Genomic DNA, 228,220 nt, shown 5'->3' on the forward strand with positions numbered 1-228,220 from the left:
AGGCCTCGACGCAGCCGATGGCGGAACGCTGACCGAAGGTGTCGAGGACAAGCCGATGCAATAGCGCCGTGATGGCCACATGCTGGTTCTCGGCCACGGCATTGCGCAGCGCCAACGTGCGATGGGCGGTGAGTTCGATGATCAGGCGCTCGGGCAGCGGCTTGATGGTGTCGCCGTCATCCTCCTCTGGCTCGGATGCCTGCGCGCCGATGGTGATAATGGCGCGGCTGACCGAAGGATCGTGTCTGCTATCCACGTTCTCGGTTGCGCAGCCTGGCTCGGCGGAGTCGCCGTCGGCCGCATGCATCGCTTCGTCCTCGGGGCGTACATGGCCCCGATCGACGATGAGATCGCCATCGCGATCGATGCTGATGAACACACCGGCGCGGGCGATCTCGGCCCGATCGTAGTTCATCGGCCGGCTCTCGAAGGCCTCGAGCGCGGTCTCGATCTGACCGAGGCGCTGATCGACATCGTCGGGGAGTTCGTCGGATTCGCCATACTCGGCTTCCAGCCGATTGTACTCCGCCTGCAGGGCTTCGCGTTCCGCCCGCTCCGCGTCGGTCAGATCGACGGGGGTGCCGGCCAGTGCCCGCAGACCGTGATTGTGGCCGTAGGGCAGATCGGCATCGACCACGATCCACTTCCAGCCCTCTGCCGCGATCTCATCGGCGATCGACTTCATCCTGTCGCGGACCAAGCGGTCGAGCAGAGCGGGGTCTTGCAGCCAGCCGCCATTGTCGGCCTCGAACAGGTCGCGCAGCACCACGCCGCCGGCAGCGACATACGCGTCGACACCGACGAACAGCGCCCGGCGATCGCTTGCCCGCACAGTGGTCTCCGTCAGGAGGCGCCGGATCTGCTGCGGCTCCTTCGACCAGGAGTTTTCAAGCGCCTCCCAGACCTGCTCCTGACGGGCGTGATCGTCGGTCACGGTAAAGGCCATGAGATGCTCGAGTTGCATACCCTCCTGCTCGTAGACCTCGTGCAGCTTGGGCGAAACTTTTGCGAGCCGCAGGCGCTGCTGGACAAAGGTAGCGGACACGAAGAAGCGTGCCGCAATCTCCCCATGGCTGGCGCCCTGATCTTGCAGGGTCTGGAAGGCCCGGAACATATCCAGGGGATGCAAATCTTCGCGCTGAAAATTCTCGGCCAGCGAGTCCTCCTCGATCGGGACCGCGCTGTGGGCGTCGCTGACGACGCAGGGAACTGGCTCGGTCTTTTTCATTCGCTTCTGCTTGACCAGCAGTTCCAGCGCGCGATAGCGGCGCCCGCCAGCCGGCACCTCAAACATGCCGGTCTCGTTACCCTCGCCATCCAATACTGGCCGGGCGTTGAGGCTCTGGAGCAGGCCGCGCCGTGCGATCGACGCGGCGAGGTCCTCTATCGTTTCCCCACGCTTGATGCGCCGGACATTGGACTGGCTCAGCATCAGCTTGTTGAAGGGGATGTCTCGTGAAGCGTTGAGGGTGATCTTCTGCTTGGGCGTAGCCATGGGATTATCTCCGCGACAGGGCGACCGAGACTCTCTCGACCTCCAAACCCGTCAAAAAAGACGGCGCAGCCCTCTCACTCTGAGGACTGCGCCGCACACCGAAGATCTAGCTAGAGGGGGACTGGGCCGCAGACACGACTTTGCCCTCGTGAGGAGGGTCATGCGGCCCTCTTGTCGATCTCGGGCTGGCCGGCCTCAACCATGGCGCCGGTTTCCGGAAGGAGGTTGAGCAGCCAGTCGGCGGCCTTGCTCGCCTGGCTGGCGGCCCGCACGATGGCGCGGTTGTCGTCGCGGAGCACCTCGAGCCAGGAGCCGAGATAGTCGGCATGGCGCACCGTCGGCACGATGCCGAGCGAGGCGCAGCAGAAGGCCGCGTTCATCTCTGCGACCAGTTCCTCGAACGCATATTTCTTGGTGCCGAACGAACCGCCGAGATCCCGGCCGACCCGCGAGGCATGACCCGTGGCGTGCCCCATCTCGTGCAGCGCCGTGCGGTGCCAGTCGATGGTCTCGAAATAGGCCTGCGGGGGCGGCACCCGCACGTAGTCCTGCGCTGGCACATAATAGGCACTGCTGCCACCGATGCGGAAATCGATACCTGTCGCCTTGATCAGTGCGTCGACGGCCGGCTCGATCAGCCCGGGTTGCGGTGCAGGCGGAGCCGCGGCCAGATCGTCGGGCAGATTTTCGCATTGCGCCACGTTGAACACGATGAAGCGCTTCAGGAACGGTATGGCATGTGCCGCCTCGCCCGTTTCCCGCGCGCGATTCTTCTCGTCGTCAGGGATGAAGCGGTCGGCATAGACGACGGTGGTCCCGTGTTCGCCCTTGCGGACATGACCGCCCAGCGATAGCGCCTGGCGGAAAGTCAGCCAGCCCTGGACGGGAAAGCCATGCTCGACGACCGCACCCCACAAGATCAGCACGTTGATCCCCGAATAGGCGCGGCCTGTCGCGGCATTGGCCGGCATGGCTAGGGGCGCTTGCGCCGCCGTGCCCCAGGGCTGGACCCAGGGAAAGCGCCCAGCTTCCAGCTCGGCGATGATCTTATTGGTGATATCGTCATAGAGGCTTGCCCGGTCGGCGCCGGCGCGAGCGTAATATCTGGACATCGCGGTTCTCCGCGACGGGCGCCGGAGGCCTCTCCTCCAGCCCTCAACCCGTCACGGCAAACCGGTCCGTACTCTCACTCTAGACGGCGTTGCGGGAGCCTCCCGCACAAGGGGAGACGCCCTCGAATTTGTGGCAAAGGCGGTCCGTCGCCAAATCGGCAAATGTCGCTGACCATCTAGCATGGTTATCGCTACCGGACTGCGTGGCGGATGCGGTCGGTAAGCGTTTGTTCGACGTCGAAATAGCCCTCCCAGGAGTCGGGCAGCTGAGCCCGCGCGGCGGCGGCGAAAACGTCGAGACCGTTGGCGCTTTCGCAGGTGGGCAACTCCTCCCAGCTGACGGGCACCGCGCACGACGCCCCCGCGCGTGCCCGAGTCGACCAGGGACAGATTGCAGTGGAGCCCTGGCCGTTGCGCAGGTAATCGAGAAACATTCGGCCCTTGCGCTTCGCCTTGCTCATGTTGGCGACGAAGCGCGACGGATCTGTACGGGCCAGTAGTTCGGCGAAGTCTTGGCAGAAGCTCTTGACCTCGTCCCAGTCTGCCTCCGGGACGAGCGGCACGACCACATGAACGCCCTTGCCGCCGGACAACAACGGCCACGACTGCAGTCCAAGCGCTTCCAGAATGCCCCGAATGTCGGAGGCTGCCTGCTTGACGGCAGTGAAGCCCAGGCCCTCGTCGGGGTCGATGTCGAAGATCATGCGGTGCGGCAGGTTCGGCTGCTGGCGAAGGCTTCCCCAGATGTGGAATTCGAGCACGTTCATCTGGACGCCAGCGATCAGCCCAGCCAGGTCATCGACCCACAAGATGCGGCTTTCCTTACCGGACATCTTCTCCAACTGGCCGTCATGGATGGCCTTGGGCATGCCTGGCAGTCTGTGCTTCTGAAAAAAGGTCTGTTGCAGGTCACCGTCGGTATCGCGCACCAGCGACAGCGGCCGATCCTGGATGTGCCGCAGCATCTTCTCGGCGACCACGGCGTAGTAGGCGGCGAGCGTGGCCTTGGTCACCTTGGTTCCCGGATACATGACCTTATCTGGATGCGTCAGCTTGACGCCGACAGCAGCGGCGATCTCCTTGCCGATTCCCGGATCGAGATTGGCGGAGCCAAGAGTTGCCGGCGTCTTCGGCATTTCCATCACCACCTGGTCGGCCCGCTTGTCTTCGCGCATGCCCTTAAAGCTTGGATGCCGCAAGCTGCCGTCCGGTGTCACTTCGGAATAAGTGACTTCGGCGACAAGCACGGGCTTCACCCACCGCGCACGGCGGGCAATGTCTCTCGGAACGGAGGCGAAAGCCGCTTTCTCAACACGGCGTTTCTCGAGCTTCGCAAGGATCTCCTTGCGCATCGCCTCGGTGAACCCCGTGCCGACACGGCCGCGATAAATGAGCTGGCCATTGTCGTAAGTGCCGAGGATCAACGATGCCATGCCACGTCCTGCGTCACTTGGGCGGTAGCCGCCGACGACGAACTCCTGTCGCTTCGTGCACTTGATCTTGAGCCAACTCGAGGTGCGGTCGCCGACGTAGGAGCTGTCGGCGCGCTTGGCAATGACGCCTTCGTGGCCGCCCTCGCACATGCCGTCGAACACCCTTTTGCCATGGTCGACGATGTGGCTGGAGAATTGCAGGCTGTCGTCGGGGCGACGAGCGCCCAGCAGGGACTCAAGTCGCGCCTTGCGCTTGAGGAGCGGCTGGTCCGACAGATCTTCGCCATCGAATTCAAGCAGATCGAAGGCGTAGAACTTGAGGGGCATCCCCGCGGCAATGCCGGTTTTCAGCACGGAGAAGTTCGTGCGGCCCTGGCTGTCTATGGCGACGATCTCACCATCGATCAGCACCGCGCCTTTGGTCAGTCTCTGAAGCGGCGGCAGGATGACCTTGAACTGTCGGGTCCAGTCGTGGCCATTGCGGGTATAGACGACGACGTTCGAGCCGGAGATGGCGACTTGGGCACGATAGCCGTCGAACTTCATCTCGAAGAGCCAATCCTCGCCCACCGGTATGTCGTCTGTTAGTGTGCAGAGCTGGAAGGACCGAAACCCCGGCAGCGGATAGGTAGGGATAGATTCTGAGTCTCTGCGCCGTGTGCGCCTTTTCCTAGGGGTGCCATCTACAGCCGCCATGCGGAACTCGGGTACATAGTTCGATTCAATACCCTGTCTGGGATTCGGTTCCATGCCCAAGCATCTTCGCGCCGGCGACCGTCGGCGCTCTAAGAAATACGGCGTATAAACCGCAGTCCTGCGCGCGTCCGCAACAGTGGACGGTTGTCGCGCGTAGGACGGAGGAAATTCGCCCCCGCCGCGGGCGGTGAACGGGACAGCCGTAGGAGCGTCAGCATAGCGCCGGCCGCAGGACGGGACGCGGGACCGACTGTCCCCGTCCGCGGTGGTCCGCGTGTTTGCGTCGAAGCCGACTGGCGGAGATCGCGCGCATTTCGGGCTCTCGACAATCCGGCTGCTGATTGTCGCAAAAGCGATTTTTGCCAGCACCAGCGCCGAATTGATCTCAAGAAATCGAAGAGGTTTTTGCATCCCTTCAACTCCCGTCAATTGCGTGGCAGCTTGTGAATTTCCAGCCTGACGGGCCCTCCCCTGTCACAACTCGTGCAGAAGAGCGCCCGCTCGACCGAACTGAACAGAGCACCTTTTCCATAGCGTTCGATGAGCCCGGCAGGCTTTACCGTTGCATGGTGCGAACAGGATCTGCACCAAGCCCGCAACACATGCCACTCGCGAAGATCGCCGAGCGCCACATCCAGGCCAGCGTGAATACTGCCATCGATAATGGCCTGCGGTGGGATCTTGACCTCGCCTGGTGTCAGGATTTTCTCCATCACATGCCGACTGTTGTAGTGGATCAGCAACATGCCCGGCCGGCGCCGGATGGCAGCTTGCCAAGCCGCTTGACTCACCGTTGAATCAGGGGAACGCGAAATGGTTTCGGATAGGACCTGCTCGTCGCGATCCCAAACCTCGATCCGAAAATTGTCTTCCGCGGTTTTTGCCATAGCTTCGCCGGCCAGCGCGATTGACGCCGAGTCATGGTCCTTTGCTGCTCAAGATCACGCTGAAATAAGGAACATATTCCTCTCCCGTCAAGGGCGATCTTGACTTTTTGTTCTTATTTTGTTCACATTGGAAGGATCAGGCAATAGGAGGCGAACCATGGAACTTCGCTTGAACATCGAGGACGCAACACCCCAAGAGCTCGCGCGTAGTATCGCGGCAGCCGAAGCAGTGTTTGCACCCGCCGGCATTACGGCTCTGCAAGGCGCTGAAGGCCTGTTCGCATTGGAAGGGTGGGATATCAAAGGCTTTCCAGAAGACGGCAAGCCTACCGAAGAGGAGGACCGGGCTGCCACAGTGTTCGTCGCAGGGCGGCACGGGTGCAAAATACAATCTGAGTAGACACTTCTGCATGCGAGCCATGTCCGATTGTGCGTTGCAGCATATGCGGAACCAGATAGCTTGAACTGGTCGGCCGTCTACTCCTTCCAGATGAGACCCGACAACCCGAAAGCGGTGCACCTCCTCCCGCGCTGTGATCGAAATCGAGCCCGCTGCCACCTCCTCCCGGCAGCGGGCTTTTTCTTTCGAAACCAAGAACGCGAATGCAGCGAATTTTGCAATTTTGCTCTTGAAAAGCTGATTTTGGTGGTCTTACAAATCCGCCATTGCCCGTGTAGCGTGTGAGGCAATTGCGATGGACGGCTTAGTTCAGCTCAACCAGAATTAAACCCTTATGGAAGTGATCGAAGCCTGCGGCGAATGGTTTGTTCGCGTGGTCGAAGACGGCAACGAAGACAGCCGGTCATTTGAGTTGGAATCCTACGCGCTAGCGTTCGCAGAAGTCCAGCCTGCCGAAGGACTATCCGATGGTGGCGCCGAGCTATTCCTTGTCTCGATCGCAACTTGCAAAGGCGTTCGGCCTGGGCCGCAAGGCGGAACCTGCGTATGAGCCGGAAAACCCAGGAGCGCGTCCGAAGCGGAAGAAACTTGGGCTGAAGATCAGTTGAGACGGAGCTATCCGTACTGATTCGGATGGGGTGAAGGTCAGACCGTCGTCAAATTCAGATGTGAAATGGAGCGCTCAGAGACATTTGGAATGAGGTCCGGCGAACCGTGCGCGGGAACGTCCGCTAGGACGTGTCTTTTCGTCGGCGCCGAGCCTCAGTCGGTGACGACGATTCGCGTGTTGCCGAAGCCAACTTCCCGCACCATTGAATAGAAGGTCGCGGCATTGGCGGTGTGCAAGCGGACACAGCCATGCGACGCCGGGCGTCCAAGGTATCTCACCGCGCCCGTGCCATGAATGGCATAGCCGCCACGGAAGAACACCGAATAAGGCATCGGCGACATGTCGTATTTGCGCGAATACCACATCCGCGCTGTCCGTTGCGGCCGATAGCTGCCGCGCGGGGTGATGTAACCTTTGCGGGCGGTGGATACGCTCCATCGATAAAGCACTTGACCATAGCGGCTGACAGTCATGGTCTGCGAAGATACATTAATGGTGGCGATCAGGCCCGCGGCCTTGCCTTCGACAGACGTGCCGAACAGCATCGCGGCAAGTGCTACCGCCAAGAGAACAACTCTGTTCATGAGATCAAACCCCTTTGATGCCCTTTGCCTGACTGCCATCGCGCGGTTTTTCATCTTTTTACCGGCAGGTGAGTGATGTAACACACAGTCTTTGACAAAATCGCCAATCTAAAGCAGGGGATTTGAACGATTTTCCCGTCATAGCCTGCCGCGCCGACACGATGTGGGCGGCAGGCTTGCAAAACCACCCCGTCCACTACTCAAATCGTCGGATGAACCAACGACACCTGAAGCTGGTTATCCTGGCGCGTGATATTCTCATCGAGGCTGATTTCATGCGGATCGTTCACGGTGTCGATGACACAGCGGATCGTTTCGGTCATCTTGATCTGCTTGCGTTTTTACGCGAAGCAACTGCTCGAGCCTGCGGCCTTCGCCGATGCTGACGAAATAGACGCTGGTTTCCGCACTTTCGCCGTCAAACTCCGGCTCCACTACAGGTTTTTCAGGATGCCCTTGGCGGCGATGCTTGGGGCGCGTGAGCGCGCGGCTGAGAGGGGAGGAAGCTGGCGAGCGGAACTGGACTGCGCGTCGAGCGGGGCGGATCGAGCCATTTCAGGGGGGAAATGCGCATGCGCCTTGCGAGCGGGCGGTCTCGATCTGCGCAGGCGGCAATCGCGGGACCATCTCTCCCTTATTGCCAGGTCTGAAATTCGAGCTTGGTCGGCCGCTGAACGAACCAACCTCGGTCTACCATGCCTAGCTCCGATGGCAGTATCTACGATCTAATCGCCGTATGTGCTCTCGTTGCCGCGAACGGGTTCTTCGTCCCGGCGGAATTTTTCTCTGGTCGCCGTTCGCGGTATCCGGGCGGTCGAACTAGTCACTGCCCCCAGCAGTTCACCTGGTCGTGCCCAGAGTTCGGCTCCCTCATCCCGCTGCGAAAACCATCAGATCCTCGAGCGGGAACTCGACGTAATATTGGCCTGGCGGAAGGGCATCGCGGGAATAAGTCCGGATCGTCAGGTCATTGCCTTCGAAAATGACTTCATGCCTATCGCCAAGGAAAAGGCTCTCGACGCAGGTCATGGCGATACGCCCCGGGCCGTCCTTCCCGGACCACGTCACCCGCTCAAGACGGATAAGTGCGGTGACTTTGGTGCCGACGGTCAGCTCCTGCTGAGCACTGCCCACAAGATGGATGCCGTTCGCGACAATTTCCGCACGGTTGCCGTCGATGACGGTGACCACGCCGTCAAGCCGATTGCTGGCGCCCATGAATTCTGCTGCAAACAGGCTCTTCGGCTTGTTGTAGATTTGTTTGGGCGTTCCGTCCTGGTCGATCTGGCCGCCGTTGAGCAGCAGGATGCGGTCGGCGAGCGCCATCGCTTCCACCTGGTCATGGGTGACGCATAGCGCCGATAGGCCGAGATTGGTGATGAGGCGACGCAACCAGATCCGCGCTTCCTCGCGCAGCTTGGCGTCCAGATTGGACAGAGGCTCGTCGAGCAGGATCACGTTCGGCTCGTAGACCAGCGCGCGGGCCAACGCGACGCGCTGTTGCTGGCCGCCGGAGAGCTGGTGCGGATAGCGCTCGCCCAGTTTGCCGAGGCCTATGCTGTCCAAAGCCTTCTGGACGCGGCTGGCAAGATCCGCCCGAGACACTTTGCGCAGCTTCAGCGGATAACCCACATTCTCCGACACCGTGCGGTGCGGCCACAGCGCATAGGACTGGAATACCAGCCCGAGACCGCGCGTTTCCGGCGCCAGATTGATGTTCTGCTCGGCATTGAAGAGCGGCCTGTCGCCGAGCAGTATCTTGCCACGGTTGGGTGTTTCCAGACCGGCGACCGCTCGCAACAGCGTCGTCTTGCCGGACCCGGAGGCGCCGAGCAAGGCGACGATCTGGCCCGGTTCGACCGAGAAGGACACACCTTTCAGGATCTCGAGGGTGCCGTAACTGAGGCGCAGGCCATCTATGATGATGTCAGTCATTGAGGCGGACTCCAAAGCGCATCGCGACGGCAAGACCGGTTACGATGATGGCGGTGTTGATGACGGCGAGAGCGGAGACCAGATCGATCGCGCCGGTGCCCCACAGGGAAACCATGAGCGAGCCGATCACTTCGGTTCCCGGTCCGAGCAGATAGACGCCGGTTGAATACTCACGCGCGAAGATCAGGAAGATCAGCAGCCAGGCCGAGAACATCCCGCCACGGATGAGCGGCAGCGTGATGTCCCTTGCGACCCGGCCTTCGCTGGCGCCAACTGATCGTCCGGCTTCCTCGAGTTCCTTGCCGATCTGCAGGAGCGTTCCGGAAATCAGTCGCATGCCATAGGCGAACCAGACAATGGTATAGGCGAGCCACACCGAGATCATCGTGGCACGCAGGGGCGCGATCGGCTTGAAGAACAGAAAGATCCATAGCATCGCCAGGCCAGCCACAATGCCTGGCATCGCCCGCGGTATCATGGCCACGTAGTCGACGACTTTGGTCAGGGGTGCGTTTGAGCGGTGACCGGCGAGTGCCACGGCAGTATAGGCCGCGATCGAAGCCGCACCGCCGATGACCGCAACACCGACCGTGTTGACAATGGCGCTGACGACATTCGGATAGTCAGCGAGATCGCGATAGTGATCCAACGTCAGCACCTCGAAGATGTTCACCCCGACGCCCCAGCTTGTCACCAACGAGCGAATTGCGACGCCGCCCACCGGTATGATCACCGTGGCCGCGAACCAGGCCACCACGAGCGCGAAGGCCGGCCAGCGAAGTGCGCCCAGCCGGATGGGGTTGTGCCGGCTGCCCTTGCCCTTGACAGACACATAGCGGCTGGCGTTGCGCAGCATGTAGCGCTGCAGCACCACCAGCGGAAGCGCGATCATGATGATCGCCACCACCACCACGGCCATCAACTGGTACGAAGGAACGCCGAGCTTGTTGGTGAGCTTGTAGAGATAGGTGGCGAGAACCAACACCCCTTCCGGATCGCCAAGCACCAGTGGCAGGCCGAAAAGTTCGAAACCAAGGAAGAACACCAGAACCGCCGCATAAAGCACCACCGGCATCACCATGGGCAGCGACACGCTGGCGGCGACGCGCCAGGGGCCGGCGCCGGCGATGCGTGCCGCCTCTTCGAGGTCAGCGCCGACGTTGCGCAGCGCCGCCGATGCATAGAGATAGACATGCGGGACATGCGTGAGCCCGGCGATGATCGCGATCGATGTCACCGAATAGACATTCCAGGGCACGTAGCCAATCACCGACTTGACCGCCAGAGAGACGAAGCCGACCGGTCCCAACGTCATCACATAGCCGAAGGCCAGCACTACCGCCGACATGAACACCGGGATGAGGATGATCGGCTCCAGCCAGCGCTTGCCCGGCACGTCGGTACGCACGATGATGAATGCCAGCAGTATTCCCACCGGAACGGCGATCACCGTCATCCCCACCGCGAGTTTGAGCGAAGTCGTCAGCGCGAGCCAGAAATCCGCATCCGCAAGGATGAAGCTATAGGCCTTCAGCGACAGATGCGCAGTCTTCTGGAAGAACGGGCCGGACAGAAAACTCTGGTAGATGATCAGCGTGACCGGCGCCAACACCACCAGGATGGCGAGGAGATTGGTGCTGACACGAAAGACGCGGAAGGGCATGATCGCCTCGAACAAAGCCGGGGGCCGTCCGCTAGCAAGAGCGCAAGCGCGCCGTTCCGATGGTTCTTAACAGCAAGAAGGCGGAAGAGCCGATTGTGGCGGCACTCCCGATCAGGCGATTACTCGCCCTTCATGGCTTTCTGCCACTCGGTGAGGAACGCCAGCCGTGTCGTCTCGTCCAGGCCTTCGAGCAGTTTGTCGTCGAGCGCGATCGGATGAATATTTTCGCCGGCAGCGGCCTTTATGGACGCCAGCGTGGTTGCCCCCTCAATGTCATCGCGAACGGCATAGAGCTTGATGTCGTCGGCGATCAGCTTCTGCGCGCGCGCCGACAGCAGATAGTCGATGAATAGCTTCGCCGCATTGGGATCCTTGGCTTCCGCCGGAATGACCGTGGCGCGGGTGGTCACCAGGACATAGTCCTTGGGGATTATCACACCAAGGTTCTCGTCCTTGGCCTGTTTGGCGAGGCCATACGAGCCGAAGATGCCGTAGGCGATAGAATGTTCGCCAGACGTGACCTTCTCGATCATCGAGCCGGCGGAGCTGTAGAGCTTGATATGGGCCTTGCCAAAGGCCTTGTTGAGCGCCCAGGAATCGGTCCAGGTCTTGGCGTCCTGGTTGTAGAAATAGAAGCCGACACCGGACTTTTCCGGATCGTAGGACGCGATCTTCCCGTCGTAATCGGCGGTCTTGCCGGTCATCAGCTTGAGCAGATCGGCGTGGCTTGCGGGAACATCGCCTTCAGGCACGAGACGCTTGTTGTAGACGAAAGTCACCGGGTCGGCTGTGGCACCATAGATCATGTTCTTGTAGGAGGCCCAGGCGGGGACGTGAGCCGCCTCCACGGATTTGTACTCCTGCGCATAACCATCCGCCGCAAGTTTGATCTGCAGATCCGGCGCGGAAGACCATGCGACATCCGCCGTGCCTTGGCCCGAAGCGGTTTCGGCGATGACGCGATTGTAGAGCTCGGTTGAATTGAGGTCGGAATATTCTACGGCAATCCCGGGGAACGCTGCTTCGAAATCCTTGAGCAAGGGCTGGACCAGCGCCGCATCGGTCGTTGAATAGATGCTGAGGTGTCCTTCCGCGGTGGCGGCGGCCACCAGATCCTTGTAGTTGTCCGGATACCCGGCGGGAATTTCGGCAGCGGCGGCAAACGTCGCGAAAGCGGCTGACAGCGAAAGCACGGCCGTCATCGTCGCAAGACGATTTTTCATTGAGGGTCTCCTCCAAGTTCGCCTAAATCGTACCTCCTCCAGGCACAAAAGGCGAGTATCATCCTGACCTGTCACCAACCTGTCACGGCGATGTCGAGGTTTGCTCAGCCGACTTGGGCCCGATGGGTCGTGCTCAGTTCCTAGACGACAGCGGGATCTGCCACATCGACGTATCGCTGAGATTGTTGAAATTTTGGGGCGGCATCCTGCGTTTTCACTGTCGCTGGCCCTGGCCACCTATCATCGACTTGCTCCAATCTTCAATGAAGCGGCGGCGCAGCGCCTCGTCCTGTACGGCAAGTAACGCAGGGCCGATGCGTATGGCGCGCGCGATACCAGACTCGCCAAGTGTTTCCGGACCGTCCGCTCCCTCAGGCAATTGCCCGTTCTCGGCAAAGAAGAAGGCGCTCTCCCTGGCGACTTTCTGTCCCCGGGCCGACAGAAGGTAGTCGAGAAATCGTTTGGCAACGTCCATATTCGGTGCCGTCTTCGGAATGAGCGCGCCACGACTGAGTATCAGCGCATAGTCCCGCGGGACAACGACCCTCAAGTCGGAATTGCCCCTGGCCGCCGCATAGGCGTATGATCCGATCATATTGTAGCCTATATATAGGCTCCCGTTTGCAACGTCCTGAAGGGTCTCCGCAGTGCAACAACGCACCACAGTTTCCGCTCGGCTCATGCTTTCCAGAAGCCGACCGTAGACCGCCGTCGTCTGCCTCGCATCACTGAACGCCAATAGGTAGCCGATGCCCGAAAGCCGGATGTCGAACGTTCCGACCCGTCCACGATAAAAATCGATCCGCCGCCTGAGAAGATCGGCGAGTTCGATGTGGGTGCGCGGTACGTCGCCGGACGGCACGAGGCGGGCGTTGTAGACGAAGACGGCCGGTTCGTAGGTAAAGCCGAATACTTCGTCGCGCCAGTTTGCCCAGTCGGCGACCTGCGCGGTTTCCGCCGACATGTGCGGCGCCGCGCAGCCGTCATTGGCGAGCTTCACGAGTTGGTCGACCGACGGCGACAACAAGATGTCGCCCAGCACCGCGCCCGTCCGACAGGCTTCGCTGGCACTCTTTTGCAAGTCGTTGGTGACATATTCAACATAGTCGACTGCAACGTTGGGGAAAACGGACTGAAAGTCCCGGATCAGGGGTTCCATCGCCACCAGATCGGTCGCGGCGTGGATCGACAGTCGATCCTTCTCCGGCTGTGGCGAAGGGAAAAATGCGCTGCTTCCTTCAGCAGCTCTTGCCGCCTGATCGACGCACAAAAGGATTGCAGCCAGTAAAGTGAATGCCCGCAATGCTCTCGCTATCATCCTGCCTTCTCTCTGGCGATGGGCAACGTCAAGGTGACGGTGAACCCTTGCGTGCGCTTCCCGCCATCCTGGCTTTTCTCGCGGAAGGTCAGCGCGCCCCCGTGAGCCGCCGCCACCTCCGATGCGATGGCGAAACCCAGACCTGCGCTGCCGTCGTGAGATTTGGACGTTTCGAAGCGCTGCGTGACTCGCTCCCACTCGCTCGGCGGAATGCCCGGTCCGTCATCTTCGACCTCGACATGGGCAAGCGTACCGTCGCTGCGTACCCTGACCTCAAGGCGCGACACCACTCCATGGCGCAGGGCATTGTCGATGATATTGACGATCGCTTCACGCAGGCTGACGGCGTCCGCAAGCACGACAGGTTCGTCGTCAGGCGCCTCGAAGGAGACGATGATATCCGGATCGACAGTTATCGGAACCGCCGCGCGGAAAGCGCGCCGTGCGACGTCTGCCAGGTGGTGCGGCTGAAGCTGGACGGAATCGGCACGATGGATGACCATGGCGTGGCTGAGCAACTGGTTTGTCAGGCGCGCAAGTTCGCCGGCGCGCTGCTGTACGCGATCGAGATGCTGGCGGCTCGACTTGTCCAGCTTGGCCTGGCTCAACAAATCGAGCTGCGCGGTAAGTGCCGTCAGCGGCGTTCGGATCTGGTGCGCCGCGTCGGCGATGAAGCGTTGCAGGAGTTTCACGCGCTCGTCGAGCCGACTCATGAAATAATTGATGGAAGTAACGAAAGGCCGCAATTCTCGCGGGACGACGACTGTCACGGGCGTCAGGTCTTGTGGATCACGACGGCGAAGCGTCGCTCCCAGATGCTTGACCGGTTGCAGAGAATAGCGAATGGCCACCATCGCCCCAGCCAATGCCAATATGCTCATGATCCCCAGGAGGACGGTCGCTCTGAGCGTCAACTCCCCCGCGAGCGCACTGCGCGCTTCCGTGGTCTGCCCAACGATGACATGCGCCCAACCGGATACGGCGGGATCGGATAGAGCGCGAGCCACCACCGCTATGCGGACCGGTTCGCCGCGATAATGCGCCGATTCCAATACCGGGACATCGTGTATTGCTGCCAGATCAACTTCTGTTTGCAGATCGGCATAACCTGTCAGCGTCGCGCCGGAAGGATCGATCACGCGATAGAAGATGCGGTCGCGGCTGGCGAGGCCCAGGAGCTCAAAAGCCGATACCGGCAAGTTGACGATGAGTGAACCGGATTCAACCGTAAGGCTGTCCGCCATTTGGATGGCCGCACCTAGCAGAAGCCGGTCATAGGCGTCATCGGCGGCGGTTCGCGCGTAGTACCACGCCGCACTCACCAGAAGAGCCGCGCCCAGGCCCAGCACCAGCGAGATGCGGACCGCCAGGCGCGTGAAAAGGGAAGGCTCAGCCGGTATCATCGGAAGCCAGCTGATATCCCACGCCCCGCACGGTGACGATCTGCGCCTTGGCGCCTTCCAGTTTCTTGCGCAGCCGGCCGACATAAAGTTCGATCGCGTTCTGATTGACCGGCTCGTCAAACCCAAAAAGCTGATCGATAAGTTCATCCTTGCTGAAGACGCGACCTGGCCGCGACGCCAGTATCTCAAGCAACGTCATTTCGCGTCGTTTCAATTGCACCTCGCGCCTGCCTACCCGGACCGAGCGGCTGGCGCGGTCGAGCACGACATCGCCGCACTGAACGATGTTGGTCGCCTCCCCGCTTTTCCGCCGCAGCAGAACACGGGCGCGCGCTTCCAATTCGCGGAAATCGAACGGTTTGACCAGATAGTCGTCGGCGCCGATATCGAGCGCGCCAACGCGGTCCTCTATCTCGGAACGGGCCGTCAACATCAGAACCGGGGTCGTCTTTCCTTGCCTGCCGGAGCCTTCGAACGATTTCGAACCCGTCGAGGCCGGGCAACATGACATCGAGTATGACGAGATCGTAGCTGGTGAAACCGAGGATATCTGCAGCAGCACGACCGTCCGTCTCCCAATCGACCGCATGGCCGATCGTTTCGAAGCGGCGGCTGATTGCCTCGCCAACGTCGTGCGTGTCTTCGACGAGGAGAATTCGCATGACGGAGCATTTGCACGGAAGCAGTAGCCTATCAAGCGTCGCGCTCGACAGCATCTGCGGATATCAGCTGTTCAGCTTCCAATCATCCGAACGACTGGCTGCGCCATGCCGTCTGCCTTCATTTTGATCTGCGCATACACTGTCGGCCGACGAGGCGCATCAGGCGAGACAGGATGCCCGGATTGTCGTGACGACAAAATGCAAGCTACGATGTCGACTGTCGTTCTCGCAAAGACATGTTGAACTTTTCGCCTGCATCTTGTTGTCGTTGGCGTCGTCATTTTCATTTTTTGCCTAGTTGCTTGGCAGCGCCCTCCGTTTATCCTCGCAAACGCGGCAGTCTTGGTGGCGATTGTGCCGTTGGTCATGTGTGACGCGGCGGGTTGTTGCCTGCGTTGCGCCCTTCCGGATAGCCTTTGGAACAGCTTGGCCTAGCTGGCTGGGTCTCGCCTGAATTGAAGAAAAACTCGCCAATTTGTCCAAGGTGTTAGTGCAGCATTGCCCTACCTTATCGCCGCTTGGAGTGTGATCGGCAATCGTGGTACCGCAATGCCGGGAGGCGACGATGCGTGTCATTTTCCGATGTGATCCGATGTTGATCGAGCATTTGCCACGCCCGATCCTCGCGCGCGGTGCTCTACCGGATTGGCTGCGCGCAATGCCCGCCACTGCCTATTCGGCGACACCTCACAGATCGCGACCACTCCCGAAAGGTGGTCACACAACAGCGCTTACAGAGCTTCCGCCTCGACAGCCGCTCGGCGCTGCCATGCAAGGCGCCCGAGGCGCGCCGCTGCCTCCCCGGATTTCGGATCCCGTTGCAAGACAAGTGTCCAGGACGCGCTCGCCGCAGGGGCATCGCCTGCTTGATCGAAGGTGCGTGCCCGTTCGACGAGCATTTCCGCCTAAGATGACAGTCTTGGCGCGCGATCCAGGAGCTGAAACGCCGCTTCAAACCTGCCTTCGGCCCGGGCAATCCGGCATGCCGGTATCAAGGCGGGCACATTGTCGGGTCGAGTGGCAAGGCTTGCTTCGATGCGCGCACGAGCCTCCGGCAGATCTGCCTTGGCGAACAATACAGCCGCCAGAAGATGGCAAAGCGCCGGGTCGCCTGGGTGCTGCTTCAGGCCCAATTCGCACACATCGATCGCTTGGCCATGATTGCCGGAATTGAAAGCGGCCACAGAGCGGCGGATCAGATCGTCACTATCGTTTTGATTGGTGCGCATTGTGCTTGGACGCTCACTGGCAGTCATGTCCGCAAGGGGCCGATGTCGATTCCAGTCATGGTTGGCGGGACCACTTGCCACAGAGCAGAGAGTAACCGACTTGGAGCCTCGCTTGCCACCAATCCCCCAACTGCTACTCCCCTGCCCTTAGGCAGACACGTGCTGGTCACGACCATTCTATGAGCGCGCTTGTGCATATTGTTTGCTCGCAAGGGATATCGATAGACGTTCGCCAAAACCCAGCAAAAGCGGTCTGATGCTGACCAACTTTTCCGGCGTAAATCTGGTCAGCGGCCCAGAAAGAGCCAGCGCTCCGATCAAGCCCTCGCTGCCTGAAAAAACCGGTACGGCCATCGCAGCTGTTTCGGAATCTCCCTTTCCGAGCGATATAAACGGAATCTTCGCCATAAGAGCTGTTCGCGTCCTAGGCTTAGCGGTACTGAACCGTGCAAGCACTTGGCCAGCTGCGTGCTCGTCAAGCGAAAGCACATCACCCTCTCGGATTTGATCGCGGATCAAATGACGACAGTCTGCGCGAAATAGGCAAATTCCGTGATTTCCCTCCTTTCGAAAAAACGATGCGCTTTCACCCGCCTGTTCAACAAGGCTCAAAAGGAGAGGCCGAACGAATGCCTCTATCTTAAAACGACGACGGTAGAATGAGCCCAATATCATCGGCATAGGGCCGACAGCAAAGCGCTTGTCCGCCATGCGAACAATGTAGCTACTTCGGACAAGGGATTCCGTTAACCGAAGGATCGTGCTCTTATAGAGGCCTGTTCTAGACGATATCTCGGCCAGGCTTAAACCCTCGTCATTCTCTGTGAAGCACCCGAGGATCGAAAGCGCGCGATCGACAGCTTCAACCCCTCCCGCTCTTGTGTCAGCTTGCTCTACCGCCTGATGGTTCACGCGTTTGGTTCCTTCGAACGCCAAAGCTCAGTTGCGAAGTCGGGTCCTGATCACGTCCACACGTGCTCAACTTTGGAGTACCTCGCTCGCGAAAAGCAAAGTGCCATTTCATCATTCAGCATATTATCCTGTCGGTAAGTGAAAATCCTACACGATCGTGGAAAAAGAGGACTTACTGCATCTTCAAACGTCGCGTCCTGTCGGACATGATGTGGGGACCCACAATACTGGCGCGTCGGGTGCTCCAAGTTGTGTCGCCGCCTCCTCAGCATCCAAGTTGGCTGGTATCCTGATTTAGCAGTATGGTCGCGGAACGTGGTTTCCCCGGCGCGGATCGTGAACCGCTGGGTTGCGGCCACATCATCGGCTACCGCTACTGTTCAAACAATGCTTGCGAGCGGCACTGCGCTCATGGCAACAAGCAGGCTAATCGTCATTTGGCATCTCTGTTCCTGGATGCCTGCCATTATAGCCACAATCGTTCAGGACGGAATCGGCGCGGCGCAAGATCGCCTTGGATAGGCAGTAACAACCCTCGGTCGTCTGAGTTTTTGTAGGGCTGAAATGGCTGGCTTGAGTGTGACACGCATTGGGCCAATGGGCGACGGCGGTCGAAATCACGGGTTGAGGTCTGATGAGCAAAATTGCCTTACTTCCTCTGGTGACTTATCCGGAAGCGAATTCCACCAAAATCGCATCAAACGCAATCGCGGTGGTCAAGCACGTTGGTGCCGCACTTCATGCATTGACGATCAATGTCGATATTCCGGGTATTTCCAATCCGGTTTCGCGATACTTGATCGATCTTCCCGAAATGATCCGGGAGACAGAAGCGACCAGCCGCAAGCATGGGCTCGATTTGCTGGAGGCATTGAAAGCTGAAGCGGCACGCGTCGGATCGCTCCTCACAACCGAGGAGATTGCTGTTCAGCCAGCATCTATCGGCGATGTTGCGGCAACTCAGTCACGCTATTTCGATTTTGCTTTGATTGGGTTGGAGCCAAATAACCAGACTGCGCGCATGACCGTTGATGCGGTCCTGTTTGGTTCGGGTCGCCCAACCATAATTCTGCCGGAAGACGCAAACGTTGGTGCGATCGATCATGTCATCATCGCTTGGGATGGTAGCCGCGTTGCGGCCCGGGCCGTTGCCGATGCGCACGCGTTTCTGCAATGTGCCTCAAAGATAACGGTACTAACAGTGACAGACGAAAGGTCGCTGCGCGATATTGGCGAACGCCTCGCCCTGAGCCTGAGAAAGCGTGGCTTTCCCGCTGAGGGGATCTCAATCGACCTCGAAGATCGCCCCATTGGCGTTACGCTTCAGGCGCGCGCTGTCAGCATGGGCGCCGATCTGCTTGTCATGGGTGCCTACGGCCATTCCCGGATGAGAGATTTTGTCGTGGGTGGAGCAACCAAAAGCGTTCTTGGCGATCTGCGCCTGCCTGTCCTTTTGTCGCACTAGAAATCTGCCCGAGAGCTGTCGACGGCGAGTTGGCTACTACGATTGTGCCAGCGGCGCACTGTATCAGGTACTAAACTAGCCCAAGACGAAACTGCCGGATTGCTCGTGAGTTGCCGATTGTTTTGCCTTCGATATCGAACTCGAACTGAACCGGGAGCATAGCCGTTCGCGGCACCTACGATTGATTCCTGCCCCTGCCAGAGGCCGACAATGACGGTCCGCCTTTGGTGCCCATCACGTCCGCGCCTGCAACCACTTGAGGCCGAACTTGCACAGAGCCAGAAGTCTGCGGCTGAGCGAGCACTAGGTGATGGTGATGTTGGCAGTCTCAAACGTCAAGACGGGCATCTCGCAGAGGCACACTGCTTGCATTTGGCGAACGTCTATCGATATCAGAACGAAGTAAACTGGCACGCGGGCGCGCTCATAAAAAGCGCCGAAATTGCCTGTCGTGTGCGAATGGCTAGGCGAGGTATGGTGTGTGCCGATAACCATGCGGTTTGAAAACCGGGACGGATGGTCTATGCAGCGCGTCGTTCTGCAAACCACATATTTGAAAGGTGGCGTTTCGCACGCGCCTTTACGGTTTGACTGACTAAGGGGTGACGTGAGCCATGCTTGATCCGATCGTGAATTTCTTCACCCGGATTTTCCAATGGATTGGTCGCGGCATCGGCCTCGTCATCGGCGTGCTCCTGTGGCCGTTCATGTGGGCCGGCCGCTGGTACACGCAGCGCGGCTGGATTCTGAAGGCGGTGGTCGGCCTGGCGCTTCTGGTGCTGATCGGCCTCTACGCCAACTTCTTCTACGCCACCCAATGGTGGAACAAGTTCGACCCCAACTACGTCGACAAATATACCTTCGAGAACCGCAACATCTCGGCCGGTGAACAGGTCTCACCGGGCGCCGGCACCGATACCGCCAAGACCTGCGGAAACTCGGGCATCGCCCAGGTGGCGGCTGACCTCACCGATTTCAACGTCAACCAGAATGCCTGGATCTCGTCGATGATCCTCTACAACCTCGGTCTGTTCGGCATCGACTGGGATCACACGCCGTTCATGGACAACAAGGCTTCGTTCCAGCGCGGCATCAACCAGGCGGTGCGCCGCACCTCCACCGAGCTTGCCGACAATCTCGGCCGCGTGCGCACGACGTCGCAGATCGACGGCGACCTGCAGGATGCGCGCGGCAATCTGCAGTTCGACGAGGAGACCTGGTATTTCGGCGTAAGCCCGTTCGGCCCGAAGACTCCGACGCCGAGCTATTATCGTGACGCCGTGCGCAAGCTGCGTTCCTTCAACGCCCGGCTCGCCACCTGCCAGGCGACATTCGATGCCCGTGCCGACAATCTGAAACAGTATATCGACCGCATCTCCTCCGACATCGGCTCGACCTCGGCGATCCTCAAGGAGCGCGCTGAAACCCACAACAATGGCTGGTTCGACTTCCGCGCCGACGACCGCTTCTGGTTCGCCTATGGCCAACTCTATGCCTATTACGGGCTGATGAAGGGCGCCCAGGCCGATTTCGAGGACGTGATCAAGGAAAAGCATCTCGGCAATCTGTGGGACACGATGGATGCGCAATTCGTCTCGGCGCTGCGCATCCAGCCCTTCATCATCGCCAATGGCCGCGAGGACGGCTGGCTGTTGCCGAATCACCTAACGACTATTGGCTTCTATATGTTGCGCGTGCGCTCAAACATGGTCGAGATCAGCAACGTCCTTGCACAATAACTCGGTGGATGGAGCGTTGCCGCGCGGCTACGACATCAATTGGTCCCGGCAAGAACCGGTCGGCTGGGCTTCTAACCATGGGCTCCACCGGTCAAAAGCGGAAACAAGCCGATCGACTACGATAACACCCTATGCCGCCAACGTCACAAGATCGAGAACATGTTCGCCAAGCTGAAGGACTAGCGGCGCATCGCGCCCAATTTGACCGCTACGCACACACCTTCTTCGGCAATCTGCATCGCAGCCGCCGTCGCCTTCCGTCTTAATCAATGAGCCTGACGCTAGCTGGCCTGTTAACCAGAGCACGAGGATATCATCGACGCGACCGATTTCGTTCGATCGGCATTGCTCTAACCTCTAGATCAGCCCGCGCATCGTCAGTTCAGCCTTCAGATAGGCATAATAGATCGGCGCAGCGACAAGACCCGGCATACCGAACCAGGCCTCCATGAAAACCATCGCCAGAAGAAGCTCCCAGGCATGCGCATTGATCCGCGAGCCGATAATCTTGGCATTTACGAAGTATTCGAGCTTGTGAATGACGATGAGAAAGGCAAGCGAGCCTAGCGCTGCAAGGAAGGAGATGCTGAGGCTGACAACCACGATCACCGTGTTGGAGATCAGATTGCCGATGACCGGCAGAAGGCCGGCGACGAAAGTCAGCGCTATCATCGTCCTGATGAATGGCAGATCGATTCCGAAGGACGGCAGAACAGCGACGAGATAGATCGCCGTTAGAAACGTATTCAAGGCCGAAATCCGGATTTGCGAGAACACGATGTTGCGAAAGGCCTTGCTCAGAATTTTGACACGATCCGCCAGCGCGATCGCCAATGGGCCGGGCTCGCCCGATTGCGCCGCCGAGCTCACCGCGATCAAGCCGCCGATCACCATGCCGACGATAATGTGGACCACCAGGACGCCGACATCTCGCCCGACGAGTTGAAGCTGGCCGGCATGTTCGCGGAGCCACCGGGCCGCGAAGACTTCCAGTTCCTCGATATTCGACGGAAAATAGGCCATCGCCCAAGTCGGGAGATGGACACGCGCGGTATCGATGATCTCGGCCATCTTCTTGAGGAGCGTCACGACGTTCTCCGAACCGCCAGTCAATTGCGACACGCCGCTAAAGATAGCGGCGGCTATCAGGAGCGTTAAAATCAATGCCACCAAGGTCAGCGCAAGGCTTTTCGTCAGACTGTTGGAGACGCCGATTCGATGGAGCATCGGTGCGGTGAAATGAACGAGGTTGAACACGAGAAGGCCTGAAAGCAGTGCCGGAAGCAGGCCGAGCTCAAGAATGGCGACCAGCGCTATAACCGCGAGCAGGCACGACGCGAGATAGAACCGTGAGAAAGGCAGCACTTTTCACCTGCTGAAGCAGCCAAGTCCTCTCCGGGTTTCCATTAGCTTTGATACCCGCTGAAGCGCAAGCGAACACGCGCCCAATAACGTGTGTGAAGCTACCCGCCTACATTTCTTCCCGGTTTGCAGCTTGATGGTTGTCGTTCCTACTTTGATCCATGCGACACGGTCGATCAGGTCGAATTGGCATGTGCGCCTTCGGAACGCTCGTCTTCTGCCCGACAAGGCGTGAATCAATCGTCGCGAACGGCAGTAAGAGACATGCGGCCGTCCTGCGCGATCATTGATTTAATGCTGAGCGAGCCGGCGTCCGCTGGGTAATTTGCTAGCCATGACCTTGTCGATGCGTCTGCCGTCAAGATCGACGACTTCAAACCGCCAGCCGTCCGCTTCGACCGTTTCGCCCGTCGCCGGCAAATGGTGCATGTGCGACAGGATGAAACCGGCAACTGTTTCATAATCGCGATTTTCTGGGAGCTCGATGGCGAGGTGATCACACATCTCGTCAACGGGCATATACCCGGCAAGCAGCCATGACCCATCCTCGCGCTGCACGGCGGCCGTTTCTTCCTCGGCTTCCAGATCGGCACGGAACACGCCGGTGATCGCCTCGAGGATGTCTGCCGGCGTCACAATGCCCTCGAAATGACCGTACTCGTCGTGGACCAGGGCAACAGGCACCTGTGCTCCTTTCAGTGTTGTCAGCACATCAAGCGCGTCCGCCTGGTCGTGCACGATCGGCGCATTCTGCAAGTGACGCCTGAGATCGACCTTCTGCGTGAGCATGCCCGCCAGTACCTTGCGGGTCTGCACGACGCCGATCATTGCATCGACCGTACCTTCGGCAATCGGCAGCAGAGAATGCTCCGTCTCGATGATCGCCTTGCGCACTCTCGTTTCTTCCCAGGTAATGTCGATCCAGTCCACATCGGTCCGTGGTGTCATAACGGCGCGCACCGCCCGGTCTCCCAGACGCATGACGCCCGCGATCATCCGGCGTTCGTCTGCCTCGATGGTCCCGTGATGCTCGGCTTCGGCAACCAACATTTTGATTTCCTCATCGGTGACTTTTTCCTTGGACTCGCCTTTTTGGCCTAAAAGCCACAGCAAACCACGACCGGAGAAATCCAGTAAAAACACCAACGGTGCGCCAATTTTCGCAACGACGGTCATCGCCGGAGCTACACGCATTGCTATGCCCTCCGGATTGCGAAGTGCAATCTGCTTGGGAACAAGTTCTCCCACGATCAGAGAGGCATAGGTGATGGCTGCCACTACGATACCGACACCCAAGGCGTCTGCAACGTTGCCGGGCACGCCGCTAGCGGCCAAGAGAGATGACAGGCGCTCGCCCAGCGTGGCGCCTGAGAACGCGCCGGAAAGCACACCCACCAATGTAATCCCTATTTGGACAGACGATAGGAATTTTCCGGGATCGGCACCAAGCGCCAGCGCGCGATTGGCACCCTTCAGGCCTCGTTCGGCCATACCTTTGAGCCGAGCCGGCCGCGCCGAGACAACGGCTAGTTCCGACATTGCAAGCAGGCCGTTGATGCAGATCAGGACGACGACGGTCGCGAGTTCAATGTAAAGCATAGCGAACGTTTAGCATCTGCGAAGCGGGAACGAAAAGGCGCATTCGACCACTAAGTTGCAGCGACCCGTAGCAAGGACCGACGGCAGATACACCAATGCGACTGCTTGAGCGGAAGGTCGGACGAGCTCGTGCTACTGGACTGGTCCGCTGAGCCTGGACGGACGGGACCGATCATAACGTTTAGGGTGAAAAGCAACCTTCCAAGGGCGGTACGCTCGATCAACGCGAGAGTCGTGTTCGAAGATTCGCAAGGCAACAGGTTGGCCGAGATGCCGGTCCCGCGAACGACTTGCTGGCGTCAGCACCAGCACAGTGACCGATACGTCACACCCAGGGCGCGATTATGCCCGGCGATCGCGGTCATGCGTTGACAACCGGCGTGCCACGCTGATTGAGCTTGAATGGTTCATACAGGAACGGGCGGCGAGCGTGGGTCTATACCCTGCTCCTCGGGATGACAGAAAAAAACCAAGCACGCGCTCACAGAGCTGACCGCCCTTGTCCTGGTTTTTGCCAACGGATTGGGCCTTGAAGCTCTCGCGAGGGCCTCACGGTCGTTCCTCCCGGAAACCGGTTCGAGCAGCAGCCGCCGATCCCGCAGCGGCAGCGAATAGGACCCGCGCCTTCAAGACGACTTACGACGCCAAGTACCACAAGATTCTGGCGTTGCTGAGTAACGATAAAAAGCTCGTGCAACAGATCAAAGATGCAGCCACGGCTTATAGCATCGATCCGATCCACATAGTCGGGGCCCTTGTCGGCGAACATACCTACAACGTAAGCAGCGTCGATGCGGCGCAGACCTAGGACGTTCGCCCGTCGCAGAAGTCCTCGAACGATTGAGCCCTTCGAGTAACTTTTCCGGCTGCTTGACCTTCACGATTCGATCTTAGGCCTATGGACCGAGCGTTTTGAGGCGGCGCGCATCATCGGCGGTCTCAGCCAACAGCCAGTCAGGGAATGTCGTAATTTTAGGGAGCATCGACGTCGCCTTGGGGCAGACGATCCAGTAGGTCTTGGACAATCGCAGCGTCGTGGCGAACGGCCTTACGAGCCGCCCGCTGATGAGGTCCCAGGCCGCAAGCGTGGTGCGGGCGAGTGCGACGCCCTTGCCGTCAATAGCGGCGTCTATGACCATGCTGGCGCGGTTCAAGACTGGCCCATGGGAGAGTTCGGCATTGACCACGCCAGCGGCCTCGAGCCATTCCGACCAGTCCTTTCGTTCATCAAGATGCAGCAACGGAAAGTTCAGCACATCGGACGGCTCGCGCATCCGCTGGTGAAGTTTGGGACTGCAGACCACGAACAGTTGCTCGGAGCACAGGCGGACAACATCATGCCCCGCCCAATTGCCATCGCCATGCCGCACGGCAAGATCGACGTCCTCTCTAGCGAAGTCGACGTGATGCATGACCTCGACGGGGCGGGTGATCTGCTCGGCGAGCGCCAGATAGGTGGGGCGTTGAAATTCCACAAGCATTCGGAGCATGGGCGATCCATTTCGCTTGTCGTTGCCAGGTCAGGCAACGCATTTTGCACCTGCTACTGCCCTTCCCGTCGTTCCTCCGGCGGGCGAACCTTGCGGAACATCGCAAGCAGAAGGATGTCGTAGACAATCTTCAAGGCGCCAGCGATGAGCAGCGGCCAACCGAAACCGGACATCGCGAGCAACGAGCCGGCAAGCATCGGACTGGCGGCCGCCGCGAGGCTGCGAGGCACGGCAGTGACACTCGCCGCTGCCGCTCGCTCACCCGGCGTCACCACCGCCATGACGTAGGAGGTGCGGGTCGGTACATCCATCTGCGACAAGGCGCTCCTGATAAGCAGAAGTACGATGACCGGACCAAGGCTCGGCATGAAGGGAATGAGCAAAAGGCAAAGACTGGACGGCAGGTGGGTAAACACCATGGTGTTTACGAGCCCGATCCGTTTGGAGATTTGCACGGCAACCAGATACGACCCGGCCGACAGGATGCCCGTCAAGAAGAAGATCGCACCTGTAGCAGCGAGCGATAGGCCGTACTGTTGGAAAAGCCAAAGAGCTAACAATGACTGGACCACGAAGCCTCCCGCAAAGGCATCGAGGCTGAAGAGCGCAGCGAGCGTGAGGACAATGGTTCGAGACTTGCGCAATGGCTCTGCCGGTGCCGCACTCGCATCGAGCGGCTCGTCCGGCAGTTTCCGATAAAGGAGCAGCGCTCCAACTCCCAGAAAGGCATAAAGCAGGAAGGCGATCTGGAGAGCTTGCTTGATGTCCAGGTCGACAATCTGGCGGAGTAGGTCGGGGGCGCCGGCCGCCAGAGCGCCGACTGCCCCTATGAGGGAACCGACGAGGCTGTAGCGTGCAAAGAGCGCGGTGCGGTCGCGATCAGTGACACTGTGGGCGAGCTGCGCGTGCTCCAGCGGCAGAAAGACGCTGACGTCGCCAGAGGATGGATTCAGCGTTCCGATGAATGCGACAAGGAGCAGCGGCCAGAAATCCTGAACCAATGCGAAGGCGATCCCCGTGACGGCCATCAGGACGGCAGCTGCGATTAGCAGCGAGCGGCGAGAGAAATGGTGTGCGACAAACCCGACGGTCAAAGTGAGCGCCGCTGAACCAGCGAGCGTCGCTGTGGCGAGAACCCCGATCTTGAAAGGGCTGAAACCAAGTGTGGCCAAATAGGCGGGAAGCAGAAGACTGACGAGTCCGTCGCCGAATGCCCTCAATCCCCTGGACGTCAACAGAAGGGCAGCTGCCGGCCTGGCACCGGCAGGCAGCAGCGAAAACCTCTGTTTGGCTAAAGGTTCGCGCGAAGCATTCGTCGGCGTCTGGGCTGCTGCCAGGTATGCCTCCTGCCGCAAAGTGGTTGCGCCTATGGCACTGCTTAAATCGATCCCGTGGCAACGCCATAAAGCACGCCCAGGACAGAGCATGTCGCGAGCACGGGGATCATGCCGATCTTGAAACGAAACACGGCCAGCAGCGCACCGACTGTCAGCACCAGAGACGGCAGGTTGATCGAGTTGAACACGGGGACATCCACCGTCGTGCCCAGCCAGCTGACCTCACGCAGTTCGCGGAACAGCACATGAAGCGCGAACCATACCGCCAGGTTCAGGATCACACCGACCACCGCCGCCGTGATGGCAGACAGCGCCGCCGACAGGGCCTTGTTGCTGCGCATCGTCTCCATGAACGGCGCGCCGAGGAATATCCACAGGAAACAGGGGACGAAGGTCACCCACGTCGTCAGAAGACCGCCGAGCGTTCCGGCGACAAGGGAGTTGAGTACGCCCGGCGCCCGATAGGCTCCCATGAAGCCGACGAACTGGGTGACCATGATCAGCGGGCCAGGGGTGGTCTCGGCCATACCGAGGCCGTCCAGCATTTCTCCCGGCTTGAGCCAGCCATAGTGATCCACACCCTGTTGCGCGACATAGGCGAGTACCGCATAGGCACCACCGAAGGTAACCATCGCCATCTTGGAGAAGAAGATCGCAATGTCGGTGAAGACATTGCCTTGCCCTAGCAGCGCTAGCAGCCCGACGACAGGTATCAACCACAGCGCCAGAAAAACTGCCGCGATCTTCAGCGACCAACTGACGGACGGCCGGGCGTGCGCCGGCACCCCTTCGCCGAGCGCTGTATCGGCATCGGCGACCTGCTTGCCGCCGACCTTGCCATGTCCGTTGCCCGACTGGAATGCAGCCCACCCTGCCCGTCCCCCAACGTAACCGATCACACCCGCAGCCAGGATGACCAGCGGGAATGGCGCGTGGAAGAAGAACAGAGCGATGAAGGCCGCCGCCGCGAGCCCGACCATGACGTTGTTCTTGAGGGCCCGCTTGCCGATCCGCAAGACCGCCTCAAGCACGATCGCGAGGACCGCCGCCTTCAAACCGAAGAAGAGGGCCTGAACGGCGCCGACGTTGCCGAAGATGGCGTAGATCCAGCTGAGCGCCATGATGGCGATCGCGCCTGGCAGCACGAACAAGATGCCAGCGACGAGACCACCTTTGGTCTTGTGCATAAGCCAGCCGATATAGATGGCCAATTGCTGCGCCTCCGGACCCGGCAGCAGCGTGCAGTAATTGAGCGCATGCAGGAATCTGGTCTCGCCGATCCACCGTTTTTCCTCGACTATGATGCGATGCATCATGGCAATCTGGCCGGCCGGCCCGCCGAAGCTGAGCGCGGCCACGCGGGCCCACACCCGCGTGGCCTCAGCGAACGAAACGCCATGACCCGGCATGTCGCTTGGTCGGTTTGACGCTGTCACCATGCTCTCCGCATTGGCCATGGTTGAGATTACCCACGTTTCGAACGGAAATATCGGTACAGGTTGTCGAACACCGAAGCGCCCTCGGCGATCCGTTGCTCGTCGCTCGCATGCGCCATCGCTATACCGGAGATCAGGCTGGCAATGCCCGTGGTTTCCTCGCGGCCGAACTTGCTGTCCTTGAGATCGATATCGTGGACGACCTCGGCGATAGCCTGCAAAGCCGTATCGGTAATGCCGGCGCGGGCCAGCAGCACCTCGAAGCTGCAGCGGTCTCCCTCATGGGTGATTTCGCCCTCGAACATGTCGAAGCGCAATTCCCCCTCGTTCGGCACGTATCCCTTGCCCGCCACGAAGCGAATGATCGCATCGGCATCGATGAAGCGACGGATCAGCCAGCTGCAAGCGATCCGGTCGACATACACGTCCCGGCGCGTGACCCAGGTCCGGCCCTTGAGCTCGCCCGGCTCGGCCGCCTTCTTCGGTTCCGTGGTCATGGCCTTGTCCTTTATAAGCTGTGCCTCGAGCTCGGCGATCAGTCCCTCGCTGGCGAGGCGACCATTGGCGCCGAAGAAGTCGATCGTCACGACGTCCGCGAGCCGCTTGCGCAAGCGGCCGAGTTGCGAACGCGCTTCCGCATGTTTTTCCGACGTCGCCTTCGTCTTGATCCCAGCGGCCAGCTCTCGTGCTTCCGTGACGATCTCCGCGTAATCGGCGTCACGGACGGCGTCGAACATCGCCCGCACCTGAGCGTCCGACAAGCCATCGACGAGGCGCGCCTCGCATATCATCGCCTCGCCGCCGCCCTCGACGATCTCCTTCAGGAGCCATTCGAAATCCTCCTGCATCTCGGCATTGGCCGGCAGGGCGTAAACGGTGCTTTTGACTGCGACCGCGCCGATGCCTTGCAACCGTCGCCAGATCTTCACCCGGAAATAGGCGGGTTTGCTTGGCAGTTGATGGATCAGGAGCAGCCAGCGCTGCTCCTGCGATTGCCCCTCGCTCATAAGTGAACCGTATCACGAACAAAGCAAAAGGCAACACTTGTATCATTTTTCATTCAGGCATAGCGTTCGCCTCCTCACGGATGGGCCGTGCCGCAGAGTGGAGAAAGCGATGCCACACGAGATCATGCCGCTGCCGTTCAAGCCGCCTCGCCTCGTCGGCTTGTCCGAACGGCTGTTGGCAAGCCACTACGAAAATAATTACGGCGGTGCCGTTCGTCGCCTCAACGCAATCGAACAGCGGCTTGACGAACTCGACTGGGGCGCGGCGCCCGTCTTCGACATCAACGGGCTGAAGCGCGAAGAACTGGTCGCCGCCAATTCAGCGATCCTGCACGAAATCTATTTTGACGGGCTCGGCGGTTCGGGCGATGCGGCTGGTGATCTTGCCGCAGCTCTGGAACGCGACTTCGGCAGCGTGGCCTCCTGGCGCGCCAAGTTCATGGCCTGTGCCAAGGCGCAGGCCGGAGGCTCGGGATGGACTCTGCTGACCTGGTCGGAGCGGCGCGACAGGCTGACGATCCAATGGGCGGCGGATCACACCAACTGTCTTGCCGGCGGCATGCCGATCCTCGCGCTCGACATGTACGAACATGCCTACCACATGGATTTCGGCACCAAGGCTGGCGCCTATGTCGATGCCTTCATGAAGAACATCCATTGGGAACGGGTCGCTGCCCGCCACCGCCGGGCCGTCGCGCAGCGTGATCCTTCAACAGGATCTGCATCGGACGATACGGTTCCAGCGATCGCGCCAGAGGAACTGAGGGCGCGCCTCGATCGGGGAGAAGATCTCGTCCTGCTCGACGTCTGCCTCGCCGAGGATCTGGCAAAACGCACCGACATGCTGCCGGGAGCCAAGCTCCGCGCGCCGGAGAAGATCGCCGATTGGGCGGATGAACTGCCGAAGGACAGGCCGGTCATTGTCTATTGCCTCTACGGCTTCCAGGTCAGCGGCGAAGCCGTCGCCGAACTGCGTCGCCGCGGCGCCGATGCAAGTGCGCTTTCGGGCGGCATTGCCGCTTGGCATGCGATCGGCGCGCCGACCGTCCCGCTGATACTCAAGGAAGGAGATGAATCATGAAATGGGTTACCCGCGAACGTCCGGTCATCGACCGCATTGCCTGCCCCTGGCTGATTGCGCGCTTCATCGACAAGGAACCAGAGTTCCTCTTTGTGCCACCCGATCAAGTGATCCGCGTTGCCCAGGAGACAGGCGCGACGCCCTACGACGTACCGGGCGTCGAATTCACGCATGTCGGCGACGGCTGCAGTTTCGATACCTTCGTCTCCAAATACGGCCTCGAGCGCGACCCGGCGATCGTGACCATTGCCGCGATCGTACGCGGTGCCGACACGGATCGGCACGATCTCACGCCACAGTCGGCGGGGTTGCTGGCGATCTCCATGGGTTTGCGGGACCTGACGCCTGACGACCACGAGGTGCTGAAGCACGGCTTCGTCATCTATGACGCGCTCTACGCGTGGGCTTCGGGCCGCAGAGCGGAAACGCACAGCTGGCCACCCGCCTCGAAGCCAGCAGCCGCATAACAAATTGGGCAATGGGGGCAGATCACAAGGAGAAATCCCATGCATGCAAAACTCATAACCGGCGCAATGCTGATTGCGATGTCGGCGCTGCTCCAACCGGCATCGGCGGCACCCGATTGGCAAACAGTCGCACAGGCGCTTGGCAAATCCGGGGCCGAAATGCCTGGCGGTGTCTATCGGGTGGGCTTGCCACGAACCGACCTGAAGGTATCGCTCGATGGCGTGGCCCTGAAACCAGGATTTGCGCTCGGAGGCTGGATCGCGTTCGAACCGATGGGGAACCAGGCCATGGTGATGGGCGACGTCGTCCTGACACAGGACGAGGTGAACCCGGTCATGACGAAGCTTGAAGAAGGTGGGATCGAAATCACCGCGTTGCACAACCATTTGCTGCGCGCCGAGCCGATGACACTCTACATGCCGTCTTCGGCCAAGGCGACCCGGTCACGCTCGCTATAGCGCTTCATGCCGGATTGGCGCTGAGCAAAACACCGATGGGAGGCGGCGCCCAGCCGCAAGCCGCTCCGCAGATCGAGTTCGACGCCGCCGGTGTCGACCAAACCATGGGTTATAAGGGTAAGGCCAATGGCGCGGTCTACCAGTTCACGATTCCGCGCGCTGAGCCGGTTGAGGAAAATGGAATGGAAGTGCCGGCGGCCATGGGCTCGGCAATTGCGATCAATTTCCAGTCGACGGGTGGCGGCAAGGCGGCGATCACCGGTGATTTCGTGCTGACGGCAAAGGAGGTCAATCCGGTTATCAAAGCCATGCAGCACGGCGGCATCGAGATCACCGCGCTGCATAGCCACATGCTCGATGAGCAGCCGCGGCTCTTCTTCATGCATTTCTGGGCGAACGACGATGCGCAGAAGCTCGCGAAAGGTCTGCGCGCAGCCCTCGACAAAGTTGCGGTCACGAAGAGCTAGGTCGGCCCTCTGGTGAGCGTGCAACGCGGCTCGGGCAAACAGTCACGCTGAGTTCGCACAGATAGCGCTATTGCGCCGTCCAGCCCGCCATCCATCGGCAAGGTCCACGCTTTGCGTCCGGCTGTCTGCTTGAACGTCTTTCAACGCGCAGAGATTTGCCAGACGGCTACACCGGCAAGAATAAGGCCGGCAATGCCTTCGATGGACCGCGAAATGACATCGAACAAGCGTGGCCGGCTGTCGAAAAAATGGACCAGACGCTCCCGAAACAGGATCGACAACACGGCCACGCAAGACAGGGTCAGTGCCACGCCGACCATCATGGTGATCGCGAAGAGAATGCCGGCGAACGGAACGCCTCTGGATATCGCGAAGGTCATCGCAAAGAGCGTGAGCGGGCATGGAATCAAGCCAGCCATGACCCCCACCGCCTCGCCTTCGTGCTTGTGGTGATGATGGCCATGGCGGAAGGCACGCCAGATCATCCAGACACCGATCAGGCCAAGCAGGCCGCGACTGACGTCTTCCAGTAGCGGCGCACGGCCAACACTGCCCAGGGCAATGGACACCAACGGCAACGAAAGCGCCGCGATCAGCACGGCAATCGTCACATGCGTGAAGGAAAGTGTCAGCGACACCAGAAGCCCACGCCGGACACTGACATCCGATCCTGCGAGATAGGTGGCAAGCACGGCTTTGCTATGGCCTGGCGTCAGGGCATGCGCCGCGCCGAACAGAACGCCCATCGGCAGAAACGCCGTGAAGGCCAGCCAGCCGCCGCCGGCCGAGAGCAGCTTGATCTGCTCGCCTAGCGCCAGATAGATCGTACGCTGGAATTCGACGAGGGTTTGGAACATCAGGCTGGAACCGGCCTCATCCGCAGGTCAATTCAAAGCGCATGGCGAAGACTCACTTCGGGTTTGCTATTGAGGCAGGACAGCTGGCATTGCAAGCAGGCCGAATTGCGACACGTGGCTGTTTCTTCAGACAGGTCGCCATTCAGCCAGCACGTGAGCATGATCACAGCGATCCCGGCGACGCTTGGCCTGATTGGTCCTTGTTCGTCGTCGCGCGAATGTAATTCAGGTTCTTGGTTCCGACGGCGCCGATATCGCCGACCTGGAATCCGCTCTCGGTCAACAGCGAGGCGACCGAATGCATGTCAACATGACCATGCTTGTGGAGCCTGGGCAATCCAGACTTGCGCACCGGCCTGCCGAAATCGATGAGCAACAGCCGGCCTGCTGGCTTCAAGACGCGTGCCGCCTCGCGGATGAAGGCCGATCGAACGGGCTTCGACAGGTGATGCAGCATCAGCGTGCCAACAACGATGTCGAATTGCGCGTCCTTGAAGGGAAGCTCCTGCGCCGTCCCGTTGACGAAAGTCAGATCGAGACCGGACCGCTCGGCCTTGGCGCGCGCCCTCTCGATCATTTCGGCCGACGCATCGACGCCGGTGATGCTTCCGCCCGAACCGACCAGCCGCTTCGCGGCAATGGCAAGGGTTCCCGTTCCACAGGCGACATCGAGCATCGCTTCGCCAGGCTGGAGCTTTGCCGGGCGAAGCATGAGCTCGCGAAACCGGCCCTCGCGCCCAAAGGTCAGAACGCGCGCAAGCAAGTCATAGGCCGCCGCCCGGTGCAGAACGATGCCGATGCCCCTGTCGCTCGCGCTCTGCGCACCGTTGCCGACGAGCCCCCTGTGACGCAGGCTGCCCCACAGCGCCAATCCCGCGATCACCGTAAGGACAAGGCCGTGGAATGCCGCAGTCCAGGCGCCAGCCTGAACATAGCCCATCCCCAATTTGGCCAGCACGAGGAAGCCGGCGACCAGTGACAGTTTGGCAAGCAGGGCCAACGCAATCACGGTCTTGCGCGAATGCGGTCCGTTACCGGCGTGATGATCAGATGAGTGCATGTCTGGCGACCTTCTGCTTCATTGCGGCGTGCCCAAACCCGATTTGAGCTCCTGGACTTGGCGTATCATAATGGACACAATGTCTGGAAATGCTGTTGTCGGACACCGGACCGCCGAATGTCCGAAACCGGGCACTGCAGAGGGCCATGGCCATGAAAATCGAACGTGCGGGCGAGCGGAACACGATCGATCGACGCGTCGCGCGGACGCGCGGCCTGCTGCAGGACGCGCTCATCGCCCTGATCCCGGAGCAGGGATATGCCGCCATCACCGTCGACGACATTTGCCAGAGGGCCGATGTAGGCAGGTCGACCTTCTATACCCACTATGCCGACAAGGATGCTCTGCGCAGCGCGACCATCGAGGCGCATCTGCGGTCGATCGGCCGCAGGCGCGAGGCGGCAAGTCAAGAAACAGGTAGCCGCCTGTTCGAGTTCAGCCTGCCCATGTTCGAGCACGCCCATGCATTCCGACCGCTTCACCACGCATTGCTTGCAAGCAGCGGCGATACGATCCACGACGAATTGCGTGAGCGTATCCGGCGAGCCGTCCGAGAAGAACTCGTCGAGAAACGGATCAGCGATCGCGGCGTGCCTGCCGAATTCGCCATTCAGTTCATCGCCGGCGCATTTCTTGCGATCCTCGCCTGGTGGGTCGCCACTGACGTGAGCCTTTCACCGGCACAGACTGACGACCTGTTCCAGAGGATGGCGGGAAAAGGTATCGGCGCCTAATGTGTGCAGAGTTCCGATTCCTGAACAGTGACTGGTTTTGGGGCAGCGAGCCTGATCGGCTAGAGTGCCGGCGTGGCAGCCGCCAGCGCGACGAACCGGCTCCCGTCAGCCGCATGTCAGTTCAAGGCGTGTCGCGAAAATCTTGCCTAGATTGGTCCCCGTCGGGTCACTGAAGAATGCGTCTGTCAGGCTCTTCTGGTTCTGCGCGATGGCCGTGTCCGGATCCGGACGCACGACCGCGCGCGAGCAGCCTTCAGGCAGGCCAGCCACAGCAATCTTGTCGTCGTCGGTAAAATCGATCGCCGTATAGAAGGTCGGGTCGTAGACGCCGATGCTGACTTTTCCAGCTAGGGCCAAAGGGTCCTTCGGCTGCGTTTCGAACTGGACGACGAGTCGATCGTTTTCATAGCTGACGCTGAACTTCGGCGGTGGCGCCATCGTCACGTCCTTACCGTTCAAGGTCACCATCTGAAAATAGTTGTACTCGGCCAGCGACGCATGGACGGTGAGAGCGACTTCATCGAGTTCCTTGGCATCAAGGACAAGGTCGGAATTCTTGTCGAATTCCATCAGCACAGTGCTGGAAAAGAGGTCGTCGAAACGCCAGAGATGCCGAAGTGACTTGACCATTCTGTCTGGACCGACGGTCAGATCCAGCTTCGCTTCGGCAAACACATGCGGATGGGCGCTCGCCGCCCCGGCGGAAGCGAGCAACAGCGCGACGCCTGATACTATGCCCGTCAGCTGCATTTTCACTCGCATTTCATCGCTTCCGGATCAGGCAGGACGCCTGGCATTGTAAGCAGGCCGAAATAGGACGGACTCTCTGCATGCCATCCATGCAGCGTGACTTATACCGGAGCAGCTACCCAAAGTCGCCCTTCAGCCAGTGGTTGAGCATGATCACCGCGATGCCGGCAAGGATTGCCAGCGCTATCATCCAGATGATCCTTTGCTTATCGCTCAACTTTCCTGCTCCGGATCGATGCCGAGGAATGGTTCCTACCGCGAGTTCCTTGCAAACGCAAAAAAATCCGCGTCTCTTCCGAGAGACGGGCCATCGAGGATTGCGGACTGGAATTTCACACACCGTTGCGGCATATCGTCCACATGGCCGAACGGCGCGGAATACTGGCATTTGTGGTTGGCGCGGTCGTCGGTTCGCTTGGCGGACTAATTGGCCTTGGCGGGGCAGAGTTCCGCCTTCCCTTCCTCATCGGGCTGTTCCGGTTTGCCGCTCTTGAAGCGGTAATTCTGAACAAGGCCACCAGTCTGGTGGTGGTTGCGTCTGCCGTGCCCTTCCGGGCCGCTACCGTCCCTTTAGCCGCCGTCGCAGCTCATTGGCCGGTCATTCTCAATCTGCTGGCGGGTACCCTAGCCGGTGCATGGTTCGGTGCGGGTTGGGCAACAAGGCTCAAATCCGAAACTCTCTATAAGGTGATTTCCGCACTGCTGCTGCTAATCGCCATCATCCTAGTCTTCGGCCACGATCCCAGCGCAGTAGGCCGGCCGCCTTTCAGCGGGCCGGCCTTGATCATTGCCGGGATCATCGCCGGCTTCGCCACCGGCGTCGTGGCGTCGCTGCTAGGTGTAGCCGGTGGGGAACTGCTTATCCCCACGCTCGTCCTGCTTTTCGGGATCGACATCAAGCTTGCCGGAAGCATGTCGCTTGCGGTGAGCCTTCCGACGATGATGGTCGGCTTCACCCGCTATTCGCAGGATAGAAGCTTTGGCGTGATCGCGAGGAACAAATCGTTCGTGATCCTGATTGCAGCGGGGTCGATTGTCGGGACATGGATCGGCGGCATGTTGTTGGGCATCGTGCCAGAGAAAGTGCTGCTGCCTCTGTTGGCTGCTATCCTCGTCATCTCGGCCTACAAGGTGTGGCTCCACGAATAGCACCGTCGGAATCACTACCCTTGGTCGCCATCGGCCGCCTGTTCACTCCGATTAATCATCGGCTATCGAGCTTGCAATGATCATGCTCGACTTGATCCGCGACCTTGGCGACGTCAAATGGACAAGCTGCTTGCGATTGCCGGCAATCAATATGTAGAGTTTGGAGACGTGAGCCCCGTTTCTGTCCTCGCCGATTTTTTCGGCGTCCGTCCGGGCGAAAAAACGCTCCTCGAATGCCGCGCGGTCGACATCGAACAGCCTGATTGAGCAGGTTTGCACGGCCCTGCCGTTCAAGGTGGCTTTTGTCACCGCGATCATGGTTTTGGCCGGTAGGTCGTCGCCGGCCGCCACCCAACCCTGGAAGGCTTTTACGTCATCGACCGGAGCAAGCGCTGCGTCGCCGGACAGCGGTGTCCATCCACGCTTCTTTGCAACAGCGGCGGTTCGCTCGAAATCTGGCCCGTGCGCAAGACAAATCCCGTGAAAAGCTTCCAACGCCAGATCGACCTTATCGGCATGCGCCAGCGGCGATGTCAGCCACATAGCTGCAAATGCCAGGACAAAACATGCCTTCGACATTCAGCGTGCCTCAGTCAGGAGAATGGGACAATCCACACGATCAAGATGGACCCTCTGGCAGCGTGGTCAAGAGGGGCTGCAACGACCATCCTTCAGATCACCGGGCGGTGGGCGCTATCTGCGAGGTGACAGGCGGCAACGCCGCCGTGGGGCACCATCCGCAAAATTGGTTCCTCGACCCGACAGATATCGATCGCCACGGGACAACGCGTGTTGAACCGGCACCCGGGAGGCGGCGCGCTTGGGCTCGGTGGATCGCCGGCGAGGATGATCCGGCGGCGCCCGGCTTCGATGCGGGGATCGGGAGAAGGAACAGCCGACAGCAGCGCCTGGCTGTAGGGGTGGGCCGGCTCGCGAAACAGCGGCCGGGTCACACCGGCTTCCGAAATGCGGCCGAGATACATCACCGTCACGTCGGAGCAGACCTCGCGCACGATCGCTAGGTCATGCGCGACAATGACGATGGTCAGACCAAGCTGCTTTTGCAACGACGTGAACAGGTTGACGATCTGCGCCCGGATGGAAACATCGAGCGCGCTGAGTGGTTCGTCGCAGACCAATATGGATGGTTTGAGGGCGAGCGCACGCGCAATCGAAACGCGCTGGCGCTGGCCGCCGGAAAGCGACCTTGGCAAACGGTCGAGCACGGTCGCAGGCAGCGCAACCAGATCCAGAAGCTCGGCGATACGGCGGCGGCGCTCTGCCGACGAGCCAAGGCGATGGATCTGCAGCGGCTCCTCCAGCGTCTGATAGACGGTCTGGCGGCGGCTCATCGATCCCAACGGGTCCTGGAAGACGAACTGGACTTCACGGCTGAACGACTTCCTGTCCGATTTCAGCCATTCGGCGCGATCTCTGCCCCCAATCAGGACGGTGCCCTCGCTCTCCTTCTGCAGGCCGACGATGGTGCGCGCCAGCGTGGTTTTGCCACAACCGGACTCGCCGACAATGCCGTGGAACGCTCCGCGCGCGACGGTCAGGTCTATGCCATCGACCGCCCGCACCGCGCCCGCGCCCGAGCGGTTGGCGAAATGGACTTTCAGCCCCTTGACTTCGATCGCTGCGAAATCAGACATGAACGGCAATCCCTTCTCGCCGAAGCACGACCGGGCAGGCCACGCGATGCGGATTTGCCGAGATCGATATCGTCTGAAGCGGAGGTCGGTGTTTTCGGCAACCGGGTTCGACCAATTCGCAGCGGTCGGCGAAACGGCAACCCGGCTCCAGCCTGATCTGGCTTGGCGGCAGGCCCGGTATCTCGCGCGTAGCCACATTGTTGTCAGCACGAAAATCCGGCACCGATGCGAGCAGCCCGCGCGTATAGGGATGGACCGGCTGCGTCAGCACATCCATCGCCGTCCCCTCCTCCGCTACCTGTCCGGCGTATAGCACGATGACGCGGTCGGCGACGGAAGCGACAACGCCGATGTCGTGCGTGATCAGCACGACGGCGATGCCGTCCTCGCGCTGGATCTGGCGGATGAGCTCCAGGATTTGCGCCTGGACGGTGGCGTCCAGCGCCGTTGTCGGCTCGTCGGCAATCAGTACGCGCGGCCGGGCCGCCAGCGCCAGCGCGATCATCGCCCGCTGCAGCATGCCGCCCGACATTTCGTGCGGATAGCGGTTGTAGCGATCCTCGGGATCCGGAATGCCGGAGCGTGCCAGAAGCGAAACCGCTTGCCTGCGCGCAGCCGCACGCGACAGGCCGGCGAAGCGACGCGCCTGGCGCGCCAGTTGCGGGCCGATTTTCAGCATCGGGTTGAGCGCGCTCATCGGATCCTGGAAAATCACGCCGAAATAGCGTCCGCGCAGATCCGACAATTGCCGGGAACCGATGCTGAGCAGTTCGCTTCCGTCGGCTCGCGCCGAACCCCTCATGTCCACCGTCACACCCTCGGGCAGCAGGCCGAGGGGGCCGAGCGTCATGACGGTCTTTCCCGAACCGCTTTCGCCGACGACCGCGACCGTTTCTCCAGGACGAACGTCGAACGACACCCCGTCTACCGCCCGCACCGAAACGGTGGTGGCGTAGAGATCGATGACCAAGTTCTCGATCGAGTAGATCGGCTGATCGTCGCTCATGAGGTCGTTCCCGTTTCGACGGCATTGCGCTCGGCTTCTTCGCGAGCGCGCGCCCTTCGACGTTTGCGCAACGTCGCGCCGCGAACCGGCCGCGGCACCTTTTGCAATGCGAAGGCCTCGCCCAGAAGGTTGAAGCTGACCACGACCAGCGTCAGTGCCAGGCCGGGCAGCACGACGAGGCGTGGCACCTCCTCGATGTAGCTCATGCCATCGACGAGCATCTGGCCCCACTCCGGCGTCGGCGGCGCGACGCCAAGTCCGAGAAAGCTGAGTGTGGCGATGGCCAGCACAAGCGCGCCGGCGTCGGCGCTTGCATAGACGACGACCAGGGCAAGCACATGCGGCAGGATATGGCGGACAAAGATCCAGAGATGGCCGGCGCCCATGACGCGGGCCGCCTCGATATAGGGCTGCTGCAGCTCGGCGGTGACGACGGCGCGGCTCATGCGGGCATAGTTCGCCCACCACGCCAAGGTGAGCGCCGTGATCATCGACCAATAGCCGGTGCCCAAAATGCCGATCAGCGCCAGCGCGATCACCAGGCTCGGAAGCGCCAGCGCGATGTCGATGATGCTGATCAGCACGAGTTCGACACGGCCGCCGACATAGCCGGCAAAGGAGCCGATCGTCACGCCGATCGCCAGGGCGGCGACGAGCACGATGACCATGGCCACCAGGGAAATGCGGGCGCCGCCGACGATGCGGCTCAAGACGTCACGGCCGAGATAGTCGGTGCCGAGCCAGTGGCTCCAGCTCACGCCCTCCAGTGTCGCCGAATAGTCCTGCGCGCTTGGATCGTAAGGCATGATTACCGGAGCGAAGATGCCGACCAGCACAAAGCCGATGACGGGGAGCAGCACCAGCCACGGCCAGTCCTTGATGTCCCTGATTGCGGAAATGTTCATCGTCTCATGCTCCCCTCGCCCGGCGCATTCGCGGATCCGCCACGATGCAGATCATGTCGACGATGAAATTGACCATGACGAAGAAGACGACGAAGAGCAGCAGCACCGACTGCATGCCGATGAAGTCGCGGAAGCGTATGGCCTCGATGAAGAAAGCGCCGACGCCACGCAACGCAAACACCGTCTCGACGACGATCGATCCGATGATCATCAGCGTGAATTGTGCTCCGAACGTCGTCAGGAACGGTATGGCGATGTTGGGGAGCGCCTCGCGCAGCAGCACCTGCGTTCTGGTGTAGCCCTTGGCGAAGCCCGTTGTCGCAAACGGCCGCGACATCGCTTCCTGGAGGTTGACCCGAACGACGCGGCTGAGCACAGACGCCGGGAACAGCGCGATCGTCACCCATGGCAGAAGCCATGAGGTGAAGCCGCTCGTGCCGAAGGTGGGCACCCAGCCGAGCATGACTGAAAACACGATCACCAGCAGCGCCGCCACGAAGAAGTTCGGGGTCGACGCGCCGATCAGCGAAAATGCGTGCAGGAACCTGTCCATCACGCCGCCATTGCTGACGGCGCCAGCAATGCCAAGCGTGATCGACAGGATGAAGGCGAGAACGCCGCCGCCGGCAAGCAGAGCCGCCGTCATCGGAATGCGGGCGGCAAACTCCGACGAGATTGGCTTTCCCGTTCGCAACGAAATGCCGAAATCGCCAGCCAGCGCGCTGGCCAGCCAGCGTCCATAGCGGATCGGCAGCGGGTCGTGAAGGCCAAGCTCGTTGCCGATCTTGGTGATCATTTCGGCGTCCGCGCCGGGGCCTGCCGCACGCTCGGCAATCAGCGCCGCAACATTGCCCGGAGCGGCCGCAACCAGGGCGAATGTCAGCGCGGATGCCGCCAGGATCAAAAGGCAGGCAAGCAGCATCCGTCGCAGGATCGTGCGTTTCATCGTCAGGCCTCGCTTGGGCTCGAAGTCTTCAGGCCTTCAGCGTGATCGCCTTGAACGGCAGATCATAGTCGGTCGCCGGGAGCGAGAAATTCTCCGCGCGCGGATTGTGGGCCCACAGTCGCTGGCTGACGACGAGCGGACAGATGGCGGTGTTGTCGTGGAGCCAGTCGTAGAGGGCCTGCATCTTCAGGTCGCGTTCGGCACCGCTCGCCTCGAGCGCAGCCTTGACCACGCCGTCGAGCGCGTCGGAGACGTAGATCTTGCCGTCAGGGCCGCTGTCGGCGGTCGAGACGAAGGCGTTGCCGAGCGTGCCGTGCGGATCGTAGGGGGCTCCATAGGTGGTGAAGAAAGCCAGGTCATAGTCGAAGGCCGGACGCCGTTCATGCATGGTGGCATTGTCCACCGAGGACACCTGGACCTGGAAACCGACCTCGGACAACTGACCCTGGATCATTTCGGCGATGCGCCGCGACCCTGGCAGGGATTCTTCGGAAACCAGAAAGTCGACGGTCAGAGGAGAGCCAGCCTTGGTCCAGGCCCCGCCGCTGTCGACCCAGCCGCCATCGGCGAGGATCTTCTTGGCCGCCGCCACGTCGCGCACCGGCACGTCATGCCGCTTGCCCGACGAAGGCACATTCGCCGGGAACAGATCGGCGGCCGGATCGGCAAAGCCTTCGAACAGGACCTTGGCGATCGCGGCCCGGTCGACCGACGCATAAACGGCGTCACGGACGGCCTTGTCGGCGATGATCTTCGACTTCGGCGAATAGCCGAGCAGCATCGTCGCGGTGCCCGGCTCGGCCACGACCTTCATGCCGTCGCTTTCCAGCGCACGGGCGCGGCGCGGCGATAGCGTCGCCACCCAATCGCCACCGATGACGTCGAGGTCGCCCGAGCGCAGACCATTGGCGCGAGCGAGCTCATCGGGAACCACCTTCAATTCCATGCGGCTGAAAAGCGGCTTCTCGCCCCAGTATTTGTCGTTGCGAACGAGGCTGGTGCCGCTCGAATCGTATTTTTCGACGATCCACGGACCGGTTCCGATCGGCGCCGTCTGCTTGCCATCCTTGTCGACTGCCTTGGGTGACAGGAAACGAACTGGGCGGACGATGGTGAGTTCAAGCAATGCGGCCGGCACCGGTCGCTTCAGCTTGATCGTCAGCTTGTTCGGCCCATCGGTGGCGATACTGTCGAACGCGTCGGAGATGCCGATCCAGGAGAAGTCGCTCACCCCCATCCAGCGCTTGAGGTTCCACTCGGCTGCGGCCGAGTCAAACGGCGTGCCGTCGCTGAAGGTCACGCCTTCACGTAGATCGAAGGCGATCGAAAGCTGATCGTCGGCGACTGTCCATTTGGTGGCAAGTCCCGGCTCAAGCGCACCGTTCTGGCCGTAGTGGATCAGCGCATCGAAGACGATGGTGTAGGTGCTCAGCGTCGAAACGTTCTGCAGCAAATCGAGATCGCCGGTCTCCGCGGCGATGGCAATCTTCAGCGTGTCGTTGGTTTCGGAAAAGGCGCTGCGCGGAAAGGCGGCGACGAAGGCGAGGCCAGCGGTGGAAACAAGGAAATTGCGGCGGTCGAGAGTGATCATGTCAGTTCCCCATTTTTTGATTGGTGTGATTGTACGCATGCATTTCCATTTGTATAGACATATACGGCGCAAATTCAAGTTGGCGCGCAGCGCTGCGTTTGGCAAAGGAATGCGCCCTCTCGCGTAATGTCGCCATGCCGGCGCGGGTCTCGACAAGGGCTAAATCCAGCTCAGCGTCATCGCCGCCAGCGCGAGATAGCGGCCGACCTTCGCAATCGTGACAATCGCAAGGAAGCTCCAGAACGGCTCCCGCAGCGCTCCCGCCACAAGCGTCAGCGGATCGCCGATGAGAGGCAACCAGCTCAACAGCAGCGACCATCGTCCATAGCGCTGATACCATCGCGTCGCGCGCGTCAGCGCGGAGGGCTTCATCGGGAACCATTTGCTGTCGCGAAAGCGATCGACGCCCCGGCCGAGCCACCAGTTCACGATCGAGCCGAGCACATTGCCGGCGCTTGCGGAGGCGATGAGCGGAGTCGGGGCATAGCTTTCTGTCAGAAGCAGTCCCGCAAGGGCTGCTTCCGATTGCATCGGCAGGATGGTCGCCGCCGCGAACGCGGTCAGAAATAGACCGCCATAGATGGCGAGCTCGCCAGGCATGTTGAGTTCTCAGCTTGTCTTGGGCCATTTCGGGTGCCGATCATCGACGACGTAGCCATGCGAATGCTCATACCCCGCTTCCGACCATACTGCGCCGCCGAGGTGCCGGTCGTCCTCAGGCAGATCGACATGCGTATGTACAAGCACGTCGGGATCATGTTTCGGCCAGAGCCAGACCGCGGCAAGCAGGGCAGCGGCGCCAATGATGCCGAGCAGAATGAATGTGAAAGGCAATCCCATCGCCGCACCGACGCGGCCGGCAATCGGATAGGTGATCAACCAGCAGGCATGCGACAGCGCGAATTGGGCGGCAAACAGAGCGGGCCGGTCGACGGCATCGGCGGAACGCCTGATCAATCGGCCCGAAGGCGTTTGCGCCAGCGAATAGCCGAGCCCGAGCACGAACCAGAGCATCAGCAGCAGATAGTAGCTGCCGGCGAGAGGTCCCACCAGCACGCCCACGACTAGGATCGCGGCGCCCGCGAGCATCGCGACCCGGTCCGGGACGTTCTCAAGCAGTCGCGGCAGGGCAAGAGCTGCAATCATGGATCCGCCGCCAAAGGCGGCGAGCGCCAACGCCGTGTCGCTTTGCGAAAGGCCGAACTGCGCCTGGACCAGGACGACCGTGTTGACGATCACCATGGCGCTTGCCGCAGCGACGGCAAGGTTAAGGGCCAGCAGGCCGCGCAATCGCGGCGTCGCCAGATAGATGCGCAATCCGCGCGTGGTACGATCGTAAACGCCGCGCGGCTGCGACGGTTTAGGGCTCGGCAGGACCACCGACACCACCAGCGCCGCCGAGGCGAGAAAGCCGATAACCGTACCGGCAAACAGGCTATGGAAGCTGATGACGGAAAGCAGCGCCGCCGCCAGCATGGGACTGACGACGCTTTCCAGGTCGTAGGCCAGTCGCGACAGCGACAGGGCTCGCGTGTAGTCCTTCTCCTCAGGCAGCACGTCAGGAATAGAGGCCTGGAAGGCCGGAGTGAAGCCTGCCGACGCCGACTGCAGGACGAAGATGAGAAGATATACCTGCCAGACTTCGGTGACGAAGGGCAGGAACACCGCGACTGCAGCCCGGATGAGGTCGAGCGAAACTAGCATGGTGCGGCGTGGCAGGCGCTCTGCGAACGCAGCGGCGACAGGCGCCACGCCGACATAGGCGATCATCTTGATGGCGAGCGCCGTGCCGAGCACCGCGCCGGCATCGGCGCCTGCAAGATCATAGGCCAGCAGCCCGAGCGCCACGGTGGCAAGGCCAGTGCCGATCAGGGCGATGACCTGGGCCAGGAAGAGATGACGGTAAGTGCGATTGGCCAGGACCTGAAGCATATTTTGCCTTCTTGCAGCGGATTGGGGGTTCGTCGAGCCAGGAATGTAGCGCGACAGCCCGCCTGTCTCAGTGGTGGTGGCCTTCCGGCTCGACCATCTTGAATGGCAGCACCTGCTCGCGACCCTTCGCGACCAGGATCAACCTCGCCTGGAACTCATGCGGCTCAGCAGGGGCGACGGTGCTCTCAAGCCGATGATGGTTGTCTGCAACGGGATGGAGGCGAAGCGTCTCTGGCCCTTCGGGCCGGTCGATTATCACCGTCGCCGCCAAGTCGTCGGCGTGACGATCGATAGTCAGCCGCATCCGCTCGCCGGCCGGTGTATCGACGATTTCCAATGTCCCTTCAGCCAGATCGCAGACTACCTTGAATGGCTCTGGCGCATGATGGTGAGCATGAGAGGTTTCCGCGGTCGGCCCGGCCGGGCTCATCAGGCGGACATTGGCTTCCGCCAACGCCGGCAAGTGGGCGAACAGCTCCTCCTTGAGGGCTTCGGTTACGCCCAGCACGTCCTTGGCGGTTGCCATCCCCGGAACACTGATGGCAACGTCCGCATGCAGACGATGTCCGATCCAGCGCGCCTGCACGCTTTCAACGCGCCCGATGCCCGACACGTGTTCGGCGGCATGATGGATTTCATCGACGATGGCGGGCTCGACTCCGTCGAGCATGCGGGTCAACACGGCTTTCGACGACTGCCAGACGATGGCGAAGATCGCCAGCGTGATCAACAGTCCGACGATCGGATCGGCAAGCGGAAAGCCCAGCCATACGCCGATGGCGCCCAGGACAACCGCCAGGCTAGTAAAGCCGTCGGTGCGGGCATGGTAGCCGTCGGCGATCAGCGCAGCGCTGTTGATCTCTCGCCCGACGCGGATACGAAATACGGCGACCGCTTCATTGCCGATGAAGCCTACGAGGCCGGCGATGGCGACCCAGCCAAGAAACATGATGGGACGCGGATTGATCAACCGGTCGATCGCCTCGTAGCCGGCGACGATGGCACTGAAGAGGATGATGAGAACGATGACGATCCCGGCCAGATCCTCGACCCGGCCCAGCCCGTAGGTGAACGTCTTGCTCGGTTTGCGGCGGGCCAGCACGAACGCGATCCACAGCGGAATGGCAGTGGCCGCGTCGCCGACATTGTGGATCGTGTCGGCCAGCAGCGCCACGCTGCCGGAGAGGAACACGACCACGAGTTGAAGCGCTGCCGTGATGGCCAGAACCACGAATGACCATTTGATCGCCCATATGCCGCGCGTCGTCGTGGCGATCGTCGGATCTATGACGCCATGGGTATGGCCGTGGCCACCATCACCGTGATCATGTCCGTGGCCCCCCATGCCATGCGTCATCGGGCCTAACCCAAACCAATCGCGAACTTTGTCCATCATGGCGCTTCTCACAGGTACTTGGTGATGTCCTTGAACTCGTCGATCGAGCGGCGCTGCTCGCGCGCCAACGGCCCGACGACGTCTTCAAGGCAATGGTTGAGATGATCCTGGATCAGGGTCTTCTTGGCCTGCGAGATGGCCTTCTCGACAGCATGGAGCTGCTGGGCGAGGTCGAGGCAGGGCCGGCCCGCCTCGATCATTTCGATGACGCCCTTGAGATGTCCATCGGCCCGTTTCAGGCGCTTGACGATATCGGGGTGGGTTTCGTGGGTGTGGGATTGGTCGCTCATAGCTTAATACTATCCTCCTGGAGGGGATATGCAAGTCTCAAAGAGGCCTCGATTCTGATGTAGCAAAAACCATTCGTTAGGATTTTAGAGAATAATCGCCGTTCATGCCGAATCGGATCCACAGCACGGTTTTTTGCCTGGTCATCGCTTTAGCGATGATGTTCGGCGTGCTGCGTCCTTTCGGCTATTCGACCTCACACGATCCGATCGCGATTGCCACCGCGGTTGAACGTCAAGGCGGAGCCGCCGCGCAGATCGAAGATCATGGCCGCGCACATGATGATGGCGTTTCCGGCGAGCAGAGCTCTGACCATTTTCACGGGCACAATGCGGCAGACCACTCGCACGAGACAGCGAGTACGCCCGCCGACTCCGCACCGACCGTTCCACAGCTCGAACGGGGCTGGCTGAACTATCCGCCGACTTTCGTCGATCCGGGCACGACATTCCGGCTCGAGCGACCGCCGAGACCGTTCCTCGCCGCATGATCGCGGCCGCTCACGCGGCTACCCTCAACGACGAAGATTGGAAATCTTATGCAAGGACCCTTCGACCGGGGTCGGTCACGCTCGCGCCGCGCGCGTTGGCGACCCACCCTGCCCCTGCTTATCGCTCTCATGACCCTGCCGCTCCTGGGCGGGGCTGCCTTCGCCCACGCCGTGGCCGAGGGCGACAAGGGCTATATCCAGGAAATCTCGGGCATCAACGTGCTGCCCTTCATCTATCTCGGCGCCAAGCACATGGTGACCGGATACGACCACATCCTGTTCCTGTTCGGCGTGATCTTCTTCCTCTACCGGATGAAGCACATCGGCATCTATGTCAGCCTGTTCGCGCTCGGTCACTCGACCACGATGCTACTCGGTGTCTATTTCAACGTCGGCATCAACAGCTACATCATCGACGCGATCATCGGCCTGTCCGTGGTCTACAAGGCACTCGACAATATGGGCGCGTTCCAGCGATGGCTCGGCTTCCAGCCGAACACCAAGGTCGCGACGCTGGTCTTCGGATTCTTCCACGGTTTCGGCCTGTCGACGAAGATCATCGAATACAACATCTCGTCGGACGGCCTGGTGCCCAACCTTTTGGCCTTCAATGTCGGTGTCGAGATCGGGCAGCTCTTGGCCCTTGGCGCCATCCTGATCGTGATGGGCTACTGGCGTGGGACACGTAGCTTCTGGCGCCACGCCTATACCGCAAACGTCATCATGATGACGGCTGGTTTCCTGCTGATGGGATATCAGCTCACCGGCCTGTTTGTCGCAGCATAAGGAACCGAAATCATGTACAACACCGACCTTCCCAGTCGCGCCGATCTGCCGACGTCAGCGCAGCTGAAGCGCTCCACCTTCATTGCCGCGCTGACGGCGCTTGCCTTGCTCGTCACGGTCGTCATGCCATCCGAGTATGCGATCGACCCGACCGGAGCAGGCAGATTGCTCGGCCTCACCAATATGGGTGAAATCAAGACACAGCTGGCAGCCGAGGCGGCAGCTGACGAAACGGCCAGCGCGAAGGCTTCGGCCGAGCGGATGACGCAAATGGTCCCTCCGGCCGAGTTGATGGCGCGCATGGACCGAATTGAAAACCTCCTCGTTGCCCTTACCGCCGAACAGCCCGCGTCGCAGCCATCCCCAACTGGGGAGGCCGTTGCCCAAGATAATGTGACGGTTGGAGAGATTGCTCCTGCCGAGGCTCCGGCCATTGCTGCAGCGCCTGTCGTCGAAGCAACCTCGGAAGCCCCGATCCGCCCAGATGGAAGGCAAGACGAGCTATCCTTCACCTTGGCGCCAGGCCAAGGTGCCGAAGTCAAGCTCGTGATGCGGCAGGGCGCCAAGGCAAACTTTTCCTGGACAGCTGACGGTGGCGTGGTGAACTTCGAGACGCACGGCGATGGCGGCGGTCAGTCCGTCAGCTACGAAAAGGGTCGCAGCGTTCCCGCTGACGAAGGTGCCATTGAAGCCGCCTTCGATGGAAATCACGGTTGGTTCTGGCGCAATCGCGGTGACCGCGAGATAACGCTGACGATCACGACAGAAGGGAACTACATTGACATCAAGCGCGTGATCTAAAGCAGTACGTACGCCCGGCACTTGTGGTGCCGGGCGTACTTGTTTGCCTGTTCCACCATCGAGCGCGGAATTGTGTCGAAAGCTTTCATGAACTTGCTGGTGCTGTGCTTCTCGATCGGCCTTGCGATCACTTTCGTCACGGTCGGGGCCGCCGCTGCCCTGAGCGTCCGGCACGCGACCAGGCGTTGGTCGTGGTTCTCGACCATCGCGCGCTGGGCGCCCTAATTCTCATCGCCGTCGGCCTCTATGTCGGATACCATGGTTGGACAGGACTATCTGCCGCGGGGGCCTGATGCGCTCACGCTTCAAGCCAAAACCGCAATCCGAGATAGCGAGCCAATGGAATCCGAGATAGCAGGCACCGAAAGCGTTGAGCCGGCGCCTAAGGCGGTTCCATCGGGTTGGCGATCGCTGATGACGGGCGAACGTTGGACCGAAGTCGCGCGCATTATATTTACCGGCCTGATGGCCTTTCTGTACTGGCAACAGCTGATTCCCATTCAAGCCTTGTGGGTGGCCGTTGCGATCGGCTTGTATCCGCTCGTCAAAACCGGCGCCGTTGACCTCGTAAAAGAGCGCAAGATCGGTACCGAGATATTCGTCACCATTGCCACGGTGGTAGCGCTGATCGGAGGCGAGACCGTCGCCGGCGCGGTCCTCATGGTGATCATTCTTATCGCGGAGTTCATCGCCGATCTGAATATGGATCGTGCGCGAGCCTCAATCAAAGACTTGATCGGCTCGGTGCCTCAAGTGGCGCTTGTTCGGGACGCAGGTGGCGAACGCATGGTCCCGATCGAGAATTTGCGCGCGGGCGACGTTGTCTTGGTGCGGGCCGGCGAGAAGATCCCGGTCGATGGCACCGTCGTCGGTGGAGCGGCTTCGGTCAATGAAGCATCGATCACAGGAGAGAGCATTCCGAAGGACAAGAGCGATGGCGCCGATGTCTTTGCCGGAACCATCGTCGAATCCGGCGCCCTCGACATCGAGACCGAGAAGGTTGGTGCCGACACCACCTTTGCCCGCATCATCAGTCTGGTCGAGAATGCCGAAGCGGAACAGGCACCCGTCCAGAAACTGGCAGACAAGGTCGCGTCATGGCTGATCCCGGTCGTGCTGATCTTCCTCGTCGCGGTTTATCTTTATACACGCGACATTCGGATGATCGTCACTCTGCTGATTTTCACATCGCCTGCCGAACTCGGATTGGCGACCCCTCTGGTGATCATCGCAGCCATTGCGCGAGCCGCACGCAGTGGAATTCTGGTCAAGGGCGGCGTCTATCTGGAGTCTTTGGCCAAGGTCGACGTCCTGGTGTTCGACAAGACAGGCACCCTGACGGCAAACAAGCCCGAGGTTGTCGGCGTGGAGATGCAGGACGGCACGCTTTCGGAAGCTGATCTGATCGGCCTTGCCGCCGCCGCCGATCGGCGCTCGGCTCACCCCCTGGCGAAGGCGGTCGTCAATTATGCCGCCCGGATGAAAATCGATGTCCCGGAACCGGAGCAGTACGAGCAGTTGCAGGCGCGCGGTGTGAAGGCGACGGTCTCCGGACGCACCGTGCTGGTCGGGAATGCATCGTTGCTGCGCGAGGCCGGCGTGCCGCTTTCCGATGCGATCGAAAAGGGCGGACAGACGCCGGTTCACGTCGCGGTCGATGGGAATTTCGCGGGCGTGATTTTTATTGCCGACACATTGCGACCAGGTGCGCGCGAAGCGCTGGCAAAGCTCCGTGCAACCGGGGTCAAGCGCATGGTGATGGTGACGGGTGACAATGAGGCCACAGCGCGGACCATCGCCAAGGAGCTCGGCGTGGATGAAGTGCGTGCCAATCTGATGCCGCAGGACAAGGTCGCCGCCATCGCCGAACTGCAAAAGCAGGGCCATCGCGTGGCGATGGTCGGCGACGGGATCAACGACGCGCCGGCGCTGGCACGCGCCGATGTCGGCATTGCGATGGGCGGCGGCGGCACGCAGGCAGCGCTGGAAGCCGCCGACATTGCATTGATGAAGGATGATCTGGCAAGAATTGTCAGCGCCCGCGCGATTGCGCGACGCGCTTACCGGACAATTCAGGAAAATATCTTCGTCGGTGTCGGTGTTGTGCACGTTTTAGGCATTACCGCAGCGCTGATGGGCTGGATCGGTCCTATCCAGGCAGCGATTTTGCACTTGGGGCCAGATGTCCTGGTGTTCCTGAATTCGGCAAAACTGCTGCGCGTTCGAATCCAAGATGTTTAGCGCATCTCTTTGGAGCCTAGGCGCTAGCAGTTCTTTGGACGACAAATGCGTCCAATTCGCATGGTCCACGAAACCCGGCAACCGCAACCAGAGCACGCTTACTGCTGGGGCGCTAGTGGCGGTGTGCCGCCACCCAGCCGCATACCCGATCACAAGCAATGTCACGATCACGGCTGCCACATCGTACCAGCCGCCTGTCCATGAAATTCATCGTTACACTAAATATCGCGCTGCGCTTGGCAAGCCAGCGATTTCTTCGATCCTTTGGTCGTCGGTTTCGTGACGAGCGACCCATCTGATCCCCTGATGACGGAGTAGCCAAGCAGGGAGTCCTAAGAAGCGCGTAGGCCTGTCTGCGGTGCCAAAGCAGCCTCGGGTGCAAATGCCTGTCGGCTGCGCTCGTATTTCTAAAACTGATGATCAGGATCTGGCCTGCAGCTGCGTGCCCTCAAAGCCGCCGGCTGCAAGCAGCTCGCGGAGGAGCGAGCATCTGGACGACGCTGGGATCGCCCCGAGGTCCATCGGCTTCTTGGCGAGCTAGACGAAGGCGACATCGTGGTTGTCCGGAAACTCGACCGACTGACGCGTTCACTCAAGGACATGCTCCTTATCCTCGAGAAGATCGAAGGCCGCCGGCGCCGGGTTCTGCTCACTGACTGAGGCAATCGAATTCGAGCGAGCCATCTCTACGTCGCAGGCATATATCCGCGCTCCACACGCCCTGGCGTTGGTTGTGATCGGCAGCCAGACTGGCCAGCCACTCTGTGCGCAGGCGGATAGAGGTGAGTGTCGATCGCAAATTGCAGAAACGTTGCCAGCGGACAATTGCGCAGTCCGCGCGTCACGCGTAACCCTCGCAGGTCCGTAGCAAGAAAGCCGGCCCGACGATCAATTCGGGCCGCCCCGAGAAACTGATCACCAGGAGCAGGAGGGAACAAACCAAACAGTGTCGCTTTCCATGAGAACGCCGCGCAAGGTGTCAACCATACCCTCGCGTCCGGAGTGCCCGGCCGTAAAACACAGCAGCCAAATTGCCGCGAAGATTGCGGCCGCAAGTGGGCCGCGACCGTGGCGTCGTCTTCCAGTCCTACACCTTGCTGCCATGGCTGACGGCGCTGCAGAATGTCGAGTTCGCGCTGCGCGAGACCGGGCATGATGCGAAGGACATCCCCGAGGTGGCGCGCCAGCATCTCGACCTGGTGAAGCTTTCGCGGTTTGCCGACAGCTTTCCAAGTCAGCTTTCCGGCGGCATGAAACAGCGCGTCGCCATTGCTCGCGCTTTGTCCTACCGGCCGAAGATGCTTTTGATGGACGAACCCTTCGGTGCGCTCGATGCGCTGACCCGTGGCCAGATGCAGGAGCTCTTGATGCAGATCTGGCAGGAGCATCGCCTGACCGTGATCTTCGTCACGCACGATGTCGAGGAGGCGGTCTATCTGTCCGACCGCATCTTCGTCATGGGCCTCAACCCGGGTCGTATCAAGGAGTGCATTCCGGTGCCTACCGTCAGGCCGCGGCCGACCGGCATTCAGCATGATCGCAATGTCCTGGAGCTTCAGGCAAGAGTGCTGAAATCCATTCGGGAAGAGACCAGCCGCGCGGACTTTGAGTGAGTTCGATAGCCTCCATTAGGGCAAGGAGCAGGGCCGACAACTCTGCGGCAAGCGAAATCTCTCGTTCAGCGAACACACACAATTAAAACCTGACGCAACCCGAGAGCGTGGGCCGTGAGATTCAAGCTCTGGCTTGAGCTGTCTACTATTCTGTGGCCTGATACGGCATGCTGGATCGAGACCAGCGTCAGTCGATCGACGAATTCAAGGCCATCACCAAACACCTGGGGCGGTCACTGGGGTTGGGCTCACAAATGCGATAGTTCCTTCGCCTAGACCTCGCTCGACAGCGCATTGCGCGCTGCATAAAGCTCGGCGATGAAATCGGTTGTCAACGTCGAGTTGATGCCGTCTGGGGGGCGCAAAATCAGTGCTCGGAAATGCACGGCTGGCTCGAATGGCTTGGCGACGATGCCGTCGATCATGCGGTCGGCAATGACGGAAGGATTGACCAGACCGATACCCATGCCCTTCGCGGCAAGGATCGCAATGGTCAGACCGTAAGGTGTTTCGATCAAGACGCGCGGCCGCACACGATGCTCGGCAAAGATCTTGTCCATGGCGAGCCGCACCGTGTCTTCCGGCGACAGTGCCAGGAACGCCTCACCCTCAAGATCAGCAGGCCTGACCACGGGCTTGCGGGCCAACCGATGGTTCTTCGGCATCACGCAGACAGCGCGCGGGGTGGTGAAGATGCTGTGCAGAACGCCTGTCGTGTCGATCTCGTCGGCAGCGAGACCGATGTCGAAACTGCCAGATGCCACCAGATCGCGCACGACGTTGGACGTGCGCACCTGATAGCTGATGCGAACCTGTGGATGTTTGTTCGAGAAAGCCGCGATGGCACGTGGCACCAGACCGTGGCCGAGTGCCGAGAGGCTGGCAACGCGGATCGTCCCCGTCCCGACTTCCTTGATCTGGGCCGCGCGCAGCTTGAGCCGACCCAACCCCACCAGATTGGCCTTTACCTCGATGTGGAAAAGTTCTCCTTCTCGGGTCGGCACCAGCCTGCCGCGGATACGGTCGAACAGCTTGAAACCGAGCTCCGATTCCAGCTTCGTCAGAGAGCGACTTATCGCGGGCTGCGAAGTATCCAGCAGCGTCGCCGCTGCTCCGGCGCCACCCGTGATCATGATTGCGTTGAACACATCGATGTCGCGCGGGTTCATTGGCGTTCCATATCAAAAGTGGATTACCTTTATCGCCACGGTCATAGATGGCAATGGGCGAGCCAGTTAAAGTCCGCCCATGACCCGACACGACGACACTTCACATATCCATCCTCCCAGGCGCTCGGAGGAGCCATTCAGGTCGTTGGCGATGCCAGTTGAACGCGCCTCCACGGTCGTCTTCGACGATCTGGATTCCTTCGAGCGCCGCGTCGAGCGACTGTACGATGGCTTCAGTTACGGACTTTACGGGACTCCGACCAGCCGCCAGTTGGAAGACCATATCGCTGCACTGGAAGGTGGATCTCGGGCGCTCGTCGTCCCTTCCGGAATGGCGGCCATAACGCTGACGACCATGGCCGTCTGCCATGGTGGCGATCGGGTTCTGATCCCGGAGACGTTCTATGGGCCGGCACGCGAAATGGCCGCCCGCCTTCTCGCTCCCCTTGGCATCGATACGGTGACCTACGACCCCAAGCTCGATGGAAGACTTTCGGCGTTAATCGATGGCAGGACGCAGCTGGTCTGGGTGGAATCGCCGGGATCCGCGACCTTCGAGGTACAGGACGTGCCGGCAATCACGGCTGCGGCCCACGAGGCTGGCGCGCTTGTCGCGGTCGACAACACCTGGGCCTCACACTTGCTGTTCAAACCACTCAAGCATGGTGTCGACATCTCGATGCAGGCACTTTCCAAACATGCTGGCGGCCACGGCGACCTGCTGATGGGCTCGGTGGCGATGAACGACGAGACCTTGTTCCGGCGGTTAAAGGATACCGCGCGTTTTCTCGGCTACGGCGTTTCGCCGGAGGATTGCGCATTGTGCGAGCGTGGCCTGATGACCATGCCGGTGCGCATGCGCCAGGCCGACAGCACCGCGCAGAACATCATATCGTGGCTGTCGGAGCGTCCCGAGGTTGCGCAGATCCTGCATCCGAGTGAGCCCGACCATCCCGGCCACTCGACCTGGAAGCGTGACTTCGCCGGATCGGCAGGTGTCTTCTCGTTTGTGTTGCAGCCGGAACTGGCGCCCCACCAATCCGAGGCTCTGCGTCGCATGCGACTGTTCAGGCTAGGTGCAAGCTGGGGCGGGGTGCACTCGCTGATCTCCGTCAGTGATCCTCGAAAGGGCCGCAGTGGCCTCGACTGGCTGAAGCCTGGCCCTGTTTGGCGGCTCTCTATCGGCCTGGAGGCCGTCGGCGACCTTCTCGCCGATCTGTCACAGGCCTTCGAGCACTTTGCGGAAACGCGACGAACCACAATTGGCGACGCCAAGGCTGCAGAATGACAACAACTTCAACGAAAGGGGAATGGATATGAAATGCGAAGGGCATAAATGGCTTGCCGCCTTAGCGATCGGGCTGGTCGGCCTGGCTTCAAGCGCGGGAGATGCGGCCGCGCAAAGCGTCGTCGAAAAGATAAAGGCACGCGGCTACGTCAGTTGCGGCGCGAGCCAGGGAGTGCCCGGTCTCTCTCGACCCGACGAAAAGGGATATTATCGCGGCTTCGATTCCGACATCTGTCGTACATTTGCGGTCGCCATTCTTGGGGACAAGGATAAGATCCGATACGTGCCGCTCAATGCCGCTCAGCGACTTCCTGCGCTACAGACTGGAGAAATCGACATTTTGTCGCGCACGTCCACGATCACCTACACACGCGATGCCGTGGTCCGTTTCGTCTGGATCAACCTCTATGACACGGATGGCATCCTCGTCCGCAAAGCGGACAAAATCACCGAGCCGAAGCTGCTCGACGGAAAGACTGTCTGCCTTCAAGGCGGCGGCAGCTTGACCGAGAAGGCGATCGAGGAAACCGAGGAGGAGTTCGGGATCTCGATGAAGAAGGTCTACTACGACTCGACCCTCCAGGCCCGCGATGCCTTCTTCGGCGGCCGCTGCGATTCCTACGTCACCGATGGAACCGCGGCAGCAGGGCAGCGTGCCTCGGTCGCAAAGAATCCTAACGATTACGACATCATCAAAGTCGGAAAGGCTGCCGAGCCCAATGGCGTGGCGATCGCGCGCGGTGATGAACAGCTCTTCGACATCGTTCGATGGACGATAAATGCCCTGTTCTGGGCAGAGGCCAACAACATCACGTCGGAAAATATCGACGAAAAGCTCGCTGGGGGCAATTCGGAGGTCCAGCGAGTGCTGGGCAAGGAAGCCGGCTTCGGCAAGCCCCTCGGGCTGGATGACAATTGGGTCTACAACGTCATCAAGCAGACCGGCAATTACGCCCAGATTTGGGATCGTAATCTTGGCAAGGATAGCCCGCTCAAGGTCGAACGCGGCTTGAACGCCCTGTGGAAAGATGGCGGCTTGAACTACCCTTTCCCGTGGGATTGAGGCGCGTCGAGGGGAGCGCCTGGCGCTCTCCTCGCTTCCGATAGCGATGTGGATCCGAGGTCAGCATGTTGAGTGACGCCAAAACCAGATCAATCATCATTCAGGCCGCCTTGGCGACTGCTTTCCTGGCGTTCGCCGCGCTACTCGTCAGCACCACCTTCGCCAACCTTGAGGCGCGCGGTATCCCGATAGGCTTTGACTTCTTGTCCATGCCGTCCAGGATCGTCATCTCCGAGGCAATCCTCACATACAAGTCGCGCGATCCGTACTACTGGGCCATTGTAGTCGGGCTGACCAACACAGTCTTTATTTCCACGCTGGTCATCGTCTTCTCGTCCATTCTCGGACTGATCGTGGGCATCACGCGGCTGAGCAGTAACCCACTGGCTGCAGGCACATGCCGCGTGTGGGTGGAACTGGCGCGCAATTCGCCCCCTATCGTCCTTCTGATCTTCCTCTATTCGCTGTGGTGGAAAATGTTGCCGCCAGTCGGCGAGGCGCTCAACCCGCTGCCTGGCGTCTATGCTTCCATGCGCGGTTTCGTGGTCCCAGCCGTTGGCGTCGACGTAGGCATGACCGGTCTCCTCATGATCTTGTGCGCCATCGCGCTCGCTATCGCAGGCTGGATCGCAGTACGCAAAGGATGTTCGCCGAAGGCTGTCGTGCCCAGTGTGCTGGCAGTTAGCGCCGCAGGAGTTTGGCTCGCGGACGCGCGGTTCACCATCGACTGGCCCGTCTTCGCCGGTTCGAACTTTGAAGGTGGCAAAGAACTGACCCCTGAGCTCAGCACGATCCTCATCGGACTGACCCTCTACACAACGGGCTTCGTGGCAGAAATCGTGCGTGGCGGTGTCCTGTCGATCGGCCGTGGCCAGTGGGACGCTGGCCATTCGCTTGGCCTTCCGCGCGGCAAGATATTGCGCCTGATCGTCATCCCCCAGATGCTGCGGGTAATCGTGCCACCGCTCAACAGCCAGTACATCAACGTCGTCAAGAACTCGACCTTGGCGATTGCGGTTGGCTATCCGGATTTCCTTGCAGTCATGAATACAACCATCAGCAAGTCCAGCCATTCCATTGAAGGCGTCTTCATCATTCTCGGCGTCTATCTCGCCCTCAATCTCACCATGTCAGGCGCAGCCAACTGGTACAACCGCCGCATCGCCATCGTGGAGCGATAATCATGAAGGCCGTTTCTCTCCCGTTACCCGTCGAGCCCCTGGAGCGACGTGTTCGCTTCCCAGTTCTGCAGCGTACTGCCGGGCTCCTATTCGGTACGCCTCTCAACGCCGCATTGACGCTGGTGTTTGGCACTCTGCTGATGGTCACCGTCCCGCCAGTGCTGCGCTGGCTGGTCATAGACGCAGTGCTGTTCGAACGCGACCCGAACGCCTGTCGTGCGGCGGCTGGAGCCTGCTGGAGTTTCGTATACGCCAAGTCCGGCCAACTCCTGTTCGGCATCTATCCGATTGATGACCGCTGGCGTCCCGCCATTGTGTGCCTACTCATCCTGGCGCTGCTGGGCTGGTCCGTTCGCCCGGCGAGCTGGAGACCCCGATTGCTCGTGCTCTGGTTGGCAGCATTCGCGTTGATCGTCTGGTTGATGGGTGGTGGCCTTGGCCTGGTCGAGGTCCCCACGTCCTCATGGGGCGGACTTCCGGTAACGTTGATACTGACCGTCGTTGCCATCGGCGTCGCCTTTCCGGTCGGCATCCTGCTTGCGCTGGCCCGACGCTCTTCAATGGCTGCGGTGCGGATCGGCGCGGTAGTACTGATTGAATCAGTGCGCGGCCTTCCCCTCTTATCTATCCTGTTCGTGGCATCGATCATGATGCCGCTCTTCCTGCCGGAATCGCTGCTGCCCGACAAATTCGTGCGCGCGCTGGTTGCTCTGACCATTTTTGCGGCGGCCTATCTGGCCGAGGTCATCCGCGGCGGGCTTCAGGCTATCCCCAATGGGCAATACGAGGCCGCCGCCGCGCTCGGCCTTCCCTTCTGGCGCACCCAGTACCTCGTTATCCTGCCACAGGCCATCCGCGTGGCCATCCCTGCGTTAGCCAACACCATCATCGTCATGATCAAGAACACCAGTCTTGTCCTCGTCGTGGGCCTGTTCGACTTGATCAGTTCCGGCAAGGCAGCGCTTGCGGATCCCGAATGGCCATCGCCGGCGGCCGAGACCTTTCTCTTCATCGGCGCGATCTTCTTTGCGCTCTCCTTCTCCTTCGCCCGTTTCGCCGACTTCCTCGAACGGCGCGGTCCGACATCGCACTAGGAACAAGAACATGTTGTCTTCCACTCCTCGCACGCGACATGCTGAACCTGGATCTTCTACTGCCGAGATGGCTGCCGTCGAGATGATTGGCGTCAACAAGTGGTACGGGACCTTCCATGTCTTGAAGAACATCAATCTCACCGTTCGTCGCGGCGAAAAGCTGGTGATCTGCGGACCGTCTGGCTCTGGCAAGTCGACGATGATCCGTTGCGTCAACCGGTTGGAGGAGCATCAGAAAGGTCATATCGTCGTAGACGGTACTGAGCTAACGAACGATCTGAAGAGGATCGATGAAATCCGCCGCGACATCGGCATGGTGTTTCAGCATTTCAACCTCTTTCCGCATCTGACCGTGTTGGAGAATTTGACATTGGCGCCGATCTGGGTGCGCAGACTTCAGCGCAATGAAGCTGAACAGACGGCCATCCACTATCTCGAGCGCGTGGGGATTCTCGATCAGGCGCACAAATATCCCGGCCAGCTCTCTGGCGGCCAGCAGCAGCGGGTAGCCATTGCTCGCTCACTCTGCATGAACCCGAAAATTATGCTGTTCGACGAGCCGACCTCGGCACTTGATCCCGAAATGGTCAAGGAGGTGCTAGATACAATGGCGTCATTGGCCGGTGATGGCATGACAATGCTGTGCGTCACCCACGAGATGGGATTCGCCCGCCAGGTTGCGGACCGCGTTGTGTTCATGGACCAGGGCGAGATTGTCGAGACCAACACTCCGGTCGAGTTCTTCACAAACCCGCTTCACGAACGCAGCAAGCTGTTTCTTAGCCAGATTCTGAATTAAGTAATTGAACTCGTCGGCCTTGACGAGTTCAATGTCTCTATGTCGATTTTGTTCGCACATTCTGCCAAAATCGATCCCCGACGCTTGCCGACAACTGGATTGGTATCCGCTGTGAGCGCGTCGGCCGATGCGTTGATAACATCCTAGACGATCGGCTTTGTTTGTATTGGCCGATGCTGCAATCCACTCTTAAAATCCTTTGCGGCAGAGGTTTTCGAGATCCGCTTTTGCCATTCCCTCGATGCCGAGCGCAGGAAGAATATCATTGTCGGCCTTGAGATCCCGGCCATAAGCCGCCGACAAGATGGAAATTCCGGATTCATGGAGTGTCGCCGGATTCCCGCTGATCTTCCCCAGAACGGCAGTCGGTAGCAGGCCGAACGGAACATCCTCGAGAATATAGCGGCTCTCGATGGTTGTCGGGCCAAACCCGCCGCGGCCTTGACGATCCATCTCCTGGTTCATTTCCGAAACAGTGCTCATGGGGACGTGGAACGACAATGAAAAATGCTCCTGGACGGTACGAACCGCGATACCGAAATGGGCAGCTATGGCCAACCGTTCGGCATCCAGAGCCTCGATAAAGCGGCCAACGGCAGGAGTGACATTCCCCCCCTGGCTCCACTGCTCGGCCTTCTCCATGCGTGTGAGATTGAGAAGGGCAATTCCCAGATGGTTCTGCGGATTGAGGTTGCTGAGCGCAATCGCCAGCAGACCATCCCGCTTGACGAAACGATCGCCGAACAAGGCCGTGCAAAGCTCGTACCCTTGGTCGAGCGCATCGAAAGGCAGCGTCGCAACGTCAAGCTTCTGGCGAATGGAAGTGACATTGACTTCGGTTGATCCGAGCTGGCGACCAGTCAGTAGTGTTGTGCCCCAAACGACGATCGGCAACCTGACCTTGCGCTCCGTCAACCGCTTCCAGAGATACAGAGCCCCGAACGAACTATGCGAACTGATGATGACCGGAATTCCATCTGCCAGATGAGGGACGGCGGCGTCCATCACCATCTTGTGGCCGTAAGCCGGAAGCGCGATCACCACCACGTCCGCGTGATCGATAGCATCTCTACAATCCTTGGCAATGCCCACCGGCACCGTCGCCTCGATATCCCCCGTCGCCTTCAATAATTCGCCAGTAGCCAACGTTCGGGTGCGGCGTCCCGACGGTGACCAAAGTGTTGGCGAATGTCCCGATTGTGCCAAATAGGCGGCAAGGCCATAGGCAATTGCTCCGGCGCCCAGAATACTCACGCGCATACTATTCCTCCTGCTGCAGGCTTTTTGGTTCGAGAATCCTTGCCGTCCCCGCCTACAAGTTTTTTCATCACGAGGTTCCGAATTGGAGTCACGTCGGTTGCCCCTGCCGTTTCGATCAAGGGCTCCGGCTCTTAGCCGCCAAAGCGCCGTTGGGAACATTAGTTTCCGCTTGACATATATCAAAAATGAATGAGACGATGTCAATCATACGGATTTCACATGTAGGGAGAATATGGAAACTCGGGACCTTCAGACCTTCCTTGCGGTTGCTGCCAGCGGCAGCATTACCAAGGCGGCTGACATGCTCGGGCGTTCCCAACCTGCGGTGACACGCACCATTCAGGATCTTGAGGCCGAACTTGGCTTCGAATTGCTGCACCGGGTCGGTCGACGGGTGCAGTTGTCCGAAGAGGGTGTCGCATTCGAAGAAGAAGCGCGGCGACTGCTGATGTCCTTCACCGAACTTGCAGCGCGGGCCAGGATGATCGCCGCCGGCCGGGGGCGGATCCTGCAGATTGTCACCACCTCCGCCATCGGCACTGGCCTGATCCCGACGGCCATGGCCGAGCTCAAGGGTATTGAGCTTCCGCACGAGACACATCTCGGGCAGTTTCTTCCCTCGATCGTCGCGCAGGAAGTGCGCAGCGGACGTGCCGAGATCGGCTTTTCAAGCCTGCCGCTCGATACGCCCGGTCTGGATGTCCTGCGGCTCTATTCGGCGCCTGATGTTGCTGCCGTGCGGGAGGACGATCCGCTGGCTGAACTTGATGTCATACCGCTTTCCGCCTTTGCCGGTCGCCGCGTCGCCACGTTGCTCAACCCGCTGCGTTTTCAGTTGCATGTCTCCAAGGCATTGGCGGCCAGGGGCATCGACACCGGGCCAGTGATCCGGACGAATACTGCCTATGGCGCGTTGCAGCTTGTGCGCCGGACCGGCGTTGCCGCTGTCATTGATCCCCTCACCGCCTATGGCGTGGCCTTGCCTGGGGTCGCCATCCGCCCGATTGACGCGACCGTTCTCTTTTATTGGGGGGTTGTGGCTGCCGCAAAACGTCCCCTTCGCCCAGTCGCGCAGGCGCTGATGGATGCGGTCGAAGCGGTGGCTGAACGATCGATCGTCGGCTTCAAGAAACTCGATCCGGCCTTGGCCAGCCAATTGGTGAACGATCCCGCGTCGGGCACAAATAACGGAACTGGAATATGAAGCATACTCCTACCCCGGCAGCATCGACAGGCCTTGCCGCGTTGGAAGCCCAACTCGCGCAGGATCTCGACTTGCTTGAGCTGCCTGCCAAGCCTTGGGTCCCCACACGCATGCATGAGGGCGCCCCGGTCCGTGATGTCGTTGTCATTGGCGCTGGCATGTGCGGACTTGCAGCCATTGCAAAGCTGGTGCTTACCGGGATTACCAACGTCGTCGCCTACGATGCGGCTCCGGCCGGGCTCGAAGGACCATGGGTAACGTTTGCCCGCATGCAAACGCTCCGGTCGCCGAAGACGCTCAACGGTCCGTCGCTCGGCCTGCCGCAATTGACGTTCCGCGCCTGGTTCACGGCGCAATGGGGCGTTGAGGCCTGGCGGTCGCTGGACAAAATCCCCAAGGGCAAGTGGATGGACTACCTGGTCTGGTACCGCAAGGTTCTCGGTCTGCCTGTGCGCAACAGCGTGCGCATGATCGGACTGGCACCCGTTGGAGATCTGATTGCGATCGACATCGAGGGCGCGGAAACCGGCCGGGTTCTCAGCCGTCGTCTCGTTCTGGCCACCGGTCGGTCCGGTCTGGGCGGTTTTGCCGTACCCGATTTCCTCAACGGCATCGATCGCGCCTATTGGGCCCATTCTGCCGACGACATCGATTTCGATGCGCTGAAAGGCAAGCGTGTGGCAGTTATTGGCGCCGGTGCCTCTTCCATGGATAATGCCGCAACGGCACTCGAGGCGGGCGCCGGCTCTGTCGACATGTTGATCCGGCGCAAGGAGATGCCGCGCATCAACAAGCTGACCGGCATCGGCAGCCCGGGTGTTGTACTCGGCATGCATGAATTGCCCGATGCCTGGAAGTGGAAGTTCTTCGACTACACCGCCTCCACCCAGACGCCGCCGCCGCGTTCATCGACGCTTCGCGTGTCTCGGCATTCGAATGCTCGGTTCTTTCTCGACTGCGGCATCGTCGCGGTCAAGGAAGATGCGGGAAGCCTCCTGGTCGAAACCACACAAGGTCCGATGCGCTACGATTTCCTGATCGCGGCAACCGGCTTCTCAAATGACTTCGACGGCCGCCCGGAATTTGCAGCCCTCGCGCCACATATCCGCACCTGGTCGGATAGCCGATATACGCCGGATATGGGGCTGCCGCGTGCAGGCATGTCGGACGCGCCGGATCTCGGTCCCGCCTTCGAATTTCGCGAACGCGTTCCCGGCTCCTGCCCGATGCTGTCGCATATCCACTGCTTCAACGACGCCGCCATGCTGACCCACGGCAAGGTTTCCGGCGATATCCCAGCCGTCAGCGCCGGTGCCGACCGTCTGGTCCGCGGCATCGCCGCATCGCTGTTTGCCGAAGATGTCGAAACCCACTTCGCCAATCTGATCGCCTACGACACGCCCGAACTCCTGGGCGACGAATGGGTCGATTCAACCCCCTTGTTGCAGAAGGAGGCCGCGCTGTGATCGACGCAATGGACAAGGCCGCCGGTATTTCCCCGGACGATGCCCTTTTCGCCGCACGGCGGTTTCGGCCCGAATTCGTGCGAGGGGCGGAAGAATGTCGCCTCTCCGTCCTGCAGCCGGCAAACGATCAGGGGCTGGCTCCGAATTTGCGGGTCGCTCTGGCCCGTCGCATGGCAGCTCTGAATGCCGATCCCGTCCTGATGGCCGAATATGATGTGCAACTGGCTCAGCTTGGTCCGACTGAGCAGCTTCTGGCCTTGGCCCAGGGTGAAACGGATTTGAATGAACCCCTGGCGACCATCGCCCGACATGTTGACCTGATCACCCTCACGCCGAAAAAGGCGCAGGCGAGCCACATTGTCCTGCTCGCCCAAGCTGGATTGAACAATCCTCAGATCGTCGCCCTTTCCGAGCTCATCGCCTTCGTCAACTTCCAGACGCGGGTGGCGACCGGCCTGCGATTGTTGAGGTCGGCATGATTTCCTCGGTGCGCCTGAAGCCATTGAATTGGCGTCCGTACATCGCGCCGGTCGAGCTATCCGAGGCCACGCCGGAACAGCTTGAAGCGATGAAGGTCACGCCATCGGCCAAGAAAGTTTCGGAATATGTGCGCACCCTTGCGCATGATCCCGAGAGCTATCTTGCCCGCACCCTCTTGTTCAACGCGATCATGTATGTCGAAGGCGGGCTTGTCCGTCCCGACCGCGAACTTGGCGCATTGGGTGCCTCGATCATCAATGGCTGCAAATTCTGTGCCGTCGTTCACGCCCGCAGGCATGCAGAGCTGACCAAGAGCGACGAAGTCGTCACGGCGCTCTATCTCGACAAACCTGAAGCGCTCGGCCCACGCGATGCGGCAATCTACAGTTTTGCCCGCCGCCTGTCGGCGGCCCCGTCGGAAGCGACGGCAGACGATATCGCCGCGCTTCGATCAGTCGGCATGGACGACCGCGAGATCATCGACCTGATCCACGCCATATCGATCTTCGGCTGGGCAAACCGGCTGATGCACGTTCTCGGCCATGCGGAGAGCGGGTGATGATGTCGCATACGGTCAAAGCAGTCCGTCTCACACTTTCCGAAGGGCCAACCAGCAATGCTTGAACTCAAAGATGTAAAGCTGTCTTACGGAAGCACGCAGGTTCTGAACGGCGTCAATCTCTCGGTAAAGCGGGGTGATGTGGTGTCGATCATCGGCCCCAGCGGCACCGGCAAGACCACGCTGCTGAAATGCATCAACTACCTGGCCAAGCCGTCGTCAGGAACCATCGCGTTCGATCAGATTCGGATGGACTACCAGCGCGCCGACAAGACAGCTGTCCAGGCGATCCGGCTCCGGACAGCGATGGTCTTTCAGCAATTCAACGTCTTCAAGAACATGACGGTCCTCCAGAACGTGATGGATCCCCTGGTCGTCGTGCAGCGCAAGACCACGGACGAGGCGCAGGAGATCGCCCTGCGGGAGCTCGAGCGGGTCGGCCTCTCCCCGAAGCGAGACAGCTATCCCTCCCAGCTGTCGGGCGGCCAGCTTCAGCGCACCGGCATCGCGCGCGCCCTGGCGGTTCGTCCCGACGTGATCCTCTTCGATGAGCCTACGTCATCGCTGGACCCCGAACTCGTCGGTGAAGTCCTGAAGGTGATCAAGGATGTCACCTCGTCAGGGATCACTTCGCTGCTTGTGACCCACGAGATGCAATTCGCAAAGAACATCTCGAACCGGATCGTCTTCATGGATCGTGGCGTGGTTGCCGCCGATGGCAGTCCAGCTGAGATCTTCGATGCGCCGTCCAGCCCACGACTTGCTCAATTTCTGCAGTCAGAACTCGCTTTTCAATAATCCAACAAGAAGGGAACCAAGAAATGTCTGCAATCACATCCAGTTTTTCTCGCCGCTATGTCCTGGCCATCGCCGGCGGCATCGCGATTGCCCTCGCAACGGCGGGGGTCGGCTACGGCCAGACCGTTCGCACCATCAAGATCGCCACGTCTGCCGAATCCAAGCCGCTGGCATGGGGCGCGATCGGCGTCGAGCCGCAAGGCTATGAGCCCGATCTTCTGAAGGCGATCAACGCAAAGCTGCCGCAGTACAAATTCGAAATGGAAGGCGTCTCCGACATTGCCCAGGAAACTGGCCTCGCCACGGGCAAATACGACATCGCAGTCGGTGGCTACTACAAGTCGCCCGAGCGCGCCAAGCAGTTCCTCATTCCGGAAAATCCCATGGGCGCCAGCCTGATGAAGATCTACAGCAAGAAAGATAGCGGCATTAAGGAAATGAAAGACCTGGTCGGCAAGAGGATCGTTCCGACCACGGCCGGCGGTGGAACCTACAAGTTCATCATGAATTGGCAGAAAGAAAACCCGCAATACAAGCTCGATGTCACGGCATCCAGTGCCGGTATTCCCTACCCGAACCGGCTGGACGAAGTTCAGAACGGCAAGTTCGACGCCCTCGTCCTGCCGTCGAATCTCGGCGAGCAGACCGTCATCGAGCAAAAGAAACTCGATATCGTGGCGTCCGAGCCAGTGTTCAGCAACAACACCTACATGCTGATCCACAGATCAGACGAGAACAAGGTTCTGGCTGACGATGTGAACAAGGTTCTCAAGGAATTGAAAGACGACGGCACGATCGAAAAGCTCTCGCAGAAGTGGTTCGGCGAGGGCATCGTCCAGTACATGAAATAGAACGGCCGTCGACGACCATATTCGCTAGTCAGCGGCAAGGCTGAATTGCAAGAAGGAGCGTTTCAAAGTGGATGTATCTGCTATGATTCCCGAGTTGCTCTCGGCACTGCCGCTGACGCTCGCCATCACGTTCACAGCCCTCATTTCGGGGTTCTGCCTGGCTCTCATCGCGACAACACTCCGGGTTCGCAGGGTGCCACTGATCAGTCACCTGGTGGACTTCTACGTGTCCTATGCCCGGAGTGTTCCTGTCGTACTGCAGTTGTTCGTCGCGTTTTATGGGCTTCCGCTGTTGGTGATCCTGTTCGGCGCCAAAGATTTTATTTCGGCGACGATGGCTGCCATGGTGGGGTTGAGCCTCTACCACGGCGGCTATCTGTCGGAAGTCATGCGGCCTGCATACCTGGCCGTCGATCGCGGCCAGCACGATGCGGCCGACAGCCTTGGATATACGTTCCGACAGAAAATTACTCGCGTCGTGGGTCCTCAGGCGGTGCACTTCGCTTTGCCGGGCTATGGGAACTCCATCATCTACCTGATCCATAACGTTGCGCTGGTCATGTACATCGGGGCGGCCGACGTCATGGCGACCGCGCATCTGATCATGGAGCGCGACTACAACCAGTTCCAGTTCGAAACCTACCTCGTCCTGGCGGTCATCTATTCGCTGATGTGTCTGGTCGCATGGCTCATCGTGCGCTTCTTCGAGCTTCGATCACCGATGCAAGCGCCTGAGGCGACGACAACAACTCCGATCAAGAACGAGCTCCTCGCGAGCGTCTGACGTAAGGGTATTCAACCATGTTTAATACCGATATTTTGCTCCAGGACACGCAAGAAATTCTGAGTGCCGTACCCGTGACGATTGGAATGGCGCTCATGATTTTCGTCCTGTCGACGATAGTCGGCAGCATATTCGCGCTTATCGAATACAGACGGGTGCCGGTGCTGCGAGAGCTCATCATGACTTACAAGATCGTCTTCAAGGGCGTTCCGATGGTCATCGTGATTTTCCTCGCCTATTTCGGTCTGCCGCCCGCATTCCAGTTCCTGTTCTCATTGCTGGGGATCAACTTCAACGCCCACGAAACCCCCAATTGGGTCATCCTTGTAGTTGCGATTACCGGCTGTGTCGCCGCGTTCCAATCGGAGATCATAAAGGGAGCCCTGAATGCATTCGACACCGGTCAGTCGGACGCAGCCCATTCCCTGGGCTATACGGGCGGCCAACTGTTCCGACGTATCCTATTTCCCCAAGTGGCCCTCACGGCAATTCCTGACCTGACAACTTCGATGATGGTCATCATGAAGGCCCTTTCTCTCGGATTCGCCATCGAGGTTGTCGATATCTTCGCCCAGTCCCAGTTGACCGCCGCGCTGAACTACTACTACCTCGAAGCCTTCGTGATTGCCGTCGTGATCTATATGGTGATTGCCTATATCGTCACACAGATTGCCGACAGGCTGGAGCAGGCGCTGAGGGTGCGGACGTGAGGCGGACGTGGGATAGAATCGTCAAGCTTCGGATATCGAGCCGCACCTGGGAGGCAATTCTTTCGGGGATGAAAAGCTTGAGGAGAAACCCAAGCAGCCGATGTATGTACCGGTGAGTTTCATGCGTTTGGTTGATAGCATCTTTTGTCGCTGCTGACGGGCGTCATGCCGACTGAAGCACCGATCGCGCGGTCGCAACCGCGCCCAGGCACCTGGCATCCCACGTGCTTTGAAGGCATGTCGTGCTCCGCTTCAATCGGCTGGGCAGGCATTGTGGGCCGATAAACGGAGCCCACCAGTTCACCGTCTCTTAGCTCGGAAAGCTGCCGGCGAAGGATGTCGCGGTATCAGCCCACGAAAGGCAGCAGCTTCTGTTCTTCCGTGATCACACCATAACTTCGTTTGGAAGAATCGGCGATGTGTGTTGGGCGGCGGACCTGATGTCCGCTTGGCCGGCGCCGCACAGCCAAACAGCTCCCACACTGACGCCGGCCAACTTCTTTTGCCGAACGCGAGAAACGTTCCCCCCCAGGCGTTGTACCGACGCACGAATAGTGCTTTGGTGCCGACATTACTTCGGAGGGGGAATATGAAAACAGCAATTATGGCCGCGTTGACCGTCTTGACTATGGCTCTTGTGACCAATGCCTATGCGCATAGTGGCGGCACTGATAGCAACGGGTGCCATACGAACCACAAGACCGGCGAATATCATTGTCATTAGTTCTCGAGCACCTTGTGAAGCGCCAAGGCCTGATCCCTGTCGGGGAGACGATACCTTCTTGTCCAGTCTGGTCCGCGACGTAGTAAACGGCGTCACCGTGCCGGGCATCGCCTCGCTGAAGTCAACTGATAAGGCCCAATCGCCTGCTATCTCAAGAATGCGGCTGTTTTCGAAGAGGGAAATGGTGCTCTCGCTCATCAGACGGGCTAACCCGCAAAGATAAAGACACGGATCGAACTGGTACTGGCCGAGAGCTGATGCGCCGGAATGGACCATGCGCATCTGACGAAAAGCGGCCCCGACCGAGCTGTCGTTCGGGCACAGCGTCCTCACCCGCTGAAATCTATCCAATCTAAAGGAATAGACGCGCAACAGGTTCAGCACCTTTGGCGAACTGGACCGGACCAATGGAGATGCCGGGACGTCACCCTTACGGAGTGTCGCCGACCATGCCTGAGAACAGGACTGAGCCGCGCTGCTCGAGCAGCGACATCGACGTGTAATCCAGGATCGATAGGCCCCCGTCCGCGACCAACGTCTGGCCCGTGATGAACGAAGCTTCATCGCTCGCCAGGAACGCGACAGCCGCAGCAATTTCGGCCGACGTGCCCATCCGGCCGAACACGCTTGGCGCCACAGTCCAGTCGCTGGCACCAGACGCTGGCGCCGCTGCATCGGTTTCGGTGGCAATCCAGCCGGGACTGACGCAATTCGCCCGGATCCGATGTGGAGCCCCTTCGATGGCCAGCGATCGCGTGAGCGCTTCGACGGCCGCCTTGGCGACGCAGTACAGGCCCCAATTGCCATGCAACGTGGCCGTGGACGATATGTTGACAATCGCACCGCCGCCGAAATCCCGCATCACCGGCAAGGCGTAGGAGGCTACAAAATAGGTGGAGTCCAGGTTGGCGCCGCGCATCTTGTCCCATCTCGATCCGGGGCGATCGCCTGGTTCGATGCCGCTCCGGCGCGAACCAGCGCCTGCGTTGTTGACCACAACCCGCAGCCGCCCCCAATGTCCGATTTGGCCGATCAAATCCTCGACTTGATGTTCCTCTGATAGATCGCACGAGAAAAAGCGGGCTTCGCCGTTAATCGCCTTTGCTTCCACTTCAACGGCGCGGCCCTTCTCACGATCGCGGCCTGCGAACGCCACCCGGGCTCCCTCTTTCAGGAAATAGTGAACGATCCCGCGGCCTATTCCCGAATTCCCACCGGTCACGAGAACGTCTTTGCCTTTAAACCGCATAGTGCCTCCTGCAGACGGTGCAGATGCGCGCAAATTGCGGCATCTCTGATCCATTGCGCTGAGAAACGGTGGACCGAAACAGGGATATGCCTCGCTATTCAATTCCGCGTCAGTGCCACAGCGGGTCGAGGATTAGACATCGAGCGGGAGTGAGTTCTTCCCTGGCAGCGGTATGAGCGGTATCCGGCAGTTTTTTGAAGTCATAGGTCCTTTATTGGTTGAGAACTGCTGTCAGGTCTGCTCGGGTTCGCTAGGAGTTCTAGAAAGAACCTTCGGCGCGTGATCTGGAGAGGCAATGATTTGGGCCGTCACCGGCTGCGTGCCAAATTTCGAGAAAGGCGCGGTCGACGAGTTTCCGCGTCCCCCCAATCCGACCGAAATCGACGAGTGGTTCGCTTTCAACGTGGAGAGCACCCGTCACGGCCGGCCAGGGCACGGTTCGGCGCACTCGTGGGCTCGACACGTCTTGCGGGTGGCGGCGGTATTTTTCTGTGGCATGGTGGATCAATCGTGAGGATTTCGATGTCGTCTGCTCAATGCCACATCGGTGAGTTTTTATCTCTGGACCAACGCCCAGGCCGTGGCGATCTCGATGATGGGAGTTGTTATGTCGCTCAGTCGCGCTGAAGTGTACGACCTTTCGATATTCCTGCTCATCGTACAGTATCGCAGTTTTAGAAAGGCGGCGGACAATCTCGGCGTAACCGCATCAGCACTCAGCCACCGGGTGAAAGCGCTTGAAGAGCGACTTGGCGTAAGGCTGCTAAACCGGACAAGCCGAAGCGTTGCTCCAACGGTAGCAGGAAGCGCGCTTGCCGAAAAAGTGAGTGCTGGCCTCGATCTTATCAATTCCGGGCTGGAAGAACTGCACGGGCACCATGAAGGGACCGCCGGGAGTGTGCGGTTGAATGTACTGCGTGATGCGTCGATTTTGCTTTTGCGCCCGGCATTGCCGATCTTCCTGCAGCGCTTTCCCAACATCGAATTGGAGATTGCGGTCGACGATCACTTCGTCGACGTGACTGCGGAAGGCTTCGACGCCGGTCTCAGATATGGTGGCACGATACCCGAGGACATGATCGCCATTCCATTGACGCCACCACTCAAGTGGGTGGTCGTCGGTGCGCCGGGTTACTTCGAGCGCCGCGGTCGGCCGGAATTGCCTGACGATCTTCTTTCCCATCAATGTATTCGGATCCGCACGGGGCGAGGGCAGATTTACAAATGGGAATTCGAGCAGGGCGACGATCGGCGCGAGATCGACGTTCCTGGCTCCCTCATCTCAAGTGAGTCTGCCTTCGCCATCAATGCTGCGATCGACGGTCTTGGTCTGTTTTATTGCCTGGAAAAGCTCGCTAGCCCTCACCTTGCAGCAGGGCGGCTGGAAGTGGCATTGCCGCAATGGTCTTCAATCGGCCCACCATTGTCCATGTACTATTCGAGTCGCCGGCAACTGCCCTTCGGGATCAGTGCCCTCATTCAGGTGATACGCGATATCAATCCGCTGAAATGACCTTCGCGGAGGCCGGACCATGTTGACAATCAATTGGCCATCGATGAGCACAGCTCATTGATCCGATTACCTCTCACCCATTGATTCATTAATCGACGATGCTATTCAAACCGTCGAAAGTTGCGCGGCCGTGACCCGAAATGGCGCATGCAATACAAATACGAGGCTAAATGTACGTTGCAGATGCCAAGAGATACGACGCGATTGCCTACCGCCGCTGTGGTCGGTCGGGGCTGAAGCTGCCGCCGATTTCGTTGGGCCTGTGGCAGAACTTCGGTGGTCAAGATGTCTTCGAGACCGGCCGCTCGGTGATCCGGCGCGCCTTCGACAAGGGGGTCACTCATTTCGACCTGGCGAACAATTATGGCCCGCCCTACGGGTCGGCGGAAGAGAATTTCGGACTGGTCCTCAAAAAGGACCTTTCGAACCACCGCGACGAGATGGTCATCTCCTCGAAAGCCGGTTGGGATATGTGGCCGGGTCCTTATGGCGCGGGTGGATCCCGCAAGCACCTGCTTGCATCGCTCGAACAGAGCCTGAAGCGAATGGGTGTCGAATATGTCGATATCTTCTATTCCCACCGCCCGACATTGGATGTTCCGCTCGAGGAAACCATCGCCGCGCTCGTGCAGATGGTGCGGCAAGGCAAGGCGCTCTACGTCGGCATTTCATCGTATGGGCCAGAGCGGACGCGGGAGGCCGAGCGCCTCCTGCGCGCTGAAGGCATTCCCCTGCTTATCCACCAACCCTCCTACTCCATGCTGAACCGCTGGATCGAGGATGCGTTGCTCGATACGCTGGAAGAGCTTGGTGCCGGCTGTATCGCATTCTCGCCTTTGGCTCAGGGGTTGTTGACATCAAAGTATCTGAATGGCGTCCCCGACGGCGCGCGTGCGGCGCGTGGCGGCTCGTTCGACACAAAGTTGCTGAGTGATGCAAACATAGAGCGTGTCCGCGGACTGAACGCGATCGCAAACGACCGTGGGCAGACACTAGCCCAGATGGCGATCGCGTGGACCTTGCGAGATCCACGCGTAACCAGCGCGCTGGTGGGCGCGCGCAACGTCGCCCAACTCGATGATACCCTCGGCGCTTTGGAGAATCTCGAATTCAATGCCGAAGAACTCCGCAAAATCGACGGGTACGCAACCGAGGGCGGCGTCGACCTCTGGCGGGTTCAATCAAAGGCAGCCTGAGGAGACGATGGCATCGGGCCGGCAACGCGATAGGCCCGATTGAGATCCTGAAGGAGCAAGAACATGGACTATCGCAAGCTCGGCAACAGTGGCGCCGTCGTCTCGGCCTATTGCCTCGGCACCATGACTTTTGGACACGAGTCCGACGAAGCTACATCGTTCGCGCTTATGGATGATTATGTCGAGGCTGGCGGCAATTTCATCGATACCGCCGACGTCTACAGCGCCGGCGTGTCAGAGGAAATTATCGGCCGCTGGCTCAAGAGCAAGCCAGGAATCGCCAAGAATCTGGTGATCGCCACCAAGGGTCGTTTCCCCATGGGCGCGGGACCGAACGATCTCGGCCTGTCCCGCAAGCATCTTGGGGCAGCGCTCGATGCCTCGCTCAAACGCCTGGGCGTCGAGCAGGTTGATCTTTACCAGATGCACGCCTGGGACGCGCTGACGCCGCTGGAGGAGACGCTGCGCTTTCTCGATGACTCGATCCGTAACGGCAAGATTGCCTATTACGGGTACTCGAACTTCTTGGGCTGGCATCTGACCAAGGCGGTGTGGCTGGCCAAAGCCAATGGCTACACGCCACCCGTGACGCTACAACCACAGTACAGCCTGCTGGTCCGTGACATCGAACATGAGCTTGTGCCGGCCGCGCTCGACGCCGGTATCGGCCTGCTGCCGTGGTCGCCGCTGGGCGGCGGATGGCTCTCAGGTAAATACAAGCGCGACCAGATGCCGGCGGGCGCCACGCGCCTTGGCGAAAATCCCAAACGCGGCATGGAAGCGTTCCCCGCCCGCAACGCCAAGCCAATCACCTGGAACGTGATTGGGGCGGTGGAAGATATCGCAAAAGCGCTTGGGGCGAGCATGGCGCAGGTCGCGCTGGCATGGGTCGCCGCACAGCCAGCGGTCACGTCGGTTATTCTCGGGGCTCGGACACGAGAGCAACTGGCCGACAATCTCGGTGCGGCCAAGCTGACGCTGACGGACGAAAACATTGCCGAACTCAACGCTGCGAGCAAACCGGAAATGTCGGAATATCCCTATGGAACGGGCGGTATAAGCCAGCGCCACCGAAAGATCGAGGGTGGCCGCTGACTTTGGCGGCACGCGATCCGCATCGATAAACATCAAAGGAGGTTCAGCATGTCCGCATCCGATACCCCAGGCAAGCGCATCATCTTTACCGGCGGCACCGGCAAGGCCGGCCGGCACGCCATTCCCTACTTGTTGGAGCGCGGCCACGAGGTGCTCAACCTCGATCTGGTACCGTTCGCCCACCCCGGTGTCAGGACATTGATCACCGATCTCACCGACAGCGGGCAGGCCTTCAACGCGCTGTCGATGCATTTCGACAGCACTGGGCTCACCACCGGCAAGGGGCCTGCACCGGTGGATGCTGTCGTGCATTTTGCCGCCATCCCCGCCTTGTTGTTGCGCCCCGACAACGTCACCTTCCAGGCCAATGTCGTTTCGACCTACAATGTCATCGAGGCGGCGACAAAGCTCGGCATCCGCAAGATCATCATCGCGTCCAGTGAGACGACCTATGGCGTCTGCTTCGCCGAAGGCGACAAGGACTTCCACCAATTTCCCCTGGAGGAGGATTACGATGTCGACCCGATGGACAGCTACGGCCTGTCCAAGGTGGTGAACGAGAAAACGGCGCGCGCCTTCGCCATGCGCTTCGGTACAGACATCTATGCGCTTCGCATCGGCAATGTGATCGAGCCGCATGAATACGACCGGTTCCCGAGTTTCGTCGCCGATCCGTTGTCGCGCAAGCGCAATGCCTGGAGCTATATCGACGCACGCGACTTGGGTCAGATCGTCGATCTTTGCGTTCGTAAAGACGGGCTCGGTTTCCAGGTCTTCAACGCCGTTAACGACACGATCACCGCCAATGAGCCGACCGAGGCCTTTTTGAGGCGCTGGTGCCCTGACGTGCCGGTCACCCGCCCGATGGGCGAATTCGAAGCGCCGCTGTCCAACCGCAAGGCGCGCGAGGTACTCGGATTCCGCGAGGAGCATGACTGGCGGAAATATGTCTGACGATGGCGCTGGCGCCGTGTGGGAGTACCGGCCGTTCGCTCCGCTCGTCCTGGGGGCAAAACGGCACCCGAGAACTCAAAGCACAGCCGTCGCGACGAAGAAATGGAGTAGGATCGTCAGCGCATGCTGGATGATCCCTGCGATCGGACCAGAGTCCGAGGCAGCATCGATCCCCACCCCGCAGCCGCTTCAGAGCGCTTATCCAAGACGGAGCGAACTGGATCTGGGCTCGGTCACCGACAAAGGAGACCCCTTATGAATGTTGGTTTCATTGGACTCGGGCGCATGGGTGCTGGAATGGCAGCCAACCTTTTGAAGGCCGGGCATGACGTTACCGTCTACAACCGGACGCCCGGCAAGGACGATGAGCTCGTCCAGATGGGCGCCCGGTCTGCCGCCGAGGTTGCGGAAGCCTGCGATGGCGAGATCGTCGTGACGATGCTGGCAGACGACCACGCGGTCGAAAGCGTGGTGTATGGCGTCTCGGAGACAACGAATGTCTTCTGCCCAACGGCGTCGAAGAACGGAGTTGCGGTCGTGACCGCCTCCGACTCGCCGGCGGCAACGACAAAGAGCTTTCCGTCCGCAGCAGCCTCAGGCCGACCGAACACGGGAGCAGCGACGAAGCGACCAACGCGTGCTAGCGAGCCTGGCCAAAGGCGCGATCCATGTCTCCTCCAGTACGATTAGTGTTGCCTTGGCGGAGCGGCTCACAGCTGATCACGCCGCAGCCGGCCAGCGCCCAAGGCCGCCAATCTCGTGAAACTCAGCGGCAATTTCCTGATTGCTTCGGTTATCGAATCCCTCGGCGAGGCGATTGCGCTTGTGAGCAAGGGCGGCGTCGATCGACACCAGTATCTCGATATGCTCACCTCGACGTTGTTTGGCGCTCCTGTCTATAAGACCTATGGCGAGCTGATCGTCGATCGAAAATTCGAGCCGGCAGGCTTCGCCGCACCACTCGGCCAGAAGGACATCCGGCTGGTGCTCGCGGCGGCTGAAGAACTGCGCGTACCGCTTCCCATCGCCAGCCTTCTGCGTGACCGTTTCCTGAGTCTGCTCGCCCATGGCGGCGACAATCTCGACTGGTCGGCGCTCGGTTCGCTTGCGGCAAGAGATGCTGGGGAGGCAGCAAACTAAGGACTCGATTCCGCGCCAGCAAAGGCAGACCAGGAGGTGGCCCACTGTCCAACGATCGACCTGACTGCGCATTTTCACAGGCACACTAAAGCCAGCTTCGGAGAAAATAGTCTCCGACACCGTTTCGGAGCCCTTCATGTCGATATCAGGTACAAGAATTCGCTACGGCAGCCTCGCCCAAGCTTTTCACTGGCTTACGGCGCTGCTCGTACTCGTCGCCTTCCTGGTCTCGCAAGGCGGCCCTCCAACGCGCGTCTATGCGCCGGCTAACGCTGCCACGCTGCAGCTTCATGAATCGCTCGGTTTCACCGTTTTCGTGCTGCTCGTCATACGCCTGGCGTGGCGTTTTTTCGACCGTATTCCGGAGTCGCCGCCCATGCCTCTCTGGATGGATGTCGCGGCGAAGATAACGCATTGGGCGCTCTACGCGCTGCTGTTCGCCGTCCCTGCGACGGCGATACTCGGTGCATGGTTTGGCGGCCACCCGGTCACGGTATACGGCCTCGGCGCCCTTGGCCCATTCTTTGGCGCCTGGGCCCCCGGCGCATCCCTTGCCGAGATTCATGGCACGCTCGGCGATGTCCTCATGTGGCTCGCGGGCCTGCACGCCGCCGCGGCTATCTTTCACCATGTCTTCCTACACGATCGCGTGCTGAGGCAGATGCTGCCTGGCTTGCCCAACTCGTAATCGGATCGTCGCCAAGCTGAGCGAAGGGACGCTTCGAACCTGGCAACCGGGGAGACATTGCAGGGTGAGAAGTTCTATCCTCCACGCGAACCAGCAGGAGCGCTTGACGCACAGTTGACCCTTACGGCAGTTGCGTGCCACCGCATTCAGGCCTTCGGCCTTTACCTCTGGAGGTAACGGCGGAGCAGCCTTATGTTGCGATTGTTCGCCTTAAAATAGACATCGAAGATCGACCCGAGAATAGGAACGCTTCCTACCGCCGTATCAAGCAGCACGTTGCCTAACATGCGGGCGACCAAGCCATTTCCAGCCTCGCAGTTTCGGGCTCGCAAGACGATATAGGCCGAGACCAGGCCCGTCGCCACATCTCCGAGTACGGGCACCAGACCCACCAGGGCATCCAGTCCATAACGAACTGACGTTCCCGGAATGCGCCAGCGGGAATCAAGTAAAGAGGCCAATAGATTCAGCTCGGCGATTGCTTTTTCTGCCGCAGGGTCGGGATGGCCCTGCCCGCGCATCCCAGCCGCCGGGTGTGTGCGATTTACCCGACCTCCCCGGTCTAGAACTGTCACTCTAGACGTCGCTGGCTGAATTCTCGGCTTGCGGCCCACGCGGGGGCACGTCGTCGAGCAGGGTGGTCTCATCCGAGCCTTGCACTGGCTCAGCCGGCAAATCACCATGTGGCGTCATCTTGTTGACAGCCTCGGGCAAATCTCGCGCGATCCTGCGGATGAGGTCCTCGCGCGAAAGACCCGTCTGCATCGAAAGGGAAGTGAGCGTGTCTTCGTCAATGGCCGCTTCCACGTCGGTTGGCTGAATCGGCTCGTTCGGCCCGGTGCCAACCCAAGAGTCGACCTTCGATCCTACCCCTGCCCCTCTGAATCGGTCGAGGATGTCGCCAAGGGCCGTACCGGACACCCCTTTCGATATCTGATCCAGAATCCGGCCTTGCGGGTCGTTGGGATTACAATTTCCCGCTTCACGGATCATATCGCCGATCTTGTCGCGATTCTGGTATGCCAGGACGCCAAGCATCGCGATCGCCAATTTTCCCAGACTTGCCATTTAGACCTCCTCCACGGTTCAAATGAAGGAAGGGCTCAGCTTCACAAAAGTTCCGCGAGCAACATGTAATGCTGGGTGTCGTTGCGACCCTGTCCGGAGCGAGTTCGACCACTTTGTCCGACTGGATGTGAGGACCGTTACGAGGTCGCGCCTGGTGCTAAAGCCTTGAATAACAACTGCCTTGGGCCGAGAGAACGGAACCTAATAGGCCCGTGCCGCGTCATATAGGGAGATTCCCCTCCGGAGTGAAATCGATGATCAGGCTCCTAGTTGTCGCCGCAGCGTTGCTCTTCGCTTGTGGCGGGGCGGAAGCGGCTATGCTGGACCTGAGCGCCGTCAACCAGGCTCAATTCGCATCCGACACCCCAAAGGGTTTCAACCCAGCCGTTCTGAAGGCGCAAATTCTTTTGGATCGCGCGCCGCTTCTCGCCGGGCCTGATCGACGGCCACCTTGGAGAGAGCTTCACCAAGGCGGTCAGCGCCTTCCAGACGGCGAACGGATTCCCGTCCGATGGCAAGCTCACTCAGCAGACCTGGGACAAGCTGTTGGCCACCTCCTCGAGACCAGTCCTGATTACCCTATGAGCTAACGCGCAAGGATGTGCGCGGACCTTTTACCAAGCGAATTCCGGCACGCCTGGAGCGGATGGCCCGGCTGTCGAGGCTCGGCTATCGCAATGCAGCCGAGAAGCTGGCGGAGCGCTTTCATATCAGCGAACCCCTGTTGCAAAGGCTCAATCCTGGCATCGGCTTTAGAAAGGCCGGCACGAAGTTGCTGGTCCCTGATATTGACCGGGGCGATCCTGGCGCCGCCATTGCCGCGGTTGAGGTCGACAAGGAGGCTCGCGTGTTACGCGCGCTTGATCCTTCCGGTAAAGCACTTGCAGTCTACCCCGCCTCGATCGGCAGCGACGAAAAGCCGGCGCCGAGTGGCCAGGCAGAGGTAAAACGCGTGGTGCACAATCCGACCTATCACTACGATCCCCACTTCGCTTTCAAGGGCGTCAAGACCAAGCGACCCTTCACCATCGCTGCCGGCCCGAACAATCCGGTGGGGTCGATATGGATCGATCTCTCCATCGAAAGCTACGGCATTCACGGCACGCCCGAACCCGGCAAGATCGGGAAGACCTTCTCGCATGGCTGCATCAGGCTGACGAACTGGGATGCCGAAGACCTCGCCTCGATGGTGCAAAAGGGCACGAAAGTTACCTTCAAGGACGAAATGGCCGACGCTGGCGACAAACCTATGTAGGCATGCCGCACCAAATCCTGTCATTTTGACCTGATTCAGAACGCCTCTCCGAGGCCTACTCTCGCGTGCCGGAGTGCACCGACGCCGCGAACCGTGCAATCCGCCATTGGACCGCTTCCAGCCGAATTGCGCGCGCTAGGTAGAAAGTTCGAAAAGCTTCCAAGAACGCCAAGCAAACTGGGCGCTGCAGAGCGGGCAATAAGGTTCACGGATATCCCGGCGAACATCCGCATTGGAGCGGTCGATATCGTCGGCAGAAGAGCGTCGGAAAGGGGCTGTCGGCGGCTCCGTCGTGGGAACGAAAAAAGAAGAGAAGCAGAACTTTCTTGTGCGATTTTTGCACACAACATATCGTAACTATCTGATTTTATTTATCTATCTACCCCATCCATCATCGGCGCCACGGCAAGTCTGTGGTCTTGATATTTCAGCATTTTTCTTTTAACTCAAATCGTTAGACCCTGTCGAGCGCACACGAATTTACGCCAGAATACGACCCTTTTCGCCACGTTTCGATCTCTCAGTGCACACGGAGCGCACACGAAAAATGGCCACCTATACAAAGCTCTCGTCCGGTTCCTGGCGTGTCCAAGTCCGTCGCAAAGGTCGCTACGTCAGCGAGACCTTCCTGCGCCGAGACGACGCACGACGCTGGGCAACCGAAACCGAGCGCCAAGTCGATCGTAGTGAGACGCCGACCAAGTCCCGTATAGCGCGCCTGAAAACTTTCGGCGAACTCATCGACCTTCATATCGACGACATGTGCGATGTAGGCAAGTCCCCTCGCCGCTCCAAGGCCGCGGCCCTCGATATGCTGCAGAGGCATCTTGGGAAGTGCAGCATCGCGAGGCTGAATTCACGATTGAACAGGTTGCGCTGGTGACTGGGCACAAGGACTGGAAAATGCTGAAGCGGTATACGCACCTTAAGCCCGAGGCGCTCCACTCAGTGCTGGCGAGCCGTGCTGCCTAGCGCGATGGCCGCTTGCATATTCGGATTGCAGCGATAGCCGAAAGTTCAAACCAGACTACGAATCTGGGGGTCAGGAGTTCGAATCTCTTCGGGCGCGCCAAATTTCCAACCTATTGAGTTGAACCAGTTTTCCGAAGCGTGCGCCCGAACAAAAGAGAGAACTGTCTGGGGGCCCATTCGGCACTATAAGCGACGTCTGTTTCCCAGGTGTGGTCCGCCTTTGGGACTCGGTGCCGATCTCGCCGCAGACGAACTTGAGGCAGTACATCTTCCGCTCGGATAGACTCCTGACCCGACCGTCCATACAATCCAGTCTGGCCTCCAGGAACAGAGGCATCACATGGTAGGAGAAAGCGTCCAACGCCGGCTTGCAGCGATTCTGAGCGCCGATGTGGTCGGCTACAGCCGACTGATGGAGCTTGATGAAGCAGGAACCCTTGAGCGTTTGCGAAACAATCGCAGCACGCTTGTCCTGCCCGAGATCCAGAAACACGGGGGGCGGGTCGTCAAGCTCATGGGCGACGGTTTGCTCGTAGAGTTCGCGAGCGTCGTTGCGGCTGTGAGTTGCGCCCTGGGTATCCAGCGGGCAACCGCCGAGTGCCAGTCCGATCTGGAGGAATCCCAGCGGATACGCTTCCGGATCGGGGTCAATCTGGGCGATCTGATCGTCGACGGGGACGACCTTTACGGCGAGGGTGTCAACGTGGCTGCCCGGCTCCAGACGTTGGCCAGCCCTGGAAGCGTTGTCGTTTCCCAGACTGTTCGCGACCACATAGCGGGAAGGCTCGCCGTGACGTTCGGCGATTTCGGAGAGCACGTCGTCAAGGACGGCGAACGCCCCATCCGGGTTTTCGGGGTAAGCCTTGTCGAGGCGAGTGGAGCACAAAATCCCAGAGCGGAGCGTTCGAGCGCCAGACCGGTGCGGCCTGCGATTTGCGTCCTGCCTTTCATCAACATGAGCGGCGATGCCGAGCAGGAGTATTTCAGCGATGGCATTACGGAGGACATCATCATCGACCTGTCCAAGGTTTCCACGCTCTCCGTCACCGCCCGCAATACCGCTTTCACTTTCAAGGGCAAAGCCGTCGATGTGGGGCAACTTGCCAGGCAGTTGGAGGTTACTCACGTTGTCGAGGGCAGCGTCCGCAAGGCCGGTGGGCGGGTGCGCATTGCCGCGCAGCTGATTGATGGAGCCAGAGGCGATCATATCTGGGCAGAGCGATACGACCGCGATCTGAACGACATCTTCGCGTTGCAGGATCAGATTGCGCAGGCCATTGTTGCCGCATTGAAGGTCAAGCTGTTGCCGGCCGAGAGGCGGGCGATCGAACACCGCGCGACCAATGATCCCCGCGCCTACCAGCTCTATCTGCTGGGCCGGCATTACCTGCAGCATGGGCCGCGGCAGGTGGAAATAGCTCTCCGATTCTGTCGGCGTGCCGTGGAAATCGACCCCAACTACGCCCAGGCATGGGCCATGCTCGCGCTTTACCAAGCGGATCGGTATCTCGCTGGAATGTCGCAGGACTCGGGCATGTCAGCCGCTGAGAGGGCCCTTTCGCTGGATCCGACATTAGCAGAGGCCCACGCCGCCAAGGGGCGGATCCTGGGCGAGCTCGGCCGCTACGAGGAGGCTATCACGGAGCACGAGGAGTCGCTGCGGCTCGATCCGGACTCCTATGACGTCCGCTACTGTTTCGGCCGCACTCACATACGATTCGGTGACCATGAAGCGGCGATTAGGCATTTCGAGCGAGCTGCTGAGCTTCTCGATACGGACTATGTTTCCCCCGGCTTTGTAGCCCAGAGCTGCCGGGCGCTCGGCTGGCACAACGAAAGCCTCACTGCGGCGCGGCAGTCGGTGGAACGCGCCGAAATGGAGATCGCGGTACGCCCCGACAACGCTCATGCGGTGGGGAGCGGCGCTCTCGCATTGGCTTACCTGGGGGAGGTCGAGCGTGCCAAGGAATGGATTTCGCGCGCGCTCATCGTCGTCGATCCCGACGACACGCTGGAACAGTACAATGTAGCCTGCGCCATGGCTCAAGTCGGGGAGTTGGACGAGGCTTTCGATCTATTGGAATCCTGCATCGGTAGGATACCCGCCCAATTCGTGAATTGGGTCAAGAATGACAACGACCTCGACCCCCTGCACCGTCATCCACGGTATCAGTCCCTGATCGCAACTGCTGAGGAGAGGTTGAGGGCCGCCGAGGCCGCGCGCAGTTGAGCGCCGACTGGACCGAGAACCGCAGGGCGCTGAGTATTCTTACTTCGTAACAAGCAAATCCGTCGCACCAGTTTAGCCGTCGTCTTGACAGCCACCGGGGGTCGTGCAATGTTTATTAGCTTATTCTGATATATACTGGCCCTAATTGCAGGAGGATTGGATGGTCAAGAAGAGCCGCCGGATCAGCAGGGTAAATATATCAGTAAAAGTGACGATCATCCCGGAGGACGAGGCAACCGACGAAGAAAAGAATGATCCTTCCGTTGCTAAGATAGAAATTGGTGGGGAGGATTTTATTATAGTTGCCGGTCGTGCGGACGTTAAGCCGGCTCCCAAGAAGAAATGAGCCAACGGCCGTGCCGAAACGCTCCGCGAAAGAGCTGAGATCGCTGCGTTGGCATCTGGCCTCCGATGCCTACTGGCGCCGAGAAGAGGAAGACATCGTCATCGCAACGGAAGGCACGATATTGAGATTGAATTCGGCGAGCGCCCGTATGCTCGAGGCGCTTGTCGGCATATCGAAGGCCGGCCGCCTTTTGAAGAGCGGTACGTTCCAAGACAATGAGGTCGAATCGCTGCTGAGGCTTTTGGTGAGCGAGAACATTGTCGTGCCGGGTGAAGACAGAAAAGCGTCGCGCTTGCAGGAAGTTACGTGCATCGATGCGCAAATAACTCCCGGATGGTAGCGCGGCATTGATGTGAGGAATTCGGGTTGGCTCGCCGGGAGAAAGCCACGGAAATCGCGCTGGTGAATGTGCCGTATGGTTCGGCTGACGGCGAGCGCAGCATGCGGCCACTCGGGCTGAGCTACCTCGGAGCGTTCCTCGCCGACCGGGGCGTACGCGCCAAAGGTTTCGACTTCTCCGATTCTTCAATGAATCCGACCGAGATCGTCGAGCGGTATCGGCTTGCGGAATATCCCGTGGTCGGTCTCTCGTTCTACAACATAAACGCCAAGGCCGCTTATCGGCTGGCCGAAGCCGTTAAGGCTCGAAACCCGCACTGCGTGGTCGTGGGCGGCGGTCCGCACGCGAGCGCGGCCCATGCCACGCTTTTCGAAAGGCATCCAGAAATCGACCTCGTCGTGAGAAACGAGGGCGAGGAGAGCCTACTGGAAGTCATCGAGGCACTCCGCTGCAAGCTGCCGCTGAGCGGAATCAGCGGCATTTCCTACATGAGCGGTGGCCGCAGCGTCGTAGCGCCCGACAGAAGCCGCCTGGAAAACCTGGATGACCTGCCGGCCCCTGCCTTCGATTTCCAGTCCGAAACCGAAGAGAACCCGCTGTTCTACTTCGACAGGGCAAGCGGAACGCGAAAGCGTGCGGTGGGACTGGTCTCGAGCAGGAGTTGCCCATATAGCTGCTCGTTCTGCGCGATCATCCTGATCGGCCGGCAATGGCGAAAAGCGAGCGCGGCCAAGGTCGTGTCCGACCTGAAGGAGCTGGAAGCCAGGAATGGGCTCGAATACGGACACATCTACTTTCTGGACGCCAACTTCTTCGTGAGCGCCAAGCGGTCGCTGGAAGTGGCGGAAGCGCTTCACTGCTATCGAGCGGACATCACCTTCAGCTTTTCCACGAGGGTGAACCAGCTGATCAAGGGCAAGAGCCTGCTTTCCGAGCTGCAGAGGCTTGGATTGAGAGCTGTCGAACTGGGTATCGAAAGTGGCAGCGGGGACGCGTTGAAGCGGTTTGCGAAAGACACCACGCCCGAGCAAAACGACGAGGCGCTGCATCTTCTGAAGAGTTATGGAATACAGCTGATTTTTGATTTCATCATGTTCGATGCGGAAGCAAATCTGAATGACATCAGGCGCAACGTCGACATGATCGAGAGGAACAATCTCGACTACCATGTGCCGTGGGAGCATATCTTTTCACATATGACGCCGTATCTCGGAACCGATATTCGGCTGCACTATGAAAAGATGATGGGTCATGCTTTCGACGAGGACGAGCTGCCCCATCCGAGCGATCTGTTTCAGGATCCGCAGGTAAAGGCTGTCTTTGACGAGTTGAGCAAGCTTCAGGCTCACGTCCCGAATATCGCGCAGGCGCTGTTCCGCACCGAAGCGCGGGTCAGGGGCTCCGCAAGCTGGGGACGCAATGAGGCGCGGGAAAAGCTGAACGCGGTCACGCTCCGGCGCCTTCCGTTCCTGGTGCTTAGAAATCTTCTCAGCCAAGCCAGACAAGGCGAAACTGTTTTGCTTGCCCGGGCGATACCGCCATTCACCGACGAAGCTGGCAGTTCATACGATCTCGAGGAGTTCCTGCACTGGGCTGCGACTTGAATTCATATCAACGGGCATGGAGATAGGAGACAGCCGCAAGCGTCTCGAGCCCCAATTCCTCCCGCAATGCGGCGATCACGGTTGCCACGCGACCACGCACCCGTGGAGGAAGCTGCATCAGCCCCTCGATCAGGCGCCGGCCTTCCGCCCTGGCGATAAAGTCGATGCGCCCATCGACCGGCAGGGGGCGGCTTCCCCGCTGGTCTCACGCGTCCCCAACACCTCGCCCGTGACGGTGGCCGTCCGGTCCCAAGACACCGGCACTCTCCAGTAGCGCGACAGGCGATTGCCGATACGTTTGAGCGCAACTGGTGACCGAAGTGTCGAGATAGCCGATCTGCTGCAGCGCGATCGAAAGGGCCATGATCATCCGCCCTTCCCGAAATATCAGCGGCAGCACCAGCAGTCCGCCAATCAGACAACGCATGCCGACCGCGCTCAGCGGATCGAGATTCTGCTGGATATTTGCCGAAGCCCCACAGGGCCGCGACGAACAGAAGCAGAAGATTGGCATGCAGCTTCGACATCTCTTTTCGCTCTGCGTTAAGCCTGTCTGGGCCGACTACGGACACAGGGCCTGGCTCCAGCCGGTGCAAGCAGCCTGCCGCCATTCCATCCGTATGTCCTGAAGGTGCGCTGAAACTGTTCTGAAACTGTGGCGGGCCGACACATTGCCTTAGGAGGTGGTGCCGCTCAGCCGCGGGATGCCACCGCCGTGCTACTTGTTCGGCGCCTCGGCGCTGAGCAGCGAACGCATCAGTGCCGCCTGGCTACGCACCCCGGTTTTGTCGAAAATGCGCTGCAGCTGGGTGCGCAGAGTATTGATGCTGACTGCAAGGAGATCTGCGGCGCTCTCCAGGTCGTGACCATCGACGATCAGGCGGGGCAAGTTTGACCTGCGCGGGTGTGAGACCAAAGATCTCCCGCGCCACATCGACCCGGTGTGCGACAGTCTCAGCATCGTCGAACGAGACCAGCGCCTTGCCGTCCTCAAGCAAGACCCAGCAATGGAGCGGCACCCCCGCCGCGTCCTCGCCAAGTGCCACCGCCCAGGCCTGCTTCGGCGCGACGCTCAGCGGTCTCTGGCCCTGTAGCTCGTCAAAAGCCCGGCTCACAGTGTCACGAAGCGCTAAGTCGCGCTCGCGCCGTTTGGCGCGTAGGCGCCCAGCGCTGACGATAAGCCCTGGATGGCTACGCATCCGCTCCCGCGCCAACCGGTTCATCCATAACATCCGCGCATCGGCGTCGACCTCGACCAGCGGACAGGTCGCCTGTTCAACGGTGCTCTCCATCATCACCATGCAGCCGATTTTCCAGACACCTTCGGTCCGATGCATGATTTTGAGCACGCGCTTCAGATCATCGCCGGTATCGGTCCCGATCTGGTCGTAGGTGATCCATGCCATATTCCCGCTGACGATGACGTTGACCTTCTCCCACCGGACGCGCTCCGCGAAGGCCTTTTTCTCCGGGAACCGCTCCACGATCTTCCTAAGTCGCGCGGAGATCGCGTCCCAGCCTTCGTCTACCCGGATACCCAGCGAGGCAAAGGCCTCCATGCGCCGGGTCTGCGGCGACTGCACCCAGTGGCTCGCCAACGCCTCGAAGTCCCGCTGCAGCCAAGCCTCGGTCTCGCCACGGATCACAGCCAGGATCGCGGCCTTGTCGGCCTCGCTTTCGTCCATCCCATGATCTCCGATGAGGTCGGGTCGCAGCATAACATGGCTGACATCTCGTAACATGACATGCCTCAGATAAGGGTTATGCCAAGGATCAGGATCACGCCGGCCGTCATCGCGATCGACCCAAGCAGTCCTTGGTTCAGGTGCGGCCACGCAATTTGGTCCGAGTAGTAGCGGTCCTCCGCCCGGGCACTCATCGGCCCCGGTCGGGCGGCGGTGTGAATGTGTGTGGCGGCGAGACTGTAGATGTCCATAACGTCCTCCGGTCCTTGCGCTCTCATCTCGGGCATCTTGGCACGGACAGGCGCCCTGACCTGTCATGCGCGCGGACGACAGCCGAAGAGCCGACGGGTCTAAGGGCTTCAGGCCTCAGGCGATCGGCCGTGATCGACGGGCCAAGGTTTCCCAGATCCCGGCTTACAGATGGCTGATGGGAGGCTCGAACTCACTAAAGCAGTTGGCGCACCAGCGAGCGACCACGCGTCTGAGGAAATGCCTCCAGGCATCTGCGATCAGCACAATCGTGGTCCGGAGATCGAACGAGCGCACCATTGAGTCTCGATCGGCCCGCTGCTTCTCAAGATAACGGGCGAGCGCAACATCGTGGCGCAGCGGCGCCAGCGCGTAGCGCAGCCGCGGATCTTCCCTGGGATCATCGTGCCAGATAGGCCACTCGTTCGGGCGTTGTTGCATCGCATCCTCCTGAGACAAGTGCTGCCTCGTCCGGATAATCTCCTCCACGCCCGTGAGAAAAGCGTTGGAACCAGCGTGAGGTATTCGTGAAAAGCGTCACGCCGGCAAAATCGCGGTTGAAATAGGGGCAGCTGGGGGAAATGATTGCCGGTAAGGCTATGGCTGTGGCGGATTCGATGGCGCACCCTCATCTCTGTCTGCTCGGTGGTTTCGATTTTGCCGGTGACACAGCCACGGTTCCGCTACTCAGCCGCAAGGCGCGTGCCATGATGGCTTACCTCGCCCTGCAGTCCGGACAATCGCAGTCGCGCGAAAAGCTCGCTTCCCTTTTGTGGGGTGGCAACAGTGAGGCCCAGGCCCGCACGAACCTGCGGCAGGCCTTGTCTGCTATCAGGAAGGCAACGCACGAATCCGCAGGCGACGCCGAATTTTCCCGAAACGGTTTTGAAGTCAATCAAGGTCGACGGCGAGATCCGCAAAATCCCGACCGGCGTCCATATCGACGGGATGATCTACTACAACAAGAAGGTCGCCGCCGAGGCCGGCGTCGACCCGACCAAATGGGCCTCGCTCGACGATATGTTCGCCGACATGAAAAAGGTCCAGCAGGCCGGCTTCACCTTCATCGGAGTGGGCGGCAACACGTTTCAGGCCGGCTATCTCTTTCATGCCCTGGTCGCTGCCGTCGCCGGCCCGGACATATACAACCGCTTCTATGGTGAAACGCCTGACAAGACTGTGTTCGACGAGAAAGGCCTGCGCGACGCGATCGACATGTTCCGCAAGATCACCAGCCAGGCCGACGCGGGCTGGGTGAACCGGCAATGGAACGAGACGACCAGCACGGTCATTTCGGGCAAGACGCTCATGCAGATCCATGGCGACTGGATGAAGGGTCAGTGGAAGGCCAACAAGAAGGTGCTCGGCGAGGATTTCGGCTGCATCAACATTCCCGGCACCAAGGCGCTATCGGTGACGGTGGATGCGTTCGGCATCCTCGGCGGCCAGCCCGATGACGTGCTCAAGGCAGAGCTCGACTTCGCCGGTACCGTCGTCGACCCCAAGATCAACGCCGAGTTCGCTTCCATCAAGGGATCGAGCCCGGTGCGCCTGGACGTTCCGACCGACAAGCTCGACGCCTGCAACCAGCTCGTCCTCGACTCGCTGAAAAAGCCCGGCTTCAGCGTCCAGAATCCTTTCAACATATCCGACACCGACTGGCTGAACTCGGTGTGGAATACGATGTACACATTCCAGGGCGACCCCGACATGACGGTCGACGATGTCATCGGGGATTTCCGCAGCGAATACGCGGCGGTCTTCCCGTAATATTGGTTGAGTCCGCGCCGCCCACCTGCCTCGCGAGTTCGTCGAAGGACGATACCCTCTCCCGTGAACGGGGAGAGGTTGATCGATCATTTGGCCAACTCAACGCGCCGCCACTAACCCACGGGAAAACATTTTGCGCAACAGACGGCGGGGGCAACTCCTGCATCCATTGACAGTCGTCATGCTCGGCTGGAGAATGAAGAAGGTCAACGGCGATAGCCATGCGGGAAGGCAATGGTCCAACCGCCAGATCCCGGACACCGTCCTGGCAGCGTCGTCGCGGTCATCGTCATTTGTTTGATCATCGTCGCTTTGTTCTTCATAGGCTTCAGATACTCAAGGCCAGGCCAAGGTACCCTCGTTATTCCTGGCGGTACGCTGCAGCAACCGTGAATCCGACCCCTTGGCGCTGATGCGGAGCCGTTCTCGGGCTACCAAAAGTGCCCCGGCGGGACTGGGGACGACAGCAAGAACCGTCCGGCGCTTCGCGGCCGGTCTTTTGCATCCCGCCGCGGCCTTCCTTTCCCACCTAAACAACCAAGCCTGGCCGGTGTGAGGTCGACATACTGGGAGACGACGAGCCCCATCCACCAGGCACTAGACGGCCCTGATCAGCCGGAGCAGAGAAAGCGCCTCGAAAAAGGTCCCCTTGCGAAAGGCGAGATAGGTCGGCTCTTCGACACCGTGGAACCGGCGCTTGAAGGCCGCCTGCCCCTGCAGGTTGAAGCGGGTGCGATTGACCCACGGCGATTCATAGGCGCGCTGGAAAGCGCACCGCCAGAAATCGCTTTCGACAAACCCGCTGGGTCCGATTTCGACCAGCGGCGACAGGCCGAGGGTAACGACGGAAACACCTTCGTTGCGAAAGCGGTCGACCGCAAATTTGGTCAGGCCGATCTCGGCATGCGCCGAGGCATCGATGTGCTTGCGCTTGAACGAGGTGGTGTAGCCGATGACCTTGCCGTCACTGAACAGCGGATCGAAATCCAGCAAGGCCACGAGCTCTCCATCCGGACCGTGCAGGACGAAGCGGCGCATGTCGATGCCAAGGTGATCGGCAAAGGGCCTGTTGAGAAACCTCATCTCCCAGCGCTTGACGATGCGGTCTGCCCGCCAGTTCTGGGAGAGCCTGGCAATCTCGTCGAGGAAGACGGTCCCGTTGTCCTCCGCAAAGGAAAACCCCTTCCTCAAGAGCCAACGTTCGGAATAGCGCACTGTCTCATTGCGCCTTCCGGAAAAGTCGTGGCCGGGCAGGACAAGCCTGGTGTCGACGCCAAGGCGGTTGACCTGATAGCCAAGCCCGGCAAGCACGCGCGCCGTCTGTTCGCCGATCTGCACGAACCACGGGCTGCCTGCAACCTCGACGAAACGTTTGATATAGTCGCGCCGATCGGCCGGGGCAGCCATTGGATCACCGAGCGCGAAATGATGTCGCGTTTTGCTGCCGTAAGCGATGTAGCCCTGGGCATCGCCGAAGTAATGAAGCCCCTTCTGCACGGCGGCCGAATAGGCAAGGGAAAAATCACCATGGCGACGGACCAGCGCCAGGCGCTCGACATGGTTCAGCTGCAGCCGCGGTATTTTAGGCCCGCGGTTTTCCAAAAAACGATCGAGGCGTCTTCGCAATGACGGCATGGTCGACTTTCGCGTGCCGGCTAGGCCGATGAAAGAGCTGACGGACCCCAGACCGATCATATTGCCGCGAGCTGATCCTTACCTGGTGCGGCATCTTATCCGGCCGGAACCGCCAGATTTAGGCACAATCCGCCCCCGGTCCCGCCCCAAGGCGGCACCACGCATTGTTGTCGACGCCCAGCGTCTGACGGCTGGTTGCTGCGCTCTTCGCGACACGAAATCGATTCCACTTCGGAAGCGCTCACCTGCCAAACACGATGGCGCTTATCGAACTGCGCTCTGAGAAGATTGTGCTTGATCTGAAGCCAGGAATTCGTCGCGTTCTGCTATCCACAAATCGGCATAGTCGACATTCTGCCACTCGGCAAACCACGGGCCGCCGCTCGTATAGTGGACCGCCTTAGGTGTGCCGACAGCAGGCTTTTCGTTCCAGCCTTCGAGCCAATTCCACTCTACCGGCAATGAGCCCAGATCTTCGTCGGCAACCCACTGCATTCGGTGAAGATAGGCGCCACTTTCCTGGTTCACGACCTCTGGCGTGAGCGATTTGACCGAGGGATGCGCGCAATTGAACAGCATCAACGACGACCAGTTTTTCCGAGGATAGGATGTCTGGACCACGCCATCCATCTTGGTCGTGGCCTTCGGCGTATAGTCATGCTGGACGCAATAGACCGCCTTGTCCGAGTCCGTATATTTCAGCAGGCCTGCGACGTCACCGAGCCACAGGAAATCGCAATCGCAAAACAGGGCCCAACCCGTGTAGCCGGCGAGAAAGGGCGTCAGAAAGCGCGTGTAGGTGAACTCCGTTGAGGCGAGCGGGTCTTTTTCCCGCCAGTACAGCCCGCGGCTACGCATCTCGTCCTGCTTGATCGGAATGACGGAGACAGGCGCCGACGCATGTTTGAGCAGCGAGTGGCGCGCGACGTCGTACGCGATCGGCTCACGGCTGTCCCATCCGATAAATACCCTAAACGCATCAGTCATATTCACTACCCTGGCTTTCGATTTTAACGGTCGTACACTAACTAGTTGGCGATGGCTCGGCAACAATGGCGGTCGCGCAAGCCGGTTTCTCACAGATTTGTCCTGGCCTCGGTCTTGCTGGTTCGGGTGGAATTGGCCTCGCTCCCCAATGCCACACGCGCCCATTTCTGATAGGTGTAGCTGGCGGAATAAGCGGCAACCATCGCCCCAGTGGAACCGTCCAGAAATCCCAGCCGGAAAACATAGCTGCGCATATAAGCCCAGACAGAGCGCAAAACCGCCTTGCCTATCGAGCTTTTTTTGCCCTCGGCAAGCAGCCGCGCGGCGGACGCTTCGGCGTACCGGCCAATCTTGTCGTGGGCATCCGCCAGGTCGGCGATGGAGTCGTGCTCGATCGGCTGGGACAATCGCCCGACCTTCCCGTTCACCACTACTTTCTCGTGCACGGTATCGTCGCTGAAGCGCCCGGAGCGGCGACGAAATAGCCTGAGCACCAGATCGGGTGACCAGCCGCCATGGCGGACAATATGCCCGCAAAAGCGCGATCTTCTCGGTATTTCGAAGCCGTCATAGCCTTTTGGGTCGGCGATTGCGGCTCTGATTTCCGCACCGAGCGGCGCCTCCACCCACTCATCGGCATCCAGCGAAAGGATCCAATCCCCCGTTGCCGCGGCAAGCGCACGGTTTTTTTGCGCGCCGAAACCGGGCCAATCAAGGGTCATCAAAACCTTGGCTCCGAGATCACCGGCAATGTCCCTGGTTCTGTCGCTGCTGTCATTGTCTAGAACGACGATTTCGTCGGCAAAATCCACCGAACGAAGGCAGCGCGCGATGGACGCCTCCTCATTGCGGGTGATGATAACGACCGAGAGCACCGGCACGGTCAGAAGGTTCCGGCATCAAAGCTGCCGCTGTCATTCGAATGTATCTGCAGCATCGGCTCCCGGCCTGTTAGCGCACTGAGGGTACTAACCTAATCCAACAAAGTCGAAAATCATTTCAGATCAAGGCTTTCATACAGCGCCATCATTCGCTTTATCATGACGTTGAAATCATAATGCTCGGCCGCCGCTCTCACCCGGGTCGCGGTCTCACATCGTGACGACAACTGCAGCGCGTGCGCGAGCCCTGCAGCGAGGTCGCTTTCGCTGGCCGCGTCGCAAACAAGCGTCGGCTCGAACCGCTCGACAAGCTCGCGCGCTCCGCAGCCGGTGCTTACCACAGCGGGCAAGCCGCTGGCCATGGCCTCGATCACCACTGTGCCGAAAGGATCATAGATGGAAGGCAGCACGGCAATATCGGCCGCGCCGTACCACGGCAACATGTCCTTTTGCGGCCCCAGCATCTTGAGCCTTGCGCCGAGACCCAGCCTGTCACCAGCCTGCCTGAAGGCGTTGGCGCGCGAATCGTGGCCGACGACCCACAATTCCGGCTCGCCATCGAGCCTGGCGACAGCCCTCATCAGTGCAAGAAGCCCCTTTCGCGCAAAGCCCGAGCCGACAAACAGGACGACCGACCTGTTATCGTCGACGTCGAGCCGCGCGCGGACCGCGGTCCGATGCTGTTGGCGCAGTTGCGGATTGAAGCGGTCGAGGTCCACGCCGTTGGGGATATGGTGCACATTTTCCGCCGGATAATCGTAGTGACGGACAATGTCGTCTGCGACCATTTTCGAAATCGCAATGACAGCTTTGAGCCGTGGGCTGGCATAGGTTGCGCGCTCGAGGCGCAGCGTCTGGCGGTGAAAAGGGCTCAGCGCCATTGCCGCCCTGCCAAGCCGCGTCTGGAAACGCCGCCGCTCGGCAAGATAGGCGGCATGAACGCCCTCCCCGGCCCGGAAGACATCGCAGCACGGGAGGCGATCGTTGCTCTGCACCAGCGCCCGTGGCATCTCGGCGATCTTGCGGCAGGCGGCTTGAGCAAAGGACGTCGCCCGCAGCGAACGCGGAAAGCGGCGGCCGGCGCAATGGATGAACTCTATCCCTTCATTACGCGGCCAGTCGCCGGAGAGCACGGCCACCGGCCGCTGACGCGCCGCGAACGCGGCCATGATGTTTTCCAGCATGATCTCGCCTCCACCGAAAGGCGCATAACGCTGGCGCACGAACAGGATCGGCACTGTCGGTTCGGCTTGGACCTGCCGATCATGCTGAGACAGAGCCATTTGACCTCGCTACGCCGTGAAGATTTGCACATGATCGACTGGAGTGTCGTTTTCCTGAGGTAGACTGTGCGCCGCCGAGCAGAAGCCGCGCATTGCCGTCAGTAGCCGAAAGCCTCAAAATCCTCGGCATAGAGGCTAGAGACGATCCCGCGCGATCTCTTATCATAGTAATCGTCGGCCTTGCTCGTCGCATCCGTTCGGCTTTGGCTGCGGTGGATGGTGTTGCTGATTTGCCTGCCGCCACTGATCCGATCCCACACCTTTTGGAAGTCCTCGGCGAAATTTTCGACACGACCGATAAAATCAAACTCGGACGTGGGCATGACAAGCGACGATGTCTGCGGAGCCCAATGGAGGTCCGCATACAGCCAGCCATCTTCCAGGAGATCACAAAATTCACAGAAAGTCGGGATATTGCCGCGCTTACCGATGTTTTTCTTTCCCGTCGCGACCTTATCCAAATAGGCCGACAGCACGCGGCTGTAGGGATTCCGCACAAACGTGAACGCGAACACGTTCGAAATCGAATCAACCTGATCGACGGTCAATTGCGACGGACGCAACAGGGTGTCGCTCTGCAGCAATTGTTTCTTCGCGCCGGCGAGCTGGAAGTTTTCGCGAAATTTAAGCTGGGCCAAGTTTATTGTGACCGTAGAGTTGGCCGACTTCGCAATGCGATTGTAGAAAAATCCGTGATCGGGATCAAACAATCCTTGCCGATCGGCGGTCAGTATCGTCAATTTGCCGCCATACGGGTATCGCTTGTAAAACGGAGAAGCCGGTATGGTCCTTTTGGCGACCGTTCGGCCAACCTTTGTTTTGATTTTCCGAAATCGTTTCAGCACATTCGAGCTCGATTCGTGAGTGGTTTCGTCCCCCGTTTACCGTGCCCACCGCGGCGTATAGCGTAAGTCTGTCGACGCTGCCAAGTTAGAGATTGAATGTAAGAAACTTGGCGGAACATTTGCGTTGTCTACGCCTTCCCGCGCCCGGAAAAACATCGCAGCACGAAAGGCGATCATTGTCCTGCACCAGGGCCGGAAGCGTCGGTCGTGCTGTGACAAGCCCGTGCGACGCGCCATGCCTCTATCCACCACAATTGAGCTTTCGAACTTGGCGGGAGTTTCTTCGCAGTCTATTAAGCGCCGTAAGCCAGCCTTGGATAGGGCAATGCGGTAAAGACAGTCTGCCTGCTTACACGCCTATGCCACGACAGGTAGACTGCTTTCAAGGCGAGGGTTTTTGCCGATGACGACCAGCCATGTTTCGCCCGATAATGTCGTGCCGGGCAAACCCCAGCTCGGCGCATTCCGTCGCCTCGAGCGCTCGTTGCGGCCACGGCTGCAAAGCCTTCGCGACGTAGTCAGGGAGCCGTTTCTTGCCTGGGCGCATCCGGAAGCCCTCGCCTTCTACCGCAGGGCCGTGGCAACCGCATACCTGCCGGACGACCTGATCGACGTGGTCCCGCAACTCAAGATCCTGTACCTGGCAACGCCGAAGGCGGCCAGCAGCCGCATTCGAAGCAACCTTGCAGCCATGATCGGCAACGACACCGTGTCGGGGTGGCGCAGCGACCAGAACTGGAAGGTCCACAACCGAAAGGCGTCACGGTTGCAGGCGCCTCGCCATGGCATCGTGCAGTTCCACCACATGGCGACAAGTGCTGAAGCCTTGCGATTTACCTTCGTTCGCAATCCCTACACCAGGCTGTTGTCGTGCTGGGCCGACCAATATCGCGACCGTCCCCTTGTGCCTGGCTATGGCAGGGTCGAGGTCTATCTGGCCCACCGCGAACGGGCCGATCCGGCGCTGCCTGTCGGCGCTGACAAGAGCCTGTCCTTTGCAGATTTCGTCGCCTTTGCCTGCAAGACGTCCACATGGCGCATCGACAAACATTGGCAGAGGCAAAGCGACATTGTCGAAGTTCCAGGAGTTGCGTTCGACCTCATCGGCAAGACCGAGACTTTCGCAAAGGATTTCGAACGGGTTCTCGATCATGTCGGTGCAGGCGACGATATGCGGCGCGCGGCGATGCCGCCCCTGCACACCTCCTCGCGTCGCAGGCTTGCCGACTACTTCACGCCAGAACTGGCGGATTCCATCTATCGCGCATATGAGCGCGACTTCGATCAGTTTGGCTATCCGCGCGCGCTTCCAGAGTGAAAATATCGGGCGTATCGCTCAAAGGTACCCGAAAGCCTGCATCAGGGGCTTCCCACGGCCCTCGGTAAGCTCCGCCAATTCCTGCTGACCAAGGTCGGTCTTCCATCGTCCGCGCCCGTCATAGATCGGCTGATTGACCTGCTGGTTGCGGAGTGCAGTATGTTGCTTCTCAAGTTCGACTTCGGCCGGCTTGAACCATTGCTGCGGCTTCCTGTGATAATCGAGCAGGTCCGGGCTGAAGGGCAGGTTGAGAAAGCCGCAGATGCGCTCGACGATCTTGGCCGGATCCTCGACCAGATCCTCGTAGCGATAGATCAGTACATCCGGCTGTCCTTGTTCGGCGAGAACGAGCGCATTGTCGCCGATCCAGCGGTCGAGCGCCTCCCTTGGATCGCCAAGACGCTTGGCCAATGACGCCACGACGTCGCGCCCGTCCCGCACCGGCATCACGAAACGCGCCCCGGGCACGAGGCGGCGAATACGGCCGACGCGACGGATATGCCGCGGCGTTTTTTCAAGCAGCAAGGTCTTTCCGGCACCGCGCGCGGCGCGCTTCAGCTTCCAATAGCGAAACATCGCCAGCGGCGTCCATTTGAAGAAGACATTGGTTTCCTGGAACGGCAGGTAGACGTCGGGATGGGCTGCGAGGATCGTCGCGATCAACGTCGTGCCGCTATGACCGCAGCCGCATATGAATCCGGTCCGCATCACCATGTCGGCAGTGCTCCCATGGCCCGACCCCGCTCCGTCACGGCAAAAAAGAAATGCTGGCAGCCTTGAGGGTGGCTATGCGGAGGCATTCGAAAACTTGGCGCCTTTCAGGAAACCGGACAATACCGCCTCCTGATAGCTTTCCTCGGATTGCGAAGCCACGGCCGTTCGCTTCCAGCTTTGTGGAAGACCAAATCCCTGCTTCTTACGTTTGAGCGTGCTTGCCGGCAAAACATTGCGATATGCGTATTTAAGCCCGCCCTTAAGCTGGCCATCCTTGTAAAGAAACGACTCCGGCAGGCTGAACGCATATTCGATCATCGTTCGCGACAGGAACGGGATACGCGCTTCGAGCGAAACCGACATGCTCAACCGATCGACCTTGGTCAGGATATTGTTGGGCAGACTGGTATGAAAATCGAGATATTGCAGGCTGCGCAACGGTCCGAGTTCCGGCTTCCACCACGCCCTGAGATGGGCGAGTTCATCATAGTCAGCAGCGATGGCAAGGCGTTCGCGATAGACGTCGCGCTGCCATCTCGTTCTGCCGGAGCCAATGGCGATGGAGAGCTCGACCGGGTCACGCGTGGTGATCAGGCGCAAATTGCGGTCCTTCAGGCGCCACCCGCTCTGTGAACCGAACGGGACGAAACGTTGCTTCCTGCGAATGCCGCTAAACCGCTTGTATGAGCGATAGCCGCCGAAAAGCTCGTCCCCGCCATCGCCCGTCAGCACGACGGTCCTGTCGCGGCTGGCAAATTCGCAGACACGAAACGCCGGGATGGCGGCCTTGTCGGAAAGCGGCTCGTCATACCATTCCCGCGTGCGGTCGAAGACGTCATCGAGCTCTGTCGGCTGCAGGATCCGGATCGCGTGTTCGGCGCCGAACAGCGCCGCGACCTTGGCCGCCTGCGCGCTCTCGTCAAATCTCGGATCTTCGAAGCCGATCGAAAACGCCTTTGCCGTGGGGTTCACCGCAACGGCATGCGACAGGACAACCGCCGAGTCTATGCCGCCACTGAGAAAATAGCCGACCGGCACATCGCTCACCATGTGAGCGGCAACGCTCGCCTGCATGCGGTCCCGCAGCCCGTCGGCCAGGCGGTCGTCATTGTCCGAGCGGAGTTCGGTAGGCATGGTCCAGTAACGCCCGACATCGACGCGGCCGGTTTCCAGATCGAATGTCAGCCGACTTGCGGCCGGAAGTTTGAAGATATTGCGGTAAAGGCTTTTGGGCGCTGGAATATAGCGGCATGCGAGATAGTCCAGGACAGCCGTCTCGTCGATCGGCGGCAGATCGTCGCCGAGCCAGGTCTGCAGCGCTTTCAGTTCCGACGCCCAGGCAAATCGGCGTCCCGAATGGAAGTAGAAGAACGGCTTCATGCCCGGCCGGTCGCGGATCGCATGCAGCTTGCGGCGTTCCCCGTCATGGATCACGGCCGCATACATGCCGTCCAGCTTCTCGCAGAGCCCTTCGAGCCCCCACACCCGATAGCCATGCAGCACAACTTCGGAATCGGACTGCGAGGTGAATACGCAGCCTTTGGCAATCAGATCGGCGCGGAGCTCGCGATAGTTGTAGATCTCACCATTGACCGTGATCGCGAACTTCCCGTCGGCGCTGACCATGGGCTGATTGCCTGCCGCCGAGAGGTCGATAATGCTGAGGCGCCGAAACCCGTGATAGAGATCGCTGGTGACACGTGCGCCGCCATAATTCGGGCCGCGGTGCACAAGCGTGTCGCGGGCCTGGTCGGCACGATGGATATCGTCGGGCGAAAAGCCCTCGGCACGATAGACGCCGAACAATCCGCACATCATTGGCTCCGCAGGAAGATCTTCGGTTCGAAAGCTTTTTGCCGGCTCCGCCAGCCGGGCCAGACCAGTATAGGAAACTGCCTGGATGCTCAACCGCCCTGCTGATTTGTACGGTCAGGCTCGAGCGGCCTCGAGCAGGCGCCTCATGTTCTTCTCCGCCTCGTCCATCACCTCGGCCCAGGGCCGTAGGCGGCCGTGATCTGGGGATCGGCCCGGGCCGAGCGCGCGGGCCGATAGAACTCGCATGATGGATCGCTGTGGCCAGCCAGACCTGCTTCTCGGCCTTCTCGAACCGGAGAGCAGAACCTAGATGGCAAAAAAGGCATCGGCATATGAGGCAAAATCGTAGCTATCGGCGTCGTGCCGCTATGTCCGCATCCGCAGACAAACCGATGCATCGGATCAATTCACACCTGCCCCTGTCGCCGATATAAGATATGCCATGCCGCAGGAAGGCCTCATCGAGCCGCTTCCAGTAATCGAGCCGCGCAAGTACATTGTCGCAGAAGGCTACATCATCTACGCTGAGGTAGTCCAAATAACCACCGACCTTACCTTTTCGAACCTTGAAACTTTCCGGGTCGTCAGGATTGCGTGGTCGCAATTTTCCGCCATAGCGCGCACCCAGTTCTCCTGAGATTTCAGATTGCTGCATTCGTTTGAACGACCTACTGACGACCACATCAGCAAGGTTGGACTCGTCGAAGGACTTTCCCACAAAGTTTCCGACACTGCGCAAAGCGTCGTTTGTATCCCGCTGCATATCTTCATAGCGCAGAAGCGCAATTTTTCGCATGTAACTTGCGGCTGCGAACCACTGCAGATTGAAAAGGGCAATCTTCTCGACGCCGTGTTTGGGGCTCCTTACACATTCGCCTATCGGACCTGCTCCCAGCTGATGGCGTTTGCAAACCTGAAAATATCCAGACACCACAGTGTCGCGGGGATCTCGCGTCAGAAATAGGATCCGCTGCCGTTTGTAGCGTGATTTGTCGGTGCTGATCTGTGCAATGTCACGCAGCTCCTTGTGGTCGGAACCATCATGCGTGTAAGCCGCATTGACGCCCAGATCGTCAAGCATTACGCGCAGCCACGTCCGCCCGGACTTGGGAAACGAGACGACAAGGAGTGGCGGCCTTTTTGCAAAGAAGTTGGACAACAATCTCAACTTAGGCCTCCGATTGCGAGCACTTTGATTGCGCAAAATCAGCGGTTGTAAATATCGATCAAAGCATTGGCGATCCGTTGCGAAGCTGGCATCTTCGGATCAATCGACAGATTGGCATTGAGGAAGTCCCGGCTTTGCTCAAAATAGGTCGGTCTTGACCTGACCGCAGCAAGGATATCGTCGACGAGTTGATGCTCCGACCATGTTGGTTTGAAAGCGCCCATAGGACTGTCGAACTCGACCATCGGCGAAACCAGCGGAAAGAGCACCACCGGAATGCCGCAGGCGATCGCTTCGTAAACCGTGGTGCTTGGGCGAGTTACTAGCGCCAGGGCGTCCGGGAGCAGTTGTGCGAAGTCTACGGGCGATTTGTTCGGCATGTCGACTTTTGCGAACATCGTAGGATGGACACTAACGACATGGGCAAGGCCGAGTTTCGCACATGCGGCTGCCACCGCTTCAATCGATTGGCGGTCTGCGAGGTCTTCGATATCCCCCTTGAAGTTCACCAGCACGAAAAGCCCTTCATCGTGCCTGGCGCCCGCGTTTTCGACAGCACGCTCAATTACCGGGGAGCCGACAATGTAGGTCGGTTGTCGTCGTTGCTGCAGCGCTGCCGGTCCCATCGACAGGATGTAGTCAGCTCTCACAAATCGATGCGGCTGCAGCAGTCTCGCACCTCCGATGAGGCCGACCACACGGACCATTCCGAAGTTGATAGAATCTATGAACCGCCTAAAAAATTGCGGTGCATAGTCATTTCCAGTCACCAGCATGTCGCAGGGTCTGATCGTCCGCTTGAGCTCAGCAAAGCTGATATGCGACATTCCCCGGGCGTTTAGTTCAGGGCGTGCGACGCCGCCGCGTTTCAATCCGTCAATATGCGCGAATACGCATTGAATGCCGCCGTCGACCAGAAGTTGAGCCGCATCAGCCAGCAGACGAACATTGTTGCGATTGTGTGGGACGAAGTAGACCGTCCTCGTCTCTGCCCTGCCGCGAGCGTAGATACGCCCCCGCCTGAACAGGTTTCCTGGATGCACAAGCCTGTACACCGCGAGGAGCCGCTGCACAAAGTCTTCGCTGATAAGAGAAGCCGACTTGTTCCCCGACCTACCCAAAGATATGCATCGCCCTCCAAGTCTTGAACCAGCCGCCAGCCGGCAGTTTACAGCGTTCTCGCCGTAAAAAAAGGCCCTTGACCACTTGGCTGCTGTGGCCTTCCTAGTGCGTTCGCGATGCCAGGCGTGGCGGAGTCAACTAGAGGCGATGAGTGAGCACATGTGGTGTCGCGCCTCGTCCATCACGTCGGCCCAGGGCCGTTCGCGCTTTGAGACCAGCACGGCCGAAGGATAGTAGGGCGTGCGGTCGCCCTCCACTGGCCACGAACGTTTGAAGCCGTCACCAAGGATGAAGACCGACGGGACGCCGAGGGCGCCCGCCAGGTGGGCCCCGGTGTTGCTGATGGTTACGACGGCGTCCATCGCTGCAACCTGCGCCGCGAACATGTCCATGTCGACAAGCTGATCCACGGTAGGGTCGTGCAACACACGTGTCGGGTCGCCATCGGTCAAGATTTTCAGGTCTGACTCGGTCCGGCCATATTGCAGCGAAACGAACCGAAGGTCCTGTCGGCCAAGCAGGGGACGCCACGCCGCCAGCGGCGGCAGGTCCTTGCCGGGATTGGAGCTGCCCCATGCGACGCCGACCAGCGGCCGGCCGTCCTCGCTGTAGCGGGCGCGAAGTTCAGCGACCCGCGCCGGATCCGGTTTAAGCGGGACGAAATGCTCCCGGATCGTCGCCTCATTGGTTTCGAACACAGCAGTCAGATGCTGGACGCCGGCAAAGGCCTGCGCCTCGGCGTAGGCGGCCTTGTTCCCGGGACCGACAGCCCGCACATCGGCAATGGGAAATGTCCGCTGAAACAACGGCACCAACCGATGCTCGACGAGCACGATCAATCGTGCGGCGCGGGCGAGCGCGCGGCCGACGGAACTCGCATGATGGATCGCGGTGGCCAGCCCCTGCTTCTCGGTCTCCATCAGGTCGACGAGCAGTACCTGGCCCGAGACATCCTGGCCGAGCCACTCACGCTCGACACGGCCTTCAACGATATGGCGCCGGGCGATCTTGAGTTCGGCCGCCGGGCCGTAAGCGCCCATCCGCATCAGCGCCTTGCCGAGCTCGTCGAGCAGATGTACCTCGCCCCTCGACTTCGCGATCGATGCTAGCGCCAGGGCTTTCGGCAGCGCGGCCGACCAATCGCGCGCCTCGATGCTTCGCCGATAATCCGCCATCTGATCGGCAATATCGCCGTCACGCCAGCGAAGGAAAAGCTGCCGCCGATGACTGCGGAACCAAACCTTGTATTTGTAGCCGGCAAGCGCGATAGCGCGGCGGAACCGGAGAAGAAATCGGCTATCGGCCATCAGCAACTCCACTGATGATTTGCCTGATCCGTCCACCTGCTTCCTGCATTGCGGACGCCCATGCCTGGCCGCCTTTTCTGACCAGTCGAACGCTTGGATATGTGGCCACGGTCTCGCCGAAGGCGGGCCACGACAGCCGAAACCCGTCGTCGAGCATGACGACCGTTGGGACGCCAAGCGCCCCCGCCAGATTGGCGCCGGTATTGCTGATCGTCACCACGGCATCGAGCGCAGCGATTTGCGCGGCAAAGCGGTCCATATCCGACAACTGGTCGACGGAAGCGTCATGGATGATGCGTCCCGGCACCCAGTGCTCGAACTCGGAGAGCGCCGGCCCGACATCGCCATATTGCAGGCTGACGAAACGTCCCGGCAGGCTGCCGAGCAACGCCCGCCAATCGTCCAGGGCCGGCAGGTCCTTGGCCTTGTTCAGGCTTCCCCAGGCAAAGCCGATCAGAGGACCGGGGCCGCGATCGAGGTAGGTGCTGCGCAACTCGGCGACCAATCGGCGGTCCGGCTCCAACGGGACGAAGGGCGCGCGTGCTGCCGGTTCATCCGGCCAGAAGTGCTTCGCCAGTGTCTCGAAGCAGGCGAAGACATCGGCGTCCACCGCCGCCACCTCCCCCTGTTCCTCCAGCCTGAGATCGAGCGCAGGATATGTTCGGCGATAGAGTGGCACCAGTCGCGGCTCGACCGAGACGATGCATCGCTCGGCAGCCGCGACCACCGGGCCAAGCAACGACGCGAACTGAAGGAAAATCGCAAGGTCGCCTTCGCGGCGCTCGACGGCAAGCCTGCGACCCGCAAGATCACTGCCATCCCATTCGGGCCTGCCTGGCATTTGCTTGCTCGACGCAATCAACTGCCAGGCACGGTTTCCGCCGCCGACACGTCTGAGCCCACGCCCGGCTTTCTTGACAAGCCCGCGATCGCCAAGCTGCTCACCGAGCAGGCCGAGTGCCAGCGCATGGTCCCGGGCCGCCTTCCAGTCGCTTCGCTCGACGCTCTCCGCCATCAGCCTCATATGCCGTTCGACGCTTTCGTCGGCATGACGCGAGGGCCGTTTAAGAAGTTCCTTTGCTCGATCAAAAAGCGTCTGTAGCCGCTTGCCCGCGCCTGCTTGCGGGCGCAGGTCCGCAGCTTTTGCTTTTTGAAGGACGGATCGTCTGTTCGGCACGGCGATCCTCAACAGGCAGCGTCGGAATGCGTCGTCAAGATCGACGAGAGTCTTTGACCAACCTCGTCGAGCACCACCGACCACGCGCGCCCTTCCTTACGAATGACGACGCCCTTCGGATACCAAGGCGTTCGATCGCCGATGACTGGCCACGCCGTCTGAAAATTGTCGTCGATCAGGAAAATAGTCGGAATACCAAGTGCTCCGGATAGATGAGCCGCCGTGTTGCTGATCGTCACGACGGCATCGAGCGCTGCGACCTGTGCAGCGAACCGGTCCATATCGACCATCTGGTCAACGCTGTCGTCATAGATAAGACGCGCGTCATTGCCATTGCGCAGGCGCCGCAGCGCCGGCTTGATCTGTCCGTACTGAAGCGAAACGAATGTCGCTTGTGTCTGGGCGATGAACCGTGCCCATTCGGGGAAGTCAGGCACGTCCTTGGTGTGGGATTTGCTACCCCAGGAGAGGCCGACCAGCGGCAGATCCGTGATCGAGCGATAATGCTTGCGGAATGTCTCGACGAGCCCAGGATCTGCTCGCAGCGGCACGAAGTCGGCGGCAAGTTTCTCGGCATCGCGTCCGAACACCCAGGCGAGATCTTCGAAGGTCGCATGTTTGTCGCCGATCACATCCTGCTGCGCCGGGACCACGGTCGCCTTCGGGAACGTTCGCTGCAGAATTGATATGAGCCGCGGCTCTGCCCGAATTGTTGCACTTTGCGCATAGGCAGCGGCGGCGCCGGCCAGTCGCGCGTGGCGGATAACCCGGCCAAGGCTGCGCGGGTCATCCTCCACAAGATCGATCAGCAGTGTATCCGAACCGAGGTTCTCCCCGGTCCATTCGTTGGCATTTTTCCCCTTCCGCAGCCGGCGAGCGGTAAGCCGTAGCTCGGCCGCCCGGGCGAAGTTGCCCAGCCGTTCGAAGGCCTGTCCTGCCTTCTGCATCAGCTCGGCGTTGCGGGAACGGTCAGCCATGATGGCCATTTCATTGATACTTGCTTCAAGGCCTGTCCAGTCCCTGCGCGCGATCAGCGCGTCGGCCTTGGCCTGCAGCTCAAGAACGGAATGAGGCTTGGAGCCGGCAAACAATGTCCGCGCGGCCTTTGTGTATCGGCGCAATCGCAGGCCTATCCCAGCAATCACATACCTGACATAGGAACCGTGATAAAAACTGGTCATCGCCGTCAGCGCAAAACGCTTTGCCGCAGCTGCTTGCTGCCCTCGACGATCGGGCCGGACGCCTCCAGGTGAAAGATCGAGCGATAAATTTCGCTGCGCCTGGCAAGCTCGTCATGAGTCCCGGCGTCCGCCAGAATGCCAGCGTCAAACACCAGGATGCGATCGGCTGCCTTGATGGTTGAAAGCCTGTGCGCAATGCAGATCACCGTGCGCTCGAATGCATCGTCGAAAGCAGCCTCCATGACCGCCCGTTCGTTTTCGCCGTCAAGCGCGGACGTTGCTTCATCATAGACGATTACCGGAGCATTCTTGAGCAGCGCGCGCGCGATGGCGACGCGTTGTTTCTGCCCGCCCGACAGGTTGGTGCCACTCGGCCCGACAAGAGTGTCGAGCCCGTTTTCAAGGCTGGAGGAAAAGCTGGTGACCCGGGCGAGGTCCGCCGCGGACTCGATTTCCTGATCGGTGGCGCCCGGGCGTCCGTCGCGGATGTTGTCGCGGATCGAGCCTTCGAACAGGAAGACATCCTGTGACACCAGTGCGATATTGTCGCGAACGTCGGCGAGGCCGATCTTGGAAATGTCCTTTCCGTCGATGAGGATCCGGCCCTTGTCCGGCTCAATGAGGCGCAGGATCAGATTGACGATGGTGGTCTTGCCGGCGCCGGAGCGGCCGACGATCGCCAGCTTCTCACGGGGCCGTACCTCGAAGGAAACGCCGTGCAGCGCCGGGCTGTTGCCTTCGTAGGAGAAGGCCACATCTTCAAAACGGATTCCGCCCTCGACATCGGTGAGGCGCTCGCCGGCGGTTGCGAGTTGTCGCTGCTCGGGCGTATCGATCAAATCATACATCTGCTCAACCGCCACCATCTGCTTCTGGATATCGACATTGACGCGGGCCAGCCGCTTGGCGGGCTCATAGGCAAGCAGAAAGGCGGTTATGAAGGCCATGAACTCGCCCGGGGTCTTGCCGTTGCCGAGGGTCTGCCAACTGGCATAAATGACGAACAGCCCGATGATCAAGCCGCCGCCGGTCTCCATCAACGGACTCATCAACGCTGACGTCCGGTTTATCTGGATGCCGCGCCTTTCCATCTTGCCGACGGCCTTTGCGAAGCTGGCGACCGCCTTGTCTTCGAGCTGAAAGGACTTGATGGTCCGGATACCTTCGACGGCTTCCGTGCCGATCGACTGGACCAGTGCAGCCAACTCCGTCTCGCCCCTTGCCAGCGCCTTGAGCTTCCTGGTTATGGCGCCCACCGACAGGAACAGCAGCGGCAGAACCGCCACGGATATCAGCGACATCATCGGATCCTGCTTGACCATGACGCTTGCCAGGCCAATCAGCGTCAGCACATCGGAGACGGTGCTGCTCGTGAGCGTGAGAATAACGGATGACCCGGCGCGCGCGTTGAACATGATCTTGGAGACGAATTTCGCCGGATGCTGATTGGCGAAACGACCGATGTCGAAACGCACCATTCGGGAAAACTGGCGGTTTTGCAGGTCCGAGACGATAGCCCGGCGAATCTTCCCCGTCGTGATGGTCTGGCAATAGGCGGCTATGCCCTTAACCAGGAAAATGCCGATGATTACGGCGCTGATACCCCATGCGGCGGCAGCGTTGCGTTCCACATAGATGCTATTGACCATGGTGCTCATGATCCAAGCCGACGCGGCGGTCGTCGCCGCAACGGCGATCGAACACAGCAAACCGGCGAGATACAGCGTTTTGTGCGGCGGCAGGTTCTCGATGATCAGACGCTTAACCAGCGGGTATGCCAGCACCGCCGAAATTCGTCTCTTTGCGCTCATTCCATTTCCCGATGCGATGTGCGTTGGTACCGGAGGGCTTCTGCTCTCTGCCGACCCGCACGATTTCGGGACGCCGTTTGAGCATCCGCGATAGTTCATATCCTATTCCATGTCTGTGGCTTCGTTCGGAGCCGCAGTCAATGCCGAACCCGACTCATTGAATGGCGACGGTCAAGGCTGCCGCACGGGCTCAATCGGCTCGGTGATACGCCGCGTCCTTGACAAGCTTTGTTCCTTCGGCTCAATCGTTTACCAATAGCTTGGGTGCATTCTCGTGGTGGGCGAAAATAGTGTCTGACATTCACAACGTGCCCTCCAAGAGGGCTGCGACCAATGGTTGGTTTTCCGACTTGGTCTGTGCATCGACGTTCTTTGGGGTGGTATTTCCCGTCGGATTTGCGCGCCGGTTGGTCAGAGTGATCTGCCGACGGCTCCAAAGAACGCATTCCAATGATACATTTTGGATTGAACGAAGAACCAAGAACGATTTGAACTCGATGACCAATCAGTTTTGAAGACAATATTATGACCAATATATTGGGCATATCGGCTTTCTACCACGACAGCGCGGCCTCCCTCGTCGTCGACGGCGCCATCATTTCGGCGGCCCAAGAGGAGCGGTTCACCCGTCGAAAAGCCGACGAACACTTCCCCTCAAACGCCATTCGGTCCGTTTTGCAGACCGGCGGTGTCTTGCTGAAGGATGTGGACTACGTCGTATTCTATGAAAAGCCGCTGCTAAAATTTTCGCGTCTGCTTGAAACCTATCTCGACGCCGCTCCTAGCGGATTCGATTCATTCCGAAAGGCGATGCCCGCTTGGCTGACGGGAAAATTATTTCAGAAGAGGATCATTTTCGACGAACTCCGCAGAATTGACCGCGGCTTCAAGGATCCATCCCGGATCCTCTTTTCCGAACACCACGTAAGCCACGCGGCCAGCGCGTTTTTCCCGTCGCCCTTTAATGAAGCTGTGGTTTTGACTCTCGACGGCGTTGGCGAGAAAGCAACCACGACAGTTGCGATCGGCAGAGGCGCAACTCTCGATGTCGTGCGGGAATTGCGGTTTCCGCATTCGCTCGGGCTTCTATACGCGGCGTTCTGTTATTATCTCGGCTTCAAGATAAACAGTGGCGAATACAAGGTGATGGGGCTGGCCCCCTATGGTGTGCCTCGGTTCAAATCGCTGATCCTGGAAAAGCTGGTCGACCTGAACGAGGACGGAACCTTCCGTCTCGACCAAAGCTATTTCGCGTATGCCACTGGACTGAAAATGACGAACGCACGGTTCGCCAGCCTCTTCGGACAGCCGGTAAGGCGCCCTGATACCGATCCGTTAACTGATTTTCATATGGACGTTGCCGCGTCCATCCAGGCCGTCGCCGATGAGATCGTTCTTCGGCTGACTCGCAGCTTGGCACGAGATTTTGCAATTCCCAATCTGTGCATGGCCGGCGGTGTGGCGCTTAACTGCGTGGCGAACGGCAAAGTGCTCAGAGATGGTGCCTTCAAGAGAATCTGGGTTCAGCCCGCAGCCGGCGATGCCGGAGGCTCGCTTGGGGCCGCACTCGCCGCCTGGCATCTTAAACTCGGCGGTGAGCGGGTTATAGCCAAGCAAGATTCCATGAAAGGGAGTTATCTCGGTCCGGAATTCGGTCAGAGCGAGATCGAAGCGCAACTCAGCCGAGCCAAAGCCGTTTTCGAAGTCATGCCAACCGACCAACTGATCGATGCCACGGCTGCGGCGCTGGCCGACGGCAAGGCGGTGGGGTGGTTCCAGGGCAGGATGGAATTCGGACCACGGGCGCTTGGCAACAGATCCATCCTTGCAGATCCGCGGTCGGACCATATGCAGAAGACGCTCAATCTCAAGGTCAAGTTTCGCGAGAGTTTTCGTCCGTTCGCCCCCTCAGTCCTGTCGGCACATGTGTCGGACTGGTTCGATCTGGAGGGTGAATCGCCTTATATGCTCCTCGTTGCTCCGGTTAAGCAGAGCCGTCACCGCGCGATGACTGCATCCGAGGCCGCTATGTTCGGAATAGACAAGCTGAACGTCCGTCGGTCCGAGATTCCTGCCGTCACGCATGTCGACTATTCGGCCAGGATTCAGACGGTGCACGTCGAGACCAACCCGCTATACCACGCGTTGATCACCCGGTTTGAAGCGCTTACCGGCTGTCCTGTCTTGGTGAACACCAGTTTCAATGTGCGCAGCGAGCCGATCGTATGTTCCCCGACGGATGCTTTTCGCTGCTTCATGGGAACGGATCTGGACGTGCTGGTGGCTGGTAACTGCGTTCTCCATAAGCCGAAGCAGGATTCCGCCCTCGCAATGGACTACCGCGGTGAGTTTGAGCCCGATTGAGCACGCGCACGAAAGGCGTTGCTACATGGTGTCGAGATGAACGTGGTTAAAAAGCAACTTTGGAGAGCGCGGCGCACTTTGCGCAAAGGCCTCATTATGCTTCTAGGCGATAGGGCGCTGCTCCAGATCGGTTTCCCAGGCTTGATTGCCAAATGGGCTGGTTGCCCGACACCTTTGGTTCGGCCAAACCCCTATACCTTATATGAGCTGAATCCTGTGTGGCACTCGGGCAACGGCAGATCGAGACACAATAGCCTGGGCTTCCGGGGCCCGGAAACCGCCATGCCGAAGCCGGAGCAATGTCTAAGAGTTGTCTGTATGGGAGAATCGTCTACTTATTGTACCGGAATAGAAGACGATAGCCGTACTTATCCGCACCGGCTGGGCGAATACCTGAGGGATCTGAAACCGGGAGTCGAAATTGACATCGTCAACGCAGGAGTTGGCGGATATACCTCGGTCGAGAACGTTTTGAGACTTCTTTTCCACGTAGCACCATTGTCACCTAATCTTATCGTATACTACTATACGCACAATGATGTTCATCCTCGCCGACTGGAAGGACTGTCTCGAGACTACAACCAGTATTCCTGCTCCTGGTTCGAGCCACCGTCAGGTGGCGGGCTTTCGGGTTGGTTCAAAAGACGGCAAAATCTGGCGACCGCGTATGTCGGGAACATTGTTCGACGTCGAGGCGATGGACGTCGAAATTCGAAGCACATTGCGCACAATCCACCAGACGCGTTTCGTGCGAACTTTAGTGCACTGGTCGTCCTCGCAAAGGCAGCCGGAGCCTCGGTTCTCTTCGTAAACCCCAATTATCGGCAGGAAGACCCAAACGATCCCGCTGCAAACGCGGTTTGGGAACACAGACGCATTGTGGAAGACATAGCCAAGCGAACCGGCGCCTCGGTCGTTGATCTCCATGGATCGTTGCCTTACCTTTGCCAACGCAGCGAGACTTTGGATAGAAATTATTACGACGAGGTGCATTTCACCGAGAAGGGAGCGGATTCTGCTGCCAGGATTGTTGCCAACGCGATTATGGAACAGGGTCTTCTGAACTTTTCCAAAGAGAAACCTCTAATATACTGACGTATACGAGAGAAAAACTATGAATGTTTTCCATGAATAGTATATTTTTTTGGACATCCGCTGCTTTGCTGGTTGTAGCGGCAATAGCATTGGTGCGGATGGTCATAAAAAAACGAGGAAAAGCTGACGAGGAAGCTGAGCCGGAGGACAATTACCCTCTCTGGTAGGCCCTAATCCCTCGGTCTGCCTTGGGTTACGCCAGACGTGCGTGAGAGAGATCCCCCGGTCCCAAGGGCGCGGCTCATGTTGCGTTGCCGATCCACCAAAGGCGATTTCTGCACAACTGTCGGGGTCAGCGGACAGCCCGACAGACGCCTCAATGAAGCGTGAAGCGGGACCAGACTGCGCCGCGACAACATGCGCCAAAAGAACCGCATCTGAGGTCTGACGTCGTTCGAATAGTCAATCTTGAATCCTTCTGATTGCAGCTAGCCGCGAAGCAGACTACATGTCCGGCATTGCGGTTGGGGCCAGCTGTGACCACTATGGAGCGACTGTGCCATTTCTGGAGCGAGTTAAACGAAGGTACCTTCGGATACGCAATCGACTCGGATACGCCAAACCCGTCCGTCTGATGGCGTCGGATAAATTGAACGCGAAGTATGGCGACTTTGTAAGCTCTGGCGCCATTACTATACGCAAAACCCCCGTATTAACTTCTGACGATATATTCTTCACGATGGGGAGTTGCTTTGCGCAGGAAATTCGACGCGCGTTGACAAACAGACGCATCGCATGCGTCCCGTCCTACGGAAATATCAGCTTCGACCCCGCGGAGGCCATTGTAGATGAGCTGCCTCGGCAGGAACATATGAACTTCTACAACACTTTCACTGTTCGCCTCCAGCTCGAGCAAATGCTTGGCGTGTGGGATCAGGCAGACGACGACTGGTGGCAGGTCAAGAAACGCGTCCCTTGGGGCTCGGCCAGCTTTCAGGACCCGTATCGGCGCGGTATTTTCGCCAAATCTCCGGAAGTTCTCAAAGAGGTGATCGGGAGCGTAAACCGGGAGATGCGGGCTGGCTTCGATGCCGCCACGGCATTCATATTCACCTTTGGAATGACCGAGGTCTTCATCAACAAGGCCAGTGGCAAAGCAGCAGCGCAGAAGCCGCTCTATCTCGGCGGCGGCGGAATGCAGGAAACAACGCTTCACGTCAGCAGCTTTCAGGAAAACTACGCCAACGTGATGGCTGCCGTGGACATGGTCCGTGAACGCAAACCCGATGCGCCGATAATTCTCACGGTCTCACCGGTTGCATTGGCGCGCACATTTCAGGACGCGGACGTCGTCACCGCGAGCACTGAAGGCAAGTCCGTTCTTCGCGCCGTGCTTGGTCAAGTCTGCCGGGAACGGGACAATGTCCATTATCTTCCCTCGTTCGAGCTTGTCACCTATGGGGGCCTTGCTCGTAGCTACAGAGAGGACTTGCGGCACGTAAAGAACTCAGTCGTCGACGAGATCGTTGAGCAGTTCTTCAATGCCTATTTTGCTCCGTCTCAGGTGCCATCAAGCGAGAATTGATACCCGTGCCCTGCCGATTTCCATCATGGCTTTCGGCGACGTCCTCGCTTCATCCGATGGAGAGCCGCCGCAACCATTCAGGACTAGCTTGCCTTTACGACAATCGCCTGCCCCGTTGGAAGTTCGATAATGCCTTCCGGGCGGTTTTCGAAGAATTGGACAAAGGCCTTTCGGGCTCCAGGACAGAGCGCGGAGCCGTAGTCATCGCATATGATGATGCCATGTGCGCACACCCGATCGTAGAAGAAGGCAAGCGCGTCACGCGTCGGCTCGTATAGATCGACGTCAATATGGACCAGGGCGAAACGCCGATCGGCTACGCTGGGAAAAGTTTCCGGTATCCATCCCACATGAAAAGTTGTGTTGCCGAAGTCCGAAATATTCTCTCTGGCTACCCTCTCGTCAGTGCTGAGATCGCCGGACTTCCACGGCGTTTGGCCGTTTCGCTTGCGATCCTCTGCGGTCGGTTCCGAGAGGCCGGCGAACGAGTCGAAAAGGTGATAGTGCCGTGGCCGAAGATCGCTCATCAGCATGAATATCGTCGACCGGCCTTGCCTTACGCCGCATTCGGCCACATCGCCGTCGATCCGCTCGATCGATCGTAGGCAGCTTTGCAGGACAAAAGCTCGCGGATCTGGAATCCCGCGGATGTTTTTGACCCGCTGCAGTGCCTTGCGGAAAAATGGCTGGTCCTTCCAGACCATATGGCTGGAATAGACATAAAAGCCGTATCTGTCCGCCTTCTTCTGTGCGATCTTATACCAAGCCACGCCTCGGCGTTTGTTTGAAAAAACAGCAAGTGCCGCGTCTCTCAATTTCATCTGTATCCTCCAGCATTCGGTATGTGTTCTGATGACGGCAGAGAGAAACTCTGCCGTCATCAGACGCGAAATGACGTCGAGTTCCGACTGAAGGACGTGGTCTTATCCCGCAACGAAGCGCTTGCGGTGCACGTAATAAGCCAACATCGGGAATGGAACTCCCATGCACTGCGACTCAAGATCACGGTCACGTGCCTAGGCCAGTCCGGAAATTGCTCGATTGCCTGCGGGAGTTAGCACACTGCCCGGCTTGATCTGCGCGCCGCAACGATGGCGCGGCACCTCCTCATCACATATTTACGCACAGCAGGGCAATGCCCGCAGCAGATGTGCGTCGAAAGTGTCAGGCGCCCTCGTCGCGCCTGGAGCGTCAGAGAGCCCAACTCGGCGACCAGGGAGATCAGGCCGTCGCGATCGCGGATCAGTCTCGCCGCGCTCGCCTTGGTCAGTCCCCTGCCCTCGAGATCTTGGAACGCTACGGTAGCCCTGGGCCGACAAACGGGAGCATAAATAGTTCCCCTGTCGGCAAGGCAAGCCATGTTTGTTCTTGCTTTGTGCCGGCAGCTATGCTACTAATTTGCTTATGGTGCTGATTTGCGCCAACGACCGCCTTGCCGCGACATGCGGTTTTTCAGCCAGGCTCGACAAAGCTCGCCCGCATTGCGGGCCTTTGGCCAATCACGGTCGAGTGCCAGCCTTTTCGGCAGCTTCCGAGAAGGGAAATCGGAATAGCAGCTTCCGGTTCTCGTCGCAGATTTCGAAGGAAAGACCTGTCAGGACCGGGCTGCCGCTGAGCAGGCCCTCGGCCAGGATTTCCTTGGCCGAAGCCATGGCGTTATCCTGAGCCGCGGACAAACCGTCCAACTCCTGACCCTCGAAATCTTCCGTCAAGCGGCCGTCATTGTTTCGGAAGTGAAAAAAATATCTCGGCATGCCGGTTCCGGTTGGTCGGTTATCTAATTTTAGCCTTCATGCGTCAGGTCGATCGAACAGCACCCCCAGCCCATGTTCGAACGCACATGCCGCAATCATGTCGTCCAAGGCTTTTCCGGAGACCGGGCAATTCGGCATGACAGCCCTGATGGCGATCTCAGCCGCTGCGGTAGAAACCTCATCGTGGCGCCTCTTCCTGGTCTCGATATATTGCTCGATCAGAATTTTCAGGCGCCGCGCTGCAATCTCGTCAACGACCATGGTTCTCCCTCGATTCGGCACAATGTCCGTCTTCCGGGGTCCGTCTTGCGGGTGAACGGTCCGCCGCCATTGGGTAGCAGCGGACCACTCGGCTGGGTGAGCCAACGGCCCGAGGCGGGGGTGTCTCGGACCGCCACCACAATAGCTTCGAGAGGCCACACGTTCCACAGGACGCTGCCGTTGGTAATTTTCGTACACTGAACATTGCCGCGGGCAGTCCGGGACTGTGGGATTTTTTGGGCTAAGCCGCCGTCGCCGGATGCCGGATCAGCTCCGGCTTTGATAGCTGTAGATGCCGGCGCCGATCGCGACCGCTCCTACGGTTATCAGGATCGATGGCACTCCCATCGACGTGGCGATGATCCCCCAGACGATGGCGACGGCAATTGCGCCGGCCGTTCCCAGCACCAGTCTAAGCCGTTTCGACATTTTCCGTTCCCCCAAAAAGCGCATCTTTGGTCTTTTTCTGATCGAAATACCGCAATGCGGCACCATTGTCTGCGCTTTGTCCAACGTTTTTATGCCGCCCCTGAGCCCGACCGCTGAGGCGTAAGCGATCCGTATGCGGCCTTGTTGCAAACACCCCCTCGACAATGAGGAAGCTTGGGCGCGAGCCCGAGAAGCGAGGCGTTAGAAAGCGAGGTATCTATGCAAAATTTTCGGAATTTACTCCGGTTCACAATCATGGGCATGGCGGCCACGACAACCGCAATAGTCATCACAGGCCTTACCCCCGAGACAACCGAAGCGACTTTGATTTGCCATAGGGTGGTCTGCCAGAAGGCGAGCAATGAACGCAGTGCTTTCGGCACCAAATATCAGCGCAAGTGCACCTGCGAGAATGTAAGCGAGGGCGCCAACAACCATCCCTCCCCGCGCAATGTCAACAAGGGGCCCATCGGCGGTTCGAGCGGCACCAGCAGTTCAGGCGGCAGTAGTGGTTCGAGCGGCACCAGCAGCTCAAGCGGCAGCAGTGGTTCGAGTGCAGCAGCGGCTCGAGCGGCACCAGCAGCTCAAGCGGCAGCAGTGGTTCGAGTGGTAGCAGCAGTTCGAGCGGCAGCAGTGGTTCGAGTGGCAGCAGCGGCTCGAGCGGCACCAGTGGTTCAAGCGGCAGCAGCGGATCCAGCGGCAGCAGTGGTTCGAGTGGCACCAGTGGTTCAAGCGGCGGCAATGACGGAACAAGCAGCGGCGGATCCAACGGCAGCGGTGGAGTGTAGCAGCTGCTCAAGTGGCTCCAGCGGCGGCGGGTGGGCACACCACGTGACCCGTGCCGGCCGCCCACGACGATCAAACCCTCACGACAACGGGAGTAGTAGCTTGACGCTCCAACCGAAATCCGCGACCGCGCCCCTCACCGGCCTTGCAGGACTGCTTGGTCTTGCGCTGGCCGTCGGGGTGCTCGTCGACAGAAGCTGGCCTGTGCATTTGCAGGCCATGACTGTCATTGCAGCTACCGCGGCAGCGATGATCGCGGTCGACACGGCCTATTTCCAGACGTTTCGAAGGCGTTCAACGGGATTGCAGGCAAAGCCGATGCGAGCGCTTGAAGTCGAGCGCGTCATGCGCAAACTCATCGGCTTCATCGTCACGCTCACGACGATTGCCGCAGTCTACTGGATATTGCCGGAATACCGGCGTGAGTTTTACGCCCCCTACTGGGCAGCTCTCTACGACACCTTGCCGGCGCTGCTCGTCACCGCGCCGTTTTATGTTGCTTATGTCGATCGCCGGCAAACCGATCCGGAAGATTCATATGCCGAAATCGGTGCATTCGTCCTCGGCGGCAGTGCCGCAAAGGACTGAGCAGATACGCCAGCATGTGCGGGGCTGGATCGTCAAAGGCTTCTTCCTGCCGCTGATGTTCGTCTATCTGTGCTCCGCGCTAGGTTCGATCCTGGCCGGACTGGAACAACCGTATCAATTCGACATCATGCGCTGGCACGCTTTTGCAATCGATCTCCTGTTCATGGTGGATGTCCTTGTCGCGGTCGTCGGCTACATTTTCACGCTGCGCGTCCTCGACAACCATATCCGCACCGTCGAGCCCACTGTGTTCGGCTGGCTGGTTTGTCTTGCCTGTTATGAACCCATGAATGCCGCCACCCGTGCCTACCTGAATTACGAAACGGGCGCCAACTGGACGGCGGTGATGCCCACACCGGCGCTCCAGGTTTTCTGGGGATCGGCGATCGTCTTCTGCGTCTTGATTTTTGTCTGGTCCACCGTGAGCTTTGGCCTGAGATTTTCCAATCTCACCAACCGCGGAATCATCACCTGCGGACCGTATCGCTGGATCAAGCACCCCGCCTATGTTTCGAAAAACCTCTCCTGGTGGCTGGTCTCCGTCCCTTTCCTCACCGCTACGGGACCCGCTGAAGCGCTGCGGCACTCCGCCATCCTGCTCGGGCTCAACGCCGTCTATGCACTTCGCGCCATCACCGAGGAACGCCATCTGTCACGCGACCCCGATTACGCCGCCTATTGCGATTACATCGCCGAGAACGGTGCTGTAGCCCAGTTCAAACGACTGTTCGCGAAAGCGAGTCAGTCGCCGATCGGGCGTTCCGGCTGAATGATATCTTGTTTTGAGGGTTAGCGGCAGCTGGCGCTATCGTCGCAGCGCATCCGCGCGATGCCGATCCTCGCCGCTCACCGGCAACGGCCGATCGCCCTCGAGCAGGCGGGTGATCCGGGCGAAGCCGGCAAAAGCCTTTCTCGCTTCCTCGGCCGACATCCGGCCGGCCATGGCCGCAGCACAGCAATTCACCGCACATTGGTAAACCGGCCCGCGCCGCCCGGCCGGCCATTTTCGCAGGAATGCCATCGCTTCGGCAACGCTGTCGATCTCCTCCACAGGCTGTCCCTGTCCGCGCAAAATCCGCACGGGCGAAAAGAATTGCAAGCGGTCCATCGTTTCCTCCCCGTCGACCGGATGCGTACGATCGAACCCCACTAAACTCGCGAACTGGCCCTTTGGTTCCCGGCAAAAGAGGCTTGCCGTGAAAAATGTTGGCTGGACGAGAAGTTCCAGCAGTCCCAATTGCGCGACATCTTGCCGTTGTACGGGAACGTTAGCGCGGCTGATGCATTTCGATCCCACGAGCAGTCTATTTTTTGAGGGAAATGCCAAAACATGAGAATAGCCCATGTGGCGCCGCTCCATGAATCCGTGCCACCCCGGTTCTATGGAGGGACGGAGCGCATCGTCTCCTATCTGACCGAAGGATTGGTCGAGCTTGGCCATGACGTGACCCTGTTCGCCAGCGGCGATACCGAGACGTCGGCGAAATTGGTGGCGTGTCGCGAGCGTGCGCTGCGTCTCGATCCGCGCCCCCACAAATCCGAAACCGCGGCGCATCTCTCGATGCTTGCCGAGGTGAGGAACCGTGCGCAGCAGTTCGACGTCATCCACTTCCATCTCAGCCACTTCCTGCATTTTCCTTTCTTCGAACACATGCCCGACCGGACGGTGACAACACCGCATGGCAGGCTCGACTATGTCGATCTGGCGCCGGCCTACGAACGTTTTCCGCGCTTTCCGATGATCTCGATTTCCCGCAGCCAGAGAGCCGGGCTCGCCAAGGCCAATTGGCTGGCGACCATCCATCACGGGCTGCCGATCGATATCTACGAGCCGACTTTCGAGACGGATGCGGACGAGCCGTATCTGGCGTTCCTGGGCCGGCTGTCGCGCGACAAGCGCCCCGATCGTGCCATCGAGATCGCCTTGCGCTCCGGGCTGAAACTGAAGCTTGCCGCAAAGATCGGCGATGACGACCGCGCGTTTTTCCACGACACTGTCGAGCCGCTGATCGACGGCGACCGTGTCGACTATATCGGCGAGATCGAAGAGGACGGAAAGGCGGAATTCCTCGGCAAGGCGGCCGGCCTGCTGTTTCCGATCGATTGGCCGGAGCCGTTCGGCCTTGCCGCGATAGAGGCGATGGCCTGCGGCACGCCGGTAATCGCCTGGAATTGCGGTGCCCTGCCGGAGATCATCGACCACGGCGTGACCGGTTTCCTTGTCGATACAGTCGACGCTGCGGTCGCCTCGATACCGGAATTGCTACGCCTCGACAGGCGTCAGGTGAGAGCCGTATTCGAGAACCGTTTTTCTGCCACGAGAATGGCCCACGACTATGTGGCAGCCTATGCGCACCTGATCGGTGCTCCCGGTGAAGCGAGAGCGTCCTGATCGGCGTCATTGTGGAAGTTGAGAACGAAACGACAGAGTTTGTGACGAATGAATCAACTCGACGAGCGTAAGCTTGATCCCGCCGTAGCCCTTGCCTCTCTCGACGAGGTCGCGCCTCGGGAGCCGCACCGGCTGTTCGCCCTCAAGCAAGGCGACTGCTTCGCGGTGGCCGACGCCTATGGCGACATCCGCGGCGCCGGCGACGGCTTTTTCCGAGACGACACGCGTGTGCTTTCGGAATTTCGGTTGACGGTCGGTGGCCGGCAAATGTCACTGCTCGGCGCATCGCTCAGCCAGGACAATGTGCTTTTCACCTCGAACCTGACCAATCTGCCGATTCAGAGTGTCGGTGGCCGGGATATTCCGCAGGGCGCGATCCACATAGAACGCGTCAGGCTGCTTTGGCAGGACCGGCTGTTCGAGCGCATCACCCTTTCCAACTACAGCCAGGAATCGTCGGCCATTCGGGTTTCCTTGCATTTCGCAGCAGATTTCCGTGACATGTTCGAGGTGCGCGGCTCGACCCGGCCCAAGCGCGGGATAGCCCATGCCGCCGAGACCAGTCCGACGTCCGTGGTGCTTCGATATGACGGGCTGGACCAGCTTGTGCGCCTGTCGGCGATCTCGTTCTCGCAAGCCCCGGACAATTTGACCACCAACCGTGCGGATTTCCTGATTGCGGTGACTAAGCGCAGCAGCGAGGTCCTCTATATCGAAGTCGGCCCGGAAGTGGCGGAGACACCCGACCGCGACCGTTTTCGGGCTGCCGCCGCCCGCGCTCGCTTCGGCATGCGCGCCAAACGCCGCCACGGCGCGACGGTGCACAGCTCTGGCCGCGTCTTCAACGACTGGATCGAGCGCGCGCGCGCGGACGTGGCGTTGCTGACCACCGAGCTTGCAACCGGACCTTACCCCTATGCCGGCATACCCTGGTTCTCGACGGCGTTTGGCCGCGACGGGGTGATCTCCGCACTGCAGATGCTGTGGTTGAATCCCGGGCTGGCGCGTGGCGTGCTCGCCTTTCTCGCCCAGCATCAGGCAACCGAAACGTCCCCGTTCAGCGATTCACAGCCGGGCAAGATCATGCACGAGACCCGCAAGGGCGAGATGGCGGCACTGCGGGAGCTCCCGTTTGGCCGCTATTACGGCGGTGTCGACACCACGCCGCTCTACATTCATCTCGCTTGTGCCTATGCGGATCGTACCGGCGACATGGCGTTCCTCGACAGCCTGTGGCCATCGCTCTGTGCTGCGGCCGAATGGACCGAAGAGATAAGCCGCGCGACCGGCTTCGTTACCTATCAGCGCGGCGCCGAGTCCGGCCTCGCCAACCAGGGCTGGAAAGACAGCTTCGATTCGGTCTTCCATGCCGACGGTCGCATGCCCAAGGGGCCGATCGCCCTGGTGGAGGTGCAAGGCTATGTCTTTGCTGCGTTCCGTGGTCTGGCAGCGCTCGCCCGCCGCCGTGGCGAGGACGACAAGGCCGATCATTGGGACGAACGCGCCGAAACCATGCGCACCGCGGTCGAACGCCATTTCTGGATGGACGATCTCAATTTCTACGCCATGGCGATCGACGGTGCCGGCGAGGTCTGCAAGGTACGGACGTCGAATGCCGGCCATCTCCTCTATGTCGGGCTGCCCGAGCCGGAACGGGCGCAGTTGGTCGCCGATCAGCTGCTCTCGGCGTCGTTCCACTCGGGTTGGGGCGTCAGGACGCTGGCCGACGATGCGATATTCTTCAATCCCATGTCTTACCACAACGGTTCGATCTGGCCGCACGACACTGCCATGTGCGGTGCCGGCCTGGCACGTTATGGCGTACGCGACAGCGTGGTGCGGCTGATGAGCGGCACGTTCGAGTCGGCTGTCCATTTCAACATGCGGCTGCCGGAACTGTTCTGCGGCTTTACCAGGTCGCCGGGCGAAGCGCCGATCGCCTATCCCGTCGCGTGCCTGCCGCAGGCCTGGTCGGCGGGATCGGCCTTCATGTTGATGCAGGCCTGCCTTGGCCTGGAAATCGATGGCTGGGACGGTGAAATCCGGGTCACCCGCCCGAGGCTGCCGATCGGCATCGACACGCTGACACTGCGGCATCTGGGTGTCGGCTCGGTGGTGGTCGACCTCACATTCCAGCGTGTCGGCGATCGGGTCGTCGCCTTTCTCGCCGATCGGTATGAGGGGATGGTACCGCTCATCGTGCGCACCTGACGCCGCCTCGCTGCGCGCATCGAAAACGACGCGCGGCACCGCAATCGTCCGGAACCGATAGCCTCTTTGTGCGTTGCAAAAATGGGCGGCGTGGGAACGCTGTTGTTTTCGCACGGCAGCGAACCAGAAAAACCAATAAAAACGGCTATCGGCGGCGGAGGCGAGATCACATTCCATGTCAGATTATACTGTAGACCTGCTCTGGGTTTTGCTGATTGCAAGTTTTGGCTTTTCCGCTTTTGCCATTCTCCTATCGATATCCCGCCAGCGCCGCGGCCGCGCAACGGCGGCCGCATACACGCCGAGCGAGGATGTCGCATCGGAAGCGGCACGCAAGGTGCTGCGCGAGTTCGAAAAGAACGGCCAGTCGGCCGACGCGGCGCTGGTCACATGGTCGCCCGACACATTGCGCAAGATCCTGGCCGACGACCTGCCGGACGCACAGGTCATCGTGGTGTCCAACCGCGAACCTTACATCCACAACATCAAGGATGACGGGGTCCAACTTCTGGTGCCGGCCAGCGGGCTGGTTTCGGCACTCGAGCCCATCACCCGCGCCTGTGCCGGAACCTGGATCGCCTATGGCGGCGGAACGGCAGACCGTCTCACGGTCGACAAGGACGACCGGGTGCAGGTGCCGCCAGGCAATCCGTCCTACACGCTGCGCAGGGTCTGGCTGACGGAGGAGGAATATCAGGGCTATTACCTGGGCTTCGCCAATGAGGGCCTATGGCCGCTTTGCCATATCGCCTTCACCCGCCCGATCTTTCGCGCCTCGGACTGGGACGCCTACGAGGCCGTCAACCGCAAGTTCGCCGATACGGTGGTCGCCGAAGCACGCAACGAGCGGCCGATCGTGCTGGTACAGGACTACCACTTCGCGCTGCTGCCGCGCATGATCCGTCAGCGCCTGCCGGACGCCATCATCATCACCTTCTGGCACATCCCGTGGCCCAATTCGGAAGTGTTCAGCATCTGTCCGTGGCGTGAGCGGATCCTGGAGGGATTGCTCGGCAGTTCGATCATCGGCTTTCATACCCAGTTCCATGCCAACAACTTCACCGAAAGTGTCGACCGCTTTCTGGAGAGCCGCATAGAACGGGCCGACGCGGCGATCTCCTATGGCGGACAGACCACGTTGGTCCACGCCTATCCCATTTCCATAGAATGGCCGGCCCAATTGCTGGCAAGTTTGCCGTCTGTCGAGGAGTGCCGCGCCCGTGTCCGCGATAGATTCGGCCTGTCTGCGGAGACCAAACTATGCGTTGGCGTCGAGCGCCTCGACTACACGAAAGGCATTCTCGATCGCTTCCATGCCTTGGACGAATTGTTCACCAGATATCCCGAATGGATAGGCAAGGTGGTTTTCCTGCAGATCGCGGCGCCGAGCCGGGGGACATTGCCGGCCTACCAGCAACTCCATGACGAATGCCGCCGCTGTGCCGAGGAGCTCAACCGGCGCTATGGCAGCGAGACATACAGCCCTATCCTGATGGTCGCCGAACATCATCGGCAGGAGCAGGTCTACGAGGTCTATCGCGCCGCCGACATCTGCATGGTCACCAGCCTGCATGACGGCATGAACCTTGTCGCCAAGGAATTCGTCGCGGCGCGCGACGACGAACAGGGCGTGCTTTTGCTCAGCACCTTCGCCGGCGCCTCGCGCGAATTGCTGGAGGCACTGATCGTCAACCCCTACGATGCAGCCATGATGAGCGAGGCGCTGTTGCAGGCGCTGACGATGACGCCGGAAGAGCAGCGCGAGCGTTTGCGGCCGATGCGCGAGATGGTCCGCGACAATAATGTCTACCGCTGGGCCGGCAGCATGTTGCTGGATGCCGCGCGCCTGCGCAAACGCGGCGATCTCGACAGGGTGACCGGAACTGGCGAGCGCCCGCCGTCGAACACCAACAACGTCATCTCGATGTTCGAGCGGGCACGGAAGGCAGCGTCGTGAAAAGCTTTGAACAACCGCCGGCGCCGTACCTGCCGGAAGGGCAATGGGCGCTCTTCCTCGACATCGACGGAACCCTGCTGGAACACGCTGCCCATCCCGACGCGGTGTCGGTCGGCGAGGAATTGCGCAATCTGCTTGGGCACATCGAGCAGCGGCTGGATGGTGCGGTCGCCTTCATCACCGGCCGCTCGATCCCCGCTGTGGACAAGCTGTTCCACCCGCTGAAGCTGAGGATCGCCGGCCTCTATGGGCTGGAGCACCGGCTGACGCCGACGGGTCCGATCGATGCCGCCGACGCGCCTGCCGACATCGCCGCCCTTGCCGACGAGATCGAGGCCGAACTGGGCAGCGGCAAGGTCTATGTCGAGCGCAAGGGTCCGGTCCTTGCCGTCCATACAAGAGCAGCGCCGCAACTGCTTGCGCCGGCAATCCAGTTGATCGAACAGGCATTGGCCCGGCTTCCGAAGGGTTATCGGGTGCTTCCCGGAAACGCCGGCGTCGAGCTCATGCCTCTGGAAGCCGTCAAAGGTGCTGCCATCCGGCGTTTCATGGACATTCCGCCCTTTGTCGGCCGGCGGCCGATATTCCTCGGAGACGACACATCGGACGAACACGGTTTCGAGGCCATCAACGAAATTGGCGGCATCTCGATCCGCGTGAAGCCGAACGGACCGACGGCCGCAACCTATGTCCTCGATGGCGTGACCGGCGCAATAGCCTGGCTCGGGGCCAATTTCGAAGTCTCGCCGGTCTCCGGTGCTCGACCGGCCGACAACAAGGCAGAGACCGAATCAAGGGCGAAGCTCAATATCGCAGCCACGGCAGCGTCCGGTCGATAAGCGCGTTTCTCATTGAATATCTTTAAGCCCAAAGCCGGCAAATCGTCTGCTTGCCGGTTCCCCTGCGTCAGGCTTAACCTGCGTGCCACGCGTGGAGGCGCGTGCGGTAACAAGGGGAGGACATCTCTATGACCATACAAGGCGCATCACCGGACCTGTACAATGAGGATCTCGCTCCGGCGAAGGTTCGAAACTGGGACCGTTCTCGATCTTCAACGTCTGGACGTCGGACGTCCACAGCCTGTGGGGCTACTATCTCGCTGCCAGCCTGTTCCTGTTCTGCGGCGGCTTCGTCAACTTCATCATCGCCATCGGTATCGGTTCGCTGATCATCTATGCGTTGATGAACATGGTCGGCTATGCCGGCGTGAAGACCGAGGTGCCCTACCCGGTCCTGGCGCGCGCCTCCTTCGGCATCTGGGGCGCCAACATACCGGCGCTGGTGCGTGCCATCGTCGCCTGCTTCTGGTACGGCGCGCAGACGGCGGCGGCCTCCGGCGCGATCGTAGCCCTGCTGATCCGCTCGCAATGGTTCGCCGACTTCAACCAGAGCACACATTTCCTCGGCCACTCCGGGCTCGAGGTGATCTGCTTCGCCGTCATCTGGGCGCTGCAGCTCCTGATCATCCAGAGGGGCATGGAAACGTGCGCCGCTTCCAGGATTGGGCCGGACCGGCGGTGTGGGTGATGATGCTGATCCTGGCGATCTATCTTTGCATCAAGGCAGGCACCTTCGCCTTCACCAGCGACATCCCGATGGATGTGCTGCTGGAAAAGACCAAGGACGCGGGCGTGCCGGGCACGCCGGGCTCCTGGACCTCGCTGTTTGCTGTGGCGGCGATCTGGGTGACCTATTTCTCAGCGCTCTACCTCAACTTCTGCGATTTCGCCCGTTATGCGCCGGACAAGGCATCGCTGCGCAAGGGCAACATCTGGGGCCTGCCGGTCAATCTCATCCTGTTCTCGCTGGTCGCCGGCGTCACCACAATCGCCGCCTTCGACGTCTATGGCGAGGTGCTGCTGCATCCTGACCAGATCTCGGCGAAATTCGACAGCTGGTTCCTGGCGGCGCTCGCGGCCCTGACCTTTGCCGTAGCGACGCTTGGCATCAATGTGGTGGCAAACTTCGTGTCGCCGGCCTTCGACTTCTCCAACGTCTTTCCACGTCAGATCGACTTCAAGAAGGGCGGCTACATCGCGGCGCTGATCGCGCTGGTGCTCTATCCCTTCGCGCCCTGGGAAGGCAGTGCCGCCTCCTTCGTCAACATCATTGGCGCGACGATGGGGCCGATCTTCGGCGTGATGATGGTCGACTACTACCTGATCCGGAAGGGCGAGGTCGATGTCGAGGCGCTCTACAGGGAGAATGGCGAATTCCGCTTCCAGGGCGGCTGGCATGTCAATGCCTTCATCGCCGCCGGTATTGGCGCGGTCTTCTCGTCGATCCTGCCCAACTTCACCAGCCTGCTGCCGTCCTGGTAGGGCGTCTATGGCTGGTTTTTCGGCGTGGCAATTGCCGGCGTCATCTATTACGTGCTGCGTACGATGGCACTCGGCGCCTGGGCCAAGATGGCCAAGGCCTAAACGGATTCGGGGCGGCGCAAGCCGCCCCGTTCATTCTGCGACCATCTCGGCCAGGCGGCGCACGGTGTTCCAGTTGCGCGACGTGCCGATGCCGAGGCGTTTGTGGCTCACCGCCGCAAGCAGCCGCGAACTCGGCGTCTCGCGCGAAAAGACGATCCAGATGTCGCCGCCGACCGCCTGCAGCTTTTCATTCCTGCCGATATAGGCCTGCAGCGCAGAGACCGCATCGGGGGAAACAGGCGCCCGCATCACGCGCACCGCCACCCGGTCCGCGGCTTCAGCCGATTCGGCTGGGAACGGATTGCCGGCCGCCAGCCTCAGCCAGCCGTCGGCGCGGCGCACGATGATGTCGACATGGCGGCCAAAAGTCTTTGCGAACGCCGCCTCCAGCCGCTGCTCCAACGCCGCGCGTTCAGTCTCTTGCGTCTCGAAGACCAGATTGCCGGTCGCCACCAGTGTGCGCGGGTTGTTCAGGCCCAGGCCTTCGGCCATCGCCTTGAGATCGGACATGACGACCCGCCGCCCCTCGCCCAGGATGATGCTGTAGAGCAGCGCGACGTAAGTTCGCATCGGCGGCTAGTCTAGACCAGCCGCGACTGCTCTACCGCCGCCTCGATGAAGCTGGCAAACAGCGGGTGCGGATCGAGCGGCCGGCTTTTCAACTCGGGATGATACTGCACGCCGATGAACCAGGGATGGTCGGGATATTCGACCGTTTCCGGCAGCACGCCATCCGGCGACATGCCGGCAAACACCAGGCCGCAATCCTCGAGCCGCTCCTTGTAGTCGACATTGACCTCATAGCGGTGGCGATGGCGTTCGGAAATCTGCGTATCGCCATAGATCTCGGCGATCTTCGATCCCTTGGCGAGGTCGGCCTGGTAGGCACCGAGCCGCATGGTGCCGCCGAGGTCGCCGGTTTCCCTGCGCTTTTCCAGCATGTTGCCCTTCAGCCATTCGGTCATCAAGCCGACGACCGGCTCCTCGGTTGGACCGAACTCGGTCGATGATGCGTGCTCGACGCCGGCCAGCGAACGAGCCGCCTCGATGCAGGCCATCTGCATGCCGAAGCAGATGCCGAAATATGGCACCTTGCGCTCGCGCGCGAACTTCGCCGCCAGGATCTTGCCCTCCGAGCCGCGCTCGCCAAAACCGCCGGGGACGAGAATGCCATGGACCTTTTCCAGCCACGGCGCCGGGTCTTCCTTCTCGAATATCTCGCTTTCGATCCAGTCGAGCTTGACCTTGACCCGGTTGGCGAGGCCGCCATGCGACAGCGCCTCGATCAGCGATTTGTAGGCATCCTTGAGGCCGGTATATTTGCCGACGACGGCGATAGTCACCTCGCCTTCCGGATTGTGGATGCGGTTGGACACCGCTTGCCATCGTTCCATGCGCGGCTTCGGCGCCGGATCGATGCCGAAGGCGGCCAGCACTTCCGAATCCAGCCCTTCATTGTGATAGGCCATCGGCACGTCGTAGATATGCGGCACGTCGAGCGCCTGGATGACGGCGCTTTCTCGCACGTTGCAGAACAGCGACAGTTTTCTGCGCTCTTCCTTGGGGATCGGCCGGTCGGCGCGGACCAGCAGGATATCAGGCGCAATGCCGATGCCGCGCAACTCCTTGACCGAATGCTGTGTCGGCTTGGTCTTCAGTTCGCCCGCCGTCGGAATGTAAGGCATCAAAGTCAGGTGGACGTAGACGGCGTTGTTGCGCGGCAGGTCGTTACCGAGCTGGCGGATCGCCTCCAGGAACGGCATCGCCTCGATGTCGCCGACGGTGCCACCGATCTCGCACAGCACGAAATCGTAGTCGTCATTGCCGTTGAGGACGAAGTTCTTGATCTCGTCGGTGACGTGCGGAATGACCTGCACGGTGGCGCCAAGATAGTCGCCGCGCCGCTCGCGCTCGATGATGTTCTTGTAGATGCGGCCGGTGGTGATGTTGTCCTGCTGGTTGGCCGAGCGGCCTGTGAAGCGCTCATAATGGCCAAGATCGAGATCGGTCTCGGCGCCGTCGTCGGTCACGAAGACTTCGCCGTGCTGGTAGGGCGACATCGTGCCGGGATCGACATTGAGATAGGGATCGAGCTTTTTGATGCGTGCGCGATAGCCCCGCGCCTGCAAGAGAGCCCCAAGGGCCGCTGCAGCAATGCCTTTTCCAAGTGAGGAAACCACGCCGCCTGTGATGAATACATATCGCGCCATGGGAGTCATCGCTTAACGCGGCCGAATTGATTCCGCCAGAGAAAAAACCGCCGCGAAGGCTTTTTCCCAAGAAGGCGCTCTGGTCATTGGCGTATCAAAACAAAAGGGCCGGCGAGGCCGGCCCTTTTGGCACGATCTGTCGAGGCGTCAGATGATGACGACCTTGGTGCCTACTTTCACCCGGCGATAGAGATCCATGACGTGCTCGTTGATCATGCGGAAGCAGCCATTGGAGGCGCTGGTTCCGATCGACTGCGGTGCAATGGTACCGTGGATGCGCAGATGGGTATCCTTCTTGCCATCGTAGAGATAGATGGCGCGCGCACCGAGCGGATTGTCGCCGCCGCCGGGCATACCGTCCTTGTACTGCCCATAATGCTTGGGTTCGCGCTTTTGCATATCCAGCGTCGGAATCCAGCGCGGCCATTCCTGCTTGTCGCCGACGGCAACCGTCCCCTTGAACTGCAGGCCTTCGCGGCCGACCGCAATGGCATAACGGCGGGCGGTTGACGATGATTCGACGAGGTAGAGACGGCGGGCGCTGGTATCGATGACGATGGTGCCGGGGTTGTAGCCGGTGAATTCGACCTCCTGCGGCACGAATTCCGGCTTGACCTTGAACTGGCGCTTGGCCTGCTTCCTTTCGAGCGCGGCGTCGAGCGCGCGCGTCTCAGGAAGCAGCGACATCGATGAAGACGATGTGCCGCCGAACAGTCCCGCGAACAGCCCGACGCTCTGCGGCTTCTGCCCGACCGGTTCGCTGCGCAATTCGCCATTGTTGCCGGTCAGCGCAACGTTCATGGCCTCGGCCGGGATCGGCTCGGCCGACTGGATCGGCGCGATGGGTGCGATCGGTTCGATGATGTTGACGGTCTTCTTCTTGGCCGGCTTGGCATTAGCCACCTTGACCGCCGCGACCGGCTGGCTCTCCTTGGCAAGGAATGCCTGCCGTTCCGCATCGGCCTTGGCTTTCGCCGCCTCGCGCATCGCCAGCTTCCTGGCTTCGAGTGCCTTGGCGCGAGCGGCTTCCTTGTCGGCTGCGATCTTGGCTTCGATCTTGCGGATCTGCGCAAGGTCGTCCGGCGTCGGATCTTTCTTCTTCTTGAGAAGCTTCAATTGCGCCGCATCGCTTTTGGCAGCGACGTTGACGACGTCAGTTGTTGTCGCGGCTTTATGAGCCGAATTTGCCGTCGGCATAGCCGCATAAGCGGGCGCACCTAGGCTGAGCACGGCACAAAGGCCGGCAAAAATGAAGCTGCGAAGCTGCATGGGGAAGATCCGATCGTTCAATGCTTGTTGCCCACGGCGTCGCCCGGCGCCCCCCAAGGACGCCGAAAATGCCGCGTGCAATGTATAATCGATTAGCCGGAAGCGCCTCAAGCGTAGGGCGCGGTCGAATCTTCGTGATCGTGCGGCATTTGCCGCGACTGTGTTCAAACGACAACAGATCGCGGCATCAGATGCCCGATTACTGGTTGGGGACTTGCGGCGTGGCCGGCGCGGTGGCGCCGTTTGTCGCTGGCGGCGTCGCCGGAGCTGTTGCCGGAGGCGTCGTTGCCGCGCCATTGCCGGACGGCGGGGTCGGCGCCGTGTTGCCTGAAGGCGGCGTCGTGGCGCCGGGCAATTGGTTGAGTACGCCCTTGCCTGCCCCGTCCGAGGTCGCCGGGACGCGATCGAGAATGTCGATCGGCTTCTCGCCATAGCGCGCGACGATCGACAGTGTCAGCGAAGTGACGAAGAAAGCCGCGGCCAGGATCGCTGTCGCCCGCGTCAGCGCATTGGCGGCGCCACGCGCGGTCATGAAGCCCGATCCGCCGCCGATGCCGAGACCGCCGCCTTCGGAGCGCTGCAGCAGCACCACGCCGACAAGCGCGAGCACGACCATGAGGTGGACGACGATCAGTACGGTTTCCATAATTTATCCTGGCAAGGCCTTGTGCGGCCGCTGATTTGGAGGCGGCTCAATACAATGCTTTGACGGCATTTCCAAGCCCGTGGCCGGAATATGGGAAGCAATGCGTCCTTTGCAACGATTCCGGCGCCGGCCGTCCGCTCAAATCCAGCAAGCAGTCCCGGTATCAAGCGATGTTTCGATAGGCTTCCGCGATGCCGAGGAAGTCCGCTGCCTTCAGGCTGGCGCCGCCGACCAGCGCGCCGTCGACATTCCTGACGCCGAGCAACTCGACGGCGTTGGACGGCTTGACCGAGCCGCCGTAGAGAATGCGCATCTTGGCCGCCGTATTGCCAAGCTTCCGCGCCAGTTCTTCACGGATATGCGCATGCGCCTCGGCGACGTCGGCGGCGGTCGGGGTCAAGCCGGTGCCGATCGCCCATACCGGCTCATAGGCAATGACGCTGTTGGACGCCGTGGCGTTTGGCGGTACCGAGCCCGCAACCTGGCGCGACAGCACGTCAAGCGTGGCTCCTGCTTCGCGTTCGGCTCTTGTCTCACCAATGCAGATGATAGCCACCAGCCCGGCGCGCCATGCGGCGGAGGCCTTGGCCTGCACTATGGCATCGTTCTCCTTGCGATCAGCACGGCATTCGGAATGGCCGACGATGACATGGCTGGCGCCTGCATCCTTCAGCATCTCCGCCGAAATACAGCCGGTATAGGCGCCGCTTTCCTCGGTGTGGCAATCCTCACCACCGGCCCGGACCGGCGTGCGCGACAGAATCTCGGCGGCGTGCGCAAGCAAGGTCGCCGGCACGCAGACCACGGCTTCGGTCTCGGCGTCGAGCCCGCTCATGAAGCCGTTGCCGATCATCCTGAGCTCGTTGAGCGAGGCGCTGGTCCCGTTCATTTTCCAGTTGCCGGCGACGAGCGGGCGGATTCCAGGCGTCATGGGATTTGTTTCTCCGGGCAATTTCCAGCTGGCTCTCACTATCAAAATCAGGCCACAAAGCAATCGACAGTGAGCAGGAAGGGCGCTATTGCGCTTGTTTCAGACTCGGCGCATGCGAAATGCGCAAAAATCGGAAGTACTCATGCTTGGTATGTTGAGAAGCGCGGCGGGGACCTGGGTCGCGAAACTGCTGCTGTCATTGTTGGTGTTGAGCTTCGCCGTCTGGGGCATCTCGGGGCGGCTGATGGGCGGTCTTGCCGGCCATGACGCCGTGATTACGGCCGGAGGCACCAAGGTCTCGATCAACGAATACCGCCTCGCCTACGATCGCCAGCTCAGCGTAATGTCGCAGCAATTCGGCCAGCGCATCAGCCGTGAGCAGGCGACGGCGCTCGGCATCGACAACCAGGTGCTGGCGCAACTCGTCTCGGGCGCCGTCCTCGACGAGCAGGCCCGCAAGCTCGGCCTCGGCCTGTCCAAGGACCGGCTGGCCGAACTGACCCGCGAAGACCCGGCGTTCAAAGGGCCTGGCGGAACCTTCGACAGGCGAACCTTCGAGTACCTGCTCCGGCAGATCGGCATGCGGCCGGAGGACTATCTGAAAAACCGCGCCCAGGTGGCGGTCCGCCAGCAGATCGTCGAGGCGGTTTCGGATGGCCTCAAAGCCCCGGATACATTCTTCAAGGCGGTCGCGCTCTATCGCGGCGAAGATCGCACAATCGACTACCTGACCTTGCCGAAATCGCTGGTCGAACCGATAGAAGCGCCGTCCGACAGCGTGCTTTCGGCCTATTTCGGGGAGAACAAGAAAACCTACGCCGCGCCCGAATACCGTAAGTTCTCCTATGTCAGGCTCGAACCGGAAGACATCATGGATTTGAGCGCAGTGACCGATCAACAGGTCAGCGACGACTACAACAAGAACAAGGCGCGCTACACCACGCCCGAGATGCGCACCATCGAGCAGCTTGTGTTCAAGACGCCTGATGCTGCCAAGGCGGCGCTCGATTCGCTCAGGACCGGCGCGACCTTCGACAAGATCGTCGCCGCCGAAGGCAAGACGCCGGCCGACACCCTGCTCGGCACGCTGGCCAAGGACAAGATCGCTGACAAGGCGGTTGCCGATGCTGCCTTCAAGCTCAACGCCAATGAAGTCAGCCCGGTCGTACAGGGCGCCTTTGGCCCCGTTCTGCTGCGCGTCACCGAGGTCAAGCCCGAAGTGGTGAAGCCGCTGGCCGAAGTGTCCGAGCAGATCCGCAAGGATCTGGCACTGGGCGAGGCAAGCCGCATCTTGCTGGACGTGCACGACAATTACGAGGATACGCGCGCCTCCGGCAGTTCGCTCGCTGAGGCAGCTGCCAAATTGAAGCTGAAGGTCGTTACCATCGACGCCATCGACCGCACCGGCCGAAGGCCGGATGAAAGCATCGTCAAAGACCTGCCGGAATCGCCGGCGCTCATCAAGGCGGTGTTCGAATCCGAACCCGGAACAGACAATGAAGGCCTCACCACCGCCGATAACGGCTTCGTCTTCTACGACGTAAGCGCGATCACGCCGGCCCGCGACCGCACGCTGGACGAAGTCCGCCAGAAGGTCGTGGCCGACTGGACCGCGGCGGAGACCACCAAACGGCTTACCGCAAAGGCACAAGAGCTCGAGAAGCGTCTCAAGGCCGGCGCCACGCTCGAGGTGATCGCCGGTGAGCTCAAGCTCGAAAAGCAGACCAAGCGCGGTGTCAAGCGCGATGCTGACGACGTCGATTTCGGCAAGGAAGGGGCCGCCGCGATGTTCGGCGTCGGCGAAGGCGGCACCGGGCTAATCCCCTCGCCCACGGGCGACGGACAGATCCTGTTCAAGGTTGCCGAGGTATTCGAGCCCGCCGGGGCCGACGCCAACTCAGTACCCCAGGACGCGCAGAAATCCTTCACCTCCGGTATGTCCGACGACCTGCTCGACCAGTTGGTGGCGCAGTTGCAGACGCAATATGACGTCCGCATCGATCAGACGGCCGTAACCCAAGCCCTGGCCAGATGAGCGCGCTGAAGATCCACATCGCCAAGGTCGCCGCCGGTAGCGCTCTTTCCTTCGAGGAGGCGCGCGAGGCCTTCGACATCATCATGTCCGGTGACGCCACCCCCGGCCAGATCGGCGGCTTCCTGATGGCATTGCGGGTGCGCGGTGAGACCGTCAGCGAGATCGCCGGCGCCGTCGCCACCATGCGCGCCAAGATGCTGCGCGTCGAAGCCCCCGAGGGCGCCATCGACATTGTCGGCACCGGCGGCGACAATTCGCACAGCGTCAACATTTCGACCGCATCCGCCTTCGTCATCGCTGGCAGCGGCGTGCCCGTCGCCAAGCACGGCAATCGCGGACTGTCCTCGCTGACCGGCGCCGCCGATGTTCTGATCGCGTTGGGCGTCAAGATCGACATCCCTCCGGAGACGATCGGCCGCTGCATCCACGAGGCCGGAGTTGGCTTCATGTTCGCGCCGGCGCACCACCCGGCGATGAAGCATGTCGGCCCGACCCGGGTCGAGCTCGGCACCCGCACCATCTTCAACCTGCTGGGTCCGCTTTCCAATCCGGCCAGTGTCAGACGGCAGATGGTCGGCGTGTTCCTGCCCGAATGGATCATGCCGGTGGCAGAAACGTTGAAGGAGCTTGGTGCCGACCATGCCTGGGTCGTCCATGGCGACGGTTATGACGAGATCACCACCACCGGCGAGACGCAGGTCGCCGAATTGGCCGGCGGCGAGATCCGCAGCTTTGTGCTGACCCCGGAAGCGGTCGGGCTGAAGCGTCACACCAAGGACGAGTTGCGCGGCGGCGACGCCGCCCACAATGCCCAGGCACTGCGCGACATGCTGGGCGGCGCCGCCGGCGCCTTTCGCGACACGGTGCTGATGAATGCCGGCGCCGGGCTGGTGGTGGCCGGCAAGGCGACGACACTTGCCGACGGCATGGTGACGGCGGCGCAGGCCATCGACAGCGGCCGCGCGCTGAAAGTGCTCGACAGGCTGGTCGAGATTTCGAACGGTTAGAACTATGTCCGACATCCTGCGCAAGATCGAGGCTTACAAGCGCGACGAGATCGCGGCGGCCAAGGCGCAAGTGCCGTTTGCCGAGATCAAGGCACGGGCAACGGACGCCGAAGCGCCGCGCGGCTTTCTTTCCGCCCTTGAAGCAAAGCGCCAATCCGGCAGGTTCGCGCTGATTGCCGAAATCAAGAAGGCTAGCCCATCCAAAGGCCTGATCCGCGCCGATTTCGATCCGCCGGCGCTGGCCAGGGCCTATGCGGAAGGCGGTGCCGCCTGTCTTTCGGTGCTGACCGACGCACCCTCTTTCCAGGGGGCGCCCGCGTTCCTCAACGATGCGCGCGCTGCCGTCGAGTTGCCTGCCTTGCGCAAGGATTTCCTGTTCGATCCCTATCAGGTCTACGAGGCCAGGGCATGGGGCGCCGATGCCATACTGATCATCATGGCCAGCGTCGACGACGCGTTGGCAAGAGAACTCGAAGCGACAGCTTTCGGGCTCGGCATGGACGCGCTGGTCGAAGTGCATGACGAGGCTGAGATGGAACGCGCGCTGCAGCTGTCGTCGCGGCTGATCGGTATCAACAACCGCAATCTCCGGACCTTCGAAACCAGCCTCGAGACCTCGGAACGGCTGGTCGCGATGGTGCCCGCCGACCGCCTTCTGGTCAGCGAGAGCGGTATCTTTTCGCATGACGATTGCCGCCGGCTGGAGCGGAGCGGCATCGCCACTTTTCTGGTCGGTGAGAGCCTGATGCGTCAACAGGACGTGGCCGCTGCAACGCGCCTGCTTTTGACGGGCAAGGCGCCGGCAGAGGCGATCTGAGGATGGCGGCCGCCCTCACCCATCTTGGCGCGCGCGGCGAAGCCAACATGGTCGATGTCGGCGACAAGGCTGAGACGGTGCGCACGGCAGTCGCGGAGGGCTTCGTGTCGATGCGGCCCGAGACGCTGGACATGATCCTCGCCGGCGATGCCAAGAAGGGCGACGTGCTCGGTACCGCGCGTATCGCCGGCATCATGGCGGCCAAGAAGACGCATGAACTGATCCCGCTCTGCCATCCACTGCTGCTGACCAGGATATCTGTCGATATCGAGCCGGACGCAGCTTTGCCCGGCCTGAAGGTCACAGCATTGACCCGCGTCACGGGCAAAACCGGCGTTGAGATGGAGGCCCTGAGCGCCGTCTCGGTCGCTTGCCTGACCATCTACGACATGGCCAAGGCGGTCGACCGCGCCATGGTCATCTCCGGTATCAGGCTGGTTGAAAAGACCGGCGGCAAATCCGGCGACTACAAGATCACCGAAGATGGGGTCACCGAGGCAGGCCGCTGATGGCGCTGGTCCCAGTTGCTGAGGCGCTCGAGCGCCTGTTGGACGGCGCAGCTGCACTGCAGGGCGAACGCGTCGCGCTGCTGGATGCCGCCGACCGCGTGCTGGCGGAGCCGGTTGTGGCGCTCCGCACCCAGCCGCCGTTCAACGCCTCCGCCATGGACGGCTATGCCGTGCGGGCGGCTGATATCGCGTCCTTACCAGCAAAGCTTTCGGTGGTCGGCATGGCGCCGGCCGGAAGCGGCTTTGCCGGGACGGTGCAGCAGGGGCAGGCCGTCCGTATCTTCACCGGCGCGCCGCTTCCCGAAGGCGCCGACACCATCGTCATCCAGGAGAACGTCCGCGATCTCGGCCGCGGTGTCGTCGAAGTGACGGAGCCGACGGTGCAGGGGCGAAACATCCGCCGCCTCGGGCTCGATTTCGCCAAAGGCAACGTCCTGCTGCACAAAGGCCGCCTGCTCGACCCGGCGGCCTTGTCGCTGGCGGCATCGGCCAACCACCCCGAGGTCGGCGTGGTCAAAAGGCCGTTGGTCGCCATCATCGCCACCGGCGACGAATTGCTGCCGCCGGGCAGCGAGCTTGGCCCCGACCAGATCATCTCCTCCAACGCCTATGGTGTCGCCGCCGCCGCACAGTCGGTCGGTGCGCGAGTGCTCGACCTTGGCATCGCGCCGGACCGCAGGGAGGCGATCGCTGCGCTGGTGGAAAAGGCCGTGAAGGCTGGCGCGAACGTCATCGTCACGCTGGGCGGTGCCTCGGTCGGTGACCACGATTTCGTCCATGACGTGCTGACCGGGCAAGGCATGACTCTCGATTTCTGGAAGATCGCCATGCGGCCGGGCAAGCCGCTGATGTTCGGGCGGCTGGGCGACATTCGCTGCATCGGCTTGCCCGGCAATCCGGTGGCGAGCCTGGTCTGCACCCAGCTCTTCCTGAAGCCGCTGCTGGCGCGGCTCGGCGGCCGCGCCTTTCAGCAGGATATGCGTGAGGCACGGCTCGGCGCTGCCATGCCGGCCAACGATCTCAGGCAAGATTATGTGCGGGCTGTTGTCACAGACGACGCCGGTACGCTCGTGGCGACGCCGTTCGGCATCCAGGACTCCTCGATGCTGAAAATGCTGGCCGATGCCAACGGGCTGATCGTCCGTGCGCCGTTCACGCCCGCCGCGGCGGCGGGCGCCGCCTGCGACGTGCTGATGCTACGCTGAACCTGCCTCACTCCGAGATCAAGGTCCGGGTCAGCGGATGGTCTGGATCGGCCAAACCGTCGATGATGTTGAAATGATGCCGGTCAGGCTCGACCACCGAACTGGTCGCGGCACCCAGGCCGATCCAGATATTGGCCAGCAACGCGCTCTGGCGCAGGAATTCGGCGCGCTCGCCGCCGCCGGCCCAGCAGGTCAGGCGGGCCTTGTCCATCGGGCGCAGCAGCACCGGGCTTTCGGCCTGCGCCTCGGCCTCATCGATCGCCAGCGTCTCGTTCATGCCGGTGCGCATGATCGGGCGCAAATCGTGCACACCCGAGATCGATACGACATGGCGAATGCGCCGGACAATTTCGGGCGCCAGCGGCGTCGTCGTCGTAACCATCCGGCTAACAAGATGGCCACCGGCCGAGTGTCCGGTCAGCATCAGCGGCCCTGCGACCATCCCCGCCGCCTTGCCGATCGCCGCGCCGACTTCCTTGACGATGCCGCCAATGCGCATCTGCGGACAGAGCGTGTAGGACGGCATCGCCACGGCATAGCCGCGATCAACAGCGCCAGCGGCAAGATGCGACCAGAAACTCTTGTCGAATGCCATCCAGTAGCCGCCATGGACGAACACCACGAGCCCCTTGGGCTTGGTGGCCGGCAGGAAAAGATCGAGCCGGTTGCGTGGGCCATCGCCATAGGCCATGTCGAGCCGCGCCCGGCCCTCGGTCGAAAGCACGTCGCGAAAAACCCGCGCGGGCTCGACCCAGGCCGCCGGCCAGCGATCGCTGCCGGCTATGTTGGCGCCGTTGGCATAGGCGTTGTCCCAATCGGCAATGTGACGTTCGAACACCCTGCGCCCTCCCCTGGCAATATGGCCTTGCAACGACCGTGAGCATCGCGCGGCGCGTCGTCGCCAGCCTCACGATTCCAGCTCTCGCATCAATCTCAAGTGACAGCCGCCTTGATGGCGAAGCGCGCATCCTTCCACGCACCGGTGCGCAGGATGTCCTCAAGCACTTCGACGGCCTGCCAGACATCGGCATAGCCGACATAGAGCGGGGTGAAGCCGAAGCGCATGGTCGATGGCGCGCGAAAATCGCCGATCACGCCACGTTCGATCAGCGCGCGCATGATCTGGTAGCCATGCTCGTGCATGAATGAAATCTGGCTGCCGCGTTTTTCCCCGTCGCGCGTGCTTTCGAGCGTTAGCCCGTAAGTGCCGCACTTTGCCTCGACAAGCTCGATGAACAGATCGGCCAGCGCGATGCTCTTCTTGCGCACCGCCGTCATGTCGACATCGTTCCAGATGTCGAGCGCGCCCTTCAGCGTGCGCATAGACAGGACCGGCTGGGTGCCGCACAGAAACCGGCGGATGCCGGTGCCGGCCGCATAGCCTGGCTCGAAGGCGAAGGGCCGTGCATGGCCCCACCAGCCGGTGAGCGGCTGCTGGATGTCGGCAAGATGCCGCTCAGCCGCATAGATGAAGGCAGGCGCGCCCGGTCCGCCATTCAGATATTTGTAGGTGCAGCCAACGGCAAAATCGGCGTTCGCCGTGTCGAGCTCGACTGGCATCGCACCGGCGGTGTGGCAGAGATCCCAGACGATCATCGCCCCGGCTTCCTGGGCCCTGCGCGTCAGCGCCGGCATGTCGCGCAGTTCGCCCGACTTGTAGTTGACGTGGTTGACCAGCACCACGGCGGTGCGTTCGTCGATCAGCTCTTCGATGCTCGGCGCGTCGACCCCCGAGAGGCGCAGCAGCGTATCTTTTCGCGTCGAAACCACACCCTCAGCCATGTAGAGGTCTGTCGGAAAACTGTCGCCCTCGGCGACGATGACCTGCCGCTCCGGCCGCATGGCCATGGCGGCGTGCAGCAGCTTGTAGATGTTGACCGATGTCGTGTCGCAGACCACCGTCTGGCCGGCCGCGGCACCGATCAGGCGCCCGAGCTGGTCGCCAAGTTCGAGCGGCATGTTGAACCAGCCGGCCGTGTTCCAGGCGCGGATGAGATCATGCGCCCATTCTTCGGTCACTGCCTTGCTCAATTCATCGAAAGCGGCACGCGAAGCGGCCCCTAGCGAATTGCCGTCGAGATAGATCACTCCTTGCGGCAGCACAAAGCGGTCCCGCATCGCGCGCAGCGGATCTGCAGCATCCATCGCCCTTATGGCCACGAGATCGGGAATTCCTGTCATGATTTGTCTGCTCCCCAAGATTCACCGCAACGCCGGACACGCATCGACGGCATCCATCGGTCACGAGCGGTTCTCCATTACCTGGTATCGCGCAGCAAGGCTCCACCGGCGACAAGTTGCCTGACCATGCGGTGGAAACCAGGAGCCAAGCCAACCCAAGGTTGGCGTTTTGAGTTCGTTTCGTTCACGGTGCATTGACCAAACCGCACAGTCGATACGGCTTCAATTCCGTGCCCCTTTGCCGGCTGACGGCCGATACCAGTGCCGCCTTCTGGAAACCCAGAGGCCGCAAACGAAAGCAGAATCAAGGCGATGAGGCCCGCGGCGGTGAAAATGCAGCGTCCCGGTTTGGCGAGTGGTATCGTTACCCGAGCCCTAACACATTCATTAAACTTTAAACAGTTGCGGAACACAACTGGAACAGATAGTGTTTGTTCTGGGTTTGTTTTTCTGATTCTGTTGGGGGTCGCTATGCTGACACGCAAACAACACGAACTGCTTATGTTCATCCACGAAAGGCTGAAGGAAAGCGGTATCCCGCCCTCCTTCGACGAGATGAAGGAAGCGCTCGACCTGGCTTCCAAATCGGGAATCCACCGGCTGATTACGGCGCTGGAGGAGCGCGGCTTCATTCGCCGTTTGCCCAACAGGGCCCGTGCGCTGGAGGTGCTGCGCCTGCCCGATTCGATCGCCCCCGGCCTCAATGCGGCACGCAAGTTCTCGCCGAGTGTCATCCAGGGCAGTCTTGGGCAAGGTCCTCGGCAAGGCAAGCCGACATCGTCGCGCGTCCCTGCAGCCGGCAATGACGACGATGTCGTCGCCGCCGTGTCTATCCCGGTGATGGGCCGCATCGCCGCTGGTGTGCCGATCGATGCCATCCAGCACCAGACGCATTCGATCTCGGTGCCGCCGGACATGATCATGGGCGGCGAGCATTATGCGCTCGAGGTCAAAGGCGATTCGATGATCGAGGCTGGCATTTTCGACGGCGACACGGTGATCATCCGCAATGCCGATACGGCGAGCCCCGGTGAGATCGTGGTGGCACTGGTCGACGAGGAAGAAGCGACGCTGAAGCGGTTCCGCCGCAAGGGCGCCTCGATCGCCCTGGAAGCCGCCAATCCGGCCTACGAGACGCGCATCTTCGGACCAGACAGGGTCAAGGTGCAGGGCAAGCTCGTTGGGCTGATCCGCCGCTACTGAGCTGCGCCCTTGGCGCCGGCTTTTGGCTTGTCGGCTCTGCGGTATGGCGGCATGCCCCGCGCCGCGCGTGAAAATTTCCGCTGCACGTGCCAGGGCCGGTATGATTTTTCGACGGCGAAGCGGATTTCGGCGCGTGTTGCCGCTTGTGGATCGAAATAGACGGCCGCACTTCCCGCGCGCGCCAGTTGCCGTTTGGTGACGACGAGGACCAGCCGGTCGTAGTAGCAGGGATTATGGGCGGTGGCGTCGTCGATGACGATCAAGCTGGCAAAGGCGCAGGCTGGCCGTGCAGTTTCGCGGTCATTGGCTAGCGCGATGATCGCGCCGGATGGATGCCTGGCAAGGCAGAGACCGTCCGTGCAAATGAACGGCATGCCCGGCGGTAAGTCGGCCGGATCGGCAATGTCGAATTGCGGATCGTTCTTTCCAGGTGTTTCCGGCGCGACGATAGCCTCTGATGTGAGCGCGCGTTTCCAGTTGTCGATGGTGAACTCATTCGGGCGTGCCCGGTTGACCGCGAGTTCCCCGCTGCCGATCGGCAGCGCGACGAGCCGTGCGTCCTCCGAGATCAATACATCGGGTACGCGCGTCTGCGTTGTCGTTAGCAAGCCGGCGAGCGCAAAAGGAAGGGCCACGAGCCGCAACCAGGTCGTCGCCATGCTGGCAATGACGAGGGCGATCGTCACCAAAAGGACAGATCTCAGCGAAATCAGCCCGACCGCATCGATCGGCGAGCGCTCGGAGATCCACCCGGACAGGGCGATCATCGCCGTCAGCCCCTTGCCCATCACGTAGAGGAAAGGCCCATCCGCGCCGAACGGCATCGCCAGCGCACTGAGGACGGCGAAGGGCATGACGACCAGTGAGACAATAGGCATGATGGCCAGATTGGCGAACAGGCTGAGCGGCGCCACGCGCTGGAAATGCCATATGGCGAAAAGCGCCGTGGCGCTCCCTGCAATGATCGAGGTCATCGCCAGGCCGCCCATGCCCAGCAGTACCTTTCTAGTGGCAAAGCGTAGCGGCGACCGCCGGGGCGGCGGCGTGGTGGCCCCGCCGGCGCGGTAATCGGACCAGCCTGCATAGGCGCCGACAAGGGCCGCCGTCGCGGCGAAGGACATCTGGAAGCTCGGACCGACCACCTCGTGCGGCGACACCAGAATGACCGCGATGGCCGAGATCGCCAGGTTGCGCATGGTGAGCGCGGCCCGGTCGAACAGCACGGCGATAAGCATCACCGCCAACATGATGAAGCTGCGTTCGGCCGCCACCACAATGCCGGAAAAGACGAGGTAGGCCGCAATCGAAAAAAGCGCGGCGGCCGCCGCGTATTTCTTGACCGGCCGTCGCGATGAGAAATCGGGAAACAGCGCAAAGGCGCCGCGCAGCAGCGCCATAATGGTGCCGGCGACCAACGCCATATGCAGCCCCGAGATGGAGATGATGTGGTAGATGCCGGTACGCCGCATCGCTTCGTTGATCTCCTCGGGAATGCCAGCGCGCACGCCGACGATCAGCGCAGCAGCAATCTCGCCCTCGGCGCCGCCGATGCGGCTGCGGATATGGTCGGCGATGGATTCGCGCGCGTCTTCGATCGCGGAAGAAAGCCGCGCGGCAAACGGCATGCTGCCCGACGACACGACTTTCGGATTGCCGAGAAAAAAGCCGCTGCCGCCGATACCGGCAAAATAGCTGTCGAAGGAGAAATCATAGCTGTCGGGCCGCACCGGCCCGGTCGGCGGCAGCAGCCGCACATAGCCGGCGATCTCGGAACCGGCGGTCAGCTCAGCCGGTATTTTCATCGCCGAAACGCGGACCCGTTCCGGCATGTAGCGCAGTGTCGGCCTGGCGGTTGAGATCACATCGATCGTCAGCCTGATGCGGCCGCTCGCCATGGGCTCGAACGATACGACGCGACCCGTGAGGCGCGTCGAGATTTCGGAACCGAGCATATGCGTTCCGACACGCCAGGTCTCGACCTTGGCGGCAAGCACGCCAAGCGCGCAGAGCAACGCCGCCATGAAGCACAGGCGGGTTCTGGGCCACGACCGCGAGGCGACGGCACAGAGGGCTGCCAAGGCGACGATTGCGATCGGCTGTGGAAAGGCCGGCTCCACCGCCAGCGCAAAATATACGACCACCCCGCATGCGAGGAACACCGGCACCAGCAGGAAGGCGACCCCACGGTCGAGCTCCAGGCCGACCGCCGAGGTTACGCCGTTGCGGATACGGGACGGTGACGGGAGGCGGAAACGCCGGCGTAGGCGCACGATGGGCTCGGCCGCGGGCACGAGAACCGTTGCTGGGTCGCTCGCCGGCAGCGACGGGGCATCAAAGCGTGGAACCGGCAGCAATGCCGGTGCCGGCAGGACAGGCACGGGCGCGGCAAACAGCAAGCGTTCGCTGACGCCGCTGCCAACGTCCTCGCCCTCGCCCGCACCACGGCCTCGCACAGCCATCGGGTCTGCCCCTTGCGCCCTCGACCTCCTATGCTACATGAACGCGCAACGCGCGAAAGTCCGCAAACCCACTTCCTTCGCCTGCCTGAGAGTTCCATGCCCGACAAGGTCGTCACCCGTTTTGCCCCCTCGCCCACCGGCTATCTGCATATTGGCGGGGCGCGCACGGCGCTGTTCAACTGGCTGTATGCCAAGCACACAGCCGGCACGATGCTGCTGCGCATCGAGGACACCGACCGCGAGCGTTCCACCGATGCGGCAACCGCGGCCATCCTCGACGGGCTTTCCTGGCTTGGCCTGACATGGGACGGTGAGCCGGTGTCGCAGTTCGAGCGTGCGCCGCGCCATCGCGAGGTGGCCGAGGAACTCGTTCGCATGGGCAAGGCCTATTATTGTTACGCGACGCCTGCCGAGTTGGAGGCAATGCGCGAGAGCGCACGGGCCAAGGGGCTGCCTCCCCGCTATGACGGCCGCTGGCGCGATCGCGACCCCTCGGAGGCGCCGGCCGGCGCCAAGGGGGCGATCCGCATCAAGGCGCCGACAGACGGCGAGACGGTTGTGCATGACCGCGTCCAGGGCGACGTGCGCTTTCCCAACAAGGATCTCGACGATTTCATTATTCTGCGCTCGGACGGCAACCCGACCTACATGCATGCCGTCGTCGTCGACGATCACGACATGGGCGTCACCCACATCATCCGCGGCGACGACCATTTGACCAACGCCGCCCGCCAGACGGTGATCTACCATGCCATGGGGTGGGAGGTGCCGTCGATGTCGCATATCCCGCTGATCCACGGTGCCGACGGCGCCAAGCTGTCGAAACGTCACGGTGCGCTCGGCGTCGAGGCCTATCGCGCCATGGGCTACCTGCCGGAGGCGCTGCTCAATTATCTGGCGAGGCTTGGCTGGAGCCACGGCGACGATGAGATCATGTCGATCGCCAACATGATCGCGTGGTTCGACATTGGCGACGTCAACAAAGGCGCCGCCCGTTTCGACTTCGCCAAGCTCGAGGCGCTGAACGGCGTGCACATGCGCCGCATGAACGACGCGACGCTGCTCGATATCTTCATCGCCACTCTGCCCTATCTCGAAGGCGGTCCGGCGATCGCAGCTAGCCTCGACGACAGACGCAAGGCCCAATTGCTTGCCGCTTTGCCGGGCCTGAAGGAGCGCGCCAAGACGCTGGTCGAACTTGTTGAAGGGGCTGCATTCCTATTCGTCGAGCGGCCGCTGCCGGTCGACGAGAAGGCGGCGGCGCTGCTCAGCGGTGACGCGCGCGCGATCCTGCAGGGCGCTCATGCGGCGCTGGCCACGGTTTCGGAATGGTCTGCCGCCTCGGCGGAAGCCGCGATCCGCGACTATGCGCAGGCCGGCGGCCATAAACTCGGCGCCGTGGCCCAACCATTGCGCGCCGCGCTCACCGGCAAAAGCACCTCGCCCGGCGTCTTCGATGTGCTGGCCGTGCTTGGCCGCGAGGAAAGCCTGGCGCGGATCGCTGATCAAATCGATTAGGAAACTGGCCCAAGAAGATTGGCATTGAAAGGTGTGTTTCGCAGTGCAACATTGGGTCTTGGCCTAATCTGGCGCGCAGATTCAGTTGCGGGCGCAAATGTGCGTATTCCGACGCTTTTGACGTGTTGGGTTCAGATATTTTGCCGTTGCCGGCCTGAGGAAACAAAAAGGAGTTTGCTATGACCGAACCTGCGACAAAGATGGAATTTGGCGGCAAAACCCAGGCGTCGACGGCAAAACTGGAACTCGACGGCAAAACCCATGAATTCAAGATACGAAGTGGTTCGGTAGGACCTGATGTCATCGACATCGGTTCGCTCTACAGCACCACCGGCGTATTTACCTACGATCCCGGTTTTACGTCGACGGCGAGCTGCGAATCGGAAATCACCTTCATCGATGGCGATGCCGGTATTCTCTTGCACCGCGGCTACCCGATCGACCAGCTGGCCGAGCACGGCGACTTCCTCGAAGTCTGCTATCTCTTGCTCTACGGAGAACTACCGACCAAGGCGCAGAAGGACGATTTCGACTACCGGGTGACGCGCCACACCATGGTGCATGAGCAGATGTCGCGCTTCTTCACCGGCTTCCGCCGCGATGCGCATCCGATGGCGGTGATGTGCGGCGTGGTCGGCGCGCTGTCGGCCTTCTATCACGATTCCACCGATATCTCGGACCCTTATCAACGCATGGTCGCCTCTATGCGGCTGATCGCCAAGATGCCGACGATCGCGGCGATGGCGTATAAATACCACATCGGCCAGCCGTTCATTTATCCGAAGAACGAACTGAATTTCGCAGCCAACTTCCTGCATATGTGCTTCGCCGTGCCTTGCGAGGAATACAAGATCAATCCGGTGCTGGCGCGCGCCATGGAGCGCATCTTCATCCTGCACGCCGACCACGAGCAAAACGCCTCGACCTCGACCGTCCGCCTCGCCGGCTCGTCGGGCGCCAATCCCTTTGCCTGTATCGCTGCAGGCATCGCCTGCCTGTGGGGTCCTGCACATGGCGGAGCCAACGAGGCAGCCCTGAACATGTTGGGCGAGATCGGCCATGTCGATCACATCCCGGAATTCATTGCGCGCGCCAAGGATAAGAACGATCCGTTCCGATTGATGGGCTTTGGCCACCGCGTTTACAAGAACTACGATCCGCGCGCCAAGATCATGCAGAAGACCGCGCACGAAGTCCTGGGCGAGCTCGGCATCAAGGACGATCCGCTGCTCGACATCGCCATGGAGCTGGAAAAGATCGCGCTGACCGATTCCTATTTCATCGAGAAGAAGCTCTACCCCAACGTCGATTTCTATTCCGGCATCACGCTGAAGGCGCTGGGCTTCCCCACTACCATGTTCACCGTGCTGTTCGCGGTTGCCCGCACCGTCGGCTGGATTGCGCAGTGGAAGGAGATGATCGAGGACCCGCACCAGAAGATCGGCCGTCCGCGCCAGCTTTATACCGGTGCGCCGGAACGGGATTACGTGCCGATCGCGAAGCGGTGAAGGTAGCGAGTAGCGAGTAGCGAGTAGCGAGTAGTAGCTGAAGCAGCTTGGCTGTTACGGCCAGCACCATTTCCTATTCGCTACTCACTACTCGCTCACTTCCTCACCATGCCCATCACCACCCCCGCCGCCATCTCGCCTGACGGCTTGTCGGTTGCCATACGCCCGGCGATGTCGGCAAAACCGTCCTTCTGCCAGGCGCGGTAGGCGGTATCGGAGAATAGCGCCTCCAGCTGGCGCGCCAGATAATGCGGACGCACATATTGGTTGTAGTGTTCCGGCACGACCGGCCGGTCGGCGATGAGATTGGGCAAGGCTGCGCTCCAAACTTTGATCAGTCCCTGCGCCATGCGCATGACCGGATCGAGCCGGTAGCAGGAGATCATCGGCACGCCCGCCAGTGCCAGTTCCAGCGATACCGTCCCCGACGCGATCAGCGCCGCATCGGCCTTGCCGAAGGTCTGCCATTTGCGTTCGGCATCAAGGATGATCTCCGGCTTCTCGTTCCAGCTCGCGACCGAGGTCCTGACCAGGTCGGCGACGTGCGGCACCGTCGGCAACAGCAAGCGCAAGCGGTGCCCGCGCGCCCGCAGGATCGATACCGTTTCGCCGAACGGCCCGACCAGGCGCCGCACCTCGCCGCGACGCGAACCGGGCAATACAAGCAACGTTTTCACACGGTCGGCGGAGAGGTCACGCGGCTGCGCCTGCGCCCTGGCGGCACTGACTTTGCCCGGATCGTGTGCAAGGCGATGCCCGACATAGGTGCCGGGCGGCCCGCCCAGGCGAGCGAGTTCCTTCACCTCGAACGGCAGGATACAAAGAATGTGATCGACATATGGCTTCATCGCCGCCGCCCTGCCCGGCCGCCAAGCCCATACGCTCGGGCAGACATAGTGGACGATCGGGATCGTCGGATCGGCGGCGCGCACCTTCTTGGCGACGCGCAGCGAGAAATCCGGACTGTCGATGGTGATAAGGAAGTCGGGCTTTTCATCGACAATGGCGTTTGCCGTCTGGCCGATCCGCCGCATCAGGCGCGGCAGGTCGCGCAGGATAGCGCTAAGCCCCATCAGCGCGATCTCGCTGCCGTCGAACAATGGCGCCAAACCGAGCGCCTGCAAATGGCGGCCGCCGATGCCTACGAGCCGAACTTCGCGCCCGGTCATGCGCTTTAACGCCTGCACAAGGTCGGCGCCAAGCAGGTCGCCGGACTCCTCGCCGGCGACGACGGCTATCTTCAACGGCTGCTCATTCGCCATGCGCCGGCTCCGCAGCAGGCAGGCCGATCACGAACAGGCCGAGTGCATTGGCACGCCCGATGGTGGCAGGACCTTCGAGCACCAGCGAGCGGCCGGCTTCGACGGCAATGCCGGCCAGTCCGGCGGCATGCGCCGCCTCGACGGTCAGCGGGCCAATGGAGGGCAGATCGGCACGCAGTTCCTGACCGGGCTTGGCGCATTTGACCAAAACACCACGGCTCCTGCCAGCCAGCCTGCCGTGCCCGCGTAATTGTTTTGTCCGCTCGAGCAGCCCGTCTGTGCCCTCGACGCCTTCAAGCGCGATGGCGCGGCCACCAACCGCAACAGCCGCCTGGCCAATATCCAGCGCGCCGATAGCTTTTGCTGCAGCGTGCGCCGCCTCGATGTCGCGCCAGTCGGATTTGCGTGGCGCCATCTTGGTCAGCGGGCCTTCAGCGGCGACCAGTTCCGGCACGATCTCGTGAGCGCCGACAACCTTGATGCCGCTGCGCTCGATCCTGCGCACGAACAGTTTCAGCACCGTATCGTCCCCCCGGGTTACACCGACGAGAAGGCTGGGTAGCCAGGCGAGCAGGCCCAAATTGAGGCGCATGGCGCTCAGCCTGGGGCGGCGCGTAATATGTCCCGCGGTCACCAGATGCGTAACGTGATGCCGCTTGAGCATCGGCAGCAGCGAGCCGACGTCCTCCAGCCTCAAGCTTGCCTGCTCATAGGGCTCGAAATCGACTATGCGGTCGACCTCGCCCGCCGCCATGACGACGAAGGGAGGTTTGCCTTGCCGGGCGAGCGCTCGGGCAATTTCGACCGGGAGACTGCCGCCGCCGGCGATGATGCCGACCTTGGCATCTGGCGCGAGATCAAGGCCCTTTCCGGCAGCCTCAATCTTCGTCATCTGCCCTCAGTCTTCATCATCGGTATCGTCGCCGTCGCCACCTTTGAGCGACGGCACGGCATAGTGCCGCTTGCCGCGGCCAGCGATGAAATCGACGATCTTCATGGCCGTCGGCGACGAGGCGAATTCCGCCTTGGCGAACTCGATGTTTTCGCCGACGGTCCGAGAGCGATCGAAGATCGTGTTGTAGGCTTTGCGCAGCAAGTGGATCTCGGAACGCGGCAGGCCGGCGCGCTTCAGGCCAATGATGTTGAGGCCGCGAAGGCTGGCACGGTTGCCAACGGCGATGGCGTAGGGAATGACGTCGCCGACGATCGCCGAGCAACCGCCGAGAAAGGCGTTATCGCCGATGCGGACAAACTGATGAACCGCGGTAAGGCCGCCGATGTAGACATTGTCACCGACTTCGCAATGCCCGCCTAACGTCGCTTGATTGGCGAAGGTGGCGTTCCTGCCGACCACGCAGTCATGTGCAATGTGGGCATAGGCGAGGAAATTGCCGTTGTCGCCGATCGTCGTTTCGCCGCGGCTGGAATCGGTGCCGAGATGCATGGTGACGCCTTCGCGGATCGCGCAGTTCTCGCCGATCACCAGCGTGGTACGGCCGCCCTTGTGCTTGGTGTTCTGCGGCGGCCCGCCCAGTATCGCCATCGGATAGACCTTGGTCGATGCACCGATGGTGGTCGCGCCCATCACCGACACATGGCTGACCAGTTCGACACGGTCGCCGATCACGGCGTCGGGGCCGACGTAGCAGAAGGGTCCGATGCGGGCGCCTTCGCCGATTTGGGCGCCTGCCTCGATGACCGACGATGGATGGATGACTGTCTGGATTTTCATTAGCATTCGTTTGTCAGCCGCTTGCGACCATCATTGCCGAGATCTCGGCTTCCGCCGCCTTGGTGCCATCGACGAGGGCCTCGCAGGCGAATTTGAGAAGATTGCCGCGTTTCTTGATTTTCTTCACATGAATTTTCAATTGGTCGCCTGGAACGACCGGCTTGCGGAACTTGGCGTTGTCGATGGTCAGGAAATAAACCAGCGACGGCTTTTCCGTACCGAGGCTGCGGATGCAGATGGCGCCGGCCGTCTGCGCCATCGCCTCGATGATGAGCACGCCGGGCATGACCGGCTGGTCGGGGAAATGACCTTGGAAATGCGGCTCGTTTATGGTGACGTTCTTGATGCCGATGGCGGATTCGTCGCCATCTATGTCGACAATGCGGTCGATCATCAAGAACGGATAGCGGTGCGGCAGGAGCTTCATCAGCCGCATTATGTCAACCGCTTCGAGCGTCGCCGCTGCGATCTCAGCCATTTCCCCCCTCACCCTGTTTGCGCGTCCGTGCAAGTCTGCGCAAGGCCGCTATCTCGCGCATGGCTTCCGCCATCGGCTGCGCCGGATATCCTCCCCAAATCTCACCTGCAGGCACATTGCTCATAAACCCGCTTCTTGCGGCAAGCTTGGCCCCGGACCCGATGGTCAAATGATCCGCAAGGCCGACGCCGCCACCCATGGTGACGTTGTCGCCTACCGTCACGGAACCGGAAATACCCGAAAGCCCGGCTATAATGCAATTGCGGCCGATGCGAACGTTGTGGGCGATCTGCACCAGATTGTCGATCTTGGTGCCCTGGCCGATGATCGTGTCGGACATGGCGCCGCGATCGACGGTCGTATTCGAGCCGATCTCGACGTCGTCCTGAATGATGACGCGGCCGATCTGCGGAACCCGCTCCGGACCCTTGGCGCCGGCAACGAAACCGAAGCCATCCTGGCCGATCCTGGCACCGCCATGGATGATGACGCGATTGCCGATCAACGCATATTGCACGCTTGCACCTGGACCGACATAGCCGTCGCGGCCGATCTGAGAGGAAGGACCGATAACCGCATGCGGGGCAATGACGGTTCCGCTGCCGATGGCAGCGCGCGGCCCGATGACCGCGCCTGCTTCGATGATCGCACCGGCCTCGACATGGGCGGTCGGATCGACATGGGCGTGCGGCGAGATACCGGTTTCGCCGGTCATCGGTCCAGGCGTTGCAGCCGCCGGGAAAAGCAGGCGCCCGACCATTGCGAAAGCCTGCTGCGGGCGCGGATGCACCAGCACCGCAATGCCCGCCGGCGCCTTGCCGGCAAATTCGGCGGGGCAGAGAACCGCTGCCGCCCGCAGTGACTGCATCAGCGCGAAATTGCGCCTCCCATCGACGAAGACAAGCGCGTTCTCGCCGCCCTCGTTGGCGGGCGCCAGAGCCTCGATCGATACATCGGAGAGACCGGAATCGACAAGCGTCGAGCCGGTCAGATTCGCGACTTCGCCGGCCGTATACCGGCGTGAGGGCGCGAAGAACACCGGATCGGTCATTCCAGAAGCAATATCCAGCTAGCGCATGACCCCGGAAATCGGAAGTCGATCCTCGGAAAGGATCATGCGCAAAAACAAAGTGCTACAACATCCTTTGCGTGTCCAATAGGACGCGCTGCGCTGTAGTGTCGGATCACCGCCCATCCGGATCCAAACGAGCCGGAAGCATCGTTACCCGCACATCAGAAGCGGGTCGATATACCGAAGTTGAATTCCTGCACGTCGTCGGTCTTTTCCTTCTTGACCGGGATCGCATAGTCGATGCGGATCGGACCGAAGGGCGATGCCCACATCAGGCCGACACCGACAGAAGCGCGCCATTCCATTCCGGTTGTCGACTGATCGACGAGGCCACTTGCAATCTTGCTGCCGTAGAGCGTTGCCGCATCGGCAAACACTGCCCCGCGGAGGCCGAAGCTTTCCGGGATAACCGGCAGCGGGAACTGGGCTTCGGCCGAGGCGTTGAAATAAGTGGTTCCGCCGAGATGGTCGTTGCGGTTGTCCAAGGCAACCGGACCGATGCCACCATATTCGAAGCCGCGGATCATACGGTCGCTGCTCTGGAAATGGTCGAAGACACGTAGATCGCCGCCGCCATATCCCTGGACATGGCCGGCGCCGCCTGAAATGAGGCCTACCAGATCCAATTGTTCGGACAACGTCTGATAGATGCTGCCGCGCGCCGTGACCTTGATGAACTTGGCGTCGCCGCCGACGCCGGCCACTTCGGTGTTGACATTGGCATAAAGCCCGTCATGCGGGTTCTTCATGTCGTCGATGGTGTTGTAGATCAGGCCGAGGCTGACCGACGACTTGAGCCATGGGCTCTCGTTAACTCCGTTTTGGATCGCCTGGGAGACGTTGCAACCGGCCATTGGGTCGCAGTCTTCGTCGAACTCGTACTTCTCTTGCGCGATATTGTACGCGAGCTGCGTCGTGATGTTGTCGGTGATCGGCAGACCGAAACGCACTGTCGCGCCCGTCGTATCGCTGTCGTAATGGTCGTAGTTTCGGCTCTGCTTGTAGATGTCGAAGCCGGCCGCGATGCGCCGCCCAAGGAAATAAGGTTCGGTGAAAGAGAAGCTGTAGTCGCGCGAGTTCTTGCCGCCGCCCGCCGCCACCTTGATGAATTGGCCGCGACCGAGGAAATTGCGCTCACTGATAGAACCTTCGACGGACGGACCTGACGTTTCGCCACCAGTCGAATAGCCGGCACCGATCGAAAATTCACCGGTCGACTTCTCGACCACGTCGACCACCAACACGACCTGGTCCGGCTCAGAGCCCGGAACAGTGGAAATCTCGACTTTCTCAAAATAATCGAGCGCTTCCAGCCGCCTCTTCGCGCGCTGGATGAGAACCTGGTTGAACGCATCGCCTTCGCTGACATCGAATTCGCGGCGAATGACGTAGTCGCGCGTTCGATCGTTTCCGCGGATCTCGATGCGCTCGATATAGGCCTTGGTGCCCTGGTCGATTGTATACACAACCGAGATCGTGTGGTTTTCGAAGTTGCGATCGCCGCGCGGCGTCACCTGGGCGAAGGCATAGCCCGAACCGGCGACTTTCTCGGTCAGTGCGATGATCGTGTCCTCGACGTCCTTGGCGTTATAGACATCGCCCTTGTGGGTCTGGACTACCGATTCAAGCGACTTGCTGTCGACCTCGGGGATTGTGCTTTCGACACTGACATCGCCGAACGTATAACGCTCGCCCTCCTGCACCGTGATGGTGACGGTGTATTTGTTGGTGGTGTCGTCGAGTTCGCCGACAGCCGAGACGACCTGGAAGTCGGCATAGCCGTGATTGTAATAGAAGCGGCGCAACAGCTCTTGGTCGGCCCGCAGCTTGTCCTCGTCATAGACGTCGTCGCGCAGCACGAAGGAAAGGAAGGACGAGCGCTTGGTGGAGATGATGTCCGACAGACGGCGGCTCGAATAGGCGCTGTTGCCGACGAAATTGATCGCTGCGATCTGGGTGCGGCCGCCTTCGTTGATGTTGAAGACCACGTTCACGCGGTTGTCGCCGAGATCCATGATCTGGGTGGTCACGGCGGCGTCGTCGCGGCCGATACGCCTGTAAGCGGCCTTGACCGCCTCAACGTCGGTGTCGAGTTGCTGTTGCGAGAAGGTGCTGCGCGGCTTCAATTGCACCGCAGCTTCAAGCGCGTTGTCCTTGAGCTTCTTGTTGCCCTGGAACAGCACCTGGTTGACGACCTGGTATTCGGAAACCTTGATGACCAGCGTCGATCCGACTTGGTTGATCTGCACGTCCGAAAACAGCCCGGTGCCGAACAGCGCCTTGACCGCATCGTCGATGTCGGAGCTGGAAAACGCCTTGCCCGGCTTGATCGTCACGTAATTGCGGATGGTGTCCGCGTCGACACGCTGATTGCCGGTGACTTCGACTCTGGAGACGACAGCCGCCTCGGCGGCCGATGTGGCAACGAACTGCACTGCGAGCGCGCCTGGTACAACCAGAGCGGCGGACATAGCCACCGCGGACGCGGCGCTCAGAAACTTGGATGCTGCCTTCATCGGGCTTTTGTACCTTTTCTCGAAGTCCCCACGGCGAGAAAACCGGACGTGCGGTAATTTCCCCTACCGTATTAACCGGATTTTCCCTACACGCAAGGCTTCTGGTTAATTTGTATTTACTTAACCCTGTGGCGTGGCTTTCGCGTCACGCATATCCCCACGCATGGTAAACGGCGTCTCAACATTGCTCGTGCCGAAGCCAAATTCCTTCATGATTTCAGCACCCAAACAGATCGTTCCAGAAAACAAAGCCCATGAAGCCGAGCACCAATATGAGGCCGCTTCGGTAAGCCATTTCCATCATCCGTTCGGACACCGGCCGCCGGATGACAGCCTCCACGCCGTAGAACAGAAGATGCCCTCCGTCGAGGGGGGGAATCGGCAAAAGGTTGAGAATCCCGATCCCGACTGACAGGAATGCAACAAGCTGTACGAGCCATTCAAAGCCGAGCTTTGCCGCCTGACCCGACATCTTGGCGATCTTGATAGGGCCGCCCAGCTGGCACTTGTCCTCGCGACCGACAACGAAACGTTGCAGGAACTGGCCGGTGCGCTGAATGACGTGTCCGGTTTCCTGGACCGCTGCCCCGACCGCCCCGGCCGGACTGTAGGTGATCAGCCGTGGCTGGCCGAGTTCCTTGTTGTTGACGACGCCGATCACGGCCACCTGGACCTTGTTGCCCAGTGCGTCCTGTTGTTCCATCAAGCGCGGCGTCGCCGTGACGGTGATTTCCTTGCCGCCGCGTAGCATGACGAAGGTGATGCTGTCGCCGGCACGGCCGGAGACCAGACGCTGGACGTCGGCAAAGGTCTCGACCTTGCTGCCGTCGACGCTGACGAATCGGTCGCCGGGCATGATGCCGGCCGCCGCCGCCGGACTGCCGATGGTAACCTCAGCCACCATCGGCTCCAGCACGGGACGGCCATGGACAGAAAAAAGCACGGAAAAGACAGCGATCGTCAGCAGGAAGTTGAACAGCGGCCCCGCCACCACTGTCGCCGCGCGCTTCCAGATCGGCTGCGTGTGGAAGGCGACCTTGCGTTCTTCGTCGCTCAGCGCCTCGATCTCCTCCGAGCTGGGTTGGCTCGACGTCGCGTTCATGTCGCCGACGAACTTGACGTAGCCGCCGAGCGGTATGGCGCAAAGCTTCCAGCGCGTGCCGCGGCTGTCGTTGAAGCCGATGATTTCAGGACCAAAACCGATCGAAAAGGCCTTTGCGCCGATACCGCACCAGCGGCCGACGAGGTAGTGGCCCATTTCGTGGACGAAAACGACCACGGTCAGCACGAACAGGAAAGGCACCAGCGTGCCGAGGACAAAGCCCTCTGTGCTGAAAACCGCGTGAAGAATCTCCTTCAATTCATGCCCTCAAATTCATCCACGGCGCAGGTCACGCCGCGACTGTGACATCAATCCAGGCGAATCCATGGCGCAACCCGCGCCAGCCCGCCGTCGGATGCCGCTCAAACCGGGAACAGTCCCTGTGCCGGATGGTCGGCGGTCGCGGAAATCCAGCCGATGACGTATAGGGCGAAAGCCGCCGCGACAAGCCCGTCGACCCGGTCCATGATGCCGCCATGGCCGGGTATTAGCGCGCCGGAGTCCTTACGGCCGTGGCGTCGCTTGACCCATGATTCGAACAGGTCGCCGGCTTGCGCGACGATCGAAAGCACCAGTGCGATCACGCCAAGCACGACAACGTTGCCCGTTCCGGCTATGGCGGCCAGAAGCAGCCCGGCCACCACGCCGCCGATCGCCCCGCCGAGCGCCCCGCTCCGCGTCTTGCCCGGCGAGATCGACGGCGCCAGCCTTGGACCACCGACGGAGCGGCCGACGAAATATGCAAAAATATCGGTCGCCCAAACCACGGCGAACAGAAAGAGGATGGCCAGCAGCCCGGAACGGTCGCCGTCGCGCAAGAAGGCCAGCGACAGGCCGGAAACCGCCGCATAGGCAAGGCCGGATGCTTCCCACGGTCCTGCCTTGCGCATCGACGCCGCGATGGCAGCGACAGCAACCAGAGCCGCGACGAGCGGCAGCAGCAAAGACGCTGACAGGCCGGCGATGAGGGCACCGATAAAGACCACGATCAGCGCCTCGGGCAGAAAACCAAGACCTGTCGCAGCATTAACACCGGTCGGGGCAGCTGGACGGCTCATCCGCGTCCACTCGTAGAAGATCACCGCCGCCATGGCAGCGCAAAGCAACCGGAAGGGCAGTCCGCCAAGCCAGGTCAGGCCGAGCGTGACGATGGCAAGCACGACGGCCGAAATGACGCGGAGCTGAAGGTTGCTCATCCCTCAGCCCGAGGCGACGTCTTGGGCGGCAAGTCCGCCGAAGCGGCGCTCGCGGCCGGCGAAATCGCGCAGTGCATCGGACAGGTGCTCGCGACTGAAGTCGGGCCAGTAGCAAGGCAGGAAAACAAGTTCGCTGTAGGCGGCCTGCCATAACAGGAAATTCGACAGCCGAAGCTCGCCGCTGGTGCGGATGACCAGTTCCGGATCCGGGATGCCCTCTGTGTCGAGCGAGTTGGCGAAGGACTCTGCCGTGATCGCTTCGCTGTCGATCTCGCCACGCGCCACCGCCGCGGCGAGCTTGCGCGCTGTGCGGACGATCTCGTCGCGCCCGCCATAATTGAAGGCGATGACCAGCGTCAGCGCCTCGTTGCGGAGAGTGAGCGTTTCGGCTTCCTCGAGCAGGCCTCTTATGTCGGGCTGCAGCCCTGCCCTGTCACCGATGACCCTGATTCGGACGCCGCTCTGGTGCAACTCGGCGAGATCGCGTCGGATGAAAAGCTTCAGCAGGCCCATGAGGTCGCTGACTTCGGATTTCGGCCGTGACCAGTTTTCCGACGAGAAAGCGTAGACGGTCAGGAAGGAGATGCCCAGGTTAGGGGCGGCGCGCACCGTCTTGCGCAGCGCTTCGACGCCGGCGCGGTGACCGGCGAGCCGCGGCAAGCCGCGCGCCTTGGCCCAGCGTCCGTTTCCGTCCATGATGATCGCGACATGCGCGGGCGTTGCCATGTTCTCGCTTCCGGGCCAGCCGTGGCCAGACCCTAGACCTGCATGATTTCCGCTTCCTTGTCGGAAAGCAGGTGGTCGATGGTGCTGATTGTCTCGTCGGTTAGTTTCTGAACCTGGTCGGCCCGTTTGCGGTGGTCGTCCTCGCTGATGTCGCCGTCCTTTTCCGCCTTTTTCAGAAAGTCCATGCCGTCCCGGCGAACGTGACGCACAGCGACGCGGGCATTCTCGGCATAGCCGTGCGAGATCTTGACAAGCTCCTTGCGGCGCTGCTCGTTGAGTTCAGGCAACGGGATCCTGAGATTGGTGCCGTCTACGATAGGATTGAAGCCGAGATTGGATTCACGGATGGCGCGGTCGACGGCACTGACCATCGACTTGTCCCAGACCGAAACCGAGATCATGCGCGGCTCCGGCACCGACACGGTTGCCACCTGGTTGATCGGCATGGCGGTGCCGTAGGCCTGCACCTGGATGGCGTCGAGCAGGCTGCTCGACGCGCGGCCGGTGCGCAGCGAAGCCAGATCATGCTTGAACGCGGCGATCGCCCCGTCCATGCGCCGTTTGAGATCGTCGTATTCGCCACTCATCATCGTCTCCTCGACCCGTTTAGCCCGGGTTCACTGCCTTGAGGGTAAAACCCTGTTCGAGCCTCAATCCGCGAACTGGTCCCTTTTTCGGGTTCACGGTCCGGATTAATCGTCGGCGACAACCGTGCAACGGCCGCCGCCACGCAGGATATCACCGAAACCACCCTTCTCGTGGATCGAATAGACGATTATCGGAATGTTGTTTTCGCGCGCAAGTGCAATCGCCGCGGTATCCATGATCGAAAGCCCGCGTTTTATGACGTCGCTATGGCTGATGCGCTCGAAGCGTGTCGCGTTCGGGTCCTTCTTGGGATCAGCCGAATAGACGCCATCGACCTGAGTGCCCTTGAACAAAGCATCGGCGCCGATCTCGGCGGCGCGAAGGGCTGCAGCCGAATCGGTAGTGAAAAACGGATTGCCGGTGCCACCGGCGAAGATGACGACCTTGCCCTGGTTCATGTAGGCGGTTGCCTGACGCTGCGAAAAACTTTCGCACAGCTCGGGCATGGCGATCGCCGACAACACCACGGCGTCGACGCCGATCTTGTTGAGCGAGGTGCGTAGCGCCAGCGAATTGATGACCGTGGCAAGCATGCCCATATGGTCGCCGGTGACGCGGTCTCCGCCTTTTGATGCAACCGCGACGCCGCGAAAGATGTTGCCGCCGCCGATGACGACACCGACCTCGATGCCCAGTGCGCGGGCCTCGGCAATGTCGGCGGCGATGCGGTCGACCACCGATACGTCGATGCCGAAATGCTGTTCGCCCATCAACGCTTCGCCCGACGCTTTCAGCAAGACACGTCGGTAGAGGGGCTTCACCGTCATCTGGTCCTCGTCATCATGCGTGTGACGCGCTTCGGTGGCGCCCCGAAACACTGGGCGTTCCGATACACGAAGGGCGCCGCGATGTCACGCGGCGCCCGAGCCGGAAAGTTGAGATCGTGGACTGGGATAGCCGTCAGCTCACGCCGGCAAAAGTGCCTTGCATGAGCAGATCCGGCAGATAGCTTGCCGGCTTGTCGCCAACCGCCTGCCCACCGGTCAAGCCGCCTTGTATTTCAGGGCCGAAGAACGAATACGGAAAAGGCGTGACCGGCCGGCTCACCGCATCGAGCCGTGCCCTAAGGTCTTCGGGAATGTCGAAATCAAGCGCGCCGAGATTGTCCTTGAGCTGGTCAAGCCTGGTGGAGCCGACGATGACGGACGCAATGCCTGGCCTGTTTGCCGCCCAGTTCAGGGCGACCTGGGCCATGCTGCGGCCGAGCTGGCCGGCAACCCTCTCCAGTTCGGCGACGATTTGCCAGTTGCGGTCGGTGAATTTCTGGAAACCGGGATTGGTCGAACCACGCATTGTCTCCAGCCGGCCACCATCCTTGACGATTGTATCGAAACGGTATTTTCCGCTGAGCAGGCCGCTGGCCAACGGACTCCAGACCATGATTCCAGCGCCATAGCGCGTGCCGAACGGCACGAACTCGTGCTCGATGTTGCGCTCGGCCAGCGAATATTCGAGCTGAAGCGCCGAAACCGGTTCATAGCCGCGATGCTCGGCGATCGCCTGCGCCCGGCTTGCGTACCAGGCCGGCACGTCGGACAGACCGACATGCCGGATCTTTCCGGCGCGCACCAGATCGTCCAGCGTCCGCATCACCTCCTCCGGTGGCGTCAGCCTGTCCCAGGTATGGAGGATGTAGAGGTCGATGTAATCGGTGCCGAGCCGCTTCAGCGAACCGTCTACCGCCCGCAGGATGTTCTTACGGCCGTTGCCGCCGGCATTTGGATTACCCGGTTCGGCGTTGTAGGTGAATTTGGTACTGATCACCGCCTTGTCGCGCAGCCCACGCTCGGCGATGAATTCGCCGAGCCAGGTTTCGGCCGTGCCACCGGTATAGAGATCGGCGGTATCGAAGAAATTGCCACCGGCTTCGACATAGGCATCAACCAAGGCGCGCGCCGTTTCCTTCTCCGCGCCCCAGCCCCATTCCGTGCCGAACGTCATGGTGCCGAGCGCCAGACGAGTGACACGCAGCCCGCTGTTGCCGAGCGTGTAGTAGGACATGGTCATGGATTTTCTCCTGAAATTTGAAAACGGGATTGAGGTCCTTGCCTGGGATATGCAGTCAGGCCTTGGCCAGCGCATCGACCACCACCTGGAACCGACGCGGATCGAAATAGTCGTGGTAGGCGCTGATCAGACGGCTCTCGAAGCGGAAGATCGCGATATTGCTGTTGGTGTATTCAGAGCCGCCAATCAGCATCGCGCGGTTCTTGTACTCAACGACGATCGCGTCCGAATCCGCTGCCGGATAGACGGCTGTCAGCTGGGAGTCGAAGGATTCGAAATTGCCGAAGAGGCCTCGGAAGGCCGCCAGGATCGCGGCCTTACCATCGATGCTGCTTCCAAATCCTGCCGGCGGGTAGAAGACAAGGATTCGGCCATCTTCAGCCCAAAGGTTGCCCCATGCCTCAATGTCCTTGCGGTGCATCAGGTCAAAGAATTTACGCACTGTCTCGAGATTACGGGTTCGTTCGGACTTGAGGTCGGTCATTGGACGTCTCCTTGGCTGCTCGGCGATTGCCGTGTGATGCAGCCAAAGATGCGTTCTTCTTCCCTATCCGATAAGATTGCATTATCCGAATGGACTATGCGATACCATGCATGAATGGATCGCGATCTGCTTAGCCACCTACCTATAATCGTTGCCGTCGCGCGGCGTGGCGGCTTCGCCTCGGCGGCCGCCGAGCTCGGCATGAGCCCGTCAGCGGTCAGCCATGCGGTGCGGCTGGTGGAGGAGCGAATCGGCCAGCCGTTGTTTGCCCGCACCACACGCAGCGTCTCGCTGACCGAGGCTGGCACCGCCCTCGTCGCTGCGGCGGAGCCGGCGCTGGAAGACATTGCCGACCGGATCGAACGCATCCGCTCTGTCAAAGGCCGGGCAAGCGGACTGCTCAGGATCAACGCGCCGCGTTTGGCGCTGCCTCTGGCGCTGATGCCCATCCTGACGGCGATGGCGGAACGTTACCCTGACGTGACGGTGGAGATCGTCACCGACGAACGTCTGAGCGATATCGTCGGCGAGGGTTTCGACGCCGGCATCCGGCTGGGCGAGATGATCGCCGAGGATATGGTGACGGTGCGGCTGACTCAGCCGTTCCGGACGACCATTGTCGCCTCTCCGGCCTATATCGGCCGCCACGGAAAGCCGCGAACAATTGCTGATCTCTCCACCCGCAACTGCATCGGCTATCGGCTGTTGCGATCACGTGCGCTCTACCGTTGGGATCTGTCAGACCAGGGCAAGGATATCGGCGTCGAGACGCGCGGCAGCGTCGTCGTCAGCGAACCGCTGTCGGCAAAAGACATGGCCCTTGCCGGCATCGGCCTCGCATATCTGTTCGAGCCGCTTGTCAAGCCCGACATCGAGGCAGGCCGGCTGGTCGAAGTCCTTGGCGAGGCATCGATCGAGGAACCGGGACTGTTCCTCTATTTCCCGCGCCGCGCCGCGATGGCCCCGAAGCTCCGCGCCTTTATCGACACCGCGCAAGAAATCGGCCGGGCATCCTCGCGGACACCCGGCCGAAAAAGCCTTTCAAACGAATAGTTTACTTCTTGACCGCTGCCGCGACTTCCGCCGCGAAATCGGTCTCTTCCTTCTCGATGCCCTCACCGAGCGCGAAGCGCAGATAGGCGGCGATTTTGGCCGGCGCGCCGATCTCGCTTTCGGCATCCTTCAGCGCCTTCTCGACGGTGATGTCGGGATTGAGCACGAAAGCCTGCTTGAGCAGCACGACCTCTTCGTAGAACTTGCGCAAACGGCCCTCGACCATCTTCTCGATGATCGCTTCCGGCTTGCCGGACTGGCGCGCCTGGTCGGCGAAGATCGCCTTCTCGCGCTCGACCGCGGCCGGATCGAGCTCTTCGGTGGTCAAGGCCATCGGGTTGGTGGCGGCGACATGCATGGCGACTTGGCGGGCAAAGGCGTTGGCGGCCTGCGCGTTGCCTGTCGTCTCGATGGCGACCAGCACGCCGAGCTTGCCAAGGCCGTCGGCAACCGCATTGTGGACGTAGGTTGCGACAGCGCCGTGCTCGACGGTGAGCTTGGCCGAGCGGCGGAAGCCCAGATTCTCGCCGATGGTGCCGACTGCGTCCTTGATGGTCTCGGTGACCGACTTGCCCGAGCCCGGATAGGGAGCAGCGGCAACGGCCTCGGTCTTGCCGCCATAGGCAAGCGCGACCTTCGCGACATTGGCGACGATCTCCTGGAACGCAGCATTGCGCGCAACGAAATCCGTCTCGGAATTGACCTCGACGATCGCTGCCTCGCGGACGCCGGAATCGACGCCGATCAGGCCTTCGGCAGCAGTACGGCCAGCCTTCTTGTCGGCCTTGGAAATGCCCTTCTTGCGCAGCCAGTCGATGGCTTCTTCCATGTTGCCGTTGGTCTCGTTCAACGCCGCCTTGCAGTCCATCATGCCCGCGCCGGTCAAGTCGCGGAGTTCTTTGACCTGTGCAGCCGAAATGCTCATTGTCGCCTCTTTGTCTAAATGCACCGACGCACCATCGAGTTTCGATGATGCGCCTGGTGCCGGTAGCGCTTACCGCGCCAACATATTGGAAAGATGAAGGCCGCAGCCGGCCTTCGCTATTATGCTTCCGGGGTCTGGGTTGCCGGGCTCTCGGCGGCCGGGGTCGGTTCGAGCGCCGGCTCGACCGGAGCCTCGACCGATGCGCCGATGTCGACGCCGAGTGCGCCCTGCTGGCGGGCGATGCCGTCGATCGCAGCCTTGGCAATCAGATCGCAATAGAGCTGGATGGCGCGGGCCGCATCGTCATTCCCGGGGATCGGGAAGTCGATCTTGTCCGGGTCGCAGTTGGAATCGATGATGGCAACGACCGGGATGCCGAGACGCTTGGCCTCGAGGATGGCGATCGCTTCCTTGTTGGTATCGATCACGAACATCAAATCGGGCGTCGAACCCATATCCTTGATGCCGCCCAGCGCCTTGTCGAGCTTCTCACGCTCGCGGTCGAGGTTGAGGCGCTCCTTCTTGGTCAGGCCCTGAGCCTCGCCGGCCAGCATCTCGTCGAGCTTGCGCAGGCGCTGGATGGAATTCGAGATCGTCTTCCAGTTGGTCAGCATGCCGCCGAGCCAGCGCGAGTTAACATAGTACTGAGCCGAGCGCTGCGCGGCATCGGCGACGATGTCGGAGGCCTGGCGCTTGGTGCCGACGAACAGCACGCGGCCGCCCTTGGCAACAGTGTCGGAAACCTGCTTCAGCGCCTGGTGCAGCAAAGGCACCGTCTGCGAGAGGTCGATGATGTGGATGTTGTTGCGGGCGCCGTAGATATAGGGCGCCATTTTCGGATTCCAGCGGTGGGTCTGGTGGCCGAAGTGAATGCCAGCTTCCAATAGCTGGCGCATGCTGAAATCAGGCAGAGCCATTCTTATTTCCTTTCCGGTTAGCCTCCACGGACACAGGCATTTTTTGGACTTGGTCCTCGAACGCCACCGGAGGTTTCCGCCGGATTTCTCCCGGGCAGACACCAAAGTCCGTGTGTGGAATGTGCGCGCATATAGAGGGGATGCGCGACAAACGCAAGCGCTGTGGCGTCTTGCGGCTCAGCGTGCGGCGATCAGCGCACCGGTGCCTATCATGGCGCCGCCGGCAAACCTGTTCATCAGCCGCATGCGCCTTGGCGTCTTGAACCAGCTCGAAGCCCGCCCGGAGAGCGCTGCGTAGAAGCCCATGGTGACGATGTTGACGCAGATCACGACCGCAACCACGAGCAGCCCATCGGCGAAGGTCATCGTATTGAGGTCAAGAATCAGCGGCATGATAGAGGCGTGGAACAGGATCGCCTTGGGATTGCCCAATGCGATGGAGATACCGAGGAAAAACGATCGAGACAGTCTTGCCTGGGTTGCCTGCTGTCCATGCGATCGCGCGGAGGCCGATCGCCACATCCGGATGCCGAGAAACACCAGATAGGCAGCACCCGCATACTTCAGGATTAAAAAAACCCATTCGAAGGCCTGTACCAGCGCCACGAGACCGAGCAGTGCCAAGGTGACCAGCACCGCGTCGCCTGCGGCGATGCCGAGACCAGCCAGGAAAGCGCGAACGAAGCCAAGCGAGACGCCATTGGCGATAACCGTGAACATCGCCGGACCAGGCGTGGCGGCGGCAAATGTGATCGCGGCGCAGTAAGCCAAAAATGCCGTCAATGTCATCGTCGCATCTTCCCCCTCGGCACGCGCACACGCCGGAAAACAGCGACGATCTCCTCGCGGCTGCACTCGATGGCGCCGAGCCGCACCGCGCGGTCGCGCTCGAACCCGGTTATGTCATAATGCGGCGCCGATGTCTTCGGCGGCCCTTGGTAGGACGAGCGCTTGATGCCGAGCTGCGCGGCGAAGCGATGCAGCTCGTCGGTGTCGTCTGCCAGCAGATGACACCAGCGGTGGCCGACCCATTTCCAGATCGCCGCATCGACATAGACCGCCATGGGGCTTGCCGCACTCCTTCATCTTGCGCCGACCAACACGCCGCTAACGATGATAGAAGGGATTAGCATAGAAAATGAAGCCGCCGCCGGCCTGGAGTTGCGCTATGGTGCTGGTGATGGTCTCCTGCATGCGGTCGTGCAGTTCGACGAGTGCCGCCTCGACGGAGCCTTTATAGGCGTGCAAGCCTAAAGGGTCCGGCACCCGGATATGGGCGCGGCGTGGGCCTGCCGGCTGCGGCACGAAACGGTCGATCGTATCGCGCAGTGTACCCTTGCAATAATCGTTGCGGATCCGCTTCAAGTGTTCGGCGATCTCCTCCTGCGTGATGCGCGGATTGGCTGAAGCCCAGGGCCCGACACGCCGCAAGCGCTGGATCGTATCCGCCAGCGTTCGGACCTGCTTCCGGCTTCCGGTATCATCCGTGTTTCCTCGCAGCCAGCGGCGCGACCGGCGCAAAAGCTCGCCACTGTCGAGCGTGCCGGCGCCGACCGAGACAAGTTCAGCAAGGCGACGGCCGAGTTCCACGAGCAGGTCCTTCTGACGTGCGTCATACGAAACCCGCTCATCGGACCGCAGGCCATATGCAGCCTCATCGCGCGACAGCAATGTCGCATAGATACGATGGACACGCTCCGGCAGCGAATCGGCGGCATGGCGTTCGATCTTCAGGCTGCGCTCGACGTAGGCGCACTCCTTTGCCAGCGCTGCCTCGACATTCCCCGTGAAAGCGAGCTTCCAGATCACGGGCGCGATCCAAACTTTGAAATCCGGATCCGTCAGGCGGCCGCGCTTCAGCGCTTCGAGCCCCATCTCGACCGCGCCCGGCAGCAGCGGGGCAACGATGTTGGCATGCCAGCCGACGCCGCCTTCGGGATGCAGGAGAACGCCGTGCCCTTTCAGCGCCCAGGCCACCGAATGTTCCTTGGCGGCCCCGCTATTGCCCGGGATTTGGGCGATTAGATTGTTGGCCAGCCAGAATTTCTGCATCAGCCGGCCAAGCCCGTTGACGACGCCGTGCGTGGCCCAGGATGCCGCCAGCGGGCTTACCCGCGAGACGACCTCCTTGTCGATCATCCAGTCGGTAAAGAACTCCGGATGGTTGGGCGTGATGAACGTCGCCTTGCCCGCGCCGCAACAAGCCTTCAACCTTTGCCGGTCGTCCTCCGGAAAATCGATGTGGCGGACATTGGCGACGCCGCGCAGACCGGCCAGACGGTTGAACGGCAACAGGTCGCGAAGCCCCGGAATGCCGTGCAGCATGACAATGCGGTTGACGAATGTCATGGCCTTGATCAGCGTCGCATTGGGCCGCGGCGCCACAAAAACGTCGATCCTGCTCAACCTGCTCCCCCCGCGGCGCTTACCGTCGTAAGACGTTGATATGCAATTGCGGCATGCTCAAGTCGGTGCAACATGCCCGCAAGATCAAGCGCCACTATCGCGGAGAGCAGCCGGCAGCAGCTTGCCGTCGGTTCGAGCCTATTTCGACGGGCAGGTCTTTGGCTGATCGAACAGCGACAGATTGACCAGCTTGCCGGTCATCGAGAACTCGCCATAGTCCATTACGAGACCGCGCGTGATGCCGTTCTCGTGCAGCTTGAAGCTGATCCGGTATTCCGGCACTTCCTCGCCGCCTTTGTCGGTATCGTCGAAATAGGCGATGTCAACCGGCCAGTATTTGTCGCTGGCGAGCTTGGCCAGCGCCGGCACTTCCGGATCAGTCTTGTCGGCATTGGCTTGCTTGCCGACGACGACGGTGGTGGTCATCACCTTGTTGGCATCCTCCGAGCCGTCGAACAGGTTGGTTTCGTAAAAACGCTCGCCCTTTTCCGCCTTGCCGATCATTTCAACCATTTGCTGGGTCGGGAACTGGGTCGCGGCGAGTTCCAGGCTGTTCTTCTCGGGCTTGTCGATTTCGACCTTGAGACCATTGGCCTCCTTCGTTGCCGTCCCCTTGACCTCCTTGTCGAGGTTCTGGTCGACAAAGGACTTGTTGACGAAGGAGAAGGTCTTGCCTTCGGCATCCTCGAAGGTGGTCATCTGCTGGTCGGTCAGCCTAGTATTGTCGTTGGTGACGATCTGGGTGACCAGGCGGAACTTTACCGTGTAGCCCTCGCAAGGCGAGCCATTGAACTCGTAGACCATACGGCCCGATATGCCGGTGATCCCCGAGCGATCCGACGCCTTGTCCAGGGTGATATCATAGACGGCACGGTGCGCCTGCAGCGCCGGCACCGCAAAAGCGGGAGCCGCCCAGGAAGCCGCTGTCAGAAGAACGGCGTTGAATGCGAGGCGCGTTGCGCGCATGGGGTGCTCCGATCATCGCGGCTAATGGCAGGCCGCATGGAAAGATGGTCCAGCTTAAAAAAAGTCGTGGCGGAAGCGAGGCAAAAATAGCAATTTCGGCCCGGCCTGCGCGGCACCTTCAAGCAATAGGGAAATAGCATGAGCGAAACAATCGAAAAGCGGCTAAGCGATCTCGGCGTGACGCTGCCGGCTGCCGCTGCGCCCGCCGCCAACTACGTTCTCTATTGCAGGACCGGCAATCTGCTGTTCACCGCCGGGCAGTTGCCGCTCAAGGAGGGCAAGCTCCAGGCGAGCGGGCTGCTTGGCCGCGATGTCGACACCGCGACCGGAAAGGAAGCCGCAAAATACTGTGCGATCAACATATTGGCGCAGGCCCAGGCGGCACTTGGCGATCTCGACAAGATCCGCCGCCTGGTGAAGATCACCGTCTTCGTCGCCTCGGCACCGGATTTTGTCGAACAGCATCTGGTCGCCAACGGCGCCTCGGATTTTCTCGTCGCCGTGCTCGGCGACCGCGGCAAGCACGCCCGCTCCGCCGTCGGCACCCCCTCCCTGCCGCTTAATGCCGCAGTGGAAATCGAAGCGATCTTCGAAGTCGAATGACCGGGACTGCGACCATGACCGACCTTTCCTGGCTGACTGCCCGGCCCGTCGCCCATCGCGGCCTCCACGACATGAACAAGGCGCGCTGGGAGAACACTCTTTCCGCCTTCGCCGCGGCAGCCGAGCGCGGCTATGCGATCGAGTGCGACGTGCACCTGTCATCCGACGGCGTCCCCGTCATCATCCACGATGGCGATCTGCGGCGGCTGACCGGCGAGGACGGCTTCGTCTGGCAGCGTACGGCTGCTGAGATCACGGCGCTGAAGGTCGGCGGCACCGCCGACCATTTGCCGACGCTGCAGCAGGCGCTTAATCTGGTCGACGGGCGTGTGCCGATGGTTGTCGAGCTGAAAGGCGCTGCCGGACACGACGAAGGCCTGGTCGAAGGCGTCGGCAAGATGCTCAAGCGCTATAAGGGCAAGACCGCGATCATGTCGTTCGACCATTGGCTGATCCGCGAGTTCCCGAAACATGCACCCGGCATACCCGGCGGGTTGACCGCCTACGGCAACGACAACCATCTGATCGAGGCGCATTTCGCCATGCTGGCGCATGACATCGCCTTTATCTCCTACGCCGCCGGCGACCTGCCGAACCGGTTCGTGTCGTTCGTACGTGAAAGGCTCGGCATGCCGGTGATCACCTGGACAGTGCATGACCAACCTGCCGTCGACCTGACCTTCAAATATGCCGACCAGATGACGTTCGAAGGATTCGAGCCCGATCTTGTGCGGCTTGCTTGAACGGGCTTGTATGGGTTCGCAGCGAGCTTAAGTAAGCCACATGGATCAAGGGGACGACTGCGACAGACAAACGGCGAATGCGGAGCTGTCGATCCGCATCGCCGCGGGCATCGGCGCCTTCACCAGCGCGGAATGGGACAGCCTCGGCGGCACAACGCGGGGCGAGGCAGAAAACGCCTACAACCCGCTTGTTTCATTCGCTTTTTTGAGCGCGCTAGAAGATTCCGGCTGCGCCGTTCGACGCACCGGCTGGCAGGGTCATCATCTCAGGCTGGAAACCGCGCAAGGCAAGCTGCTCGGTGCGGTCCCCTGCTATCTGAAGTCGCACAGCCAGGGCGAATATGTCTTCGACCATGGCTGGTCGGACGCATTCGAACGCGCCGGCGGGCGCTACTATCCGAAGCTGCAATGCGCGGTGCCGTTCACACCCGTCACCGGCCCTCGCCTGCTGGTCGGCAAGCGCGAGGACAGCCCCACCGTCAAGGCCGGCCTTGCGGCCGGCCTAAAGGCGGTGACGGATAAGCTCGGCGTGTCTTCCGCGCATGTCACCTTCGCGCCGGAGGATGATGTCCAGATCTTGGCGGCAGCCGGCTTCCTGCATCGCACCGACCAGCAGTTTCACTTCTTCAACGAAGGCTTTTCGAGCTACGACGATTTTCTCTCGACGTTGGCCTCGCGCAAGCGCAAGGCGATGAAAAAGGAGCGGCGTGAGGCGCTCGCCGACGGCATCTCGATCGACTGGCTGACCGGCAAGGATCTGACCGAAAAAGCCTGGGACGACTTTTACGCGTTCTACATGGATACCGGCAGCAGGAAATGGGGCCGGCCCTACCTCGACCGCGATTTCTTCTCCTTGATCGGCGAGCGCATGGCCGACGACATCCTGCTGGTGATGGCCAAACGCAACGGGCGCTACATAGCCGGCGCCATCAACTTCATCGGTTCAGACGCGCTCTACGGCCGCAATTGGGGCTGCATCGAGGACCACCCGTTCCTGCATTTCGAGGTCTGCTACCATCAGGCGATCGATTTCGCCATCTCGCGAAAGCTGAAGGTGGTTGAAGCCGGTGCGCAGGGCGAGCACAAGCTGGCGCGCGGCTACCGGCCGGTGACGATGCATTCGGCGCACTACATCGCCCATCCAGGTCTGCGCAATGCAGTGGCCGACTACCTCCAGCGCGAGCGGCGCGAAGTCGAGCGGATGAGCGAATATCTGGAAGAGCACACCCCGTTCCGCAAGGACATGGCGGAGTAGCAAAACCCGCCCGATCGCTCAACCACGTTCGAGCCTGCATGGCCGATGTCGACCGATCGTCTTGCCCGCCCGCAACAGCTTCGCTACACGAGACCGCGAGCCAAGAACCGGAGCGTGCGCCATGGCCGAAGCAACCTACGACAGCAGCAACATTTTCGCAAAAATCCTGCGCGGAGAAATCCCTTCGCACCGCGTCTACGAGGATGATGCGGTCATCGTCTTCATGGATGTGATGCCGCAAGGACCGGGTCACACGCTGGTCGTGCCGAAAGCGCCGTCGCGCAACCTGCTCGACGCGGATCCGGCGGTGCTTGGCCCCCTCTTCGCTCACGTGCAGAAAGTTGCGCGGGCAGTAAAGAAGGCCTTCGATGCCGATGGCGTCACGGTCATGCAGTTCAACGAACCAGCTTCGGGCCAGACCGTCTACCACCTCCATGTCCATGTCATTCCGCGCTTCGAAGGCATCCCCTTGAAGCCGCACAGCGGACAGATGGAACAGCCTGAAGTCCTGGCTGAGAACGCCGGCAAGATACGGACGGCGCTGGCAAACTGAATCGGGGCGAAGCCGCTCGGCCGACACTCGACCACAAGCTTCATGAAAAAAGCCCCGTTGCCGGGGCTTTTTTACTTGCAGGATTGTCAGTTCTTACGCGGCAGTTGCGGCACTAGGCTGCGCTTGCCGCCATCCTTGCCCTTCGGCTCCGACTTCTGCGCCACCGCCTTTTTCCCGGCGGGCTTTTTCGCCACCGCCTTCTTGGCTTTCGGCACGTCGTCCGGCTCTTCCTTCTTCGGCTTCACCGGCGCCTCGTCGGCGAGCGATTCGAGCTTCAGGCCGGTCTCGCCGGTTTCCTTCTTCTCGACGGTGACACGCACCGTGCCGCCCTTCTTGAGCTTGCCGAACAGCACCTCGTCGGCCAGCGGCTTCTTGATGTGCTCCTGAATGACACGGCCAAGCGGCCGCGCACCCATGCGCTCGTCATAGCCCTTGTCGGCCAGCCAGGCGATTGCATCCTGCGACAGGTCGAAGGTCACGCCGCGTTCGGAAAGCTGCGCTTCCAGCTGCATGACGAACTTCTGCACCACCTGATGGATGACCGGCACCGGCAGCGAGCCGAACGGAATGATCGCATCGAGACGGTTGCGGAACTCCGGCGTGAACAGCCGGTTGATCGCTTCGACATCGTCGCCTTCGCGTTTGGTCGAACCGAAACCGATCGCCGCGCGCTGCGCGTCGGATGCGCCCGCATTGGTGGTCATGATCAGGATGACATTGCGGAAGTCGATCTGCTTACCGTTATGGTCGGTCAGCTTGCCGTGATCCATGACCTGCAACAGGATGTTGAACAGGTCCGGATGCGCCTTTTCGACTTCGTCCAGCAACAGCACGCAATGCGGATGCTGGTCGACGCCGTCGGTCAGAAGGCCGCCCTGGTCGAAGCCGACATAGCCGGGAGGCGCGCCGATCAGCCGCGAAACGGTGTGGCGTTCCATATATTCCGACATGTCGAAGCGGATCAGCTCCACGCCGAGCGAGGCGGCGAGCTGCTTGGCCACTTCCGTCTTGCCGACACCGGTCGGACCGGAGAACAGGTACGAGCCGATCGGCTTTTCCGGTTCCCGCAGGCCGGCCCGCGCCAGCTTGATGGCCGAAGTCAGCGCGGTGATCGCGGTGTCCTGGCCATAGACGACGCGCTTCAACTCGATGTCGAGACCTTGCAGCACCTTCTCGTCGTCGGCGGAAACCGTCTTCGGCGGGATGCGCGCCATCGTGGCGATCGTCGCTTCGATCTCCTTGATGCCGATGGTCTTCTTGCGCTTGGCTTCGGGCACCAGCATCTGCGAGGCGCCGGTCTCGTCGATCACGTCGATCGCCTTGTCCGGCAGCTTGCGGTCGTTGATGTAACGGGCCGAGAGCTCGACCGAAGCCTTGATCGCTTCACTCGTGTAGCGAACCTTGTGGAACTCCTCGAAATAGGGCTTCAGTCCCTTCATGATCTCGATGGCGTCCTCGACGGTCGGCTCGTTGACGTCGATCTTCTGGAATCGCCGCACCAGCGCGCGGTCCTTCTCGAAGAACTGCCGGAACTCCTTGTAGGTGGTCGAGCCGATGCAGCGGATCGCGCCGGACGACAGCGCCGGCTTCAACAGGTTCGACGCATCCATGGCGCCACCAGAGGTGGCTCCTGCCCCGATCACGGTGTGGATCTCATCGATGAACAGCACGGCGCCGGGATAGTCCTCGAGCTCCTTGACGACCTGCTTCAGCCGCTCCTCGAAATCGCCGCGATAACGGGTGCCGGCCAGCAGCGTGCCCATGTCGAGCGCGAAGATGGTGGCATTGTGCAGCACTTCGGGAACGTCGCCCTCGACGATGCGCTTGGCGAGGCCTTCGGCGATCGCCGTCTTGCCGACGCCGGGATCGCCGACATAGAGCGGGTTGTTCTTGGACCGGCGGCACAGCACCTGGATAGTCCGGTTGATCTCGCTCTCGCGACCGATCAGCGGATCGATCTTGCCAGCCTTGGCCTTGTTGTTCAGGTTGACGCAATAGGCAGTCAGCGCGTCCTGCTGCTGCTTCTTCTTGCCGCCTTCTTCTTGCGGCTCAGCTCCGCCCTGGCTGCCTTGCTCGTCGTCGGCGCCGCGCGGCGTCCGCGTCTCGGAAGCGCCTGGGCGCTTGGCAATGCCATGCGAGATGTAGTTGACCGCGTCGTAGCGGGTCATCTGCTGTTCCTGCAGGAAATAAGCGGCGTGGCTCTCGCGCTCGGCGAAGATGGCGACGAGCACGTTGGCGCCGGACACCTCCTCGCGGCCTGACGACTGCACATGGATCACCGCGCGCTGGATGACGCGCTGAAAACCGGCCGTCGGCTTGGAATCTTCATCGTAGCCGGTGACGAGATTGTCGAGCTCGGTGTCGATATAGGTGAGAACCGTATGCTTCAACTCGTCGAGATCGACGTTGCAGGCACGCATGACTGCGGCCGCCTCGGTGTCGTCGATCAGGGCGAGCAGCAAATGTTCAAGGGTTGCATATTCATGGTGCCGCTCATTGGCGAGCGTCAGCGCTTGGTGAAGCGCCTTTTCCAGGCCTTGGGAGAAAGCCGGCATGTTACCTCACTTCTTCTCCATCACGCATTGCAGCGGATGCTGATTCTGTCGGGCGAAATCCATGACCTGAGACACTTTGGTCTCGGCCACCTCGAATGTATAGACCCCGCACTCGCCCACCCCATGATTGTGAACATGAAGCATTATGCGTGTGGCGGCTTCGCGATCCTTCTGGAAAAAACGCTCCAGCACGTGAACCACGAACTCCATGGGTGTGTAGTCGTCGTTAAGGATGAGGACCCGATACAGACTGGGCTTCTTGGTCTTGGTTTTTGTGCGCGTGATGACGGCCGTGCCGCGACCGGCCTCATTGCCGTTGCTGCCGTTCTGCATTCGCACCACGTAGCTCGTGGCAGTCAAACCTGTAGTCACGTAGTCCTGCCTCTTTCGAATCCTCATGCATGCTCGACATGTAGGTGCTCGATGGACGATTTTAAGCCCTTCTGTTTAGCTGACAATATGGCTAGGTGGCCAAACTTGACCGATTTTTCAAATCGTGAAGACCGCAAGGACCCCGATTTCGAGCTGGCATGAAAAAACCCGGCCGCGCGTTCGCGACCGGGTCTGTCTTTTGAGGCCCAAGGGCCGGCTTGGAACGTTCGTCGAATTTACTTCGCCTTGGCGACAATCGATTCGAACGGCTTGTAGGCTTCCTTGGCGAGTTCGGCATAGAGATCGCCAAGCTTGGTGGCCTCGGTGACGAAGCTCTCATAGGACTGCTTGGCGTAGTCGGACTGGATTTCGATCGCCTTATCCAGCGACTTGGCGGAGAAGAGCTTCTCGACAACGGCGCTGCCGGCCTCAAAACTTTTCTTGGTGTACTCGCCCGCCTCGGTGGCGATGGCCTGCGCACCCTTGGACAGCGATGCAAAGCTCTTCAATCCGGTGTCGGCAAATTCCTTGCCGTATTTGCTGAAATCTTCATAGGTCTGGGTCATTTCACGCATTCCCTTGAACGGTTGCCTTTGGACGATGGACGCGCCTTGTCCGGGCCGCGTTGTGCAATGCGTGTAAATATATTGTGCAGTGCACAAAAAGTCAAGATTTCCGCGGCAATGCGCATCGTGAGCCGCCGGCAATCGCTAAGATTCGAATAAAGAGAGGCTCAATCCCGCAGAAAATGGTGAACGCGGCGGTTACCATAAACGGATTGGTAACGCTGCCCGCGTTAGCGTGGCCCGAGGTGAGGCAGGACCCTTTGCCGCCTCCAAGGCAACGGAAATTCAAAGGAACTATCAGTGCGTAAGGCGTTGTCGGGCTTCGTTTCCAAATCCGCGTCCCCCCTCAAAACGATCATGATTCTCGCTATGGCGATGAGCTTCGTCGTCGCGGACGCGGCTTCATCCATGGCGGCCAAGTCGGCGGCCATCGTCATCGATGCCAAGTCCGGCAAGGTGCTTTATTCGTCGGATGCCGATGGCCGGCGCTATCCGGCCTCGCTTACCAAGATGATGACGCTCTATCTGACGTTCGAGGCATTGGCGAAGGGCAGGATCAGCAGGAATTCTCCGGTCGTGTTCTCGGCCAATGCCGCTGCCGAACCGCCAACAAAGCTCGGCGTCAAGCGGGGCGGCTCGGTCACGGTCGAGACCGCCATCCTGTCGATGGTGACCAAATCGGCAAACGATTCCGCAACTGCGCTTGGCGAGATGCTCGGCGGCAATGAGGCCAATTTCGCCCGCATGATGACCGCCAAGGCGCGGGCGCTGGGCATGCGGGGAACCGTTTTCCGCAACGCCAACGGCTTGCCTGATCCCGGGCAGTTCACGACGGCGCGCGACATGGCGCTGCTCGGTATCGCCCTGAGAGAGCATTTTCCACAATATTACGGCTATTTCTCGCAGCGCTCCTTTCTTTACGGGCGACAGCGCATCAACGGCCATAACCGTCTGCTCGGACGCATCAAGGGCGTCGACGGCATCAAGACCGGTTATACCCGCGCCTCCGGCTATAACCTGGTCTCCTCGGTATCGGATGGCGACCGGCGCATCGTAGCGGTGGTCATGGGCGGCAGGTCCGGCGGCAGCCGCGACAGCCAGATGGCCGGGTTGATCAATGCCTACATGCCGAAGGCGTCGTCGCGCGGCGGCGGCATGCTGATTGCCAAAGCCGGTGGCGGCAATCCGATTTCAGCCCTGGCCAAGGTGCTTCTGCCGAAGCATGACGCGCCGACGCCGGATAGTAAGCCGGACGACGATGCCGTTGCCTCCCTCGTCGAGGAAAATGCTCCCGTCGTTGAAGAAACCACTCCGGTCGTTCAGACCAGAAAGGTCAAGACGGCGGCCGTGGCGACAGCGGACGATGTGGCGACGGCCCGGGTCGCCGCAGCCTATGCCGAACCGGCTGCAGAGGTCGATCCGGTCAGCACGGCGTCGGTGCCATCCGGCTGGGCAATACAGGTCGCCTCTTCGCCAAAGCAATCCGAAGCAAAGGCTTTCCTCGACAAGGCGACGAAGCAGGTGCCCTCCGTTCTGGCCGATGCCTCCGGTTTCACCGTCGCCTTCGACAAAGACGGCGTCACCTATTACCGCGCCCGGTTCGGTGGTTTTGGTTCGAAGACCGCCGCCTGGAAGGCTTGTAACGCTTTGAAAAAGAAGAAGATCGAGTGCTACGCCGTCCAGCAGTAAGGGCGCGAAACGATATCTTTCCCGAAAGTTCTGCGTCGAAGGAGACTAGTTGTGATTGGAGAGCAAGACGTCCTTGGCTTCGTTGATCCGCGCCGCCAGGAAAGACGTGCCACCGATATCGGGGTGCAGGCGCTGCATCAGGCGGCGGTGCGCCTTGCGGACATCCGCCGCGGCAGCCCCCGCTTCAAGACCAAGGATCTTGTAGGCCTCCTCCTTAGTCATGGCGCCCGAACCTGGCGCAACACCCAGCCCTTCGCCACCATTCGCATCAGCGTCTTTGCGCCAGATGGGAAATCTGCCGTCAAGATACGTCTCTAGCAGTTGGCGGCTCTCCGGATCGCCGGAGAGCTCGCGATAAAGTTGCTGCAATTCGGCAAGCCCCATCGAGCCAAGCATCTTGCCTTCATGGCGCCCAGCCAGCACGAGGCCTTCGAGGCCGCCGGTGTCGTGATCGAGTTCCATCTCAAGCGCCGCGGTACGCACCGTCGAACGCTTGCCCGGTGCCAGTTTCGCGGCCGGCTGATTCATGCGCATGGAGCCATACCAGGCGAGCGCGGCCGACAGGATCAAGCCGCCGAGGCCCTCGCGCCCGACCAGCAGCACGGCAACGCCGACCAGCCCGAGCAGCACGGGTCCAAGGGTCCTCATGCCGCCTGCAAGCTTCCCCGGATCGGCGCGCAGGAAGATGGTGAGCATGCCGAGAAGCACCAGAAGCAATGCTACAAAAGCGATAATCGCGCCCATCAGTTTCCGCCGCCCCGTAGATGCTCGATCATCAGCCGGTCCTCCGGCCTGCCCCGGTCCTCCAGTGCTTTCAGACCGCCGGTCGCAAACACGGCGACGGACGAAAGCAGGCCGGCCAAGGTCGCGGCAGCCCGCCGATCAAACCGGAACCAGGCCCCTTTGGACAGCCGTGCAATTTCCTTGAACGCCTTTTCTGCACCGGCATCATGGCCTTCCTGAAAAACGAAGACAGGAACGCCGTGCAGACCTAGGCTACCGGCCTTTTCAGCCAGATCATCTATGTTTTCTTCCATCGCATCGCCGATATAGACCAGCGCGTTGACCTTGGCCGCCGCCGTCTGTTTCAGCGCATGGGCGAGCACCTTACCGATCTGGGTGTGGCCGCTACGGCAGTCGATGCGCGTCATCAGCTGCTTCAGAGCTTCGGTATCGGTGACGAATGCGGAGGAACGGCACTCGCCAAGCCCGCGGAAATAGACCAGTTGAACCTTGAGCACCCCAGCCTTGCCGACGGCGTCGAACATCTCGGCCTGCAGCGCACAGGCGAGATCCCAGGTCGGCTGGCGGCTCATCGTAGCGTCGAGGGACAGGATCAGCCTGCCTGAACCGGTGGCGGATGCAGCGAGCGTCCTTGCCTGACGGAGAAAGGCGTCGATCTCGCCGGTGCTCGATTGGGACTCGACCGGCGCAGGATTGGCCTTTGCAGGCACGGGCTGCTTCTTGTCGCTCATGACATTCAAGATGTGGCGTTGTTCCCCAGCTTGCAAGCCCAGATCAGGCGACCTGCAGGACCGGTGATGATGGCAACTGCGGACAAGCGTTCGGCCGGTGCCCTTGGCGTTACGGTTCTTGGCGTCAGAGTAGGCCGAGATCGGCAAGCTCACGCCTGAGCTTCGGCGGCATTTCGATCAGCCCGGCTTTGCCCTTGCCGAGATCGGCCGGCGCGTCCGCCGGCTTCAGGTAGCGCCACCCTTGGAATGCACGGCGCGGCTGCCAGTCGGTGCGCACGACCTCGGGATCGAGGATCAGATGGCAGCGGCCGATGCCATCGTCATCGGTGAAGGGCCGGATTTCGGTGATCAGCTGACGGCATTGGACATTGCCCTTGACCACCCAGTAGAGCGAGCCGCCGTCGGTGATCTCGGCGCCGCGCGTCGGCACCATGCGGGTGGTGTGGTAGTGTTCGGCCGGTTCGCCGGCGCGGCGCCGCTCGTCGAGGCGGAAGGCAATCCACTCTTCCAGATCCTCGACGCTGTCACAGCCGACGCAAAGCTTTATGAGATTGAGAGACATCGTTTAAGGTTTAGCCCAGCACGCGAACGCGTCAACGGCCTGATCGACTTCTCCACAGTGGTGGTCCAGGCCGCCAGACTGGCGCTCAGCACTCCACGACATTGACGGCCAATCCGCCTAGGCTGGTTTCCTTGTACTTTTCGTTCATGTCGAGGCCGGTCTGGCGCATCGTCTCGATCGCCGCATCGAGCGGCACGAAATGAACGCCATCGCCCTTGATGGCCAGCGAAGCGGCGGTCACCGCCTTGACAGCGCCAAGCGCGTTGCGCTCGATGCACGGCACCTGCACCAGGCCGCCGACCGGATCGCAGGTCATGCCGAGATGATGTTCCAGCGCGATTTCGGCAGCGTTCTCGACCTGCTCGGGCGTGCCGCCCATGACGGCGCACAATCCCGCCGCAGCCATCGCCGAAGCCGAACCGACCTCGCCCTGGCAGCCTACCTCGGCCCCCGAGATCGAAGCATTGGTCTTGATGATGCCGCCAACGGCCGCCGCCGTCAGCAGGAAATCGCGGATACTTGGCTGGTCGGCTTCGGGATGGAAATGCAGCCAATAGCGCAACACCGCGGGCAGAGTGCCGGCCGCCCCATTGGTTGGCGCGGTGACGACACGGCCGCCGGCGGCGTTCTCCTCGTTGACCGCCATTGCATAGATCGACAGCCAGTCATTGGCGAGCAGCGGGTTGGGCCGGTTCTGCTGCCATTGCTCCTGCAACTTGTCGTGCAGCATCCGGGCACGGCGGCGCACCTTCAGTCCGCCCGGCATGATGCCGTCTTGCGACAGGCCGCGCTCGATGCATCCCTTCATGGCGCTCCAGATGCCGTCGAGGCCGGCGTCGAGCTCCTCGCGCGACATCTGCGTCTCCTCGTTGACGCGCTTCATCTCGGCGATGGAAAGGCCACTTTTCGCTGCCATTGAGAGCATTTCGACGGCGTTCTTGAACGGATATGGAACCTTCTTGCCTTCGGTTGTCGCCGAGCCCCTCGCCTTCATCCGCTGCAATTCTTCCTCGGAAACGACAAAGCCGCCGCCGATCGAATAGTAGACGCGCCTCAGCAGCAACCGGTCTCCGGCATCATAGGCAGAAAACGCCATGCCATTGGCGTGACCCGGCAGCGGCGTCTTGCGATCCAGCACCAGATCCGTTGCCGGGTCGAAACGATAGGACGGATGGCCGGGCGGCGAAATCCGCTTCTCGGCGGCGATGCGAGCGGCGATGCCGTCGGCGTGGTCAGGATCCACCGTCTGCGGCGTCTGGCCGGCGAGGCCGAGCACCACGGCGCGATCGGAGCCATGGCCGATGCCGGTATAGGCGAGCGAGCCATGCAGACTGGCCGCGATTCGGTCGACCCTGGCGCCGGCCGGACGCGGCCAGTCGTCTCCCGCAATCTCGTCGAGAAACCGCCGCGCAGCCGTCATCGGCCCCATCGTGTGCGAACTCGATGGGCCGATGCCGATCTTGAACAGGTCGAAAACCGAAAGGAACACGTGGGCGTTTTCTCCTGGGACCCTGTTGAGCTCTATATATAGGAATTCCCATGATGTTTTCCGCTGTTTTGAAGATTGCGGCGCTGCGCCTGCCGACCTTGTTTGCTCCGGCAGCGACATTCCGGCTTCGGCCATCGAAGCGTTGCCTCGGCTTGTGGTAAAAGCACCGCATGAGCGATTCCTTTCATCTATCGACGGCCGACCTTGCAGCGCTGGGGTTCTTCCTCGCCGCGTGGGTGCTGCATACGCTCGCCGCCGACGGAATGCTGGTCAGCCGCATGTCGCTGACGAGGGCGATGAACGCGCAGCGCGAGGCCTGGATGAGGACCATGGCCGAACGCGAGATCCGCATCGTCGACACCGCCATCATGAGCGGCCTGCAACAGGGGACCGCCTTCTTTGCCTCCAGTTCGCTGATTGCGATCGGCGGCTGTTTTGCCTTGCTCGGCGCTTCCGATCAGGTTCTCACTGTGCTGAGCGACCTGCCGTTTGGCGCCACATCCTCACGCGCCGCCTTCCAGACGAAGGTGTTCGGGCTGGTGCTGATCCTGGCCTTTTCCTTCTTCAAGTTCGGCTGGGCTTACCGGCTGTTCAACTATTGCTCGATCCTGATCGGCGCGGTGCCGATTCCGCATGGCGAGGCGTCGCGCAATCCGGTCACCGAAACGGCGGTGTGGCGCGCGGCCCGCATGAACATGCTGGCCGGGAAGCATTTCAATTCCGGGCTGCGCGGCGTGTTCTTCTCGATCGGTTATCTTGGCTGGTTCGTCGATCCCGCCGTTTTCGTGCTATCGACGCTGCTGCTTCTGGCGGTGCTGGTGCGCCGCCAATTTTTCTCGGCGGCGCGGCAGGCGGTGCTCGGTCAGCCGCCTGGCCCGGGAAAAGGCTGATCAATGCGGCCCGACAGCCAATAGGCGACGAGCCCGATCCATTCGCGAATCGTGATGGTCGTGGTCTGCAGCGCTTCGTTGGTAGATTTGCGGAACAGGCTGATACCTTCCTTACCGGAGGTGCGGTAGTCGACCGGCCATGGAACCGTCGGGAAGCCGGCTCTGTCGAACAGCGCCTTGGCGCGCGGCATGTGGAAGGCTGAGGTCACCAGCAGCCAGATCTCGCCGGGTTTCGGCGTAATCAGCCGCTTGGTGAAGACGGCATTCTCGTAGGTGTTGCGTGACTTGTCTTCCAGGATCAGACGATCGGCCGCCACGCCGAGCGCAGTGAGTACGCGTGGCGCCGTGGTTGAGTCGCCTTCGTCCTCACCGATTATTGCAACGGGGCCGCCTGAAATGACGACTCTCGCTGTCGGAAAACGCCGCGCCAGCACGGCTGCCTCGACAATTCGATCGCCACTGGCGTTGAGTTCATAACCGCCGCGAACGAAATTGATGGCGCCGTCCATACCGCCGCCGAGCACAACGATTCCGTCAACCCTTTCCGGCAGGGGTGGCTTAGGGAAACGCTCCTCGAGCGGATTGAGCATCACTGCGCCGAGCGAGGTCCATGCTGACAGTGCCAGGACAAGGAAGGCCAGCACGCTGCCGGTGGCAAATAGCCTTTTGCGCCCGACCAATGCCGCAAGCAATCCAGCCAGCAGCAGGATGATCGCGAGATTAAGCGGCTGGACGAAGAGCCACAGGACCTTGGAGACATAGAAGAACATCCCTCACCCCCTCAGATGAGAAACGATCCTACCACCATTTTTCCGGCTGAAATGTGCCGGCCGCCTGTTCGATGACATGGGCGGTCTGGAACAGCGTTTCCTCGTCGAAAGGCCGGCCGATCAGCTGCAGGCCGAGTGGCAGCCCCTTGGCGTCGAGCCCGGCCGGAACCGCGATGCCGGGCAAGCCGGCCATGTTCACCGTCACCGTAAAGATGTCGTTGAGATACATCTTGACCGGGTCGGCGGCCATGTCTTCGTCTGCGATGCCGAAGGCGGCGGACGGCGTTGCCGGCGTCAGGATGACGTCGACACCTGCGACAAACACATTTTCGAAATCGCGCTTGATCAGGTTACGAACCTTCTGCGCCTGCAGATAGTAGGCATCGTAGTAGCCAGCGGAAAGCACATAGGTGCCGATCATGATGCGGCGCTTGACCTCACGCCCGAAGCCGGCGGCGCGGGTCTTTTCATACATGTCGACAATGTCCTTGCCGGGCACGCGCAATCCATACCGGACGCCGTCGTAACGGGCGAGGTTGGACGAGGCTTCGGCGGGCGCAACAATGTAATAGGCCGGCAGCGCGTATTTCGTGTGCGGCAGCGAGATGTCGACAATCTCGGCGCCGGCATCCCTCAGCCAGGCAATGCCCTTCTGCCACAACGCCTCGATCTCCTCGGGCATGCCGTCGACACGGTATTCCTTGGGGATGCCGACCTTCATCCCCTTGATCGAGCGGCCGATCGCCGCCTCGTAATCCGGCACCGGCAGGTCGACGGAGGTCGTGTCCTTCGGGTCGACCGAAGCCATCGACTTCAACAGGATCGCGGCATCGCGCACGTCGCGCGCGATCGGCCCGGCCTGGTCGAGCGACGAGGCGAAGGCGACGACGCCCCAACGCGAGCAGCGGCCATAGGTCGGCTTAATGCCGACCGTGCCGGTGAAGGCGGCGGGCTGGCGGATCGAGCCGCCGGTGTCGGTGGCGGTAGCGCCGGCGCACAGGAAGGCCGAGACGGCTGATGCCGAGCCACCGGACGAACCGCCCGGCACCAGCTGGGCATTGTCCAACGTGCGCGCGGTCCTGGTGCCGCCCGCCGAAACGAAGCCGCCCTCGCCCTGATGTGTCGTCGGCATTACCACCGTGTCGAGCCGCGAACGCCGCCACGGGTTGATGACAGGCCCGTAATACGAGGTCTCGTTGGACGAGCCCATGGCGAACTCGTCCATGTTGAGCTTGCCGAGCATGACGGCGCCATCCGCCCACAGATTGGCGGTGATAGTCGATTCGTAGCGCGGCTTGAACCCGTCAAGCACGTGGCTGCAGGCCTGGGTGTGGACGCCTTCGGTGCCGAACAGATCCTTGATGCCGAGCGGGATACCCTCGAGCGACCCGCCCTCGCCCTTGGCCAGTTTCGCGTCGGAGGCCTTGGCCATGTCGCGCGCTTTGTCGCCAGTGACCACCACATAGGCATTGAGCGCCGGATTGGCTCGCTCGATAGCCGAAAGATAAGCCTCGGTGACTTCGGTGGCGGTGATCTCCCTGGAGCGCAATTTGGCGCGGGCCTGCGAAATCGTCAGCTGGGTCAGGTCGCTCATCAGGCAAGACTCTTTTCGTAAAACACCGACCACTCGGAATTGGGATAATTCAGCACCGGCCCACAGCGCGAAAAACCGGCGCGTTCGTAGACGGTCCAGGCGGCGGGATGACGGTCGCCCGTCTCCAGCACCAGACGCTTCAGCCCTTCTTGGCGCGCCAAGCCCTCAATCCGCTCGACGATCATCGCACCGATTTTGCGGCCGCGATGCGAAGGCCGCGTATACATACGCTTGACCTCGCCGACGACAGCATCGTGGCGCTTCAGCGCGCCGCAACCGATGGCAAGGCCGTTATCGCGGGCGATGAAGACGGTCGTGTCGCGGTCCGCCATCTGCTCGACCGTCAAATGGTAGCAATGCTCCGGCGGCGTCAACTCCAGCAATGTGGCGTTGAGCTCCTCGACCAGCCCACGCACATCGTCCTGCAGCGGCGTCTCCGCGGCGATCTCGATTACCATCGGCCAGCTACTCCACGACCTTTGGCACGAGAAAGAAGTTCTCTTCGGTTGCCGGCGCGTTGGCGACGATGTCGGCTGCCTTGCTGCCGTCGGTGACGACGTCCTGGCGCTTCTTCATTGCCATCGGCGTGACCGAGGTCATCGGCTCGACGCCGGAAACATCGACCTCGTTCAACTGCTCGACAAAGCCCAAAATGGCGTTCAATTCGCCGGTCATGCGCTCTGCATCCTCCTCGCTCACCGCAATGCGGGCAAGGTGCGCGACGCGCTTCACGGTTTTAATATCAACGGACATGTTGTGCCTCGGGGAAAACCAGCGCTATAGCGGCGCAGCGCGTGCCGCGCAACACGCATCGTGCCGACAACTGCCCTACGGCATCGCCACGCCGTCGCAGAGGAAATAGCTGCCACCGTTGCCGCTCTGCTCGCTTTCGTCCGCGGCAGGCCGAACCGAAACCAGGTCGATCTGCTTCGGGTTCATCTGAGTCAGTGAGAGAACATCCGGAAAGACGTAGCCCGGCTCCTGGCAGATGGCGGTCACCGCCCAGCTTGGCGACCGTGTCGCCTTGGTGATCTGCAGGAACTCGCAGTTATATTCGATGCTTTCCAGTCCGTTTGCCGACAGTACGATATTGCCGCCCTCGATCACCGTCTGCAGCGTATCCTTTTTGGCCTGCGCGCAGAGATCCTTCGATTGCAGATAGATGCCCTCGATGAAATCCTCGGCGGCCAGCGCCGGCGATGCGGCAACCAGCATAGAAATGCAAAGAGAGTTTCTCAGACCCATGTCGTCATTCCGGTTCGCTATTCCTACAGCGTAATCGTCTCGCCGATCTTCGGCAACGCCACTTTCACACCCGATCCGTCCAGCCCGGCCACAAACTTGTCGGCGGTCTGATCTATCATCGGAAATGTGCCGAAGTGAGCGGGAACGACCGTCTCGAACTTGAAGAAACGCTGGCAGGCAAGAGCTGCCACCGCGCCACCCATGGTGAAGCGGTCGCCGATCGGCACGATGCCGATCTTCGGCTCATGCAACTCGTTGATCAGCGCCATATCGGAAAAGATGTCTGTGTCGCCCATATGGTAGAGCGTCTTATCCTCGGGGAAGTGCAGGACGAGCCCGCCCGGATTGCCGAGATAGGTGTTCTGGCCGCTCTCGCCTAGAAAGGACGATGAATGCAGAGCCTGAACGAAAGTGGTGGTGAAGCCGCCGCAATCGACGGTACCGCCGATATTGCCGGGATTGATTTGCTTGTCACTGACGCCTTTGCCGACCAGGTACATGCAAATCTCGAAATTGGCGACAAGCATCGCGCCGCTTTTCTTGAGCACTTCGACGGCGCCGCTGATGTGGTCGCTGTGGCCATGGGTAAGCAACACGTGCGTGACCCCTTCGGCCGGCTCTTCCCAGCCGCCTGTCCATGACGGATTGCCGACCAGATACGGGTCGATGAGGATTTTCGCGCCTTCGATTTCGACGCGGAATGCCGAGTGTCCGTACCAGGTAAGTTTCATCAATGCCTTCCTCGATTTTTGCTTCGGTAGAGGCTAGAACGCCGACGGCGAAATTAAAGTGCCGCGGCATATGTTGCGCGTATAGGAAGTGCGGCGTCGCGGTCAAAGGAAAAGCCGTTGGGCATCATCACGATCGAGGAGTTGCCGGGCCGGCTCGGCGGCGGCAAGACCCTGGCTGGGCTTGACCTCGGCGACAAGACGATCGGCGTGGCGGTTTCGGACCGCGGCTTGTCCTTCGCGCACCCGCGCCCTGTCATCATGCGCAAGAAATTCTCGCTCGATGCCGCGGTGCTGCTCGCTCTGCTGCAGAAGGAAAATGCCGGCGCAGTGGTGATCGGCCTCCCCATCAACATGGACGGCTCGGAAGGCCCACGCGCCCAAAAATCCCGCGCTTTCGTCCGCAACATGGCTGGATTGACCGATCTGCCGTTCGTCTTTTGGGACGAAAGGCTGTCGACGGTGGCGGCCGAGCGGACACTGATCGAGATGGATTTTTCCCGCAAGAAACGCGCCGGCAAGATCGATTCAGCGGCGGCGGCCTTCATCCTGCAGGGTGTTCTCGACCGGCTTCAGGCGCTCGGAGTCGATGCCTGGTCGAAATAGCGATTGCGCGTTGCCTTGATCCAGCTGCCGATCGCCTTGCGGCGGCGAAATGCCCAGAACGCCATCAGCAGTAGGCCGTCGAAGACGCAAGCCTTCGCCACCATGCCCGGGATGAGCGCCGGATCGACGCCGAGCATCTGCCCATAAAGCTGGAAAACGAGATCGTGCAATTGGCGGCTCAGCATGACATAGCCGAAATTGATGTCGTTGAGCGACAGAAAGAACCAGCCCCAGAACAGGAGGAGCGGAGCCGCCCACAGCGCGAACAAGGTGCGCATCAGCGATCGTCCCTCGAATCCGGCCGGCCCGAAATGCGCGCAAGCGAGGAATTGTACGCCGCTGCCTTGGCCATGATATGCGCGGCCGCGCGGATTTCGCCGGTCACTGGAACTGCCGCGGCAGCGGCTGAGCGCCGCTCGGCGAGCATCGCGACATATGACGCCAGAAGTGCCGCCAATTGCACGGCGACAACCATGAACAGCCCATTGATGCCTTGCGCAGCGCCGCCGATGACGATCAACGACAGCACGCCCGAGGCCGAGATGAAGGCGATCCGCACAACACTGTCGGCTGGGTCCGGGTTGGTGGCGTCGCTGGTCAATGCTTCAACAAAGGCCCAGCAGAACAGCACCGCGACGACAAGCAATGCCACGGCGAGCGGCGCCACGACGACGGCGTTTTCAAGATCGGCAAAGCGAGTGTTCTGGACGGGAACGCCGAGCACGCCAAGGGCCGCCGCGACGCCACGATTCCCATCGATGCAGATGAACGCCAGCAGGGCGAAAACGGCCGCCCAATGCAATGCCAGAAAAGAGCTCAAAATATGCCGCATGACGCTCCTGCTTCGCAGGACAAAGACCGCTCAGCCGAACAGTCCTCGCCTTAACCATAACACTGGGCTTTGCCACCGGCCGCCGCAATGGAAACCATTTGTTAAGGTTAACGATCATCCACAGGGCGCGCGAAAAAAAGCGGCTACGACCCGGGCGACGGCACTAGTTGATCGGCGGGTAGAGCGTGTCGATGATCATCCGCGCATCGTGGCGCGAATCGAGCATTCCATAGGTGTTGCGCCACTGGCCGGCGAGGCGCGTCTCGACGAAGGCGTCGGCGATCCGCCCTGCCCCCAGCCTGCGAAGCTCTGCCGCCGCCGCCGACAATGCTAATTGCTCGGTCAACAGCCGCGCTGAGCCCTCGTCGGTTGCAGCGACCTGCATTGCTGCCTTGAGCACGCCGACGGTGCCGCGTCCGCCAGCGCCGAGATCGCGGTCGATGCCGGCCAGCACGTCATCGAACAGGCCTGGCGCGCGGCCGAGCACTCGCAACACGTCGAGCGCCATGACGTTGCCTGAACCCTCCCAGATCGCGTTGACCGGAGCTTCGCGATAGTAGCGGGCGAGCGGCCCCTCCTCGACATAGCCATTGCCGCCGAGGCATTCCATCGCCTCATAGAGCAGCGGCGGCGCAATCTTGCAGACCCAGTATTTGACGACCGGCGTCATGGCGCGGGCGAAGGCCGCCTCGCCGCGGTCGCCGGCCGCCTCGTCGAAGGAGCGCGCCAGCCGGAACGACAGCGCGGTAGCGGCGGCAACGTCGAGCGCCATGTCGGCCAGAACACGCTGCATCAGCGGCTGCTCGATCAGATTGGTTCCGAACACCTGGCGGTGGCGCGTATGGTGGACGGCCTCGGCCAGTCCGGCCCGCATGATCGCCGAGGAGGCGACGGCACAGTCGAGCCGCGTCAGGGTCACCATGTCCATGATCGTCTTCACGCCGGCGCCGGGCTCGCCAACCATCTCGCCGATGGCATTGACGAATTCCACCTCGGAGGACGCATTGGAGCGGTTGCCGAGCTTGTCCTTCAGCCGCTGAAAGCGGAAGCCGTTGCCGGATCCGTCGCCAAGCAAGCGGGGAACGAGAAAGCACGACAGTCCCTCCGGCGCCTGTCCGAGCACCAGGAAGGCATCCGACATCGGCGCCGACATGAACCATTTGTGGCCGGTCAGGCGATAAAAACCGCTGCCGGCGCGCTCGGCCTTGGTGACGTTGGCACGAACATCGGTACCGCCTTGCTTCTCGGTCATGCCCATGCCGAGCGTCAGCCCGGCTTTTTCGACCGGCGGCTTTTGGCCCTGATCGTATTTGCGCGTCGTCACCCGAGGCGCCCATTCGCGAAACAGTTTCGGGCTGGCCATCAGCGCTGCCAGCGAAGCGCTGGTCATGGTGATCGGGCAAAGATGCCCGGTTTCGAGCTCAGCCGTGAGGTAAAAGCGCGCGGCGCGCACCTGGTGGCGGCGGCCGATCTCGGCGTCGCCATTCTCCCAGACCGACGAATGCAGCCCGTTGGCGACCGAGCGGCGCATCAGCGCGTGATAGGCGGGGTGGAACTCGACCTGGTCGATGCGCCGGCCCTGGCGATCATGGGTCCTGAGCTTCGGCGTCTCGACATTGGCAAGACGGGCCAGCTCCTGCGCCTCATGCGTCAAAACGAAACGGCCAAGCCCGTCGAGGTCCTTGCGCACCGGATCGGAAAAGCGCTCGGCAAGCTGGATCAGCAACGGATCGCCCCGCCAGGCGTTGCCGCCGGCCAGCGGCGGCGGCTGGTTGGTCACGTCGTCGGTCACGCTTCGTCCTTATCACCTGAAGTCTGCGAATCCAAAGTCATCGCGGTTTATAGCCTATGGCCGGCGGCGCGCGACGAAAATACCGGGGAGAACCGATCCAATCCCAAGCCGGTGCTTGCAGCCGCGGAGCCTCCCCCCTATAGCAGCGACTTGAGATGACTGACGCATCGTCCCTTCCACTTTATCCCCACCGCCATCTTCTAGGCATCCGCGATCTTTCCCCCGCCGACATCGAGCTTCTGCTCGACCGGGCGGACCGGGCCGTTGCCATCTCGCGGCAATCGGACAAGAAGACATCGACGCTGCGCGGCCGCACCCAGATCAATCTCTTCTACGAAGCCTCGACCCGTACGCAATCGTCGTTCGAGCTGGCCGGCAAACGGCTCGGCGCCGACGTCATGAACATGTCGGTGGCAAGCTCGTCGGTGAAGAAGGGCGAGACGCTGATCGATACCGCGATGACGCTGAACGCCATGCGCCCCGACATATTGATCATCCGCCACCAATCGGCGGGCGCGGCGGCACTTCTTGCTCAAAAGGTCGGCTGCTCGGTGGTCAATGCCGGCGACGGCGCTCATGAACATCCAACGCAGGCGCTGCTCGACGCGCTGACCATCCGCCGCGCCAAGGGTCCGTTGTCGAAGCTGATCGTGGCGATCTGCGGTGACATCCTGCATTCGCGCGTGGCCCGCTCCAATATCATTCTGCTCAACGCACTCGGTGCCCAAGTACGGGTCGTCGCCCCTTCGACGCTTTTGCCCGCCGGCATCGAGAAGATGGGCGTCATCGTCACCCGCTCGATGGGCGAGGGTCTGAAGGACGCCGACGTGGTGATGATGTTGCGCCTGCAGCGCGAACGCATGGAAGGCGCTTTCGTACCCTCGGTGCGCGAATATTTCCGCTATTTCGGGCTCGACGCCGAGAAGCTGAAAGCGGCCAAGGACGGTGCGCTGGTCATGCATCCCGGCCCGATGAACCGCGGAGTCGAGATCGCCTCCGAGATCGCCGACGGCCCGCAAAGCGTTATCCAGGAACAGGTTGAGATGGGCGTCGCCGTGCGCATGGCGGTGATGGAAGCGCTGCTCGACCCCCGTCGAAACCACGAGGGCCGCGGCGCATGAGCATAACGGTCTTCAGCCGCGCCCGCATCGTCGACCCATCGCGCGGCATCGACGAGATAGGCACCGTCATCGTCGAAGGGCGCAAAATCGTTGCCGCCGGCAAGGCGGCCTTGAACCAGGGCGCGCCCGAAGACGCCACGATCATCGAGTGCGCTGGTAAGGCGATCATCCCCGGCCTGATCGATGCACGTGTCTTCATCGGCGAACCGGGCGGCGAACACCGCGAAACCATCGCATCGGCGAGCATTGCTGCGGCGGCGGGCGGCGTCACCTCAATCGTCATGATGCCCGATACCGACCCGGTGATCGACAATGTCGCACTGGTCGAGTTTGTGCTGCGCACCGCCAAGGACACGGCAATCGTCAACATCTTTCCGGCGGCAGCGATCACCAAGGGGCTGGAAGGCCGCGAGATGACCGAATTCGGCCTATTGCGCGAGGCTGGAGCGGTCGCCTTCACCGACGGCCGGCATTCTATCGCCAGCGCGCTGGTGATGCGTCGCGCGCTGACCTACGCGCGCGATTTCGACGGCGTCATCGCGCATGAAACCCAGGACGCCGATCTCGCCTCGGCCGGCGTGATGAACGAAGGCCTTTACGCAAGCTGGCTTGGCCTTGCCGGCATTCCTCGCGAGGCCGAATCAATCCCCCTGGAGCGCGATCTCGCGCTGGCTCGCCTGACCGGCGGCTCCTATCACGCTGCCAAGATCTCGACGGCTATGGCGGCAGACGCGGTAGCGCGCGCAAAAGCCGACGGCGCCAACGTCACAGCAGGCGTGTCGATCCACAATCTGTCGCTCAACGAGAATGATGTCGGCGAGTACCGCACCTTCTTCCGGCTGACGCCGCCGCTGCGCGCCGAGGAAGACCGGCTGGCGATGATCGAGGCGGTCAAGGACGGCACCATCGACCTCATCGTCTCCTCGCACGACCCGCAGGACGTCGACACCAAGCGCCTGCCCTTCGCCGATGCTGCGGCCGGCGCCATCGGGCTGGAAACGCTGCTGGGCGCGGCGCTGCGGCTCTATCACAATGGCGACGTGACGCTGCTCCGGCTGGTCGAGACCTTATCCACCGCGCCGGCAAGATTGTTCAGCCTGCCCGGCGGCACGCTGAAACCGGGGGCTTTGGCCGACCTTGCACTCGTCGATCTGGACGAGCCATGGATCGTCAGCGAGAGCGGCATCCGCTCGCGCTCGAAAAACACCTGTTTCGAAGGCGCGCGGCTGCAAGGCAAGGTCTTGCAAACGATGGTGGCGGGCCGCACAGTGTTTTCGGCCTAGGACGGAACAGGCGTCACGCCTTCAAATCCGTTCAGCCAAGGAAAGTTCGGGGGGAACAATGACTTACAGTCCCGTCTTGGCATTGGTGTTCGGCTATCTGCTCGGCTCGATCCCCTTCGGGCTGCTGATCACCCGTGCCGCAGGCCTCGGCGACGTGCGCAACATCGGCTCCGGCAACATCGGCGCCACCAATGTGCTGCGCACCGGCAACAAGGGCCTCGCCGCGGCCACCCTGCTGCTCGATGCGCTGAAGGGCACCGCGGCCGTGCTGATCGCCGGCCGCTTTGCACCTGAGCTCGGACTCTGGGCCGGTTTCGGTGCTTTTCTAGGCCACCTCTTTCCGGTCTGGCTCGGCTTCAAGGGCGGCAAGGGTGTCGCCACCTATCTCGGCGTGCTGATCGGCCTTGCCTGGCAGGTGGCGTTGGTCTTCGCCGTCGTCTGGCTCGCAGTGGCTTTCCTGTTCCGCTACTCCTCGCTCGCGGCGCTGACGACAGCGGTCGTCGTGCCAATCGCCCTCTATTTCCTCAGCACACCGCAGATTGCTGGGCTTTTCGCGGTGATGAGCCTGATCGTCATCCTGAAACATCGGGCCAACATTGCGCGGCTGCTTGCCGGCACCGAAGGCAAGATCGGGGCCAAGGAGTGAGCGAGCCCGCCGCCGGTCCGCGCCTCAGCGACCGGCAGCGGCTGAGCTGGCTTCGCCTAATCCGCACGCCCAATGTCGGCCCGGCTTCCTTTCGCGACCTGATCAACCGGTTTGGTTCGGCCGAAGCAGCACTTGCGATTCTGCCCGAGCTGATGATTTCGGGCGGCGCCAAAAAAATCGTCCGCATTCCGTCCATTGCCGAGGCCGAGGCGGAATTGGAGACTGCCTGGCGGGCCGGTGCCCGCTTCGTCGGCATCGGCGAGGCGGATTATCCGCCGCTGATGAAAAGCATGGATCATCCGCCGCCGCTGCTCGCGGTCAGGGGCAATAGTGCGGTTTTCCGCTTGCCAGCGGTCGCCATCGTTGGCGCTCGCAACGCCTCGCTGGCCGGCATCAAGATGGCGCGAATGCTGGCGGCGGACCTCGGCCGCGACGGCTATGGCATTGTCTCCGGCCTGGCGCGCGGCATCGATACGGCCGCGCACCAGGGCAGCCTTTCGACCGGCACAATCGGCGTGCTCGCCGGCGGCCTCGATTTGCCCTATCCGCCCGAAAATGCCGGCCTATGCGACGAGATTGCCGAGCGCGGCGGCGCCATCATTTCCGAAATGCCGTTTGGCTGGCAGCCGCGCGCGCAGGATTTCCCGCGCCGCAACCGGCTTGTCGCGGGTGCTGCATTGGGGTTGGTGGTGGTCGAGGCCGCACAGCGCTCCGGCTCGCTGATCAGCGCCCGGCTGGCCGGCGAGATGGGCCGGCTGGTCTTCGCCGTTCCCGGTTCGCCGCTCGATCCGCGCGCCGCCGGCGCCAATGGCCTGCTCAAAGACGGCGCCACCCTTGTCACCGAGGCCGCCGATATCACCGGCGCGATCGCGCCGCTGGTCGGCGCGTGGGCGCCAAGGACATCGCCGCTTGAAGAGCCGCCCGACTTTTCGGCAACTCCGCCGCCGCGCGAGGACGACCGCGACCGCGTCGTCGAGGCGCTTGGCCCGACGCCGGTAGCAGTCGACGAGATCATCCGCTACACCGGCCTGCATCCCGCCCAAGTGTTCATGGTGCTGCTGGAGCTCGACCTCGCCGGACGGCTCGAGCGCCATGCTGGCGGCAATGTCTCGCTGGTGTTTGGAAATTCTTGAAATTTCTGCCGAGCGCGATGGCACACATTAACTTGGAGATTGGACAGAACTTGGAGATTGGACAGGCCACGTCTTTGCTAGCAGCCATCTTTGTCAGGCTTGGCTAAGAAGCTTCCTTTAGGCCTAACTCGACCTGCGCCAGCCTACCCGCACTGCGAACAAATCCAGCGAGTTGTCGCTGTATGCTGGGGGCGTCGCGCATAACGCGCACCCCATTCCATTCCGGCGTAAAAGTCATTCTCACGTATTCCGCAGTTGGCGATATTGAATCTGAGTTTCCAAAGTCCATCATCTTTTGCATAGAATCAAACATCTCTGTCGACGATTTGAACGCTTCCGAGATAGAGAACTCACGGGGAACGAGTTCTCTTTCGTATCTTGGGGAAAGCCCGCGAGCATACCGCATGCCCAGCGCGATTGTGGAGTTGTCTGGCATTTTGACAGAGTCCCACTCGACATTTCCAGTGCGGTAAAATGTGGTTGCAAGGGGGAACAGAAGCACCAGATCGATAGGGATCGTACTACTCCAAATGGTGGTCACCGTTCGAACAATGTCCAGAACATGCTGCACCTCACGAAGCTCCATGCCATACCGATCGGATGCGATTACAAGGAAATCGGATGGCCTTTCTAGTGGAGACCTGAGTTTCTTGACGTCTACGTCAGCGAGTAGGGTCTTGATGAACTCGTCCAGAGAGGGCCTTTCAAACACATAGGTTCTATCGAAGAATCTCTTGAGATAGCGGAACCCATCAAAGTATTCGCCATACGCGCCCGAAATAGTGTGCTTGAGTTGCTCGCTGTTGTTAGCGAAAACGAAAACGACATTATCAACGTCGAACAGGTGTTTCACCCGCTCCAGAAGAGCGATCGCGTATGATGGTCGGCAACGGTCCAACTCATCGATCAAGACGAACAGTGGAAGCTTGACTTCCGAAAGAACAACAAGGGCCGTTTCTAACTTGATACGAAAATCCAGGATTGCCTCGTTTTTCCGCTGAAAGATTTCGATTAGCTGTTCGGCGCTTTGATCGATTATCCGTTCGATCTCGATTGAGGCAACTTCAGCTGCAGACGAGACAACATCATCTATCAGAGACCCCGCCTTTTCAGCTTTCACGATACCCTCTCTGGTCTCATCGGCTCCAGTAACGTGCTCAAGCAACGCATCCACGCTTTCGCCAGTGTATCGTTTGACTAGCGTCTTCGCCGCGCCTGCAACAACTCGTCCAATTATAGGAGTGGCGCTCTTTTTAACTGCGCTCCAAGTCACTGACGCTTTGTCGGACTTTTTCTTTGTGAACGGAGCAAGCGCAGCATCAATCGAAGCTAGTATAGTCACAAATGGATCATCCATATGATCATCCCGCCAAGCATTCACTGTTGCCACGAGGTGCCCGGATTTTTTTAATTGAGTGGCAAATCGGTCGACAAAGAACGATTTTCCAGCGCCCCACTGAGCGTCGATATCGATGACATACGACCCGGTCTTTCCTGCTGCTTGGCGTTCGGCAACTCGAGCTACCAAAAACTGCTGTAAGAATGATGCATCTTGTTTGCGGCCTAGCAGATCGTCGGCCCAAATTGCTTCAAGTTCTTCTTCATTTATCATATGTTCCCCAACATTTCAGCGCGGACAATTGTCATCCGTGAGCAAGTGTGTCCAGCCAGAATCCCTGACCGGTGTTATTCTCGTCACCGCCTGCGGCCGCATCTGCATTGCATCGAAAGAAAATCAACGTCTCCACCGTGCTCGCCGGTGAAAGGCTCGGCATCAAGGAAGTGACGACGGTCATTTGGCTCGTCTCCTTCATGCATTATGATTTGGGATACTTCGATGATGAGACATGCAGGCTCGAACCACTCCAAAACCCCTTCGGGCCAAAAGTGTTACCCATGTCTCCGGTATAAACCGTAACCTATGTGTCCGGAACGGACCATCTGGATTTTGGTGAGCGCGATGGGATTCGAACCCATGACCTACTGATTAAAAGTCAGTTGCTCTACCGGCTGAGCTACGCGCTCCCGCGGGCTCAGAAAGGCCGCCCTCGAAATTGCGCGGAACATAGGGAGAGTGCCTCTGCCGGTCAACCGGAAAAAGACGGCTCGCACACCGGGCTTTCCAGCAGTGTCATCATGCCTTGCGGAGCGCTTCGGCGTTGACGGAACTGCCTCCCTCTCGCACAAGGCCGAAGCTCGCCCTCTATGGCGACAAAGGCAAGCAGCAAATCGGGAGAACCTTTGCGGATCAGCAACTTGGGATTTTTGGCGGAACAATTTGCGCAGCCTGCCCGTTTCCCGCGATAAGGGACATGCGTTTCAAGGAGAAGATCATGAATAGGATCATGTCGGGCCTGCTGGCGACCACTCTTTCGATCTCATTCGCTGCCGCGGAGATCGTGCCAGTCAACGCTCAGCCCAGCTATGCGCCCCCGGCCCAGGGGATCACCTCGAATGTCCAGACCGTCCAGTACGAGCCGTGGCGGAGGCACCGGAGTTTCAACCGCGATTTCTCGCGTCGCGATTTCTCCCGGCGCAGTTTTGCGCGTGACGATGGCATGTATTGGCGTGGCCATCGCGGCTATCGCGAATATCGTCGCGGCTATCGCCGTCACGGTGACTACTGGTTCCCGCTGGCCGCCTTCGCCACCGGAGCGCTGATTACGGGCGCTATCGTCAACAGCCAGAATCGTGTCTATCGTGGCGATGCCCACGTGCAGTGGTGCTACGACCGTTATCGGAGCTATCGCGCTTCTGACAACACTTACCAGCCCAACTACGGTCCGCGCCGGCAGTGCCGGTCGCCTTACTGAGTCCTAAAGCGCGTCGCGTTCGATCGGCCTCATGCGACGCGCTATCGCAAAACCGCTGTTTGCGCGACATGCATTAGATTAGAGGCTGCAGGCCCGCGCCCGAAACGGCGCGGGTGTTTCATTAGTGCGTATCCGGTGGCATCCCTGCCTATTGAGTACTGAGCGTCCTGCGTACAGCGTGGCGCCAACCTGCCAGCTTGGCGGCACGTGTCGAAGCATCCATGTCCGGCTTGAACCGGCGCTCGAGCGCCCAACTCCTGGCGAATTCCGCGGCCTTCGGCCAGACACCCGCCTTCGAGCCGGCCAGCCAAGCCGCACCAAGCGCCGTCGTCTCGAGAATTGTCGGCCGGTCGACCGGCGCATCGAGAATGTCGGCCAGCCGCTGCATGGTCCAGTCCGACGCCACCATGCCGCCATCGACCCTGAGCACGGTCTTGGCCGAGGCGCCCTTCCAGTCCTTTCGCATGGCGTCAAGCAGGTCGCGGGTCTGGAAGGCAACGGATTCCAGTGCCGCGCGGGCAAATTCCGCCGGCCCCGAATTGCGGGTCAGCCCGAAGATGGCGCCGCGCGCCTCGGCATCCCAGTGCGGTGCGCCGAGCCCGACGAAAGCCGGCACCAGATAGACGTTCTGCGTTGGATCGGCTTCCGCCGCCAATTTGCCGCTCTGCTCGGCCTTGCCGATCACCTTGATGCCGTCGCGCAGCCATTGTACGGCGGCGCCGGCGATAAAGATCGAGCCCTCCAGTGCATAGGTGGTCTTGCCGTTCAGCCTATAGGCGATGGTGGTCAAAAGCCGGTTCTTCGAACGCACCAGATCGCTGCCGGTGTTGAGCAGCGCGAAGCAACCGGTGCCGTAGGTGGATTTCATCATGCCCGGATCGAAACAGGCCTGGCCGATCGCCGCCGCATGCTGGTCGCCGGCCACACCGAGGATTCTGATCTCTGCACCAAACAGGCTTTTGTCTGTGATTCCAAAATCATCGGCACAATCTTTCACCTGCGGCAGCATTCTTGCAGGTATGCCAAGAATGGCCAGCAGCTCGTCGTCCCAGGCATTTTGTTCGATGTTGTAGACCAGTGTGCGCGAGGCATTGGTGGCGTCAGTGGCGTGGACCTTGCCGCCAGTCAGGCGCCAAATCAGAAAACTGTCGATGGTGCCGGCCAGCAGTTCGCCCTTCTCGGCGCGTTTTCTGGCGCCCTTCACCTTGTCCAGCATCCAGGCGATCTTGGTGCCGGAGAAATAGGGATCGAGTAGCAGGCCGGTCTTTTTTGTGAATTTCTTCTCCAGCCCCAGCTTCTTCAGTTTCTGGCATAGCGGCGCGGTGCGGCGGTCCTGCCAGACAATCGCGTTGTGGATCGGCTTGCCGGTCTCTTTGTCCCAGATGACGACGGTTTCGCGCTGGTTGGTAATGCCGATCGCGGCGACTTCGGCTGCGTTGCGGCCAGCTGTCTTCAGCGCGGCCTTCACCGTTTCCACGACGCTTGCCCATATCTCCTCGGGATCGTGCTCGACCCAGCCGGAGGCCGGATAATATTGAGTGAATTCCTTTTGCCCGCTGCCGACGACCTTCATCTTGTCGGCGAACAGGATCGCCCGGCTCGATGTCGTCCCCTGGTCGATTGCAAGGATGTATCCGGTCATTCTCTCTCCCGTCGAAGCGAATTCAAAGGTGCTACGGTGTCTCGACGCCAGACGGCGCGGAGCCGTTCACGCAAACAGGGGAGACGGCAACATGCCGCCTCCCCTGAGCATGGCGATGCGGGCGCGGACGCCCGCATCAAACGGTCCTATTGCTGCCAGCTCTTCACCAGCTCGTCGTAGTTGATGGTGACCGGCTTTTCCTTCTCGTTCTCGATCTTGAGCTGAGGAGCGAGATTGCCCTTCTTGACCGCGTCGGCGTTCCAGTAGGCGAGGTCATGCTCTTCGGCCATCTTCGGGCCGATATCGCCCTGGACGCCCGACTTCTCGATACGGCTCATCACCTTTTCCTGCTCGGCGCAGAGCGAGTCCATCGCTTCCTGCGCGCTCTTGGCGCCCGACGAAGCATCGCCGATCGCCTGCCACCAGAGCTGTGCCAGCTTCGGGTAGTCCGGCACGTTGGTGCCGGTCGGCGACCACTGGACGCGCGCCGGCGAGCGGTAGAACTCGATCAAGCCGCCGAGCTTTGGCGCACGTTCGGTGAAGCTCTTGTCGTGGATCGTGCTCTCGCGGATGAAGGTCAGGCCGACATGGCTCTTCTTCACGTCGACCGTCTTCGAGGTGACGAACTGCGCGTAGAGCCAGGCGGCCTTGGCGCGGTCGGTCGGCGTCGACTTCATCAGCGTCCACGAACCGACGTCCTGATAGCCGAGCTTCATGCCGTCCTTCCAGTAGACGCCATGCGGCGACGGCGCCATGCGCCACTTCGGCGTGCCGTCGTCGTTCAGCACGGCCTTGGCGCTGGCGTCGACCATGCTGGCGGTGAAGGCGGTGTACCAGAAGATCTGCTGGGCAACCGCGCCCTGCGCCGGAACTGGCCCCGATTCGGAGAAGGTCATGCCTTGGGCTTCCGCCGGTGCATAGGCCTTCAGCCAATCGAGATACTTCTGGATGGAGTAGACGGAAGCCGGACCATTGGTGTCGCCGCCGCGCGCCGTGCAGGAACCGACCGGACGCGAATTCTCGTCGACCTTGATGCCCCATTCGTCGACGGGCAGACCGTTCGGAATGCCCTTGTCGCCATTGCCGGCCATCGACAGCCAGGCGTCGGTGAACCGCCAGCCGAGCGACGGGTCCTTCTTGCCATAGTCCATATGGCCGTAGACCTTCTTGCCGTCGATCTCACGCCCGGTGAAGAACGCTGCAATGTCCTCATAGGCCGACCAATTCACCGGCACGCCGAGGTCGTAGCCGTATTTGGCCTTGAAGTCCGCCTTGTTCTTCTCGTCGTTGAACCAGTCGTAACGGAACCAGTAGAGGTTCGCGAACTGCTGGTCAGGAAGCTGGTAGAGTTTCTTGTCGGGCGCGGTGGTGAACGAGGTGCCGATGAAATCCTTCAGATCGAGATTCGGATTGGTGACATCCTTGCCGTCGCCTGCCATCCAGTCGGTCAGGTTGCGCACCTGCTGGTAGCGCCAGTGCGTGCCGATCAGATCGGAATCGTTGACCCAGCCGTCATAGAGGTTCTGGCCGGTCTGCATCTGGGTCTGGATCTTCTCGACAACGTCGCCTTCCTGGGTGACGTCGTGCGTAACCTTGATGCCGGTGATGGCTGTAAAGGCCGGCGCCAGCACCTGCGATTCATACTGATGCGTGGCGATGGTTTCGGAAACCACCTTGATATCCATGCCGGCGAAAGGTTTCGCGGCATCGATGAACCATTGCATTTCGGCTTCCTGGCCGGCGCGGTCGAGCGTCGACAGGTCGCCGATTTCCTTGTCCAGGAAGGCCTTGGCCTCGTCCATTCCGGCATAGGCGTTGCTTGCCCCGAGCAACAGGACAAGCGCAGTTGTTGATGTCAAGAATTGCCGTCGCATGTATTTCCTCCACTGTTAAGTTCAAAGTGCGATCTGGATCGGCGGCCGGCACGCCGCCGTTCCAACAGTTTCCCCCTCTATACGTAGCGGAACACGCCGACGGCGTAGACCACGGAGAGAGCGAGAGCCCACCACAGATTGGGTCCGACTAGACCCAGCCAAGCGAGATGGATAAAGGCACTGCCAAGCAGCGACAGGAACAAGCGGTCGCCGCGCGTCGTTTCGAAGCGCAGCACGCCGACGCGCGGATTGCCGCCCGGCGAGACGTATTCCCACACCGCCATGCCGCAAAGCAGCAGAAAGATGGTTCCAAAGAAGGCCGCGGTCGGCCACGTCCAGGCCATCCACGAAAAATCGAGGTTGGACGAGAGGTTAAATCCCCACAGGCGGATATTGGCCGGATCGCTGAAGCCTACCGTTATTGCCACGAAATCGATTTGAAGGGCCACCCAGGCCACGACGACCAGGGCGAGAAACAGCACGGCCCACCACCATGGGCTTCTGTCGACCTGCTCCATCATACCCTCCCCAGGGCAAAGCCCTTGGCGATGTAGTTGCGCACAAACCAGATGACGAGCGCGCCGGGAATCAGCGTCAGCACGCCGGCTGCGGCGAGCAGCCCCCAATCCATTCCGGCGGCCGAAACGGTGCGGGTCATGGTCGCGGCGATCGGCTTGGCGTCCGTGGTCGTCAGCGTGCGGGCGATCAGCAGCTCGACCCACGAGAACATGAAGCAGAAGAAGCACGCCACGCCGATGCCGCTCGCAATCAGCGGCATGAAGATCTTGATGAAGAAGCGCGGGAACGAATAGCCGTCGATATAGGCGGTCTCATCGATCTCCTTCGGCACCCCCGACATGAAGCCTTCGAGGATCCACACCGCCAGCGGCACGTTGAACAGGCAATGCGCCAGAGCCACGGCGATATGGGTGTCGATAAGGCCGAAGGCCGAATAAAGCTGGAAGAATGGCAGCGCGAACACCGCCGGCGGCGCCATGCGGTTGGTCAGCAGCCAGAAGAACAGATGCTTGTCGCCGAGGAAGCGATAGCGCGAAAAAGCATAGGCAGCAGGCAGTGCTGCGGCCACCGAAATCACCATGTTCATAACCACATAGGTGATCGAGTTGATGTAGCCCGAATACCACGACGCGTCGGTGAAAATGGTGCGGTAATTCGCCAATGTCGGCGCGTGCGGGTAGAGCGTCAGCGACGAGACGATCTCGCCATTGGTCTTGAAGCTCATATTGATGAGCCAGTAGATCGGCAAAAGCAGGACGATGATGTAGAGCGTCGGCACGATCCACCACCAGCGCGACTCCTCGCCGCGACGGCGCATCAGCCGTGCGATCTCGTCCTGCCGCAGTGTGCTGACAAGCCCTTCCGAAGCTGTCGTCTCGCTCACTCTGTCGGCTCTCTCTTCGGTGCGGCTCATTTCAGCGCTCCGCGTCGTAATTGGTCATCACGGTGTAGAATACCCATGACAACAACAGGACGATGAGGAAGTAGACCAGCGACATCGCCGCCGCCGGGCCGAGATCGAACTGGCCAAGCGCCGTCTTGACGAGGTCGATGGACAGGAACGTCGTCGAGTTGCCGGGTCCGCCGCCGGTCACCACGAACGGCTCGGTATAGATCATGAAGCTGTCCATGAAGCGCAACAGCACTGCAATCAGCAGCACCCGGTTCATCTTCGGCAACTGGATATAGCGGAACACCGCCCAGCGCGAGGCACCGTCGATCTTGGCAGCCTGGTAGAAGGCATCCGGGATCGAGACCAGGCCGGCATAGCAGAGCAGCACCACAAGGCTGGTCCAATGCCAGACGTCCATAATGATGACGGTGACCCAGGCGTCGTAGGGATCTTGCACATAGTTGTAGTCGATGCCGAGCGCATTGACGTAGTAGCCGAACAGGCCGATGTCGTTGCGCCCGAACACCTGCCAGATGGTGCCGACGACGTTCCACGGGATCAGCAGCGGCAACGCCATCAAAACAAGGCAAACAGGCACGCCCCAACCCTTCTTCGGCATATTGAGTGCAATGAAGATGCCGAGCGGCACTTCGATCGCCAGGATGATGAAGGAGAAGACAAGGTTGCGGATCATCGCTTGCCAGAAGCGGCTGGAGGAAAGCAGTTCCTCGAACCACTCGGTGCCGGCCCAGAAGAAGACGTTGTTGCCGAAAGTGTCCTGCACCGAATAATTGACAACCGTCATCAGCGGTATGACCGCCGAGAACGCCACCAGCAGCAGCACCGGCAGCACCAGGAACCAGGCTCTGTTGTTCCAGGTCTTTTCCACTTCAGGCTCCCATCTCGACGCGCCAGGAATCGGCATAGATGTTGATGCCGGCCGGGTCGAACCGCACCTTCGGATCGGCCGGAACTATCTCGTCCTCGCCGATGACGGCGGCGATCTCGCGCCCTTCGAGATTGGCACGGACCACCTTATGGCGGCCGACGTCCTCGATCTTGCTGACCCGGACGGCCATGCCCTGGCTGCCCAGGCGCACATATTCGGGACGGATGCCGAGCTCGATGGCGCCGCCGCCCGCCTTGGGCACGCCCGGCAGTTCGATCTGCTGCGAGCCCAGCTTCGCGGTCTTGCCGTCGATCGCCACCGGCATGACATTCATGCCGGGCGAGCCGATGAAATAGCCGACAAAGGTGTGGCGCGGGCGCTCGAACAGCTCCGCCGGTGTGCCGATCTGCACGATTTCGCCGTCATACATGACGACCACCCTGTCGGCGAAGGTCAACGCCTCGGTCTGGTCGTGCGTGACATAGACCATGGTGTAGCCGAAGCGGCGGTGAAGCTGCTTCAACTGCGAGCGCAGCACCCATTTCATATGCGGGTCGATGACGGTCAAAGGCTCGTCGAACAGGATGGCATTGACGTCGGAGCGCACCAGCCCGCGTCCGAGCGAGATTTTCTGCTTCTGATCGGCGGTCAGTCCGCGCGCCTTTCGTTTGGCCATATCGGCCAGCCCGGTCATCTCCAGCGTCTCGCGCACCTTGCGGTCGACGTCGGCCTCCGGCACGCCGCGATTGCGCAGCGGGAACGCCAGATTGTCGTAGACGGTCATCGTGTCGTAGATCACCGGGAACTGGAAGACCTGGGCAATGTTGCGCTCTTGGGTCGACAGATTGGTCACGTCCCTGCCGTTGAACAGCAACTGGCCGTGCGAGGGATGCAGCAATCCCGAAATGATGTTGAGCAGCGTAGTCTTGCCGCAGCCGGACGGGCCTAGCAGCGCATAGGCGCCGCCATCCTCGAACGTGTGGTGCACTTCCTTCAGCGCGAAATCGGCATCCGTGCGGGGGTTCTGCAGATAAGAGTGGCGGATATGATTGACATCGATGCGCGCCATCGCTTCCTCCTAAGCCGCCAGCTTCGGCGCGGCCACGGCGCGGCCGTGCTCGTCGAAGACCATGATGTGGCGCGGGTCGATGAACACCTCGACCTCCTCGTCCGGCTCGAAGTCGCGAATGCCGTGGGTCAGCATGACCCAGCGCGCATCGGCAAAATCGAGATGGATGAAGCTTTCCGATCCCGTGATCTCGGTGATCGTCACCTTTGCGCGCACCGGCACCGCGGCGGCGTCGGGCCGATCGAGGGAAAGATGATGAGGCTGGAAGCCGATCGTATAGATCGCATCGGCAATGCCGAAGAGTTCGGCCGGCACCGGCAATTTCACGCCGCCCTCGAGCAGGAAATCCAGGCCCTTCTTGGCAAGCACGATGGTGTTGAGCGGCGGATCGGCGAAGGTTCTCGCCGTCACCAGATCGACCGGCTTGCGGAACACTTCGATGGTCGGCCCGAACTGGGTGATGCTGCCTTCGGAAAGCGTCGCCGTGTTGCCGCCGAGCAGCAAGGCCTCGTGCGGCTCGGTCGTGGCATAAACGAAGATTGTGCCGGCGGCCGCGAATATCTTCGGCAGTTCCGCGCGTAATTCTTCGCGCAGCTTGTAGTCTAGGTTGGCGAGCGGCTCGTCGAGCAGCACGAGGCTGGCATTCTTGACGATGGCGCGGGCCAGCGCGGTGCGCTGCTGCTGGCCGCCCGACAGACTGAGAGGCGTGCGATCGAGATAGGGCGTGAGTTTGAGAAGGGCGGCGGCATTGCGCACCTCCCTGTCGATCGTTGCCTGATCCGTGCCGGCCACCCGCAGGTGAGGCGATGTTTTCGTAGACCGTCATCGCCGGATAGTTGATGAATTGCTGGTAGACCATGGCGACGTTGCGCTTTTGCACAGGCATGCCGGTGACATCCTTGCCATCGAACCAGACCGAGCCGGAGGTCGGCACGTCGAGGCCCGCCATCAGCCGCATCAGGCTGGTCTTGCCGGAGAGCGTCGGCCCGAGCAGGACGTTGAGCGAGCCGTGCTGAAGCGTCAGCGAGACGTCGCGGATATGTTCCGCCGCACCCACCGTCTTCGTCACGTTTCTCAGTTCAAGCATGATGCCTCCTCCCAGGCTTTCTGCATTAGTCGGCCGTCCCTATTCGGCAGCCGCTACGTGCTGCCGGCTTATTCCGCGCATGAACTCGTCGAGCACTGCCGCCTGCTCACGGCTGAGACGCAGGCCGCGCTTGGTCCGGCGCCACAATACATCCTCGGCGGTCATCGCCCATTCGTTTTCGACGAGGTAGCGCACCTCGGCTTCGTAGAGATCGGCGCCGAAGTTGCGGCCAAGATCGACGTTCGACTTGGCGAGGCCCAGCAGCTTCCTTGCGCGGGTGCCGTAGAGCCGAGTCAACCGGCGGGCCAGCCGCGCGTCGAGGAACGGGTACGCCGTTTTCAGTTTCGCCACCTCGGCATCGAAGCCGGTGACGGGAAAGTCACCGCCGGGCAGCGGCGCGTTTGCCGTCCATGGTTTGCCGCGCTTGCCGAGAAAACCCTCGATCTTCTCGAGCATCGATTCCGACAATCGGCGGTAGGTCGTGATCTTGCCGCCAAAGGCGTTGACGATCGGGGCGGCACCCTCGCCTCCATCGGCCTTCAGCACATAGTCGCGGGTGGCTTCCTGCGCCTTTGAGGCGCCATCGTCGTAGAGCGGGCGCACCGCGGAATAGGTCCAGACTATATCCGACGGATTGACCGGCTGCGCGAAATATTCGCTTGCCGCAGCGCAGAGATAGTCGATCTCGGCATCACTGATCCTGACGTCGTGCGGATCGCCGGGATAGTCCCGGTCGGTGGTGCCGATGAGCGTGAACTCGTCTTCGTATGGGATGGCGAAGATGATGCGCCCGTCCTTGTTCTGAAAGAAATAGGCGCGTGGGTCGTCGAATTTCTTGCCAACGACGATGTGGCTGCCTTGCACGAGGCGGACATTGTGCACGTCGTTCAAGCCGACGGTGGCTGAAAGCACCTGATCGACCCACGGGCCGGCGGCATTGACCAGCAGCCGCGCCTTGACCTCCTCGGTATCGCCGGTCCGCACGTTTTCAAGCCTGACCGTCCAGAGATTGCCTTCGCGGCGTGCGCTGACGACCCTTGTTCGGGTTCGAACGGTTGCACCGCGCTCGGCAGCGTCACGGGCGTTCAACACAACCAGCCGGGCATCGTTGACCCAACCGTCGGAATATTCGAACGCCTTTCGAAAAAGCGGCTTCAGCGGCTTGCCGGCCGGATCCTTGGCCATGTCCAGCGTTTTCGTCGGCGGCAGCAATTTGCGCCCGCCAATATGGTCGTAGAGAAAAAGCCCGAGCCGGATCAGCCAGGCCGGACGCAGCCCCTTGGCGTATGGCAGCACGAAGCGCATCGGCCAGATGATATGCGGCGCGTTCCTCCACAGGATCTCGCGTTCCATCAGCGCTTCGCGCACCAGGCGGAATTCGTAGAATTCGAGATAGCGCAAGCCGCCATGGATCAGTTTGGTCGAGCCGGAAGAGGTTCCGCTGGCCAGATCGTTCATCTCGGCAAGGAAGACCGAAAAGCCACGCCCAACGGCATCGCGGGCAATGCCGCAGCCATTGATGCCGCCACCGATGACGAAAATGTCATGGATCGGTGATGCGCCCAAAGAAGTCCTCCCTCGATTTCGCATTGCAGCATTTTTGAGTTTTGCGAAACCGTGGCGGGATTATTTCGAAATGATAACGAATGTCAAACGAAATATGATCGGCGGCAGATGCCGCAGCGGCATCTCTAGGAGAGCGACGTTTCGATCAGCTGAACCTCTGCCTCCTGGCAGATCTTGCGCACCGACGGGATGTCGCAACGATCGGTGATGAAGGTGTTGACCTGCGACAGATGGCCGATGCGGACGGGCGCGGTGCGCTCGAATTTGGTCTGGTCCGACACCAGGATCACATGCCGCGCGTTGGCGATGATCGCCTGAGCCACCTTCACCTCGCGAAAATCGAAGTCGAGCAGTGCGCCGTCATGGTCGATGGCCGAGGCGCCGATCACCGCAAAATCGACTTTGAACTGCCTGATGAAATCGACCGCTGCCTCGCCGACCACGCCGCCGTCGGAACCGCGCACGACACCGCCGGCGATCACCACCTCGATCGAAGGATATATGCGCATTCTGTTGGCAACATTGATGTTATTGGTGATGACCATCAGGCCAATATGATCGAGCAGCGACTTGCTGACCGCTTCCGTCGTGGTCCCGATATTGATGAACAGAGAGGCGTTGTCAGGGATCAGCCGGGCTGCCGCGCGGCCGATCGCCTCCTTCTCCTCGGCGGCGATCTTGCGCCGGGCCTCATATTCCATGTTCTCGATGCCGGACGGGAACAATGCCCCGCCATGAATGCGGGACAAAAGCCGCTGGTCGCAGAGATCGTTGAGATCCTTGCGGATCGTCTGCGGCGTCACGTTGAAATGCGTCGCCAACTCCTCGACCAGTACGCGGCCATGATCTTTGGCCATCTGGATGATTTCGGAATGACGCGGCGACAGATACATCTAGCAACCTCTCATTTTCGTTTTTCTCGTCTATAGCTGAAAACGAAAGCCATGAACAGGTATGAGCCGGCTAATGAAAATCGGGCGACTGCAGAGAGAAAAGCTCCGGCGCAATCTCGACGAGGCTATCAACTCAGTCCCCGCGCGATCTCAGTGATGACCTCGAAAGCAGTATCGACGTCCGCCGCAGTCGTTTCGAACTGCCCGACCTGAAAGCGGATCGCCACCTGCCCGTCCACCCGAGTCTGCGTCAGGTAGATGCGGCCGTCATCGTTGATCGCGCTGACCAACCGCAAATTGTGCTTGTCAGAGTCGATGCCCGCAGCCGTAAGATGCCGGAACGAGAGCAGCGACAGCATCGGCTCCGTTACGATCTCGAAATCCGGTTCCCGAGCCAGCCGCGCGGCAAGGCTCTCGCTCCAGGCGACATGATTGCGGATCATGGTTCGCAGATTTTCCAAGCCATGTGCACGCAGCAGGAACCAAAGTTTCAGCGCGCGGAACCTCCGTCCGAGCGGCACCGACCATTCGGAATAATTGATGACCCCGTCGCGGCCATGTGTTCTCAAGAATTCGGGCTTGATCGCCAGCGTACGCACGAGGTCTTCCGGCTGGCGAACGAACTGCATCGAGCAATCGAACTGTGCGCCCAGCCATTTGTGCGGATTGAAGACGATCGAATCCGCATGTTCGGCGCCGGCCCAGAAATGCCGGAACTCGGGGCAGATCATGGCGGAGCCGGCCCATGCGGCATCGACATGCAGGTAGAGCCCGTGCCGCTTCGCCACCGCGCCAACAGCCGCGACATCGTCGGTGCCGCCGGTACTGGTGCCGCCGACGCTGGCGATGATGCCGGCCGGCAGCATGCCGTTTTCGCGGTCGGTGACGATCGCCGCTTCCAGAGCCGCCGTCTGCATGGCGCGAAAGCGTCCGGCGACCGGAATGCGCACGAGGTTCGCCTCGCCGATGCCCGACACCCAGATCGCCCGGTCTATGGAAGTATGGACTTGGTCGGAAGAATAGACCCGCACGATCGGCTGGCCTTGCAGGCCGCTCTTGTTGCCTTGCCAGTCGAGCGCGCGCTCGCGCATGGTCAGCACGGCGGCAAGCGTCGCCGATGAAGCCGAATCCTGCATGACGCCGGAAAATCCCTCCGGCAGACCAAGCGCCTGCCGCATCCAGTCGACGACCCGCATCTCGAGCTCGGTTGCGGCCGGCGAGGTCTGCCAGAGCATGCATTGCGCAGCCATCGCGGAAACCAGATACTCGGCCACGACGGAGGCCGGGGCCGCATTGGCCGGAAAATAGGCGAAGAAACGCGGATGCTGCCAGTGCGTCATGCCCGGCAGGATCTTTTGCTCGAAATCGGCGAAGATTGCCTGCATCGTTTCGCCGTCTTCCGGCGGCGCGACATCGATGCTTTTGAAGATTTCGCCCGGCTCGACAAGCGGCCGCACCGGTCTTTCGCGAAGGCTGTTTCTGTAGTCGGCGCCCCATTCAGCCGCTCGCAGCGACCATTCGCGGAATTCGTTGCTATTCATCTTCGCCTCCGTAGCGCCTCAGCGAGCCGCGATCAAAGAGCACGAAAAACGAAGGTTTTCATTCGGGAAAATCAGGCAAGCTCGCAAAGGCGGTCTTCAGCGCGTTCGACCAGCTATCCGAGATCGTGCGATAATATTGATCGTCATGGTTTATTCGCTTTTTGAGGCCGACCTTGAAAGTGTCCTTTTCATAGAACAGCAGGTCGAGCGGCAGGCCGACCGACAGGTTCGACTTCAGCGTCGAATCGAACGACACCAGCAACAGCTTTACCGTCTCGGCGAAACTCATCGTCTTTTCGTAGGTCCGGATGATGATCGGCTTGCCGTATTTGGTCTCACCGATCTGGAAGAACGGCGTATCGTCGGTCGATTCGATGAAATTGCCTTCCGGATAGATCATGAACAGGCGCGGCGCGCTGCCCTTGATCTGACCGCCGAGGATGAAGGAGGCGTTGAAATAGGAATCCGCCTTTTCGCCGGCCGGCGACGAACTGGCGATGACCTCCTTGACGGTGTCTCCGACCAACCGGACTGTCTGGTACATGGAGGGCGTTTCGAGCAGCGTGGCATGGCGCTCCGCCACTGCCTTGGTGCGTTCGTCGAGCAGGCTGACTACGGCCTGGGTTGTCGCCAGATTGCCGGCCGACATCAAAACGATGACGCGCTCGCCCGGCTCCTCCCAGACATGCATCTTCCTGAAGGTCGAGATCGAATCCATGCCGGCATTGGTGCGCGTGTCCGACATGAACACGAGCCCGCGATCGATCTTCAGGCCGACGCAATAGGTCATCGAATCTCTTTGGCAACAATCTTGCCGGGATTACTGCTCCACGGTGACGGTGACCGCAAGCTGTTCTTCCGCCTGTCCCAGCCGAATTCCCGATACCGGCGTGGCGTCGCGATAATCGCGGCCGATCGCCACCTTTACATAGCGCTCGTCGGGAGAAATGCCGTTGGCGACATCGAAGGAGACCCAGCCCAGGCCCGAGACATGCGCCTCGGCCCAAGCGTGGCTTGCCGCCTGCTCGATCGCTGAATCCATCATCAGATAGCCGCTGACGTAGCGCGCCGGGAAATCCATGGCGCGAGCCGCGGCAACGAAGATATGGCTGTGGTCCTGGCAAACGCCGGTCTTGAGCGCAAGGGCCTCTTCGGCCGGCGTCGTCGCGTTGGTGGTGCCGGGTGTATAAGCGACACGCTCGCCGATCACGGCCATTAGCCGGTGCAGCCTTTCGATGTCGGTGCCCTTGCCCACCGAGGCAGCAAGCTCACGAATGCCGCTGCCGATCGTCGTCAGCGGCGTTTCATGGCCGAACAGCCAGAGCGGCGCGAAACCCTGATGCGGTCCGCAGACACCGGCGGTATCGCGCGTCACCACTTCGCCGGCTGCTTCGACTGTGATGAAGTCGCGCTCGCCCTCGACGCTCAACAGCCGGGTATCATTGCCGAAATGGTCGGTGAACCGCACTTCCTCGCGCGCGCCTTCGATCTTCAGCGCCCAGGACAGCACCGTCTGGGTGCGCCCGTTCACCGGGAGCAGCCGCAAACGCTGCAACAGATAATGCACCGGCGCATCGTAGCGGTATTCGGTCCGGTGGGTGATCTTCAGCCGCATCGCTCTCGTCCCTGGAGCATGAGCCTTACCGAAAACCGGTCTTCGTTTTTTGGGATCATGCTCAATAGAACCTGTAATCCTGCGCGATCTCATCGCCGAGCCTGGTGTTGTCGCGGATGAAATTGGCCAGGAATTCGTGCAGGCCGGCGTCGAAAATATCCTTGATCGAGCCGGCCGTCAGCATGGAATGGGTCTTGGCGGCCGTCGCATGACAGGCGTGGCGCTCACCATAGTCGTCACCCAGGAATTTGAGATGCTCCGTCAGGAAGCGGTAGCAAAAGGTCAGCGAGCGCGGCATGCGGACATTGAGGATCAGATAGTCGGCGATGTTGCTCGGCTTGTAGTCGGCGTCATAGACCCAGCGGTAGGAGCGGTGCGCCGACACCGAGCGCAGGATCGATTCCCACTGGTAGTTGTCGAGCGTCGAGCCGACCCAGGAGATCGACGGCAACAGAACATAGTACTTCACGTCCAGGATGCGCGCGGTGTTGTCGGCGCGTTCGACATAGGTGCCGAGCTGCGAGAAATCGAAGATCTCGTTGCGCAGCATGGTGCCGTAGAACGAGCCGCGGATCAGCGCCGTCTCGCGCTTGATTGCGTCGAGCGCGCTGGGCAGGTCGCGCTCGTCGATCGGCTTGGCCAACATCCGTTTCAGCGACATCCAGGCTTCGTTGATGCTTTCCCAGGTTTCACGCGTCAATGCTGTGCGCACCATGCGGGCATTGTTACGGGCCGTTTCGATAGACGACATCGTGCTCGACGGGTTCGACGTATCGCGCAGCAGGTAGTCGGCGACATTGGCGGCGGTGTAGTCCGAATATTTCTGCGTGAAGCTGGCGTCCGAGCCGGCGCTGAGCAGCACCGAATTCCACTCCTCCGAAGCATTCTGCGTGCGAGTGAGCGCCATGCGCAGGCCGGCATCCACCAACCGCGCCATGTTCTCCGCCCGCTCGATATAGCGGTTCATCCAATAGAGCCCGTTGGCGGTGCGGCCGAGAAGCATGTCAACGTGCCTCGATGCTGAGTGAGTAGCGAATAGCGAATAGCGAATAGGGGAAAATCGGCTTCATGATTTCTGTTGCAGACTCCTGATCATCGAACGCAGCATTCTCCCGATCTCATCGGCCTGGCCAAGCAAACGCAATACGTCCTGCTCAACCATCAGCGCTACCCTTCCAGACAAGATTAGGTGCGTTTCCAACTCTTTGAGAGAACCTTGCGCTATGCGAAGATATTGAACGAACGATCCCGTGTTTTCTCGCCCGTGCCCTTCGGCGACATTTGCCGCAATCGATACAGATGATCGCCGTATCTGAGACGTCATCCCGTAAACTTCGCTGCTCGGAAAGGCTTTCGTTGCCGAATAGCAATCTACAGCCAATTCAACGGCCGCCTTCCAAACAATCAAGTCCCTGTAAGAGTTAATAGTCGTGTTGGTGCCCTCTTCCCTATTCGCTACTCACTATTCGCTATTCGCTCTAATCATCCAACACCCAAGTATCCTTCGTGCCGCCGCCTTGCGAGGAATTGACGACCAGCGAGCCTTCCTTGAGCGCTACTCGCGTCAGTCCACCGGGCACGATCTGGATACGGTCGGACACCAGCACATAGGGGCGCAGATCGACATGGCGCGGCGCCAGCCCCTTGTCCGTCAGGATCGGACAGGTCGACAGCGCCAGCGTCGGCTGGGCGATGTAGTTCGACGGTTTTGCCGCGAGCTTTTTGGAAAAATCCTCGCATTCCTTCTTGGTCGCCGCAGGTCCTACCAGCATGCCGTAACCGCCGGACCCGTGGACCTCCTTGATCACCAGTTCGTCGATGTGCTCCAGCACATATTTCAGGCTGTCCGGTTCCGAGCAGCGCCAGGTCGGGATGTTGCCGAGCATCGCCTTGCGGCCGGTGTAGAATTCGACGATTTCGGGCATGTAGGAATAGATCGCCTTGTCGTCGGCAATGCCGGTTCCGGGCGCATTGGCGATCGTGATATTGCCGGCGCGGTAGACGTCCATAATGCCCGGCACGCCAAGGGCTGAGTCCGGGCGGAAGGTCAGCGGATCGAGGAACGAGTCGTCGACGCGCCGGTAGAGCACGTCGATCTGCTTGTAGCCCTCGGTCGTGCGCATCGCGACATGGCCATCGACGACGCGCAGATCCTGCCCTTCGACGAGTTGCACCCCCATCTGGTCGGCAAGGAAAGCATGTTCGAAATAGGCCGAGTTGAAGCTGCCCGGCGTCAGCACGGCAATGGTCGGCGCGCCTTTGGTGCTTTGCGGCCGCACTGCGGCCAGCGACTGGCGCAAGAGCTGCGGATAATTCTCCACCGGCCGCACCTTGATCTGCTGGAACAACTCGGGAAAGAGCTGCATCATCGTCTCGCGGTTCTCCAGCATGTAGGAGACGCCGGACGGCGTGCGCGCATTGTCCTCCAGCACGTAGAACTCGTTCTCGCTGATGCGTACGATGTCGACGCCGATGATATGGGTATAGACGCCGGCCGGCGGCCGCACCCCGATCATTTCGGGCAGGAACGCCTCGTTCTTGGCGATCAACTCCTTCGGCACGCGGCCGGCACGCAAGATTTCCTGACGATGGTAGATGTCGTCGAGAAAGGCGTTCAGCGCCTGGACGCGCTGCTCGATGCCTTGCGTCAGCCGTCGCCATTCGTTGCCGGAAATGATGCGCGGAACGATGTCGAAGGGTATCAGCCGCTCCGATGCTTCCTGCTCGCCGTAAACGGCGAATGTGATGCCGGTCTTGCGAAAGACGCGTTCGGCGTCCTGCATCTTCTCGTTAAGCCTGGCCGGGTCCTGTTCCTTCAGCCAGCGATCGTAAGCCGAATACGGTTTTCTCAGCCCGGAAACTTCCGGAAGCATTTCATCGAACGCTGCCAATCGCATACTCCCCTGTGGCGCCATTTCACTGGCCTCGCTGGAGAAAATCAAGCGCAATCGGTGATTTGGTGGGCGCCGGCGATCAGTATATCGCTCTTGCCTAAAATTAAGGCAGTGCCGATAGGGCCGTAGTCAGGCTTTGCTTCGTGTCCGGGCAGATGCCGGATGCGGATCAAAACGCGCGAAAGGTGACGACCGTGAACGTGTCTTTGATGCCGGGAAGAATCTGCACTTTCTCGTTGACGAAGTGGCCGATGTCTTCCTCGTCGTCGACATAGAATTTGGCGAGCAGGTCGTAGTTTCCGGCTGTCGAGTAGATTTCGGAAGCGATCTCGGCATCGGCCAGGGCGCTGGCAACGTCATAGGCCTTGCCCAGATCGCACTTTATCTGCACGAAAAATGCTTTCATTGCCTGGTCCTGCCCAACATCGCACGCTCTAGGTAAAATCGAGCGGCCCTTGTGGCAGACTGCCGCCCGGCTTTCAAGCATCGGCCATCGCTCAGGCTGTTCTAGCCTCGACAATGCTTTCTCGGTCTGGACACAGCTCGCGGCGCCGAATGTTTGCGCTCGGCTGAAACCCTCGAGCACTGCAAAGCGTATAGTATCATGTACCTCGGACAGCGATTTCTCAGGGACAACGGAGACAGGCCATGCGCCGCGCGTTTTTCGCATTCGCAGTCGTTCCATTCATTTTCGCATCCCAGGCCTTTGCTGGCGACGCCGAAGTCAAGGCGGCGCAAACGGTCATCGATGGTCAATTGAAGGCCTTCATCGCCAACGACGGAGCGACGGCCTACAGCTTTGCCGCACCAAATGTGAAACGCATCTTTCCAACTGTCGATACCTTCATGAACATGGTGACCAACGGCTACCCGCCGGTGCGCCAACCGCAGACCTACTCCTTCGGCAAGGTTCGCGAGACGAGCCCGACCTCGATCATCCAGCAGGTGCTGATCGTCGGCCCGGATGGCAAGGACTATGAGGCGGTCTACACGCTCGAACTACAGCCTGACGGCAGCTTTCGGATCACCGGCTGCAGCCTGCGCGCGTCCACGTCGCTCAGCACCTGAGGGTGCTTGAGGAGGGCAAAGTTGTCTCAATCCTGTCGCCGGTAGAGCGTCCAGCTCAGGCCTGAAAACCCCCAGTGTCTCGACGCGTCGGCCCGTTCATACGCCAAAGCGCATGCGGCCGTCGGTTCAACATGTTCGGCTTGCTTGTCCACATCCCCCTCGAGGATCAGCCAAGCCGGCCGGTCGGCGCACATCCTGTTTTCCGGAACCAGCCAAGCCCGACGATCCGTCCGCGCCGCAAAATAATCGACGACCATGGCGGTGCGGAAATCACTGTTGCTCGCATAGGCGGCAGCGCCGTTCCTGGTCATTTCATCGACCATAGCAGCGTACGAGCCGCGTCCGTACTGATAGAATTGGAGCAGCGACGAAATGCTTCCACTCACCACGATCGCCAGTGCTCCCACCGCAAATAGCCTGGCAGTCCCGCGAGCAGCCAAGCCGCGACCGATCATCTCGCCGGCCCAGAGCAGCAGCAATGTTCCGCTGATGATGAAATAGCGCGGAAACTCGAGATTGGGCAGATGTGTCGCCGCCATGAGCAAAGGCAGTCCGATAATCCCGATGACATAGAGGCTGGCCCGGCGATCGCACCAGACACCAGCGGAGAGGCCAACAAGACCGCAGGCGGCAACGATATACGGCCAGTCGCCGAACCAGGGGGGCAGCCCGAACAGAGAGCGGATCATTCCGCCATAGCCCTGCGCGAAGGCGGCAATCGAGAACGGCGAAACACCACCGACACTGAAGCCGAACAGCCTGCCGCCGATAAACACGCAGGCAGCCAGCGGCAGCACGGCAAGCAAGGCCGGCAGGAAGATCGACGCCAGATCCGCAACGACACGGCTGACCCTCGCCGTACGCTGCCAGGCGAGCCACGCGGTCCAGATTGCGAGGACTGCCACCATTCCGATCATGGTGAGATGGCATAGGAACCCGAAAAGGATCGCCGCTGCCAAGGCCGTGCCAGACAACCGTTTGTTGTCGAGCCGGCGCTCCAGAAAAACCACCGAAAGCAGCGTGAAGAGCACAAGGCCGGCATAGCCACGCGCCTCCGAGCCGTAGTGCACCATCGGATAGCTCACGGCAAACAACAGGCTTGTGGCAATCATCGCCCGTCGTCCGTGCGGTGCGGCGGTCGCTGCCGCCGCAACTGTCGTGGCAACACCTAGTGCTATCGACAGGCCTCGCTGGATCAAAGGCGAAGCGTCGGGGCCGATGAGATAGAGATAGACCGAGTTGAGGAAATGATTGTTGTCGTGATTGACGCGCCAGAATATCTGGTCGATCGAGGTCAGCGGCTCAATCAGCGCAAAGCTCCAGATCTCGTCCAGCCAAAGGTCGCCGCGCGCGCCAAGCAAGCGCAAAACCAAGCCGGTCACGGCGATGACCAGAACGGCAAGCAACGACCCCGCCGTCCATTGCTGGACCGCCACGGAGGGCGAAGGCGAAGGCTCGGCGCTGCCATTCGTCCGCACCGTCGTGCCAGGAACTGAAACTTGCCCCGAAACGAACAGGTTCTTGATCCTCGCCCGATGTCGTCCGGCAATGCTTATTAGGCAGACGTTTCAAAACAGTTCATGGCAGGTGCGACTCCTCCCTGGAGCCGGATTCCTGGCGAGCACGCCTACCGGACGGGGAGGTCACCGTTTGCCCATTGCTGCGTGATGATCTCAGCTTGTCCGGCGAACCTGCCAGCCCCGATCGCTTCGCGAACGTCGCGCATCAGCTGCTGGTAGTAGGACAGATTGTTCCAGGTCAGGAGCATCGCCCCGAGCGCCTCTTGCGAGCGCACCAGGTGGTGCAGATAGGCGCGCGAATAGTCGCGTGCGGCCGGGCAGTCGCTTTCCTCATCGAGCGGGCGCGGATCGTCGGCATGGCGGGCGTTGCGCAGATTGACCTTGCCGCGCCGTGTATAGGCAAGGCCATGCCGCCCTGCCCGCGTCGGCATCACGCAGTCGAACATGTCGATGCCGCGCGCCACCGACTTCAAGATGTCGTCCGGCGTACCGACACCCATCAGGTACCGCGGCCGGTCAGCCGGCAACTCCGGGCAAGTGATGTCGAGCATCTCCAGCATCACCGCTTGCGGCTCGCCGACGGCCAACCCGCCGACCGCGTAGCCCTTCAGCTCCATCGCCTTCAGCGCCTGCGCCGAGCGCAGCCGCAGGTCCGGTATATCGCCGCCTTGCACAATGCCGAACATCGCCTTGCCGGGCTGCTCGCCGAACGCCGTCTTGCAGCGCTCGGCCCAGCGCAACGACAACTCCATGGCACGCTCGATCTCTTTTTCCTTGGCCGGCAGCGCCGTGCACTCGTCGAGTTGCATCTGGATGTCTGAATCGAGCAGCCCCTGGATCTCGATGGAACGCTCCGGCGACATCTCGTAGGCGCCGCCGTCGATATGCGAACGAAAGGTCACGCCGTTCTCGGTCAGTTTCCTCAGCTTCGACAGCGACATCACCTGGAAGCCGCCGCTGTCGGTGAGGATCGGATAGGGCCAGCGGGCGAATTCATGCAGGCCGCCGAGCCGAGCCACGCGCTCGGCGCCGGGTCTCAGCATCAGGTGGTAGGTATTGCCAAGGATGATGTCCGAGCCGACACCGCGCACCTGATCCATATACATGGCTTTCACCGTGCCGCCGGTGCCGACCGGCATGAAAGCGGGCGTGCGGATTTCCCCGCGCGGCATGGTGATTGAGCCGCGCCGGGCTCTGCCTTCGGTCGCCAGCACCTTGAAGGCGAATGCGTTAGTCATTGAATTCCCTAGCCATCGAACTCCTTGTCGAACACCGGCGCGTCCGGAGCCTGTCGGTCGAGCGACTGCCGGTAGCGGATGCAGCCGCGCATGAATTTCGGCCAGGGCGGCACGGCAATCGCCGGCTCGGTCTTTTCGGGTAAAAGCGACCAGAGGTCGGGGTGATGCCAGCACAGATCATGGCCGGTGGCGTCGCGGTGTTGGCGGATGCCGGCGCGCAGTTTCCTGACCTCGGCGAGCAAGGCTTCGCGGCCGAGAGTTTCCAGGTCATCGTCCATCGTTATCCTCCCTGAACAGAAGACTTGCGTCTCCATAGGAATAGAACCTGTAGCGGTTCTCAATGGCATGCGCATAGGCCGCGTGCATCGTCTGCAAACCGCAGAAGGCCGAAACCAGCATGAACAGCGTCGAACGCGGCAGATGGAAATTGGTCATCAGCATGTCGGCGGTCTTGAAGCGATAGCCGGGCGTGATGAAGATGTCGGTCGGGCCTGACCATGCGGCCAGCCTGCCGTCCTTGCCAGCCGCGCTCTCCAACAAACGCAGCGATGTCGTGCCGACAGCGATAATGCGCCCTCCTTTTGCTCTCGCCGCATTCAGCGCCTCGGCGGTTTCCGGGCTGACCGAACCGGTTTCGGCGTGCATCTTGTGGTCGGCGGTGTCGTCCGCCTTCACCGGCAAAAACGTGCCGGCGCCGACATGCAGCGTGACGAAACGGCGCTCGATGCCATTGGCGTCGAGCGCGGCAAACAGCTCCGGCGTGAAATGCAGCCCCGCCGTCGGCGCGGCCACGGCGCCCTCCTCCCTGGCATAGATGGTCTGGTAATCGCTGCGGTCGCGCTCGTCGTCGTCACGCTTGGAGGCGATGTAGGGCGGCAGCGGGATGTGGCCGACGGCGTGCAGAGCCTCATCGAGGAACGGACCCGACAGGTCGAAGCCGAGCAGCACCTCGCCACCTTCACCCTTCTCGATCACGGTCGCGTCGAGCTGGCCGAGAAAGCAGGAATTGGCATCATGACCGAAATGGATGCGATCGCCGGCGGCGACGCGCTTGCCCGGCCGCATGAAGGCGAGCCACCGGTCGGGCGCCGTCCGCATGTGCAGCGTGGCTTCGACCTGCGCCGCTGCCTCGCCGCGCCGCCTGATGCCTTTCAGCTGCGCAGGAATGACCTTGGTGTCGTTGAAAACCAGCACATCACCAGCCTTGAGCAGGGACGGCAGGTCGCGCACGGTCATGTCCTCGAGCCCCGCGCCCGGGCTGACCACCAGCATTCTGGCACTGTCGCGCGGCTCGGCTGGGCGAAGCGCGATGCGCTCCTCCGGCAGATCGAAGTCAAAAAGGTCGACGCGCAAGAAATCCCCGCCTCAAGGTTCCGGGCAGGTCACCGCCCAGGCGCCGAAACCGTCTATGCTCAATGTGCCGCCCATCGCGAAACTGGACTGCTCGCTGGCCTTGACCAGCCGCAATCTGGCGACGATCGAGCTGAGGCCTTCGTCGGTGAGATCGATCAGCATACGCTCGTCGTCCTCGAATGCCTGTCCGACGATGACTTTCGTTGAACCCGGCTGGCCGTCCGTGGTCCATGTCTTGCCGCCGGCATCCAGCCAGACGCGCGCCACTGCAATGACGGCTGTGTGTCCCATCAACACGTCGATCGATGCCGCGCCGCCGTCGGCGCCGCAAACGATCGATTCCGTCGCCACCGCCGGAGTGGCCGCCGCGACGAGCACAAATGCGATGGCCGCGACAGCCCGGCTGGTCATTTCACGTCGGCCGCGACCTTGAGCGACACGATCTTGTCGGGATCCTGCACCGGTTCGCCGCGCTTGATCTTGTCGACATTGTCCATGCCTTCGATGACCTGGCCCCACACCGTGTACTGGCGGTTGAGGAAGGCGGCATCGTCGAAGCAGATGAAGAACTGCGAATTGGCCGAGTTCGGGTTCTGCGAGCGCGCCATCGAGCAGGTGCCGCGGCCGTGGTTGGCGTTGGAGAACTCGGCCTTCAAGTCGGGCTTATCGGAACCGCCCGTACCGGCGCGGGTCGGCGCGAAAGACGGCTTATTGGAATTGCCGAATTTCACGTCGCCGGTCTGCGCCATGAAGCCGTCGATGACGCGGTGGAAGACTACGCCGTCATAGGCGCCTTCGCGCGCCAGCTCCTTGATGCGGCCGACATGGCCGGGCGCCAGGTCTGGGAACAATTCAATGACGACCTTGCCCTTGGTCGTGTCCATGATAAGCGCGTTCTCGCGGTCCTTGATCTCGGCCATGTCAGAATATCCTTTTGAAACTTGGGTTTACTTGCCATCCGCGGCGATGCGCACCTTGATCATGCGATCGGGATCGGTCACCGTCCCGTTCTGCGCCTCGTCGCCTTTCTTGATGTGGTCCACCAGCTCCATGCCGCTGACGACATTGCCGACGATGGTATACTGGCCATCGAGCGGCGGTGCCGGCGCGAACATGATGAAGAATTGCGAATTGGCGGAATTCGGATCGTTGGAGCGGGCCATGCCGACCACGCCGCGCTGGTAGTGTTCGGTGCTGGAGAATTCGGCCGGCAGGTCGGGAAGATCGGAACCGCCGGTGCCGACGGCGTCGGCATTGAAGCCGCTCTTCATGTTGCCGAACTTGACGTCGCCGGTCTGCGCCATGAAGCCGTCGATGACGCGGTGGAAGGCGACGTTGTCGTAGGCGCCCTGGCGCACCAGCTTTTTGATCTGCGCGACGTGTTTCGGCGCAAGGTCGGGCCTCAGCGCGATGGTCACGTCGCCGTCCTTCAGCGTTACGATCATGGTGTTTTCGGGATCGGCGGCAAACGCCGACACCGATGCGGTCACAAGACCGGCAAGCATGACAAGCAAGAAGGCAAGCTTTTTCAGCTGCATGGGATCTTTCTCCGAATATCTTCGTTCATGCATGTCGTTACCCAAAACCGGGCTCCACTTTTGGGCGACATGCATTTATTTCGCGAATTTGGCGGTGAGCGCGCCGGCCACGGCCGCCGGCACGAAGTGGCGGATGTCGCCTCCCATCGAAGCTATCTGGCGCACAAGTGTGGCGGTAATGGTGCGCACCGAGGGGCTGGCGGGCAGGAAGACCGTCTGCAGCTCCGGCGCCATGGTCTCGTTCATGCCGGCCATCTGCATCTCGTAGTCGAGATCGGTGCCGTCGCGCAGGCCGCGGATCATGATCGAGGCGCCATGCCTCCTGGCCGCGTCGATGACCAGACCGTCGAAGGCGACCACTTTGATGCGCGCACCGTCGCTGCCGAATTCCGCCTTCGTTGCCGTTTCGATCAGATCGACCCGTTCCTCGAAGGAAAACAATGGCTTCTTGCCGGGATGGATGCCGATCGCCGCATAGATGGTGTCCGCCACGGCCAGCGACGCCTTCAGCACGTCGAGATGGCCGTTGGTCAGCGGGTCGAAAGAGCCGGCATAAAGGGCGATGCGTTCGGTCATGGCAGGTGCTTCTAGCGAGCCTCTCCCCTAAAGGCAAATCCGATCGGCAGGCCCGCCCCATGAACCTTTTGGCCGACGTGAACGACAGATGAATGTGCCGCTCACAACGGCTTCACGCAGTGTTCACTAAGTTGCAGCTTCGAAAGATGAAACCAAACACCCATCTAACCGTTGTTAGGCGCAGGAGAACACGCACATGCTGATCTACATGCTCGCCACCGCAATGACCGTCGCCATGCTGATCGCTACCGTATTCGGGTTGCATCAGGAAGCACAGCGAGTCCGCGCCAAGGCCAATACCAAACGGTTCGAAGGCTTCGGCATCCGCAAGCCTTATCGCCACTTCTAGATTGCTGGGGTTTCTTGAGAACGCCGGCCCATAGGGCTGGCGCCGTCGCGGCAAACTCACTCGACGGTAGTGTCAGGCTCCCCACCTTCGGCATCGGTAGCAGCGCCACCTTCAGCATCGACACTCTCTTCGATCTCTTCGTCGGCTTGCGGCTCTGAAATCCGCTCCACCGAAACGACCTTCTCGCCCTCTGCGGTATTAAAGATCGTAACGCCCTTGGTGGCGCGGCTGGCAAAACGAATGCCGTTGACCGGGACGCGGATGACGGTGCCGCCATCCGAAACCAGCATGATCTGATCGTCATTGCCGACCGGGAAAGTCGCCACCAGGCGGCCGATTTCGGCCGTTTTCGACACGTCGGTGGCGCGGATACCCTTGCCGCCACGGCCGGTCAGACGGAAATCGTAGGACGACGAACGCTTGCCGTAGCCATATTCCGTAACCGTCAGCACGAACTGCTCATGTGCCTTGAGGAATTCGTAGCGCTCGTCGGAAAGCTCCGCCTCTTCGCCGACCTCCTCATTGGTAAGCTGGATTTCTTCCTCCTCACCGGCGGCAATGTCGACGACAAGCCGGCGTTCAGCCACCACCCGCTTGAGGTAGGCGGCCCGCTCGGCCGGCGGCGCATCGACATGCTCGATCACCGCCATCGAGATCACCCGGTCGCCATCGGCCATGGCTATGCCGCGTACACCGACCGAATTGCGGCTCTGGAAGACGCGTACGTCGCTGACCGAAAAGCGAATGCACTGGCCGGAACTTGCCGTCAAAAGCACGTCGTCATTGTCGGTGCAGGTTTCGACGCCGAGGATCTCGTCGCCTTCCTCGTCCAGCTTCATGGCGATCTTGCCGTTGCGGTTGACCTGGACGAAGTCCGAAAGCTTGTTGCGACGCACCGTGCCGCGCGTGGTGGCGAACATCACGTCGAGCTCGCCCCAGCTCGTCTCATCCTCCGGCAGCGGCATGATGGTGGTGATGCGCTCGCCCTGTTCGAGCGGCAGCATGTTGATCAGCGCCTTACCGCGCGATTGCGGGTTGCCGATCGGGAGGCGCCAGACCTTTTCCTTGTAGACGATACCGCGTGAGGAGAAGAACAGCACCGGCGTGTGCGTGTTGGCGACGAACAGCCGGGTGACGAAATCCTCGTCCTTGGTCGACATGCCGGAGCGGCCCTTGCCGCCGCGGCGCTGCGCCCGGTAGAGCGACAGCGGCACGCGCTTGATGTAGCCGGAATGGCTGACGGTGACGACCATGTCCTCGCGCTGGATGAGGTCCTCGTCTTCCATGTCGGCCCCGCCCTCGGCGAGCTCGGTGCGGCGCGGTGTGCCGAACTCGTCGCGCACGGCGATGAGTTCGTCCTTGACGATCTGCTGGATGCGGGCGCGGGACGACAGGATGTCCAGGTAATCCTTGATCTCGTCGCCGATCGTATTCAGCTCGTCCGCGATCTCGTCGCGGCCGAGCGCGGTCAGGCGCTGCAGGCGCAGTTCGAGGATGGCGCGGGCCTGCTCCTCGGAGAGATTGTAGGTTCCGTCCTCGTTGATGCGATGGCGCGGATCGTCGATCAACAGAATCAGCGATTCCACGTCGCCCGAAGGCCAGCGCCGCTCCATCAACTGCTCGCGCGCCGTCTGCGGGTCCGGCGCCGTGCGGATCAGCTTGATGACTTCATCGATGTTGGCAACAGCAATGGCAAGGCCGACGAGCACATGGGCGCGGTCGCGCGCCTTGCGCAGCAGGAATTTCGTGCGCCGGCTGATCACCTCCTCACGGAAGGCGACGAACGCCTTCAGCATGTCGGTCAGCGTCAGCAATTCCGGCTTGCCGCCGTTCAGCGCCACCATATTGGCGCCGAAGGACGTCTGCAGCGGGGTGAAGCGGTAAAGCTGGTTGAGGATGACATCGGCGACGGCGTCGCGCTTCAGTTCGATAACGACGCGGTAACCCTGGCGGTCGCTCTCGTCGCGAATGTCGGAAATGCCCTCGATGCGCTTATCGCGCACCAGCTCGGCCATCTTCTCGATCATCGACGCCTTGTTCACCTGGTAGGGAACCTCGGTGATGACAATCGATTCACGGTCGTTGCCGCGTGGCTCGACGTTGACGCGGCCGCGCATGACGATGGAACCGCGGCCTGTCGAATAGGCGCTGTAGATGCCGGAGCGGCCAAGCACGATGCCGCCGGTCGGGAAATCCGGTCCAGGAATGATCTCCATCAGCGCCGGCAGGTCGATCGCCGGATTGTCGATGAGGGCAATGGCGCCGTTGCAGACCTCGCCCAGATTGTGCGGCGGGATGTTGGTGGCCATGCCGACGGCGATACCGCCGGAGCCGTTGACCAACAGGTTCGGGAAGCGCGCCGGCAGGACTTTCGGTTCGCTGCCCGACGCATCGTAAGTGTCCTGGAAATCGACGGTGTCCTTGTCGATGTCTTCCAGCAACTCATGCGCGACCTTGGTCAGCCGCGATTCCGTGTAGCGCATCGCCGCCGGCGGATCGCCGTCGATCGAGCCGAAATTGCCCTGCCCGTCGATCAGCGGAACGCGCAGCGACCAATCCTGCGCCATGCGCACCAAAGCGTCATAGATCGAGGCGTCGCCATGCGGATGGTATTTACCCATCACGTCGGCGACCGGGCGTGCCGATTTCACATATTTGCGGTTCCAGTGATAGCCGCTCTCATAGGCGGCGTAGAGGATGCGGCGATGCACCGGCTTGAGGCCGTCGCGCACGTCCGGCAGCGCACGGCTGACGATTACGCTCATGGCGTAATCGAGATAGGAGCGCTGCATCTCCTCGATGATGGATATCGGCTCGATGCCGGTGGGGCCGCCGTCGGCGCCGCGCGGTGTCTTTTGGTCGGTCAAATCGGATCACAATCTAATCAGGAATCACTTGGTGCTTATATAGGAAGCCGGCCCGAAACTCCAATAATCGCGGCAGTTTTCCAGTGTCGTTTTTAGCGGCAAATTCAAAAGGATACACCAATTGCGACGATATGGCCGTGGCACCCTTTCACGAGCGTCGCCGGCGGGCGCGATAAGTTCCCGGCGTCTCGCCCATCAGCCGCCGGAAACGGCGGTTGAAGGTTGATAGATCGTTGAATCCCGCCGCAAAGGCGATCGCCGAGATCGCCTGATCTGACGTCCGCAGCCGCACGGCTGCCCTGTGCAGCCGCGCTCTCAGCAGGAACTGATAGGGCGTCATGCCGGCAACGTGCCGGAAGGTGCGCAGGAAATGGTAAGGGCTGGTGGCGGTCTCGTCGGCGAGTTCGGCAAGCGAGATCGGCCGGTCGGCATCGATTTCGATGCGGCGCACCGCTTCGGCGACACGCTTCTGGTCACGGCGACTTGGCGCCCGTCCCCGATCCGTATCGCCGCAAGCCGCTGTCACGGCTGCGCCGGCAATACGCAGGGCGAGTTCCTCGAACGCGCCGGTGTCGGCCATCTCGCGCGCCGCCTCCGCTTCGGCGAGCAGCGGCACCAGCGCCGACAAAGGCGGCAGGCGCGGCATGCTGAAATCAAGCTGCTTTGCGCCCGCGTCGGCGACGATCCGCTCCATATAGGCCAGTCCGAAATGGAAGGAGAGGCAGCGGTCGCCGGTGCCATGCTCATGCCCGCATTCGTAGCAGGTGCCGGGATTGCCGAGCAGGAGCGCGCCCGGCGCCAGCATCGCCGTGCCCTGGCGCGCACGATAGCGGAACGTGCCGCTGGTCACGGCGGCGACGCAGAAATCCCGATGCTCCTCCTCGAATGGCCTGTCGGCGGCACTAGCGATGCAGACGACATCCAACACCTGCCAGCCTCGGCCCGACGCCAGCCTATGCGCGCTCGTCGTCATTGCCGAAACATAGCAATTTTTCCCAAGCGCAGAACCCCGGTCGGCCTCTATGCTTACCGGTCTCCTGACAAGATGAGAGCGAAGCCATGTCCAATTCCTTTGCCAAGGCCCTGCACAGCGATAGGCCCGTACCGGCCCTTGCCGAGAAACTGAACCTTTATGGCCGCTTCGTCGGCGCCTGGACGTTCGACGCCACGCGCCATCTCGAGGACGGCCAGGTGCTGACCGGGCGCGGCGAAGTGCATTTCGGCTGGGTGCTCGAGGGCCGCGCGATCCAGGACGTATGGATCCTGCCCGCTCGCGACGCCGGCCCCTCGCCGTCGCTCGGCAAATGGACCTTCTATGGCACGACGTTGCGCGTCTATGACTCAGGCGTCGACGCCTGGCACATCTTCTGGAGCGACCCGCGCAACCAGTATTACAGCCGCCAGCTGGGCCGCGTCGAAGGCGACACGATCGTCCAATTGGGCGCAGACGGCACCGGCGCTTCGGTACGCTGGAGCTTTTCCCGGATCACCGGAGATTCCTTCCGCTGGCTGGGCGAGCGCTCGTATGACGACGGCGCCACCTGGCGTGTCGAAGTCGAGTTTCTGGCGCGGCGCGCCGCCAGCCCCTGATCCGCACGGTTTCCACTGGCACCGCTTTGCTCTACCAATCCCGTTATCCGGCATTGCCGGCGGGGAGGGTCAGCATGCCGAGCTTCGACAGCCTGTTCAACGCCTTCGTCACCATACTGGTGACGATCGATCCGCCCGGCCTGGCGCCGCTCTTCCTCGCCGTGACCCGCGGCATGAACCGCGAGGAGCGCAACCAGGTCTCCGTGCGCGCCTCGGTCATCGCCTTCCTGGTGATGGCGTTGTTCGCAGTCGCCGGCGCGTCGATCCTGTCAGTCTTCGGCATCACCCTGCCGGCCTTCCGCGTCGCCGGCGGCTTTCTGCTGTTCTTCATCGCCTTCGAAATGGTGTTCGAGCGCCGGCAGGACCGCAAGGAGAAGATCGGCGATGTCGCCATCACCAGGGACATGATCCACAACATCGCCGCCTTTCCGCTGGCGATCCCGCTTATTGCGGGTCCCGGCGCGATTTCGGCGACCGTCCTGCTCTCAAGCTCGTTTCAGGGTTTTAGCGCGCAGACAGCACTTGTCGGCATCATCGCGATCTGCCTTGTCATCACCTACCTGGTGTTCGTGCTGTCAGAGCGCATCGACCGTATCCTCGGCCAGACCGGCCGTTCGATCCTCACGCGGCTGCTTGGCGTCATACTGGCGGCGCTCGCCGTGCAGTTCGTCGCCGACGGCATCAAGGCACTGATGGCGACGTAGGAACCGCCCTACTTCGCCGTCTCGATCACTTCGAAGTCATGGGTGATCACGGCGGTCTTGGCCATCATTGCCGAGGCCGAGCAGTATTTCTCGATCGAAAGCTCGATCGCGCGCTTTACCTTGTCGTGCGACAGCGCCCGGCCCTTGACGACGAAATGCACGTGGATGCGGGTGAACACCTTGGGATCGGCTTCTGCACGGTCGGCATCGAGTTCGACGACGCAATCTTCGACCGCCTCGCGCCCCTTTTCCAGGATATGGACCACGTCATAAGCCGAACAGCCGCCGGTGCCGATCAGCACCAGCTCCATTGGGCTCGGCCCCGGCGTCTTGCCCTCCGGCCCGAACGCAGTGCCTAGCACCAGCTTGTGCCCACTGGCGGACTCGCCGACGAAAGTGCGCTCCTCGACCCATGTGACCCTTGCTTTCACTAATCCGTCCTTTCACCGCTCAAACGCACAACGTCCCGAAAATCCAAGACAGATTTTCGGGACGCCATTTCGTGGCCAAGGTGCTGGCGCTTTTCGCCGCAAGGGCAGTCCGCCCCGAGAAATCAGAACGGGATTTCGTCGTCCAGTTCGCGCGACGAACCACCGCCGGTGCCCTTGTTGGCGCCACCGCGATTGAAACTTTCGCCCGGGCCGGACTGGCCGAAATCGGACCCGCGGCTGGCACCACCACCGGCATAGTTGCCGACCTGGCCGCCGCCCTCGCCCCGTGCATCGAGCATCTGCAGCTCGCCGCGGAATTTCTGCAGCACGATTTCGGTCGTATAGCGGTCATTGCCGGTTTGGTCCTGCCACTTGCGCGTCTGCAACTGGCCCTCGACGTAGACTTTCATGCCCTTCTTCAGATACTGCTCGGCCACCTTGGCGATCTGATCGTTGAAGATCACGACATTGTGCCACTCGGTCTTTTCCTTGCGCTCTCCGGACGTCTTGTCGCGCCAGCTTTCCGACGTCGCGATGCGGATGTTGACAACCGGGTCACCCGAATTCAGGCGGCGGATTTCAGGGTCCGCCCCGAGGTTGCCCACCAGAATGACCTTGTTGACGCTACCCGCCATGATACTTCTCCGCGCTCATCCGAAACCAGATTTCTGTCGCTGCACCTTACAGGCTATGGATAAGCCCTGCCTGCCGTCGCTGCCTTTTCCCACAACGTTTTTGTTCTCTTTTCGTTCTATAGTACAGGCCCTGCACTGTCAATAGTTGTCAGTAAGAAGTAGTGTCTTGGCGTCGAATTTCCACAGACCATGGGATCGAGGCGAACGCATGAAGACGGTCGCGCATGACGATCAGCCGCAAGAAGAATGGCGGGCGGGGGTAAAGACCCGAATGCATGTCTCGGCCCGCAACGGCGCAACTCAACTTTGCATATTCGAACAATGGGTCGAACCAGCGGTTGGCGCCCCGACACATTGGCACCCGGTCGAGGAAGTGCTTACCGTCATCGCTGGCAAGGCCGAGATGTGGATCGACGAAGAGCATGTCGTCTTGACTGCCGGACAGTCGCTTGTTGTTGCCGCGCGCAGGCGACATGGCTTCCGAAACGTCGGCTCCGAAATGCTTCATATCCATGCCGTGCTCGCGTCACCAGTTTTCGAGGCGACGTTCAACGGATCCCCTGACATGGTGAGACGCTGGCTTCCAGCGAGTTTGTAAAACCTCGCCCGTCTTAAAAAACACCGCCTGTCTTAAAAACACGGCTTGCCAAACCGATAAGTATCGACTTATGCTTTTGACATGATCGAAGCAGAGATTTTTCGGGCACTGGCCGATCCGACGCGTCGCGCCGTCTATGAGCGGCTCGCCGGCGGCGAGATGACGGTGTCGGAACTGCGCACTGGCATGCCGGTATCGCAGCCGGCGGTATCGCAACACCTCGCCGTGCTGCGCGGCGCCGGCCTCGTGGTCGAGCGCCGGGCCGGTCGCAACGCCTATTACCGCGCCGATCCGAAGGGGCTTGCGCCACTGCTCGGCTGGATCGAACGCTACCGCGCGTTCTGGCCAGAGCGCATCGAAAGGCTCAAGACGGTTTTGAAGGACATGGACCAATGACCAGCCGAGGCAAAGAACGCGCGGAAATGGCGGCAGACAAGATCGAGTTCGAGTGCGAGCTGCCGGAGCCGCCGGAAAAGGTGTGGCGGGCGCTGACGGTGCCGGACCTGCTCGCGGCCTGGATGATGCCGAACGACATTGAACCAAAGATCGGTAGCCGCTTTGCCTTTAAAGCGCCGGAGGCGCCGATCGAATGCGAAATCCTCGACGCCGATCCCGGACGGCTGCTGCGCTATTCCTGGCGGGAACGGCCGGCGCCCGGCGATACGCAGGCGCCGCACGGCAGCCCGGTGGACAGCCCAATGGACGACAGCCCGGTGGACAGCATCGTCACCTTTACGCTCGATCGCACCGTTTCCGGCGGCACGCATCTGCGCATCGTCCATGATGGTTTTGCTCGGGCAGCGATGCCGGAGATCGCGATGGCAGGCGCCGGCTGTCGGCTTTCGTTTGAAGCGCGCAATCCCAGGCACAAGCAGATCGCCGCCAACATCCCGCGCCTCTTCCTGCGCGCGGCCTGAACGACAATAGTCAACGGAGAGAAACGATGAGCGGCCTTGCCAATCTGGTGCCGATGGTGATCGAGCAGTCGAGCCGCGGCGAACGCGCCTTCGACATATTTTCGCGGCTGCTGCGCGAGCGCATCGTCTTCATCAACGGCCCGATCGACGACGGCACCTCGGCGCTGGTCTGCGCCCAGCTTCTGTCGCTGGAATCCGACAATCCCGACAAGGAGGTCTCGCTCTACATCAACTCGCCGGGCGGCGTGGTGACCAGCGGTTTCGCCATCTACGACACGATGCAGTACATCAGCTGCCCGGTCTCCACCGTTTGTATGGGCTTCGCCGCCTCGATGGCCTCGTTCCTCTTGATGGCGGGCACGCCGGGGCGGCGCATCGCATTGCCCAACGCCAGCATCGTGCTGCATCAGCCTCTCGGCGGTTTCCAGGGCCAGGCCTCCGACATCCAGCGCCATGCCGAGGGCATCCTTCGCACCAAGCGGCGCATGACCGATCTTTACGCCCAGCATTGCGGCCGCACCTACGAAGAAGTGGAACGCACGCTCGACCGCGACTTTTTCATGACCGCGCAGGAGGCCAAGGATTGGGGCCTCGTCGACCATGTTTTCGACACTCGCAAACAGGCCGCGTGAAGCACCTTCGAAGCGATATAAGGGCCGGCAACTTTCAGCGCCGCCGGTCTGGCTTCGGCGCTATCGCCGCACTATAGTCAGGTGATGACCGCCAGCCGTTCACCCAGCCTATACCTTGCCATTGCCGCCATTGTGGGCACGAACATGCTGGTGGGCACGGCATTTGCCCAAGATAATTCGACGTCGGCGCAAAGGGGCGCCCTGCCCGGTGTGACCAGCGACTATCGCATCGCCGAGCCAGCGCTGCAGCCCGAGCCCGACGGGGCGGTTCCCAGCAGCGGCTACGGCACATTCAAGATCGGCGATACCGAAGTTCGGATTTCCGGTAGCATCACCATCGATGTCGCCACCGGCGGGATTAGGCCTCCCAGCCGCTAAGTTCGCCTGGTATGCACCACAAATGTGCGCTTCAAACGAACAGCCCCGCCATTGCTTGTGCAACTGACGGGGCTTCTTGGATCTAAAATCCAAATTGCCGGGAGTGTACTGCCGGCTTTTTATTTCGGATGCTTCGCGGCATTCAACCGACGATCCGACTAGCAGTCTCTGATTGTTGTGGGGATCGGCAAGTCAACGTTGGCAGATAGCGCAAAACGCCTGACCTGGCCACTTATACCTGCCGCGGCTCCAGCGACACGTGGAGCCTCAAGGAACTATCCGGTGGAGTCATGCCTCTGCTCTCCTTCTGTTCATTGTGACTGTCGTCGTCGAAGCGCTCATCGCATAACCCGCGGCGTCTCGCAGGCTAGCCCCAGGCCGCGAGGCCATCGAAAGACGGCCGGCTTCGTTGACGTTTGGAGTCTGCCCCCGTGACGCATGGACGTCAACCTTGAATAGCCGATTACCGAAAAATGTGATCGCGAGACGCTTTGTGAAGCCGGCTGTACGGGCAGCTTTTGTCAGGAGCGTGTTCGGCCTTTGTTCTTTCCGCTTGCCCGTTCGCGCGAAAGGCGGTTAAACGCTTTGGTCGAGAGTTGTGGCGTCTCTCGAAAAGGCGGCGAAATTACCTACATAGGGGATGGTCGGGAAAACCCGCCCATCCCACGAATTCCAGATTCTGAGGCGGCGACCGGCGATGGCCGACCATAAATATCTCTCCATTCGCGGGGCACGCGAACACAATCTGAAGAATGTCGATCTCGACCTGCCGCGTGACAGCCTGATCGTCATGACCGGGCTGTCGGGGTCCGGCAAGTCGTCGCTTGCCTTCGACACCATCTATGCCGAAGGCCAGCGCCGCTATGTCGAGAGCCTTTCGGCCTACGCACGGCAATTCCTCGAGATGATGCAGAAGCCGGACGTCGACCAGATCGACGGCCTGTCGCCGGCCATCTCCATCGAGCAGAAGACCACCTCGAGGAACCCGCGCTCGACGGTCGGCACCGTCACCGAGATCTACGATTATATGCGGCTTTTGTTCGCCCGCGTCGGCATCCCCTATTCGCCGGCCACCGGCCTGCCGATCGAGAGCCAGACGGTTTCGCAGATGGTCGACCGGGTGCTTGCGGTCGAAGAGGGCACCCGGCTGTTCATCCTGGCACCGATGGTGCGCGGCCGCAAAGGCGAGTACCGCAAGGAACTGCTCGAGCTGCAGAAAAAGGGTTTTCAGCGCGTCAAGGTCGACGGCGTCTTCTACGAGATCGCCGACGTGCCGGCGCTGGACAAGAAGTACAAGCACGACATCGACGTCGTCGTCGACCGCATCGTCGTGCGCGGCGATCTGGCGACGCGGCTCGCCGATTCCATCGAGACCGCGCTGAAGCTGGCCGACGGGCTGGCGGTGGCGGAATTTGCCGACAAACCGCTCGACGCCAGCCAGACCGGCGAGGATTCGGTCAACAAGTCGAAGAACGAGACGCATGAGCGCATGCTGTTCTCGGAAAAATTCGCCTGCCCGGTGTCCGGCTTCACCATTCCCGAGATCGAGCCCAGGCTGTTCTCGTTCAACAATCCGTTCGGCGCCTGCCCGACCTGTGACGGGCTCGGCAGCCAGCGCGCCATTGACGCCAGCCTGGTCGTGCCCGACGAGAATGTCTCGCTGCGTGCCGGCGCCGTCAGCCCGTGGGCGAAGTCGACCTCACCCTATTATGCGCAGACGCTGGAAGCGCTGGGCGTTGCCTATGGCTTCAAGCTCGGCGACAAGTTCAAGGATTTGAGCGAAGAGGCAAAGCAAGCGATCCTGCACGGCACTGGCGAGCGCGAAATCGCCTTCCAGTATGATGACGGGCTGCGCTCCTACAAGACGACCAAGACCTTCGAGGGCGTCATCCCCAATCTCGAGCGCCGCTGGAAGGAAACCGAATCCGCCTGGATGCGCGAGGAGATCGAGCGCTTCATGTCGGCCACGCCCTGCCCGGCCTGCCGCGGCTACCGGCTGAAGCCCGAGGCGCTCGCAGTCAAGATCGCCGGCAAGCACATTGGCGAGGTCACCGAGCTGTCGATCCGCAAGGCTGACCAGTGGTTCACCGATTTGCCTGCTTCGCTTAACGACAAGCAGAACGAGATCGCAGTGCGCGTGCTCAAGGAAATCCGCGAGCGGCTGCGCTTCCTCAACGATGTCGGTCTCGACTATCTGACGCTGTCGCGCAACTCCGGCACGCTGTCGGGCGGCGAGAGCCAGCGCATCCGCCTCGCTTCGCAGATCGGCTCCGGCCTGACCGGCGTGCTCTACGTGCTCGACGAGCCGTCGATCGGCCTGCATCAGCGCGACAATGCCCGCCTGCTCGACACGCTGAAGCATCTGCGCGACATCGGCAACACGGTCATCGTCGTCGAGCACGACGAGGATGCCATCCTGCATGCCGACTACGTCGTCGATATCGGCCCGGCCGCCGGCATCCATGGCGGTCACATCATCGCCCAGGGCACACCGCAGCAGATCATGGCGACGCCCGCCTCGATCACCGGCAAATATCTGTCGGGCGAGCTCGAAGTGGCGACGCCTGCGGTTCGGCGCGAGGCGAAAAAGAACCGCCGGCTGAAGATCGTCGGCGCGCGCGGCAACAATCTGAAGAACGTCACCGCTGAAATCCCGCTCGGCACGTTTACCGCCGTCACCGGCGTGTCCGGCGGCGGCAAGTCGACCTTCCTGATCGAGACCTTGTTCAAGGCGGCGTCACGCCGCATCATGGGCTCGCGTGAGCATCCTGCCGATCACGACCGCATCGAAGGGCTGGAATTCCTCGACAAGGTCATCGATATCGACCAGTCGCCGATCGGGCGCACCCCGCGCTCCAACCCTGCAACCTATACCGGCGCCTTCACGCCGATCCGCGACTGGTTCGCCGGCCTGCCGGAGGCCAAGGCGCGCGGCTACCAGCCGGGCCGTTTCTCGTTCAACGTCAAGGGCGGCCGCTGCGAGGCCTGCCAGGGCGACGGCGTCATCAAGATCGAGATGCATTTTCTGCCCGACGTTTATGTCACCTGTGATGTCTGCCACGGCAAGCGCTACAACCGCGAGACGCTCGACGTGCTGTTCAAGGGCAAGTCCATCGCCGACGTGCTCGACATGACGGTCGAGGAAGGCGTCGATTTCTTCGCCGCCGTGCCCGGCGTGCGCGACAAGCTGGAGACGCTGAAACGGGTCGGCCTCGGCTACATCCATGTTGGCCAGCAGGCGACGACTTTATCGGGCGGCGAAGCGCAGCGCATCAAGCTCGCCAAGGAACTGTCGCGCAAGGCAACCGGCAAAACGCTCTACATCCTCGACGAACCGACCACCGGCCTGCATTTCCACGATGTCGCCAAGCTGCTTGAAGTGCTGCACGAGCTGGTCGACCAGGGCAACACGGTCGTCGTCATCGAGCACAATCTAGAGGTGATCAAGACCGCTGACTGGGTTCTCGATCTTGGCCCCGAAGGTGGTGACGGCGGCGGCGAGCTGGTGGCGTCCGGCACGCCGGAGGACATCGTTCGCGAAAAGCGCAGCTATACCGGGCAGTTCCTGAGGGAATTGCTGGAGCGGCGCCCAGGAGGCAAGCGCGAAGCGGCGGAGTGATGGCAAAGAACGGTGTCATCACGGTCCAAAGCAGCTTCGGCGTGGCCGAAACCATCGATCGCCTGGTCGAGACTGTGGAACGTGCAGGATTGCTGGTCTTCGCCCGCATTGACCACGCCGCCGGTGCGCGCAATGTCGAAACATCACTGCGTCCAACCCAGCTCCTGATTTTCGGCAATCCCAAAGGCGGTACGCCACTGATGCAGGACCGGCAGCTTGCCGGCATCGATCTGCCGGTCAAGGCGCTGGCTTGGGAGGACGAGCAAGGCACGGTCTGGCTCTCCTACAATGACGCACACTGGCTGGCGGAACGCCACGGCTTGGGCGACGCTAGCCGCAATGCTGTCGCCGCGATCGCCGCCGGCATGGACAAGGTGATTGCGGCCGCTGCCGGCGCGGGCCAGTTTTGATCATGAGAGCCGCTCGGGCCGATGATCTCCCTACGGTGATCTCGCTCACCACCGACGCCTACGCGCCCTACACTGCCCTGTTCGGAGCGCCGCCGATCCCCGTCACCGAGGACTATGCGCCGCGCATAGAACGCGGCGAGGTCTGGCTTTCGGAGCAAGACGGACAGCCGGCCGGCCTGATCGTTCTCGAACGGCACGATGACCACACAGTGATCTTCAGCGTCGCCGTTGCGCCCGCCTTTCAAGGCAAGGGTTTCGGCATAGCGCTGCTCGACTGGGCCGAGCAACAGACGCGCCTGTGGAGCTTGCCTGAAATCCGACTCTACACCAATTCCAGAATGGAACGGAACGTTTCGTTGTATAAGGCCTACGGCTTTCGCGAAACGGGTCGCCGGCCCAATCCATATCGGCCAGGATGGACGGTCGTCGACATGGCGAAAGCCGTCGAGACGACCGCCATCGCGTGATCCTTTTTCTGCAAACCGGGAGGACTACCATGACTCAATCAGGAACAATCCGCGCTGGCATGGGCGGCTGGACCTTCGAGCCCTGGGACACGTCCTTCTACCCGGACAAATTGTCGAAGGCCAAGCAGCTGAATTACGCCAGCCGGCAGGTGCCGACCATCGAGGTCAACGGCACCTATTATTCGAGCTTCAAGGAGCCGACCTTCGTCAAATGGGCCAACGAGGCGCCGGATGGTTTCGTCTATTCGCTGAAGGGCAACCGCTTCGTCACCAACCGCCGCGTGCTCGGCGAGGCCGGCGAATCGGTGATGCGCTTCCTCGGGTCGGGCGTCGCGGCACTTGGCGACAAGCTTGGGCCGATCCTGTGGCAGTTCGCGCCGACCAAGCGGTTCGACCCGGACGACTTCGAGGCGTTCCTCAAGCTATTGCCGGAGAAGCAGGACGGCGTTGCGCTGCGCCACGCGGTCGAGGTGCGCAATGACAGCTTCGTCGTGCCCGAGTTCGCCGCCTTGGCACGCAAGCACAAGGTCGCGATCGTTTTTGCTGATCATGCTAAATATCCAGCGATTGCCGACGTCACCGGCGATTTCATCTATGCGCGCCTGCAGACCGGCAGCGACGACAATCCCGATTGCTATACGCCCAAGGCGCTCAACGAATGGGCGGCCCGCGCCAAGACTTGGGCGCAAGGCAAGGTACCGGCCGAGCTGCCCCGCGCCGATCCTTCGACCGACGCGCCGATCAAGCCACGCGACGTGTTCGTCTACTTCATCACCGAGGGCAAGGTCCGCGCTCCATTCGGCGCCATCGCGCTGATGAAGCGGGTCGCAGGCTGACGCCCCGCTGTCGGCGGTCCGGCTGACCGGCTCCTAGATTACCGCCTATGCGGCGCGCTCGTCCGGACGCCGATCAACCCTGACGATCTCGTTGAAAGCATCGAGATCGACATAGAAGACCTTGGTGACCTCCGCGATAAGTTCGTCGTGTTCATATCCCTGCGATTTCAGAATGTTGATGGCGGTTATGATGTCGACACGCTCCGTGAGCCGTCGTTTCTGGTAGTCCTCGACATAGCGCTCCATCGTCTGGCCTGGCTCCCAAGCACCCGAAATGTTGGACGACAACAGATCGCTGGAGGGAGCGGCTTGCGCGCAAGCGGCCCGCGCCTTCCCCTGATCTGCCAATTTGGAACTGGTACGGAAAGCGGCCGACTCACCAAGGCCAAGCAAAATCTAGCACGCAATCTTCGGCGCGCCAGAGTTGCAAAGTAATAGAATCAATAAGAATTCAGACGGTCAGGAATTTCCGCACGTCCGCCCGGTCGAGATCCTCGGCGGGGCCGGTATGGACGATCTGGCCGCGGTCCATGATATTGACCTCGTCGGCCAATTCCCGGCAGAAATCGAGATATTGTTCGACCAAAAGCACGGCAATGCCGGCTTGGTCGCGCAGATAGCGGATGGCGCGGCCGATATCCTTGATGATCGACGGCTGGATGCCTTCGGTCGGCTCGTCGAGCACCAGCAGTTTCGGCCGCATCACCAGTGCCCTGCCGATGGCAAGCTGCTGCTGCTGGCCGCCGGACAGATCGCCGCCGCGGCGCGCGAGCATCTGCTTCAGCACCGGAAACAGCTCGAAGACGTGACCGGGAATGTTGCGGTCGGCGCGCTTCAGCGGCGCGAATCCCGATTCGAGGTTTTCCCGCACCGTAAGCAGTGGAAAGATCTCCCTGCCCTGCGGCACGAATGCGATGCCCGACCGGGCGCGATCATACGCCGCGCTCCGGTCGAGCGCCTTCCCCTCGAAGGCAACACTTCCGCTCGTCAGCCGGTGATGGCCGACGATCGATCTCATCAAGCTGGTTTTGCCGACGCCGTTGCGGCCGAGCACACAGGTGATCTTGCCGGCGCCGGCCTTTAGCGAGACGCCGCGCAGCGCCTGGGCGGCGCCGTAATGCAGCGTGGCATTGGAGACTTCGAGCATGGTCAGCGCTTTCTCCTACGCCTGAAAAACGAAAGGTCGAAATGATGGAACGGAACGCGCCAGACCATGCTCATCTCCCCAGGTAGACTTCGACGACGCGCTCGTCGGCCGAAACGAAGTCGAGCGAGCCCTCGGAAAGTACCGAGCCTTCGTGCAGGCAGGTAACCTTGACGCCGAGCTCGCGCACGAAATGCATGTCGTGCTCGACGACGATGACCGAATGGTCGCGCGCGATGTCTCTAAGCAGCCGCGCGGTTTCCTCAGTCTCGGCGTCTGTCATGCCGGCAACCGGTTCGTCGACCAGCAGCAGCTTCGGATCCTGCGCCAAAAGCATGCCGATCTCGAGCCATTGTTTTTGGCCATGGCTCAAATTGGCGGCGAGTTCGTCGCGCTTGTCGCCAAGCCGGATGATGCCGAGAATGTCGTCGATCTGCCGCGCTTCCGCGGCCGAGCGACGATGGAACAGTGCCGGGAAGATCGAGCGCGGGCCTTTCAGCGCCAGCATCAGATTGTCCTCGATCGTGTGGCTTTCGAAGACGGTCGGCTTCTGGAATTTACGGCCGATGCCCATCATGGCGATTTCGGCCTCGTCGTGTTTAGTCAGGTCGACCTCGCCGTCGAAGAAGACCTCGCCCGCGTCGGGCCGCGTCTTGCCGGTCACGATGTCCATCATCGTCGTCTTGCCGGCGCCGTTGGGGCCGATGATCGCCCGCATCTCGCCCTTGTCGAGCACCAGCGACAGGTTGTTGATGGCGCGAAAACCATCGAAGGAAACCGACACGCCGTCGAGATAGAGGATGGTGTTGCTCTTCGACATCAGGCCATCACTCCGCCGGCTGCGGTTCGGCACCGGAGGCCGACCAGTCGCCCGGCCTTCTCGCCGCCGAGCGATCGGTTTTCGGCGGCACCGGCGTGTCAGGATCGGTGCCGGCTTCCTCGGCAATCGAGGCTGCCCGCAGCGCCTTGGCATTGCCGCGCCAGGAATCCCACATGCCGATGATGCCCTTGGGCAGGAACAGCGTGACGGCGACAAACAGGCCGCCCAGCGCAAACAGCCAGAACTCCGGCAGCACGCCGGT

At 60.9% G+C, this 228,220-nt stretch carries 221 protein-coding genes, 2 tRNA genes and 10 pseudogenes (2 of these 233 only partly in view); 94 read left to right on the forward strand and 139 right to left on the reverse strand.

Annotated features, from left to right (window positions below; translation table 11 throughout):
• The 4 genes from NKH91_RS04115 to NKH91_RS04130 form a co-directional block, all read right to left on the reverse strand.
• On the reverse strand, positions 1–1,495 hold the 5' portion of the coding sequence (locus NKH91_RS04115; RefSeq protein WP_352677180.1) for a ParB/RepB/Spo0J family partition protein. It extends 635 nt beyond the left edge of the window; only the first 1,495 of its 2,130 coding nucleotides appear in the window; the start codon lies at positions 1,493–1,495; its stop codon lies off the left edge, out of view.
• Positions 1,496–1,653: 158 nt separating this feature from the next.
• On the reverse strand, positions 1,654–2,607 hold the full coding sequence (locus NKH91_RS04120) for an ArdC family protein (RefSeq protein WP_352677179.1): 954 nt from the start codon (positions 2,605–2,607) through the stop codon (positions 1,654–1,656).
• A gap of 191 nt (positions 2,608–2,798) precedes the next feature.
• The gene (ligD, locus tag NKH91_RS04125; RefSeq protein ID WP_352883512.1) at positions 2,799–4,790 is read right to left on the reverse strand and encodes a DNA ligase D; all 1,992 of its coding nucleotides are present in this window, start codon (positions 4,788–4,790) and stop codon (positions 2,799–2,801) included.
• A 371-nt stretch (positions 4,791–5,161) separates the two neighbouring features.
• A complete protein-coding gene (locus NKH91_RS04130; RefSeq protein WP_352677178.1) occupies positions 5,162–5,623 on the reverse strand; it encodes a hypothetical protein in 462 nt (153 codons plus the stop codon).
• Positions 5,624–5,780: 157 nt separating this feature from the next.
• Between NKH91_RS04130 and NKH91_RS04135 the strand changes: the two genes are divergently transcribed.
• Together NKH91_RS04135 and NKH91_RS04140 are read left to right on the forward strand one after the other, a co-directional pair.
• Entirely contained in the window at positions 5,781–6,023 is a 243-nt protein-coding gene (locus NKH91_RS04135) for a hypothetical protein (RefSeq protein WP_352677177.1), read from the forward strand.
• 467 nt (positions 6,024–6,490) lie between these two features.
• Positions 6,491–6,631: a Ros/MucR family transcriptional regulator gene (locus NKH91_RS04140; protein WP_352677176.1), complete on the forward strand. Its 141-nt coding sequence runs from the start codon at positions 6,491–6,493 to the stop codon at positions 6,629–6,631.
• A gap of 154 nt (positions 6,632–6,785) precedes the next feature.
• Here NKH91_RS04140 and NKH91_RS04145 read toward each other — a convergent pair whose 3' ends face one another.
• The 10 genes and pseudogenes from NKH91_RS04145 to NKH91_RS04190 form a co-directional block, all read right to left on the reverse strand.
• Positions 6,786–7,217, reverse strand: coding sequence for a L,D-transpeptidase (locus tag NKH91_RS04145; protein WP_352677261.1), 432 nt, complete (start codon positions 7,215–7,217; stop codon positions 6,786–6,788).
• A gap of 239 nt (positions 7,218–7,456) precedes the next feature.
• Positions 7,457–7,693: pseudogene (locus tag NKH91_RS04150) on the reverse strand (ParB N-terminal domain-containing protein); the annotation flags it as partial.
• 394 nt (positions 7,694–8,087) lie between these two features.
• Entirely contained in the window at positions 8,088–9,152 is a 1,065-nt protein-coding gene (locus NKH91_RS04155; RefSeq protein WP_352883516.1) for an ABC transporter ATP-binding protein, read from the reverse strand.
• Positions 9,145–10,815 (reverse strand): ABC transporter permease, encoded by a 1,671-nt coding sequence (locus NKH91_RS04160; RefSeq protein WP_352562071.1) that lies wholly within the window; start codon positions 10,813–10,815, stop codon positions 9,145–9,147. The genes NKH91_RS04155 and NKH91_RS04160 overlap by 8 nt, the downstream gene beginning before the upstream one ends.
• 119 nt (positions 10,816–10,934) lie before the next feature.
• Entirely contained in the window at positions 10,935–12,038 is a 1,104-nt protein-coding gene (locus NKH91_RS04165) for an ABC transporter substrate-binding protein (RefSeq protein WP_352883518.1), read from the reverse strand.
• 214 nt (positions 12,039–12,252) lie between these two features.
• Positions 12,253–13,341 (reverse strand): ABC transporter substrate-binding protein, encoded by a 1,089-nt coding sequence (locus NKH91_RS04170; RefSeq protein WP_352883520.1) that lies wholly within the window; start codon positions 13,339–13,341, stop codon positions 12,253–12,255.
• Between the two features lie 11 nt (positions 13,342–13,352).
• Positions 13,353–14,759 (reverse strand): sensor histidine kinase, encoded by a 1,407-nt coding sequence (locus NKH91_RS04175; RefSeq protein WP_352677171.1) that lies wholly within the window; start codon positions 14,757–14,759, stop codon positions 13,353–13,355.
• A pseudogene (locus tag NKH91_RS04180) lies at positions 14,746–15,421 on the reverse strand (response regulator transcription factor). Before NKH91_RS04180 ends, NKH91_RS04175 begins: the two are co-directional and overlap by 14 nt.
• Before the next feature lie 905 nt (positions 15,422–16,326).
• Positions 16,327–16,677 carry a tetratricopeptide repeat protein gene (locus NKH91_RS04185; protein WP_352883522.1) on the reverse strand — a complete coding sequence of 117 codons (351 nt, stop codon included), beginning with the start codon at positions 16,675–16,677 and terminating at the stop codon, positions 16,327–16,329.
• Between the two features lie 150 nt (positions 16,678–16,827).
• A complete protein-coding gene (locus tag NKH91_RS04190; protein ID WP_352883524.1) occupies positions 16,828–17,562 on the reverse strand; it encodes an IclR family transcriptional regulator in 735 nt (244 codons plus the stop codon).
• 634 nt (positions 17,563–18,196) lie between these two features.
• Here NKH91_RS04190 and NKH91_RS04195 point away from each other — a divergent pair.
• Together NKH91_RS04195 and NKH91_RS04200 are read left to right on the forward strand one after the other, a co-directional pair.
• Positions 18,197–19,027, forward strand: a complete 831-nt coding sequence (locus tag NKH91_RS04195; protein ID WP_352679125.1) for a universal stress protein — start codon at positions 18,197–18,199, stop codon at positions 19,025–19,027.
• Positions 19,028–19,641: 614 nt separating this feature from the next.
• The gene (locus NKH91_RS04200; protein WP_352883527.1) at positions 19,642–20,766 is read left to right on the forward strand and encodes a DUF2333 family protein; all 1,125 of its coding nucleotides are present in this window, start codon (positions 19,642–19,644) and stop codon (positions 20,764–20,766) included.
• Between the two features lie 357 nt (positions 20,767–21,123).
• Here the strand turns inward: NKH91_RS04200 and NKH91_RS04205 are convergent, their stop codons facing one another.
• Complete coding sequence (locus tag NKH91_RS04205) at positions 21,124–22,131, reverse strand: AI-2E family transporter (RefSeq protein WP_352883529.1); 1,008 nt, start codon at positions 22,129–22,131, stop codon at positions 21,124–21,126.
• A 288-nt stretch (positions 22,132–22,419) separates the two neighbouring features.
• Positions 22,420–23,727: a hemolysin family protein gene (locus NKH91_RS04210; RefSeq protein ID WP_352883531.1), complete on the reverse strand. Its 1,308-nt coding sequence runs from the start codon at positions 23,725–23,727 to the stop codon at positions 22,420–22,422.
• A gap of 529 nt (positions 23,728–24,256) precedes the next feature.
• Here NKH91_RS04210 and NKH91_RS04215 point away from each other — a divergent pair.
• Positions 24,257–24,535 (forward strand): DUF1402 family protein, encoded by a 279-nt coding sequence (locus NKH91_RS04215; protein ID WP_502898968.1) that lies wholly within the window; start codon positions 24,257–24,259, stop codon positions 24,533–24,535.
• Between the two features lie 88 nt (positions 24,536–24,623).
• On the opposite strand, the gene NKH91_RS04220 is transcribed toward NKH91_RS04215, so the two are convergent.
• From NKH91_RS04220 to NKH91_RS04235, 4 genes are read right to left on the reverse strand one after another with little or no spacing between them, the layout of a single operon-like run.
• Entirely contained in the window at positions 24,624–25,217 is a 594-nt protein-coding gene (locus NKH91_RS04220) for a LysR substrate-binding domain-containing protein (RefSeq protein WP_352883533.1), read from the reverse strand.
• A 53-nt stretch (positions 25,218–25,270) separates the two neighbouring features.
• Complete coding sequence (locus NKH91_RS04225) at positions 25,271–26,644, reverse strand: MFS transporter (RefSeq protein ID WP_352883536.1); 1,374 nt, start codon at positions 26,642–26,644, stop codon at positions 25,271–25,273.
• The gene (chrA, locus tag NKH91_RS04230) at positions 26,596–28,011 is read right to left on the reverse strand and encodes a chromate efflux transporter (protein WP_352883538.1); all 1,416 of its coding nucleotides are present in this window, start codon (positions 28,009–28,011) and stop codon (positions 26,596–26,598) included. The genes NKH91_RS04225 and chrA overlap by 49 nt, the downstream gene beginning before the upstream one ends.
• An 8-nt stretch (positions 28,012–28,019) precedes the next feature.
• On the reverse strand, positions 28,020–28,997 hold the full coding sequence (locus tag NKH91_RS04235; protein WP_352883540.1) for a chromate resistance protein ChrB domain-containing protein: 978 nt from the start codon (positions 28,995–28,997) through the stop codon (positions 28,020–28,022).
• A gap of 109 nt (positions 28,998–29,106) precedes the next feature.
• On the opposite strand from NKH91_RS04235, the gene NKH91_RS04240 reads away from it, so the two are divergent.
• From NKH91_RS04240 to NKH91_RS04250, 3 genes and pseudogenes are all read left to right on the forward strand, one after another.
• On the forward strand, positions 29,107–30,078 hold the full coding sequence (locus NKH91_RS04240) for a Fe-Mn family superoxide dismutase (RefSeq protein ID WP_352883542.1): 972 nt from the start codon (positions 29,107–29,109) through the stop codon (positions 30,076–30,078).
• On the forward strand, positions 30,075–30,545 hold the full coding sequence (locus NKH91_RS04245; protein WP_352883544.1) for a chromate resistance protein ChrB domain-containing protein: 471 nt from the start codon (positions 30,075–30,077) through the stop codon (positions 30,543–30,545). The genes NKH91_RS04240 and NKH91_RS04245 overlap by 4 nt, the downstream gene beginning before the upstream one ends.
• Before the next feature lie 66 nt (positions 30,546–30,611).
• Positions 30,612–31,471: pseudogene (locus tag NKH91_RS04250) on the forward strand (DUF1259 domain-containing protein).
• A 140-nt stretch (positions 31,472–31,611) separates the two neighbouring features.
• Here the strand turns inward: NKH91_RS04250 and NKH91_RS04255 are convergent.
• Both NKH91_RS04255 and NKH91_RS04260 read right to left on the reverse strand, forming a co-directional pair.
• Complete coding sequence (locus NKH91_RS04255) at positions 31,612–32,328, reverse strand: HoxN/HupN/NixA family nickel/cobalt transporter (protein ID WP_352561878.1); 717 nt, start codon at positions 32,326–32,328, stop codon at positions 31,612–31,614.
• Positions 32,329–32,491: 163 nt separating this feature from the next.
• Positions 32,492–33,388, reverse strand: a complete 897-nt coding sequence (locus NKH91_RS04260; RefSeq protein ID WP_352883547.1) for a class I SAM-dependent methyltransferase — start codon at positions 33,386–33,388, stop codon at positions 32,492–32,494.
• 146 nt (positions 33,389–33,534) lie between these two features.
• On the opposite strand from NKH91_RS04260, the gene NKH91_RS04265 reads away from it, so the two are divergent.
• The gene (locus NKH91_RS04265) at positions 33,535–34,122 is read left to right on the forward strand and encodes a TetR/AcrR family transcriptional regulator (RefSeq protein ID WP_352883550.1); all 588 of its coding nucleotides are present in this window, start codon (positions 33,535–33,537) and stop codon (positions 34,120–34,122) included.
• 105 nt (positions 34,123–34,227) lie between these two features.
• Here NKH91_RS04265 and NKH91_RS04270 read toward each other — a convergent pair whose 3' ends face one another.
• The gene (locus tag NKH91_RS04270) at positions 34,228–34,872 is read right to left on the reverse strand and encodes a DUF1007 family protein (protein ID WP_352883552.1); all 645 of its coding nucleotides are present in this window, start codon (positions 34,870–34,872) and stop codon (positions 34,228–34,230) included.
• A 360-nt stretch (positions 34,873–35,232) separates the two neighbouring features.
• Between NKH91_RS04270 and NKH91_RS04275 the strand changes: the two genes are divergently transcribed.
• The gene (locus NKH91_RS04275; RefSeq protein ID WP_352883555.1) at positions 35,233–36,021 is read left to right on the forward strand and encodes a sulfite exporter TauE/SafE family protein; all 789 of its coding nucleotides are present in this window, start codon (positions 35,233–35,235) and stop codon (positions 36,019–36,021) included.
• A gap of 51 nt (positions 36,022–36,072) precedes the next feature.
• On the opposite strand, the gene NKH91_RS04280 is transcribed toward NKH91_RS04275, so the two are convergent.
• The 10 genes from NKH91_RS04280 to NKH91_RS04325 form a co-directional block, all read right to left on the reverse strand.
• Entirely contained in the window at positions 36,073–36,600 is a 528-nt protein-coding gene (locus NKH91_RS04280; RefSeq protein WP_352883557.1) for a hypothetical protein, read from the reverse strand.
• 92 nt (positions 36,601–36,692) lie between these two features.
• Positions 36,693–37,676, reverse strand: coding sequence for an ABC transporter ATP-binding protein (locus NKH91_RS04285; RefSeq protein ID WP_352883560.1), 984 nt, complete (start codon positions 37,674–37,676; stop codon positions 36,693–36,695).
• Positions 37,669–38,682 carry an ABC transporter ATP-binding protein gene (locus tag NKH91_RS04290; RefSeq protein ID WP_352883562.1) on the reverse strand — a complete coding sequence of 338 codons (1,014 nt, stop codon included), beginning with the start codon at positions 38,680–38,682 and terminating at the stop codon, positions 37,669–37,671. Before NKH91_RS04290 ends, NKH91_RS04285 begins: the two co-directional genes overlap by 8 nt.
• Positions 38,679–39,587, reverse strand: a complete 909-nt coding sequence (locus NKH91_RS04295; RefSeq protein ID WP_352883564.1) for an ABC transporter permease — start codon at positions 39,585–39,587, stop codon at positions 38,679–38,681. Before NKH91_RS04295 ends, NKH91_RS04290 begins: the two co-directional genes overlap by 4 nt.
• A 4-nt stretch (positions 39,588–39,591) precedes the next feature.
• Positions 39,592–40,533 (reverse strand): ABC transporter permease, encoded by a 942-nt coding sequence (locus NKH91_RS04300; RefSeq protein WP_352883566.1) that lies wholly within the window; start codon positions 40,531–40,533, stop codon positions 39,592–39,594.
• Between the two features lie 28 nt (positions 40,534–40,561).
• A complete protein-coding gene (locus NKH91_RS04305) occupies positions 40,562–42,124 on the reverse strand; it encodes an ABC transporter substrate-binding protein (protein WP_352883568.1) in 1,563 nt (520 codons plus the stop codon).
• A gap of 159 nt (positions 42,125–42,283) precedes the next feature.
• Positions 42,284–42,724, reverse strand: coding sequence for a YqaA family protein (locus NKH91_RS04310; protein ID WP_352883570.1), 441 nt, complete (start codon positions 42,722–42,724; stop codon positions 42,284–42,286).
• Between the two features lie 9 nt (positions 42,725–42,733).
• Positions 42,734–44,056 carry an MFS transporter gene (locus tag NKH91_RS04315; RefSeq protein ID WP_352883572.1) on the reverse strand — a complete coding sequence of 441 codons (1,323 nt, stop codon included), beginning with the start codon at positions 44,054–44,056 and terminating at the stop codon, positions 42,734–42,736.
• Positions 44,057–44,123: 67 nt separating this feature from the next.
• Positions 44,124–45,452, reverse strand: a complete 1,329-nt coding sequence (locus NKH91_RS04320; protein WP_352883574.1) for a cation diffusion facilitator family transporter — start codon at positions 45,450–45,452, stop codon at positions 44,124–44,126.
• An 8-nt stretch (positions 45,453–45,460) separates the two neighbouring features.
• Positions 45,461–45,742 carry a metal-sensing transcriptional repressor gene (locus NKH91_RS04325; RefSeq protein WP_352454982.1) on the reverse strand — a complete coding sequence of 94 codons (282 nt, stop codon included), beginning with the start codon at positions 45,740–45,742 and terminating at the stop codon, positions 45,461–45,463.
• A gap of 155 nt (positions 45,743–45,897) precedes the next feature.
• Between NKH91_RS04325 and NKH91_RS04330 the strand changes: the two genes are divergently transcribed.
• From NKH91_RS04330 to NKH91_RS04360, 7 genes and pseudogenes are all read left to right on the forward strand, one after another.
• Positions 45,898–46,230, forward strand: a complete 333-nt coding sequence (locus NKH91_RS04330; RefSeq protein WP_352883577.1) for a hypothetical protein — start codon at positions 45,898–45,900, stop codon at positions 46,228–46,230.
• 129 nt (positions 46,231–46,359) lie between these two features.
• Positions 46,360–47,016: a HupE/UreJ family protein gene (locus tag NKH91_RS04335; protein ID WP_352883580.1), complete on the forward strand. Its 657-nt coding sequence runs from the start codon at positions 46,360–46,362 to the stop codon at positions 47,014–47,016.
• A gap of 12 nt (positions 47,017–47,028) precedes the next feature.
• Positions 47,029–47,817, forward strand: coding sequence for a hypothetical protein (locus NKH91_RS04340; RefSeq protein WP_352883582.1), 789 nt, complete (start codon positions 47,029–47,031; stop codon positions 47,815–47,817).
• 87 nt (positions 47,818–47,904) lie between these two features.
• Positions 47,905–48,042, forward strand: coding sequence for a hypothetical protein (locus tag NKH91_RS04345; protein ID WP_352883584.1), 138 nt, complete (start codon positions 47,905–47,907; stop codon positions 48,040–48,042).
• 189 nt (positions 48,043–48,231) lie between these two features.
• Complete coding sequence (locus NKH91_RS04350) at positions 48,232–50,058, forward strand: heavy metal translocating P-type ATPase (RefSeq protein ID WP_352883586.1); 1,827 nt, start codon at positions 48,232–48,234, stop codon at positions 50,056–50,058.
• Positions 50,059–50,496: 438 nt separating this feature from the next.
• Positions 50,497–50,718, forward strand: coding sequence for a recombinase family protein (locus NKH91_RS04355; protein ID WP_352883846.1), 222 nt, complete (start codon positions 50,497–50,499; stop codon positions 50,716–50,718).
• 398 nt (positions 50,719–51,116) lie between these two features.
• Positions 51,117–51,671 (forward strand): annotated as a pseudogene (locus tag NKH91_RS04360) (ABC transporter ATP-binding protein); the annotation flags it as partial.
• Positions 51,672–51,943: 272 nt separating this feature from the next.
• Here the strand turns inward: NKH91_RS04360 and NKH91_RS04365 are convergent.
• Positions 51,944–52,840: a LysR family transcriptional regulator gene (locus tag NKH91_RS04365; RefSeq protein ID WP_352664953.1), complete on the reverse strand. Its 897-nt coding sequence runs from the start codon at positions 52,838–52,840 to the stop codon at positions 51,944–51,946.
• 79 nt (positions 52,841–52,919) lie between these two features.
• On the opposite strand from NKH91_RS04365, the gene metC reads away from it, so the two are divergent.
• The 5 genes from metC (at position 52,920) to NKH91_RS04390 (ending at position 58,265) form a co-directional block, all read left to right on the forward strand.
• Positions 52,920–54,128 carry a cystathionine beta-lyase gene (metC, locus tag NKH91_RS04370; RefSeq protein WP_352883588.1) on the forward strand — a complete coding sequence of 403 codons (1,209 nt, stop codon included), beginning with the start codon at positions 52,920–52,922 and terminating at the stop codon, positions 54,126–54,128.
• Positions 54,103–55,191 carry a transporter substrate-binding domain-containing protein gene (locus NKH91_RS04375; RefSeq protein ID WP_352561897.1) on the forward strand — a complete coding sequence of 363 codons (1,089 nt, stop codon included), beginning with the start codon at positions 54,103–54,105 and terminating at the stop codon, positions 55,189–55,191. Before metC ends, NKH91_RS04375 begins: the two co-directional genes overlap by 26 nt.
• A gap of 65 nt (positions 55,192–55,256) precedes the next feature.
• Entirely contained in the window at positions 55,257–56,372 is a 1,116-nt protein-coding gene (locus NKH91_RS04380; RefSeq protein ID WP_352883591.1) for an amino acid ABC transporter permease, read from the forward strand.
• 2 nt (positions 56,373–56,374) lie between these two features.
• Entirely contained in the window at positions 56,375–57,466 is a 1,092-nt protein-coding gene (locus NKH91_RS04385; protein WP_352883593.1) for an amino acid ABC transporter permease, read from the forward strand.
• Between the two features lie 10 nt (positions 57,467–57,476).
• Positions 57,477–58,265: an amino acid ABC transporter ATP-binding protein gene (locus tag NKH91_RS04390; protein WP_502898969.1), complete on the forward strand. Its 789-nt coding sequence runs from the start codon at positions 57,477–57,479 to the stop codon at positions 58,263–58,265.
• A gap of 189 nt (positions 58,266–58,454) precedes the next feature.
• Here NKH91_RS04390 and NKH91_RS04395 read toward each other — a convergent pair whose 3' ends face one another.
• Entirely contained in the window at positions 58,455–59,525 is a 1,071-nt protein-coding gene (locus NKH91_RS04395; protein WP_352883595.1) for an NAD/NADP octopine/nopaline dehydrogenase family protein, read from the reverse strand.
• 301 nt (positions 59,526–59,826) lie between these two features.
• Between NKH91_RS04395 and NKH91_RS04400 the strand changes: the two are divergent.
• From NKH91_RS04400 to NKH91_RS04445, 10 genes and pseudogenes are all read left to right on the forward strand, one after another.
• Positions 59,827–59,880: pseudogene (locus tag NKH91_RS04400) on the forward strand (hypothetical protein); the annotation flags it as partial.
• Between the two features lie 204 nt (positions 59,881–60,084).
• A complete protein-coding gene (locus tag NKH91_RS04405; RefSeq protein WP_352883852.1) occupies positions 60,085–60,729 on the forward strand; it encodes a LysR substrate-binding domain-containing protein in 645 nt (214 codons plus the stop codon).
• Complete coding sequence (locus tag NKH91_RS04410; RefSeq protein WP_352883597.1) at positions 60,726–62,195, forward strand: NAD(P)-binding domain-containing protein; 1,470 nt, start codon at positions 60,726–60,728, stop codon at positions 62,193–62,195. The genes NKH91_RS04405 and NKH91_RS04410 overlap by 4 nt, the downstream gene beginning before the upstream one ends.
• Positions 62,192–62,674, forward strand: a complete 483-nt coding sequence (locus NKH91_RS04415; protein WP_352883599.1) for a CMD domain-containing protein — start codon at positions 62,192–62,194, stop codon at positions 62,672–62,674. Before NKH91_RS04410 ends, NKH91_RS04415 begins: the two co-directional genes overlap by 4 nt.
• A complete protein-coding gene (locus tag NKH91_RS04420; protein ID WP_352883601.1) occupies positions 62,671–63,234 on the forward strand; it encodes a peroxidase-related enzyme in 564 nt (187 codons plus the stop codon). Before NKH91_RS04415 ends, NKH91_RS04420 begins: the two co-directional genes overlap by 4 nt.
• A gap of 57 nt (positions 63,235–63,291) precedes the next feature.
• Positions 63,292–64,032 (forward strand): amino acid ABC transporter ATP-binding protein, encoded by a 741-nt coding sequence (locus tag NKH91_RS04425; protein ID WP_352596107.1) that lies wholly within the window; start codon positions 63,292–63,294, stop codon positions 64,030–64,032.
• A gap of 23 nt (positions 64,033–64,055) precedes the next feature.
• The gene (locus NKH91_RS04430; protein WP_352883604.1) at positions 64,056–64,883 is read left to right on the forward strand and encodes a transporter substrate-binding domain-containing protein; all 828 of its coding nucleotides are present in this window, start codon (positions 64,056–64,058) and stop codon (positions 64,881–64,883) included.
• Positions 64,884–64,950: 67 nt separating this feature from the next.
• Complete coding sequence (locus NKH91_RS04435) at positions 64,951–65,667, forward strand: amino acid ABC transporter permease (protein ID WP_352883606.1); 717 nt, start codon at positions 64,951–64,953, stop codon at positions 65,665–65,667.
• Between the two features lie 17 nt (positions 65,668–65,684).
• A complete protein-coding gene (locus NKH91_RS04440) occupies positions 65,685–66,377 on the forward strand; it encodes an amino acid ABC transporter permease (protein WP_352883608.1) in 693 nt (230 codons plus the stop codon).
• A gap of 628 nt (positions 66,378–67,005) precedes the next feature.
• Entirely contained in the window at positions 67,006–67,101 is a 96-nt protein-coding gene (locus NKH91_RS04445) for a YHYH domain-containing protein (protein WP_352547042.1), read from the forward strand.
• Positions 67,102–67,531: 430 nt separating this feature from the next.
• Here NKH91_RS04445 and NKH91_RS04450 read toward each other — a convergent pair whose 3' ends face one another.
• Complete coding sequence (locus NKH91_RS04450; RefSeq protein ID WP_352883611.1) at positions 67,532–68,350, reverse strand: SDR family NAD(P)-dependent oxidoreductase; 819 nt, start codon at positions 68,348–68,350, stop codon at positions 67,532–67,534.
• Positions 68,351–68,645: 295 nt separating this feature from the next.
• Here NKH91_RS04450 and NKH91_RS04455 point away from each other — a divergent pair, with 295 nt between their 5' ends.
• The 7 genes and pseudogenes from NKH91_RS04455 to NKH91_RS04495 all read left to right on the forward strand — a co-directional run bounded on the left by NKH91_RS04455 (position 68,646) and on the right by NKH91_RS04495 (position 74,936).
• The gene (locus NKH91_RS04455) at positions 68,646–68,864 is read left to right on the forward strand and encodes a hypothetical protein (RefSeq protein ID WP_352883613.1); all 219 of its coding nucleotides are present in this window, start codon (positions 68,646–68,648) and stop codon (positions 68,862–68,864) included.
• 33 nt (positions 68,865–68,897) lie between these two features.
• Positions 68,898–69,863, forward strand: a complete 966-nt coding sequence (locus NKH91_RS04460) for a LysR family transcriptional regulator (RefSeq protein WP_502898970.1) — start codon at positions 68,898–68,900, stop codon at positions 69,861–69,863.
• A 170-nt stretch (positions 69,864–70,033) separates the two neighbouring features.
• Positions 70,034–71,059 (forward strand): L-glyceraldehyde 3-phosphate reductase, encoded by a 1,026-nt coding sequence (gene mgrA, locus NKH91_RS04465; protein WP_352883615.1) that lies wholly within the window; start codon positions 70,034–70,036, stop codon positions 71,057–71,059.
• A 63-nt stretch (positions 71,060–71,122) separates the two neighbouring features.
• Positions 71,123–72,154, forward strand: a complete 1,032-nt coding sequence (locus NKH91_RS04470) for an aldo/keto reductase (protein ID WP_352883617.1) — start codon at positions 71,123–71,125, stop codon at positions 72,152–72,154.
• A gap of 48 nt (positions 72,155–72,202) precedes the next feature.
• Positions 72,203–73,108: an NAD-dependent epimerase/dehydratase family protein gene (locus NKH91_RS04475; RefSeq protein ID WP_352883619.1), complete on the forward strand. Its 906-nt coding sequence runs from the start codon at positions 72,203–72,205 to the stop codon at positions 73,106–73,108.
• Positions 73,109–73,363: 255 nt separating this feature from the next.
• Positions 73,364–74,248 (forward strand): annotated as a pseudogene (locus NKH91_RS32330) (NAD(P)-dependent oxidoreductase).
• 136 nt (positions 74,249–74,384) lie between these two features.
• Positions 74,385–74,936: a cytochrome b gene (locus NKH91_RS04495; RefSeq protein WP_352883623.1), complete on the forward strand. Its 552-nt coding sequence runs from the start codon at positions 74,385–74,387 to the stop codon at positions 74,934–74,936.
• 161 nt (positions 74,937–75,097) lie between these two features.
• Here NKH91_RS04495 and NKH91_RS04500 read toward each other — a convergent pair whose 3' ends face one another.
• Together NKH91_RS04500 and NKH91_RS04505 are read right to left on the reverse strand one after the other, a co-directional pair.
• Complete coding sequence (locus NKH91_RS04500) at positions 75,098–75,457, reverse strand: DUF4112 domain-containing protein (RefSeq protein WP_352883625.1); 360 nt, start codon at positions 75,455–75,457, stop codon at positions 75,098–75,100.
• A 55-nt stretch (positions 75,458–75,512) separates the two neighbouring features.
• Entirely contained in the window at positions 75,513–76,004 is a 492-nt protein-coding gene (locus tag NKH91_RS04505; protein ID WP_352883627.1) for a YidB family protein, read from the reverse strand.
• Between the two features lie 438 nt (positions 76,005–76,442).
• Here NKH91_RS04505 and NKH91_RS04510 point away from each other — a divergent pair, with 438 nt between their 5' ends.
• From NKH91_RS04510 to NKH91_RS04545, 8 genes are all read left to right on the forward strand, one after another.
• Positions 76,443–76,589, forward strand: a complete 147-nt coding sequence (locus NKH91_RS04510) for a peptidoglycan-binding domain-containing protein (protein ID WP_352883858.1) — start codon at positions 76,443–76,445, stop codon at positions 76,587–76,589.
• A gap of 61 nt (positions 76,590–76,650) precedes the next feature.
• Positions 76,651–77,259 carry a L,D-transpeptidase gene (locus tag NKH91_RS04515; RefSeq protein ID WP_352950956.1) on the forward strand — a complete coding sequence of 203 codons (609 nt, stop codon included), beginning with the start codon at positions 76,651–76,653 and terminating at the stop codon, positions 77,257–77,259.
• A 547-nt stretch (positions 77,260–77,806) separates the two neighbouring features.
• On the forward strand, positions 77,807–78,142 hold the full coding sequence (locus NKH91_RS04520; RefSeq protein ID WP_352640863.1) for a hypothetical protein: 336 nt from the start codon (positions 77,807–77,809) through the stop codon (positions 78,140–78,142).
• Positions 78,143–78,261: 119 nt separating this feature from the next.
• Positions 78,262–78,331: transfer RNA gene (locus tag NKH91_RS04525), tRNA-Ser, on the forward strand.
• Positions 78,332–78,571: 240 nt separating this feature from the next.
• The gene (locus tag NKH91_RS04530) at positions 78,572–80,461 is read left to right on the forward strand and encodes an adenylate/guanylate cyclase domain-containing protein (protein ID WP_352816178.1); all 1,890 of its coding nucleotides are present in this window, start codon (positions 78,572–78,574) and stop codon (positions 80,459–80,461) included.
• 160 nt (positions 80,462–80,621) lie between these two features.
• Entirely contained in the window at positions 80,622–80,807 is a 186-nt protein-coding gene (locus tag NKH91_RS04535) for a hypothetical protein (protein ID WP_352816180.1), read from the forward strand.
• Positions 80,808–80,817: 10 nt separating this feature from the next.
• Positions 80,818–81,147, forward strand: a complete 330-nt coding sequence (locus NKH91_RS04540) for a hypothetical protein (protein WP_352844035.1) — start codon at positions 80,818–80,820, stop codon at positions 81,145–81,147.
• Positions 81,148–81,173: 26 nt separating this feature from the next.
• Complete coding sequence (locus tag NKH91_RS04545; protein WP_352844037.1) at positions 81,174–82,751, forward strand: B12-binding domain-containing radical SAM protein; 1,578 nt, start codon at positions 81,174–81,176, stop codon at positions 82,749–82,751.
• Between the two features lie 205 nt (positions 82,752–82,956).
• Here NKH91_RS04545 and NKH91_RS04550 read toward each other — a convergent pair whose 3' ends face one another.
• The 4 genes and pseudogenes from NKH91_RS04550 to NKH91_RS04565 form a co-directional block, all read right to left on the reverse strand.
• Positions 82,957–83,265 carry a hypothetical protein gene (locus NKH91_RS04550; protein WP_352844039.1) on the reverse strand — a complete coding sequence of 103 codons (309 nt, stop codon included), beginning with the start codon at positions 83,263–83,265 and terminating at the stop codon, positions 82,957–82,959.
• 204 nt (positions 83,266–83,469) lie between these two features.
• A pseudogene (locus NKH91_RS04555) lies at positions 83,470–84,493 on the reverse strand (LuxR family transcriptional regulator).
• A gap of 8 nt (positions 84,494–84,501) precedes the next feature.
• Positions 84,502–84,687, reverse strand: coding sequence for a hypothetical protein (locus NKH91_RS04560; protein ID WP_352640876.1), 186 nt, complete (start codon positions 84,685–84,687; stop codon positions 84,502–84,504).
• A gap of 163 nt (positions 84,688–84,850) precedes the next feature.
• Positions 84,851–85,126 carry a hypothetical protein gene (locus tag NKH91_RS04565; protein WP_352640878.1) on the reverse strand — a complete coding sequence of 92 codons (276 nt, stop codon included), beginning with the start codon at positions 85,124–85,126 and terminating at the stop codon, positions 84,851–84,853.
• Positions 85,127–85,471: 345 nt separating this feature from the next.
• Between NKH91_RS04565 and NKH91_RS04570 the strand changes: the two genes are divergently transcribed.
• Complete coding sequence (locus tag NKH91_RS04570) at positions 85,472–86,455, forward strand: ABC transporter substrate-binding protein (protein ID WP_352844041.1); 984 nt, start codon at positions 85,472–85,474, stop codon at positions 86,453–86,455.
• 597 nt (positions 86,456–87,052) lie between these two features.
• Here NKH91_RS04570 and NKH91_RS04575 read toward each other — a convergent pair.
• From NKH91_RS04575 to NKH91_RS04595, 5 genes are all read right to left on the reverse strand, one after another.
• Entirely contained in the window at positions 87,053–88,090 is a 1,038-nt protein-coding gene (locus NKH91_RS04575) for a phosphatidylglycerol lysyltransferase domain-containing protein (RefSeq protein WP_023717678.1), read from the reverse strand.
• Between the two features lie 264 nt (positions 88,091–88,354).
• The gene (locus tag NKH91_RS04580; protein ID WP_352494621.1) at positions 88,355–89,077 is read right to left on the reverse strand and encodes a glycosyltransferase; all 723 of its coding nucleotides are present in this window, start codon (positions 89,075–89,077) and stop codon (positions 88,355–88,357) included.
• 89 nt (positions 89,078–89,166) lie between these two features.
• Entirely contained in the window at positions 89,167–89,958 is a 792-nt protein-coding gene (locus tag NKH91_RS04585; RefSeq protein ID WP_352844043.1) for a glycosyltransferase family 2 protein, read from the reverse strand.
• 113 nt (positions 89,959–90,071) lie between these two features.
• Positions 90,072–91,241, reverse strand: coding sequence for a glycosyltransferase family 4 protein (locus NKH91_RS04590; protein ID WP_051409615.1), 1,170 nt, complete (start codon positions 91,239–91,241; stop codon positions 90,072–90,074).
• A gap of 98 nt (positions 91,242–91,339) precedes the next feature.
• The gene (locus NKH91_RS04595) at positions 91,340–91,981 is read right to left on the reverse strand and encodes a sulfotransferase family protein (RefSeq protein ID WP_352844045.1); all 642 of its coding nucleotides are present in this window, start codon (positions 91,979–91,981) and stop codon (positions 91,340–91,342) included.
• 508 nt (positions 91,982–92,489) lie between these two features.
• On the opposite strand from NKH91_RS04595, the gene NKH91_RS04600 reads away from it, so the two are divergent.
• Positions 92,490–93,404: a sulfotransferase family protein gene (locus NKH91_RS04600; RefSeq protein WP_023717683.1), complete on the forward strand. Its 915-nt coding sequence runs from the start codon at positions 92,490–92,492 to the stop codon at positions 93,402–93,404.
• A gap of 18 nt (positions 93,405–93,422) precedes the next feature.
• On the opposite strand, the gene NKH91_RS04605 is transcribed toward NKH91_RS04600, so the two are convergent.
• The 8 genes from NKH91_RS04605 to NKH91_RS04640 all read right to left on the reverse strand — a co-directional run bounded on the left by NKH91_RS04605 (position 93,423) and on the right by NKH91_RS04640 (position 103,699).
• Positions 93,423–94,118 (reverse strand): sulfotransferase family protein, encoded by a 696-nt coding sequence (locus tag NKH91_RS04605; protein WP_023717684.1) that lies wholly within the window; start codon positions 94,116–94,118, stop codon positions 93,423–93,425.
• A gap of 72 nt (positions 94,119–94,190) precedes the next feature.
• Complete coding sequence (gene asnB, locus NKH91_RS04610; RefSeq protein ID WP_198030461.1) at positions 94,191–95,933, reverse strand: asparagine synthase (glutamine-hydrolyzing); 1,743 nt, start codon at positions 95,931–95,933, stop codon at positions 94,191–94,193.
• Between the two features lie 349 nt (positions 95,934–96,282).
• Complete coding sequence (locus NKH91_RS04615; protein WP_353040565.1) at positions 96,283–97,137, reverse strand: sulfotransferase domain-containing protein; 855 nt, start codon at positions 97,135–97,137, stop codon at positions 96,283–96,285.
• Positions 97,138–97,139: 2 nt separating this feature from the next.
• Positions 97,140–98,156 carry a glycosyltransferase family 28 protein gene (locus NKH91_RS04620; protein ID WP_156948027.1) on the reverse strand — a complete coding sequence of 339 codons (1,017 nt, stop codon included), beginning with the start codon at positions 98,154–98,156 and terminating at the stop codon, positions 97,140–97,142.
• Positions 98,157–98,357: 201 nt separating this feature from the next.
• Positions 98,358–99,530, reverse strand: a complete 1,173-nt coding sequence (locus NKH91_RS04625; RefSeq protein WP_352494620.1) for a glycosyltransferase family 9 protein — start codon at positions 99,528–99,530, stop codon at positions 98,358–98,360.
• Positions 99,520–100,554: a glycosyltransferase family 9 protein gene (locus NKH91_RS04630; protein ID WP_352844047.1), complete on the reverse strand. Its 1,035-nt coding sequence runs from the start codon at positions 100,552–100,554 to the stop codon at positions 99,520–99,522. The genes NKH91_RS04625 and NKH91_RS04630 overlap by 11 nt, the downstream gene beginning before the upstream one ends.
• A 161-nt stretch (positions 100,555–100,715) precedes the next feature.
• Entirely contained in the window at positions 100,716–101,828 is a 1,113-nt protein-coding gene (locus NKH91_RS04635) for a glycosyltransferase family 9 protein (RefSeq protein WP_156948029.1), read from the reverse strand.
• 65 nt (positions 101,829–101,893) lie between these two features.
• Positions 101,894–103,699: an ABC transporter ATP-binding protein gene (locus NKH91_RS04640; RefSeq protein ID WP_352844049.1), complete on the reverse strand. Its 1,806-nt coding sequence runs from the start codon at positions 103,697–103,699 to the stop codon at positions 101,894–101,896.
• A gap of 525 nt (positions 103,700–104,224) precedes the next feature.
• On the opposite strand from NKH91_RS04640, the gene NKH91_RS04645 reads away from it, so the two are divergent.
• From NKH91_RS04645 to NKH91_RS04655, 3 genes are all read left to right on the forward strand, one after another.
• Positions 104,225–106,063 carry a carbamoyltransferase family protein gene (locus NKH91_RS04645; protein ID WP_352844051.1) on the forward strand — a complete coding sequence of 613 codons (1,839 nt, stop codon included), beginning with the start codon at positions 104,225–104,227 and terminating at the stop codon, positions 106,061–106,063.
• A 282-nt stretch (positions 106,064–106,345) separates the two neighbouring features.
• Complete coding sequence (locus NKH91_RS04650) at positions 106,346–107,158, forward strand: SGNH/GDSL hydrolase family protein (protein WP_352587179.1); 813 nt, start codon at positions 106,346–106,348, stop codon at positions 107,156–107,158.
• A gap of 679 nt (positions 107,159–107,837) precedes the next feature.
• Positions 107,838–108,683: a GSCFA domain-containing protein gene (locus NKH91_RS04655; RefSeq protein ID WP_352816243.1), complete on the forward strand. Its 846-nt coding sequence runs from the start codon at positions 107,838–107,840 to the stop codon at positions 108,681–108,683.
• Positions 108,684–108,766: 83 nt separating this feature from the next.
• Here NKH91_RS04655 and NKH91_RS04660 read toward each other — a convergent pair whose 3' ends face one another.
• From NKH91_RS04660 to NKH91_RS04680, 5 genes are all read right to left on the reverse strand, one after another.
• Positions 108,767–109,504: a TylF/MycF/NovP-related O-methyltransferase gene (locus tag NKH91_RS04660; protein WP_352883639.1), complete on the reverse strand. Its 738-nt coding sequence runs from the start codon at positions 109,502–109,504 to the stop codon at positions 108,767–108,769.
• A 678-nt stretch (positions 109,505–110,182) separates the two neighbouring features.
• Positions 110,183–110,437 (reverse strand): DUF6894 family protein, encoded by a 255-nt coding sequence (locus tag NKH91_RS32335; protein ID WP_023717696.1) that lies wholly within the window; start codon positions 110,435–110,437, stop codon positions 110,183–110,185.
• 36 nt (positions 110,438–110,473) lie between these two features.
• Positions 110,474–110,698, reverse strand: a complete 225-nt coding sequence (locus tag NKH91_RS04670; protein WP_023717697.1) for a hypothetical protein — start codon at positions 110,696–110,698, stop codon at positions 110,474–110,476.
• A gap of 267 nt (positions 110,699–110,965) precedes the next feature.
• Positions 110,966–111,127, reverse strand: coding sequence for a hypothetical protein (locus NKH91_RS04675; RefSeq protein WP_352844055.1), 162 nt, complete (start codon positions 111,125–111,127; stop codon positions 110,966–110,968).
• A gap of 454 nt (positions 111,128–111,581) precedes the next feature.
• Positions 111,582–111,926 carry a hypothetical protein gene (locus NKH91_RS04680; RefSeq protein ID WP_352844057.1) on the reverse strand — a complete coding sequence of 115 codons (345 nt, stop codon included), beginning with the start codon at positions 111,924–111,926 and terminating at the stop codon, positions 111,582–111,584.
• Positions 111,927–112,015: 89 nt separating this feature from the next.
• Here NKH91_RS04680 and NKH91_RS04685 point away from each other — a divergent pair, with 89 nt between their 5' ends.
• Both NKH91_RS04685 and NKH91_RS04690 read left to right on the forward strand, forming a co-directional pair.
• A complete protein-coding gene (locus NKH91_RS04685) occupies positions 112,016–112,501 on the forward strand; it encodes a hypothetical protein (RefSeq protein WP_352844059.1) in 486 nt (161 codons plus the stop codon).
• 55 nt (positions 112,502–112,556) lie between these two features.
• Positions 112,557–113,270 carry a methyltransferase family protein gene (locus tag NKH91_RS04690; protein ID WP_352950957.1) on the forward strand — a complete coding sequence of 238 codons (714 nt, stop codon included), beginning with the start codon at positions 112,557–112,559 and terminating at the stop codon, positions 113,268–113,270.
• Between the two features lie 36 nt (positions 113,271–113,306).
• On the opposite strand, the gene NKH91_RS32340 is transcribed toward NKH91_RS04690, so the two are convergent.
• Positions 113,307–113,846, reverse strand: a complete 540-nt coding sequence (locus NKH91_RS32340; protein WP_502898971.1) for a DUF982 domain-containing protein — start codon at positions 113,844–113,846, stop codon at positions 113,307–113,309.
• On the opposite strand from NKH91_RS32340, the gene NKH91_RS04700 reads away from it, so the two are divergent.
• The 5 genes and pseudogenes from NKH91_RS04700 (at position 113,832) to NKH91_RS04720 (ending at position 121,484) form a co-directional block, all read left to right on the forward strand.
• Entirely contained in the window at positions 113,832–114,893 is a 1,062-nt protein-coding gene (locus NKH91_RS04700) for a glycosyltransferase family 4 protein (protein ID WP_023717702.1), read from the forward strand. The genes NKH91_RS32340 and NKH91_RS04700 overlap by 15 nt on opposite strands.
• Positions 114,894–114,941: 48 nt before the next feature.
• The gene (locus NKH91_RS04705; RefSeq protein WP_352816205.1) at positions 114,942–117,104 is read left to right on the forward strand and encodes an amylo-alpha-1,6-glucosidase; all 2,163 of its coding nucleotides are present in this window, start codon (positions 114,942–114,944) and stop codon (positions 117,102–117,104) included.
• Between the two features lie 175 nt (positions 117,105–117,279).
• A complete protein-coding gene (locus NKH91_RS04710; RefSeq protein ID WP_352482652.1) occupies positions 117,280–119,061 on the forward strand; it encodes an alpha,alpha-trehalose-phosphate synthase (UDP-forming) in 1,782 nt (593 codons plus the stop codon).
• A complete protein-coding gene (otsB, locus tag NKH91_RS04715; protein ID WP_352844063.1) occupies positions 119,058–119,900 on the forward strand; it encodes a trehalose-phosphatase in 843 nt (280 codons plus the stop codon). Before NKH91_RS04710 ends, otsB begins: the two co-directional genes overlap by 4 nt.
• A 128-nt stretch (positions 119,901–120,028) precedes the next feature.
• Positions 120,029–121,484: pseudogene (locus NKH91_RS04720) on the forward strand (NCS1 family nucleobase:cation symporter-1).
• 30 nt (positions 121,485–121,514) lie between these two features.
• Here NKH91_RS04720 and NKH91_RS04725 read toward each other — a convergent pair.
• The 5 genes from NKH91_RS04725 to tpiA all read right to left on the reverse strand — a co-directional run bounded on the left by NKH91_RS04725 (position 121,515) and on the right by tpiA (position 126,540).
• Positions 121,515–122,054, reverse strand: a complete 540-nt coding sequence (locus tag NKH91_RS04725; protein ID WP_352844065.1) for a DUF1697 domain-containing protein — start codon at positions 122,052–122,054, stop codon at positions 121,515–121,517.
• Positions 122,055–122,065: 11 nt separating this feature from the next.
• Complete coding sequence (gene pyrG, locus NKH91_RS04730) at positions 122,066–123,694, reverse strand: CTP synthase (protein WP_352448839.1); 1,629 nt, start codon at positions 123,692–123,694, stop codon at positions 122,066–122,068.
• A gap of 147 nt (positions 123,695–123,841) precedes the next feature.
• The gene (locus tag NKH91_RS04735; protein ID WP_352844067.1) at positions 123,842–124,963 is read right to left on the reverse strand and encodes a L,D-transpeptidase; all 1,122 of its coding nucleotides are present in this window, start codon (positions 124,961–124,963) and stop codon (positions 123,842–123,844) included.
• A gap of 199 nt (positions 124,964–125,162) precedes the next feature.
• Entirely contained in the window at positions 125,163–125,609 is a 447-nt protein-coding gene (gene secG / locus NKH91_RS04740) for a preprotein translocase subunit SecG (protein ID WP_352844069.1), read from the reverse strand.
• 163 nt (positions 125,610–125,772) lie between these two features.
• Positions 125,773–126,540: a triose-phosphate isomerase gene (tpiA, locus tag NKH91_RS04745; RefSeq protein WP_023717708.1), complete on the reverse strand. Its 768-nt coding sequence runs from the start codon at positions 126,538–126,540 to the stop codon at positions 125,773–125,775.
• A gap of 142 nt (positions 126,541–126,682) precedes the next feature.
• Here tpiA and NKH91_RS04750 point away from each other — a divergent pair, with 142 nt between their 5' ends.
• Genes NKH91_RS04750 through NKH91_RS04770 form a run of 5 tightly spaced genes read left to right on the forward strand, consistent with a single transcriptional unit; the run spans position 126,683 to position 132,113 of the window.
• A complete protein-coding gene (locus NKH91_RS04750; RefSeq protein ID WP_352790165.1) occupies positions 126,683–128,575 on the forward strand; it encodes a SurA N-terminal domain-containing protein in 1,893 nt (630 codons plus the stop codon).
• Positions 128,572–129,582 (forward strand): anthranilate phosphoribosyltransferase, encoded by a 1,011-nt coding sequence (gene trpD, locus NKH91_RS04755; RefSeq protein ID WP_352482657.1) that lies wholly within the window; start codon positions 128,572–128,574, stop codon positions 129,580–129,582. Before NKH91_RS04750 ends, trpD begins: the two co-directional genes overlap by 4 nt.
• Positions 129,583–129,586: 4 nt before the next feature.
• Positions 129,587–130,399: an indole-3-glycerol phosphate synthase TrpC gene (gene trpC / locus NKH91_RS04760; protein WP_352883649.1), complete on the forward strand. Its 813-nt coding sequence runs from the start codon at positions 129,587–129,589 to the stop codon at positions 130,397–130,399.
• A 2-nt stretch (positions 130,400–130,401) separates the two neighbouring features.
• Complete coding sequence (moaC, locus tag NKH91_RS04765; protein WP_023717712.1) at positions 130,402–130,908, forward strand: cyclic pyranopterin monophosphate synthase MoaC; 507 nt, start codon at positions 130,402–130,404, stop codon at positions 130,906–130,908.
• On the forward strand, positions 130,908–132,113 hold the full coding sequence (locus tag NKH91_RS04770; RefSeq protein WP_352844071.1) for a molybdopterin molybdotransferase MoeA: 1,206 nt from the start codon (positions 130,908–130,910) through the stop codon (positions 132,111–132,113). The genes moaC and NKH91_RS04770 overlap by 1 nt, the downstream gene beginning before the upstream one ends.
• A gap of 7 nt (positions 132,114–132,120) precedes the next feature.
• On the opposite strand, the gene NKH91_RS04775 is transcribed toward NKH91_RS04770, so the two are convergent.
• Positions 132,121–132,951, reverse strand: coding sequence for a hormone-sensitive lipase (locus NKH91_RS04775; protein ID WP_352482663.1), 831 nt, complete (start codon positions 132,949–132,951; stop codon positions 132,121–132,123).
• 95 nt (positions 132,952–133,046) lie between these two features.
• Positions 133,047–134,294, reverse strand: coding sequence for a kynureninase (gene kynU, locus NKH91_RS04780; RefSeq protein WP_023717715.1), 1,248 nt, complete (start codon positions 134,292–134,294; stop codon positions 133,047–133,049).
• Between the two features lie 471 nt (positions 134,295–134,765).
• Between kynU and lexA the strand changes: the two genes are divergently transcribed.
• The gene (gene lexA / locus NKH91_RS04785; RefSeq protein WP_084642503.1) at positions 134,766–135,497 is read left to right on the forward strand and encodes a transcriptional repressor LexA; all 732 of its coding nucleotides are present in this window, start codon (positions 134,766–134,768) and stop codon (positions 135,495–135,497) included.
• On the opposite strand, the gene NKH91_RS04790 is transcribed toward lexA, so the two are convergent.
• Positions 135,491–137,956, reverse strand: a complete 2,466-nt coding sequence (locus NKH91_RS04790) for a ComEC/Rec2 family competence protein (RefSeq protein WP_352844073.1) — start codon at positions 137,954–137,956, stop codon at positions 135,491–135,493. The genes lexA and NKH91_RS04790 overlap by 7 nt on opposite strands.
• 96 nt (positions 137,957–138,052) lie before the next feature.
• Here NKH91_RS04790 and gltX point away from each other — a divergent pair, with 96 nt between their 5' ends.
• A complete protein-coding gene (gene gltX, locus NKH91_RS04795; protein WP_352844075.1) occupies positions 138,053–139,474 on the forward strand; it encodes a glutamate--tRNA ligase in 1,422 nt (473 codons plus the stop codon).
• Between the two features lie 179 nt (positions 139,475–139,653).
• Positions 139,654–140,982, forward strand: coding sequence for a citrate synthase (gene gltA, locus NKH91_RS04800; RefSeq protein WP_023717718.1), 1,329 nt, complete (start codon positions 139,654–139,656; stop codon positions 140,980–140,982).
• A gap of 95 nt (positions 140,983–141,077) precedes the next feature.
• Here gltA and lpxB read toward each other — a convergent pair whose 3' ends face one another.
• The 13 genes from lpxB to NKH91_RS04865 all read right to left on the reverse strand — a co-directional run bounded on the left by lpxB (position 141,078) and on the right by NKH91_RS04865 (position 154,205).
• The gene (gene lpxB / locus NKH91_RS04805; RefSeq protein ID WP_352844077.1) at positions 141,078–142,244 is read right to left on the reverse strand and encodes a lipid-A-disaccharide synthase; all 1,167 of its coding nucleotides are present in this window, start codon (positions 142,242–142,244) and stop codon (positions 141,078–141,080) included.
• A complete protein-coding gene (locus tag NKH91_RS04810) occupies positions 142,234–143,136 on the reverse strand; it encodes an LpxI family protein (protein ID WP_023717720.1) in 903 nt (300 codons plus the stop codon). The genes lpxB and NKH91_RS04810 overlap by 11 nt, the downstream gene beginning before the upstream one ends.
• Positions 143,137–143,142: 6 nt before the next feature.
• On the reverse strand, positions 143,143–143,976 hold the full coding sequence (lpxA, locus tag NKH91_RS04815; protein ID WP_023717721.1) for an acyl-ACP--UDP-N-acetylglucosamine O-acyltransferase: 834 nt from the start codon (positions 143,974–143,976) through the stop codon (positions 143,143–143,145).
• A gap of 13 nt (positions 143,977–143,989) precedes the next feature.
• Positions 143,990–144,454 carry a 3-hydroxyacyl-ACP dehydratase FabZ gene (gene fabZ, locus NKH91_RS04820; protein ID WP_023717722.1) on the reverse strand — a complete coding sequence of 155 codons (465 nt, stop codon included), beginning with the start codon at positions 144,452–144,454 and terminating at the stop codon, positions 143,990–143,992.
• Complete coding sequence (lpxD, locus tag NKH91_RS04825; protein WP_352482670.1) at positions 144,447–145,505, reverse strand: UDP-3-O-(3-hydroxymyristoyl)glucosamine N-acyltransferase; 1,059 nt, start codon at positions 145,503–145,505, stop codon at positions 144,447–144,449. The genes fabZ and lpxD overlap by 8 nt, the downstream gene beginning before the upstream one ends.
• 182 nt (positions 145,506–145,687) lie before the next feature.
• Positions 145,688–148,042, reverse strand: coding sequence for an outer membrane protein assembly factor BamA (gene bamA / locus NKH91_RS04830; protein ID WP_352482671.1), 2,355 nt, complete (start codon positions 148,040–148,042; stop codon positions 145,688–145,690).
• Positions 148,043–148,259: 217 nt separating this feature from the next.
• On the reverse strand, positions 148,260–149,402 hold the full coding sequence (gene rseP, locus NKH91_RS04835) for an RIP metalloprotease RseP (RefSeq protein ID WP_352883657.1): 1,143 nt from the start codon (positions 149,400–149,402) through the stop codon (positions 148,260–148,262).
• Between the two features lie 104 nt (positions 149,403–149,506).
• Positions 149,507–150,340 carry a phosphatidate cytidylyltransferase gene (locus NKH91_RS04840; RefSeq protein WP_352844081.1) on the reverse strand — a complete coding sequence of 278 codons (834 nt, stop codon included), beginning with the start codon at positions 150,338–150,340 and terminating at the stop codon, positions 149,507–149,509.
• Positions 150,341–150,343: 3 nt separating this feature from the next.
• A complete protein-coding gene (locus NKH91_RS04845; protein ID WP_023717727.1) occupies positions 150,344–151,066 on the reverse strand; it encodes an isoprenyl transferase in 723 nt (240 codons plus the stop codon).
• 32 nt (positions 151,067–151,098) lie between these two features.
• Positions 151,099–151,653 (reverse strand): ribosome recycling factor, encoded by a 555-nt coding sequence (gene frr / locus NKH91_RS04850; RefSeq protein WP_084642476.1) that lies wholly within the window; start codon positions 151,651–151,653, stop codon positions 151,099–151,101.
• Positions 151,654–151,758: 105 nt separating this feature from the next.
• Entirely contained in the window at positions 151,759–152,481 is a 723-nt protein-coding gene (pyrH, locus tag NKH91_RS04855) for a UMP kinase (RefSeq protein WP_023717729.1), read from the reverse strand.
• Positions 152,482–152,614: 133 nt separating this feature from the next.
• The gene (locus NKH91_RS04860; protein WP_352844083.1) at positions 152,615–153,721 is read right to left on the reverse strand and encodes an aldo/keto reductase; all 1,107 of its coding nucleotides are present in this window, start codon (positions 153,719–153,721) and stop codon (positions 152,615–152,617) included.
• 55 nt (positions 153,722–153,776) lie between these two features.
• Positions 153,777–154,205, reverse strand: coding sequence for a nuclear transport factor 2 family protein (locus tag NKH91_RS04865; protein ID WP_352844085.1), 429 nt, complete (start codon positions 154,203–154,205; stop codon positions 153,777–153,779).
• 114 nt (positions 154,206–154,319) lie between these two features.
• Between NKH91_RS04865 and NKH91_RS04870 the strand changes: the two genes are divergently transcribed.
• Entirely contained in the window at positions 154,320–155,258 is a 939-nt protein-coding gene (locus NKH91_RS04870; protein WP_023717732.1) for a LysR family transcriptional regulator, read from the forward strand.
• 1 nt (position 155,259) lies between these two features.
• Here the strand turns inward: NKH91_RS04870 and tsf are convergent, their stop codons facing one another.
• The 6 genes from tsf to NKH91_RS04900 form a co-directional block, all read right to left on the reverse strand.
• Entirely contained in the window at positions 155,260–156,183 is a 924-nt protein-coding gene (tsf, locus tag NKH91_RS04875) for a translation elongation factor Ts (protein ID WP_023717733.1), read from the reverse strand.
• Positions 156,184–156,302: 119 nt separating this feature from the next.
• Complete coding sequence (rpsB, locus tag NKH91_RS04880) at positions 156,303–157,100, reverse strand: 30S ribosomal protein S2 (RefSeq protein WP_023717734.1); 798 nt, start codon at positions 157,098–157,100, stop codon at positions 156,303–156,305.
• 177 nt (positions 157,101–157,277) lie between these two features.
• Positions 157,278–157,889, reverse strand: coding sequence for a LysE family translocator (locus NKH91_RS04885; protein ID WP_352810197.1), 612 nt, complete (start codon positions 157,887–157,889; stop codon positions 157,278–157,280).
• Positions 157,886–158,164, reverse strand: a complete 279-nt coding sequence (locus NKH91_RS04890; protein WP_023717736.1) for a DUF4031 domain-containing protein — start codon at positions 158,162–158,164, stop codon at positions 157,886–157,888. Before NKH91_RS04890 ends, NKH91_RS04885 begins: the two co-directional genes overlap by 4 nt.
• 43 nt (positions 158,165–158,207) lie before the next feature.
• The gene (locus NKH91_RS04895; protein WP_352844088.1) at positions 158,208–159,506 is read right to left on the reverse strand and encodes a lysophospholipid acyltransferase family protein; all 1,299 of its coding nucleotides are present in this window, start codon (positions 159,504–159,506) and stop codon (positions 158,208–158,210) included.
• A 138-nt stretch (positions 159,507–159,644) separates the two neighbouring features.
• Positions 159,645–160,472 (reverse strand): cell envelope integrity EipB family protein, encoded by an 828-nt coding sequence (locus NKH91_RS04900; RefSeq protein ID WP_023717738.1) that lies wholly within the window; start codon positions 160,470–160,472, stop codon positions 159,645–159,647.
• A 138-nt stretch (positions 160,473–160,610) separates the two neighbouring features.
• On the opposite strand from NKH91_RS04900, the gene NKH91_RS04905 reads away from it, so the two are divergent.
• From NKH91_RS04905 to NKH91_RS04920, 4 genes are all read left to right on the forward strand, one after another.
• On the forward strand, positions 160,611–161,075 hold the full coding sequence (locus tag NKH91_RS04905; RefSeq protein ID WP_352844090.1) for a RidA family protein: 465 nt from the start codon (positions 160,611–160,613) through the stop codon (positions 161,073–161,075).
• 14 nt (positions 161,076–161,089) lie between these two features.
• On the forward strand, positions 161,090–161,818 hold the full coding sequence (locus tag NKH91_RS04910) for a glycerophosphodiester phosphodiesterase (RefSeq protein WP_023717740.1): 729 nt from the start codon (positions 161,090–161,092) through the stop codon (positions 161,816–161,818).
• A gap of 40 nt (positions 161,819–161,858) precedes the next feature.
• Positions 161,859–163,073: a GNAT family N-acetyltransferase gene (locus tag NKH91_RS04915; protein ID WP_352494598.1), complete on the forward strand. Its 1,215-nt coding sequence runs from the start codon at positions 161,859–161,861 to the stop codon at positions 163,071–163,073.
• A 121-nt stretch (positions 163,074–163,194) separates the two neighbouring features.
• On the forward strand, positions 163,195–163,626 hold the full coding sequence (locus NKH91_RS04920; RefSeq protein WP_352482287.1) for an HIT family protein: 432 nt from the start codon (positions 163,195–163,197) through the stop codon (positions 163,624–163,626).
• An 86-nt stretch (positions 163,627–163,712) separates the two neighbouring features.
• Here NKH91_RS04920 and clpA read toward each other — a convergent pair whose 3' ends face one another.
• The 3 genes from clpA to NKH91_RS04935 form a co-directional block, all read right to left on the reverse strand.
• The gene (clpA, locus tag NKH91_RS04925) at positions 163,713–166,181 is read right to left on the reverse strand and encodes an ATP-dependent Clp protease ATP-binding subunit ClpA (RefSeq protein WP_023717743.1); all 2,469 of its coding nucleotides are present in this window, start codon (positions 166,179–166,181) and stop codon (positions 163,713–163,715) included.
• Positions 166,182–166,187: 6 nt separating this feature from the next.
• The gene (clpS, locus tag NKH91_RS04930) at positions 166,188–166,514 is read right to left on the reverse strand and encodes an ATP-dependent Clp protease adapter ClpS (protein WP_023717744.1); all 327 of its coding nucleotides are present in this window, start codon (positions 166,512–166,514) and stop codon (positions 166,188–166,190) included.
• Positions 166,515–166,789: 275 nt separating this feature from the next.
• Positions 166,790–167,119, reverse strand: a complete 330-nt coding sequence (locus tag NKH91_RS04935) for a phasin family protein (protein WP_023717745.1) — start codon at positions 167,117–167,119, stop codon at positions 166,790–166,792.
• Between the two features lie 300 nt (positions 167,120–167,419).
• Between NKH91_RS04935 and NKH91_RS04940 the strand changes: the two genes are divergently transcribed.
• Positions 167,420–168,808, forward strand: a complete 1,389-nt coding sequence (locus tag NKH91_RS04940) for an SPOR domain-containing protein (protein WP_352494596.1) — start codon at positions 167,420–167,422, stop codon at positions 168,806–168,808.
• 45 nt (positions 168,809–168,853) lie between these two features.
• Here NKH91_RS04940 and NKH91_RS04945 read toward each other — a convergent pair whose 3' ends face one another.
• The 4 genes from NKH91_RS04945 to NKH91_RS04960 form a co-directional block, all read right to left on the reverse strand.
• Complete coding sequence (locus NKH91_RS04945; protein WP_023717747.1) at positions 168,854–169,552, reverse strand: DnaJ domain-containing protein; 699 nt, start codon at positions 169,550–169,552, stop codon at positions 168,854–168,856.
• Positions 169,552–170,283, reverse strand: coding sequence for a vWA domain-containing protein (locus tag NKH91_RS04950; protein WP_352482282.1), 732 nt, complete (start codon positions 170,281–170,283; stop codon positions 169,552–169,554). Before NKH91_RS04950 ends, NKH91_RS04945 begins: the two co-directional genes overlap by 1 nt.
• Positions 170,284–170,407: 124 nt before the next feature.
• Positions 170,408–170,845 (reverse strand): DUF1489 family protein, encoded by a 438-nt coding sequence (locus tag NKH91_RS04955; protein WP_023717749.1) that lies wholly within the window; start codon positions 170,843–170,845, stop codon positions 170,408–170,410.
• Between the two features lie 85 nt (positions 170,846–170,930).
• Positions 170,931–172,334 carry an L-serine ammonia-lyase gene (locus tag NKH91_RS04960; RefSeq protein WP_352844092.1) on the reverse strand — a complete coding sequence of 468 codons (1,404 nt, stop codon included), beginning with the start codon at positions 172,332–172,334 and terminating at the stop codon, positions 170,931–170,933.
• A gap of 170 nt (positions 172,335–172,504) precedes the next feature.
• Here NKH91_RS04960 and NKH91_RS04965 point away from each other — a divergent pair, with 170 nt between their 5' ends.
• Positions 172,505–173,224 carry a DUF599 domain-containing protein gene (locus NKH91_RS04965; RefSeq protein ID WP_352494594.1) on the forward strand — a complete coding sequence of 240 codons (720 nt, stop codon included), beginning with the start codon at positions 172,505–172,507 and terminating at the stop codon, positions 173,222–173,224.
• Here the strand turns inward: NKH91_RS04965 and NKH91_RS04970 are convergent.
• From NKH91_RS04970 to NKH91_RS04995, 6 genes are all read right to left on the reverse strand, one after another.
• A complete protein-coding gene (locus tag NKH91_RS04970) occupies positions 173,197–173,994 on the reverse strand; it encodes a YdcF family protein (RefSeq protein ID WP_352844094.1) in 798 nt (265 codons plus the stop codon). The genes NKH91_RS04965 and NKH91_RS04970 overlap by 28 nt on opposite strands.
• A gap of 28 nt (positions 173,995–174,022) precedes the next feature.
• Positions 174,023–175,588, reverse strand: coding sequence for an amidase (locus NKH91_RS04975; protein WP_023717754.1), 1,566 nt, complete (start codon positions 175,586–175,588; stop codon positions 174,023–174,025).
• Positions 175,588–176,046: a GNAT family N-acetyltransferase gene (locus NKH91_RS04980; protein ID WP_352482278.1), complete on the reverse strand. Its 459-nt coding sequence runs from the start codon at positions 176,044–176,046 to the stop codon at positions 175,588–175,590. The genes NKH91_RS04975 and NKH91_RS04980 overlap by 1 nt, the downstream gene beginning before the upstream one ends.
• Before the next feature lie 7 nt (positions 176,047–176,053).
• Positions 176,054–176,341: an Asp-tRNA(Asn)/Glu-tRNA(Gln) amidotransferase subunit GatC gene (gatC, locus tag NKH91_RS04985; protein ID WP_023717756.1), complete on the reverse strand. Its 288-nt coding sequence runs from the start codon at positions 176,339–176,341 to the stop codon at positions 176,054–176,056.
• A gap of 75 nt (positions 176,342–176,416) precedes the next feature.
• Positions 176,417–176,833 (reverse strand): hypothetical protein, encoded by a 417-nt coding sequence (locus tag NKH91_RS04990; protein ID WP_352844096.1) that lies wholly within the window; start codon positions 176,831–176,833, stop codon positions 176,417–176,419.
• A gap of 23 nt (positions 176,834–176,856) precedes the next feature.
• Entirely contained in the window at positions 176,857–177,564 is a 708-nt protein-coding gene (locus tag NKH91_RS04995; RefSeq protein ID WP_023717758.1) for a metal-dependent hydrolase, read from the reverse strand.
• Positions 177,565–177,681: 117 nt separating this feature from the next.
• On the opposite strand from NKH91_RS04995, the gene ruvX reads away from it, so the two are divergent.
• Entirely contained in the window at positions 177,682–178,167 is a 486-nt protein-coding gene (gene ruvX, locus NKH91_RS05000) for a Holliday junction resolvase RuvX (RefSeq protein WP_023717759.1), read from the forward strand.
• Here the strand turns inward: ruvX and NKH91_RS05005 are convergent.
• The 3 genes from NKH91_RS05005 to NKH91_RS05015 all read right to left on the reverse strand — a co-directional run bounded on the left by NKH91_RS05005 (position 178,134) and on the right by NKH91_RS05015 (position 180,791).
• Complete coding sequence (locus NKH91_RS05005; RefSeq protein ID WP_023717760.1) at positions 178,134–178,445, reverse strand: DUF6105 family protein; 312 nt, start codon at positions 178,443–178,445, stop codon at positions 178,134–178,136. The two genes, ruvX and NKH91_RS05005, sit on opposite strands and share 34 nt — an antisense overlap.
• A complete protein-coding gene (locus tag NKH91_RS05010; RefSeq protein ID WP_023717761.1) occupies positions 178,445–178,999 on the reverse strand; it encodes a hypothetical protein in 555 nt (184 codons plus the stop codon). Before NKH91_RS05010 ends, NKH91_RS05005 begins: the two co-directional genes overlap by 1 nt.
• A gap of 163 nt (positions 179,000–179,162) precedes the next feature.
• Positions 179,163–180,791, reverse strand: coding sequence for a DNA alkylation response protein (locus NKH91_RS05015; protein WP_023717762.1), 1,629 nt, complete (start codon positions 180,789–180,791; stop codon positions 179,163–179,165).
• Positions 180,792–180,946: 155 nt separating this feature from the next.
• Between NKH91_RS05015 and NKH91_RS05020 the strand changes: the two genes are divergently transcribed.
• The 4 genes from NKH91_RS05020 to dprA are packed head-to-tail and all read left to right on the forward strand — an operon-like array spanning position 180,947 to position 184,974.
• Positions 180,947–181,912 (forward strand): aspartate carbamoyltransferase catalytic subunit, encoded by a 966-nt coding sequence (locus tag NKH91_RS05020; protein ID WP_352482274.1) that lies wholly within the window; start codon positions 180,947–180,949, stop codon positions 181,910–181,912.
• Entirely contained in the window at positions 181,909–183,195 is a 1,287-nt protein-coding gene (locus NKH91_RS05025; RefSeq protein ID WP_023717764.1) for a dihydroorotase, read from the forward strand. Before NKH91_RS05020 ends, NKH91_RS05025 begins: the two co-directional genes overlap by 4 nt.
• Before the next feature lie 58 nt (positions 183,196–183,253).
• Complete coding sequence (plsY, locus tag NKH91_RS05030) at positions 183,254–183,841, forward strand: glycerol-3-phosphate 1-O-acyltransferase PlsY (protein ID WP_352844098.1); 588 nt, start codon at positions 183,254–183,256, stop codon at positions 183,839–183,841.
• Positions 183,838–184,974: a DNA-processing protein DprA gene (gene dprA, locus NKH91_RS05035; protein ID WP_352844100.1), complete on the forward strand. Its 1,137-nt coding sequence runs from the start codon at positions 183,838–183,840 to the stop codon at positions 184,972–184,974. Before plsY ends, dprA begins: the two co-directional genes overlap by 4 nt.
• A 103-nt stretch (positions 184,975–185,077) precedes the next feature.
• Here the strand turns inward: dprA and NKH91_RS05040 are convergent, their stop codons facing one another.
• Complete coding sequence (locus NKH91_RS05040) at positions 185,078–186,586, reverse strand: KAP family P-loop NTPase fold protein (protein ID WP_352844102.1); 1,509 nt, start codon at positions 186,584–186,586, stop codon at positions 185,078–185,080.
• A 76-nt stretch (positions 186,587–186,662) separates the two neighbouring features.
• Between NKH91_RS05040 and NKH91_RS05045 the strand changes: the two are divergent.
• Positions 186,663–186,885, forward strand: a pseudogene (locus NKH91_RS05045) (IS481 family transposase); the annotation flags it as partial.
• A 38-nt stretch (positions 186,886–186,923) separates the two neighbouring features.
• Here NKH91_RS05045 and NKH91_RS05050 read toward each other — a convergent pair.
• A tRNA-Lys gene (locus tag NKH91_RS05050) sits at positions 186,924–186,999 on the reverse strand.
• A 308-nt stretch (positions 187,000–187,307) separates the two neighbouring features.
• Here NKH91_RS05050 and NKH91_RS05055 point away from each other — a divergent pair.
• Positions 187,308–187,787, forward strand: a complete 480-nt coding sequence (locus NKH91_RS05055) for a BA14K family protein (protein WP_023717768.1) — start codon at positions 187,308–187,310, stop codon at positions 187,785–187,787.
• A gap of 148 nt (positions 187,788–187,935) precedes the next feature.
• Here NKH91_RS05055 and glpK read toward each other — a convergent pair whose 3' ends face one another.
• From glpK to NKH91_RS05140, 17 genes and pseudogenes are all read right to left on the reverse strand, one after another.
• Positions 187,936–189,429, reverse strand: a complete 1,494-nt coding sequence (gene glpK, locus NKH91_RS05060; RefSeq protein WP_023717769.1) for a glycerol kinase GlpK — start codon at positions 189,427–189,429, stop codon at positions 187,936–187,938.
• A 146-nt stretch (positions 189,430–189,575) separates the two neighbouring features.
• Positions 189,576–191,303 (reverse strand): ABC transporter substrate-binding protein, encoded by a 1,728-nt coding sequence (locus tag NKH91_RS05065; RefSeq protein ID WP_352720178.1) that lies wholly within the window; start codon positions 191,301–191,303, stop codon positions 189,576–189,578.
• A gap of 77 nt (positions 191,304–191,380) precedes the next feature.
• The gene (locus NKH91_RS05070; RefSeq protein ID WP_031193610.1) at positions 191,381–191,647 is read right to left on the reverse strand and encodes a DUF2160 domain-containing protein; all 267 of its coding nucleotides are present in this window, start codon (positions 191,645–191,647) and stop codon (positions 191,381–191,383) included.
• 173 nt (positions 191,648–191,820) lie between these two features.
• Positions 191,821–192,735: a carbohydrate ABC transporter permease gene (locus NKH91_RS05075; RefSeq protein WP_352642121.1), complete on the reverse strand. Its 915-nt coding sequence runs from the start codon at positions 192,733–192,735 to the stop codon at positions 191,821–191,823.
• Position 192,736: 1 nt separating this feature from the next.
• Entirely contained in the window at positions 192,737–193,603 is an 867-nt protein-coding gene (locus NKH91_RS05080; RefSeq protein WP_352642119.1) for a carbohydrate ABC transporter permease, read from the reverse strand.
• A 1-nt stretch (position 193,604) separates the two neighbouring features.
• Positions 193,605–194,672: an ABC transporter ATP-binding protein gene (locus NKH91_RS05085; protein WP_352844104.1), complete on the reverse strand. Its 1,068-nt coding sequence runs from the start codon at positions 194,670–194,672 to the stop codon at positions 193,605–193,607.
• A 9-nt stretch (positions 194,673–194,681) separates the two neighbouring features.
• On the reverse strand, positions 194,682–195,305 hold the full coding sequence (locus NKH91_RS05090) for a TOBE domain-containing protein (RefSeq protein WP_352883861.1): 624 nt from the start codon (positions 195,303–195,305) through the stop codon (positions 194,682–194,684).
• 36 nt (positions 195,306–195,341) lie between these two features.
• Positions 195,342–195,759, reverse strand: a pseudogene (locus NKH91_RS05095) (ATP-binding cassette domain-containing protein); the annotation flags it as partial.
• 39 nt (positions 195,760–195,798) lie between these two features.
• Positions 195,799–197,325: a glycerol-3-phosphate dehydrogenase gene (glpD, locus tag NKH91_RS05100; protein ID WP_023717775.1), complete on the reverse strand. Its 1,527-nt coding sequence runs from the start codon at positions 197,323–197,325 to the stop codon at positions 195,799–195,801.
• Between the two features lie 125 nt (positions 197,326–197,450).
• Positions 197,451–198,218 (reverse strand): DeoR/GlpR family DNA-binding transcription regulator, encoded by a 768-nt coding sequence (locus NKH91_RS05105; RefSeq protein WP_023717776.1) that lies wholly within the window; start codon positions 198,216–198,218, stop codon positions 197,451–197,453.
• Positions 198,219–198,346: 128 nt separating this feature from the next.
• Entirely contained in the window at positions 198,347–199,759 is a 1,413-nt protein-coding gene (locus NKH91_RS05110) for a pyridoxal phosphate-dependent decarboxylase family protein (RefSeq protein ID WP_352494585.1), read from the reverse strand.
• Positions 199,760–199,817: 58 nt separating this feature from the next.
• Positions 199,818–200,549 (reverse strand): proteasome-type protease, encoded by a 732-nt coding sequence (locus tag NKH91_RS05115; RefSeq protein WP_023717777.1) that lies wholly within the window; start codon positions 200,547–200,549, stop codon positions 199,818–199,820.
• A 30-nt stretch (positions 200,550–200,579) separates the two neighbouring features.
• Positions 200,580–201,374 (reverse strand): transglutaminase family protein, encoded by a 795-nt coding sequence (locus NKH91_RS05120; RefSeq protein ID WP_352844106.1) that lies wholly within the window; start codon positions 201,372–201,374, stop codon positions 200,580–200,582.
• Between the two features lie 61 nt (positions 201,375–201,435).
• Positions 201,436–202,377, reverse strand: coding sequence for an alpha-E domain-containing protein (locus NKH91_RS05125; protein WP_023717779.1), 942 nt, complete (start codon positions 202,375–202,377; stop codon positions 201,436–201,438).
• A 63-nt stretch (positions 202,378–202,440) separates the two neighbouring features.
• The gene (locus NKH91_RS05130) at positions 202,441–202,800 is read right to left on the reverse strand and encodes a four helix bundle protein (RefSeq protein WP_352482308.1); all 360 of its coding nucleotides are present in this window, start codon (positions 202,798–202,800) and stop codon (positions 202,441–202,443) included.
• Between the two features lie 52 nt (positions 202,801–202,852).
• On the reverse strand, positions 202,853–204,265 hold the full coding sequence (locus NKH91_RS05135) for a circularly permuted type 2 ATP-grasp protein (RefSeq protein ID WP_023717781.1): 1,413 nt from the start codon (positions 204,263–204,265) through the stop codon (positions 202,853–202,855).
• 172 nt (positions 204,266–204,437) lie between these two features.
• Positions 204,438–204,674, reverse strand: a complete 237-nt coding sequence (locus NKH91_RS05140) for an Lrp/AsnC ligand binding domain-containing protein (RefSeq protein ID WP_023674883.1) — start codon at positions 204,672–204,674, stop codon at positions 204,438–204,440.
• A 242-nt stretch (positions 204,675–204,916) separates the two neighbouring features.
• Between NKH91_RS05140 and NKH91_RS05145 the strand changes: the two genes are divergently transcribed.
• Entirely contained in the window at positions 204,917–205,336 is a 420-nt protein-coding gene (locus NKH91_RS05145) for a DUF4864 domain-containing protein (RefSeq protein ID WP_023717782.1), read from the forward strand.
• Between the two features lie 26 nt (positions 205,337–205,362).
• On the opposite strand, the gene NKH91_RS05150 is transcribed toward NKH91_RS05145, so the two are convergent.
• From NKH91_RS05150 to coaD, 8 genes are all read right to left on the reverse strand, one after another.
• Positions 205,363–206,742 (reverse strand): glycosyltransferase family protein, encoded by a 1,380-nt coding sequence (locus NKH91_RS05150; RefSeq protein ID WP_352494583.1) that lies wholly within the window; start codon positions 206,740–206,742, stop codon positions 205,363–205,365.
• Between the two features lie 221 nt (positions 206,743–206,963).
• Positions 206,964–208,094, reverse strand: a complete 1,131-nt coding sequence (gene tgt, locus NKH91_RS05155) for a tRNA guanosine(34) transglycosylase Tgt (protein WP_352482259.1) — start codon at positions 208,092–208,094, stop codon at positions 206,964–206,966.
• An 8-nt stretch (positions 208,095–208,102) separates the two neighbouring features.
• Positions 208,103–208,372: a hypothetical protein gene (locus tag NKH91_RS05160; protein ID WP_352844108.1), complete on the reverse strand. Its 270-nt coding sequence runs from the start codon at positions 208,370–208,372 to the stop codon at positions 208,103–208,105.
• Positions 208,362–209,447, reverse strand: a complete 1,086-nt coding sequence (gene queA / locus NKH91_RS05165; protein WP_352844110.1) for a tRNA preQ1(34) S-adenosylmethionine ribosyltransferase-isomerase QueA — start codon at positions 209,445–209,447, stop codon at positions 208,362–208,364. Before queA ends, NKH91_RS05160 begins: the two co-directional genes overlap by 11 nt.
• A gap of 12 nt (positions 209,448–209,459) precedes the next feature.
• Complete coding sequence (locus NKH91_RS05170) at positions 209,460–209,858, reverse strand: hypothetical protein (protein ID WP_352844111.1); 399 nt, start codon at positions 209,856–209,858, stop codon at positions 209,460–209,462.
• A complete protein-coding gene (locus NKH91_RS05175) occupies positions 209,855–210,367 on the reverse strand; it encodes a peptidylprolyl isomerase (protein WP_023717788.1) in 513 nt (170 codons plus the stop codon). Before NKH91_RS05175 ends, NKH91_RS05170 begins: the two co-directional genes overlap by 4 nt.
• 27 nt (positions 210,368–210,394) lie before the next feature.
• Complete coding sequence (locus NKH91_RS05180; protein WP_502896295.1) at positions 210,395–210,985, reverse strand: peptidylprolyl isomerase; 591 nt, start codon at positions 210,983–210,985, stop codon at positions 210,395–210,397.
• 75 nt (positions 210,986–211,060) lie between these two features.
• The gene (gene coaD / locus NKH91_RS05185; protein WP_352844113.1) at positions 211,061–211,561 is read right to left on the reverse strand and encodes a pantetheine-phosphate adenylyltransferase; all 501 of its coding nucleotides are present in this window, start codon (positions 211,559–211,561) and stop codon (positions 211,061–211,063) included.
• Between the two features lie 196 nt (positions 211,562–211,757).
• Between coaD and NKH91_RS05190 the strand changes: the two genes are divergently transcribed.
• Positions 211,758–211,910 (forward strand): hypothetical protein, encoded by a 153-nt coding sequence (locus tag NKH91_RS05190; protein WP_023717791.1) that lies wholly within the window; start codon positions 211,758–211,760, stop codon positions 211,908–211,910.
• 56 nt (positions 211,911–211,966) lie between these two features.
• Here NKH91_RS05190 and gyrA read toward each other — a convergent pair whose 3' ends face one another.
• Together gyrA and NKH91_RS05200 are read right to left on the reverse strand one after the other, a co-directional pair.
• Positions 211,967–214,777 carry a DNA gyrase subunit A gene (gyrA, locus tag NKH91_RS05195; RefSeq protein WP_023717792.1) on the reverse strand — a complete coding sequence of 937 codons (2,811 nt, stop codon included), beginning with the start codon at positions 214,775–214,777 and terminating at the stop codon, positions 211,967–211,969.
• 148 nt (positions 214,778–214,925) lie between these two features.
• The gene (locus NKH91_RS05200) at positions 214,926–215,750 is read right to left on the reverse strand and encodes a helix-turn-helix transcriptional regulator (protein WP_352587092.1); all 825 of its coding nucleotides are present in this window, start codon (positions 215,748–215,750) and stop codon (positions 214,926–214,928) included.
• Positions 215,751–215,836: 86 nt separating this feature from the next.
• On the opposite strand from NKH91_RS05200, the gene NKH91_RS05205 reads away from it, so the two are divergent.
• On the forward strand, positions 215,837–216,367 hold the full coding sequence (locus tag NKH91_RS05205; protein WP_023717794.1) for a hypothetical protein: 531 nt from the start codon (positions 215,837–215,839) through the stop codon (positions 216,365–216,367).
• Positions 216,368–216,441: 74 nt separating this feature from the next.
• Positions 216,442–217,071, forward strand: coding sequence for a MarC family protein (locus tag NKH91_RS05210; protein ID WP_023717795.1), 630 nt, complete (start codon positions 216,442–216,444; stop codon positions 217,069–217,071).
• An 8-nt stretch (positions 217,072–217,079) separates the two neighbouring features.
• Here NKH91_RS05210 and NKH91_RS05215 read toward each other — a convergent pair whose 3' ends face one another.
• Positions 217,080–217,502, reverse strand: coding sequence for an OsmC family protein (locus NKH91_RS05215; protein WP_352844117.1), 423 nt, complete (start codon positions 217,500–217,502; stop codon positions 217,080–217,082).
• 122 nt (positions 217,503–217,624) lie between these two features.
• Positions 217,625–218,137 carry a single-stranded DNA-binding protein gene (locus NKH91_RS05220; protein WP_023717797.1) on the reverse strand — a complete coding sequence of 171 codons (513 nt, stop codon included), beginning with the start codon at positions 218,135–218,137 and terminating at the stop codon, positions 217,625–217,627.
• A 208-nt stretch (positions 218,138–218,345) separates the two neighbouring features.
• Between NKH91_RS05220 and NKH91_RS05225 the strand changes: the two genes are divergently transcribed.
• The 9 genes from NKH91_RS05225 to NKH91_RS05265 all read left to right on the forward strand — a co-directional run bounded on the left by NKH91_RS05225 (position 218,346) and on the right by NKH91_RS05265 (position 225,994).
• Positions 218,346–218,735, forward strand: a complete 390-nt coding sequence (locus NKH91_RS05225) for a cupin domain-containing protein (RefSeq protein ID WP_352587086.1) — start codon at positions 218,346–218,348, stop codon at positions 218,733–218,735.
• 81 nt (positions 218,736–218,816) lie between these two features.
• On the forward strand, positions 218,817–219,131 hold the full coding sequence (locus NKH91_RS05230; RefSeq protein ID WP_023717799.1) for an ArsR/SmtB family transcription factor: 315 nt from the start codon (positions 218,817–218,819) through the stop codon (positions 219,129–219,131).
• Positions 219,128–219,652 (forward strand): SRPBCC family protein, encoded by a 525-nt coding sequence (locus tag NKH91_RS05235; RefSeq protein WP_352789233.1) that lies wholly within the window; start codon positions 219,128–219,130, stop codon positions 219,650–219,652. Before NKH91_RS05230 ends, NKH91_RS05235 begins: the two co-directional genes overlap by 4 nt.
• A 26-nt stretch (positions 219,653–219,678) precedes the next feature.
• Positions 219,679–220,284 carry an ATP-dependent Clp protease proteolytic subunit gene (locus NKH91_RS05240; RefSeq protein ID WP_352482251.1) on the forward strand — a complete coding sequence of 202 codons (606 nt, stop codon included), beginning with the start codon at positions 219,679–219,681 and terminating at the stop codon, positions 220,282–220,284.
• Positions 220,285–220,368: 84 nt separating this feature from the next.
• Positions 220,369–220,662 (forward strand): hypothetical protein, encoded by a 294-nt coding sequence (locus NKH91_RS05245; RefSeq protein ID WP_352789227.1) that lies wholly within the window; start codon positions 220,369–220,371, stop codon positions 220,660–220,662.
• A gap of 697 nt (positions 220,663–221,359) precedes the next feature.
• Complete coding sequence (uvrA, locus tag NKH91_RS05250) at positions 221,360–224,281, forward strand: excinuclease ABC subunit UvrA (RefSeq protein WP_352789224.1); 2,922 nt, start codon at positions 221,360–221,362, stop codon at positions 224,279–224,281.
• Positions 224,281–224,691: a DUF302 domain-containing protein gene (locus tag NKH91_RS05255; protein ID WP_352844120.1), complete on the forward strand. Its 411-nt coding sequence runs from the start codon at positions 224,281–224,283 to the stop codon at positions 224,689–224,691. Before uvrA ends, NKH91_RS05255 begins: the two co-directional genes overlap by 1 nt.
• Positions 224,688–225,158, forward strand: a complete 471-nt coding sequence (locus NKH91_RS05260; RefSeq protein WP_352844122.1) for a GNAT family N-acetyltransferase — start codon at positions 224,688–224,690, stop codon at positions 225,156–225,158. The genes NKH91_RS05255 and NKH91_RS05260 overlap by 4 nt, the downstream gene beginning before the upstream one ends.
• Positions 225,159–225,187: 29 nt before the next feature.
• Positions 225,188–225,994, forward strand: coding sequence for a DUF72 domain-containing protein (locus NKH91_RS05265; RefSeq protein WP_352844124.1), 807 nt, complete (start codon positions 225,188–225,190; stop codon positions 225,992–225,994).
• 45 nt (positions 225,995–226,039) lie between these two features.
• On the opposite strand, the gene NKH91_RS05270 is transcribed toward NKH91_RS05265, so the two are convergent.
• The 4 genes from NKH91_RS05270 to urtC form a co-directional block, all read right to left on the reverse strand.
• Positions 226,040–226,240, reverse strand: a complete 201-nt coding sequence (locus NKH91_RS05270; protein ID WP_352844126.1) for a hypothetical protein — start codon at positions 226,238–226,240, stop codon at positions 226,040–226,042.
• A 205-nt stretch (positions 226,241–226,445) separates the two neighbouring features.
• Positions 226,446–227,141 carry an urea ABC transporter ATP-binding subunit UrtE gene (urtE, locus tag NKH91_RS05275; protein WP_126041867.1) on the reverse strand — a complete coding sequence of 232 codons (696 nt, stop codon included), beginning with the start codon at positions 227,139–227,141 and terminating at the stop codon, positions 226,446–226,448.
• A gap of 70 nt (positions 227,142–227,211) precedes the next feature.
• On the reverse strand, positions 227,212–227,958 hold the full coding sequence (gene urtD / locus NKH91_RS05280; protein WP_023717809.1) for an urea ABC transporter ATP-binding protein UrtD: 747 nt from the start codon (positions 227,956–227,958) through the stop codon (positions 227,212–227,214).
• Positions 227,959–227,965: 7 nt separating this feature from the next.
• Positions 227,966–228,220 carry the end of an urea ABC transporter permease subunit UrtC gene (gene urtC / locus NKH91_RS05285; protein WP_352844128.1) on the reverse strand. 978 nt of this gene lie beyond the right edge of the window, so 255 of the gene's 1,233 nt are visible here — the last part of the coding sequence; the start codon falls outside the window, past its right edge; the stop codon is at positions 227,966–227,968.

This window comes from Mesorhizobium sp. M0894 (assembly GCF_040319725.1).
Taxonomy (GTDB): Bacteria; Pseudomonadota; Alphaproteobacteria; order Rhizobiales; family Rhizobiaceae; genus Mesorhizobium.

Excerpts from the sequence above, each read along its gene's own strand:
- NKH91_RS04395 (WP_352883595.1), bottom strand. The coding sequence starts at position 59,525 with ATGCGCGTGAGTATTCTGGGCGCCGGAGCAATTGCCTATGGCCTTGCC.
- gltA (WP_023717718.1), top strand. The coding sequence starts at position 139,654 with ATGACCGAACCTGCGACAAAGATGGAATTTGGCGGCAAAACCCAGGCG.
- NKH91_RS04455 (WP_352883613.1), top strand. The coding sequence starts at position 68,646 with ATGATTTGGGCCGTCACCGGCTGCGTGCCAAATTTCGAGAAAGGCGCG.
- NKH91_RS04195 (WP_352679125.1), top strand. The coding sequence starts at position 18,197 with ATGAGCAAAATTGCCTTACTTCCTCTGGTGACTTATCCGGAAGCGAAT.
- NKH91_RS04890 (WP_023717736.1), bottom strand. The coding sequence starts at position 158,164 with ATGGCGGTCTATGTCGATGCGGCGATCTGGAAATGGGTCGGCCACCGC.
- NKH91_RS04220 (WP_352883533.1), bottom strand. The coding sequence starts at position 25,217 with ATGCTCCGAATGCTTGTGGAATTTCAACGCCCCACCTATCTGGCGCTC.
- NKH91_RS04380 (WP_352883591.1), top strand. The coding sequence starts at position 55,257 with ATGTTGAGTGACGCCAAAACCAGATCAATCATCATTCAGGCCGCCTTG.
- NKH91_RS04910 (WP_023717740.1), top strand. The coding sequence starts at position 161,090 with ATGACCGACCTTTCCTGGCTGACTGCCCGGCCCGTCGCCCATCGCGGC.
- NKH91_RS05005 (WP_023717760.1), bottom strand. The coding sequence starts at position 178,445 with ATGCGCACCTTGTTCGCGCTGTGGGCGGCTCCGCTCCTCCTGTTCTGG.
- NKH91_RS04165 (WP_352883518.1), bottom strand. The coding sequence starts at position 12,038 with ATGAAAAATCGTCTTGCGACGATGACGGCCGTGCTTTCGCTGTCAGCC.
- NKH91_RS04310 (WP_352883570.1), bottom strand. The coding sequence starts at position 42,724 with ATGCCTGGCGAGCTCGCCATCTATGGCGGTCTATTTCTGACCGCGTTC.
- pyrG (WP_352448839.1), bottom strand. The coding sequence starts at position 123,694 with ATGGCGCGATATGTATTCATCACAGGCGGCGTGGTTTCCTCACTTGGA.
- NKH91_RS04405 (WP_352883852.1), top strand. The coding sequence starts at position 60,085 with ATGGCCGAGCTCAAGGGTATTGAGCTTCCGCACGAGACACATCTCGGG.
- NKH91_RS04160 (WP_352562071.1), bottom strand. The coding sequence starts at position 10,815 with ATGCCCTTCCGCGTCTTTCGTGTCAGCACCAATCTCCTCGCCATCCTG.
- NKH91_RS04390 (WP_502898969.1), top strand. The coding sequence starts at position 57,477 with ATGTTGTCTTCCACTCCTCGCACGCGACATGCTGAACCTGGATCTTCT.
- NKH91_RS04425 (WP_352596107.1), top strand. The coding sequence starts at position 63,292 with ATGCTTGAACTCAAAGATGTAAAGCTGTCTTACGGAAGCACGCAGGTT.
- NKH91_RS04690 (WP_352950957.1), top strand. The coding sequence starts at position 112,557 with ATGTTCGTCTATCTGTGCTCCGCGCTAGGTTCGATCCTGGCCGGACTG.
- NKH91_RS04445 (WP_352547042.1), top strand. The coding sequence starts at position 67,006 with ATGGCTCTTGTGACCAATGCCTATGCGCATAGTGGCGGCACTGATAGC.
- trpD (WP_352482657.1), top strand. The coding sequence starts at position 128,572 with ATGAGCGCGCTGAAGATCCACATCGCCAAGGTCGCCGCCGGTAGCGCT.
- NKH91_RS04315 (WP_352883572.1), bottom strand. The coding sequence starts at position 44,056 with ATGCTTCAGGTCCTGGCCAATCGCACTTACCGTCATCTCTTCCTGGCC.
- uvrA (WP_352789224.1), top strand. The coding sequence starts at position 221,360 with ATGGCCGACCATAAATATCTCTCCATTCGCGGGGCACGCGAACACAAT.
- NKH91_RS04140 (WP_352677176.1), top strand. The coding sequence starts at position 6,491 with ATGGTGGCGCCGAGCTATTCCTTGTCTCGATCGCAACTTGCAAAGGCG.
- NKH91_RS04245 (WP_352883544.1), top strand. The coding sequence starts at position 30,075 with ATGAAATGGGTTACCCGCGAACGTCCGGTCATCGACCGCATTGCCTGC.
- NKH91_RS04705 (WP_352816205.1), top strand. The coding sequence starts at position 114,942 with ATGAATCAACTCGACGAGCGTAAGCTTGATCCCGCCGTAGCCCTTGCC.
- NKH91_RS04675 (WP_352844055.1), bottom strand. The coding sequence starts at position 111,127 with ATGTCGAAACGGCTTAGACTGGTGCTGGGAACGGCCGGCGCAATTGCC.
- NKH91_RS05020 (WP_352482274.1), top strand. The coding sequence starts at position 180,947 with ATGACTGACGCATCGTCCCTTCCACTTTATCCCCACCGCCATCTTCTA.
- NKH91_RS04945 (WP_023717747.1), bottom strand. The coding sequence starts at position 169,552 with ATGGGCGCGATTATCGCTTTTGTAGCATTGCTTCTGGTGCTTCTCGGC.
- NKH91_RS05110 (WP_352494585.1), bottom strand. The coding sequence starts at position 199,759 with ATGAATAGCAACGAATTCCGCGAATGGTCGCTGCGAGCGGCTGAATGG.
- lpxA (WP_023717721.1), bottom strand. The coding sequence starts at position 143,976 with ATGAAAATCCAGACAGTCATCCATCCATCGTCGGTCATCGAGGCAGGC.
- NKH91_RS04845 (WP_023717727.1), bottom strand. The coding sequence starts at position 151,066 with ATGGCAACGCCCGCGCATGTCGCGATCATCATGGACGGAAACGGACGC.
- pyrH (WP_023717729.1), bottom strand. The coding sequence starts at position 152,481 with ATGACGGTGAAGCCCCTCTACCGACGTGTCTTGCTGAAAGCGTCGGGC.
- NKH91_RS04860 (WP_352844083.1), bottom strand. The coding sequence starts at position 153,721 with ATGACCATGTCCTACTACACGCTCGGCAACAGCGGGCTGCGTGTCACT.
- NKH91_RS04475 (WP_352883619.1), top strand. The coding sequence starts at position 72,203 with ATGTCCGCATCCGATACCCCAGGCAAGCGCATCATCTTTACCGGCGGC.
- NKH91_RS04750 (WP_352790165.1), top strand. The coding sequence starts at position 126,683 with ATGCTTGGTATGTTGAGAAGCGCGGCGGGGACCTGGGTCGCGAAACTG.
- NKH91_RS04185 (WP_352883522.1), bottom strand. The coding sequence starts at position 16,677 with ATGACTGCCAGTGAGCGTCCAAGCACAATGCGCACCAATCAAAACGAT.
- NKH91_RS05235 (WP_352789233.1), top strand. The coding sequence starts at position 219,128 with ATGACCAGCCGAGGCAAAGAACGCGCGGAAATGGCGGCAGACAAGATC.
- NKH91_RS04660 (WP_352883639.1), bottom strand. The coding sequence starts at position 109,504 with ATGAAATTGAGAGACGCGGCACTTGCTGTTTTTTCAAACAAACGCCGA.
- NKH91_RS04995 (WP_023717758.1), bottom strand. The coding sequence starts at position 177,564 with ATGAAACTTACCTGGTACGGACACTCGGCATTCCGCGTCGAAATCGAA.
- NKH91_RS04145 (WP_352677261.1), bottom strand. The coding sequence starts at position 7,217 with ATGAACAGAGTTGTTCTCTTGGCGGTAGCACTTGCCGCGATGCTGTTC.
- trpC (WP_352883649.1), top strand. The coding sequence starts at position 129,587 with ATGTCCGACATCCTGCGCAAGATCGAGGCTTACAAGCGCGACGAGATC.
- NKH91_RS04870 (WP_023717732.1), top strand. The coding sequence starts at position 154,320 with ATGGATCGCGATCTGCTTAGCCACCTACCTATAATCGTTGCCGTCGCG.
- NKH91_RS04365 (WP_352664953.1), bottom strand. The coding sequence starts at position 52,840 with ATGAACCCGCGCGACATCGATGTGTTCAACGCAATCATGATCACGGGT.
- NKH91_RS05170 (WP_352844111.1), bottom strand. The coding sequence starts at position 209,858 with ATGACCAGCCGGGCTGTCGCGGCCATCGCATTTGTGCTCGTCGCGGCG.
- NKH91_RS04865 (WP_352844085.1), bottom strand. The coding sequence starts at position 154,205 with ATGACCGACCTCAAGTCCGAACGAACCCGTAATCTCGAGACAGTGCGT.
- NKH91_RS05190 (WP_023717791.1), top strand. The coding sequence starts at position 211,758 with ATGCTGATCTACATGCTCGCCACCGCAATGACCGTCGCCATGCTGATC.
- NKH91_RS04810 (WP_023717720.1), bottom strand. The coding sequence starts at position 143,136 with ATGACGAAGATTGAGGCTGCCGGAAAGGGCCTTGATCTCGCGCCAGAT.
- frr (WP_084642476.1), bottom strand. The coding sequence starts at position 151,653 with ATGAGTGGCGAATACGACGATCTCAAACGGCGCATGGACGGGGCGATC.
- NKH91_RS05255 (WP_352844120.1), top strand. The coding sequence starts at position 224,281 with ATGGCAAAGAACGGTGTCATCACGGTCCAAAGCAGCTTCGGCGTGGCC.
- NKH91_RS04915 (WP_352494598.1), top strand. The coding sequence starts at position 161,859 with ATGGATCAAGGGGACGACTGCGACAGACAAACGGCGAATGCGGAGCTG.
- NKH91_RS04900 (WP_023717738.1), bottom strand. The coding sequence starts at position 160,472 with ATGCGCGCAACGCGCCTCGCATTCAACGCCGTTCTTCTGACAGCGGCT.
- NKH91_RS04200 (WP_352883527.1), top strand. The coding sequence starts at position 19,642 with ATGCTTGATCCGATCGTGAATTTCTTCACCCGGATTTTCCAATGGATT.
- asnB (WP_198030461.1), bottom strand. The coding sequence starts at position 95,933 with ATGTGCGGATTGTTCGGCGTCTATCGTGCCGAGGGCTTTTCGCCCGAC.
- NKH91_RS04265 (WP_352883550.1), top strand. The coding sequence starts at position 33,535 with ATGGCCATGAAAATCGAACGTGCGGGCGAGCGGAACACGATCGATCGA.
- mgrA (WP_352883615.1), top strand. The coding sequence starts at position 70,034 with ATGTACGTTGCAGATGCCAAGAGATACGACGCGATTGCCTACCGCCGC.
- NKH91_RS04440 (WP_352883608.1), top strand. The coding sequence starts at position 65,685 with ATGTTTAATACCGATATTTTGCTCCAGGACACGCAAGAAATTCTGAGT.
- NKH91_RS04840 (WP_352844081.1), bottom strand. The coding sequence starts at position 150,340 with ATGAGCAACCTTCAGCTCCGCGTCATTTCGGCCGTCGTGCTTGCCATC.
- NKH91_RS04905 (WP_352844090.1), top strand. The coding sequence starts at position 160,611 with ATGAGCGAAACAATCGAAAAGCGGCTAAGCGATCTCGGCGTGACGCTG.
- urtD (WP_023717809.1), bottom strand. The coding sequence starts at position 227,958 with ATGTCGAAGAGCAACACCATCCTCTATCTCGACGGCGTGTCGGTTTCC.
- NKH91_RS04770 (WP_352844071.1), top strand. The coding sequence starts at position 130,908 with ATGGCGCTGGTCCCAGTTGCTGAGGCGCTCGAGCGCCTGTTGGACGGC.
- NKH91_RS04515 (WP_352950956.1), top strand. The coding sequence starts at position 76,651 with ATGGCCCGGCTGTCGAGGCTCGGCTATCGCAATGCAGCCGAGAAGCTG.
- NKH91_RS04955 (WP_023717749.1), bottom strand. The coding sequence starts at position 170,845 with ATGTCTCTCAATCTCATAAAGCTTTGCGTCGGCTGTGACAGCGTCGAG.
- NKH91_RS05075 (WP_352642121.1), bottom strand. The coding sequence starts at position 192,735 with ATGAGCCGCACCGAAGAGAGAGCCGACAGAGTGAGCGAGACGACAGCT.
- NKH91_RS04335 (WP_352883580.1), top strand. The coding sequence starts at position 46,360 with ATGACCCTGCCGCTCCTGGGCGGGGCTGCCTTCGCCCACGCCGTGGCC.
- NKH91_RS32335 (WP_023717696.1), bottom strand. The coding sequence starts at position 110,437 with ATGCCGAGATATTTTTTTCACTTCCGAAACAATGACGGCCGCTTGACG.
- NKH91_RS04155 (WP_352883516.1), bottom strand. The coding sequence starts at position 9,152 with ATGACTGACATCATCATAGATGGCCTGCGCCTCAGTTACGGCACCCTC.
- NKH91_RS04500 (WP_352883625.1), bottom strand. The coding sequence starts at position 75,457 with ATGCGCGGGCAGGGCCATCCCGACCCTGCGGCAGAAAAAGCAATCGCC.
- NKH91_RS05160 (WP_352844108.1), bottom strand. The coding sequence starts at position 208,372 with ATGGACGATGACCTGGAAACTCTCGGCCGCGAAGCCTTGCTCGCCGAG.
- fabZ (WP_023717722.1), bottom strand. The coding sequence starts at position 144,454 with ATGGCTGAGATCGCAGCGGCGACGCTCGAAGCGGTTGACATAATGCGG.
- secG (WP_352844069.1), bottom strand. The coding sequence starts at position 125,609 with ATGGAAACCGTACTGATCGTCGTCCACCTCATGGTCGTGCTCGCGCTT.
- NKH91_RS04225 (WP_352883536.1), bottom strand. The coding sequence starts at position 26,644 with ATGCTCTGTCCTGGGCGTGCTTTATGGCGTTGCCACGGGATCGATTTA.
- NKH91_RS04965 (WP_352494594.1), top strand. The coding sequence starts at position 172,505 with ATGAGCGATTCCTTTCATCTATCGACGGCCGACCTTGCAGCGCTGGGG.
- kynU (WP_023717715.1), bottom strand. The coding sequence starts at position 134,294 with ATGACAGGAATTCCCGATCTCGTGGCCATAAGGGCGATGGATGCTGCA.
- chrA (WP_352883538.1), bottom strand. The coding sequence starts at position 28,011 with ATGGCCAATGCGGAGAGCATGGTGACAGCGTCAAACCGACCAAGCGAC.
- NKH91_RS04235 (WP_352883540.1), bottom strand. The coding sequence starts at position 28,997 with ATGAGCGAGGGGCAATCGCAGGAGCAGCGCTGGCTGCTCCTGATCCAT.
- NKH91_RS04325 (WP_352454982.1), bottom strand. The coding sequence starts at position 45,742 with ATGAGCGACCAATCCCACACCCACGAAACCCACCCCGATATCGTCAAG.
- NKH91_RS04430 (WP_352883604.1), top strand. The coding sequence starts at position 64,056 with ATGTCTGCAATCACATCCAGTTTTTCTCGCCGCTATGTCCTGGCCATC.
- NKH91_RS04790 (WP_352844073.1), bottom strand. The coding sequence starts at position 137,956 with ATGGCTGTGCGAGGCCGTGGTGCGGGCGAGGGCGAGGACGTTGGCAGC.
- NKH91_RS04735 (WP_352844067.1), bottom strand. The coding sequence starts at position 124,963 with ATGCAGCTTCGCAGCTTCATTTTTGCCGGCCTTTGTGCCGTGCTCAGC.
- NKH91_RS04630 (WP_352844047.1), bottom strand. The coding sequence starts at position 100,554 with ATGAGGCTGATGGCGGAGAGCGTCGAGCGAAGCGACTGGAAGGCGGCC.
- NKH91_RS04300 (WP_352883566.1), bottom strand. The coding sequence starts at position 40,533 with ATGAAACGCACGATCCTGCGACGGATGCTGCTTGCCTGCCTTTTGATC.
- NKH91_RS04270 (WP_352883552.1), bottom strand. The coding sequence starts at position 34,872 with ATGCAGCTGACGGGCATAGTATCAGGCGTCGCGCTGTTGCTCGCTTCC.
- NKH91_RS04210 (WP_352883531.1), bottom strand. The coding sequence starts at position 23,727 with ATGCTTTACATTGAACTCGCGACCGTCGTCGTCCTGATCTGCATCAAC.
- NKH91_RS05070 (WP_031193610.1), bottom strand. The coding sequence starts at position 191,647 with ATGGCCTGGACGTGGCCGACCGCGGCCTTCTTTGGAACCATCTTTCTG.
- NKH91_RS04600 (WP_023717683.1), top strand. The coding sequence starts at position 92,490 with ATGACGACCAGCCATGTTTCGCCCGATAATGTCGTGCCGGGCAAACCC.
- NKH91_RS05240 (WP_352482251.1), top strand. The coding sequence starts at position 219,679 with ATGAGCGGCCTTGCCAATCTGGTGCCGATGGTGATCGAGCAGTCGAGC.
- NKH91_RS04935 (WP_023717745.1), bottom strand. The coding sequence starts at position 167,119 with ATGACCCAGACCTATGAAGATTTCAGCAAATACGGCAAGGAATTTGCC.
- metC (WP_352883588.1), top strand. The coding sequence starts at position 52,920 with ATGACCCGACACGACGACACTTCACATATCCATCCTCCCAGGCGCTCG.
- clpA (WP_023717743.1), bottom strand. The coding sequence starts at position 166,181 with ATGCCGGCTTTCTCCCAAGGCCTGGAAAAGGCGCTTCACCAAGCGCTG.
- NKH91_RS05140 (WP_023674883.1), bottom strand. The coding sequence starts at position 204,674 with ATGAAAGCATTTTTCGTGCAGATAAAGTGCGATCTGGGCAAGGCCTAT.
- NKH91_RS04535 (WP_352816180.1), top strand. The coding sequence starts at position 80,622 with ATGGTCAAGAAGAGCCGCCGGATCAGCAGGGTAAATATATCAGTAAAA.
- NKH91_RS05145 (WP_023717782.1), top strand. The coding sequence starts at position 204,917 with ATGCGCCGCGCGTTTTTCGCATTCGCAGTCGTTCCATTCATTTTCGCA.
- NKH91_RS05040 (WP_352844102.1), bottom strand. The coding sequence starts at position 186,586 with ATGATAAATGAAGAAGAACTTGAAGCAATTTGGGCCGACGATCTGCTA.
- NKH91_RS05200 (WP_352587092.1), bottom strand. The coding sequence starts at position 215,750 with ATGACGACGAGCGCGCATAGGCTGGCGTCGGGCCGAGGCTGGCAGGTG.
- NKH91_RS04640 (WP_352844049.1), bottom strand. The coding sequence starts at position 103,699 with ATGAGCGCAAAGAGACGAATTTCGGCGGTGCTGGCATACCCGCTGGTT.
- gltX (WP_352844075.1), top strand. The coding sequence starts at position 138,053 with ATGCCCGACAAGGTCGTCACCCGTTTTGCCCCCTCGCCCACCGGCTAT.
- NKH91_RS05055 (WP_023717768.1), top strand. The coding sequence starts at position 187,308 with ATGAATAGGATCATGTCGGGCCTGCTGGCGACCACTCTTTCGATCTCA.
- NKH91_RS04280 (WP_352883557.1), bottom strand. The coding sequence starts at position 36,600 with ATGTCGAAGGCATGTTTTGTCCTGGCATTTGCAGCTATGTGGCTGACA.
- NKH91_RS04285 (WP_352883560.1), bottom strand. The coding sequence starts at position 37,676 with ATGTCTGATTTCGCAGCGATCGAAGTCAAGGGGCTGAAAGTCCATTTC.
- NKH91_RS04700 (WP_023717702.1), top strand. The coding sequence starts at position 113,832 with ATGAGAATAGCCCATGTGGCGCCGCTCCATGAATCCGTGCCACCCCGG.
- NKH91_RS04625 (WP_352494620.1), bottom strand. The coding sequence starts at position 99,530 with ATGGCCGATAGCCGATTTCTTCTCCGGTTCCGCCGCGCTATCGCGCTT.
- NKH91_RS04970 (WP_352844094.1), bottom strand. The coding sequence starts at position 173,994 with ATGTTCTTCTATGTCTCCAAGGTCCTGTGGCTCTTCGTCCAGCCGCTT.
- gatC (WP_023717756.1), bottom strand. The coding sequence starts at position 176,341 with ATGTCCGTTGATATTAAAACCGTGAAGCGCGTCGCGCACCTTGCCCGC.
- NKH91_RS05085 (WP_352844104.1), bottom strand. The coding sequence starts at position 194,672 with ATGGCGCGCATCGATGTCAATCATATCCGCCACTCTTATCTGCAGAAC.
- NKH91_RS05225 (WP_352587086.1), top strand. The coding sequence starts at position 218,346 with ATGAAGACGGTCGCGCATGACGATCAGCCGCAAGAAGAATGGCGGGCG.
- NKH91_RS04575 (WP_023717678.1), bottom strand. The coding sequence starts at position 88,090 with ATGCCGTCATTGCGAAGACGCCTCGATCGTTTTTTGGAAAACCGCGGG.
- NKH91_RS05230 (WP_023717799.1), top strand. The coding sequence starts at position 218,817 with ATGATCGAAGCAGAGATTTTTCGGGCACTGGCCGATCCGACGCGTCGC.
- plsY (WP_352844098.1), top strand. The coding sequence starts at position 183,254 with ATGACTTACAGTCCCGTCTTGGCATTGGTGTTCGGCTATCTGCTCGGC.
- NKH91_RS05205 (WP_023717794.1), top strand. The coding sequence starts at position 215,837 with ATGTCCAATTCCTTTGCCAAGGCCCTGCACAGCGATAGGCCCGTACCG.
- NKH91_RS04295 (WP_352883564.1), bottom strand. The coding sequence starts at position 39,587 with ATGAACATTTCCGCAATCAGGGACATCAAGGACTGGCCGTGGCTGGTG.
- NKH91_RS04175 (WP_352677171.1), bottom strand. The coding sequence starts at position 14,759 with ATGATACCGGCTGAGCCTTCCCTTTTCACGCGCCTGGCGGTCCGCATC.
- NKH91_RS05125 (WP_023717779.1), bottom strand. The coding sequence starts at position 202,377 with ATGCTTCTCGGCCGCACCGCCAACGGGCTCTATTGGATGAACCGCTAT.
- NKH91_RS04240 (WP_352883542.1), top strand. The coding sequence starts at position 29,107 with ATGCCACACGAGATCATGCCGCTGCCGTTCAAGCCGCCTCGCCTCGTC.
- NKH91_RS04130 (WP_352677178.1), bottom strand. The coding sequence starts at position 5,623 with ATGGCAAAAACCGCGGAAGACAATTTTCGGATCGAGGTTTGGGATCGC.
- urtE (WP_126041867.1), bottom strand. The coding sequence starts at position 227,141 with ATGCTCGAAGTCTCCAATGCCACGCTGCATTACGGCGCCGCCCAGGCG.
- NKH91_RS32340 (WP_502898971.1), bottom strand. The coding sequence starts at position 113,846 with ATGGGCTATTCTCATGTTTTGGCATTTCCCTCAAAAAATAGACTGCTC.
- NKH91_RS04725 (WP_352844065.1), bottom strand. The coding sequence starts at position 122,054 with ATGCGAACTTACGTCGCGCTGCTCTACAGCATCATCCTGGGCGAGGGG.
- lpxB (WP_352844077.1), bottom strand. The coding sequence starts at position 142,244 with ATGGCGAATGAGCAGCCGTTGAAGATAGCCGTCGTCGCCGGCGAGGAG.
- NKH91_RS04290 (WP_352883562.1), bottom strand. The coding sequence starts at position 38,682 with ATGAGCGACGATCAGCCGATCTACTCGATCGAGAACTTGGTCATCGAT.
- NKH91_RS04650 (WP_352587179.1), top strand. The coding sequence starts at position 106,346 with ATGCCGAAGCCGGAGCAATGTCTAAGAGTTGTCTGTATGGGAGAATCG.
- NKH91_RS04345 (WP_352883584.1), top strand. The coding sequence starts at position 47,905 with ATGAACTTGCTGGTGCTGTGCTTCTCGATCGGCCTTGCGATCACTTTC.
- lpxD (WP_352482670.1), bottom strand. The coding sequence starts at position 145,505 with ATGACCGATCCGGTGTTCTTCGCGCCCTCACGCCGGTATACGGCCGGC.
- NKH91_RS05025 (WP_023717764.1), top strand. The coding sequence starts at position 181,909 with ATGAGCATAACGGTCTTCAGCCGCGCCCGCATCGTCGACCCATCGCGC.
- clpS (WP_023717744.1), bottom strand. The coding sequence starts at position 166,514 with ATGCAGAACGGCAGCAACGGCAATGAGGCCGGTCGCGGCACGGCCGTC.
- tsf (WP_023717733.1), bottom strand. The coding sequence starts at position 156,183 with ATGAGCATTTCGGCTGCACAGGTCAAAGAACTCCGCGACTTGACCGGC.
- NKH91_RS04120 (WP_352677179.1), bottom strand. The coding sequence starts at position 2,607 with ATGTCCAGATATTACGCTCGCGCCGGCGCCGACCGGGCAAGCCTCTAT.
- NKH91_RS04560 (WP_352640876.1), bottom strand. The coding sequence starts at position 84,687 with ATGGACATCTACAGTCTCGCCGCCACACACATTCACACCGCCGCCCGA.
- NKH91_RS04530 (WP_352816178.1), top strand. The coding sequence starts at position 78,572 with ATGGTAGGAGAAAGCGTCCAACGCCGGCTTGCAGCGATTCTGAGCGCC.
- NKH91_RS04255 (WP_352561878.1), bottom strand. The coding sequence starts at position 32,328 with ATGTTCCAAACCCTCGTCGAATTCCAGCGTACGATCTATCTGGCGCTA.
- NKH91_RS05270 (WP_352844126.1), bottom strand. The coding sequence starts at position 226,240 with ATGGAGCGCTATGTCGAGGACTACCAGAAACGACGGCTCACGGAGCGT.
- NKH91_RS05105 (WP_023717776.1), bottom strand. The coding sequence starts at position 198,218 with ATGTATCTGTCGCCGCGTCATTCCGAAATCATCCAGATGGCCAAAGAT.
- NKH91_RS05180 (WP_502896295.1), bottom strand. The coding sequence starts at position 210,985 with ATGCAGCTGAAAAAGCTTGCCTTCTTGCTTGTCATGCTTGCCGGTCTT.
- NKH91_RS04655 (WP_352816243.1), top strand. The coding sequence starts at position 107,838 with ATGGGGAGTTGCTTTGCGCAGGAAATTCGACGCGCGTTGACAAACAGA.
- NKH91_RS05175 (WP_023717788.1), bottom strand. The coding sequence starts at position 210,367 with ATGGCCGAGATCAAGGACCGCGAGAACGCGCTTATCATGGACACGACC.
- NKH91_RS04305 (WP_352883568.1), bottom strand. The coding sequence starts at position 42,124 with ATGATCACTCTCGACCGCCGCAATTTCCTTGTTTCCACCGCTGGCCTC.
- NKH91_RS04340 (WP_352883582.1), top strand. The coding sequence starts at position 47,029 with ATGTACAACACCGACCTTCCCAGTCGCGCCGATCTGCCGACGTCAGCG.
- NKH91_RS05115 (WP_023717777.1), bottom strand. The coding sequence starts at position 200,549 with ATGACCTATTGCGTCGGCCTGAAGATCGATCGCGGGCTCGTGTTCATG.
- NKH91_RS04550 (WP_352844039.1), bottom strand. The coding sequence starts at position 83,265 with ATGCCAATCTTCTGCTTCTGTTCGTCGCGGCCCTGTGGGGCTTCGGCA.
- NKH91_RS04920 (WP_352482287.1), top strand. The coding sequence starts at position 163,195 with ATGGCCGAAGCAACCTACGACAGCAGCAACATTTTCGCAAAAATCCTG.
- NKH91_RS04590 (WP_051409615.1), bottom strand. The coding sequence starts at position 91,241 with ATGGCTCTGTCTCAGCATGATCGGCAGGTCCAAGCCGAACCGACAGTG.
- NKH91_RS04275 (WP_352883555.1), top strand. The coding sequence starts at position 35,233 with ATGGCCGAACGGCGCGGAATACTGGCATTTGTGGTTGGCGCGGTCGTC.
- NKH91_RS04975 (WP_023717754.1), bottom strand. The coding sequence starts at position 175,588 with ATGAGCGACCTGACCCAGCTGACGATTTCGCAGGCCCGCGCCAAATTG.
- NKH91_RS05210 (WP_023717795.1), top strand. The coding sequence starts at position 216,442 with ATGCCGAGCTTCGACAGCCTGTTCAACGCCTTCGTCACCATACTGGTG.
- NKH91_RS04385 (WP_352883593.1), top strand. The coding sequence starts at position 56,375 with ATGAAGGCCGTTTCTCTCCCGTTACCCGTCGAGCCCCTGGAGCGACGT.
- NKH91_RS04320 (WP_352883574.1), bottom strand. The coding sequence starts at position 45,452 with ATGATGGACAAAGTTCGCGATTGGTTTGGGTTAGGCCCGATGACGCAT.
- NKH91_RS04980 (WP_352482278.1), bottom strand. The coding sequence starts at position 176,046 with ATGGTAATCGAGATCGCCGCGGAGACGCCGCTGCAGGACGATGTGCGT.
- ligD (WP_352883512.1), bottom strand. The coding sequence starts at position 4,790 with ATGGAACCGAATCCCAGACAGGGTATTGAATCGAACTATGTACCCGAG.
- NKH91_RS04565 (WP_352640878.1), bottom strand. The coding sequence starts at position 85,126 with ATGCAACAACGCCCGAACGAGTGGCCTATCTGGCACGATGATCCCAGG.
- NKH91_RS04495 (WP_352883623.1), top strand. The coding sequence starts at position 74,385 with ATGTCGATATCAGGTACAAGAATTCGCTACGGCAGCCTCGCCCAAGCT.
- bamA (WP_352482671.1), bottom strand. The coding sequence starts at position 148,042 with ATGAAGGCAGCATCCAAGTTTCTGAGCGCCGCGTCCGCGGTGGCTATG.
- NKH91_RS04420 (WP_352883601.1), top strand. The coding sequence starts at position 62,671 with ATGATTTCCTCGGTGCGCCTGAAGCCATTGAATTGGCGTCCGTACATC.
- NKH91_RS05265 (WP_352844124.1), top strand. The coding sequence starts at position 225,188 with ATGACTCAATCAGGAACAATCCGCGCTGGCATGGGCGGCTGGACCTTC.
- NKH91_RS04670 (WP_023717697.1), bottom strand. The coding sequence starts at position 110,698 with ATGGTCGTTGACGAGATTGCAGCGCGGCGCCTGAAAATTCTGATCGAG.
- NKH91_RS05065 (WP_352720178.1), bottom strand. The coding sequence starts at position 191,303 with ATGCGACGGCAATTCTTGACATCAACAACTGCGCTTGTCCTGTTGCTC.
- NKH91_RS04135 (WP_352677177.1), top strand. The coding sequence starts at position 5,781 with ATGGAACTTCGCTTGAACATCGAGGACGCAACACCCCAAGAGCTCGCG.
- glpK (WP_023717769.1), bottom strand. The coding sequence starts at position 189,429 with ATGACCGGATACATCCTTGCAATCGACCAGGGGACGACATCGAGCCGG.
- NKH91_RS04710 (WP_352482652.1), top strand. The coding sequence starts at position 117,280 with ATGTCAGATTATACTGTAGACCTGCTCTGGGTTTTGCTGATTGCAAGT.
- coaD (WP_352844113.1), bottom strand. The coding sequence starts at position 211,561 with ATGACCGAACGCATCGCCCTTTATGCCGGCTCTTTCGACCCGCTGACC.
- rpsB (WP_023717734.1), bottom strand. The coding sequence starts at position 157,100 with ATGGCTCTGCCTGATTTCAGCATGCGCCAGCTATTGGAAGCTGGCATT.
- NKH91_RS04520 (WP_352640863.1), top strand. The coding sequence starts at position 77,807 with ATGGCCACCTATACAAAGCTCTCGTCCGGTTCCTGGCGTGTCCAAGTC.
- tgt (WP_352482259.1), bottom strand. The coding sequence starts at position 208,094 with ATGACTAACGCATTCGCCTTCAAGGTGCTGGCGACCGAAGGCAGAGCC.
- moaC (WP_023717712.1), top strand. The coding sequence starts at position 130,402 with ATGGCGGCCGCCCTCACCCATCTTGGCGCGCGCGGCGAAGCCAACATG.
- NKH91_RS04505 (WP_352883627.1), bottom strand. The coding sequence starts at position 76,004 with ATGGCAAGTCTGGGAAAATTGGCGATCGCGATGCTTGGCGTCCTGGCA.
- NKH91_RS04950 (WP_352482282.1), bottom strand. The coding sequence starts at position 170,283 with ATGAGCGACAAGAAGCAGCCCGTGCCTGCAAAGGCCAATCCTGCGCCG.
- NKH91_RS05245 (WP_352789227.1), top strand. The coding sequence starts at position 220,369 with ATGACCGCCAGCCGTTCACCCAGCCTATACCTTGCCATTGCCGCCATT.
- NKH91_RS04990 (WP_352844096.1), bottom strand. The coding sequence starts at position 176,833 with ATGGGTCTGAGAAACTCTCTTTGCATTTCTATGCTGGTTGCCGCATCG.
- NKH91_RS04350 (WP_352883586.1), top strand. The coding sequence starts at position 48,232 with ATGACGGGCGAACGTTGGACCGAAGTCGCGCGCATTATATTTACCGGC.
- NKH91_RS05120 (WP_352844106.1), bottom strand. The coding sequence starts at position 201,374 with ATGCGGCTGAAGATCACCCACCGGACCGAATACCGCTACGATGCGCCG.
- NKH91_RS04410 (WP_352883597.1), top strand. The coding sequence starts at position 60,726 with ATGAAGCATACTCCTACCCCGGCAGCATCGACAGGCCTTGCCGCGTTG.
- NKH91_RS05220 (WP_023717797.1), bottom strand. The coding sequence starts at position 218,137 with ATGGCGGGTAGCGTCAACAAGGTCATTCTGGTGGGCAACCTCGGGGCG.
- NKH91_RS04580 (WP_352494621.1), bottom strand. The coding sequence starts at position 89,077 with ATGACTGATGCGTTTAGGGTATTTATCGGATGGGACAGCCGTGAGCCG.
- NKH91_RS04885 (WP_352810197.1), bottom strand. The coding sequence starts at position 157,889 with ATGACATTGACGGCATTTTTGGCTTACTGCGCCGCGATCACATTTGCC.
- NKH91_RS04450 (WP_352883611.1), bottom strand. The coding sequence starts at position 68,350 with ATGCGGTTTAAAGGCAAAGACGTTCTCGTGACCGGTGGGAATTCGGGA.
- NKH91_RS05010 (WP_023717761.1), bottom strand. The coding sequence starts at position 178,999 with ATGCGGCATATTTTGAGCTCTTTTCTGGCATTGCATTGGGCGGCCGTT.
- NKH91_RS04645 (WP_352844051.1), top strand. The coding sequence starts at position 104,225 with ATGACCAATATATTGGGCATATCGGCTTTCTACCACGACAGCGCGGCC.
- NKH91_RS04605 (WP_023717684.1), bottom strand. The coding sequence starts at position 94,118 with ATGGTGATGCGGACCGGATTCATATGCGGCTGCGGTCATAGCGGCACG.
- NKH91_RS04470 (WP_352883617.1), top strand. The coding sequence starts at position 71,123 with ATGGACTATCGCAAGCTCGGCAACAGTGGCGCCGTCGTCTCGGCCTAT.
- NKH91_RS04260 (WP_352883547.1), bottom strand. The coding sequence starts at position 33,388 with ATGCACTCATCTGATCATCACGCCGGTAACGGACCGCATTCGCGCAAG.
- NKH91_RS04330 (WP_352883577.1), top strand. The coding sequence starts at position 45,898 with ATGATGTTCGGCGTGCTGCGTCCTTTCGGCTATTCGACCTCACACGAT.
- lexA (WP_084642503.1), top strand. The coding sequence starts at position 134,766 with ATGCTGACACGCAAACAACACGAACTGCTTATGTTCATCCACGAAAGG.
- tpiA (WP_023717708.1), bottom strand. The coding sequence starts at position 126,540 with ATGACGCCTGGAATCCGCCCGCTCGTCGCCGGCAACTGGAAAATGAAC.